This is a genomic window from Pseudoxanthomonas japonensis (assembly GCF_043632995.1).
GTDB classification, from domain to species: domain Bacteria; phylum Pseudomonadota; class Gammaproteobacteria; order Xanthomonadales; family Xanthomonadaceae; genus Pseudoxanthomonas_A; species Pseudoxanthomonas_A japonensis.
In genome coordinates this window covers 895,209-1,115,104 of sequence record NZ_CP171632.1, presented here as the reverse complement: position 1 = coordinate 1,115,104, position 219,896 = coordinate 895,209, and the positions used below count along the sequence as shown (strand labels likewise).

The following is a 219,896-nucleotide window of genomic DNA, read 5'->3' as shown; positions in this document are numbered from 1 at the left end:
CGACGGCACGAAAGGCTGCTGGTAGTCCTCGGGAATCTGGACGGCCCAGTTGAAGAAGAACGAATCCTTGTGCTCGATGCGGTACTCGCGCACCTTGCGGATGCCGGCCACCATCTTCTTCGCCACCGCGACCGGATCGCCGATGATGATCTCGTAACGTTCGGCCGCCGCATCGCCCAGCGTCAGGCGGATGAAACGGTCGATCTGCTCGAAGTACGGCGCGGCGATGGTCGGACCGGTCAGGATCAGCGGGAACGGCAGGTGCGCGTTGTCGGGGTGCAGCAGGATGCCGAGCAGGTAGAGGATTTCCTCTGCCGTACCGACGCCGCCGGGGAACACGATGATGCCGTGGCCGATGCGGACGAAGGCCTCCAGGCGCTTCTCGATGTCGGGCATGATCACCAGGTGGTTGACGATCGGATTCGGCGACTCGGCCGCGATGATGCCCGGCTCGGTCACGCCGATGTAGCGCGTCTTGGCACGGCGCTGCTTGGCATGCGCGATGGTCGCACCCTTCATCGGCCCCTTCATCGCGCCGGGGCCGCAACCCGTGCAGATGTCCAGGCCGCGCAGGCCCAACTCGTAGCCGACCTGCTTGGTGTAGAGGTATTCGTCGCGCGAAATCGAGTGTCCGCCCCAGCAGACGACCAGGTTCGGATCGCTGGGCTTGAGGATGCGCGCGTTGCGCAGCAGGCCGAACACTGCATTGGTGATGCCGGCTGACGATTCCAGATCGGCCGCGTACTCGGGGCCGAGTTCGATGGCGGTGTACGCCAGGTCGCGTACCACGGCGAACAGCAGTTCCGCCACGCCGCGGATGATCTCGCCATCCACGAACGCCATCGCCGGCGCATTGATCAGGTCGATGCGGACGCCACGGTCCTGCTGCAGGACCTGGATGTCGAAGTCGGGATAGAGATCGCGCGCCGCGCGCGGATCGTCGGACGCGCTGCCGCTGGTCAGCACCGCCAGCGCGCAGCGGCGCAGCAGCTCGTGCATACCGCCGCTGGACGCGTCGCGCAGGCGCGCCACTTCGGCGCGGGAAAGTACGTCCAGGCCGCCACGCGGATAGATCCGCGCGTCCTGCACCGGCAACGCCCTCGATGCCGTCTGGTTCATGGGGTTTTTCCTGTCTTCGTTCGTCAGAGGCGGGACTTTAGCGCAGTCATAGGGGCAAGAGGAGCCCGCCCAAAAGAAAACGGCCGGGTTGCCCCGGCCGTTGGTGTTGCCTTCTAACAACTACGTCACGCGCTATCAGAACTCGTAGCGCAGGGTCATCAGCACGGACCACATCGAAACGACACGATTCTGGAAGACCGAGTTGGACTCGTAGACGGAAAGCCTCTGCGTATTCGGCAGCAGTTCCGTCGCCGTGGGCGTACCCAGGTTGTAGACGTAGCCGCCGTCGGCGCGCACCGAATTGCCCATGGAGGCCAAGTAGCGCGAATCGAAACCGCCCGGAACCTGCTCGGTAATGCCCCAATCCTTGTTCAGCATGTTGAGGAAGTTATAGACGTCCAGGCGCAGCACCGTGCGGTGCTTCTTGAAGAAGCCGGGCAGTTCCTGCTGGATGCCCAAGTCCAGCTGGTTCACCCAGGGCGTACGGGCCGAATTGCGTTCTGCAATCTTGCCGCGACGTGCCGACAGGTAAGGATCGCTGTCGATGAACGCATGGAACGCGGCGATCTGCGCGGCGGTGGCCGAGCCGTAGCTCACTCGCGGATCGTTGACCAGCGGAATGTAGGCCGGATCCTGGAAGATGCCGTCGCCATTCAGGTCGCCGTTGATCAGCCACGTGTAAGGCAAGCCCGTATGTCCGTTGTAGTACGCGGAAATACTTGTCTTGTAGTCACCGAAGAACGCGTGCTCCCAACCGAGCGATGCCTTGAGCTGGGTACGGATCTGCTGGGTAGCGGTCCTTGCGATCTCCTCGTTGGGATTCAGACGCGATACGAACTGGTAGCTGGACCACGCCTGCGACGACGTGTCCGACCCCACCTCGGTGGCATCGGTCCAGGTCACGCTGACGTTGCCGTACCAGCCATTGCTCATCGGCTTGTTCAGGGCAAAAGTGATGGCCGTGGACTTGCCCTGATCGGTATTGGTCAACAACGTGGACTGGTTGGAATAGCCGGGGATCAGGCCATTGTTCTTGGCCGTACCGCCCATGGTGACCCAGTAGCTGTCTCGTCCGTCCAGCAGCGTGCCGTTCGGGGTACCGATGTTCAGCGCCTTGTAGAAGGCCGCATCCTTGGCGCGGAAATGCTGGATTTCGGCTGTACCAATCAGGCCCCACCACGGCAGTTCGGCGTCATAGCCCAAGCTTGCCTTCCACATGGTCGGCATCTTGAAGTCCGGATCGATCGCGTCCACCTGCGCGCGATAAGTCGAACCCGCCACGCTGGTGGCCGGGATCGGCTGGTTGTGCGGATCGGCACTGGGATCGTAGATCTGGGTGATACGGTCATTGACGCAGCCGCTCACCGTCGCCGTCGTCCTGTAAGCACAGAAGGCCACCGCATTGACGCCGTTGTTCTGGAACGGGTTAGCGAGCCACACGTACGGCGGAACGCTCTGGAACAGACCGATGCCGCCGCGCAGTTGCGAGTAGCGCGGGGTATCGAAGGTGTAGTTAAACGCAACGCGCGGCATCACGACCTTGTTGTCGGTACCCAGTTCGTAGTCGTTGCGGAAACCAAAGGTTTCCTCGAAGCCCGGCTTCACCGGCGGACGGCCGTCGCTCTTCGGGATATTGACGCGGACGCCGTAGGTCAGCGAGAGGTTGTCGTTGACCTGCCAGGTATCCTGAATGAACGGGCTGAGCTGGCTCATGCCCACCGTGGCGGCGGTGCTGAGCTCGTCGTCCGTCACCGTGAAGGTGTTGGTGGCGGCATCGTAGGTGGCCGGACGGCGGACGTCATAGCGGTAGTAATTGCCCGCGATGAAGTCGGCGACGCTATCGTAGCTGTACACGCCATGCAGGTCGCGGCCATACAGGTTCAGCGCCTCGTTCTTCAGCCAGTCGAAGCCGAACTTGAGCGCGTGGTCACCGGCATACAAGGTGCCGAACAGCGAGGCCGTGGTCTTCTTGCTGTCGATGGCGTTTTCGTGGCGATTACGGTCTTCGCCGAAACGGATACCACCCTGGCTGCTGTTGTAGTTCTGGCTGGTGGTCGAACCGATGGTACCGATGTTGATCGTCGGACCATTGTTGGATGCATTGCCGGCCAGCTGTTCGAACTTCTGCTGACTGACCTTGAACTCCGTGCTGAAGTTGTCGCTCCAATCGCTGAACAACTGCAGGCTGGTGTTCTTGGTGGTGCTGGTCTTGGTGTACCAACGGGTACTGAAGACAACGTAGTTGCCGCCCTGGTCGTACGGCGACGGCAGCGTTTCTTCGGTCTGCTGATAGGTCAGGCTGGCACGGTGGTAATCACTGATGTTCCAGTCGATCTTGCCCAGGTAGCGCTTCAGGCTGAGTTCGACGCCCAAACCGCCCTCATAGGTTCCGGGCTCCAAGCCCTGCGCCCTGGCGGCCGCGATCACGGCATCCAGATCGGCCTGGGAAATCTTGCCGCTTGCGATGTTCGCCGAGCTGGTCGCATCGCCGGCCAGGCCGGTGACGTCCTGCTCCTCGTACGAAGCGAAGAAGAACAGCTTGTCCTTGAGGATAGGACCACCCAGGGTGAAGCCCTTCGTCACATCCCTATCGAATTTGGTGTAATCCTGGTTCGTGACCGGATGCTTGCCGACCATGTCGTCGGCGTTCTTGAAGACGTAGTAGGCCGAACCGTGGAACTCGTTGGTGCCCGACTTGGTGACGGCATTGATGTTGGCGCCGATGCTGTCCTGGGCCACGTCATAATCGCTGACTTTGATGTCGTAGGCCGCAATGGTATCGGTCGAGATCGGCGAACCCGTATAGGGCATGCCGTTGCTGTTCAGGCCGAAGGGGTCGTTCTGACCCAGACCGTCCACTGTGATGTTGTTGTAGCGGTTGTTCATGCCCGCCACCGAAATGCGGCCCGTGCCCGGATCGGTGATGGCAATGCGGGGATCGAGGCGAGCGACGTCGTCCAGCGAACGGTTGGTCGACGGCGTCAGATCCAGTTGGCGCCCGCTGATCGAAGTACCAACACCCTTGTTCTCGGGATTGAAAATGGCCAGCGCCTCACGAGAGCCGATCACGGCAACCGCGTCGAGCGTGGTGGCGTCGCCAGAGAACAACTGGGCATCGACGCTACCGACTTTGTTCAGATCGAGATAGATGCCCTCTTCGGTATCAGTACCCGTGCCCGCCTTGGTGACGGTGATGGTGTAGGGACCGCCGACGCGCAAGCCTCGGGCGATGTAGCGACCGCTCGCATCGGACGTCGCGCGACTGACCGTACCGGACTCGACATGGGTGATTACGACCTCGGCGCCTTGGACGGGCGCGCCACCAGCATCGGTGACCAGGCCGCCCACGCCAGCCGAGGTGCTCTGCGCGAAGGCGGGAGCGGCGGCGAGCGCGACGACGAGGCCAAGGCTGAGCTTGGACAGGCGAAGACGACGGGATTGGTTCATCGGATAAACCTCAGGTACGGGAGTGATGTGGCGAAGCTGGCTGACGGACGTGCGCGGAAGCGACCCGGAAGGTCGTTTCGGAAGGGCGTGCTAGGGGTTCCCATGGCCCACGCGGTGTCCGCGGAGGTTAATAACAGGTTAACACGATAGGACCATTTTGTGACCGCGACATGACAATCTTTCGCGGTGCAGCATGACAGCCGGACCTGGCAGGCCAGGGTCATCCGAGCTGCGGAATGCGGCTATGCGCCGCGGCGCGAGGTCAGATATTGGGCGGGGTCAGCTTGAGGTATGTACCGATCCCATCCAGCACCATTTGGACGGAGATGGCGACCAGAAGCATGCCCATTAGCCGCTCGATCGCCGTCAGCACGCGTCGGCCCAGCCACTTGTACAGGACGGTCGCCGAGAACAGGATCACCGCCGTGGCGCCCCAAGCCAGCAGCAGGGCGAGGCTCCAGTCGCCCAGCCGGGACGGGTCGTTGCTGCCCATCAGCATGACGGCCGCCATGCCGGACGGACCGGCCACCAGCGGGATCGCCAAGGGGACGATAAAAGGCTCCCCGCCGGGAAGCTCGCCCATCAGGCCCTCCGGTCGCGGGAAGATCATCCGCACGCCGATCAGGAACAGCACGATGCCGCCGGCGATGGCGACCGATTCCTGGCGCAGGTGCATCAGCTCCAGGGCGTACTTGCCGCCCCACAGGAACAGCATCAGCACGACCAGCGCGATCAACAGCTCGCGCACCACCACGATACGCTGCCGGCGTGGCGCCAGCGGCTTGAGCACGCTGAGGAACACCGGGATGTTGCCCAGCGGATCCAGGATGAGGAACAGCAGCAGGGCCGCCGACAGGACGGTCATGCCCGCACCTTCCATATCTGCCCCCTGTGCGTGGCGCCGGCAGATGACAGCAGGGTGACGCAGGCGCCGGCATAAGCGCCGGCATCGCGCGCCTGCGCATCGGTGTCGTCGGCATAGGCGCGCGAGCGCAATCCGGTGCGCATGGGCCCGGGCTGCAGTGCGGACACGCGGACCGTGCTGGTGGCCAGTTCGGCATGCAGCATGCCGACCATTGAGGCCAGCCCATGCTGTGCCACGCCGTAGGCGCCCCAGTACGCCTGCCCAACCCGCGCCAAGTCGTCGACGCTGAAGACCAGTGCCGCGTCGTCCGACTGCTTGAGCAGCGGCAGGCAGGCCTGCGACAGCCACCACGGCGCGGTGAGGTTGACGTGCATGGCCCGCGCGAACGCGGCGGGGTCGGTGTGCTCCAGCGGCGTCAGTCCCTTGAACTCCGCCGCGCAGTGCAACACGCCGTCCAGCCGGCCGAGTTCGGCATGCAGGCGGTCGGCGAGTTCGGCGTAGTCGTCCGGCGTCGCACCTTCCAGGTCCAGCGGGTACAGCAGCGGCTCCGCGCCGACCTGCGCCACCGCGTCGTAGACGCGGTTCAACTTCGGCACCTTGCGGCCGAGCAGCACGACCGTCGCGCCCGCTTCCGCACACGCGACCGCCGCGGCACTGCCCAGGCCGCCATGCGCGCCACTGACCAGCACGACGCGCTGGTCCAGCGCGCGAGGCGCGCGCGTCGGCAGCCCGACCAGACTCACGGTGCGAACGCCTCGGTGACGATGCGCTGCAACTCGCCGGATTCGTGCAGCTCCAGGGTGATGTCGCAACCGCCGATCAATTCGCCGTTGATGAAAAGCTGCGGGAACGTCGGCCAGTTGGAGAAGCGCGGCAGGTTGGCGCGGATCTCGGGCTCTTCCAGCACGTTGATGACGTGCAGGTGCTCGGCGCCCGCTTCGCGCAGCGCCTGCACGGCCCGGCTGGAGAAACCGCACATGGGGAAATGCGGCGTGCCCTTCATGAAAAGGACGATCGGGTGGCCTTCCACTTCGGCCTGGATGCGTTCCATCACCGGCATGCTGATTTCTCCTTCCTTGACGGTTTGACAACCACCGTCGGGTACACTTTCGGTCCGTTCCGCCGGCCGCGCCGACGGATTGCATAGTGTAAGCCTTTGCATCGCTCCGCCGATGCCGGGCCCGCCCTCTTGACCCGCCTAGCACAAGGAAACCGAGCCATGGCCATCGAACTGCCCCCCCTGCCCTACGACCGCACCGCACTCGAGCCGCACATCTCCGGCGAGACCATCGACTTCCACTACGGCAAGCACCACAAGACCTACGTCGACAACCTCAACAAGCTGATCGAGGGCACCGAGTTCGCCGACGCGTCGCTGGAAGAGATCGTGCGCAAGTCGCAGGGCGGCATGTTCAACAACGCGGCCCAGGTGTGGAACCACACCTTCTACTGGAACTGCCTGAAGCCCAATGGCGGCGGTGAACCGACCGGCAAGCTGGGCGAGCTGATCAACAAGGCCTTCGGCGACTTCGCCAAGTTCAAGGAAGAATTCACCAAGACCGCCATCGGCACTTTCGGCTCCGGCTGGGGCTGGCTGGTGCAGCGTCCGGATGGTTCGCTGGCCCTGGTCAGCACGTCCAACGCCGCCACCCCGCTGACCGGCGAAGACAAGCCGCTGCTGACCATCGACGTGTGGGAACACGCCTACTACATCGACTACCGCAACGCCCGCCCGAAGTACGTGGAGTCGTTCTGGGCGCTGGTGAACTGGGACTTCGTGGCCGGCAACCTGCGCTGAGCGCGGAACACGGATCCACATGAGAACGGCCGGGGAAACCCGGCCGTTTTCTTATGCACAGGCAGGCAGGATCCGGCTATCCGGACAGCCGCGCGACGACCGGCGCGACCTGCGTGTCGCGCCCCAGCCTGGCACCGACCCGCGAGAGTGCGCGGGCCAGCGACGACGCATCGTTCGTACGCAACGTGGCATGGCCGACCTTGCGGCCCGTCCGCGGCTCCTTGCCGTAGTCGTGCCAGTGGCCGCCTGACTCCTGCAGCACGGCACGCGCGTCCGGCATCTCGCCGATCCAGTTCAGCATGCAGGCGTGGCCGCGCACGGACGTATCGCCCAGCGGCAGGCCGAGCACCGCACGCAGGTGGTTCTGGAACTGCGATGTTTCCGCGCCCTCGATCGTCCAGTGGCCGGAGTTGTGCACGCGCGGCGCCATCTCGTTAGCCAGCCACTGGCCTTCGCGAAGGAACAGTTCCAGCGCGAACACGCCCACGTAATCCAGCGCCTCGGCCAGTCCGCGCGCGTAGTCGCCGGCCGCGCGCGCCAGCGCGTCCTCGATGCGCGCCGGTGCCAGGCTCGCCGACAGCACGCCGTCGACATGCCAGTTCTCGGTCAACGGCCACGTGCGGAACTCGCCATCGCGGCTGCGCACAGCCACGACCGACAGTTCCCGCTCGAACGGAATGAAGGCCTCGACGATCAGGCCGACGGTCGCGGCCTGCGCACCGAGTGCCTCCCAGGCCGCATCGACATCGGCCGGCGACTTGATGCGGAACTGGCCCTTGCCGTCGTAGCCCAGCCGGCGCGTCTTGAGGATGCAGGCGCCTCCCAGCCGTTCGACTTCGGAACGCAGCACGTCGAGACTGTCCACGTCGGCGAACGCGCCGACCGGGATGCCGAGGTCGCGGAACAGCGTCTTTTCGACCAGCCGGTCCTGCGCTACCGCCAGCGCGCCCGGGTTCGGAAACACGGGAACGTGCCGGGAAAGCCACTCGGCACTCTCCGCCGGTACGTTCTCGAAATCGAACGTGGCCACGTCGACCTTCGACGCGAACTCGGCCAGCGCCGCCTCATCGCGGTAGTCGCCCACCAGCAACGGGGCGAACTGGCCGGCGCAGGCATCCGGCGCGGTGTCCATCACCAGGAAGCGCAAGCCGAGCGGTGCGCCGGAGAGCGCGAGCATGCGGGCCAGTTGTCCGCCGCCCAGGATGCCGACCGTCGTCATAGCGGCTGGCGCGGATCGTCGTGCGCCATCACGTCGTCGGTCTGGCGCGTGCGGAAGGCATCGAGCGCAGCACCGATCGCCGGATACTCCGGCGCCAGCAGCGCGGCAGCGAACAGGCCGGCGTTGGCTGCGCCCGCATTGCCGATGGCGAACGTCGCCACCGGGATGCCGGCCGGCATCTGCACGATGGACAGCAGCGAGTCCATGCCGTTGAGCGCCTTCGACTGCACCGGCACGCCGAGCACCGGCACCGCCGTCTTCGCGGCGAGCATGCCGGGCAGGTGCGCCGCGCCACCGGCGCCGGCAATGATCGCGCGCAATCCCCGCGACGACGCTTCGTCCGCGTACGAGAACAGCACGTCCGGCGTGCGATGCGCGGAGACGACCTTCACTTCGTAGGGAACGCCCAGTGCATCGAGCTTCTGCGCGGCATGCTGCATGGTCTCCCAGTCGGAGCGGGAACCCATCACGATGCCCACGACGGGGCTGGAAACGCTGGCGGTCATGGCCGTCCTCGGTCGCAAAGACGTATTCTACCCTCCTGACCGAACCGCTGAACGAGTCCCCACATGGACCGCAAACTGCTCGACCTCCTCTGCTGTCCCACCACCCGCCAACCGCTGGCCGTGCTCGATGCGCGCGGGCTGGAAGCGCTGAACCGGGCCATCGGCGAGGGGCAGGTCAAACGCGCGGACGACACGGCGCAGACCGACGCGCTGCGCGAGGCGCTGGTCACGCACGACCGCAAGACCGTCTACCGCGTCGAGGACGGCATCCCCGTGCTGCTCGCCGAGGAAGCGATCGCCACCGCGCAGCTCGCCGACTTCCCGGCACGATGAGCCAGCGCCCGACGCCACCGCCGACGGAGGTCGTGGCCTCGGATGTCGCACGTGCGCTGGCCGAGGATGTCGGCGCTGGCGACGTCACCGCCGCCCTGTTGCCCGACACGACCGACATCGCCTACCTGCTGTGCAAGGAAGACGCGGTCGTCGCCGGCCGCCCATGGTTCGATGCCTGCCATCGTGCCGTCGACCCCGGCGTCCGGATCGACTGGCGCGTGCAGGACGGTGAGCGCGTGTCCGCCGGCACCGTACTGGCGACGTTGGCCGGCCGCACGCGTGCGCTGGTCACCGCAGAGCGTTCATCGCTGAACTTCATGCAGACCCTGTCGGGCACTGCCACGGTGACGGCGATCTACGTCGATGCCGTACGTGGTACCGGCTGCACGATCCTGGACACGCGCAAGACCCTGCCCGGCCTGCGGCTGGCGCAGAAGTATGCCGTCCGCTGCGGGGGCGGCCAGAACCACCGCATCGGCCTGTACGACGCGGTGATGCTGAAGGAGAACCACGTGCGCGCCGCCGGCTCGCTGGTGGCGGCCATCCGCGCCGCCCGGGCTGTGCAACCTTCGCTGCCGTTGATCGTGGAAGTGGAAACCCTCGCGCAGCTCGACGATGCACTGGCGGAAGGTTGCGAGCGCATCCTGATCGACGACTTCGATGCCGATATGCGTCGCGAGGCCGTGCGCCGAGCGAAGGCGGCGCCGTACCACGGCCGTATCCCGCTCGAGGTCTCCGGCAGCGTGGACCTGACGACGCTGCGCGGCGTTGCGGAGGACGGCGTGGATTTCGTCTCGATCGGCGGCCTGACCAAGCATGTCCGCGCCATCGACCTGTCGATGAAGCTCGGACCCGCGCCATGAGGTCCGCATGTCGCCCTTGAGTGCGTTGCTGTGGCTGATCGCTGGTGGCGCGGCATTCGCGTACTGGAACGCCGCACGTGCCGCCGCCGAACGCGCGGGCACGCTGGGCCGCAACGCCTGCAAGGCTGCGGGCGTCATCTGGCTGGACCAGAGCGTGCACGCGAACGGACTGCGGCTGTCCCGCGGCGAGGATGGCTGGCTGGGCTTCGAGCGCAGCTTCCGCTTCGAGTACTCGTACGATGGTGTCGACCGCCATGTCGGACGACTCGTACTGCGCAAGGGGAAGCTCGTGTCATTCGTGGGACCGGTCGCCCCGTCGGTGACGCCGATCAATCCGGACTGAGCCGCCGCGGGTCCGCCTGCTTGGCAGGCGACACGTCGCAACCGGGTTACTTCACCACGCGCAGGAACGGAGGACGCTTGCCTCCGCCGCCAGGGGGCGGCGTATCGTCGTCGGGCGGCGCGTCCTGGGACGTCACCACATCGTCGTCATCGCCCGCGGCATCGGTGTCGTGCGGCACGTCGTCCGGCAGCGCCATCCCCTGCCCGGTCTCGCGCGAATAGATCGCCAGCACGGCACTGATCGGCACATGGACCGCATGGCTGACGCCGCCGAAGCGCGCCGTGAAGCTGACCGCATCGTTGTCAATCATCAGCCGCACGACCGCGCGCTCGGCGATGTTCAGCACCACCTTGCCTTCCTTGACCGCGCTTGCCGGCACCTGCACGCCCGCCATCATCGCGTCCACCAGCAGGTGCGGGGTCATGCCGTTGTCGGCGATCCACTCGTTCAGCGCCCGCAGCAGGTACGGACGGTGGCTGGTCATGCGGGAAGAGGCGTCGGTCATTTCACTTCTCGGCGGCCGATCGCGATACGGAACCGCGCACGGCCTGGTCTTGCACGGCGGTCGGTCAGACCGGGATCTCGCGCAGCTTCTTCTCCGCATCCGTGAGGCTGCGCAGGAAACCGGGGTGCCGGAAGATGCGGTTACCGTAATCCTCGATCGCCTTGCCGTCCTTGGGCAGCGGCACGTCGAGCGACGGCAGGCGCCAGATGATCGGCGCCATCGCGCAGTCGGCCAGGCTCATTTCGGGATTGAGGAAGAACTTGCTCGCCTTGAACAGCGGCACCGAGGCGGTCAGCAGTTCCTTCAGGCGCTTGCGGCCGGCTTCGGCCTGCTGCTTGTTGCCCAACTGGATCGCCTGTACCTGCGGTACCCAGTCGTGCTCGATGCGCAGCATGGCCAGGCGCAGACGGGCGCGCGACAGCGGATCGACCGGCATCAACGGCGGATGCGGGTAGCGCTCGTCCAGGTATTCGCTGACCACCGACGCCGCGTAAAGCACGAGATCGCGCTCCACCAGCGTGGGCACCGAGTGGTACGGATTGAGGTCGATGAGGTCTTCGGGCGGATTCTGCGGATCCACCGGCACCAGGTCGTAGCTCACGCCCTTCGCGGCGAGCACCAGCCGCACGCGGTGGCAGAGCACGTCATCGGTGGAGGAAAACAACGTCAGTGTATTGCGCATACGTGGACTCGCAGCCATTCACGGCTCTCCGACGATCGGAATCCGCCGATCGCACTGACGCCGCCAGCCCCTTGCCGACGGTCGCCACGGTCCCTGAGTGTGCAATCCCCGCCGGAAAAAGCCAAGCAATCCCACCCGGCTCTTCCCCATGCCGGTGCAGGCCGCCGGGCCTGCGCCGTGGCGTCGGATACGGCGCCGCTTAGTGGACGTCCTTCCAGTACTCCTGCTTCAGCAGGTAGGCCAGGAACGTCAGCGCCGACAGGAACAGGATGACCCACACGCCGATGCTCTGGCGCTTCAGGGCCGCCGGCTCGCCGACATACTCCAGGAAGTTGGTGATGTCGCGCGCCGTCTGGTCGAACTCCCGCGCCTCCTGCCGGCCGGGCTGCGTGACCTTCAGGCTTTCGACGTGGCGTTCGCCGGTGGCCGGGTCGGGAGCACCGAACTCGGCATGCTGCAGGCCCTGCAGCTCCCACAGCGGGTTGGGCATGGAGGCGTTGGGGAACAGCTTGTTGTTCCAGCCCAGCGGACGCGATTCGTCCAGGTAGAACGACTTGAGGTAGGTGTAGACCCAGTCGCTGCCACGCACGCGCGAGATGACGCTCAGGTCGGGCGGCATCTTGCCGAACCACTTGGTGGCCGGATCGTGCGGCATCGAGACCTGGATCTGCTCGCCGAACTTGGCACCGGTGAAGTTGAGGTTCTTCATCACCTCGTCTTCGGTCAGGCCCAGGTCGTCGGCCATGCGCGAATAACGCATGTACTTCAGCGAGTGGCAGCCGGCGCAATAGTTCATGTACAGCTGCGCACCACGCTGCAGCGACGCGCGGTCGCCCAGGTCGTTGCCGGCCTGCAGGGTGGCGCCGCCGCCGGCAGCGAACGCGGAGAACGAAATCAGCAACCCGCTGGCGAAGACAGCTAGGCGAGAGGCGAAAGTCTTAGTCATGCGTCGTCACCCGCTCGGGCACTGGCTTGGTCTTGTCGATCTTGGTCCAGATCGGCATGGTCAGGAAGAACAGGAAGTAGAACGCGGTCAGGAAGCGGCCGACGATCGTTTCCACCGGATCCGTACCCGGGCCGGCGCCGATCTTGCCCAGCCAGACGAAGCAGATCGCGAACACGCCCAGCAGCAGCTTGGACAGCACGCCGCGGTAGCGGTAGGACTTCACCTTCGCGCGGTCCAGCCAGGGCACCAGGAACAGGATCGCGATGGCGCCGAACATCACCAGCACGCCGCCCAGCTTGTTGGGCACCACGCGCAACATCGCGTAGTACGGCGTGTAGTACCACACCGGCTTGATGTGCTCCGGCGTGACCAGACGGTTGGCTTCGGAGAAGTTGTCGTGCTCCAGGAACCAGCCGCCCATGGCCGGCGCGAAGAACACGATGAAGGCGGCGACGATCAGGAAGCAACCGACGTAGAACCCGTCCTTGACCGTGTAGTACGGATGGAACGGCACGCCGTCCGCCGGCGCGGTCGGCGACCAGCGATTGCCCTTCGGACCCTTCTTGATCTCGACGCCGTCGGGGTTGTTCGAGCCGACTTCGTGCAGCGCGAAGATGTGCAGCACCACCAGCAGCAGCAGCACCAGCGGCAGCGCGATGACGTGCAGGGCGAAGAAGCGGTTGAGCGTGGCGTCGCTGGGCAGGTAGTCGCCCATGATCCACTCGGTCAGGCCGTTGCCGATCACCGGAATGGCGCCGAACAGCGAGATGATGACCTTGGCGCCCCAGAACGACATCTGGCCCCACGGCAGCACGTAGCCCAGGAAGGCTTCGGCCATCAGCACCAGGTAGATCAGCATGCCGAGGATCCACACCAGCTCGCGCGGCTTCTGGTACGAGCCGTACATCAGGCCGCGGAACATGTGGATGTAGACGACGATGAAGAACAGCGAGGCGCCGGTGCTGTGCATGTAGCGGATCAGCCAGCCCCACTCCACGTCGCGCATGATGTATTCGACCGAGGCGAAGGCTTCCGCCGCGCTCGGCTTGAAGTGCATCGTCAGGAAGATGCCGGTCAGGATCTGGTTGACCAGCACCACGATCGACAGCACGCCGAAGATGTACCAGATGTTGAAGTTCTTGGGCGCGTAGTACTCGCTCATGTGCTTGCGGTAAACGGGCATGAAGCCCGGCGCGCGCGCGTTGAACCAGTCCATCACGCCTTCGGCGGTACGGGTAACGATGTTCGCCATGGCTTACGCGCCCCCTTGCGGATCGAGGCCGACCACGATGGTGTTGTCGTCCTGGTAGAAATGCGGCGGCACCACCAGGTTGGTCGGCGCGGGCACGCCCTGGAACACGCGGCCGGCCATGTCGAAGCGCGACTTGTGGCAGGGGCAGAAGTAGCCGCCCTTCCAGTTCGGGTCGTAGGGCTCCGGCTTGATCTCGGCGGCCATTTCCGGCGAGCAGCCCAGATGGGTACACAGGCCGACCAGCACGGAGATCTCAGGCTTCAGCGAGCGCGTCTCACCCGTGATGTAGGCCGGCTGCTGGTCCTTGTTGGCCGACTGCGGGTCGCGCAGGTTGGCGTCCAGGGTCGGCAGCGCGTCCAGGATCGCCTTGGAACGCTTGACGATCCAGATCGGCTGGCCGCGCCATTCCAGGATCAGGCGCTGGCCTTCCTGCAGACCGGTGAGATCGGCGGTCACCGGGGCGCCGGCCAGCTTGGCCCGTGCGCTCGGATTCCACGACTTGATAAAAGGTACTGCTGCAATACCGGCACCCACTGCACCCACCACCGCGGTGGTTGCAGTCAGGAACCGGCGTCGGCCCGTATTCACAGGCCCATTGACCCCATCGATGGCCATCCGGCACTCCGCAAAACAATCAGGTAGCTAAAAAGGCTGCCAAGGCCGCACCCAAGACGCCGGGGGCGACCGCAAAAGACGTCGAAGTGTAACGGAAGCCTTAATGGGCCGACAACGGCTACCAAGAAATCAAGGACTTGTACGCGCCCTCAGGCACCCGCTGCGACTCAGCGCGCGGCGACGGCGTGGCGGTAGCGGTCGGCCAGGACGGCGACGCGTTCGACGTAGCGCTGGGTTTCCTTGTACGGCGGGACGCCGCCATGACGGTCCACTGCGCCTTCGCCGGCGTTGTAACCGGCGGCGGCCAGGGTCAGGTTGCCGTTGAAGCGCTTCAGCAGCCAGGCCAGGTACTGCGCGCCGCCACGGATGTTCTGGCCGGCGTTGTAGGAGTCGGTCACGCCGAAGCGGCGCGCCGTCGCCGGCATCAGCTGCATCAGGCCCTGTGCGCCGGCATGCGACAGCGCCATCGGGTTGTAGGAGGACTCTGCGTGCATGATCGCGCGCAGGATGGATTCCTCCACGCCGAACTCGCGCGAGGCGGCGGCGATCTCGGCCGCATAGGCGGAGGTGTTCAGGCGCAGCCGGCCGAAGTCGACGCCCGGATTGCCGCAGGCGAAACAGGTTTCGATATAGCTGTACTTGATGGTGCGCAGACTGGCGACCTGGGTGCCGCCCTGCGGACGCGTGCTGGTGTAGTGGCGCACGCCGTCCTTGATGTAGGAGTAGACCTGCCCGCTGACCACGCGGCGGGGACCGGTCGCCGCGGGCGGCGTCGCGGGCATGGCCGCCGGCACGATGGCGGCGGCGGAGTCCGACAGCGCAGGCGTGGTGGCCGCCCCTGTCGCGGGCGCCGCCTCAGCAGGACGGGACACGGAGGCGACCTGCGTCGGGCGGCTGCGGTCGGGGGTGTAGCGGCTCACGACTTCGCAACTGGACCCGCTCACGCGCTTGCTGACATAGGCCGGCACACCGTCCGCGCCGGTGCACTTGTACAGCGTGCCCGCGCTGGCCGGCAGTGCGGTCAACGCGGCCAGCATGGCCAGAAGCGTCAGAGTCCCCCTCATGCCACGCAGTGTCCCGGATTCCCGGATGATTGCCAAGTCCTTGTCCAACAAAGGTTTCCTCCAATCTGTGCGGCCGGTCGGAGTTCGACGCATCGGCCGCACGGCGGCCCGATGCGGGCCAGATACCCCCTACCAACGCCATCCGGTCCGGTATCCGGCCGCTGCGAAGCGCGTAAACTACGCCGCCCTGCCCGCCCACCCGACTGGATTAAGCGCCATGACCGGGACGCAAGCCCCCGACCTGCCGACCACGGCCGGCCCCGCCGTGACCGACCCCGCCCTCGTCCCCCTGCCGATCGGTCGTCCCCGCACGCCCGACCAGGTGCGGGGCAAGCTGTACATCAAGACCCACGGGTGCCAGATGAACGAGTACGACTCGGCCAAGATGGCCGACGTGCTCGCCGCCTCCGACGGCCTGGAGCTGACCGACAACCCCGAAGAAGCCGACGTGGTGCTGGTCAACACCTGCTCCATCCGCGAGAAGGCGCAGGAGAAGGTGTTCAGCCAGCTCGGCCGCTGGAAGGCGCTGAAGGCCGGTGGCCGCGACGTCATCATCGGCGTCGGCGGCTGCGTGGCGTCGCAGGAAGGCGAGGCCATCGTCAAGCGCGCACCGTACGTGGACCTGGTGTTCGGTCCCCAAACCCTGCACCGCCTGCCGGAGCTGATCCGTGCGCGCCGCGAGCAGAACAGGCCGCAGGTCGACATCAGCTTCCCCGAGATCGAGAAGTTCGACCGCATGCCGGAGCCGCGCGCCGAAGGTCCGTCGGCGTTCGTGTCGATCATGGAAGGCTGCTCGAAGTACTGCTCGTTCTGCGTGGTCCCCTACACCCGCGGCACCGAAGTCAGCCGGCCGTTCGAGGACGTGCTGGTGGAAGTCGCGCAGCTGGCCGCCCAGGGCGTGCGCGAGATCAACCTGCTCGGGCAGAACGTCAACGCCTACCGTGGTCCTTACGGCGATGGCGAGGTGGCAGACCTCGGCCTGCTGATCCGCACCATCGCCGAGATCGACGGCGTCGGCCGCATCCGCTTCACCACCTCGCACCCGCTTGAGTTCAGCGACTCGCTGGTGGACGCCTACCGCGACGTGCCGCAACTGGCGAACTTCCTGCACCTGCCCGTGCAGGCCGGGAGCGACCGCGTGCTGTCGGCGATGAAGCGCGGCTACACGGCGCTGGAGTTCAAGCAGAAGATCCGCAAGCTGCGCGCGGTGCGGCCGGACATCTCGATCAGCTCGGACTTCATCGTCGGCTTCCCCGGCGAAACCGATGCCGATTTCGAGAAGACGATGAAGCTGATCGAGGACGTCGGCTTCGACCAGAGCTTCAGCTTCATCTACTCGCGCCGCCCCGGTACGCCGGCCGCGGATCTGGAAGACGACACGACCGATGCGGTGAAGCATGCGCGCCTGGACCGGCTGCAGCAGCACATCAACGCCTACGCCGCCGGCATCTCGCAGCGCATGGTCGGCACGGTGCAGTCGGTGCTGGTGGAAGGCCCGTCGAAGAAGAACCCGAACGATCTGACCGGCAAGACCGAGAACATGCGCTCGGTGAACTTCCCCGGCCATCCGCGGCTGGTCGGCCAGTTCGTCGACGCGGTGATCACCGAGGCGCTGTCCAACTCGTTGCGCGGCCGCATCGCCGGCACCGACTGAGCCGATGGATCAGCCGACAGCGGGCAGCGGCACGCCGTCGCGTTTGTTGTCCCAGATCATGTGGATGATCTTCCAGCCGTCCTCGCCCTTGTAGAGCTGGATGCTGTTGATGCCGCGCCGCTCCGGCACGGCATCGCCGGGCGCCGTACGCGCTTCGTACGCGCTCCAGACATGCGCGATGTTGCCAAACACGCGCACTTCGCGCCCGGTCTCGACCTCGAAGAAATCCATCTCCACCAGCAGTGCGTCCGCATTCGCGCGGTACTCCGCCAGCGTGAACGACAGGCGCCACGGTTTGCCGCCCGCATCGACGCCGGTACGGATCTGCCGGCAGTCCGGATGGAAGACCGCCTCCTGCGTCGACCAGTCACGGGGACCAGCCGGCCCGGAAATCATCGCGTACATGGCGTCCACCGCCTTGCCTATCGCCGCTTCGTCCATTACTCCATCTCCAGCTCCGGGCTGATGCGTCAGCCTATCAGTCCAGCCGCTTGCGGAAGCGCAGGATCGCCGCCGACATCATCACCGCGGTGAAGGCCAGCAGCGCCAGCACATCGGCCCACAGCTCCCACAGGCTGGCGCCTCGCAGCATGATGCCGCGGATCAGACGCAGGAAATGCGTCAGCGGAAGCGCTTCGGCGATCCACTGCACGATCCTGGGCATCCCGGCGAACGGAAACATGAAACCGGACAGCAGGATCGACGGCAGGAAGATGAAGAACGTCATCTGCATGGCCTGGAACTGCGATTGCGCCCGCGTGGAGATCAGCAGGCCCAGCGTCAGGTTGGCGACGATCAGCAGGCAGGCGGCGATGTAGACATGCAGCAGGCTGCCGCCGAGCGGCACCTGGAACAACCACATGCCCAGCGCCAGCACCACCGTGGTCTGGACGAAACCGATGGCCACGTAAGGCAGCACCTTGCCGATCATCAACTCGGCGCTGCTGACCGGCGTGGCGATCAGCAGTTCCATGTTGCCGCGCTCGCGCTCGCGCACGATGGCCACGCCGGTGAACAGCACCATGGTCATCGTCAGGATCACGCCGATCAGCCCCGGCACGATGTTCACCGCCGAGCGCCGCTGCGGATTGTAGAAGCCGACCACGCTGATGGTCCGTGCCGCCAGCAGACTGCTGCTGCCGTCCAGCGGCATCTGCGCCAGCTGTGCGGCGGCGCTCTGCACGGCGTTGTCGCTGCCGTCCACGAAGATCTGCACCGCCTCGCGGCCTTCGGCCCGGCGCCGGGCGTAGTCCGGCGGGATGACGATGCCGATGCTGATCTCGCCGCGCCGCATCGACTCGACCAGTTCCTGCGGCGTGGCGGCATCCTGCACTGGCGTCACCACGCCGGTCGCGACGATGTCCATCACCAGCGCGCGCGAGGCCGAGGTGCGCGCCTGGTCGGCGATGCCGGCGGACAGGTCGCGCAGGTTCGTATTGATGGCGTAGCCGAACAGCAGCAGCTGCATCACAGGAATGCCGACGATCATCGCCAGGGTGATGCGGTCGCGCCGCATCTGCCGCAGCTCCTTGACCATCACGGCCATCAGGCGGCGCAGGTTCATGCGGCCCCCTCGTGCGCCGGCTGGCCGCGCGTGGCGGAGACGAAGACGTCCTCCAGGTTGGCCTGCGATGCCGATACACCGGCCTCGATGCCGGCGGCCCGCAGCCCCTGCGCGATGCGTGCGGCGGCATCGTCGTTCTCCGCCAGCAGCACGCGCAGCACGTTGCCGATCTGCGCCACGCTGAGCACGCCGGGCAGGCCCATCAGCACCTTCTGCGCCTGCCGCGGTTGCGCAGCCTCAACGACCAGCGTGCGCCCGGCGAGCTCACCGGTCAGCGCATCCGGCGTACCGTCCGCTACCAGCACGCCACGATCGAGGATGGCGATGCGGTGGCAGCGCTCGGCCTCGTCCATGTAGTGCGTCGACACCAGCAGCGTGGTGCCGGCATCGGCCAGCTCGAAGAGCTTCTCCCAGAAGTCACGACGCGACTCCGGATCGACCGCGCTGGTCGGTTCGTCGAGGAACAGCAGTTCCGGCGAATGGATGACGGCACCGGCCAAGGCGAGCCGCTGCTTCTGGCCGCCGCTCATCGTGCCTGCGAGTTGTTTCTGCCGATCATGGAAGTGGTACTGCTCGACCAGCTCGTCGATGCGGCGCTTCGCCTGCGCGCGTGGGATATCCTGCACGGCGGCGAGGAATTCCAGGTTCTCGCGCACGGTCAGGTCCTCGAACAGCGAGAACTTCTGGGTCATGTAACCGATGCGCGTGCGCAGCTGCTCGGCCTGCTCCGGGATGCGCAGGCCGAGCACGTCGATCTCGCCGGCGCTGGGCGTCAGCAGGCCGCAGAGCATGCGGATGGTGGTGGACTTGCCGGAACCGTTCGGGCCGAGGAAGCCGTAGACGTTGCGCTTCGGCACGTCGAGGTCGACGTCGTTGACGGCGACCAGCGCGCCGAAGCGCTTGGTCAGGCCGCGGACGCGGATCGCGGGATCGCCGTCACTCGTCGCCATCGGACACCACCTGCAGCGGCGCACCGACCGGCAGGTCGGACGCCTCCTTGCCCAGGCTGATCTCTGCCAGATAGCTGAGCCGTGCCGCGTCCTGGCCGGTGAGTGCGAAGTACGGGGTGAAGCTGGGTTCGCTGCGGATCATCCGCACGCGACCGGCATAGGTCTTCTGCTGACCATCCAGACGCACCTGTACCGTGTCGCCGACCTTGAGCCGGTTGCGCAGCGCCTGTGGCAGGTAGACGCGCGCATAAGGCGCTTCGCCGACCAGCAGCACTGCCAGCGGCGCACCGACCGGCGCCTGGTCGCCGAGCTTGTACGGCAGGCTGTCGATGCGGCCGGCGCGCGGCGCGACCACGCTGAGCTTGTCCAGCGTCACCGCCTGTACGCTCGCCTGCGCGTCAGCGGAGGCGACGGCGGCCACGCCCTGCGCGACCTGCTCGCTGCGCGTGCCGCGCTCCAGTTCCAGCAATGCGGCCTGCGCCAGCTGCACCTGTGCCTGCGCGCTCTGCGACACGGCGCGTGCGCGGTCCACCTCGGAGGCGGCGACCAGTTGCTGGCGCCCGAGCGGTTGCAGGCGTGCGTAGTAGGCATCGGCATCGCGGGCCTGCGCCTGTGCGGCGGCCAGGCTGGCGCGCGCCTGCGCGATGTCCTCGCGGCGTGGACCGGCGCGCAGCTCCGCCAGTGCTTCGCGGCTCTGCGTGGCCTGCGCCTGCGCCGCCGCCAGCTGCGACTGCGTGCGCGTCAGCTCGAGTTGCAACAGCGGTGCGCCGGCGGCGACCTGCTGGCCTTCGCGCACGTCGATGCGCACGATCTTCTCGGCCACCGGCGACGGCAGCGTCACCCGGTCCCATTCCAGCGTGCCCATGGCCTGTGGTGCGTCGGCCTTGCAGCCAGCCAGCAGGAGCAGTGCGGAGGCGAAGGCCAAACAGGTCAGTTCATTTCGCATGGTCCAGCTCCAGTCCACGGTCCAGCAGCACCAGCGTGTGCCGGCGCAGGTCGTCGAAGTCGATGTCGTCGGCGCCGAACAGCTGGCGCCAGATCGGCGCGCTCGCCATCGGGAACATGGTCAGCCCGATCAGCGACACCATCAGCAGGCGCGGATCGAGGTCGGGATTGAGCTGCCCCGCCTGCTGCGCAGCGGCGAAGCGGCCCGCCATCATCTTCGGCAGCATCGGGCCGACCTGGCTGATCATCATGTCGCGCAGCGCGCCGCCTTCGCAGAGGATCTCGCGCACCCACAGCGTCGGCAGCCACGGATGTTGCGCGACCACGCCGCCGATGCCGTGCACGAAGCCGGCGACCAGCGCGGCCACATCGCCATCGCCGGCCTGCATCACCGGTGCGCGCATCTGCGCCACCACCGGCAGCAGCCGTTCGGCCACCACCGCCTGCTGCAGCTGCGCCTTGTCGCCGAAGTAGTAGTGCACCAGCGCGGGCGTGACGTGGGCCTCGCTGGCGATGTCGCGCAGCGAACTGGCGGCGATCCCCTTGCGGACGAAGCATGCCAGCGCGGCGTCGAGCAGCGTCGCGCGCAGGTCGGCCGACTCGGCCGTGGGTCGGCGTCCACGGGCGCGTTTGCGGGGAGCGGGATCGGGGCGTGTTACGGCCGGGGATGCGGGGGGCGTTGACTTCTTCATGGCTATATTTAATTTTCTGTTTAATTAAATCTCAACCCCTGTCCGACGGACGGCATTGATGCGGCTTTCCCGGGCAGCGGGTTACCCTGCTGGCCCGTCTTGCAATCGCCAGGAATCGCCGCCATTTCCTCCGACAGCCCGCGCCTGTGGGTGTTCACCCTGGAAGCCCGTCCGCTGCACGACAGCCCCGATTTCGCCGAGGCCGGTGGCGCCTTCATCACCTGCTACCTGCGGCCCGCCTTCGCCCCGGACCCCATGCGCCGCGCGGTCGAATTCGTCCGTGAGCAGAAGTGGGAAGTGATCGCGGTGGAGGACGAGCCGCTGCAGATCGAGCGTCATGACGCGCCCGAGGCCGAACACTTCGACCAGGCCCTCGTCGACGACGAGGTCTACGTTTTCCACCAGTGGCCGGTCGACGATGCGGACGACCAGACCCGCCATTGAATCCACGCAACGAGCCCCTGCCCGCCCCATGACTGCCCCCAGCCACCACGAATTCACCCTGCAGCCCGAGAACGTCGAGCGACTCGCCAACTTGGCCGGGCCGTTCGACGCGCACCTGCGCCAGATCGAACTGCGCCTGGGCGTGGAGATCGCCAACCGTGGCGCCATCTTCCGCATCACCGGGCCGGAGAAATCGGCTGCGGCTGCCGAGAAGCTGCTGCATGCGCTGTACGAAGAGTCCGCCAGCGAGACCTTCGACAGCGAAGCCATCCACCTCCGCCTGAACAGCGCCAACGTCGACCGCATCGCCGACGCGGACTACCAGCCACAGGACGTGGCCATCAAGGTCAAGCGCGGCACCGTGCGCGGCCGCGGCGCCAACCAGGCCAAGTACCTGCATGCCATCGCGACGCACGACATCAACTTCGGCATCGGCCCGGCCGGCACCGGCAAGACCTTCCTGGCGGTGGCGAGCGCGGTCGAGGCATTGAACGAGTCGCGCGTACAGCGGTTGATCCTGGTGCGCCCGGCGGTGGAGGCCGGCGAGAAGCTCGGTTTCCTGCCGGGCGACCTGAGCCAGAAGGTCGATCCCTACCTGCGCCCGCTGTACGACGCGCTCTACGAGATGCTCGGCGTGGAAAAGGTGGTCAAGCTGCTGGAGAAGAACGTCATCGAGATCGCGCCACTGGCCTACATGCGCGGCCGCACGCTCAACGATGCGTTCGTCATCCTCGACGAGGCGCAGAACACCACCATCGAGCAGATGAAGATGTTTCTGACGCGTATCGGCTACGGCAGCACGGCCGTCGTCACCGGCGACCTGACCCAGATCGACCTGCCCAAGCACCAGAAATCCGGCCTGAAGGACGCATTGGAGGTGCTGCGCGGCGTCGACGGCATTTCGTTCAACTTCTTCACCAGCCGCGATGTGGTGCGTCATCCGCTGGTGGCGAAGATCGTGCGGGCTTACGATGCACGCGACGGCAAGGATCCGGAAACGGAGTCGAACCAATAGACCTACTGCTCGTCGTCCCAGCGCAAGCTGGGACCCAGCTTGATCTTCCCCCTGGCTTGCCTCAACCCATCATGAGTAAAAGCAACATGGATTCCGGCGTTCGCCGGAATGACGAGCATTAAAAATGACCCAAGGCCCCGTCCGTCTCGAAGTCGCCGTCAACTATGCGCTGCCGCGTGCCGGCATTCCGTCCGCGGTGAGTTTCCGCAAATGGGTTGCTGCCGCACTGAAGGGCCGCATCCGCGAAGCCGACCTGGCCATCCGCATCGTCGACAGCAAGGAGGGCCGCGCGCTCAACCGGCACTACCGCGGTCGCGACTACGCGACCAACGTGCTCAGCTTCCCGGCCGAGATGGCCGAAGGCGTCAAGCTGCCGAAGGGCGTGAAGATGCCGCTGCTCGGCGACCTGGTGATCTGCGCGCCGGTCGTCGCGCGCGAGGCCAAGGAACAGAAGAAGCCCCTGGCCGCGCACTACGCGCACATGACCGTGCACGGCACGCTGCACCTGCTCGGCTGGGACCACGAAGACGACAAGGAGGCCGAGTGCATGGAACAGCTGGAACGCGAGATCCTGGCCGAACTCGGCATCGCCGACCCCTACGCGGAAGACTGATCCCATGCTGCGTGCCGTCTGTTTCGCGCCTCTGCTGGCGCTGTGCCTCCCGCTGTCCGCCGCCGCACAGGATGCGCGCCCCGATCTCGCGGCGCTGATCGAATGCCGGGGCGACCTGGGCCAGCTCGCGGCGATCGCGCCGCTGCTGGAAGATCCGCTGAAGGCGGTCGCGCTGGGCTGGCAACCGCTGCCGCAGGCGAACATGTTCATGAGCGAGTACCGCCTGCTCGCCCCGGTGCGGGTGTTCGGGCACGACACGGACCACATCGCCTTCTCTGGCGGCGGCGTCGTCGCCGTGCTCGATCTGCCCGATCCGCGTCCGCTGGCGAAGCAGCTCGAGCTGGAAACCGCCGTCGACACGCCGGCCAAGGCCATGTTCGGCAAGGAAGTGCGCAGCGAGGAGGTCAGCGACCCGGCCACGGGCAAGGTGCTGATCGACTCGGCCGTGCTCAACGTCAGCAACGTGTCCTCGCACCCCGGCAAGACGCTGGCAGGCTGCAGCTACAGCCTGGACCTGCCGGGGGACGAGACCGACGAGGACGCTGGGGACGGGGCGGCGCCGCCTGCGCCGGCCGCCCAACCGGGTTAGACTGAACGCCACGCCCCAGCGGGGCGACCGCTCCCGAGAGATGTCAGAAGACGACAGTACCCTCGCGCCGGAAGGCTCCGACAAACCGTCGGAGAAACGGCGCACCTGGCTGGACCGCCTCAGTTCGGCGTTCTCCGGCGAACCCAGCACACGCGACGACCTGGTGGCCATCCTGCGCGACGCGCAGTCCGACGGCCTGATCGGCGGCGACACCCTCAAGATGATGGAAGGCGCCATTGCGGTCGCCGACCTGACCGTGGGCGATGTCATGGTGCCGCGCGCGCAGATGGTCTCGCTGCCGGTGGAGGCACGCTTCCTCGACCTGATGAAGGACGTGGTGGAATCCGGCCACTCCCGCTTTCCGGTGCACGGCGAGAACAAGGACGAGATCCTCGGCATCCTGCTGGCCAAGGACCTGCTGCGCGGCGTCGTCGCCGACAACGGGCCGGGCAGCGTGCGCGAACTGCTGCGGCCGGCGGTGCTGATTCCCGAATCGAAGAAGCTCAACCTGCTGCTGAAGGAATTCCGGCTGTCGCGCAACCACATGGCGATCGTCGTGGACGAGTACGGCGGCGTGGCCGGTCTGGTCACCATCGAGGACGTGCTGGAACAGATCGTCGGCGAGATCGACGACGAGCACGACGAAGCCGAGGACGGTGCGGCGCTGATCGCGGCGCAGGCCGACGGCCAGTTCGTGGTGGACGCACTGACGCCTATCGCCGATTTCAACGAGCGCTTCGGCGCCGATTTCCTCGACGACGAGTACGACACCGTCGGCGGCCTGATCACCGCCGCCATCGGCCACCTGCCGGAGACCGGCGAGGAGCTGACGCTGGGACGCTTCATGTTCCGCGTCGCCCGTGCCGATGCGCGCCGCGTGCATGCCTTCCATGTCGGAGTGCTGGCCGATGCGTAACGCGGCCGCGCGCCTGGCGCTGCTGGGCGTGCTGTGGCTGCTGGCGTCGGCCGCCTGGGCGGCGCCGCGGATCGGCGTGGCCACGATGGCGCCGGGCGAGGTGTTCTTCGAGCGCTTCGGCCACAACGCCATCGTCGTGGTCGACCCCGCCAGCGGCGATGCGATCTCGTACAACTTCGGCTTCTTCGATCCGGGCGAAGCGGACTTCGTCGGCAACTTCGCCCGCGGCCACATGATGTATTACCTGGTCGCACTGCCGTTCGAGCAGGACCTGATGCAGTACCGCGAGAGCGGGCGCGGCGTGTCGCTGCAGTGGCTGGACATGGAGCCTGCGCAGGCGCAGGCGCTGGCGGACGCCCTGGCCGAGCGCGCCAGGCCCGAGAACGCGCGCTACCGTTACGACTACTTCACTTCCAACTGCTCGACCCAGGTGCGCGACGCGCTGGACGCCGCCCTCGGCGGCAGGCTGAAGTCGCAGCTGGCCGGGCGTTCGCGCGGCAACACGTTCCGCAGCGAAGCCGTCCGGCTCGCTTCGCCGGCGACGTGGATGTGGTTGGGCTTCGACCTCGGCCTCGGTCCGAATGCCGACAAGCCGATGGCGCGCTGGGAAGAGGCCTACGTACCGATGCGCCTGGCCGACAGCCTGCGCGAAACGAAGAACGCCGCGGGCCGTCCGCTGGTGCAGTCGGAGATGCAACTGCTGCCGCACCGCATCGCCGCCGAACCCGCCGAAACCCCACGACGCTGGTTGCCATGGCTGGGTGCGGGCGTGCTGATCGCGATTGCCATCGCGCTGGCTGGTCGACGCTGGCCCCGTGCGCTCGTCGCCGTGGCGCTGCCGTTCTGGCTGGTCTGCTTCATCTGTGGCGCATTGCTGGTCTACCTGTGGGGCTTCACCGACCATTGGGCCGCGTGGGCGAACCGCAACCTGCTGCTGCTCAATCCGCTGTGCGTACTGCTGATTCCCGGCGCAATTGCCGTGCTGCGCCGCCGCACACCGGCAGCGTGGTTCTCGTGGCTGCTGGTGACCATCGCGGTGGGCGCATTGGCCGCGTGGTTCCTGCACTGGCTGCCGTTGCGGCTGCAGTACAACCAGACCTGGATCGCCCTGCTGCTGCCGATCCATCTGGCGCTTGCATACGTATTCATGCCACGCCGCTTGTCGCGCTGAGCCACGCCACGCACGATGCGGCCCTCTGCCTATCGCGAGGGTCGCATGCTCCGTTTCCTCTCCACGCTTGTTGTGTTCGCCGTCGCCGCATCGGCGCATGCCGGACCCGGCCCACGCGTCGCCTCGCCCGACGGCTCCATCGTCGTGGACCTGTCCACCGACAACGATGGTCGCCCCGCCTACGCGGTCTCGCGCAAGGGCCAAGCGGTCATCACGCCATCGCGGCTGGGCTTCCTGCTGCTGGACGCGCCGAAGTTCGAGCGCAACATCGAGATCGTGCAGCCGCGCACGCGCAGCGTCGACGAGACCTGGGAACAGCCCTGGGGCGAGCGTCGCTTCATCCGCAACCACTACAACGAACTGACCGTCACGCTGAAGGAAAAGGCCAAGCCGTTCCGCCGCTTCGACGTGGTGTTCCGTGTGTTCGACGACGGCGTGGGCTTCCGCTACCGCTTCCCGAAGCAGGCGGGCCTGGAGCAGGTGAAGATCGGCGAGGAGCTGACCGAGTTCTCGCTGGCCCGTGACGCAACCGCTTGGTGGATTCCCGCCGGTGAATGGAACCGCGAGGAATACCTGTACCACCGCACGCCGGTGCAGCAGGTCGGCGACGCGCAGACGCCGATCACCTTCAAGTTCGACGACGGCAGCCACCTGTCGATCCATGAGGCAGCGCTGGTCGACTACAGCGGCATGAACCTGACCCGCGTCGAGGACCGCCGCCTGAAGGCCGACCTGACGCCGGGCATCGGCGAGGGCAAGGTGGTGCGTGCGGCACCGTTCGACACGCCTTGGCGCACGCTGCTGCTGAGTGATGACGCCGCTGGCCTGGCGATGTCCAGCCTGACGCTCAACCTCAACGAGCCCAATGCGCTCGGCGACGTGTCGTGGGTCAAGCCGATGAAGTACGTCGGCGTGTGGTGGGAGATGCACCTGGACCTGAAGAGCTGGGCTTCCGGTCCCAGGCACGGCGCCACCAACGAGAACGTGCGCAAGCACATCGACTTCGCCGCGAAGCACGGCTTCGGCGGCGTGCTGGTCGAAGGCTGGAACGTGGGCTGGGACGGCGACTGGTTCGGCAACGGCGAGGATTTCAGCTTCACCCAGTCGTATCCCGATTTCGATCTGCCCGCGCTGGCGGCCTATGCGAAATCGAAGGGCGTGGTGCTCATCGGCCACCACGAAACCTCCGGCAATGCGGCGCACTATGAAACGCAGATGGGCGATGCTTTCGACCTGTACCAGCGCGTCGGCGTACCGGCGGTAAAGACCGGCTACGTCGCCGATGCCAGCCAGGCCAAGGTCAACGGCACGGATGGCAAGCGCCACCACGCGTGGCATGAAGGCCAGGACATGGCGCGCCACCACCTGAAGGTGGTCACCGAAGCGGCCAAGCGCCACATCTCGGTCAATCCGCACGAACCGATCAAGGACAGCGGCCTGCGCCGCACGTATCCGAACTGGATCACCCGTGAAGGTGCGCGCGGCATGGAGTTCAGCGCCTGGGGCCAGCCCGGCAATCCGCCCGAGCACGAGGCCAACCTGGTGTTCACCCGCCTGCTGGCCGGTCCGATGGATTACACCCCCGGCATCTTCGGCATGAAGACGCGCTCCACCGACGGCATCGCGACCACCTGGGCCAAGCAGCTGTCGCTGTACGTGGTGATCTACAGCCCGCTGCAGATGGCGGCCGACCTGCTGGAGAACTACGAGAAGAACCCGGCGCCGTTCCAGTTCATCAAGGACGTGCCGGTCGACTGGGACGACACACGCGTGCTGAACGGCGAAGTCGGCGACTACGTCACCATCGCGCGCAAGGAGCGCGGCGGCGACAACTGGTACCTCGGCGCGTTGACCGACGAGGACGGCCGCACGCTGAACGTGCCGCTGTCCTTCCTCGACGAAGGCCGCCGCTATACCGCGCAGATCTACCGCGACGGCGACAAGGCCAACTGGAAGACCGCGCCGCAGGACATCGTGATCGAGGAGCGCAGCGTGACCCGCGGCGACACGCTGACGCTGACGCTGGCGCCGGGCGGCGGGCAGGCGATCCGCTTCGTGGCGCAGTGACTGCATGCCTCTGTAGGAGCGGGCCATGCCCGCGATGCTTTTGCGTGACCTAGAAGCATCGCGCCCATGGGGCGCTCCTACAGAGATGTTCTACAAGGAGCCCGACTTGCCGCAGCCACGGGCATGGCGCACGATTCCCGCCATGAATGACCTTGCCGCCGTCGATACCAAGCCCGTCCTGCCGCAATGCGTGATCAACTGCGTGCTCTACGACAAGGGCGGCAAACGGCGCGACATAGGACTGGACGAGATCAGCGACGTGCTGGCCGTCGACGACGGCAGCTTCATCTGGGTGGGGCTGTACGAGCCCGCCGATACGATCCTCGAGAAGCTGCAGGAGGAGTTCTGCCTGCACGACCTGGCCGTCGAGGACGCGCAGAACGCACACCAGCGCCCCAAGCTGGAGGCCTACGGAAACTCGCTGTTCGTCGCCGTGCACACCGCGCAGGTCGTCGACGACCGCATCAAGTTCGGCGAGACCCACGCCTTCCTGGGTCCGCGCTACCTGGTGACGGTGCGCCACGGCGCCTCGCTGTCGTACGCGCCCGTGCGCGAACGCGTCCAGCGCGAGCCGGACCTGCTGGCACTCGGGCCGTCGTACGGGCTTTATGCGGTGCTGGACTACATCGTCGACAACTACCGGCCCATCATCGACCAGTTCAAGCGAACGCTGGACACGCTGGAGAAGGACATCTTCGCCGACACCTACCGCCGCGTGACGGTGGTGAAGCTGTACGAGCTGAAGCGCGAACTGACCCAGATGCGGCTGGCGGTGGCGCCACTGCAGGACGTGCTGGCGCAGCTGACGCGCTCGCAGAGCGCGCTGATCCCGGAGGAAGTGCGCCTGTACTTCCGCGACGTGCAGGACCACGTGCTGCGCGTCAACGAGTACACCGACACGCTGCGCGAGATGCTGACCACCGCGCTGAGCGTGAACCTGTCGCTGGTGACGCTGGCGCAAGGCGAGATCGTCAAGCGCCTGGGCGCCTGGGCCGCCCTGCTGGCGGCGCCGACGCTGATCACCAGTTGGTATGGCATGAACTTCAAACACATGCCGGAACTGGAGGGCCGCTTCGCCTACCCGCTGCTGATCGGTGGCGTGGCGCTGGCCTGCTACGGCCTGTACCGGCTGTTCAAACGCTCGCGCTGGCTCTGACTCCCCTACGCCGCCGGACTGCGACCAAAGTCGAAGGCTGAATCCGACATTACGGATTGACCGGTTTCCCGCATGGGGTGACCCTTGTGCCGACTTGTCGGAGGGTTCCCGTATGAATGGCTTTTCCAAGATCGGCTGGGCGGCGCTCGCGCTGCTCGGTGCGGTGTGCCTGGGCGTGGTGGCGCTGCGCCAGGGCGAACAGATCAGTGCGTTGTGGATCGTCGTCGCGGCGGTGTCCATCTACCTGGTCGCCTACCGCTACTACAGCCTGTACATCGCGAAGAACGTGATGGGGCTGGACCCGACCCGGGCCACGCCGGCGCACATCAACAACGATGGCCTGGACTACGTGCCCACCAACAAGCACGTGCTGTTCGGCCACCACTTCGCCGCCATCGCTGGTGCCGGTCCACTGGTCGGCCCCGTGCTGGCCGCACAGATGGGCTACCTGCCCGGCATGCTGTGGCTGATCGCCGGCGTGGTGCTGGCCGGTGCGGTGCAGGACTTCATGGTCCTGTTCATCTCCAGCCGCCGCAACGGTCGCTCGCTCGGTGACCTGGTCCGCGAGGAAATGGGCCAGGTGGCCGGCACCATCGCGCTGTTCGGCGCCTTCCTGATCATGATCATCATTCTGGCCGTGCTGGCGATGATCGTGGTGAAGGCGTTGGCCGAAAGCCCGTGGGGCATGTTCACGGTGATCGCGACGATGCCCATCGCGATCTTCATGGGCATCTACATGCGCTACATCCGCCCGGGCAGGATCGGCGAGATCTCGGTGGTCGGCATCGTCCTGCTGCTGCTCGCCATCTGGTTCGGCGGCAAGGTCGGTGCGCATCCCACCTGGGGCCCCGCCTTCACCTTCACCGGCACCCAGATCACCTGGATGCTGATCGGCTACGGTTTCGTCGCCGCCGTGCTGCCCGTGTGGCTGCTGCTGGCGCCGCGCGACTACCTGTCGACCTTCCTCAAGATCGGCGTGATCGTGGCGCTGGCCATCGGTATCGTCATCGCCAGCCCGGAAGTGACCTCGCTGAAGATGCCGGCGCTGACGCAGTTCGCCAGCACCGGCGATGGCCCGGTCTGGAAGGGCGGCCTGTTCCCGTTCCTGTTCATCACCATCGCCTGCGGCGCAGTGTCGGGCTTCCACGCGTTGATCAGCTCCGGCACCACGCCGAAGCTGCTGGCCAACGAAATGCACACCCGCTACATCGGCTACGGCGGCATGCTGATGGAATCGTTCGTCGCCATCATGGCGCTGGTCGCGGCCTCGATTATCGAGCCCGGCGTGTACTTCGCCATGAACAGCCCTGCCGCCGCGATCGGCACCACCGCGGTCGACGTGGCCGCCAAGGTCAGCAGCTGGGGCTTCGTGGTGACGCCGGAAATGCTGGAACAGACGGCGCACAACATCGGCGAGCACACCATCATCTCGCGCGCCGGTGGCGCGCCCACGCTGGCCGTCGGCATCGCGGTGATCCTGCACGATGCCCTGCCCGGCGGCGACGCGATGATGGCGTTCTGGTACCACTTCGCCATCCTGTTCGAAGCGCTGTTCATCCTGACCGCCGTGGACGCAGGCACGCGTGCCGGCCGCTTCATGCTGCAGGACCTGCTGGGCAACTTCATCCCGCCGCTGCGCAGGACCGATTCCTGGGGTGCAAACGTCATCGGCACCGCCGGCTGCGTCGCGCTGTGGGGGTACTTCCTGTACCAGGGCGTGGTGGATCCGCTGGGTGGCATCAACACCCTGTGGCCGCTGTTCGGCATCGCCAACCAGATGCTCGCCGGCATCGCGCTGATGCTGTGCACGGTGGTGCTGTTCAAGATGAAGCGGGACCGCTACGCGTGGGTGACCATCGTGCCGGCCGTGTGGCTGCTGATCTGCACGACCTACGCGGGCCTGATCAAGATCTTCGACAGCAACCCGGCGGTCGGCTTCGTCGCCCAGGCCAAGAAGTACCAGGCCTCCATCGCCGACGGCCAGCTGCTCGGCGCCGCCAAGAGCATGAGCCAGATGCACCAGGTGGTGATCAACAGCTACGTCAACACCGGCCTGACCGTGTTGTTCCTGTTCGTGGTGTTCAGCGTGCTGTTCTACGCGGTCAAGGCGATCCTGAAAGCCCGTGCCAGCAGCGTGCGTACGGATCGCGAATCGCCGTACGTCGCACTGACGGAAGAACAGCAGAAGGTGTGGTTGTAAGCCATGGGCACCGACCTCGTCCCGCTCTCGCACTTCGCCACGCACAAGCGTGTGTGGCGAAGACTGGTGCAGACGGCGCGGCTGTGCTGCGGCGTGCCGGACTACGACAACTATGTCCGGCACATCCTCGAGAAGCATCCCGACCGCGAGCCGATGGATTACAAGACCTTCTTCCGGGAGCGGCAGGAAGCGCGGTTCGGCGGCAGGAGTGGGTTCCGCTGCTGCTGAGTCAGCGGGATCCGAGAGAAACGAAAAGGGCGAAGCCATTGGCCTCGCCCTTTTTTTACTCCCGCTTTCCTGTAGGAGTGGTGCCGCCATGCCGGCACCGGTAATTCGCGACCGGAAACATCAACGTCGCGACGCATGTCGCTTCTGCAGCAGGCCCGCCTGTACTACCCCGCCATGCCGCGCAGCAGGATGCCGGTGATGTACGCGGCATACGTGCCCAGCGCATAGCCGAACACCGCAAGCAGCACCGCGACCGGCGCCAGCGACGGATGGAATGCGCTGGCGACCACCGGTGCCGATGCCGCCGCGCCGATATTCGCCTGCGATCCCACCGCAGCGAAGAACAACGGCGCCTTGATCAGCTTGGCCACGATGAAGAGCAGCAGCCCATGCGTCACGATCCAGATCGCGCCCAGCAGGAACAGCCAGGGCTTGTCGACCAGTGCCTTCAAGTCCATGTGCATGCCGATGGTGGCGATCAGCACGTACAGCATCGCGGTACCGACCTTCGAGGCCCCGGCGCCCTCCATCTGCCGCGCGCGGGTGAAGCTGAGCAGCAGGCCGACCGTGGTGGCGATCACCACCATCCAGAAGAACGTGGAGGTCAGGCTGAACTCTTCCAGCTTCCATTCCGCCGGCAACGTCCTGATCCACTCGACCAGCGGCGTGGCGAGGAAGTGCGCCAGGCCCGTGGTGCCCAGGCCGATGCCCAGGATGATCATCAGGTCGGTCAGCGTGGGATTGCGTGCGTGCTGCGCGTGGTAGTTCTCCATGCGCTGGCGCAGGTCGTCGATGACCCGGGTATCGGCACCCATCCAGCGGTCGATCTTCGCCGCGCGCGGAATCAGGAACAGCAGGAACGCCATCCAGACGTTGGCGACCAGGATGTCCACCGCGACGAACTGCCCGAACAGCGTGGAATCGACGGCGAAGACTTCCTTCATCGCGGCCTGGTTGGCGCCACCGCCGATCCAGCTGCCCGCGAGGGTGGCCATGCCGCTCCAGGTATCGCCGGCCACGGTCTCCGGATGGATGATGCCCAGCGCGACGAACGACACGAGGGCGCCCAGCATCACGCCTGCCGTACCGGTCAGGAACATGATGATCGCCTTCGGCCCCAGCCGCAGGATGGCGACCAGGTCGATGGCGATGCAGAACAGCGCCAGCGAGCTGGGCAGCATGTAGTCGCGCGCCATCGCGTACAGGCCGGACGCATTGCCGTCGATCAGTCCGACGCTGTTGTAGATCGCCGGAAGCAGGTAGCACATCAGCAGTGCCGGCACGACGGCATAGAACTTCTTCCAGGCGCCGGCCGGGCGCGAGGCGCCCCAGAACACGAACGCCAGCGTGGCCGCGAGCAGGCCCATCACGACGGCGTCGTTCTGGATCAGTGCGGTGGATGGTGCGGTGGCTTCGATCGCCATCGGTCGGGACTCCCTGCGGACTTCGGAAACGACGATGGCCGGCGCACGGCCGGCCATCGGACGACGCTCAACGGCCGATGTGCTGCTTCAGCCAGGCGTTGACGGTGTCGTGCCACAGGATGCTGTTCTGCGGCTTGAGCACCCAGTGGTTCTCGTCGGGGAAGTACAGCAGCTTCGACTCGATGCCCTTGCGCTGCAGCGCGGTGAACGTGGACAGGCCCTGGTCCACCGGCACGCGGTAGTCCTTCTCGCCCTGCACCACCAGCATCGGCACGCGCCACTTGGCGATGTGGTTGACCGGGTTGAACTTCTCGATGTTCTTCGGCACGTCGTACGGGGTACCGCCGTTCTCCCACTCGGTGAACCACAGTTCTTCGGTCACGTAGGCCATCGAGCGGATGTCGAACACGCCGTCGTGGTTGACCAGGCACTTCCACGGCTCGTTCCAGTTGCCCGCGATCCAGTTGATCATGTAGCCGCCGTAGCTGGCGCCCAGCGCGCAGGCGTTCTTGCCGTCGAGGAAGGCGTACTTCTGCTGCGCCGCCGCCCAGCCCTTCTGCAGGTCTTCCAGCGGACGGTCGCCCCAGTGCTGGCTGATCGCATCGGTGAAGGCCTGGCCGTAGCCGGTGGAGCCGTGGAAGTCGATCATCACCACCGCGTAGCCTTGGCCAGCATAGGTCTGCGGATTCCAGCGGTAGCTCCAGCCGTTGCCGAAACTGCCCTGCGGACCGCCGTGGATCAGGAACGCGACCGGATACTTCTGGCCTTCCACGTAGTCGTGTGGCTTGACCACATAGCCGTGTACGGTCTCGTTGTTCCAGCCTTTGAAGGTGAACTGTTCGAACTCACCGAACGACACGTCCTTCAGCACCTCGCCGGCGCTTGGGGTGATGGCGCGCAAGGTGGCGCCGACGTCGTCGCTGGTGGCGTAGATGACGTCGCCGGACTGCAACGTGTTGCGCGACAACACCAGCGTCTTGCCGGCCATGTCGAACGCCGAGACGCTACCGTCGCCAACGATCTTGCGCGTCTCGCCGCTCTGGATGTCGACCGAGAACAGCGGGTGCTCACCGACGTCCTGCGCAGTGGTGTAGATCCGTTCGCCATCCTCCGAAAGCACGATGCTGTCGGCACTGCGATCCCAGTCCGGTGCGATCTCGCGGACTTTTCCGTTGTCCAGGTCCATCGCCATCAGACCGAAGCGATCGGCTTCGAAACCCGGGCGCTTCATCGCGCGGTAGTACAGCGTCTTGCCGTCGGCGCTGAACACCGGGCCGGTGTCCCATGCAGGATTCGACGCCGTCAGGTTGACCGGTGCGCTGCTGCCATCGGCGGCGAGCCTGTACAGGTCGAAGTTGGTCGACCACGCCTCGCCCTTGCCCGCCACGCGGATCGCGGCGACGACCGAGGCGCCATCCGGCGACCAGGTGTACTCGTCGGCACCGCCGAACGGCTTGGACGGTGCGTCGCCGTCCAGGCTGTCCGTCAGCGAGGTGGCGCTGGCGACCGGCTTGGCCTTGCCCACCGGCAGCGCGGCCACGAACAGGCGGCTGCGGCGGCCGTCCGCCCAGGTATCCCAGTGGCGCACGAACAGGCCGTCGTAGACCACGCCGGTGCTCTTCTTCGCGGCGGTGTCGTCCAGCTTCTTCTTCGTGCAGGCGAAGTCGGCCTTGCAGTCCGCGAAGGTATCGGTGCTGAACAGCACGCGCGTGCCGTCCGGGGACAGCTTGTAGCTGGCGACGTCCAGCGCGAAGTCGGTCAGCTGGCGCGGCGTGCCGCCAGCGAGTGGCAGCGCGTACAGCTGCTGCGTGCCGGACTTGGCGCTGAGGAAGTAGACCGTCTTGCCGTCCGGCGAGAACGCGGGCGAATTGACGCTCCAGCCTTCCGGGGTCAGCCGCTTCGGCGGTGCCAGGTCGCGGGTCAGCAGGTTCCGGATCCACAGGCTGCTGCTGGCCTTCACCACGTCGGCATCGACGACGCGCTTGGCGAACACCACGGTGCTGCCGTCCGGCGACAGCGTGGGCGACGAGACGCGGTCCAGCTTCTGCAGGTCGCGCACGTCCAGGCCGCGGGCGGCGGCCAGCGACGGCAGCGCGGCCAGCAGGCAGAGGGGCAACAGGGCGGATTTCAGCTTCATCCGGGGCTCCGGCAACAGGGAAACCCCGATGGTAGGCGCTAAGCGCGCCGCGGCGCAAAGGCGTCAGGTCACGCCTTTGCGCCGTGTGTCATCTCACTTGGGGCCGGGTTCGACCTCGCCCAGCGCCTTCGACTTGGCGCCCGTGCGGTAGAGCAGCCAGCCGACGATCGCCAGGATCACCAGGCCAACGATCTCGCCCTGCTGGAACGCCTCCGGCAGCACCAGCACGTCGCGGTCCTTGGTGGCGTAGATGGCGACGCCCACGGCGATGCCCATCAGCGCCTCGCCGGTGATCAGGCCGGCGGCGAACAAGGTGCCCGGGCGGTGGATGCGATCGCGCGCTTCCTCGTCCTTGGTCCCCACCATGCCGTGGCGCTTCTCCACCAGGTAGGCCAGCAGGCCGCCGAGGAAGATCGGCACCATCAGCTCCAGCGGCAGATAGATGCCGATGGCCGCGGCCAACACCGGCACACGGAAGCTGCTGCCCTTGGCTTTCAATGCCTCGTCGATGGCGATGATGACCGCGCCGATCACCGCACCGATGCCGATGATGCCCCACGGCAGCTCGCCGCCGAACAGGCCCTTGGCGACCGAGGCCATCAGCGTGGCCTGCGGCGCGGAGAGCGGATTCGGATGTTCGGCCGTCGGTGCCCCGATACCGTAGGCCTCGGACAGGATATTCAGCACCGGCGCCATGATCAGCGCGCAAGAGAATGCACCGATGCCCAGCATCAGCTGCTGCTTCCATGGCGTCGCGCCGACGATGTAGCCCGCCTTGAGGTCCTGCAGGTTGTCGCCGCCGACCGCTGCGGCGCAGCACACCACCGCGCCGATCATGATCGCGGCGACCGCACCGAGCGGCGCGCCGCCGGCGCCGACCGCCATGCGTCCGCTCTCGCCCAGCAGCAGCAACAGCACCACGGACGCGAACAGGATGGTCGCGATCGTGATGCCCGACACCGGATTGTTCGACGAGCCCACCAGACCGGCCAGATAAGCCGACACGGATACGAACAGGAAGCCGGCGACGATCATGATGATCGCCATCGGAATGCTGACATGCCACATGCCGACGATGGCCTGGTACAGCAGCAGCAGCGGCAACACGAAAACCACCAGCGCCACCAGCATCCACTTCATCGGCAGGTCGCGGTCGGTCTCGGCGACATCGGCCCCGCCCGAGCCCGCACGCGCGGCGGCGATGCCGCTCTTCACGCCCGACAGCAGCGACTTGCGCAGCGAGAACAGGGTCCACACGCCACCGATCAGCATGGCGCCCACGCCGAGGTAACGGATCTTGGCCGACCAGATGGCGCCGGCGATGTCCTCCGCACCCGCACCGGCAATGCTCTGCGCCAAGGCCGGATCCGTTCCCATGAAGAACATGTGGTAGAGCGGAATGGCGATATGCCAGGACAGGATGCTGCCCGACAGCACCACGATGCCGATGTTCAGGCCGACGATGTAGCCCACGCCCAGCAGCGCCGGCGACAGGTTGGTGCCCAGGTAACCGAGGTACTTGCCGAAGAAGCCCGCGCCGGCCGCGGTGTCCGGTATCAGACGCATGCCGCTGTAGGCGGCGACCTTCAGCACTGCGCCGATGGCGGCGGAGAACGCCAGGATCTTCAGGCCCGGTCCGGGATTCTCGCCGGCCTTCAGCACTTCGGCCGCGGCCTTGCCTTCGGGGAACGGCAGCGGCTCTTCGACGATCATCGAGCGGCGCAACGGCACCGAGAACAGCACGCCCAGCAGGCCGCCCAGGCCGGCGATGGCCAGCACCCACGAGTACTGGAAGTCCTGCCAGTAGCCCAGGATGATCAGCGCGGGAATCGTGAAGATCACGCCCGCCGCGATCGACGAACCGGCGGAGGCGCCGGTCTGCACGATGTTGTTCTCCAGGATGGTGCCGCCGCCGAGCAGGCGCAGCACGCCCATCGAGACGACGGCCGCCGGAATGGCGGTGGCCACGGTCAGGCCGGCGAACAGGCCCAGGTAGGCGTTGGCGGCCGACAGCACCACGGCCAGCACGATGGCCAGCACGACGGCGCGGAAGGTAAGTTGCGGGGTCCCCGGCGAGCTCATGGCGCGTTCCCAAATGGCAGAAGGCGGACACGCTAGCGTTCACCGCCCGGCAAGTCCAGCTGCCGCGGGGCCTTCCGGACCGGCCGCTATACTCGCCACGGATTTTCCTTGCCCGGAGCGGTGCTTGAGCGTTCTTTCCCCCGCCGTTCCCGGCCGCGACGACTTTCTCGGCCATCCCAAGGGCGTCTACGTCTGCTTCTTCACCGAGATGTGGGAGCGCTTCTCCTTCTACGGGATGAAGGCGCTGCTGCTGCTCTACCTCACCAAGTACCACCTGTTCGCCGACGGCGCGGGTTACGACCTGATCGGCGCCTACGGCGGGCTGGTCTACTGCATTCCCGTGATCGGCGGCCTGCTGGCGGACCGCTGGCTGGGCATGCGCAAGGCCGTGGTGTTCGGCGGCCTGTTGCTGGTCGCGGGCCATGCCGGCATGGCGCTGGAGGGCGTGGCGGCCGTGTCCGACGGCGGTGTGGTAACGCGCGACGAAGGCGCGCTGCGCACGATGTACCTGTCGCTGGCGCTGATCGTCATGGGTGTGGGCTTCCTGAAGCCGAACATCACCGGCATCGTCGGTCGCCTGTATCCGCTTGGCGATCCGCGTCGCGATGGTGGCTTCAGCCTGTTCTACGCCGGCATCAACCTTGGCGCGCTGCTGGCGTCGCTGGTGTGCGGCTACCTGGGCGAAACGCTGGGCTGGCGATACGGCTTCGGTGCTGCGGGCATCGGCATGCTGCTGGGGCTGGCGATGTTCCTGTGGGGCCAGCGCTATCTGCAAGGGCATGCGGAACCACCCTCGCCTTCAGCACTTCGTGCGTCCGTGCTGGGCGTGAGGCGCGAATGGACGATCTACCTCGGCGCGGGACTCGGCGTACTGCCCCTAGCATGGTTGATGTGGGCCGCGGCGAACGGCGCGTTCGCGCTGGGCGGCGAGCTGTCGCTCGCCCTGGTGCTGATGCTGGTCGTGCTGCTGCTGGTGCTCGGCTGGTTCGGCTGGTTCATTACCACACAATGCACCGCGACCCAGCGGCGGCAGATGCTCGCGCTGATGGCGATGATCTTCATGTGCCTGGTGTTCTTCACCCTGTACGAGCAGACCTATGGCTCGTGGGTGATGTTCACCGATCGCCTGCTGACCAAGGACCTGTTCCCGTCGCTGGTGCATGCGCCGGGCGTGCTGGTGTGGTCGGACAGCCTGGCGGCGAACCTCGGACTGTTCATCGGCACGGCACCGTGGTCGACCTGGGGACTGCTGGCCATGCCGGTCGCGTTCGTGATGGCCGTGCGCGCATCGGAACGTGGCGCCACGTCGGCCGCCCGCACGATCTTCCTCGGCGTGGCGGGCGTGATGGTCGCGCTGGTGCTGCGCGATTCGCTCGTGCTGCCGCAGACGGCAGGCTCGCTCACGTATCTCGGCGCACTGTTCCTGGTCGTGCTGGCACCGGTGTTCGCATGGCTGTGGGCGGCGCTGGGGCGGCGCGGGCGCGATCCTTCCAAGCCGTTCAAGGGCGCACTGGGCCTGGTGTTCGGTGGCCTGTCGTTCGTGCCGCTCGCCCTCGCCGCACAGCAGGTCGGCGAGACCGGCGTGATGGCCAGCGTGTGGTGGCTGGTGCTGGCCTACCTGCTGCTGGAAATCGGCGAGATGTGCCTCGCGCCGGTCAGCCTGGCCGCGGTCACCGAGCTGTCGGTGCCGCGCGTGGTCGGCCTGATGATGGGCATGTGGCTGCTCGCCACTGCGTTTTCCGAAACGCTGGCCGCGCAATTCGGCAAGCTGGCCGCCCTCGATGTTCCCGAGGGCGAGGTCTGGGATCTCGCCCAGGCGGCGACCGGCTATGCCGATCTGTTCTGGCTGATGATGTGGATCGGCCTGGGCTGCGGCGCGGTCGCGCTGATCGTGTCGCCGGTGTTGAAGCGGATGATGCGAAGCGCATGAAAAGCAACGGCGCCCGAGGGCGCCGTTGGTTGGCAGGACACGGGTGGCTGGACTACTTCGCCGTCGCGCCGCCGAGATGCCGATTGAAGAAGGCGAGCAGCCGCGTGTAGTACTCCTGCTGGTTCTCTGGCTTGTAGAAGCCGTGGCCTTCGGTTTTCTTGTAGAGCGTTTCCACGGGTACGCCCGCAGCCTTGAGGCGACGCTCCATCAATTCGGTGTGCTGGACGGGTGCGCGCTCGTCCTCTCCACCGGCGGCGAGGAACACCGGCACCTTGATACGTTCGGCCATGTTGACCGGCGACACGCTGACCAGGCCGTTACGTGGACCGATCCATTCGTTGAGATAGGTCTCGCCGGAACCACGTCGCTGGATATCGCCGCGCGTATGCATCATGCCAAGGTCGTAGACGCCCACATATCCTGCGGCGCACCGGTACAGATCCGGCTCCTTCGCCACGCCCGTCAGCGAGGCATACGCACCGTAGCTCGCGCCATAGAGACAGATGCGCTGCGGATCGGCGATGCCCTGCTGTACGGCCCAACGTGTTGCGTCCGTGACATCGTCCTGCATGGACTTGCCCCATTCACGCGCGCCGGCCTGGTGAAAACTCCGCCCGTAACCACCCGAGCCACGGAAGTTCACCTGGAGCACGGCATAGCCGGCACTGGCGAGCAACTGGGTTTCCGGATCGAAGCCCCAGTAATCGCGGATGCCGAACGGACCGCCATGCGGCAGCACGACCATCGGCATCTGCTTGCCGGACGCACCCTTGGGCAGGGTCAGGAACCCATGCAGATCGGTGCCATCGCGCGCGCTCAGCTTGACCGGCTGCGTCGCCCCCATCGCCTCCGGATCCAGCCAGTCGCGCCGGCTCAGCGCATAGTCCAGCTTCTTCGCCTCGACATTGAACAGGTAGAAGTCGCCCGGATTGCGATCGGAGCTGACCTGCACCAGCGCCAGCTGGCCATCGGCCGTCCGCGACGTGACCTTGACCGCTTCTCCCGGAAAGGCGGCCTCCAGGCTGCGGTAAAGCCGCGCTTCCGGAACATCATCGGCAAAGAACCGCACCGACGGCTTCCCGTCTGCGAACACCACACCGACCGGTACCATGTCGCTGTCCTGCGAGTACACGATACTGTCCGGATCGACATTCGGATTGCGCAGCACCTCCTTGCGCTCACCTGTCGCGATGTTCCAGGCCACGACCGCATCCGGGCCGGATGGCTGCTCGACCTGCAGGTAAGCGATGGTCTGGTCGCGATTGAAACCGAGCGGATGTTCAGCGCGCTTGCTGACGGCTTCGTCATTGACGAGTTGCCAGTCGCTTCCCTTGCCATCGCGGTAGTAGAGCTTGCGCGCATTGTCGATGCCCGCGCCATGCGCGAATCTCACCTGGCCCAGGTTGTCGGTGGTGAAGTCGGCATTGCGTACCGGCGCCCGCGCGATAGGCGTGCGCCGGCCGGTATACACGTCCAGCCGCTCGGCCCGGGTGAATGGATCGTCGCTCCAAGGCCAGATCGACACCACGACACCCTTGTCATCTGCCGGCAGACTGTCCACCAGGAATGCATGGACCTGTTCGGGCTTCTTCTGCTGGATGTTGCTGCCCACCTGCTGCGTGCCGATCCGGTAACCGACCAGGACGGTCGCCTTTCCGCCATCGGCATCCATGGCGAACAGTTCACCGGTCCCCAATGGCTGGTCCAACTGGCCGAACTTCTCGGCGACGGACAGCACCACACGCCCTGGATTCACCCACCAGAAGCCGGACACATGCGAATTCTTGGCGAGCGCAAAGGTGCCGGTCAGCTGGTTGTCCGCCCGCCGGATAATTGCCAGCACCGTGCGATCCTCCAGCGGCACCGTCGCCGCCAGGTACTCGCCGCCAGGCGATATCTTGATGCTCTCGAACTTGTCCTTGCGGATGAAGCGCTGCACGTCGACCTGCGCGACGGCGAACTGCGAACACAACAAGAGACCGGCCGCCAGGCCGGCCAGAAGCGATTTCCTCATCGTCCTTCCCCCAAAGGATGTCCTTTGTGGCACACAATAAAGGCCCAACGAACGGCCTGCAATCGCGACTCGGGCGAAGGGCCACGACGGCGGTTCAGGCCTTCGCGATCTGATCCAGCACGCGGTCGAGGCCTTGCTGCCAGTGCGGTAGCGGCGTGCCCAGCACGCCTTCCAGTGCCGAAACATCCATGCGCGAATAAGCAGGACGTCGCGCACGCGTCGGAAACTCGGCACTTGTGATCGGTGAGATACGCGGAACCCGTTCCAGCAAGCCTCGCGTTGCGGCGCCTTGCATGATCGCCTCGGCAAACCCGTGCCACGTCGTACCGCCGCTCGCCGTCAGGTGCAACGTGCCGCGCGCGGGCGCCGTCATGCCAAGCAGTCTCGCCGTGACGTCGGCGATCAGGTAGGCGGGCGTCGGCGTGCCAGTCTGATCGGCAACCACGTTCAACGCTTCGCGCTCTGCGCCAAGGCGCAACATGGTGCGAAGGAAATTGTGGCCTCGCGCTCCGTATACCCATGCTGTGCGGAGGATCAGGTGGTTGTCGCCTGCCTGGCGGACCGTCTCTTCACCGGCAAGCTTGCTGGCGCCATAGACGCCCAGCGGCCTCGTCGCCTGGTCTTCGCGGTAAGGATGGGTGCCTTGCCCGTCGAACACGTAGTCGGTCGAGTAATGGACGAACGGGATACCGCGCTCAGCACAGGCCTGCGCCAGGATGCCCGGTGCCTCCGCATTGGCACGGAATGCAGCAGCTTCTTCGTCTTCGGCCTTGTCCACCGCCGTGTACGCAGCCGCATTGACGACGGCGACGGGCGCAATGCGCTGCACAAGCTCGGCGAGCGTGTCCGGACGGTCGAAGTCGGCGATCTCGCAACGCCCGCCATCCGGCAGTTCACCGGACCGTGTTGTCGCCACGATACTCCCCAAGGGAGCCAGGCTGCGCCGCAGTTCATGCCCCACCTGGCCATTGGCACCCAGCAACAGGATGGTCATGGCGCGAACGTCGGCAGTCGCTCCGGCGCGACGTCGGCCAGCAACGGGGCAGCCTCGTCCTTCGCCGACAGTTGGGGATCGCTGATCGGCCAGTCAATGCCGATGGCAGGATCGTCCCAGCGCACGCCGGCATCCGCCACCTTGTCGTACACGGCGGTGCAGAGGTAGCTGAACACCGCGCGCTCGGACACCACGGCAAACCCGTGCGCAAAGCCTTCCGGGATCCAGAACTGGCGCTTGTTCTCCGCACTGAGCATCACGGCCTCCCACTGACCGAACGTGGGAGAACCACGCCGGATGTCGACAGCAACGTCGTAGACCTCACCTTCCAGCACACTGACCAGCTTGCCCTGCGGGTTCGGCCACTGGTAGTGCAGGCCACGAAGCACACCGCGGGACGACGACGACACGTTGCTCTGGACGAATGTCGTCGGCAGCCCGCGCTCGCCGAAACGTTCGGCGTTCCAGGTTTCGAAGAAGAAGCCACGCTCGTCTCCGAACACGGCCGGCTCGATGACGACACAGCCTGGCAACTTGGTTTCTACGATTTTCATTTAACAACTCCGCGTGCAGCGAGTGAGAGCAGGTATTGCCCATATCCATTCTTGGCTAGCGGAGCTGCCAATTTCTCCAGCTGGCTGACATCAATCCAACCATTGCCGTACGCGATCTCTTCGGGACAACTTACCCTCAATCCTTGGCGCGCCTCGATGGTCTCGATGAAATTCGATGCCTCTAGAAGCGACTGGTGCGTGCCGGTATCGAGCCACGCGTGTCCTCGCCCGAGCTGCTCGAGATGCAGATTGCCCGCATCGAGGTAACAGCGGTTCAGGTCGGTGATCTCCAGTTCGCCTCGCGGCGAAGGCGCGAGCGAGGCCGCGTAGTCGCTCGCGCGCCCATCGTAAAAGTAAAGCCCGGTGACTGCATAGTTGGAACGCGGCTTCGTCGGCTTTTCCTCAAGACCCACGACACGTCCCACCTCGTCGAAATCGGCCACGCCATAGCGCTCGGGGTCGTTGACCCAATAGCCGAAAACAGTCGCCCCATCGGAGCGTGCATCAGCACGGCGAAGTTGTTCGGTGAAACCGTGTCCGTAGAAAATGTTGTCGCCGAGCACGAGGCAGCTTGGCTTGCCTGCAACGAAGTCGCGACCGATCAGATAGGCCTGCGCCAAGCCATCCGGGCTGGGCTGCACCGCGTACTGGATGTCCATGCCCCACTGGGACCCGTCGCCCAACAGCGTCTTGAACAGCGCCTGCTCGTGGGGCGTATTGATCACCAGTACTTCACGTATGCCCGCCAGCATCAGTACGCTGAGCGGGTAGTAGATCATCGGCTTGTCGTAGACCGGCAGCAATTGCTTGCTGATAGCCTGCGTCAGCGGATAAAGACGGGTGCCGGAACCGCCCGCGAGAATGATGCCCTTGCGCGTCGTCATGATGTCAGTTCCTTAAGCGGCGGTGCCGATACGTTCCAGGCGGTAGCTGCCGTCCAGGACACGCTTCACCCAGTCCTGGTTGGAAAGGTACCAGTCAACCGTCTCACCAATGCCCTGTTCGAAGGTATACGCCGGCTCCCATCCCAGTTCGTCACGAAGCTTGGAGGCATCGATCGCGTAGCGGCGGTCGTGACCGGGGCGGTCGGCGACAAACGTGATCTGGCTGCTGCGCGGCTGCCCGTCCTCGCGCGGCGCGCGTGCATCGAGCAACGCGCAGACCGTATGCACGACTTCGATGTTCTGCTTCTCGGCGTTGCCGCCCACGTTGTATGTCTCACCGACACGCCCCTTCTCGAGGACCGTCCGGATCGCACTGCAGTGATCGCCTACGAACAGCCAGTCGCGCACGTTCTGGCCATCGCCATACACCGGCAACGGCTCACCGGCGAGGGCTCGCGCGATGATCAGCGGAATCAACTTCTCGGGAAAATGATAGGGACCGTAGTTGTTGGAGCAATTGGTCGTCAGCACCGGCAAACCGTAGGTATGGTGGAACGCGCGCACGAGGTGATCGGACGCGGCCTTGGATGCCGAATAGGGAGAATTGGGCGCGTAAGGCGTTGTCTCCGTGAACTTGCCCGTGTCGCCCAGCGAGCCGTAGACCTCATCGGTAGACACGTGGAGGAAGCGGAACTGCTCGCGGCGCTCGCCGTCCAGCGCCTTCCAATAATCGCGCGTCGCCTCCAACAGCCCCAGTGTGCCCACGACATTGGTCTGTATGAAGGCGCCGGGACCGTCGATGGACCGATCGACGTGGCTCTCCGCGGCGAAGTTCACCACCGCATCGGGCTGGTGTTCCTTGAGGAGGCCCGACACCAGCTCGCGGTCGCCGATGTCTCCTTGTGCGAATAAATGCAACGGGTTGTCCTGGATCGATGCCAGCGTATCCAGATTGCCCGCGTAGGTCAGCGCGTCGAGATTGATCACCTTGACACCGCTGCCGACCGCGCGCAGCACGAAATTCCCACCAATGAAACCGGCACCGCCGGTCACGAGCCAAGTCGGCATGTATTGCTCCTTCTAAAGTTAATCCTGGTCACGCCAGATTCGAGTCAAAATCCTGATTACGCGGAGATGGCGATCAGAACGGAATGTCGTCATCCGCGAAGTCGTCCATCGGCGCCGGCTGGGAAGCCGGTGCAGGCGCCTGGCGACGCTGGCCGCCGCCACCGCCCTGGTTGCCGTACTCCTGGCGCGGCGTACGCGCCGGACGGTCGCCGCCACCCATGCCACCACCACCGCCGCCTTCGCGGCCGCCGAGCATCTGCATCTCGTCGGCGATGATGTCGGTGGAGTACTTCTCCTGACCGTCCTGGCCGGTGTACTTGTCGTAGCGGATCGAGCCCTCGACGTACACCGAACTGCCCTTGCGCAGGTATTCGCCGGCGATCTCGCCGAGCTTGCCGAAGAACACTACGCGGTGCCATTCGGTGCGTTCCTGCTGGTTGCCGTCCTTGTCCTTGCGCACGCTGGTGGTGGCCAGGCTGATCCGCGTGATCGCCATGCCGCCCTGCGTGTAGCGGGTTTCGGGGTCGTTGCCGAGGTTGCCGACCAGGATGACTTTGTTGATGCCGCGGGCCATATCGATATCCGTTCAGGGATGCCCGCCGAGCGCGGGCAAAGACCAGTGGAGTATACCTGCCGCACCCCGGCCATCGGCCTTTCGCCGACTCTCATATAGGGCATTACCGCACGCGGACGCCTATAATTCCGCGACTTCCCGGCCCATCGTCCTATGTCCGTCGTCGAATCGCCCCGCCCCGCCCTCTCCCTGTCCGGCATCCAATCGCTCGCCCAGGCCGACATGGCCGACGTCGATGCCCTGATCCGGGCGCGGCTGGCCTCGGACGTGGTGCTGATCAACCAGATCGCCGACCACATCATCTCGGCGGGCGGCAAGCGCCTGCGGCCGATGCTGGTGGTGCTGGCCGGCCAGGCCTGCGGGCCGACCACGCCGGACCACCACCAGCTGGCGGCCATCATCGAGTTCATCCACACCTCCACCCTGCTGCACGACGACGTCGTGGACGAATCCGACCTGCGCCGCGGCCGCAGCACGGCCAATGCGCTGTGGGGCAATGCGCCCAGCGTGCTGGTCGGCGATTTTCTGTATTCGCGCAGTTTCCAGCTGATGGTGGAACTGGACCGCATGGACGTGATGCGCCTGCTGGCCGACACCACCAACCGCATCGCCGAGGGCGAAGTGCTGCAGTTGCTGCACGTCCACAATCCGGATACCGACGAAGCCGCCTACCTGCGCGTGATCGAGCGCAAGACTGCCGTCCTGTTCGCCGCCGGCACGCAGCTGGGCGCGATGGCATCGGGCGCGGCAGGCAACGTCCCGCAGAAGCTCTACGACTACGGCATGGCGCTGGGCTATGCCTTCCAGATCGCCGACGACGTGCTCGACTACACGGCCGACGCCGAAGCGCTGGGCAAGAACCTCGGTGACGACCTGGCCGAAGGCAAGGCGACGCTGCCGCTGATCCATGCGATCCGCCACTCCGATGCCGCCACTGCCGATCGCCTGCGCACCATCGTGCAGGAAGGCGACGCGGGTGCCATGCCCGAAGTGCTGGCCGCCATCCGCGCAACTGGCGGCCTGGACTACAGCCGCGAGCGCGCGCATCACTACGCCACGCTGGCCGAGCAGGCGCTCGACGGCCTGCCCGAGTCCGATGCCCTGGCCGCCCTGCGCGGCTTGGCGCGCTACGCGGTGGAGCGCGGGCACTGACCCGCGCACCGCATCACTTCGCGAATACCTCGGCGAAGAAGTCCGCCATCATCCGGTAGGCACGCTTTGCCGAGCGCTCGTGGTAGACGCAGCCGGGCGGGTTCTGCGCGTCGGACTCGGCGAAGCAATGCACGGCGCCGCTGAAGTTGACGAACTGCCAGTCGGCGCCGGCCTTGCGCATTTCGTCCTGGAACGCCGTGATCTCCGCAGCCGAGACATAGGTATCGTCGCCGCCGTTGAGCACCATCACCGGCGTCTTCACGGGCCCCGCCGCAGGAAGATCGGTCGCCAATCCGCCGTGCAGGCTGACCACGCCTGCCAATGCATTGCCGGCGCGTACGAGTTCCAGCACCGTGCTGCCACCAAAGCAGTAACCGAATGCACCGATACGTGCGTGGTCCACCAGAGAAGCGGGCTGCTGCTTCAAGACCTCGACGGCTTTCTGGACCCGCGCCCGCAGTTTCGGGCGATCGGCACGCATCGCGGTGGCCACGGGGCCGGCCTCGGCATCGGTCTTCGGTCGGATGCCCTTGCCGTAGACGTCGGCGACCAGCACCACGTAGTCGTCGCCGGCAACGAGGTGCGCCTTCTCGATCGCAGATTCATTGACGCCCTTCCAGTTCGGCACCATCACCAGGCCCGGACGCGGGGTCTTCACGCTGTCGTCGTAGACAAGATAACCGGAGAACGTATCGCTACCGATCTTCCATTCAACGGGCTTGGCGACCGGCGCCGCCAGCAGCGCGGGCGACCACAGCAGGGACAGCAGGCAGGGCAGTAACAGGCGGCGCATGGCAGGCTCCTCGTGGGGGACCTGCCGAGTGTAAGACCGCATGCTTGCGGTGACGTCGACGGCAGGTGACGTCAGGCGATCCCGAGACCGGGAATCGCCGTGATGGCGTCCGGGTCGAAGCCCGCCAGTTCGGCAAAATGACGGCCACGCGCGACGTAGTCCTTGTACTGGCCGAAGCTCGGCGCGCCAGGCGACAGCAGCACGACGCCGCCTTCGCCCAGGGCCGCCCGCGCGGCAGCGACCGCCTCCGGCAACGTCCCGGCGGCCATCAGCGTGAAGCCGGCCTCCTGCGCCACCGGCGCAAGCAGGGCATGGATGCGCGGGCCGTTGGCCCCCATCGTGACGATGGTTGCGGGCGCACCGTCGCGCATGTGCTCGGCAAACTCGGACCAGTCCACGCCGCGGTCGTGCCCGCCGACCAGCAGCGCGATGCGCCGGCCGGCGAAACAGTCCAGCGCGGCCAGCGTGGCGTGTGGCGTAGTGCTGATCGAGTCGTTGACCCAGGTGATCCCGTCACGCGTGCCCATCACTTGCAGGCGGTTCGGCAGCGGACGGAACGACTGCGCGTGCGCCGCCAGCGGTCGTGCTTCGATGCCCGTCGCTTCCAGCGCGGTCAACACCGCACAGAGATTGCTGCGGTTGTGGCGACCCGGCAGCGGCAGCGGACGCGTGTCCATGACGAACACATCGCCGCGGTACAGGTCATCCTCGCGAAGATGCCAACCGTCCGCGCGGTTGAACCAGCGGATCTCGCTGTTCGGCAACCGGAGTGCGGCCAGCCGCGGGTCGGCCGCATTGAGCACGGCAATGCGCGGGTGCGCGTCGGTGACGAGCTTCAGCTTGTCCTCGATGTAGCGCGCTTCACTGCCGTGCCAGTCCAGGTGTTCCGGGAACAGGTTCAGCACGACGGCGACATCGGGATGCGCACCGCTCACCGCGACATCGCCGGTCTGGTAGCTCGACAGCTCGATGGCCCACGCATCGGGCGCTGGCTGCGGATCCAGCACTTCCAGCATCGGCACGCCGATATTGCCGACCAGTGCGGTGCGGCGCCCGGAGGCGCGCAGCAGGTGCGCCAGCAGCGAGGTCGTGGTGCTCTTGCCCTTGGTGCCGGTGACGCAGAAGGTGTTCGAGACCACACCGTTGTCGCCCGCATGCTCGGCGAACCACAGGCTGGTGCCGCCGATGAAATGCGTGCCCGACGCCGTGGCCGCCACCACTGCCGGTCCATTGGGACTGATGCCAGGCGACTTGATGACAACATCGAACGCCGACAGCCGCTCTGCCGTCGCCTGTGTCTCGACAGAGAGCAGTTTGTCGTCCAGCGCGGCGGCCTCGACGGCTTCCGCCTCGCTGCAGAACAGCGTCAGCGGCATCGAAAGCAGGCGCGAACGTACCGCGAGATAGGCGGCACGGCCTTCGCGACCCCAGCCCCAGAGGGCGACACGCTTGCCCTCAAGCTGCGAAATTCGCACGCAGGCGCTCCCACAGCGCGGCGGGAATGCGGTGTTCGCCGCCGATTTCCAGCAACGGCGCCACCGCCAGTTCCGCGGCATCGAGCTGCGGGCGGATCTCGTGGTTGAAGCGCGCAACGATCGCGTCCTCGCGCCATTCCGGCCGGTCGCCGAGCGTCGCCATCGCCGCACGCGACTCCTGGCCCTCGCCAACGCATTCGAACGGCTTGTGGTCCTGGTACTCCAGCAACGCATCGAACCCACCCGTCTGGTTCACGTCATCCAGCAGGTTGCGGCCGAAGATGCCGACCAGGCGCGGCTTGGGCATGAACGGCGCCAGCGCCAGGAACACGAAGTGGCACTTCGGGCACACGCCGCACCAGCGGTTGGTCGGGCGCTCGCCGAGCAGGTGGAAATTGCGGTTGCAACTGGAGAAATGCGCGTCGTAGTGGTCGGTGCGCGCGAACTGCCGCGCCACCGCCAGCTCCGAGAGCGGGCGCAGCAACGAGTAGTAATGCAGATCCGCGGCGACATGCGACTGGACATAGTCGCCGAACGCCTGCTCGAAGGCCCAACCCTTCGACCACTGGTGGTTCACTTCGCCGGTGCCGGGAATCATGCTGCCGTAGCTGGCCGAGCGCTCGTTGGAGAACACCACCTGGTCCACGCCGTGCAGCAGCGCGGCCAGCACCATGATCGCCGAGTTGATCGCGGTGACCGGGATATGCCCGTTCCACGCACCCTGGCGGTTGTACTCGAACAGCTCCGGCGCCAGCGCACGGCCGATGTTGAGCGTGGGCAGGCCCGTACGCGCTGCACAGGCCGCGATCAGCTGCGAACCGCCGATCCACGTCACCGTCTGGTCGACGCCGGCACCCCGCAGCGCCTCGATGCTGACCAGCGAATCCTTGCCGCCGCCGATGGCGACCAGCGCATGCTCATGCAGGCCAGCGGCGGGCGCGCGGGACTTCGCCTGAGCGCCGACCGGGAAACGCACACGGCCATGCAGGCTCAGGCCGTTGCGGTAGGCGAACTCGCCCAGCCCGTGCACGTAGACCTGCTCCATCAGCACGGCGGTCGCTGGGTCGATGGCATAACCGTCGATGCGGATCTCGTTCGGCACCGCGGCCTTGTAGTAGCTGACGCCAGTGATGAGGTGCAGCAAGCGCACTGCCTGCTCGACCGCCTGCGTGCGCGTGGCATCCAGCGTGAACGGCGCGCCGGGAATCGTGACGGTTTCCGTCAGCTCCGGGCCGTCGTCGAAGGCGTACACCAGCCGCACGACGCCGGTTTCCGTCTCGAAGGAACAGCGGACGAAGCGGAAGGCGCGGATGGCGGATTTGTCGAAGTTCGTCATGCGGGGTCCGTACAAGGAACGGCCTGCCGTCGCAGGTAGCGACGGCAGGCGAAGTATTCAAGGAGGAACGCGGGTGCGGCGCCGAACACGATCGCCGCCAGCGAGCCATAAAAGACGATGACCGGCAACCAGGCCAGGGATTCCCGCAGGTTGCCCGGACTCGCGGCGGCCATCTGGTCGATCGCGAGCGCGACCGCCGCCCAGGCGGCGAGCGCCAGCGGGAACAGCAGGAACACCACCAGCAAGGTACGCAGCGTCATGCCTCCCGGCTTCCAGTGGCGGCCCATCGCCACGACGCGCCCATGCCAGCGGATGGAAAACCAGGCACCTACACCCGCCGCCAGCAGTACGGCAGGCGCGATGCGCAGCGCGGAGGCGACGTCCCGCATGCCGGCATGACGCTCCACCCCCACCAGCCACGCGATGCCGACCGTCAGCACCGCGGCAACCAGCAGGCTGGCTCCGATGAACTCAGCCCGCGGCGACATCGCCGGACACTCCTTCGATGACGTCCTCTGCCGGCAGACCACGCAGGTTGTAATGGCTGGCCATCACGAATCCGTAGGCACCTGCATCGGAGAACAGCAGCACATCGCCTTCGGCCGTCGCCGAGGCCAGCTTGCGGCGCTTGCCGAAGATGTCGCTCGACTCGCAGATCGGACCGACCACGTCGAACGGCTCCTGTTCGGTGTCGTCCAGGCGCGACAGGTTGGCCACGTCGTGCCACGCGTCGTACAGCGCCGGGCGGATCAGCGTGTGCATGCCGGCATCGCTGCCGACACGACGGATGCCGAGCTTCTCGACGACCTGGGTGACGTGCGCCAGCAGGACGCCCGATTCGGCGACCAGGTAGCGACCCGGCTCGATGACAAGCTGGTAGGCCGGGTAGGCGGCCTTGATCGCGGCGAGGCCTTCGCCCCACGCCGCCAGGTCGAACGGCTCGTCGCCTTCGGCATACGGAATCGGCAGGCCGCCGCCGATGTCGATCGTCTCGATGGTGCCGATCTGGTCGGCCAGTCCACCCAGTTCATCGGCGATCTGGTTCCAGTGCTGCGCGCTCTCCACACCGCTGCCGAGGTGCGCGTGGAGGCCGGTGATGCGCACGTCGATCGCCCGCGCCGCGGCGAGGAATTCGTCCATCTTGGCCAGCGGCAGGCCGAACTTCGAGCTCTTGCCGCCCGTCTTGACCTTGTCGTGGTGGCCGTCGCCGCGGCCCAGGTCCACGCGCAGCCACAGCCGGCGTCCGCGGAACACCTCCGGCCACTGTTGCAGCGCTTCGACGTTGTCGAGGGTGACGTTGATGCCGCGCTCCAGCGCGAACGCGTACTCCGCGCGCGGTGCGAAACTCGGTGTGAACAGCACGCGCTCCATCGGCAGCGACGGCGCAATCTCGAACACGCGCTCGAGTTCGCCCCGCGAGACGCATTCCAGACCAAAGCCTTCTTCCACCAGCGCCTGCAGGATGGCCGGGTGCGAATTGGCCTTGATGGCGAAGAAGCGCCGATCCACCGCGGTGATCGCTGCCAACGCGCGGGCCCGCGCACGCACGACGTCCAGGTCGTAGACGTAACGCGGCGTTTCGCCCTGTGCGAGCGACAGCAGGCGGTCGCGCGCTGCGGGCGCACTCCACCAGCGCACCCCGCGATGACGTACCGCGCCGTTGATCTCGCGCCAGCTGGGGCCGAACACGCTGGCTTCGTCGGCCGGCATCGCACCGCTTTCGATCAGGGCTTCGTGCAGTAGTGGCAGCATGCCGTCGGCGTCCGCCTCGTCGATGACGAAGGTCAGGTTGAGATCGTTCGACGACTGCGAGATCAGGTGCACGCGCTCGCGACCGAACATCGCCCACACGTCCGACAGCTTGTGCAGCAGCGAACGCATGCCGCGCCCGACCAGGGTGATCGCCGTGCACGGCGCGATCACCTTGACCCGGCAGATCTCCGCCAGGTCCGCCGACAGCGCGGCCAGCACGTCGGTGTTGACCAGGTTCTCGCTGGGATCCAGCGACACGGTGACGTTGGTCTCCGAGGAGCCGATCAGGTCCACCGACAGGCCATGTTTCTTGAAACGCGCGAACACGTCGGCCAGGAAGCCGACCTGCTGCCACATGCCGATGCCTTCCATCGACACCAGCACGATGCCGTTGCGGCGACTGACCGCTTTCACGCCGGGCACGGTCAATGCCGTGCCGTCGATGGTGGTGCCGGGCAGTTCGGGACGCTCGGTGTCGAGGATCGCCATCGCCACGCCGGCATCGCGGCAGGGCTTGATCGAGCGCGGGTGCAGGACCTTGGCGCCGGTCGTCGCGATTTCCTGCGCCTCGTAATAGTCCAGGCGGGTCAGCAAGCGGGCGTCGGGCACTTCGCGCGGATTGGCGCTGAACATGCCGGGCACGTCGGTCCAGATTTCCACGCGCTGCGCACCGAGCAGGGCGCCGAAGTACGCCGCCGACGTATCCGAGCCGCCGCGGCCGAGGATGGCGGTACCGCCGTCGGCATGGCGCGAGATGAAGCCCTGCGTCAGCAGCATCCGGTTCGCTTGGCCGGCGAACGCACGGCGCCAGTCCTGGTCGGGCGCGGTATTGCACGACACCGACAGCCGCTGCGCCCAAGGACTCTGGTTGGGCAGGAAGTTCGCCTGCAGCCAGTGCCGCGCGTCGACCCAGCCGAAATCCAGGCCCTGCGCGCGCAGGTAGGCGACGCCGATCGTCGAGGAAAGCAGTTCGCCCTGCCCCAGCACCTCGGCCTGCCAGTCCAGCGCGCGGCTGGCGGCACGCGGATCGGTCAGCAGGTTGCGCAGCGCGGCCAGGCGGTCACCGAGCACAGCATCGGCATCCAATTCCAGTTCGGCGATGAACTCGCGATGGCGCAGCTCCAGCGTCGCCACGCGCTCGGCGCTGTCCGCGGCGCCGTCGGCGATCGCGGTCAGTTCGTTGGTCACGCCGGACAGCGCCGATACCACCACGAGGATCCGGGCCTCGTTCTCGTCCGCCCGTTTTTTCGCCAGCGTACCGATCGTGTTCCAGCGGTGGCGACGCGACACCGAGGTGCCGCCGAACTTGAGGACGATCCAACGATCAGACGCGGGGGTGGCAGAGGGCATGGATAGAATGGAGGTGGAATGCCCGAACCCTTCGGGCGTGAACCGTCGATTCTAGCCCAAGCTCCCGGGCCCGACCGGACCGTACCGCATGCAACGAACCTCCCACCGCTATCTGCAGGTCGACGTATTCGCCGATCGTCCCGGCGCGGGCAACCCCCTGGGGGTGGTCATGGATGCCGATGGCTGGGATACCGACCGCATGCAGGCGTTCGCGGCCTGGACCAACCTCTCCGAAACCATCTTCTTCCTGACGCCGACCACCCCGCACGCCAGCTACCGCATCCGCATCTTCACCCCGCGGCAGGAGCTGCCGTTCGCGGGGCATCCGAGCGTCGGCGCCACCTGGGTGGCGCTGGAGGCCGGCCTGACCGATGACGCGGACAGGCTGGTGCAGGAATGCGCGGCCGGCCTGCTGCCGGTCCGTATCGACGGCAGCGGACGCCAGCGGGCGATCCGGTTGCGGGCACCGCGCGCACGTCGCGTCGATGCAACAGCATCGCCTGCCCTCTTGGACGCCGTGGTCGCGCACCTTCCCATCGCGGGCCTGGCCCCCGCCCTCTGGAACAACGGACCTTCGTGGTGGCTCGTTGAACTGGAGGACGCCGATGCCGTCCGGCGCCTGGCGCCCGACCTGCCTGCCATCGCCGCGCTGACGCAGGCGACCGCGGCCGTCGGCCTGGCGGTCTTCGGCCGCACGCCGGCGGGCACCGACCATGACCTCGCCGTGCGTGCCTTCTGCCCGGCCGACAACATCCCGGAAGATCCGGTTACCGGCAGCGTCAACGCGTGCATTGCTGCCGCACTCCACGCCGCCGACACGCTGCCCGGCAACCACCGGCGCTATACCGCCAGCCAGGGGCGCGAACTCGGCCGCGACGGTCGTGTCGCCTTGCAGGTCGATGACGAAGGCGAGGTCTGGATCGGCGGTCAGGTGCAGTTGGTCATCGACGGCCGGATGACTTGGTAAGCTGCGCGGCCCCCACGCGACAACGTCCCCCATGACCCTCCGCCGCTACGTCCAGCTGGACGTATTCGCCGACCGCCCCGGCGCCGGCAACCCGCTGGCCGTCGTCCTCGACGCCGCCGGCCTCGACGACGCCGCCATGCAGGCCATCGCTCGCTGGACGCGCCTGCCGGAAACGACATTCGTGTTCGCCCCCACGCAGCCGGGCGCGAGCTATGCCGTGCGCATGTTCAGCCCGCGCCGCGAAGTACCGTTCGCGGGACATCCCAGCGTCGGCACCGCCCATGTCGTGCTCGATGCCGGCCTCGCCTCGCCCGTCGACGGCCTGCTGATGCAGGAAGGCGCAGCCGGCGTGCTGCCGCTGCGCGTGGATGGCGAAGGCGCCTCGCGCACGATCGCCGTTCGCACGCCGCGGGCACACGTCGTGAAGATCGGTGAGCCGGCTTCCGATGATGTGCTGCGTGCGGCCCTCGCAACTTTACCTGCCGGCGACCTGCCGCCCGCCCTGGTCGACGGCGGTCGCCGCTGGTGGCTGGCGGAGGTGCGCGACGAGGCCGCACTGCGTGGAGCGATACCGGACTGGGAAGCCATCGGCGCGCTCGCCCGTGCCAGCGAAAGCATGGGTGTCTGTGCGTACGCACGCACGCCTGGGCAGCCGTACGACCTGGCCGTACGTGCCTTCGTCGGCACGCCTGCCGCATTCGAGGATGCCGCCTCCGGTGCCGCCAACGCGACGCTGGCGGCCTGGCTGGCGTCGCGCGATGCGCTGCCCGGCCGCGACCGCCGCTATATCGTCAGCCAGGGCCGCGAAGTCGGCTACGACGCGCGTCTTCAACTGCGCGTGGACGACGCGGGCGACGTCTGGTCCGGCGGCCACGTACGCACCATCGTGACCGGCGAGATCGACTGGTAGTGGGGGTGGCTTTGTGGGAGCGACGTAAGTCGCGATCGCCTTCCGGTCGCAATACCAAATGTCGGCGCTCGCGTTTTCGCGACTGACGTCGCTCCCACAAGAACGAAGATCTACTTCGCCTCGTAGACCGGCTTGCCGTCGACCCAGGTCGAACGGACATGCAGGTCGTCGAGTTGCTCGCCCGGAATCGCCAGCGGATCCTCGTCCAGGATGACGAAATCGGCGTGCAGACCCGGCGCGAGCCGGCCCACCGCTTTCTCGTCGTGCCCTGCCCATGCGGCATCCGCGGTGAATCCGCGCAATGCCTCGGCAGCGCTCAAACGTTGGTCCGGCATCCACCCGCCGTCGGGGTGATCCTTGCCGTCCTGCCTTGTCACCGCTGCATGCAGGCCGCGCCGCGGGTCCACCGACTCCACCGGGAAATCCGAGCCCAGCGCCAGCTTCACACCACTCCCCTGCAACCGCTGCCACGCATAGGCGCCGGTGATGCGCACCGGCCCCAGACGATCCTGCGCCCATGGCATGTCGGACGTGGCATGCGTCGGCTGCATCGAGGCGATCACGCCGAGGGCGGCGAAGCGCGGGAATTCTTCCGGCGCCACCACCTGCGCATGCTCGATGCGCCAGCGATGGTCGGTCTTGGCGGCATCGCCCAGCACGCGCTGGTAGGCATCCAGCACCAGTCGATTGCCGCGGTCGCCGATCGCATGCGTCGCCACCTGCACCTTGCAGTCTCGTGCCTTGCGCATGGCGACCTCCAGCGCCGCCGGCTCGGTCACCAGCAGGCCGCGATTGCCGGGATCGTCGCTGTAGTCCTCCAGCAGCGCGGCACCGCGACTGCCCAACGCGCCATCGGCATACAGCTTCACGCCGGTCATCTGCAGGCGACCGCCGGCATGGCGATATGGGCCTTGCGCGCACAGGTCGGCCAGTGCGGCGCCATCGCCGTCCGCATAGGCATCGATGCGCAGTGGCAGGCGACCTTCGTCGGCGAACTGCTTCATCAGTGCCAGGTCCTCGCGCGACACGCCCATGTCGTGCACGCCGGTCAGGCCATTGCGCACCGCCGCCTGCGAGGCCTTCTCCAGTGCCTGCCGACGGTAGGCCGCATCGGGCGCCGGCACCACGGCATTGACCAGCACCATCGCGGCATCGACGAACACACCGCTTGGCTTGCCATCGACACGTTCGATGCGTCCACCGTCCGGTTGCCAGTCGCCGCCCAGCGGACGCGGCGCCTTCGCCGCCACCGCACGCAGGGCCGCACTGTTCGCCCAGCCGGCATGGCCATCCACGCGCTCGAGCCAGACAGGACGATCGGGGAACGCGGCGTCGAGATCGGCGGCCGTGGGGAAGGTCTTGCCCGGCCAGTCGTTCTGGTCCCAGCCACCGCCGAGCAGCCACGCATCCGGTGGCAGCTGCTTCTCGAAGGCGCGCAACCGCGCGATCACTTCGTTCTTGTCCTGCGCATCCACCAGGTCGGCGCGAATCAAGGCATATCCCAGCCCCATGACATGGCCATGCGCATCGATCAGGCCGGGGATCACCGTCTTGCCGGCGGCGTCGATGCGTGTCGCATCCGGATAGCGCGCAAGCAACTCGCGCGTGCCGCCAACGGCCAGGATGCGCCCGTCGGCATCCCATGCCATCGCTTCCGCGACGGGCCGTGAGGCATCGGACGTGTGCACACGCGCCGCCGTCACCACCTGCACCTGTGCCTGCACGGCACCCGCGTACATCAACAGCCCGCCCATTCCCCATGCCAGATGTCGCATGCCTCGCTCCCACGCTGATCCAGCGGTGGACTATGCGCGGTGCGGCGCACGACGGCAACGGCAGCAAAAAAGGGGCCTTGCGGCCCCTTTCGCGGTATTCCCCTGCTTACCGCCCCGGGTTTCCGCGCAACGCGATGGTCATTCGGGGCGCACGTCCACGCGCACGCGCATCCGCTCGCCGGGGTGGTAACCGGTGCGGGTGTGGTAGGTGCGACCGCCGTATTCATAGGTGACGTCGTAACCGGATACGCGTCCGTCGCCGTAGTAGTCATCGCCATACCGGCCGTCGCTCACCGGCACGGGATCGCAGACACGCACCTGGCCGCGCTGCACCTGCCGGTTGCGCTGGTTGTTGTCGTAGATGGAACGGCCCGCCATGCCGCCGACCATCGAACCGACCGCCGTGCCGACGTAGCGACCGCTGCCGTCGCCGACCTTGCTGCCCAGCACCGCACCGGCGATGCCGCCGATCACCGTGGCCACCGTGCGACCGGCCTCGGTTCCGCCGGAGGTCGTGCGCCGGTCGCCATATCCGTTCTGCCCGTAGACATCGCGGTAGTCGCCATTGTCGTAGACATCGCCGTAGCCGCGACTCGAATACCCATCGTCGCGATACCCGTCGCGCGCATAGACATCATCAGCATCGCGGTAGTAGCACCGTTGCGACGTCGTGCTTTGCGTGTCGCGGTAACCGCCTTCGATGACGGGATCGACGCGGACAACGCGTGCGTAGTCGTAATAGGGTTCGTCGCCGTAGCGGTCGGACGTGCCGTACTGCCGTGAGGTCTGCGCGGATGCCACGCCGGCGGCCAACAGGCCCACGGCCATCACGGCGGCGGAAAGACGCTTCATGTCGGGTACTCCCCCACGCCGGATTGGCGTGGACGCATGCTCGGCCCGCCCTGGTGAAATCGGGCTGAACTCAACCGACCTGAACCGCGTGGTTTAGCCATTCGACAGCTTGCGCGGCGATGCCGGCCGCGTGCCGGTCCAGCAATGGCCCGACATGGGAAGGAGAAACCGTTTGCAGCACATCGGACGACCATGCGGCCGCCATCGCCGACGGGATCGACGGCGGGACGTCGTCATCGACCTGCGACAGCACGAACAGCACCGGACACGCGGGCCGCGCGATCTCGTCGCCCGCATACGCATGACGCAGCACCGCACCGGACTCATCGCGCCAGTGGCGGAAGGCGAACAGCGCCGTCGCCTCATCGGCATCCGGCAGCGCACGCCGCGTACCGTCGAGGCGCGCTTGACGATGCCACGGGACGATGTCCGACCAAGCGCGCGCGATCAGGTCCGAATGCCACGGCGCAGGCGGCAGCGGATTCACGAGTACGACCGCATCCGCGGCATCAGCCACGTAGAGCGCCAGCAGACCGCCCAGGCTGGCGCCGACCACGGCGCGTGGCCGTGGCATCACCGATAACGCGTCGCGTACCTGCTGCAAGTAATCGCCGAAGCCGGTGGCCGCGAGTCCCGCGGCCACCGGCTGCAGATCCGGCGCAGCGACGACGATGCCCGCCGCCTCGAACACGCCACACCACACATTCCATTCCCAGCCGCCGCCACCGGCACCATGCACCAGCAGCGCGGCCCGGGTCGCCGTCAAAGCAGCGTCGCCTCCAGCGACACCGGCACCGACAGGGCACGCGAGATCACGCAGCCGGCCTTCGCCTGCTGGGCGATCTCCTCGAACTGCGCCACGCTGATGCCCGGCACGCTGGCCGACACGGTCAGCTTGATCGCGGTGACGGTCGGGCCCGGATCCATGCCCGGCTCCATCGTCGCCTCGGCGCGCGTCTGCAGCTTGTCCGGCGTGAAGCCGGCTTTGCCCAGCACGGCGGACAGCGCCATCGTGAAGCAGCCGGCATGCGCCGCCGCCAGCAGTTCTTCCGGATTGGTGCCCTTCTCGTCGCCGAAGCGCGTCTTGAAGGAATAGTTCTGGCCTTCGAACAGGCCGCTCTGCGGCGTGCTCAACGTGCCCTTGCCGGACTGCAGGTCGCCGCTCCACACCGCATCCGCATAACGCTTCAAAGCCATGGTCGTGCTCCATCAGGGTCAGGGGAGCGCAGGGTACACCCGCGGATGTTCACGGCATGTACCGCAGTGCGGCTTGACCCCGCCCGGGCGCATGCCGATGCTGGCCGTCCGCCATGACCGCCCGCCGAGCGCCACGCTCACGGGATGCGCTCAGCCCGGACAGCCATGACGGCCCTTCGACCCCAACCTTCGGGAGGAACGGCCTCATGTCATACAGCACACAACAGATCCGCAACGTGGCCCTGGCGGGCCACCCCGGCGCCGGCAAAACAACGTTGTTCGAAGCCCTGCTGCATGCCGGCGGCGCCCTCCAGGTGGCAGGCACCATCGAACGCGGTACCACGGTCTCGGACCACGATCCGATCGAGAAGGCCCGCGGCCATTCCATCGACACCGCCATCGCCAGCACCGACCACGGCGGCATGCACGTCAACCTGATCGATACGCCCGGCTATCCGGAATTCCGCGGCCCCGCGCTGTCGGCGTTCTCCGCGGTGGATACCGCACTGATCGTGGTCGATGCCGACACCGGCGTCGCCCACGGCACCCGCCGCCTGATGGAACGCGCCCGCGAGCGCAACCTGTGCCGCGCCATCGTCATCAACAAGATCGACCACGAAGGCGCCGACGCGGCCGGCGTGCTGGCCGCGCTGCGCGAGGAATTCGGGCCGGAAGTGCTGCCGCTCAATCTCCCCGCGCAGGATGGCAAGGCCGTGATCGACTGCTTCTGGCAATCGGCCGGCGATTCCGACCTTGGCGCGGTCGCCGACTGGCACCAGAAGATCATCGACCAGGTCGTCGAGATCAACGAGACGGTAATGGAGCACTACCTGGACCTGGGCGAAGGCGGCCTGTCCGGCGAGGAACTGCACGACGCCTTCGAGCAGTGCCTGCGCGAAGGACATCTGGTACCGGTGTGCTTCGCGTCCGCGCGTACCGGCGTCGGCGTGAAGGAACTGCTGGACGTGGCCGAACGGCTGTTTCCAAATCCGGCAGAAGCCAACCCGCCGCCGTTCGTGAAATCCAACGGCAGCGGCCAGCAACGGATCGAAGCGGTTCCCGACCCGCGTGCGCACGTCATCGCCGACGTCTTCAAGATCGTCAACGATCCCTTCGTCGGCAAGCTGGGCATCTTCCGCGTCTACCAGGGCACGCTGAAGAAGGACACGCAGCTGTTCGTCGATGACGGCAAGAAGCCGTTCAAGGTCGGCCACCTGTTCAAGCTCAAGGGCAAGGACCACGTGGAAGTCGAACAGGCCATTCCCGGCGACATCGCCGCCGTGGCCAAGGTCGACGACCTGCACTTCGATGCGGTGCTGCACGACAGCCACGACGAGGACCACATCCACCTGGCGCCGGTGGCGTTTCCGAAGCCGATGTTCGGCCTGGCGATCGAGGCGGCCAGCAAGGGCCAGGAACAGAAACTGTCCATCGCCCTGCAGAAGCTGGCCGAAGAGGATCCCGCCTTCGTCGTCGAACACCAGCCCGAGTTGAACGAAACCGTCATCCGCGGCCTGTCCGACCTGCACCTGCGCGTGATGCTGGAGCGGTTGAAGGAACGGCACGGCGTGGAAGTGAAGACGCGGCCGCCGCGCATCGCCTACCGCGAAACCATCGGCGCCAAGGCCGAAGGCCACCATCGCCACAAGAAGCAGACCGGCGGCGCCGGCCAGTTCGGCGAGGTCGCCCTGCGCATCGAGCCGCTGCCGCGTGGCGCCGGTTTCGAGTTCGTCGACGAAGTGAAAGGCGGCACCATTCCCGGGCAGTTCCTGCCGGCCGTGGAAAAAGGCGTGCGCCAGGTGCTGGGCAGTGGCGCGGTGGCGGGTTATCCGCTGCAGGACATCCGCGTAGTCGTCCATGACGGCAAGCACCACGCGGTGGACAGCAAGGAGGTCGCCTTCGTCGCCGCCGGCAAGAAGGCCTTCCTCGACGCCATCGCCAAGGCGCGGCCGCAGGTACTGGAGCCGGTGGTCGACCTGGAAGTCGCCGTGCCCGAAGCGCAGGTCGGCGATATCACCGGCAGCCTGGCCGGCAAGCGCGCCCGCATCAACGGCACCGACGCGACGCGTGGCGAGATCGTGGTAAGGGCTCAGGTACCGTTGGCGGAACTGGAGGGCTACGCTGCGGAACTGAAATCGATGACCGCCGGCCAGGGACGCTACCGCCTGGATTTCAGCCACTACGAGCCGGTGCCGCCGGGTATCCAGCAGAAGCTGGTGGACGCCTACAAGCCGCGGCACGACGACGATTGAGCGTCGCAGGGGTGCGGCATCCGGTCGCGGCAGCATGCGACGGATGCCGCTTGCGGTGCATGTGAGTGAGGTGATTTCGTCATGCCGACCGGCGATTTCCGACGCGCGGCGATGGAAAAACGGAAAAAAAGCGAAAAAAAAGGCGTTTCAGGGTCGATCTGCCCTTGGCGCCGCCAGTTCTTTGCCCTACATTTCGCTTGCCGATGCGATCGGCCCGATTACCCAACCACTCGACAGTAGAGACAGGACACATGGCAAAGAGCACCAAGAAGGCCGCGCCGAAGAAGGCCGCCAAGAAAGCTGCACCGAAGGCCGCCGCCAAGCCGGCCGCGCCGAAGCCGATCAAGGAAGCGCTGAGCAAGTCGGGCCTCGTCGCCCACATCGCCGAAGCCACCGCCGTTGCCGCCAAGGACGTCCGCGCCGTGCTGGCTTCGCTGGAAAGCGCCGTGCACGCCTCCGTCAACAAGAAGGGCGCTGGCGCCTTCACGCTGCCGGGCCTGCTGAAGATCACGGCCGTCAACGTGCCGGCCAAGCCGAAGCGCAAGGGCATCAACCCGTTCACCAAGGAAGAGCAGTGGTTCGCCGCCAAGCCCGCCACGGTGAAGGTCAAGGTCCGTCCGCTGAAGAAGCTGAAGGACGCCGCAGCCTGATCGCTGCGCACCTCGCGGTTGCAAGAAGGGACGGCCTGGCCGTCCCTTCTTTTTTGCGCGTGTCGTGCGGACCGCGGTGGTTGCTCCTCTTTGTAGAGCGGAGCTTGCTCCGCTGCTTTCCGGCCCGGTTCGCGGAAGCATGCCGAAAGAGCAAATCAGTCCAGCAAGCTCGCCGCTGCGCTGCCGCCCCTGCCGTCCGTCACCCTTGTCCTGACGCCTCCACGCCCTAAGATCGTCAGGACATCCCTCCACGCAAGGCATCGACCGCATGAAGATCCAGGGCTTCCTCGACCATCTGCTGAAATCCTCCAGCGGCAACGGCAGCGTGCTCAACGCCGACTTCGGCAAGGGGGCGATTTCCGGCGGCGCACTCGGCCTGCTGTTGGGCAAGAACAAGACCGCGCGCAAGCTGGCCACCTACGGCGGCCTGGCCGCGATCGGCGTGATGGCCTACCGCGCCTACGGCGAGTACAAGCAACAGCAGGGCGGATTCGCCGCCGGCGCTGCGCCGCAGACGGTCGACCGCCTGCCGCCGCCGCAGGTGGAGCTGCACAGCCAGGCCATCCTCAAGGCGCTGGTCGCCGCAGCGAAGGCCGACGGCCATATCGACGCCCGCGAACGTGAGGTGATCGAAGGCGAATTTTCCCGCTGCGGCACCGACGCCGACCTGCAGCAGTGGATGCATGCCGAACTGGAGAAGCCGCTGGATCCTGCCGAAGTCGCGCGCGCCGGCAGCACGCCGGAGATCGCCTCCGAGATGTACCTGGCCAGCCTGCTGGTGGCCGACGAGCAGAACTTCATGGAGCGCGCCTACCTGGACGAACTGGCCAAGCAACTGAAGCTCGACCCCGCGCTGAAGGCCCAGCTGGAACGCCAGCTCGCGCAGCCGCAGGCCTGATTTCCTGATGCGACCGGTCGCCCGCCGCCTGCGACGATTCGCGTGGTCGCTGCTGTGGCTGGCGGTCTTCGCCGGGCTGCTCGCTTGGGCATGGGGACAGCCCTTCATGGCATCCGCCCGCATGCTGTGGGACATCTCGCGCGCACCGCCGCCGCAGGAATTGCCAGTGCCCGTGCAGGGCGTGCGTGCGCGGCAGATCGCGGACACGTTCGGGGCGCCGCGCGGAAGCGACCGCACGCACCAGGGCGTGGACATCTTCGCCAAGCGCGGCACCCCGGTGTTCAGCGCGACGCGAGGCGTGGTGGCCTCGGTACGCGACGGCGGCCTCGGCGGCAAGCAGGTATGGGTGATCGGGCCCGGCCGTGAGCGCCACTACTACGCGCACCTGGACGACTGGGCGGCGGACCTGTCCAGCGGACAGGTTGTGCAGCCCGGCGACACGTTGGGCTTCGTCGGCACCACCGGCAACGCGCAGGGCACGCCGCCACACCTGCATTACGGCATCTACGGCGCGGCTGGCGCCTACGACCCGCTGCCGCTGTTCAAGGCCGGCACGGCGACCAAGAGCGCCGACTGAACCGCGGCGGCGCCCGACGGAACAGTCCATCGCGGCGAAGGCGCTCGTTCCACCGGGCGCACGGGCCTATCTTGGCCCTGTCCCCCACCTCGCCTGCCCCATCGCCATGCCCAACGACACCCACCGCTACCGCATCACCGTCACCCCGATCGAGGACGACGGCCTGCAGTGCAACGGCCGCTGCACCATCGAGTTCGAACACACCTGCCACGACGACTGGATGCGCATCCTCGAGAACATCCAGCGCCAGCGTGGCCTCAGCGGCGACGAACGCGCCGCGCTGGTGGTCGGCACCAAGCTGCTCAGCGGCCTGATGGTGGACCACCGCAAGGACACCGACGACCTGTTCGCGCCGTTGCGCCCGCACATGGGCACCTTCATCGCGGCGCTGAAGGACCGCGCCCGCGACGCCGGCTGACATCCGGCACGCGTCCGCGTAGCCTGACCGCATGAAGGCCCGGCATGCCACCGACGCACACTCGCTGGAACAGATCCCCAACATCGGGCCGTCGATCGCGGGCGACCTGCGCGGGATCGGCATCGTGCGACCGCGCGATCTGGTCGGCCAGGATCCCTACGCGCTCTACCGCCGCGTCAACGACAGCACCGGCCAGCGCCATGATCCCTGCCTCTGCGACTGTTTCATCGCCGCCGTGCGCTTCATGGAAGGCAGCGGTCCGGTGCCCTGGTGGCACTACACGCCCGAGCGGAAGCTGCATTTCCTGCGACACCCCGCCGGTTAGGCTTCGGACAGGCGCCGCCGGCTAAGGTGCGGCGACCCGTCACGGAGCCCTCCATGCGCACCCGCCGCTGCTTCCTGGTCGCCGCCCTCGCCGGCACCGCCACGCTCGCCCTCGCCGGCTGCGAAACGCTCAACACGGTCACCGGCCTGTTCGGCAATCAGATCAACTTCACCCAGCCGCAGTTGCAGCGCTACCTCAACCAGAGTTTCCCGCGCGAGTTCGACAAGCTCGGCGGCCTGGTGTCGGCCACGCTGACCAATCCACGCCTGAGCATGCCGTCCAACGACGACCGCCTGCGCCTCGATTTCGACATCGGCGTCAGCGCGCTGGGTGCGCGCGACGTGAGTCGCGGTCATTTCGCGCTCGCCAGCCGCCTGCGCTACGACCCCGCCACGCGTGGCCTGCACCTGGACAATCCGGAAATCCTGTCGGTGGACGTGCCGGGCAGCGGCTCGCTGATGTCAGGCGGCACGCGCCAGCTGGTCAACACCGTGCTGGCCGAATACGCCCGCAGCGAACCGGTCTACCGCATCGACAACGACATCCTGCAGCGCCTGCCGGCCAGCAAGCGCATCGCCGGCACCCAGATCGAGAACGGCCGCGTGGTCATCCACCTGCAATGAGGTAATCCGATGAAATCCCTGTTCTCCAGACTCACGCTGCTTGCCCTGTTCTCGCTGCCGGCACTGGCGTCGGCTGCTGATACCGGCAACGTGCTCCGCTTCGACGCCGACCAGTTGCAGGCCGCAGCGCGCAGCGGCTTCCCGATGGAACACGCCCTGCTGGAAGGCTTCGCCTCGCTCACGCTGAGCGACCCGCAGGTGCGCATCCCGAAACCGGGCGAACGGCTGAACCTGCAGATGAACTACGACATCGCACTGGCCAGCGGCGACCGCCTGGAGAACGGCAACGTGGTCGTCAGCAGCGGCCTGCGCTACGACCCCGGCACGCGCGGCCTGCACCTGGTGGACCCGGTGCTGGAACACGTGGGCACCGGCGCCGCGGGCCGCGGCCTGCCGGGTGGTTCGCGCGAGGCCTTGCAGGACCTGATCCGTGAATACGCCAACACGCGTCCGCTGTACCGGCTGAGCGACGACGACCTGGCGCAGGTACCAGGCACCCTGGGCGCCGACGCCGTCAGCATCACGGACGGCGAGGTCATCATCACCCTGCAGCCCGCCTACGCGCGCTGACAGCGGGGCATCAGATCTCGAAGCGGTAACTCAGCTTGACGACCAGCTGTTCGTCGTCGCGCAGGCGAAAGCTGTCCTGCAGCAGGTCGTCCACGCCGTCGGTGCCGGTGCGCTGCTCGTAGCCGCCACGGGCATACACCACGTACAGGTAGGACAACGGCGCGAGCTCGTAGCGGTAGCGCACCTGGAAACCCAGGTTGCGCACGCTGAAGTCCTCCACCGTATCGGACGCAGCCAGCGCATGGCCCGCCGGATCGAAGCGCCATGCATCCTGCACGCGCGCATCCAGTGCGATCGCCTGCATCTTCACCCGCAGTTCGTGGCGGTCCGACATCACCCAGTCCACGCCGGCATCCAGGCTCATCTGGCGACGCTTGAATCCGCCCACCAGGTCCTCGCGCTGCCAGACCAGCCAGTCGGGCGTGTAGAGCGCATAGAAGCCGCCGTAGAGGCTGAAAGCGTCGTTGATGAAGTACGTGCCGGTGTAGCCCACGCCGCCGCCCAGCTTGCGGTTGCCCGCCAGGCCGCCGCTGACGACTTCCATTTCCGTCTCATGCGCCCAGTCGCCCTTGCGCGGTCGCTCGTACTCGAAATACGTGTTGAAGTTGGCCGGCATCCGCACCACGCCATTGCCGCGCAGCAGCATGTCGCTCAGGCCGGCGCTGTTGACATTGATCTGGCCGTACTCGTAGCTGCCGTTGCGCAACTGGCCCTGCCGGCTGACGCGGAACTGGTCGTTGAGCTTGTCGCCGTGGTTGTTGTGGCTGCTGCTGACACGCCAGCGCCAGTCCTTGGAGGAATACCGCGAGTCTTCCGGCAGTTCGGTGAAGCGCTTGCGTACTTCCCAGTGCAGGTAGTTGGTGCTGTTGCGCGACAGATAGCCGAAATCGTTGAGCTGCAGGTCGTTGCCGAAGTGCATGGCGATCCACTGCTGGCGCCAGCCGTGGTCCATCTCGTAGTCGGCCCACACGGTCGCACCGACGTCGTCGACCTCGTTGCCGGCCTGTTCGATGCGACTGCCCAGCAGCCGCGTGCGTACGTTCCAGCGCGCGGTCGGCCGCCAGTTGTGGTCCACGCCCAGCACGGTGGCGTCGCGGTCGCGCCAGGGATCGTCCACGCGGGTGAGCATCGCACCGACGTTCTGCGTCTCGAAGTCGCGCACCACGCGCAGTGCGTGGTAGCTGCGCCCGGTGGCGCCATCCTCGTCGGCGGAAAACAGGCCGTAGTTCACCTTGCCCAGGCTGCCGTTCAACTTCACCGCCGCGGTGATGTCGCCGGTGCTGCCGACGCGGCGCGTGTACAGCTGCTGGCTGTCGTCGGACGGCGTGGTCAGTTCGAAGATGCCCTGGTTCTCGGTGAAGAACGGGCGCTTGTCGCTGATGAAGGTCTCGGTGGCGCTGAAGTTCACGACCAGGTCGTCGGCTTCCACCTGGCCGAAATCCGGCTTCAGTGTCGCGGTCAGCTGGAAGCGGCCGTTCGGCTTCCAGAACAGGTCGCCGCCGGCGTTGAAATCACTGCGTCCGCCGGCGTTGTCGTACAAGCCCGATACGTAGGGCGTGATCGCAAGCAGCGACTGGTCGTACCGCGGAACCGTGACCGATGCGAAGTCCGACAGGAAGCGCGGACGCTCGAAACTGGCCTGCGGCCATGCCATGCGCTCGCCGGTGGATCCGATGACGCGCGCCAGGAACACCTTAAGCGTGCGCTGCCCGTCGGTGCCATCGCGCATCGGCGCGGTGTGCCACGGGATCAGCAGTTCGACCGACCAGCCCTGCTCGTCCTCGCTGACGGCATGGCGCCACTGGCCGTCCCAGTCGTTGCTGAACTGGTTCTCGTTGGTGATGATCTCGTCGGCGATGCCACCCGTCGAACTGACGGTGAAGGCATAGCCGGTGCGGCCATCGCCATCGAAGTCGATGAACGCATTGACGCGGTCGACCTGCGCATCGAAGTCGCGCTGTACCTTCTGCCGGGTGCGCGGCACGCTGGCCGGGTGCGCGGCGCGGAAGGCGATCGCCAGCCCGTCCGGCGTGGCGAGGATCCAGGCCTCGGTCGGCAGCGAACCGGGCTCGCCGGTCAGGGGCTGGGTCTTGCGGAAGTCGGTGACGTGGCGCGCGTCCTGCCATTCGGCGGGATCGATGCGGCCGTCGATCTCGACGGCGTGGACGAGACCGCAGGGGGCGGCCAGGGCAAGCGCACAGGCGAAACGGAAGAGGGTCATGGCAGGCGGGTGGTGGTCCGGTGCGCGCAAGGTAGCGACGTGCGGGACGGACCACACCTGCCTTCGGTCATTTCAACCTTCTGGCTTGCGGCGGCATCCGTGCCTGCGAAGGGGACTCGCCGGGATCAGCGGCCCTTCTTCGGTTGCAGCATCGTGCCCGTGCACTTCTTGCTGCCGCAGCGGCAGGCCCAGATCTTCTTCAGCCTGGCAGTGTGCGGCTCGGCCAGCACGATGCCGTAGTTGTACGTCAGTTCCTCGCCCGGCTTGATCGCACGGATCGCCTCGATGAACACCTTGTCCTTCTTGCGGTTCTTGCCGTCGTGCTCTTCGATGACGGCTTCGCAGTTCGGATCGCAGCTGTGGTTGATCCAGCGCGCCTTGTTGCCCTTGTGGTTCGCGTCGATGACGTAGTCGTCGTTGAGCGTGAACAGGAAGGTGTGACCGGAATCGGCGTCGCCGGTGTCGTCGGCGTCCACTTCGTCGTGGGTGCGACGCTTGCCCTTGTACTCCACCACGCGCTCGCCCTTCTCGATCGGGGCGATGGCGAACACGCCGTTGCCGTGGATGTCGGATTGGCGGGCTTCGATCTTGCGGGGCATGCGGCGTCCAGAGGGGAGGTGAAGGCGGGATTCTCGCCCATGCCCGCGGGATTCCCAAATCGGCGACCTGAATCGCGGGCGGTCCCGACATGGCCGGTCCACGTGGGACGGCGCGTTCGATGGCTGATTCCCGTCGCAGAGCCCTCGCCATGCCTCCTATCCGTTCCCTGCTCGTTCCCGCGCTGGCGCTGTCGCTGGCCGCCTGCCATGCCCAGTCCCCGCACACGCAGGCAGCGCAACCCGCGGCAACGCCGTCTGACGCCGACCTGCTGGCACGCGGGGAATACCTGGTCCGCATCGCGGGCTGCAACGACTGCCATACGCCGGGCTATGCGGAGTCCGGCGGGACGGTGGCCAAGGACACCTGGCTGGTCGGTTCGCCGATGGGCTTCAACGGGCCGTGGGGCACCACTTACCCAAGCAATCTGCGCCTGCGGATGCAGCAGCTGACCGAAGCGCAATGGATGGAATACAGCGCCACCCTGCGCACGCGCCCGATGATGCCGGACTTCGCCGTGCGCGCGATGAGCGAAGAAGACCGCCGCGCGATCTACCGCTTCGTCCACGCGCTGGGCGCGGCAGGCCAGCCGGCCCCCGAGGCACTGCCGCCTGGGAGGACGCCGCCAGCACCGTACCTGGGCATGGTGTTGCCGGCCGCCGCGGAGGCACCGGCCGCGAAATGAGCGGCCGGGCGCGGCTCACCACGGAAAACCGCGGCCGTTGAACATCCAGGCCAGGCCGAATGCCAGGCCGAACACGGTCCAGAACAGTGCACCGACACCGCGGAACAGCTTGACCGCGAGGTAGATGCCGCCCGCAACCAGCAGGGCGCGCCACAGGAAACGATGGTCCAGGCCATGGCCCGGGGAAGCGGATGCGGTGTGGGCATGGGACGTGTTCATGGCGGTTGCCTCGGGTCGCTGACCGTCCGGGAGTGGACGTGAGCCATCTTCCGGATCGCGTCCGCCCGGCATCAGTCGCAGCCGTCAGCCATCGCGGGTGACAATCGTCAACCGCGGATGCGCCTGAACGGGGAAATCCAAGGGTTTGAGCCTGGCGGCACGAAAGCGTACAATTTCGGTACGTTTTCTGGATCACCCTCCCCGATGCTCCGTGTCACCAAGCTCACCGACTACGCCACCGTGGTCCTGACCGTGCTCGCCGCCCGTCCGGGCGAGGTGCTCAGTGCGTCCGACCTGGCCGAGCATTCCGGCCTGGAGACGCCCACCGTCAGCAAGGTGCTCAAGCCGCTGGCACAGGCCGGGCTGGTGGAAGGCCTGCGTGGCGTGCACGGCGGTTACCGCCTGAGCCGCGACGCCGCCGAGATCAGCCTGGTGGAGATCGTCGAGGCCATGGAAGGTCCACTGGCGATGACCGAGTGCAGCCAGAGCGAAAGCCAGTGCAGCATCGCGCAGAAATGCGGCGCACGCGCCAACTGGCGGCTGATCAACGACGTGGTGGCCGACGCCCTGCGCGGTTTCACCCTCGCCCAGATGATCGCGCCTCCCCCTTCCTCTTCCGACGACGTGCGCAGGCGACCCATCGCCGTGCAGGTCGCCACCCGCTGAACCGTAGGCAGCCCGATGGCCACCGAGAACGCTGAAATCCTGGAACAGCTGGGACGTCGCTACGACGCCGGCTTCATCACCGACATCGAATCCGACTCGCTGCCGCCCGGCCTCGACGAGGACGTGGTGCGTGCCCTGTCCGCCAAGAAGGACGAGCCGGAATGGATGACCGAATGGCGCCTGGCGGCCTACCGCCACTGGCTGACCATGCCGGTGCCGCACTGGGCCAAGCTGAAGATCGCACCGATCGACTTCCAGGCCATCAGCTACTACTCCGCGCCGAAGGCCAAGTACGCCTCGCTGGACGAGGTGCCGCAGGAACTGCTGGACACCTACGACAAGCTGGGCGTGCCGCTGCACGAGCGCGCCAAGCTGGCCGGCGTGGCGGTGGATGCGGTGTTCGACTCCGTGTCGGTGGGTACCACCTTCCGCAAGGAACTGGCCGAGAAGGGCATCGTGTTCTGCTCGATGAGCGAGGCCATCAAGGAACATCCGGAGCTGGTCAGGCAATATCTGGGCAGCGTGGTGCCGGTCGGCGACAACTACTTCGCCGCGCTCAACTCGGCGGTCTTCTCCGATGGCAGCTTCGTCTTCATTCCCAAGGGCGTGCGCTGCCCGATGGAGCTGAGCACCTACTTCCGCATCAACGCCGGCCACACCGGCCAGTTCGAGCGCACCTTGATCATCTGCGAGGACAAGGCGTCGGTGTCCTACCTCGAAGGCTGCACCGCGCCGATGCGCGACGAGAACCAGCTGCATGCCGCCGTGGTCGAACTGGTGGCGCTGGAAGATGCCGACATCAAGTACAGCACGGTGCAGAACTGGTATCCCGGCGACGAGGAAGGCCGTGGCGGCATCTACAACTTCGTCACCAAGCGTGCCGAGTGCCGGGGCGCCCGCAGCAAGGTGGTATGGACGCAGGTGGAAACCGGTTCGGCGATCACCTGGAAGTATCCGTCCTGCGTGCTGCTCGGCGACGACTCGGTGGGCGAGTTCCACTCGGTCGCGCTGACCCACCATCGCCAGCAGGCCGATACCGGCACCAAGATGATCCACATCGGCAAGCGCACCAAGTCGAAGATCGTCAGCAAGGGCATCAGCGCCGGCCGTGGCCAGAACACCTACCGCGGCCTGGTGAAGGTGGACCGCAACGCCGATGGCGCGCGCAACCACACCCAGTGCGACAGCCTGCTGATCGGCAAGAAGTGCGGCGCTCACACCTTCCCCTACATCGAAGTGAAGAACCCGACCGCGACGCTGGAGCACGAGGCCACCACCTCGAAGATCAGCGACGACCAGATGTTCTACTGCCGCGCGCGTGGCATCGGCCAGGAAGATGCCGTCAGCATGATCGTCGACGGCTTCTGCAAGCAGGTCTTCCGCGAGCTGCCGATGGAGTTCGCAGTGGAAGCGAAGAAGCTGCTGGAAGTGTCGCTGGAAGGCAGCGTCGGGTGACGGATGTTCCCTTCTCCCGCCGGGAGAAGGTGGCGCGAAGCGCCGGATGAGGGTGCGAGGGAATCGCGATGGTTCACCGCCGACGATTCCGCCGGACCCTCACCCCAACCCCTCTCCCGACGGGAGAGGGGCTCAAAGAATCAAAACGGAAACGAACATGCTCAAGATCGACAACCTCCACGCCAGCGTCGCCGGCAAGGACATCCTCAAGGGCCTCTCGCTGGAAGTGAAGCCCGGCGAAGTGCACGCCATCATGGGGCCCAACGGCGCCGGCAAGTCCACGCTGGGCAACATCCTGGCCGGCCGCGAAGGCTATGAGGTCACCGCCGGCAGCGTCGAATTCGACGGCAAGCCGCTGCTGGACCTGGACCCGGAAGAACGTGCCGCCGCCGGCGTGTTCCTGGCGTTCCAGTACCCGGTCGAGATCCCGGGCGTGAACAACACCTACTTCCTGCGCGCCGCGCTCAATGCGCAGCGAAAGGCGCGCGGCGAGACCGAACTGGATTCGATGCAGTTCCTCAAGCTGGTGCGCGAGAAGCTGGCCGTGCTGCACCTGAAGGACGAACTGCTCCACCGCGGCGTCAACGAAGGTTTCAGCGGCGGCGAGAAGAAGCGCAACGAGATCTTCCAGCTGGCCGTGCTGGAGCCGAAGCTGGCCATCCTCGACGAGACCGACAGCGGTCTGGACATCGACGCGTTGAAGAACGTCGCCGATGGCGTCAACGCGCTGCGTTCGCCCGACCGCGCCTTCCTGGTCATCACCCATTACCAGCGCCTGCTCGACTACATCAAGCCGGATGTGGTGCACGTGCTGGCCGGCGGTCGCATCGTCGAGAGCGGCGGCCCGGAACTGGCGCTGGAACTGGAGCAGCACGGCTATGCGTGGATCAAGGACCGTGTCGCGCCGGAGCAGGCCGCCTGATGAGTGCGCTGCTGGATTCCCTGTCGGCCGGCTTCACCGGCGATGCCGCCCGCCGCGCGGTGCTGGACGAGGCACTGCGCGACGGCCTGCCAGGCCCGCGCACCGAGGCCTGGAAGTACACCTCGCTGCGGCAGCTGGAGCGTCGCAGCTTCGCCGCCGTCGACGCGTTGCCGTCGCTGGACCCGATGCTGCTGGCCGATATCCCTGCGCCGCGCGCGGTGTTCGTCAACGGCCGCTACTCGGTCGCGCTGTCGCTGACGACCGACCTGCCGGACGGCGTCAGCCTGCAACTGTTGTCCGAGGCCTTGGCTGAGGGTGGCGATGCGGCACGCTTCTTGCAGCGCCGCTTCGAGCGTACGGACGAAGTGTTCGCGCGCCTCAATGCGGCGCTTGCCACCGAAGGCGTGCTGCTGCGCGCCGAGCCGGGCGTACGCAGCGAGCAGCCGTTGCACCTGGTCTTCATCGGGACCGGCGATGGCACGGACCGCGCCTGGCACCTGCGCAACCTGATCGAACTGCGTGCCGGTGCGGCGTTGACAGTGGTCGAGCACCACCTGGCCATCGACAGCCACGCCCATTTCATCAATGCGCTGAGCCACGTGCACCTGGCCAAGGATGCACGCCTGACGCACGCCCGCATCGAGTCCGACAGCGAGCGCGCGACCACGCTGCTGCGCACCGATGCGGTGCTGGCGCGCGACAGCCAGTACCGTCGCGTGGACCTTGAACTCGGCGGCGCCCTGTCGCGGCACGAGCTCAACGTCCGCCTTGAAGGCGACAATGCGCGGCTCGTCGCCAACGGCGTGCTGCTCGCCCACGGCCGTCGCCATGTCGACACGCGACTCGGCATCGACCACATCGGTCGCGACACCGCCTGCGAGCTAACGTGGCGCGGCCTGGGCGCGGACCGCGGACGTGCCGTCTTCCACGGCGGCATCCTGATCCGCGAAGGTGCGGACGGTACCGATGCCGCGCTGTCGAACAAGAATCTGTTGCTGTCAGCCAACGCGGAGATCGACACCCAGCCGGTGCTCGAGATCCATGCCGACGAAGTGAAAGCCGCGCATGGCGCCACGGTCGGCCAACTGGAGGCCAACGCGTTGTTCTACCTGCGCTCGCGTGGCCTGCCGCAGGCTGAAGCACAGCAACTGCTGACGGCCGCGTTCTGCCGCGAGCCGCTGTCCGCCATCGAGGATCCCCGCCTGCGCGACCTGCTGGTCGCGCGCGTCGACGCCGCCCTCGCCAACGTGGGCGTCGCATGAATCACGAAGTCAGCGCATCGCCGACGATGGATGCCACCATCGACTGGAATCGCGTCCGCGCGGACTTCCCGTTGCTGACGCGGCACGTCAACGGCAAACCGCTGATCTACCTGGACAGCGCCAACACGGGACAGAAGCCTGCCTCCGTCATCCAGACGGTCGACGACTTCTACCGGCAACACAACGCCAACGTCAGCCGCGCCGTGCATACGCTGGGCACGGAGGCCACCGAAGCCTACGAAGGTGCGCGCAAGACCCTGGCGCGCTTCCTCAATGTGCGGCCGGACGAACTGGTGCTGTGCAGCGGCACGACATTCGCGATCAACCTGGTGGCGTACTCGTGGGCGCTGCCTCGCCTCGCGGCCGGCGACACCATCCTCGTCTCGCGCATGGAGCACCATGCCAACATCGTGCCGTGGCAACTGGTCGCCCAGCGTACCGGCGCGACGATCAAGGTCGCCGAGATCCGTGAGGACGGCACGCTCGACCTGGATGCGCTGCTTGCAGCGATGACGGGCGACGTGAAACTGCTCGCCCTCACCCATACCTCGAACGTGCTGGGTACCGTGAATCCCGTGCGGGAGATCTGCCGCGAGGCACGCAAGCGGGGCATCGTCACCGTGATCGATGGCTCGCAGGCCGTACCGCACCGCGCCGTGGATGTCGCCGCGATCGGCTGCGACTTCTATGCGCTGACCGGCCACAAAATGTGCGGGCCCACCGGTACCGGCGCGCTGTGGGCGCGCAAGGAACACCTGCAGGCCATGCCGCCCTTCATCGGCGGCGGCGAGATGATCAAGGAAGTCAGCTTCGACGGCACCGTGTTCAACGACGCGCCGCACAAGTTCGAGGCCGGCACGCCCAACATCGCCGGCTTCATCGGCCTGGGCGCGGCCGTGGAGTACCTCGACGCGCTGCGCATGGCGAACGTCGAGGCGCGTGAAGCGGAACTGCTCGCGCACGCCACCGAAGAGCTGGACCGCATCGAAGGCCTGCGCATCTTCGGCCGGGCGCCGGACAAGGCCGCGGTCATCTCCTTCCTGATCGAAGGCGCGCACGCGCACGATCTCGCGACCCTGCTGGACTTGGAGGGCGTCGCCGTCCGTTCCGGCCAGCATTGCGCGCACCCGCTGCTCCAGTTCTACGGCGTGGCCGCGACCCTGCGTGCCTCGTTCGCGTTCTACAACACGCACGAGGAAGTCGAGCATTTCGTCGCTGCGCTCAAGAAGGCCCGGAGCCTGCTGGCCTGACGGTGTGGACCGCCGTGACGGCGGTCCGCACCCTACAATGCGCGGATGGATACCCCGACCTTCCGCGCCGCCACGGCGGCCGACATCCCCGCTCTCGTTTCCCTGGTGACCTCCGCCTATCGTGGCGACATCAGCAAGCAGGGCTGGACCACCGAAGCCGACATGCTGGATGGGCAGCGCATCGATGCCGAGGTGCTCCGCAAGGACATCGAACGACCGCGCAGCCGCATCGTGCTGGCCGAACGCGGGGACGGCGACCTGCTGGCCTGTGCGCACGTGGCGGAGGAAGACGGCGCGGGCTATTTCGGCATGTTTTCGGTCCGTCCCGACCTGCAGGGCGGCGGCGTCGGCAAGGCGGTGCTGGCGGAGGCGGAGCGCGTCGCGCGCGAGGACTGGGCGCTCCCGGCGATGCGCATGACCGTGATCGACATCCGCGACGAACTGATCGCGTTCTACGAGCGCCGTGGTTACGTGCGCACCGGCATCAAGAAGCCGTTCCCCTACGGCGATGAGCGCTACGGCATCCCCAAACGCGACGACCTGCGCTTCGAGGTGCTGGAGAAGCCGCTGACGGGAGCGCGCGCATGAGCGAGACCTGGACCTTCGTCTGCGCGACGGGCGAGCTGTTGCCCGGGGAAATGAAGACCGTGTTCGACGAGGTCACCGGCACCCCGATCATGGTGGTCAACCATGACGGCGAGGTGTACGCGCTCGAGGACAAGTGCAGCCACGAGGATTTCGAGCTGTCGTCCGGCAATTTCGACCCGGCGGAAGCCAGCATCGAATGCGTCCTCCATGGCGCCCGTTTCGATGTCCGGGACGGGCGCGCGCTGTGCGCACCCGCCTATTCGCCGGTAGCCAAGTTCCCCACCAAGCTGGAGCACGGCGGCATCTGGACACGCGACGACCGGGACTGAGTGCCCTGCCCCGGCTCCCCGCGCCAGCGTTGTAAAGCCGATGTTGTAATCGCGAATAATTCTCATTATTCTGGCGCCCCGCCTGCGACCGGCTGTCGCAGCCCGCGCCCGGATCCGCTTGACCCCTCTCTTCGCCGCCGCTGCCCGTATCGTCGCCTGCCTGCTGCTGGGCTGCGTACTGCTGGTCGTGGCTCGCGACAAGGCGGCGCCAGTCGCCGATCACTTGGCGGAGTCATCCGTTCCGCTGGCGGCACTCCTTGTCAGTGGCGATGCCGACCACCAGGATGCCGCCTGCGTGAAGGCGCCATCCGGTCTGCAGACACCGGAGTCCGGCGCCACGAAGACGGAAGCGGAGCCCGACCTCCCCTTCGGTTGCCCGCGCGCCGCGCGGCCCGACCTGGTGCTCTGGCGTCCGATCAGGCTGCGTGATGCCTCGCCGGCCATGCGACGCAGCGCCTCCCTTGGGCGTGGCCCTCCGCGCGCGACCTGAGCAGCGCGCACGTCACTGACGTGCACTCCCACGTCGCCTGCCCGCCCCTTTCCCGACTTTGTCCCGGCCGCAGTCCGATCCCGGCTGCGCGCATCTCCTTTCCTTTCCCGCCAGCCTTCGCCAACGGGTGCCCCACCACCTTGAGGATGCTCATGAACCTTCGTCACTCCCCGCTTACCGCCGCCCTGCTGCTGGCGATCGCCACACCGGCCCTGGCCGCCCCCACCGGTGATGCACCTGCCGATGCCTCGGGCCAGGCCAAACAGCTCGACACGGTCGAAGTCCACGGCGAACGCGTGCGCAAGGCCAGTTCGCCCAAGTACACCGAGGAACTGGTCGACACGCCGCAGACCATTACCGTGGTCACCAGCGAAGTGATGGCGCAGCAGAACCTGCTTGGTCTTCGCGACGTGCTCAGCACCCTGCCCGGCATCACCTTCGGCGCAGGCGAAGGCGGTGGCGGTTACGGCGACAGCATCAACCTTCGAGGCTTCACCGCCAGCAGCGACATCACCACCGACGGCGTGCGCGACAGCGCGCAGTATGTCCGCAGCGACACCTTTAACCTCGAAGCCATCGAACTGGTCAACGGCGCAAACTCCGCGATGTCCGGTGCGGGCTCCGTCGGAGGCACCATCAACCTGGTGAGCAATGTGGCCCGCGAGGGCGACTTCAACACCTTCACTGTCGGCGCCGGCAGCGACAAGTACGCCCGCGTCACGGCCGACAGCAACTTCGATCTCGAGAACGGTGTCGCGGTCCGCCTGAACGCCATGGGCCACACCCAGGATGTCCCGGGACGTGACGAGGAGTTCAAGCATCGTTGGGGCTTCGCGCCCTCGGTCGCGTTCGGGCTGGGCTCCGACACGCGGTTCACCCTGAGCTACCTGCATCAGGAAGACAACAACATGCCGCAGTACGGCGTACCGTTCGCGCTCGGCCAGTTCAACGACGGACCGCTGCCAGGCGTCGATCGCGAGACCTACTTCGGCTACCGCAATACCTCGCGCCAGGAAAGCACCGTCGACATGCTGACCGGCGTGTTCGAGATGGACTTGGGTGACCATGTGTCCCTGCGCAGCCTTGGGCGCCTGCAGCGGGTCGAGCAGCACAGCAATGTCACCGCACTGCAGGGCTCCTGGTGCCTGCCCGACGGCACTAACCCGTATACCGGCCTGGCCTGTGCAGGCCAGCCGGCGGGCACCTGGAACCCAAACGGGGGTCCGCGCGGGCTGGTTCGCGATACCGAGAACTTCATTGCACACAGCCAGACCGATCTGACCGCGAGCTTCGCCACGGGCGCCGTACGCCATGACGTGGTAGTGGGTGCGTCCTTCAGCAAGGAGGATTTCGAACTCGATTCCGGCACGATCTTCCGCAACGCCGACGGATCCACGACGGGCATCAGCTATCCATTCCAGAACTTCGACAATCCCTACAACATCTGGACCGGCCCGCAAAACTACTACCGTACCGGGCGTAGCGAAGGCAGCTTGGCCAACCAGGCGCTGTATGCGTTCGACACGCTGAAGTTCGGGGAGCAGTGGCTGCTCAATCTCGGCGCCCGCTACGAGCACAACGAAGGCGACACCGTGAACTACACCGTCAACACGGCGGGCGCGGTTACGGGCATCGCTACCGGCTACCCAGCGCGCAACGAAGAGGATCTGTTCTCCTATCGTGCAGGCGTGGTCTACAAGCCTGTGGAGAGCGCGAGCGTTTACCTGTCGTACGCCAACAGCAAGACGCCGTCCAAGGCATCGGTCAACGGCTCCTGCACGCCCGCCATTCCCAATGCCAACCCGAACCTGCCGCCAGCGGCCAACAACTGCAACGTCGATCCCGAGACCGCGGTCAACATCGAACTCGGCGCCAAGTGGGACCTGCTGGACCAGCGCCTTGCGCTGACCGCAGCCATCTTCCGCAACGAACGACAGAACTACCGCGTGGCGGATCCGGATCCACTGAACCTTTCCGGCGAGCAGGCACTGGACGGCAAAGCGCGCGTTGATGGCGTTGCGCTGGGCGTCGCAGGCAACCTCACGCGAGAATGGGCGCTGTTCGCGAACTACACCTATCTGGACAGCGAGGTAGTGCGCGGCGTTTCGAAATTCTGCTCCGCCAACCCGAGTGCGAGTTGCAGCAATACCGCTTCCTTCCCGGACCCGTTCAAGGGCAATCCGCTGACCAATACGCCCAAGCATTCGCTGAGCCTGTGGAGTACCTATCAGCTGAACGACTGGACGTTCGGCTACGGCGCGACGTACCAAGGCGAGTTCTACACCCAGAACAGCAGCCTGCTCGGCAGCCTTGAGCCTTACAGGACCGACGCCTACTGGGTCCACCGCGCGATGGTGGGCTATCAGATCAACGATCGGATCGGCCTGCAGCTCAATCTCAACAACCTGTTCGACGAGGAGTACTACACCGGCATCCGCAACAACGTCACGCTGACCAACGGCGCCGTGACCAACGGCAATGGCTGGGCCAATCCGGGCGAGGGTCGCTCCGCCGTGCTGACCGCGACGTTCAAGTTCTGATCCTCGCGATGCGATAGTTCTCATCTGCCCCGCCCCTGCACAATGGGCGGGGCGTTTCCGTTGCGAGGTAGACCGACATGCTGCTGGCGATTCCCGATGTCCTCACCCCTAGCCAGGTCGCGCAAGCGCGTACCGTGCTGGACGCGGCCGACTGGGCCGACGGTCGCATCACCGCCGGTTACCAGTCGGCCAAAGCCAAGGACAACGCGCAGTTGCCGGAGGACGCTCCAGCAGCGCGCGATGTCGGCGCACTGATCCTCGACGCGCTGTCGCGCAACAGCACCTTCTTCTCGGCCGCGCTGCCCAGGCGCATCTATCCGCCGCTGTTCAATCGGTACGGCGGCGGGCAGTCGTTCGGCTACCACGTCGACAACGCCATCCGCTACGACCGCAGCCGGGGCGGTGTGGATCCAGTGCGCACCGACCTGTCGGCAACGCTCTTCCTCAGCGCCCCCGACGAGTACGACGGCGGTGAACTGGTCATCGAGGACACCTTCGGCACCCAGACCGTGAAATTGCCTGCCGGCCACATGGTCCTCTACCCGGGCACCAGCCTGCACAAGGTCACGCCGGTGACACGCGGCGCACGCGTTGCCTCGTTCTTCTGGCTGCAGAGCATGGTGCGCGACGACGGCCAGCGGCGACTGATGTTCGAACTGGACGTTTCGATACGGCGCCTGACCGCGGATGTACCCGAACACCCTGCCCTAGTGCAGTTGACCGGCGTATACCACAACCTGCTCAGGCAGTGGACCGACGTCTAGATGTGAAGCAAATGGGATTCATCCCTGTTTGCATTTGAGAAGTATTCTCAATTACTATAACCCCGTTCAGCCTGCCTCCAAGGCAGGCCCCGGGGACTCGCTTGATCTACCCACCGCCAAGCTCCAGACGTTCCGAGCGCGCACTGCCACCGCGCGCGCGATTGGCGTGGCGGTCTGTCGCGGGCTGGGGACTCCTGATCTTGGTGCTGGGCATGGTGTTGTCGGTAGCCACGCTGCCCCGCCGCGGTGGCAGCGACCACCAGGCAGCGAACATCTTTGCCGAGCCCGCCGTCATCCAGCATGACCTGAGTGAGGATGACCCCCCGCTCGAATCCAAACATCAGGCATCACCGGCCAAGAAGCCCCGCCTGAAGACGCTGCTGGTCCAGACCATGCCGGCCGCCGATCCGATGCAGCGCCTGGCCTTCCACCTGTGCTCGTGCGATGCCGCTCCCACGACGCACCACGTTGCCCGGCATACCGCGCCCGAGCCCCGCTCGTGCCGCAGAGATCCCGTCCTGCGCCTGCATCCAGGCCAGGCACCTCCCCGCCTCGTCGCCTGACGCGCGTGCCGGCGCCACGCCGGCAATTCACCTCCATCACTTCTTCGTGCGAGCGCTGACGCCAGCGCCCTGCCTTCCGCTTCCTACTTCATGTGAATGCCATGACTGACTCCCGCCTCACCGGGCGCGCCCGCCTGCGCCACCACCGCCTCGCCATTGCCTTGTTCGCCATCACCTCGGCACCCGCCTTCGCACAGGTCGCTCCGAACGGTGCCGCTGACGCGACCGATTTCGATACCGTCGTCGTGACCGCCGCCGGCTTCGAACAGAAGATCACCGACGCGCCGGCCAGCATCAGCGTGATCACCCGGGAGGACCTCAGCCAGCGGCCATACATGACGCTGCTGGATGCCGTGCGCGACATCGAAGGCGTCGACGTGGGCGAAACCCGCGACAAGACGGGCCAGGGCACCATCTCCATGCGCGGCATGGGCTCGGACTACACGTTGATCCTGGTGAACGGCAGGCGCCAGAACAACCACGGGGATATCTACCCGAACAACTTCGGCGGCAACCAGTTCAACCACATCCCGCCACTGGACGCGATCGAGCGGATCGAAGTGATCCGTGGGCCGGCATCCACGCTTTACGGTGCGGATGCCATGGGCGGCGTGATCAACATCATTACCAAGCGCAACCTCGACAACTGGAGCGGCTCGATCAGCGTGGGCCGCACCATCGAGACGGACGACCAGTTCGGCGATGACTCCACCGTGGATTTCTACGTCACCGGTCCACTCGTCGCAGGCACACTGGACTTCAGCGCGCGTGGCAGCTGGTATGAACGCGATGCCTCCAATCCCGTGTACGCGCCGGCTACGGATCCGTCGGGCGTGACCCATACCCGCGTTCTCGGCTTCGGTGGTGGCGGCAAGACCGTAGACAACACCAACAAGGCTGGCGGCTTCAGCCTGGAGTGGATGCCCACCGAGAACCAGAGTCTGACGCTGGACTACGACACGTCCAGGCAGGAATACGACAACAGCACCAAGATCAACGATGCCGGCGTGGAAGAGTATCCGGTCGGCACCGTGGACAGCATTGCCAGCATCTGGGCGGCAGGCAATGCCTGCCTGGGAGCCGCCGGCGCCAATGCCGCTGCCTGCCAGGCGAATGGCGGCACCTGGGGACGGCGCGCGAATCCGCGCGTCGGCTATGGCCCTACCCAGGAATTCACCCGCGACAGCTGGGCGCTCACCCACGAAGGCAGGTGGAGCTTCGGCAACAGCATGGTCTCGCTGGCGCACATCGCCACCAACAATGATGGACGCACGTTGCCCTTCACAGTGACCGAGCGCGAGCAGTTGCTGGCGATGTTCGACGGCACCGGACAGTATGCCGGCATGAGCCTGGCCGATCGCCGTGCGTTGGCCGAGTCCACCTTCCTGCCTCGCCCAAAGCGCACTCTTGAGAGTCGCCAGTACACGCTCGATGCCAAGCTCGACGCACCCTGGCAGTGGCGAGGCGACCACACCTCCGTCATCGGCGCCCAGGTCATCCGCGGCGAACTGGAAGACGGCGTCTTCGGCATGGAAGCGGGCACGCCCAGCGCGGTGCAGGAGCACAACATGTATTCCGTGTTCGCCGAGGACACCTGGTACGTGATCAAGCCGCTGGCGATCACCGCTGGCCTGCGCTACGACGACCATGAAATCTTCGGCGACCAGATCAGTCCGCGCCTCTATGGCGTCTATACCGTGAGCGAACAGTGGACGGTGAAGGGCGGCATCAGCACCGGCTTCAAGACGCCGAAGACCACCCAGCTTTACGACGGCATCACCGGTTTCGGCGGCCAGGGCACGACACCGCTGTTCGGCAATCCGGACCTGCAGCCGGAAACCAGCACCAGCACCGAGTTGGCGGTCTACTGGCAGCATCCGGGCGGCCACGGCGTGAATGCCACCGTCTTCCGCAACGAGTTCGACGACAAGCTGTCCACCGAAGCCTGCGGCGTGGGTCTGGCGCTGGCGTGCCCGACCGGCGAGTACGCCGATATCGGCTATGTCACCGGCAACGTACCGGTCAACATCGATGAGGCCGTCGTGCAGGGGGCGGAAGTCGCCGGCCGCTGGCAGATCAGCGATCGCTTCCGCTTCCGCGCCAACTACACGTACACCGACAGCGAACAGAAAAGCGGCCCGTCGCGGGGTCTGCCGTTGGGCAACAGCGCCAAGCACATGGCCAATGCGACGCTCGATTGGGCGGCCACCGACCGGTTCAACGTCTTCCTTTCCGGCGAGCTCCGCTCGAAGCGCTATCGCGGTGCGGACGCCGTGACAGGCGAGCCGCTGTACTGGAAGGACTACGAGGTGTTCCACCTGGGCGCGTCGTACAAGGCGACCGGCTGGCTGACGATCAACGCGCGCATCAACAACCTGCTTGATCGTGATTTCACGAGTTACCGGACCACGTTCACCGACGACGGCGATGGTACGTGGACGCCCGTCCCCCAAGACGACTACAACAACAAGGACAAGGCCCGCAGCCTCTGGCTGAGCCTCAACGTCAACTTCTGAGCCTCCCGGGCGTTCCCACCCCCGCGACGGGGTGGGAATGCCCCTCAATTGAGAGCCATTCTCATTCGTGATGTAATGGCGAACCGTACCACGCCGCATCGAGACCGCCGTTGTCCCCTTCCGCTTCCCCTGCGCTCCAGCAACAACGCCGCGGCTTCTGGCTGCGGACGTTGCATCAGTGGCACTGGATCAGTTCGGCGGTCTGCCTGATCGGCATGCTGCTCTTCGCGATCACCGGGATCACGCTGAACCACGCGTCGAAGATCGAGGCCACGCCCGACGTCAGCAACCTCACGGCCACGGTGCCCGCGGATGTGCTGGCGGGACTCGGTGACCGTCAGGAAGGCAATGCGCCGCTGCCGCCCCCAGTTGCAGGCTGGCTGGAGGACGAACTGTCCATTTCGATCGGCAATCGCCAGGCCGAATGGTCGGACGTGGAGGTCTATCTTTCCATGCCTGGCCCGGGCACCGACGCCTGGTTGAACATCGACCGGGAAACCGGTGCGGTCGAATACGAACGTACCAACCGCGGCTGGATCTCCTACTTCAACGATCTGCACAAGGGTCGCAATGCCGGCCCCGCGTGGGGATGGTTCCTGGACATTTTCGCCGTGGCCTGCCTGGTGTTCTGCATTACCGGGCTGTTCCTGCTTTACCTGCACGGCAGGCAGCGCAGCATGACCTGGCCGATGGTCGGCCTGGGCCTGCTGGTCCCCCTGCTGATCGCCTTGCTTTTCATCCACTGATTCCCCTCCACGAAACCGCGAGTGACCGCATGTCGAAGATCGCCGTCCACACCACGCTGACCATCGCGCTCAGCGGCTTGCTGGCCACGCCAGCCTACGCCGCCACCCTGGACATCAACGTCGAGATCCCCAAACTCAACGTGGCCGAGTACCACCGCCCGTATGTCGCGGTGTGGATCGAGGGGGCCGACCAGAAGGTCGCTGCCAACCTGTCCGTCTGGTACCAGCAGACCAGCAACTCGGAAGGCCATGGCACCAAGTGGCTGCCCGACATGCGCCAGTGGTGGCGCAAGTCCGGGCGGTCGCTGCAGGTGCCGGTGGATGGCGTGACCGGTCCGACCAAGCCGGTCGGCAAGCACGCGCTGAGTTTCACGGACAAGCAGCACCTGGCGAAACTGGCCCCGGGCCAGTACACGCTGGTCGTCGAAGCCGCACGCGAAGTCGGTGGCCGCGAACTGCTGAAGATCCCCTTCACCTGGCCCGCCAAGGGCGCGCCGCAATCGGGCAAGGCGCAGGGCAGCACCGAACTCGGTGCGGTCACGCTGACCGTCAAGCCCTGATTCCCTTCCCCCTACCGAGCTGGAGATTCCGATGAAGCGTTCCCTCGCCGTGGCCATCGCCCTGGCCTCCGTCATTCCGGTCACCGCCCTCGCCCACAAGGCCTGGTTGCAGCCCTCGCAGACCGTCATCGCCGGCACCAACCCGTGGATCACGGTGGATGCCGCCGTATCCAACGACCTGTTCTATTTCAACCATGTGCCGCTGCGCACCGAAGGCCTGGTCATCACCGCGCCGGATGGCAGCACCGCGGAAGCGCAGAACCTGGCGACGGGCAAGTACCGCACGGTGTTCGATGTCGAACTGAAGCAGCAGGGCACCTACCGCATCGCCACGGTCAACAAGAGCCTGATGGTTCGCTGGGAAGACGCCGACGGCAAGCCGGGCGGCCTGCGTGGCGCCAAGCCGGAAGACCTGGCGACCAAGGTGCCGAAGGATGCGAAGAACCTGCAGGTCTCGCAGTCGATCGGCCGCATCGAAACCTTCGTGACCAACGGTTCGCCGAACGACACCGCCCTGAAGGCGACCGGCGAAGGCATCGAACTGCTGCCGGTCACGCACCCGAACGATCTGTTCGCCGGTGAGCAAGCCAAGTTCAGGATGCTGGTCGACGGCAAGCCGGCCGCAGGCCTGGAGTTCGAGATCACCCGCGGCGGTACGCGTTATCGCAACGCGCAGGACGAGATCAAGGTCACCACCGACAACAACGGCGAATTCAGCGTGACCTGGCCGGAAGCCGGCATGTACTGGCTGGAAACCGGCACACAGGACGAGAAGACCACCATCCCGCAGGCGAAGCAGCGCCGCCTGAGCTACGTGGCCACGCTGGAAGTATTGCCCCAGTAAGCCCTCACCGCACCGCCGGACCTGCATCCGGCGGTGCACGCCGGAATGACTACTTCGACCTCCCCCACTTCTGCATCCGCGACGCCCGTCCATGCGTTGCGCGGCCAGACCATGGGTACCACCTGGTCGGCGCAGTGCGTCAGCGCTTCGCGCGTCGACCTGCATGGCCTGCACGACGCCGTGCAGGGCCGCCTCGACCAGGTCGTCGCGCAGATGAGCACGTGGAATGCCGACGCCGACATCATGCGCTTCAATCGCGCGATGGCGGGTGACTGGTTCGTGCTGCAGGAGGACTTCCTGCGCGTGCTGGGCGCCGCCCTGGATGTCGCCTCCCTCAGCGGCGGTGCCTTCGACCCCACCGTATCGCCCCTCGTCGCCGCATGGGGATTCGGCGCGCATGCCGGCCGCCAACGTCGTCCCTCCCCGGCCGACCTGGTCGCTGCACGGTCCCGCGTCGGCTGGCAGCAGCTCCGCTTCGACCCGGAACGACATCGCGTCAGGCAACCGGGAGGCCTGATGCTCGACCTCTCCGCCATCGCCAAGGGCTATGGCGTTGACGTCGTCGCCGACCTGCTGCGTCGTCGCGGCATCGAGGCGGCGTTGGTCGACGTCGGCGGCGAGCTTTACGGATATGGCCGCAAGGCCGATGGGACGCCGTGGCGCGTGCTGGTGGAATCCTCGCCAGACGAGGAAGCGGACAGCGAGGGACTGGAGCCACGCGTCCTGGCGCTCGATGGCCTGGCGGTTGCGACGTCCGGCGACCGCTGGCATGCCTATGCGCAGGAGGGACGACGCTACTCGCACACGATCGATCCACGAAGCGGCGAGCCGGTCACGGATGCAGCCGCTGCGGTAACGGTGGTTGCCACGGACGCCATGCATGCCGACGCGTGGGCGACCGCACTGACGGTGATGGGCGCTTCCGTTGGGCATGCCTTCGCGACTGAACACGGACTGGCCGCCCGCTTCCTGCAACGCACGCCCGATGGCCTGCAGGAAACGATGACCCCCGCCTTCGAACGCCATCTCGCCGCATGAGCAAGGCGTCGACCACCCCACTACGCGGCATCGCGCCGCTGATCGGCAACGCGCTCGTCATGCTGCTGTTGGCCACGTGCGCGTGGCTGCTTGCCGGATTGCACGAAGGCGACTGGTGGCAGGCCATGCCGTCGGCTGCGCGGGGCTACGCCGCGGCCGCCTCGGTCCTCGCTTATGCGGCACTGGTTGGCGCATTCCTGTACCGCGCACGTGCCCGCGACAAGACGGCACAACCGCGGGCGGTCGCGACGCGGGATGCGATGTGGGTCGTGCATGCCAGTCAGACCGGGTTCGCGATGGAACTGGCCGACATGACGGCGGCGTCGCTCCGCCGAGCAGGCGTGGCCGTGCAGCGCGCGGGACTCGAGCACCTGGGTGCCGCGCGCCTGCAAGGCATCGAGCGTGCAATGTTCGTGGTCAGTACCACGGGCGAAGGCGATCCGCCGGATCCTGCGATGGGCTTCGTGCGCCAGGTGATGTCGCAGACACTCGCACTGGAGACATTGCAGTACGCCGTGTTGGCATTGGGCGATCGCGAATACACGCAGTTCTGCGCCTTCGGCCACCAGCTCGACGATTGGCTGAGGCACCAGGGCGCGAAGCCGCTGTTCGATCTTGTGGAAGTCGACAACGCCGACGACAGTGCGTTGCGGCACTGGCAGCACCACATCGGCCAGTTCGGCGATGACACCGAAGTGCCGGACTGGTCGGCACCACGCTACGAGGCGTGGCGGCTACGCGAACGTGTCGAACTGAATCCGGGCAGCCTGGGTGGGCCCGCCTACCATCTTGTGCTGGCGCCGGAGGATGGCGGCCTCCTCGTATGGACGGCAGGCGACATCGCCGAGATCGGACCGCAGCACGCGCGAGAGGATGTGGATCGCTTCCTGCATCGGACCGGCATGGACGGCAGTGCCCGCGTCCATTGGCAAGGTGAGACCCGACCGCTCGCCACCGTGCTCGCGCGCTGCCATTGGCCCGATCCCGCGACGGCTTTCACGGAGGCGCAGGCATTGGCGGACGCCTGCACGCCCTTGCCGCACCGCGAGTACTCGATCGCCTCCACGCCCGCTGACGGTGCGCTGCACCTGCTGGTGCGGTTGATGCGGCGCCCGGACGGCACCCCCGGGCTGGGCAGCGGCTGGCTCTGCACGCATGCGCGACCCGGTGACCCCGTCGCGTTGCGCATACGGCGCAATCCCAATTTTCACGCGCCGGCGGCCGACACGCCGATGATCCTGATCGGCAACGGCACCGGACTCGCGGGCCTTCGCGCCCATCTCAAGGCGCGTGCACCGGCAGGCGCAACGCGCAACTGGTTGCTGTTCGGCGAGCGTCAACGAACGCGGGATTTCTTCCACGCTGAAGAATTGCTCGCGTGGCAGACGCAAGGGGTGCTCGAGCATCTCGACCTGGCTTTCTCACGCGACGGAGGCGAACACCGCTACGTCCAGCACGCATTGCTGGCGCAGGCGGACCGGGTGCGCCGATGGATCGACGAAGGTGCCGCTCTGTACGTCTGCGGCAGCCTGGCAGGCATGGCCCCGGACGTGGATGCGACGCTGCGACGCATTCTGGGTGACGAGCGGATAGAAGCGTTGCGTGCTGACGGGCGCTATCGACGGGACGTGTACTGAGGCGCGGTCAGCCGGCCCCGTCTTCGACACGGATGGCCAGCAGTTCTCCTCCACCCTCGAGCGCATATCGGGTGCGGCCATCGCCCGGAACGAGGATGGCCGTATCACCGCTCCAAAGTGGACCGAGGCCGCTGTCGGCATCGAACATCGCCTGCCCGGCGATCAGATGGACGACCCAGTGCACGCCCGGTTCGGTGAAGAACAGCATCGGTCCCACCAGCGGACGATGCAGCAGTTCGGTGCGCACACGGCCACGGCGCCACATCAGGTTGAAGTCATGCGTCGTGCCGTCGACCAGTTCGCCCGTGACGACGTCTTCGCCAGCGAAGCGCACGCGGTCGTGCGGCGGCATCAGGTCGACCGCACGCCCATCATCGAACCTCAGGCGCAGCCCGTTGCCGCGAAGCAGCACCAGCTCGCGGTCGATGCCGGGAAACGAGGAGAACGCCGCGTCGCGCTCGATCTCGGCGATCGAAAGGCGCCAGTCCCAGGCGTCGCTGTCAGGCACCCGCACGATCTCGCGCGTCCAGCCCAAGCCGTTCTTCCAGCGCTCACGCCGGTACTCGTTCGCGGGAATGAGGCGTGACGATGCCGGCATGGTGTCTCCGTGTCAGGGCGCGGCGCGATTCTAGCCCGCCCATTCACCGGTGTGCCGGAGTCGGAAACGACATCGCCCGGGCGCGCTTCCTGCGCGTCCGGGCGATGTCCACCTCCCTGTCGGCATCCTGCCAGTCTCAGGCTCATGCCCGTTCCCGACACGTGCGCATCCTGCGCGCTATGAATACATCCTTGTCGGCATCCTGCCTGTCTCCCCCTGGCTTCCTGCCCCTGTGCGTGGCGCCCCACCTCCTGTGGGAGCGCCCCGCACGGGATTCGATCAGCGTCGCGCCACCGGCTTGGCGGGCGCCGCGGTGGCGGCCGCGGGCTTGCCCGTCGGCTTCGCCGGCGTGGCGCCGGTGCGCAGTTCGATGCGGTCGCGGTTCTGCTCGATGGTGCTCAGGCCGATGCCTTTCACCATGGCCAGCTCCTCGGCGCTCTTGAACGGTCCGTTGGCCTTGCGGTACTCGATGATGGCGGCGGCCTTGGCGGGCCCCACGCCGATCAGCACGCGATCCAGCGCGGCCGCATCGGCGGTGTTGATGTTGACCTTCTCTGCGGCGAACGCCTGCACGGCGAACAGCAGCGACAGGGCGGCGGCAAACAGGGTGTGGATGAACGACTTCATGACGACTCTCCTTGTGGCGTTGGACTCTCCTTGCATGACGGATGCGTCGCGGCATCCGTCATGTTTCCGCCTGCGGGCCGTGGGCCTTGGCGGTAGGGAAAGTGTCCAACTCCGACGGGAGCCAAGGTATCGCCCTGGCGCGGGGGAATCTGCCCGTAAACACCGCGGCCGGCTGTAGGAAAAATCCTACCCGCAGCCAGGGCGTAGAATGGCGCCCAGCCTTTCAGTACCTGGAGTAGCCATGGATACCGCCAAAGTCGACCGTTACGTTGCCGAGAAATGGGATGACGACATCGTCCCGCAGCTGGTCGAGTACATCCGCATTCCGAACAAGTCGCCGATGTTCGACAAGGACTGGGTGGCCAACGGCTACATGGAGCAGGCCGTGCAGCTGATGGAGCGCTGGGCGAAGGCGCAGTCCGTGCCCGGCATGCAGGTGGAGGTGGTGCGCCTGGAAGGCCGCACGCCGCTGATCCTCATCGAGATTCCGGCCAGCGGCCCCGAGACCGGCGCCGATACCGTGCTGCTGTACGGCCACCTGGACAAGCAGCCGGAAATGACCGGCTGGGACGACGACCTCGGCCCCTGGGTACCGGTGATCAAGGGCGACAAGCTGTATGGCCGCGGCGGCGCCGACGACGGCTACGCGATCTTCGGTTCGCTGGCCGCCATCCAGGCGTTGCAGCAGCAGGGCGTGCCGCATGCGCGCTGCGTGGTGCTGATCGAGGCCTGCGAGGAATCCGGCAGCTACGACCTGCCCGCCTACGTGGACCACCTGGCCGACCGCATCGGCAAGCCGTCGCTGGTGGTCTGCCTGGACTCGGGCTGCGGCAACTACGAGCAGCTGTGGTGCACCACCTCGCTGCGCGGCCTGGCCGGCGGCAACTTCACCGTCAAGGTGCTGGAGGAAGGCGTGCACTCCGGCGACGCCTCGGGCGTCGTGCCCTCGAGCTTCCGCCTGCTGCGCCAGTTGCTGTCGCGGCTGGAGGACGAACAGACCGGCCGCATCCTGCCGGATGGCTTGCAGGTGGAGATCCCGGACGCGCGCCTGGCGCAGGCGCAGGAAGCCGCGCGCGTGCTGGACACGGCGGTGTTCGACAAGTTCCCGTTCCTGCCCGGCATGACGCCGATGGCCGAAGACCTGGCCGAACTGGTGCTCAACCGCACGTGGCGCCCTGCGCTGTCGGTCACCGGCGTGGACGGCATGCCGCCGCTGTCGTCGGCGGGCAACGTGCTGCGTCCCTACACCTCGGTGAAGCTGTCGCTGCGGCTGCCGCCGACGCTGGAGGGCAAGCAGGCAGGCCAGCTGTTGAAGGACCTGCTGGAAAAGGATCCGCCCAACGGCGCGCAGGTCACCCTGGAGCTGGAGAAGGCCAGCACCGGCTGGAACGCACCGGCGATGTCGCCGTGGCTGGAGAACGCCATCGATGCCTCCAGCCGCGAGTTCTTCGGCAAGCCGGCGATGTACATGGGCGAAGGCGGCACGATTCCCTTCATGGGCATGCTGGGCGAGAAGTTCCCCGGCGCACAGTTCATGATCACCGGCGTGCTGGGCCCGCATTCCAATGCACACGGTCCGAACGAGTTCCTGCACATCCCGATGGGCAAGAAGGTCACTGCCTGCGTGGCGCGGGTGATTGCCGAGCACCACGCCGCCAGCGTGCGTGGCGAGACCACGGGCGTCGCCGCGGTGGCGGGCGGCGAACAGCACGGCGATCACGGCTGCTGTTGATCGCGGTGTGCATTGGCATCGCGACGGAGGCCGGGGCGACCCGGCCTTCGTCGTTTCTCGCCTCGGGCGCATCAGGGTTTGCAGGGGCTCGGGTGAGGTGTGGGAGCGACGTAAGTCGCGATGAGGCCTTCACTGGAAAGCCCATCGCGACTTACGTCGCTCCCACGTCCCGCATCTCGCATCACACGTCCGGGCCATGCAATCTGCGGATGGCCTGCGCCGGGGCCTCTGGGTTACGCTGCGCCTCGCCCCACACCTTCCCAACCGGAGTGTTTCGATGGAACAGATCTTTGGCGGCGGTATTCTCTGGACCTTGCTGATCGGCTTCCTCGCCGGCCTGCTCGCGCGGGCGCTCAAGCCCGGCAACGACAAGCTCGGCTTCTTCATGACCATCGTGCTGGGCATCCTGGGCGCGCTGCTGGCGCGCTTCGTCGGCGTCCAGCTCGGCTGGTACGGTCCGGGTGAACCGGCCGGCTTCATCGCCGCCGTCGTCGGCGCCATCGTGCTGCTGGTGATCTACGCGATGGTGAAGAAGAAGCGCTGACGGTCGCGTGCCATGCCATCGAATGCCCCCTTTGTCGGGGGCATTCTTTTTCCACTGCTGCCAGGACTTTCCGTGCGCTCGACAATGCCGACCGTGTTACGCCTCCTGGCGGTGATGTCCTGCCTGTTCGTCGGCCCGGCCTTGGCCGCGTCTCCGCTCGATGGAGCGTGGCGCCTCGACTCCGGCAGCTACGTCGACGACCAGGGCCAGGAGAAGGACTACGGCAGCCTGAAACTGCAGGGCACCAAGCTGCTCGCGGATGGCCATTTCTCCTTCACCACCACGCAGGACGGGCGCTTCTGGGCAGGGGGCTCGGGCACGTTCACCGCCGGTGCCGACACCTACGTGGAGACGCCACAGATGGCGTCCTACCCGGTGGTCGAAGGCGGCAACTACCATTTCAGCTACACGCTCGAAGGGAACACCTGGACGCTGGAGTGCTTCGAAGACGGCAAGCGCGTCGAGCGCGAGGTCTGGCGACGCGTGACCTCCGCGCCCTGACCGCAGCCCGCTTACTGGCTGCGGCCGTAGACATCCTCGAAGCGCACGATGTCGTCCTCGCCCAGATAGCTGCCCGACTGCACTTCGATCAGTTCCAGCGGCACCTTGCCCGGATTCTCCAGGCGATGCTTCACGCCCAGCGGGATGTACGTGCTCTCGTTCTCCGACAGCAGCAGCGTTTCGTCGCCGCGTGTGACCTTGGCGGTGCCGCTGACCACGATCCAGTGCTCGGCGCGGTGGTGGTGCATCTGCAGGCTGAGCGAAGCGCCCGGCTTGACCTTGATGCGCTTCACCTGGTGCCGCCCGCCGTTGTCGACGGAGTCGTAGCTGCCCCACGGACGATGCACCTCACGGTGCAGGATCGCCTGGCTGCGCTGTTCCTTCTTCAGCTGCGCGACCACCTGCTTGACCTCCTGCACGCGATCCTTGCGCGCGACCAGCACGGCGTCGTCGGTCTCGACCACCACGATGTCGTCCACGCCGACCAGCGCGACCAGGCGCTGCGCGTAGGCGTAGCTATTGCGGGTGTCCACGGCGATGACGTCGCCATGGTGCGCATTGCCATCGGCGTCTCGATCCGCGACATCCCACAACGCAGACCAGCTGCCGACATCGTTCCAGCCGATATCGACCGGCAGCACCATTGCTTGCTCGGTCTTCTCGAACACCGCGTAGTCGATCGAATCCGACGGACATTCAGCGAACGCAGCCTTGTCCAGGCGCACGAAATCGCCGTCGTGGCGCGCAGCCGCGTGCGCTGCACGCACCGCGTCGACGATGTCCGGGCGGAAGCGCGCGAGTTCTTCGAGGTAGCGGCTGGCGCGGAACAGGAACATGCCGCTGTTCCAGTAGTAACCGCCCGCATCCAGGTACGACTGCGCGGTGGCGGCATCGGGCTTCTCGACGAAGCGCGACACCTTGCGCAGGCCGTCGCCTGCCTCGGCCTGGATGTAGCCGAAACCCGTCTCGGGCGCGTCGGGCACGATGCCGAACGTCACCAGCGCACCCGCCTCCGCAGTGGGGGACGCGTCGCGTATGGCGCGCTGGAAACCGGTCACGTCGCGGACCACATGATCCGACGGCAACACCAGCAGCAGTGGATCCGCACCGTCCACCATCGCCTGCAACGCCGCGGCGGCAATCGCCGGCGCGGTATTGCGTCCGACAGGTTCCAGCAGGATGGAGGGCACCGGCGCACCGATCTGCCGCAACTGTTCGGCGACCAGGAAACGGTGCTCTTCGTTCGCGACCACGATGGGGGCGAGTTCGGCGATGGCCTCCACGCGACGCCATGTCGCCTGCACCATGGTGTCGTCGCCGGCGAGTGGCAGGAACTGCTTGGGATAGGCCTCACGCGAGAGCGGCCACAGACGTGTTCCGGAGCCGCCTGACAGCAGCACAGGTTGGATTTTGGCCATGCAAGCCTCGCAAGTCGGTAGGGCGCCAGTTTACCCTGTAGCCCTTATCGCCTTCGCGTGGCCGCCACTGCATGAACCCGACGATTCAGGACCCTTCCGGACGGGGAGCCCAGCGCCTGGAATGGGCGCGCGGCGCGCTCGGCGACCCGTATGCGCAGCTCGAACGCGCCTCTATGGATGCCGGTTTCCGCAGTTACTGGCGATCGCTGGGCGATGGCCCGGGACGGATCGTGATGGATTCCCCACCCGGGCTTGAGGACGTGCGCCCGTGGCTGGCGATGCGCGACTTGCTGCTCAGTGGCGACGTGCGCGTGCCGGACGTGCTGGCCATCGACACCGAACTCGGTTTTCTGCTGCTCGAGGATCTTGGCGGCCCGACGCTGGCACACGTGATCAGTGAAGATAACGCCGACACCTGGTTCGACGCCGCCATCGAACAGCTGCTGCGCCTGCAGGCCATCACGCCACCGGACGACATGGGCGAGTTCGGCGAGGCACTTCTGCAGCGCGATGCAGGACTGTTCGACGAATGGTTCCTGCGCCGACACCTGGGGCTGACGCTGGACTGTGGCGAAATCGAAGCGCTGGAGTTGTCGCAGCGCCGGCTGATGGACAACGCATTGAACCAGGCGCGCGTGCTGACTCATCGCGACTTCATGCCGCGCAACCTGATGCCGATCACGCCGGGTCCGGCCGTGCTGGACTTCCAGGACTGCGTGCGCGGACCGGTGGCCTACGATGCGATGAGCCTGTTCAAGGATGCGTTCCTGAGCTGGCCGATCGAACGCGTCGATGGCTGGCTCGCGCGCTACCACGCCCGTGCGACGCGCGCCGGCGTACCCGTGCCGGAACTGAAGATCTTCCTGCGCGATGCCGACTGGATGGGTATCCAGCGGCACCTGAAGATCCTTGGCATCTTCTCGCGCCTGCACTACCGCGACGGCAAGACCCGCTACCTGCCGGACGTACCACGGTTCATCCGCTACCTGGACGAGGTGCTGCCGCGCTACCCGGAACTGGCCGGACTACGCACCCTGCTCGATGCCCGCATCAAGCCCGTGCTGCATGCTCGCGGTGAAATCGCATGAAGGCACTCGTCTTCGCGGCAGGCCTCGGCGAGCGCATGCGCCCGTTGACCGACCACACGCCCAAGCCGCTGATCGAAGCCGGCGGCAAGCCGTTGATCGTCTGGCACCTGGAGAAGCTGGCGGCGATGGGCGTCGAGGACGTCGTGATCAACACCAGCTGGCTCGCCGACCGATTTCCTGTCGTGCTCGAGGACGGTGCACGCTGGGGTCTTCGGCTGCATTACCTGCACGAAGGCGACACGCCGCTGGAAACCGGCGGCGGCATGCTCAATGCGCGACCGCTGCTCGGCGAGGCGCCGTTCCTGCTGGTGAACGGCGATATCTGGACGGACTTCGATTTCGCCCGGTTGCCGCGCGAGCCGAAAGGGCTGGCGCACTTGGCGCTGGTGGATCCGCCGGCGTTCGCGCCGCGCGGCGACTTCGCGCTCGATGACGCTGGCGTGCTGCACCGGGATGGCGAACACCGATTGACCTATGCAGGGCTCGGCATCTACCGCCCCGCCCTGCTCGACGACTGGCAGCAGCACGCCGCGGGTCAGATCCGCGAGACCGCAAGTGGCAGACCGCGCTTTCCGCTGCTGCCGTTGCTGCATGCGGGCATGGGGGCAGGCCGCATCACCGGTGAACGGTTGCCAGGTCGATGGACCGACGTGGGCACGCCCGAGCGCCTGGCGGAACTGGACCGGGAACTCGCGAACGACGCTTCGCGCTGACCTTCACAGCACCTGCCGCAGGAACGGCACGGTGATCCTGCGCTGCGCCGCGAGCGATGCGCGGTCCAGTCGGTCCAGCAACACGACCAGCGCACCGAGGTCGCGGTCGGTGCGGGTAAGCAGCCAGTCCAGCGCGGCATCCTCCAGCACCAGGCCGCGCCGCTGCGCGCGGTCTCGCAGCACCTCACGCCGCCCTTCGTCGTCGAGCAGATCCAGCACCAGGCGCAGGCATTGCTGCAGGCGCGAGCGCAGATCCGGCAGTACCAGGCCGATGTCGTCGGGAATGCCGCGCGCGGTGTACAGCACGTTTAACCCCGAGGCCCGGGCACGATTATGGAAGTCGAACAGCGCGACTTCGTCCTCGCGCGCACCGGCGATCGCGTCCAGTCCGTCCAGCGCCACGACGTCATGGCCTTCGAGGGCATCGAGCGCGTCGCGCATGCGCCCCGCTGCCGCCGCCAGCGGCAGGTAGGCGGCACGCCTGCCCTGCTGCTCGGTCGCGGCGCAGACCGCCAGCGCCAGATGGGTCTTGCCGGTCCGCGACGCGCCGGACAGGTACACCCAGTCCGCACCTGCCGTGGTCGCCAAGGCCGACAACGCCGGCAATGCGCCCTCCGGGGGAGCGATGAAACTGTCGAAGCGCTGGTCCGGTGGATACCGCAGCGCCAGCGGCAATTGCGGACCCAGGCCCGCGCCCTGCTCGTCGCGGCTCACGGCGTCTCGGAGTCCGCGCGCGGCGCCGCCTGCTCGACGCTGCCCTTGTCGATGTAGGAGTCCAGCACGATCGACGGCCGGTCGCCGGCATACAGACGGCTCTGGGTATAGCGCTCGTGCGCGAACCGCAGCAGTACGTTGGCGATCGCCGCGATCGGCAGCGCCAGCAGCATGCCGAGGAACCCGAACAGCTGCCCGCCGGCCATGATGGCGAAGATCACCGCCACCGGATGCAACCCGATGCGGTCGCCGACGATGCGCGGCGTCAGCACATAGCCTTCCAGCATCTGGCCGACCACGAACACGCCCATCACCAGCGCCACCAGCGACCAGTCGCCACCGGATTGCACCAGCGCCGCGATCACGCCCAGCACGATGCCCGTCGCGGTACCCAGGTACGGTACGAAGCTGATCAAGCCGGCGATGATGCCGACCAGCAGGCCGACCTTCAGGCCCACGACCGACAGGCCGATGGCGTAGATCGCGCCCAGCGCCAGCATCACCAGGAACTGCCCGCGCAGGAACGCGCCCAGCACTTCGTTCGACTCCAATGCCAGCCGGTTGACGGTGGCGATGTGATCGCGCGGCACCAGCGCGGCGATGCGCTCCACCAGCAGGTCCCAGTCGCGCAGGAAGTAGAACGTCAGGATCGGCAGCAGCACCAGGTTGGCCACCCAGGCCATCACCGCGAAGCCGGAGCGCGAGAAATAGCCGAACAGCGTGGCCGCGACGCCACCTGCCTGCTGCCAGTGGCTGCGGATCCATTCGGTCAGTCGATCCGGGTCGAGCCACGCCACCAGTTCCAGCCCGGTGCGTTGTTCCACCCAGGGCAGCGCCTTTTCCACGAACCAGTCGCGGTAGGCCGGCAAAGATTCGACCACCGTGACGACCTGCCGCTCGATCATCGGCACCAGCAGGACCAGCGCGAGGACCAGCAGCAGCGTCATCAGCGTGAACACCAGGACGACCGCCGTCGTGCGCGAACGGCCGCTGCGCTCCAGACGGTCCACCCAGGGATCGCCCAGCCAGCCGAGCAGCGCCGCGCAGACGAACGGCGTGAGCACCGGCGCCAGCAACCAGATCAGCCAGCCGACGATCAGGGCGATCAGCAACCATTGCCAGCGGCGGGCCAGCGTACCGGCCGGCGTGGTGGAGAGATCCATGCAGCGTCCTTGTGTCAGCGCATCTGGTAGGCGGGCGGCTCGCCTTCGCCGCCGGTGAAGGGAGCCTCGTCGCCCATGGTGCGGCGGAAGCCGGCCAGGCCCGAGACCAGTTCCAGGTCGAGCTCCAGCACGTCGCCGCTGGCGCGCACCGGCGTGATGCGGCGGACCACGGCCATCTTCTGCAGGTGTCCGGTGAGGCGCAGGTAATCGTCGGTGCTGCGGATGCCGGTGAACAGCACGCGATAGGTGCCGGCCGGACCTGCACTGCCGCGCTTGCCGTACCGCTTCACCAGTGCGTCGGCGGTGCCGTCGGCACCGGAGGCCATGGCGCGGCGCGCGTCGGCGTCGGTCACCGACCAGGTCGCCAGCACCTTGCCGGCGTCGACGAACACCCAGTCCGCCGTCCAGCCGCCCTTGGCGTTGCGGTAGAGCTTGCCGATCAGCTGCATCGGCGGGCTGTAGCGCGCCGATGCGCGGGCGACGGCGGCGGTGTCCTGGCGCCAGATCGCGCCGACCAGCGCCTGTTCCGCCGCGCCGCCGGCCGGCAGGCCAAGCCCGTAGCCGCGCTCGATCGCGCGGTTGAGCAGCGGTCGCGCGGCGTTGGACTGCGGCAAGCCCACCAGGCGAGGGCCGCTGCCGTCGTTGATCGCCAGCCAGACCACCGGCTTCGGGCGTGGCTGCGGCCACACCGGCAGGCCGAGCGCGCCCGCGAGTCCGTTGACCTGGTCTTCGTCGAAACGCACCACCAGCGTGGTGCGGAACGTCGGTGCGCCGGTCGCCGAGGTGCCCTGGTCCTGGCGATAGTCGTAGCCGTCCACGTAATCCTTGGCATTGCGCAGCTCGGCGCCGACACCGGGACGCGACATCGCCGCGCGGTCGCCCGACAGCTTGGCCAGCACGGTGCCGAGCGCGCGCGCGAAGCCGCCCTGCCGCTCCGCCTCGCCCTGCCCGTTGACCGGCACCTCCGCCTCGTACAGCCCGCGTGCGGAGACCGCATCGCCTTCCGTGCGCAGGCCGGACTGCGCCTGCACGGCGGGCGTCGTGGTCAGTGCCGCCACCAGCAGGGCGGTGGCGAGTGCGATACCTGGGATCCGGCGCATCGAGCGTCCTTGAGCTCTACAGACCCGGTGAATTGTTGCCCGAATGACCCGATACCGCCAACGGCACCCGTTCAGGACGGTCGCTCGGCGTGCCGATTCCATTAAAATCACGCCTCTTGCCCCACCGACGACCGCCCGTGACCCAGCCGACACCTTCCACCCCCACCCCGATGACCTATCGCGACGCGGGTGTCGACATCGACGCCGGCAACGAGCTGGTCGAACGCATCAAGCCGCTGGTGATGCGCAGCTTCCGGCCGGAAGTGATGGGCGGACTGGGCGGCTTCGGTGCGTTGTTCGACCTGTCCGGCAAGTACCGCGAGCCGGTGCTGGTCTCCGGCACCGATGGCGTGGGTACCAAGCTGAAGCTGGCCCAGCAGCTGGGCCGCCATGACACCATCGGTATCGACCTCGTCGCCATGTGCGTGAACGACGTGCTGGTGCAGGGCGCCGAGCCGCTGTTCTTCCTCGACTACTTCGCCACCGGCAAGCTCGACGTCGACACCACCGTTGCCGTCGTCGGCGGCATCGCCCGCGGCTGCGAACTGTCCGGCTGCGCACTGATCGGTGGCGAGACCGCCGAGATGCCCGACATGTACGGCCCGGGCGAATACGACCTGGCCGGTTTCTGCGTCGCGGCGGTCGAAAAGTCGCGCCTGCTGGACGGCAACAAGGTCCGCGCCGGCGACGTGCTGGTCGGCATCGCCTCCAGCGGCCCGCATTCCAACGGCTATTCGCTGGTCCGCCGCATCTACGACCGCGCCGGACGTCCGGCCGACCTCGACGTGGGCGGCGTGCCGCTGGCCGACGCACTGATGGCGCCTACCACGCTGTACGTGAAGCCGATCTTGGAACTGCTGCAGGCGCACGACCTGCATGGCATGGCGCACATCACCGGCGGCGGCCTGACCGAGAACATCATCCGCGTGATCCCCGACGGCCTGGGCCTGCAGATCGACGCGAGCGCGTGGGCGCTGCCGCCGGTGTTCGACTGGCTGCAGCGCGAAGGTGCGGTAGAGAACGCCGAGATGTGGCGCACCTTCAACTGCGGCATCGGCTTCGTGCTGGTGGTCGCACCGGACCAGCTCACCGCCGTGCAGGCCGACCTGGCCCGCCTGCAGCTGACCCACTGGCAGATCGGCGAAGTCGTCACCGCCAGCGGCGGCGAACGCGTCCGCATCGGCTGAGCGCGGCATGCCGCGCAGCAAGGCGATCGCCTTCGGGCTGACGCTGGCCGTCTTCGGCGCCAGCTGGATCGCGCCGCGCTGGCCGGTCGAACAGGCCATGCACAGCAGCCTGACCGTGCTCGGGCTGGCGTGGCTGTGGTGGCACGACCGGCGCTGGCCGCTGCGGCCGGTGCACTTCGCGCTGATCTGCGGCTTCATCGTGGCGCACTGCATCGGGGCGCGCTGGCTGTATTCGTACGTGCCCTACGACGCATGGCTGCAGGCCGCGACCGGCTGGTCGCCGGCGGAGGCGTTCGGCTGGCAGCGCAACCATTTCGACCGCTTCATCCACCTGATGTACGGGGTGTGCTTCACGCCCGCCATCTGGCACTGGCTGCGGCAGCGCTGGCCGGCGCTGTCGGTGGGACACGCGTTCACGCTGGCGGTGATGCTGATCATGTGCACCAGCCTGGTGTACGAATGGCTCGAATGGGGCATCGCCCTGACGATGTCGCCCGAGGCGGCGGAGTCGTACAACGGGCAGCAGGGCGATGTGTGGGACGCCCATGCCGACATGCTGCTGGCGACCCTGGGCGCCCTGCTTGTCTGGCCACTTGCCAGCGCAGAACGCCACGGAGCCACGGCATGACGCTGCGGATCGCGGTGCTGGCGTCGGGTCGTGGCAGCAACCTGCAGGCCATCCTGCAAGCCATTGGTGCCGGGACACTGGATGCCGAGGTGGTCGGCGTGTTCTCCGACAAGCCGGCCGCCCCCGCCTTGCGGCAGGTGTCGGCGTCGCGACGCTGGAGCGCCCGCCCGAGCGCCTTTCCGGACCGCGCCGCCTACGAGGCGGCCCTGTCGGACGCCGTGGCTGCCGTCCGCCCGGACTGGGTGGTGTGCGCGGGCTACATGCGCATCCTGGGGGACGCCTTCATCGCCCGCTTCCGCGGCCGCCTGCTGAACATCCATCCCTCGCTGCTGCCCAGGTACCGGGGGCTGCACACCCATGCCCGCGCCATCGAGGCCGGCGATGCCGAACACGGCGCAAGCGTCCACTTCGTCATTCCTGAACTGGATGCCGGCGCCGTCGTTGCCCAGGTCCGGGTGCCGGTGATGCCGGACGACACCCCGGAAGCGCTGGCCGCACGGTTGCTTCCCCGCGAGCACGCCCTGCTGGTGGCCGTGCTTCGACTGGCCAGCGAGGGCCAGCTGGCTGAACAGGGCGACATCACGCGCTGTCACGGTCAGCCGTTATTAAATCCCCTGTCCCTAGATTCGGCCGACCGTCTTGCTTTGTGACACCACCCTCGCCCCGATGACCCTCCCCCTCCGCTCCCTGCTGCTCGGCCTGGTCCTGGCCGGTTCCGTGGCGCCCGCCTGGGCGCTGGAGCCGTTCGTGGCCAGCTACCAGGCCTACAACGAGGGCAAGCTGGCCGGCAGCGCCAGCATGAAGGTCGTGCCCAAGGCAGGCAGCCAATGGCAGATCGACCTGAACGTGAAGGGCACGCGCGGATTCGCACGTCTGGCGGGCCTCAACATCGAACAGAGCACGGTCTTCGACAATGTCGACGGGCAGTTCCGCCCGCTGAGCCAAGCCACGGTCCGGCACGCGCTGTTCATGGGCAAGAAGATGGTCGGCACCTACGACTGGAATGCCCGTACCGCGCAGTGGCAGGGCGATATCAAGAAGGACCGGCGCGCGCCGCTGTCCTTGCAGCCGGGCGACATGAGCGCCCTGCTGATGAACCTGGCGGTGATCCGCGACGCCGCCCCGGGCAAGCACCTGGATTACCGCGTGGTGGACAACGGGCGGATCCGCGAGTACCAGTACGTGGTCTCGCCCGAGCCGGAAACCGTGACCGTCGAAGACCTGAGCTACAGCGCGCTGCGCGTGAGCCGGGCCAACGGCGGCAATGACGAAACCATCTTCTGGGTCGCCGACGGCGTGCCCACCCCCGTGCGCATCCTGCAGCGGGAGAACGGCCAGGACGGCGTGGACCTTCGCCTGGTCGAATACCAAGGAGCCCCTTGAACATGATGACGACCCCACTCGCCTCCTCGCGCTTCCTGCTCGCCGCGGCACTGCTGGCCGGCGCCAGTGTTCCCGCGCTGGCGGTCGAAGCCTTCACGGCGCAGTACAACGCCAGCGCGCTGGGCATGGTCGGCGAAGGCCAGATGTCGGTGGCGCCCCAGCCCGGCAACCGCTGGCAGTACTCGCTGACCGTGCGCAACCAGGCCGTGGACCTGAGCCAGAAGACCGTCTTCGATGTGCAGGACGGCCGCATGCGCCCGCTCAGCAGCAGCGACAGTTCGCGCCTGCTGATCAAGAAGAAGACTGTGAACACGGTCTACGACTGGTCCAGCGCGCAGGCCACCTGGACGGGCGACGTGAAGCCCGACCGGGCCGGCCCGGTAAAACTGGCCGCAGGCGACATGGATGCGCTGCTGGTCAACCTGGCCATCGTGCGCGACGTGGCCGCCGGCAAGCCGCTGACCTACCGCATGGTGGAGAACGGCCGCGCCAAGGCGATGAACTACCAGATCGCCGGCAAGGAGCGCATCACCATCGCCGGCAAGCCGCAGGAAGCCACCAAGGTCGTGCGCACCGATGGCGACAAGCAGACCATCGTGTGGGTGGTCGCCGACGCGCCGGTGCCGGCGCGCATCCTGCAACGCGAGAAGGGCCAGGACACCATCGACCTGACCCTCAAGTCCTGGCGCTGACCATCCCTCCGGAGAAACTCCCATGACAAGGATGTCCGCGCTGCTGGCCATCGCATCCGCCGCACTCGCGACGGTGGCGGCTCCGGCGCATGCGCTGAAGCCCTTCACCGCCCAGTACGATGCGTCCTTCAAGGGGATCTCGGCGGGCGGTTCGATGTCGCTCTCGCAGCAGGGCAACCGCTGGACCTACGCGATGGGCATCCGCAATGCGATGGCCAACCTGAGCCAGGCCACCGTGTTCGAGGATGCCGCAGGGCGCTATCGGCCGTTGGGAGGCAGCGACCGTTCGACCTATCTGATGAAGACACGATCGGTCGTCACGCATTACAACTGGAAAGGCATGCAGGCGCGCTGGACCGGCGACGTGAAGCCGCAGCGGGCAGGCCCGGTGGCGATGCAGGTCGGCGACATGGATGCGCTGCTGGTGAACCTGGCGCTCGTCCGCGATGTCGGCTTCGGCCGCACATCGATGAACTACCGACTGCTGGAGAACGGCAAGGCCAAGCCCATGGCCTACCGCGTCGCCGGCCGCGAGAAGATCACCGTGGGAGGCCGCGCGCTGGATACGACGAAAGTGGTGCAGAGCGCGGGCGGCAAGCAGACCACCGCGTGGATCGCCGCTGGGGTACCTGCGCCCGTCCGTATCGTGCAGCGCGAGGACGGCAGCGAGGTGTTCCGCCTGCAGCTGACCTCCTGGCGCTGAGCCGGGGGCGAACGGAAAAGCCCGGCGGATGCCGGGCATCTTCATTCCGCGTCGGGCTGGAACACCGTCTTGCAATCCATGCGGATGGTGCCGCTGCCGTTACGCCATGCGAAGGCGCTGCATTGGCGATTGCCGTCCTGCTTTTGTTCCACCACCACGGTGAAGACGGCCTGCGCGATCTCGCCCTGCGTCACCGTGCCGTCGCCGTTCCAGTCCATGTCCTGAGTGGTGATGCCGTGCGTCGCGGCCGAGCCGGTGTAGTGGAGCCACGCGACCAGGGCGAGCAGCGCCACCACAATGCCCAACAGGATCTTGCGCCGCAGCGGGAAGCGCGAGCGGATCCCGGAGAGCGTGGGATCGTGCCTGCTCACGACACGCGCCTGATCTTCGCGCCCAGCCCGCCCAACTTCTCCTCGATGTTCTCGTAACCACGATCGAGGTGGTAGATGCGGTCGATCGTGGTGTCCTCGTTGGCGACCAGGCCGGCGAGGATCAGCGACGCCGAGGCGCGCAGGTCGGTCGCCATCACCGGCGCCCCACCCAGCTTCTCCACGCCACGCACGATGGCGGTATGGCCCTCGACGCGGATGTCCGCCCCCAGGCGCAGCAGTTCGTTGACGTGCATGAAGCGGTTTTCGAAGATCGTTTCGTTGATCACGCCCACGCCGTCCGCCACGCAGTTCAACGCCATGAACTGCGCCTGCATGTCGGTGGGGAATGCCGGGTACGGCGCGGTGGTCAGGCTGACGGCCTTCGGACGCTTGCCCTGCATGTCCAGCGTGATGCTGTCGGCGGTGGTCTCGATCTTCGCGCCGGCTTCCGTCAGCTTGTCCAGCACCGCTTCCAGCGTGTCGGGACGCGCGTTGCGCGCGGTGACCTTGCCGCCGGTCATCGCCGCGGCAACCAGGAACGTGCCCGTCTCGATGCGGTCCGGCACCACCGAGTGGCGCCCGCCCCCCAGGCGCTCGACGCCATGGATGACGATGCGCGAGGTGCCGGCGCCTTCGATCTTCGCGCCCAGCGCATTGAGGCATTCGGCCAGGTCGGTGACCTCCGGCTCCATCGCCGCGTTCTCCAGCACCGTGGTGCCTTCGGCCAGCGTGGCCGCGGCCATGACGTTCTCGGTGCCGGTCACGGTGACCATGTCGAACACGAAACGCGCACCTTTCAGGCGGGCCGCACGCGCCTTGATATAGCCGTTCTCGACGGTGATCTCGGCACCCAGCGCCTGCAGGCCCTTGATGTGCTGGTCGACCGGGCGCGAGCCGATCGCGCAGCCGCCGGGCAGCGACACCACCGCGGCGCCATGGCGGGCGACCAGCGGGCCGAGCACGAGGATCGACGCGCGCATGGTCTTGACCAGTTCGTACGGCGCGACGAAGCGGCTGACGGTGGTCGGGTCGACGGTGATGCCTCGCCCCTTGGCGAGCGTGCCCTCGTCGATGGTGATGCCGGCGCCCAGCTCACCCAACAGCTTGATGGTGGTCACCACGTCGTGCAGGTGCGGCACGTTGGTGATCTCCACCGGCGCGTCCGCCAGCAGCGTCGCGCACAGGATGGGGAGCACGGCGTTCTTGGCGCCCGAGATGGTGACTTCGCCGTTGAGCGTGTTGCCACCGGTGACGATGATCTTCTGCATGTCTGGTTCGGTTCTTGGAAAAGGAGAGAGGAGTGCCTGCCGCGCTATGGACGTTTGTCCGTGGCAGCAGGTGGCTTGAGCATTCTGTCGAGCCGTTCGGCATGCTGCGCCTGCCACGGATCGGTGCGGTCCAGCTTGGCCAGCAATGCCCGGACATCCGCCTCGTCGATCAACGATTCGGCCATGACACCATGGTAGAACGCAAGCACGGGGATGCGCGCGTCATCGGGGTATTCGGCCTTGATCCGGTCGATGTAGGGCTTCGCACGCGCGGCATTGGCCTTGCGTGCGCCGGCGCCGGGAGTGCGAAACAGCTGGAGTTCGGCCAGCGCCCGCAGCGATTGCTGCCGCGTGCCCGGATCCTCCGCCGAAACCTCGAACTCGCGCACGGCATCGTCATACCGCGCCATGTTCTGGTAGGCGGCGCCCGCATAGAAGCGGGCACTGGCGTTGTCGGGTTCCAGCGCAAGCGACTGCAGCGAATACCCGAGGCTCCACTCGGGTTCCGTGGAGAACAGCAGCGAGCTGATCACCCTCGCCGTCCAGGCGTCGACCTTGCGGAACCGGCTCGCCTGCAGAAAGTAGGCAAGTTGGCGGGCGGCCCCCTCCCGTCCGCTCAGTACATTCCGCGCGGCCGTGCCGGCATCCTTCAGCGCGTCCTCGTCGCTGCCCATCGCGATCGCCGCTTCCAGCGCTTCCAGCGCCGCCTCCGGCACCGGATCCTGCGCCAACAGCAGATCACCCTGGTCGCCCAACGGCTGCGCCAGGTAGATCGCGAGGTGTGGGCGCTGCGTGACCCGTGCGGACAGCTTGCCGGCGTGGACCAGCATGTCCCGGTAACTGCCGCCCCACCGGGGCTTGAGTGAGCGCATGGTCACGTTCGCCAATTCCGGGCATGCGGGGTCGAGTGACTCGGCGGCGCGGCGCGCGCGCTCCTCCAATGCCGGCCGGGAGTCGAGCATGCCGACATCGATCATGCCGGTATAGGCGGCGATGAGGCGGGGCTCGATCGCCACCGCCTGCTCGAAGTGCGGAATGGCCTGATCGACGAAGGCACTCATGCGCCGCATGTTGTCGCGCGGAGTATCGGGGGCGTACTGGCCGCCCCGCGCCTTCCAGGCGGCGCCGTTGAAGTATGCGGCGCGCGCGAGGTGCGCATAGGCGCTGTCCGGCGCCTGCCGCAGCCACGACTCGCTCAGCACGCCGACACGGTCCGAACTCGCCGCCGACGTGAGCAGATAGTTGAACGTATCGTGGATGTCGTCGCTGAAATGCTCACCGGCGTAGTGACGCGCCAGGCTGGCACCGAACAGGTCCTCCAGCTTCGCCATCTCGCCGCGCTGAACCATGCCCTCGATGTCGTCCAGGGTCGGACGCTGGACAGCGAAGTGGTGCCGGCAATGCGCTGCCGCATGGCCTGCCGGCCAATGGTTGACCGGCAGGTCGGGGAAGGCGAGGCAGCGCTGCAGCGGGTCCTCCATGCGCTCGGCGTGCCGCGCCTGGCGCAGGTAGGCACGCCAGGGATCGGGCACGCCCACGAACATCGCCGCATCGTCCTTGTCCGGGATCGCCGGCAACACCGTCGCGTCGACCTGCGCCAGCCCGGCCCCCATCAGGGCGCCCGACATCCCCAGCAGGACACAGATCCGCTTCAATCCCATGGATGAGCCCCGGATGAGGTAAGGATCAGGCGCCGGTCTCTTCTGGCGTCTGCGTACGCAACTGCAATGCGTGGATGGCCCCGCCCATCAGGTCACCCAGCGTGGCGTAGACCATGCGGTGCCGGGCCAGCGGCAGCTTGCCGCGGAACGCCTCGGATACCACGGTCGCCTCGAAATGGACGCCATCGTCGCCCTGTACGTCGGCACGGGCGCCCGGCAGGCCGGATTCGATCAGTTTACGGATGGTTTCGGCGTCCAACGGGCTTTCCTAATAAAATACCCGCCCATTCTACCCGCCGGCGCCCTGTCCGCATGCCCCAGCCGAAGCCCCTGACCCCGTCCGTCTCGCCTGCCAGCCTGGCGGCCAGCGGCCGTCGGGTCATCGAGATCGAGGCGCGGGCGCTGGACGCACTGGCGGCCCGCATCGACGGCACCTTCGCCACGGCCTGCCAGGCCATCCTGGCCGGCAACGGCCGCGTCGTATGCACCGGCATGGGCAAGTCGGGGCACGTGGCCCGCAAGATCGCTGCGACGCTGGCCTCGACCGGCACGCCCGCGTTCTACGTGCACCCGGGCGAAGCCGGGCACGGCGACCTGGGCATGATCACCGACGCCGATGTGGTGCTGGCCTTGTCGTATTCGGGCGAATCGGACGAAGTGCTGATGCTGCTGCCGGTGCTCAAGCGCCAGGGCAATACCGTCATCGGCATGACAGGCCGACCGCAATCCACGCTGGCGCGCGAGAGCGACATCCACCTCGACGTCAGTGTCCCGGCCGAGGCCTGCCCGCTGGACCTCGCTCCGACCAGCAGCACCACGGCCTCGCTGGCGATGGGCGATGCGCTGGCCGTGGCGCTGCTGGACGCGCGCGGCTTCACTGCCGACGACTTCGCCCGCTCCCACCCCGCCGGCAGCCTCGGCCGCCGTCTGCTGCTGCACATCACCGATGTGATGCACGCGGGCGACGAGGTGCCTCGCGTGGACGTTGGCGCGACGCTGAGCGAAGCACTGGTGGAGATGAGCCGCAAGCGCCTGGGCATGACCGCCGTGGTGGCACCCGATGGCCGCCTGGCCGGGTTGTTCACCGACGGCGACCTGCGCCGCACGCTGGACAATCCGGCGCTCGACGTCCGCACCGCCCGCATCGCCGAGGTGATGACGCGCGCGCCCAGGACCATCGGTGCCGACCAGTTGGCTGTCGAGGCGGCGCGGCTGATGGAAACCCACAAGATCAGCGGCCTGGTCGTGGTGGACGCCGAGCATCGCCCGGTCGGCGCGCTCAACATTCACGACCTGTTGCGTGCCCGCGTGGTGTAACCCCACGGGTTGCTCTCCCCCCCTTCCTTCCCTTCCTCCCGCCTCCCGATGCCCCTTCGCCATCTCCATGACCTGACCGACGACGTGCTTGCCCGTGCCGCACGCATCCGTCTGGCGTGTTTCGACGTGGACGGGACGCTCACCGACGGCCGCCTGTTCCTCGACAGCGAGGGTCGCGAGCAGAAGGCATTCCATGTGCAGGACGGCCAGGGCCTGGTGCTGCTGAAGCGCGCCGGCATCGAGGTCGCCTTCGTCACCGCACGCGGCGGCACCGTCGCCGTGGCGCGAGGTCGGGAACTGGGCGTGCAGGTCTTCACCGGCGTCAAGGACAAGCTGGCCAAGGTGCAGGAACTCGCGGCCGGCCTGGGCATCGGGCATGACGAGGTCGCCTTCATGGGCGACGATCTGCCGGACGTGCCGCCCTTTCTCGCTGTTGGCCTGGCGATCGCGCCAGCCGACGCGCACCCGTGGACAGCGCAGCATGCGCACTGGCGTACGCGCCGCGCGGGCGGCCAGGGCGCCGCGCGCGAAGCCTGCGACCTGTTGCTCGGCTCGCAGGGCCATGCGCCGATCTTCGAAGGCGGTACCGCATGAGCTGGCGTGCAACGCTCGGGCTGGTGCTGCTGCTCGCGGCCATCGTAAGCGGCTGGTCCGCGTGGAAGAACCGCGACGTCCCCGAGCCCAACCAGGTGCTCGCCGACCGGTCGGACTATGTGATGCGCGATTTCGAGATGATCGCGTTGAACGGGGAAGGCCAGGAGGCCGTCGCCGTGCGCGCTCCCGAGATGGCGCGCAATCCGCAGGACGAGACCTACACCATCACCACGCCGCTGTTCCTGCTGCCGGAAGAGGAAGGCCGTTCGTGGGAGTTGCGCGCGAAGACCGGCTGGCTCAGCGCCAAGGGCGAGGAACTGCGCCTGAAGGGCGACGTGCACGGCATCTCCCCGGCCGGCAGCGCGCGCAAGGCGGAATTCCGCTCCGAGACGCTCAACGTATTCCCCGACCGCGACCTCGCCCAGACCGACGACGAGGTGACGGTGACCCAGCCCGGCTCTAGACTGACCGGGCGCGGTTTTGAGACCAACCTCAAGACCAAGGAATACACATTCAAATCCCAGGTGAGATCGATCTATGAACCGCGTTCTGCTCGCTAGCGCTGCGCTGCTGCTCGTGCTGCCCGTCGCCGACGCCATGGCCAAGGCCAGCGACCGCAACCAGGCCATGACCATCGATTCCGGCAGCCAGAGCGGCAACATGGAAGGCAGCGGCAAGACCGTGCTGGGCGGCGGCGTGGTGGTGACGCAGGGCACGCTGGAGATCAAGTCGTCCGCAGCGGAGATCTACATGGCCGACGGCGAGGTCTCGCGCTCGGTCTTCACCGGCAAGCAGGTGAAGATGAAGCAGCAGATGGACGACGGCACCTGGATGGATGCGCAGGCCGACCGCGTGGAGTACGACATGAAGACCGAGACCATCACCTTCATCGGCAACTACACGGTCAAGTCCGACCGCGGCTCCAACAGCGGCCAGCGCATGGTCTACAACACCAAGACCGGCAACATGCAGAGCGGCGGCGACGGTACCCGCGTGCGTACCGTCATCCAGCCCAAGTCGGCGCAACCCGCGCAGGGCAAGAACTGATGCTGACCGCGAAGGGACTGCGCAAGCGCTACAAACAGCGCGAAGTCGTCGCCGACTTCGGCCTGACCCTGCAGCCGGGCGAAGTGGTCGGCCTGCTGGGCCCGAACGGTGCCGGCAAGACCACCTGCTTCTACATGATCGTCGGCCTGGTGGCCGCCGATGCCGGCAGCATCGAACTGGACGGCCAGGACATCACCGCCGAGCCGATGTACCAGCGCGCCAAGCTCGGCGTGGGCTATCTGCCGCAGGAACCCTCGGTGTTCCGCAAGCTCAGCGTGGCCGACAACATCCGCCTGGTGCTGGAACTGCGCGACGACCTGGACAGCGCCGGCATCGAGCGCGAACTGGCGTCGCTGCTGGACGAATTGCAGGTCACCCACGTGGCCGACCAGCTCGGCGCCAGCCTCTCCGGTGGCGAGCGCCGGCGCGTGGAGATCGCGCGCGCCCTCGCCGCCCGTCCGCGCCTGATGCTGCTGGACGAACCCTTCGCCGGCGTCGACCCGATCTCCGTGGGCGAGATCCAGCGCATCGTGAAGCACCTCAAGGATCGCGGCATCGGCGTGCTGATCACCGACCACAACGTGCGCGAAACCTTGGGAATCTGCGACCGGGCGTATATCCTCAATGCCGGTAGCGTTCTGGCGCAGGGGGCCCCGGACGCGTTGCTGGCCAATCCGGACGTACGCCGGGTCTATCTGGGCGAAACCTTCCGCCTGTGATCCCGTCGGCGGCTCTTGGCCGCCACATGGGTTTCCAAGGTCGGGAATGAAGCCACGCCTGCAGACATCGCTGGGACAACAGCTGGTCATGACGCCTCAGTTGCGTCAGGCCATCCGGCTGCTGCAGATGTCCACGGCCGAACTCGAGATCGAACTGACCGAAGCGGTCGAGACCAATCCGCTGCTCGACTGGAGCGAGCCCGAAGACGAGCCGGCGCCGGTCCGCGGCAGCGACGACGACCAGCCCCCCGCCGAACCGCCGCAGGAAGTCGCGCGCGAGGCTGCCGACGACCGCGACGACTGGTCACCGGACGAAGGGCCCTGGACGACGTCCGGCAGCGGCGGTTCCTTCGACGATGACGACGGCGGCAGTCCCGCCGAGCGCGTGGCGGAAGCCGATACGCTGCATGGCCATCTGCTGTGGCAGCTGCATCTCTCGCATCTGTCCGAGCGCGATCGCCGCATCGGCGCCACCCTGATCGACGCGCTGGAGGACGACGGCTACCTGCGCGAGCCGCTGTCCGGCATCGTGCAGGCGCTGCGTCCGGACATCGAGGCGCGCGAGGACGAGGTGCTGGTCGTGTTGCACCAGGTGCAGCGATTCGATCCCGTCGGCGTCGCCGCGCGCACGCTCGGCGAATGCCTGCACCTGCAACTGGCGGTGCTGGCCGACGACACGCCCGGCAAGGCGCTGGCCCTGCAGATCGCCGATACGGCACTGGAGCGCCTGCCGCGCAGCGGCGTGGCCGGCATCGCGCAGGAACTGAGACGCCCCGTCGCCGAGGTGGAGGAAGCCGTGCAACTGCTGCGCACGCTCGATCCCAAGCCAGGCGCGCAGGTCGGCGATCTCTCACACGACACCTACGTGGTGCCGGACTGCGTGGTCTGGCGCCAGCGCGGTGTCTGGCGCGCCGCACTGTCCGGCAACACCTTGCCCCGCATCACCATCCACCGCGGGTACGAGCAGATGATCCGGCAATGCGGCGACAGCGACGCCGGCTACCTGAAGGCGCAACTGCAGGAAGCGCGCTGGCTGCTCAAGAGCGTCGAGGCCCGTGGCGATACGCTGCTGAAGGTCATGCGCTGCCTGCTGCACCAGCAGGCCGGCTTCCTGGAATTCGGCGAGCAGGCGCTGCGTCCGCTGACGCTGCGCGACGTTGCCGAGGAAGTGGGCCTGCACGAATCGACCGTGTCGCGCGCCATCGCCCGCAAGTACGTGCGCACGCCGCGCGGCACGCTGCCGATGCGCGCCTTCTTCGCGTCCGGCATCGACACCGAGGGCGGTGGCGAAGCCTCCAGCACGGCGATCCAGGCCATGATCCGTCGGCTGGTCGACGGCGAGAATCCACGCAAGCCGTTGTCGGATGCCAAACTCGCGGACCTGCTCAAGGCGTCCGGCATCCCGGTGGCGCGCCGCACCGTCGCGAAATATCGCGAAGCCCTCCATATCCTGTCGTCCCACGAGCGCGTGCGCATCGGCTGAACGCTCCCCGCGTCGCACCGGTTCCGTGACTCCGTTCCGCGCCCGCGAAACGCTTTTCTAACACCGCACCGCCCTACGCAAAATTCTGCTCGACAACAGTTGATAGTTGTCGCGGACGGGTCCATCTTGTCCTCGAAGGCCTCGCCCTTCCCTTGCCGCCGACACAGGAGATGACCGGAACCCAGACCCCTGCCGCGTTGTCACATGACACGCTCTCCGCGCCACGCGCGCGGTTCTACCGACCAGAAGGAGGCACACATGCGTATCGAGACTTACGGCCATGAAATCGAAGTCACTCCCGCCTTGCGCGAATACGTTGAAACCAAACTGAAGCGGTTGGAGCGCCACTTCGAGCAACCCTGCGAAGTCCGTACGCAACTGGGAACCCGCAAGCCCGATTATCTCGCCGAGGCCACGGTCAACGTGTCCGGGCGCACCCTGCATGCCGATGCCGGCGCGCAGACGATGTATGCGGCCATCGACATCCTGGCCGACAAGCTCGACCGCCTGCTCGTCAAGCACAAGGAAAAGCGCACCGACGTCCAGCGCCACAGCATGCGCGGCGAACTGATCGGCTGACGCATCGCCCCACGGGCCGCTTCGCGCCGCGGAGCGGCCCTCGCACTGCACGACTATCCCCGCTCCCGGCGTCCTCGCCGCGCATCCGTGGTCGCACGCTCCCGGAAGGGACATTACACTGGCCCTCACTGCGCTCCGGACGGATCGTGCCGACACCGTGTCGTCGATCCGCGCACTGTCCGGAGAAGCACTCCCTTCCCGCCGGCTGCCTTCGCATGATGAATACCAGCATCACCGCCCGTGAACTGTTCGATCAGCAGAAGGACAAGCTGGCCCTGCGCTGGCTGGCCGGGCAGAAGGGTGAGAAGCGCGTGCTGGAGTCCGGCGATACCGTGTCCCGGCGCCCTTCGCTGGCCGGCTACCTCAACGCGGTCTACCCCAACAAGGTGCAGATCCTCGGTACGGAAGAACTGACCTGGCTGGATTCGCTCGACTCCCGCCAGCGCTGGGAAACGATCGAGAAGATCGTGCAGGCCAAGCCGCTGGCGCTGGTGATCAGCAAGAGCCAGTCCTGCCCCGAGGACCTGCGCGAAGCGGCCAACGAGAACGACACGCCGTTGTGGGGATCGCCCAAGCGCGGCCACGAACTGCTCAACCATATTTCCTACCACCTGGCGCGCACGCTGGCGCCGCGGGTCACGCTGCACGGTGTCTTCATGGAGATCTACTCCATCGGCGTGCTGATCACCGGCGAGGCCGGGTCCGGCAAGAGCGAACTGGCGCTGGAACTGCTGAGCCGCGGCCATCGCCTGGTCGCAGACGATGCGCCGGAGTTCACCCAGATCGCGCCGGACGTGCTCGACGGCACCTGCCCCGAGCTGCTTCAGGACCTGCTGGAAGTGCGTGGACTGGGCGTGCTCAACGTGCGCGAGATGTTCGGCGACACGGCCGTGAAGAAGAACAAGTACCTGCGCCTGATCGTCCACCTCACACGCCCGATGACCGAGCCCAATCCGCACGGCTACGAACGGCTGACCGGCGATTCCGGCACGCGCCACGTGCTCGACCTGGACGTTCCCCTGATCACCCTGCCCGTGATGCCCGGCCGCAACCTGGCCGTGCTGACCGAAGCCGCCACGCGCCTGCACATCCTGCGCACCAAGGGCATCGATCCGGCGGCGATGTTCATCGCCCGCCACAGCAACCTGCTCGAGCGCAGCACGCCATGAGCCAGGCCGGCGACGACTCCGCTCGCGCACACGAAGAGAACGCCCCGGGCACGACGCCCACGGTGGTGATCGTCAGCGGCCTGTCCGGCTCGGGCAAGTCGGTGGCGTTGAAGACGTTCGAAGACCTCGACTACTACTGCGTAGACAACCTGCCCGTGGACCTGCTGCCGTCGTTCGTGCGCAGCCTGGTCCGCGAGGACGAACTGCCGCCCAAGATCGCGGTGGGCATCGACGTCCGCAGCCGCCACAGCGACCTGTCGAAACTCGCCCAGTGGCGCGCCGCGCTGGCGCAGCTGGGGCTGGAAGGCCGACTGGTGTTCTTCGATGCCGGCGACGACGTGCTGCTGCGCCGTTACTCCGACACCCGTCGCCGCCACCCGCTGGGCCACGGCGGCCTGTCGCTGCAGGAGGCGATCCGCCAGGAACGCGGTATCGTCCAGCCGCTGCGGGACGAGGCGGATATCGTCATCGACACCAGCCAGCTCAACGTGCACCAGCTGCGCCGCCGGATCATCGCCGAGTTCGCGCTCAACAAGGGCACGCAGCTGTCGCTGTTGTTCGAGTCCTTCGCCTACAAGCGCGGCGTGCCCGCGGACGCGGACTTCGTGTTCGACGCGCGTGTGCTGCCCAACCCGCACTGGAACCCGGAACTGCGCCCGTACGCCGGCCGCGATCCGAAGGTGCGTGCGTTTCTCGACGCGCAGCCGGACGTGGCCGAATACGTGGGCCAGGTCAGCGGCTTCCTCGATACCTGGCTGCCCCGCCTGCGCGGCGAGACCCGCAGCTACGTGACCATCGCCTTCGGCTGCACCGGCGGCAAGCACCGCTCCGTGTACCTGGCGGAAACCCTGGCCCGGCATGCCCGCGAGCAGGGTTGGGAAGAAGTCGCGACCTTCCATCGCGAGCTGGATTGATCCCCGCTTCCGTAGAGCCGAGCTTGCTCGGCTGACACCCGCCGCAGACTCGGGCGGCAGAGCAGCAAAGCAAGCTCCGGTACAGGGGCGCGGTGGCGACGCATCATGTCACCCTGACCGTTCCATCGGCGCCGCTTCCAGCCCGTCATGCCCGTCTGTTAACGTTCCGGCATGGCCTGTGGCATTCTTCTTGTGACTCATCCTGGCGTGGGCGCGGCGATCCTGGCGGTCGCCACGTCGCTGCTGCGACAGCTGCCCCTGAAGGCGGAAGCCTTCGAGGTGCCGTTCGACGCCGACCTCGATGTCCTGCTTCCGCAGGCATCGGCCGCGTTACGGCGCGTGGACGGTGGCGATGGCGTGCTGGTGCTGACCGACCTGTACGGCGCCAGCCCCAGCAACCTGGCCGGCAAGCTGGCCCGCCTGGGCACACCGGTGCGCCGCGTGTCGGCGCTCAGCCTGCCCATGCTGCTGAGGGTGATGAATTATCCGGAACAGGGACTGGACGACCTGCCTGCCACTGCGGCGGCCGGCGCACGCAATGGAGTCATTCACGACGATGCTTGAACGCGAACTCATCATTTCCAACCGCCTCGGGCTGCACGCACGCGCCACCGCCAAGCTGGTGCAGACGCTGTCCGGCTTCCGCTGCAATGCCACGCTGGCGGCCAAGGGCCGCGAGGTGAACGCCAAGAGCATCATGGGCGTCATGCTGCTCGCCGCCGGCCAGGGGACGCCCGTCATCGTCCGCATCGACGGCGAGGACGAGGCAGCCGCCATGCAGGAAATCGTGTCGCTGTTCGAGCGACGATTCGACGAGGAGTAAGGACTTCCGCATGCCATCGGGACGGGCCGCGTTGCGTTTCCCCACGCCGCAGGTGTTCGTGAGTGGCGCCGCCACAGGCTGGGCGCCTGTGCAAGCCGCGCGCGGACGCCTGCGGCGTGGGGAAGCGCAACCCGAAGGGCCGTCACGGATAGCGCACCGCGCGGCGTCATCGCTCGGTCGCGTATCGACATACGCTTCCTCGCTCTTCCTTGCTCGGCACGCTATCCGAGGCGGCGCGACCCGTCCCGATGGCATGGGGAAGTCCTGACATGCGGGCGCTGCTGCCGGGCCATGGGGCTTCGCGCGGCAGTGCGCTCGGACGTGCCCGGGTCCGCCTGCCGCATGTGCTGGAGGTCGCCGAGCAGCACGTTCGCCCCGATCAGATCGACGACGAAGTCGGCCGCCTGCACGCGGCCGTCGAGGCCACCCGCGCCGAGATGCACAGCCTGCGCGCGCGCCTGCACGGCGCGCTGGCCAAGGAGGTCGGCGAGTTCCTCGACCTGCATGCCCTGCTGCTGGACGATCCCGAACTGCTGCAGGGCCTGGACGAGCTGATCCGTACCGGCCGTTACACGGCCGACTATGCACTCCGGCTGCAGCGCGACCGGCTCGCCGCCGTCTTCGACGGCATGGACGACGCCTACCTCAAGAGCCGCATGGACGACCTGGACCATGTGATCGGCCGCATCCACGCGCACCTGCACCAGCGCGCGCCCGACGCGCCCGCGGTGGCCGGCGAGATCCTGGTCAGCGACAACGTGGCGCCATCGGAACTGGCGGAACTGCAGCAACACGGTGTGGTCGCGGTCGTCACTGCCGCCGGCAGCGCGCTGTCGCACAGCGCCATCCTCGCGCGCAGCCTGCACCTGCCGCTGGTGGTAGGCAACGCGCAGGCGCTGCAGAAGATCAACGACGGCGACGTGCTGCTGGTGGACGGCGCCACCGGCGAAGTGGTGGTCGATCCCGACCCGGACGACCTGCGCCGCTACCGCGAGCGCCTGCGCGAGGCCGCCAGGGAAGCGCGCGAACTCGGACGCCTGCGCTCCAAGCCCAGCCGCACCCGTGACGGCATCGACATCGCCCTGTGGGCCAATGCGGAATCGCTGGAAGACGTGGCGAACGCGCACGCCCTCGGCGCCGCCGGTGTCGGCCTGTACCGCACCGAGTTCCTGTTCCTGCAGCAGCGCGAGCTGCCCAGCGAGGAGCAGCAGTTCCAGGTCTACCGCGACCTCGTGCTCGGCATGGGCGGACGGCCGGTGACCATCCGCACGCTCGACCTGGGAGCCGACAAGGCGGACCGTGCCGGCCTGGTCGTCGGCGACGAAGAGAATCCCGCCCTCGGCGTGCGCGGCGTGCGCCTGTCGCTGGCCCATCCCGGCGTGTTCGACACCCAGCTGCGCGCCATCCTGCGCGCGTCGAACTACGGACCGGTGCGCGTGCTGGTGCCGATGGTCAGCAGCCGCGAAGAGATGCTGGAAGTGCGTCGCCGGCTGCAACGCGCCGCCCTGCAGCTGCGCAAGCAGGGCCACGAGATCGCGGTACAGCTGGAACTCGGCGCGATGATCGAAGTACCCGCCGCAGCGATCGCCCTGCACGGCTTCGTCGACGTGGTCGACTTCGTCTCCATCGGCACCAACGACCTGGTGCAGTACCTGCTGGCGGCCGACCGCAACAACGATGCGTTGGGCGAGCTGTATTCGCCGCTGCATCCGGGTGTGCTGCGGCTGCTGCGGCACGTGATCCGCACCGGCGCCGAACACGACATCCCCGTGGCGATGTGCGGCGAGATCGCCGGCGACGCCGCGCTCGCACCGATCCTGCTGGCGCTGGGCCTGCGTGAGTTCAGCCTGCACCCGGCCACGCTGCTGGAAGTACGCAAGGCCATCCGTGATGTCGACTTCGGCGACCTGCAGGCACGCACCGACAAGCTGCTGCAGGCGCGCGACCGTGCCGGCATCGAGCGCTGGTTGAAGGCGGCGGTCGCGGGCTGACAGCACCTGTAGGAGCGCCCCATGGGCGCGATGCTGTTGCGTTGGGTACGAAAGCGGAAAAGCATCGCGCCCATGGGGCGCTCCTACAGCAGCATAGGGTCTTGTACGGATGGCTTGTACAGAGGGTGTCCATAACTCGCAGGCCGGGCGATAATGGCGCAATGAACGCCTGATGCCCCGGTCGCATCCGCCTGACGGATCGGCCCCATTCCGGAGTACCGAATGGTCGAGACCATCCGCCACGACAAGACCGCACGCCAGTTGCGCCTGCTCTCCGACGCGCTCGACAGCGGTCGGCTGGGACCCGTGCGCCGGCTGGTCAATACCTTGTCGCCCGCGGAGATCGGCAACCTGCTCGAGTCGTTGCCGCCGGGCAAGCGCGAAGTCGTCTGGGGCCTGGTCGATCCCGAGGACGACGGCGAGGTGCTGGTGCACGTCGGCGACGAGGTGCGCGAAAGCCTGCTGGCGGACATGGACACCGACGAGATCGTCGCCGCGGTCGAAGACCTCGACATCGACGATCTCGCCGACCTGGTCGAGGATCTTCCCGACACCGTCATCGACGAAGTCCTCAAGTCGATGGACCGCGAGAACCGCGAGCGCCTGGAGCAGGTGCTGTCGTACGCGGAGGATACCGCCGGCCGCCTGATGAACCCGGACGTGGTCACCGTGCGCGCCGACGTCAATGTCGACGTGGTGCTGCGCTACCTGCGCCTGCGCGGCGAACTGCCTGACCACACCGATCACCTGTACGTGGTCAGCCGCCGCCACCAGTACCTGGGCCGCGTGCCGCTCGCGGCGCTGGTCACGCACGAGGACACCACGCCGATCAACCGGCTGATCGACGACGAGCAGCCGGCCATCGACGTGGGCGAGAGCGCGCAGGAAGTGGCCCGCCAGTTCTCCGACCACGACTGGGTGTCGGCGCCGGTCGTGGACGACAACAACATCCTGCTCGGCCGCATCACCATCGACGACGTGGTCGACATCATCCGCGAGCAGGCCGAGCACCAGGCGCTGGGCGCCGCCGGTCTGGACGAGGACGAGGACCTGTTCTCGCCGGTCAAACGCGCCGTGCGCGGTCGCGTGGTGTGGCTGGGCATCAACCTGTTCACCGCGTTCATGGCGGCGACGGTCATCGGTCAGTTCGAGGTGACGCTGGAGAAGATCGTTGCGCTGGCGGTGCTGATGCCCATCGTCGCCGGTATCGGCGGCAACGCGGCGGTGCAGGTGCTGACGCTGATGGTGCGCGGCCTGGCGCTCGGACAAGTGGGTTCCAGCAATGCCCGCATCCTGCTGTGGAAGGAAATCCGCGTCGCCCTGATCAACGGCTTGCTGATTGGCGGCATCGTCGGCGTGATCGCCTTCGCGTGGTTCCGCAACCCGCTGCTGTCGCTGGTGATCGCGCTGGCGCTGATCATCAACTTCTGCGCGGCCGCCACCGCCGGCGTGCTGCTGCCGCTGCTGCTCAAGCGCATGAACATCGATCCCGCCGTCGCCGGCACCGTCGTCGTCACCGCGGTCACCGACGTGATGGGCTTCTTCTGCTTCCTCGGCCTGGCCACGCTGATCCTGCTGCACTGAGGCCGTCCATCGATGGAGCGACTCGGCAAGGTCAGTGAGTGGAACGACGACCGTGGCTTCGGCTTCATCGCGCCGCTCGATGGCGAACCCACCCGCGTGTTCTTCCACGTCCGCGACTACCGGCTGGATGGCCGCCGGCCCGAGGTCGGCGAGCTGGTGAAGTTCAGGGCGCAACGCCAGCCCGACGGCAAGTGGCGGGCGCAGGCGGTGCAACGGACGGTTCCCGCCGTGCGCCGCGCCAGTCCGGCGACGCCTGCACGCGGTCCTTCGCGGCCGCCATCGGTCGTCCCGGGCGCGGTGGCCGTCCTCGCCTACGCACTGCTGATCGCTTGGGGATCCGCGCAGGCCGACTGCCGGCCGAGGCGATGTTCCTGCCGATGATCCTGTCGGCGATCACTTACGTGGTCTACGCGCTGGACAAGCACGCCGCGCAGACGGGCCGCTGGCGCACGCAGGAGACGACGCTGCATCTTCTGGAACTGCTCGGCGGCTGGCCCGGCGCGTGGGTCGCGCAGCAGACGCTGCGCCACAAGTCGCGCAAGCCCGGCTACCGTGTCGCCTTCTGGACGATGGTGCTGCTGCACGTTGCCGCTCTGGGTGCGTGGCTGTGGACGCGGCGTTGAGCCCGCCATCGTCGTGCGCTTGCTCATCGGCGATCCGATAACGAGTTTCTGATGCGCGACGCCGCGTCGGGCACTTCCTACGCACGGCCGCGGCATGCGCCGATCCCCGCGTTCGATCGCACGCGCGACGCTGAAGTCCCTCCGGCCCGGTCCGCCGCCATGCGTCTGCTGCTCACCGCCCTGCTGTGCCTGCTGATCTTCCCCGTCCTGTCGGCACCGCCGCCCGATCCGATGCTGGCGACCACCTATCGCGAAGGCGTCCCCGTCGACACCTTCCTGGTCAGCGAGAAGCTGGACGGCGTGCGTGCCCGTTGGGATGGCCGGGCACTGTGGACCCGCGGCGGCGCAAGGATCGCGGCGCCGCCGACCTTCACGCGCGGCTGGCCGGTCGAGCCGATGGAGGGCGAACTGTGGATCGCGCGTGGCCGCTTCGACGACATCAGCGCCCTCGTACGCCGCGTCGGCACCGACACGCAGGCCTGGCGCGACATGCGTTTCATGGTCTTCGACCTGCCGATGCATCCGGGACCGTTCGCCGAGCGCGTCGTACGCATGCGCTCCATCACGTCCGCCGCAGGCAACACGCACCTGCAGGCGATTCCGCAACGACGCTTCGATACCGCCGCGGCGCTGGACGCGGAGCTTGCCCGCGTGGTCGCCGCCGGGGGCGAAGGGCTCATGCTGCATCGGCGAACCGCCCGCTATCGCGCCGGGCGCAGCGAGGACCTGCTGAAGTACAAGCCGCATGAGGACGCGGAGGCGCAGGTCGTCGCTCACCTGCCCGGCAAAGGCAAGTACGAAGGCATGATGGGCGCACTGCAGGTACGCATGCCGGACGGGCGAAGTTTCCGCATCGGCACCGGCTTCACCGATGCGCAGCGGGCCGCGCCGCCACCGCTGGGTGCATGGCTCACCTACCGCTACAACGGCCTGACATCGAAAGGATTGCCGCGGTTCGCCCGGTTCATGCGGATGCGCGACGAGATGCCGCTTCCCGATACTGCGCGCTGACGCAGAGGATCGATGTGGCGCCGTCCGCCACGCGACGGGGTATGCTGCCGCCCGTTACCCTCGGACCGCGACCGCCATGCGCTCTCTCGCCACCACCTGCCTGGGCCTGCTGCTGATCCTGATGACCGCCTGCACCACGACCTCCCCCATGAACCCGACCGGCGAATTCGTCTCGCGCGAGATCACGCTGGAAGGCAAGGCGTACCGCTACCAGGTGTTCGTGCCCGCCGCCCGCTTCCGCAACGGCAAGCCGCCGGTGGTGCTGTTCCTCAACGGCTCCGGCGAGCGCGGCAGCGACGGGGTGAAGCAGACGATGGCAGGCCTGGGACCCTACCTGCGCCAGCATGCGGATACGTTCCCGGCCGTGGTGGTGTTTCCGCAGGCACCGGACGACACCGAGTGGACCGAGTCGGCCGGCCCGATCGCCTTCGCCACGCTGGACGCGGCGATACGCGAGTTCAACGGCGATCCGGACCGGGTTTCGCTGACCGGCATGTCGATGGGCGGTTACGGCACGTGGGAACTGGCGATGCAGCAGCCCACCCGCTTCGCTGCGCTGGTGCCGGTCTGCGGCGGCATCACCGTCGACTGGACCGATACGCGCCCGGGCCTGCGCGTGCACAGCGTCGGCGACGCGGCCGATCCATTCGCCGCCGCCGCGCAGCGCCTGAAGGAGGTACCGGTGTGGATCTTCCACGGCGGCCAGGACAACGTGGTACCGCCGTCGCAGTCGCGCCGCATGGAGGCCGCCCTGAAGGCAGCGGGTGCGCGCGACGCGCGCTACACCGAATTCCCGGACGCCAATCACAACAGCTGGGACGCGACCTACGCCTACGCGCCGATGTGGGACTGGCTGTTCGCGCAGCGCCGCGGGCACTGAGCGATGTCCGAACTCGTTTCCGACTATTTCACCGCCGGGTGGCGCGAGCGCGCTTTGGCATGTCCTTGCGATTGGCACGGCGACACTCGCGCGATGGCCATGGAACTGCACGACGCCGTCACCGACTACGCCTGCCCGGCATGCGGCAACCTGCTGCTGATCGTCTCGCACCCCTCGCTGGACCAGGTCCGCGCCGCAGCCACGGCAGGCAACGAGGAAGCCATGGCCCAGTTGACCATCATCGAAGAAGCCCTGGCCCGGTTCCCCCCGGACGCCGCCTGACCCGCCGCGGGTCCTGCATCACGCTTCCGGCGCGTACACCGGTGGTCGGGCCACCGGGTCCTCAACCTGCGCCCAGGGCGGCCGATAACCCGGCATCCCCTGGTGGCCGACGGGCATCCGCCCATGGCTGTGAGAGCGACGCGAATGGCTGACGTGGCCGACGACAACTCCGGTGTTACTGGCGGCTTCCGCCGGCTGTGGGCACGTCGCCGCGACGGCGGCGCGTCGGCCTCGCGCGAGCTCGCCACGACCCGGGCGGCCGGCCCGCATCCGGCGATCAGCAGCGCGCAGCTGCAGGCGCTGTTCGCGCACGCCGAGGAGCCGGGCGCCCTGCTGTCCGCGTTTGCCGACGGCGTCGCCGGCCTGCCGGGCGAACTGCACGGCATGGGCGAACGCCTGCAGTCCGCGCAGGCCGACAAGGACTGGCCGCGCTACGGCCGCGCGCTGCGCCAACTCATCGACAAGTACATCCGCACCATTCAGGACGAGCCGCTGGCGGGCGAAGCCGAGCAGTTGCGCGACCTGTTGCACCACCTGCTCGTCGGCGGCATGGAACAGTTGCTGCGCGACGACGGCGCGCTGCTTCCGCAGGCGCATGCCCTGGCGGACCGCGTGCGGCAATGGCAGGCCAACCAGCCCATCGGCGAGCTCGGCACCGACCTGCGGGACCTCTGCCAGCAGGTGAGCCAGCGCTCGCACGAAGTGGACGACGCGCAGGAGTTGATGCGCAGCCTGTTCGACCTGCTGCTGGAGAACGTCGGCGAACTGATCGAGGACGGCAGCTGGCTGCAGGACCAGATCGGTGCCGTGCGCCAGTTGCTCGCCGGACCGCTCGACCGCACCGCGCTGGAGCAGACCCGCGCCGGCCTGCGCGAAGTCATCTACAAGCAGGGCCTGCTGAAACAGGGCTTGGCCGAGTCGAAAGCCTCGATGAAGGAGATGATGGTGACCTTCGTCGAGCGTCTCGACGGCATGGCCAACAGCACCGGCGAGTACCACGACCGCATCAGCTTCCACGCGCAGGCCGTGCGCGACAGTCGCAGCATCGCCGAGCTGGGCAAGCGGATGGAGGACATCCTGGAAGACACCGCGCAGGTGCAGGCACAGGCGCTGCGCGCGCGCGACAGTCTGATGGAGGCGCGCCGCGAGGTGGAGGACGCCGAACGCCGGGTGATGAACCTGGAGCAGGAACTGCAGTCCGTCTCCGAACTGGTGCGTGTGGACCAGCTGACGGAGGCGCTGAACCGCCGCGGCTTCGACGAACTGTTCAAGCGCGAATCGGTGCGTGCGCTGCGCAGTGGCCAGACGCTGACACTGGCGCTGCTGGACCTCGACGATTTCCGCCACATCAACGCCGCGCACGGCCACCTCGGCGGCGACGCGGCCTTGTGCCACGTCGTGACGCTGGCGCGCGCCACGTTGCGCGCCACCGATGCCGTTGCACGCTTCGGCGGCGAGGAGTTCGTGCTGCTGTTGCCGGAAACCAGCTTCCTCGAAGCGATGGGCACGCTGGAGCGCCTGCGCGACCGGCTGGCGCACAAGCCCCTCGTCTACGAAGGCCGCGGCATCCTGGTGACCTTCAGCGCCGGCGTGGCGCGCTGGCAGCCGGGCGAATCGCAGGACGAACTGCTGGCCCGCGCCGACCGCGCCATGTACCAGGCCAAGCAGGCCGGAAAAAACCGGGTGGTCGCCGCACCGGAGTGAGCCTGGCATCGGTAGGAGGCCCTTCAGGGCCGACCGGAATGCGTCGGGCCTGAAGACCCTCCTACAGCGTACTCGGCTGGCGTCCCCCTCAGCCCAGCAGCATCTCCAGCACCGCCATGCGGATGGCGACGCCGTTGCTGACCTGGCGCAGCACGAGCGATTGCGGGCCGTCGGCCACCTCGTCGGTGATCTCGACACCACGATTGATCGGTCCGGGGTGCAGCACCACCGCGTCCTTCGCAGCACGCTTCAGGCGGGTGGTGGTCAGGCCGTAGTCGCGGTGGTAGTCCTCCAGCGAGGACACCAGGCCTTCCTCCATGCGCTCGCGCTGCAGGCGCAGCATCATCACCACGTCGACGCCGTCGAGCATCGCGTCGAAGTCCTGCCCGGTCACGCAACCGGCCAGCGTGCCGTCGTCGGGCAGCAGCGAGGTCGGCCCGCACACGCGGATCTCGCCCGCGCCCAGCGTGCGCAGCGCATGCAGGTCCGAGCGCGCCACGCGCGAGTGGTTCACGTCGCCCACCATCAGGACCTTCAGGCGCGAGAAGTCGGCGCCCTTGACCTGGCGGATCGTCAGCACGTCCAGCAGGCCCTGGGTGGGATGCGCGCTGCGGCCGTCGCCGGCATTGATCAGTGCCGTGCCCTCGCCCGCCTCGGCGGCCAGCGCGGCGACCGCGCCGTCGTCGGCATGGCGGACGATGAAGCCACGCACGCCCATCGCTTCGAGATTGCGCAGCGTGTCGCGCGCGGTCTCGCCCTTGCGGGTCGACGAGGTGGACGCATCGAAGTTCAGCACGTCCGCGCCCAGCCGCTGCGCGGCGATGTGGAACGAACTGCGCGTACGCGTGGACGGTTCGAAGAACAGCGTGCAGACCGTGGTGCCGTCGAGCACCTGCCGGCGCGGCGTGCGGCCGAGCGCGGCGTCGCGGATCTGGCCGGCGCGGTCGATCAGGCGGCACAGCGTGTCGCGCGGCAGGCCGTCGAGGGTTAGGAGGTGGCGCAGGCGTCCGTCGGAATCGAGTTGTGGGGTCATGGGGCGTGGTCGAGGGTGATCAGGTCAGCTGGGTCGCGTCCTGGGGCGCGGCCAGCCAGCGTTCGATGATGACGGCGGCCGCAACGGCGTCGAGCGCGGCGGCATCGCGACGGCGCTTGCGGCCTTCGGCGCGGTCCAGCGCGAAACGTTCCGCGGCTTCGACGGAACTGGTGCGCTCGTCCACCAGCACCACCGGCAACTGGTAGCGCGTGCGCAGCTCGCGGGCGAAGGCGTGGGCGCGCTTGCGGTTCGGCTGGTCGCCGCCCTCCAGCGTCATCGGGTCGCCGACGACCAGACCGTCCGGCTTCCATTCCGCATGCAGCTTGTCGATCGCCGGCCAGTCGGGGCCGTGACCGTGCACGTCGATCACCGCCAGCGCGCGTGCGCCGGTACCGAACGCGCTGCCCACGGCCACGCCGATGCGGCGGGCGCCCACGTCGAATCCCAGTACGGTGCCATCCAGCTTCATGCCCAGTGCCTCCGTTCGATGCGGTCTGCGCCATCCTGCGACGGCGTCCGTGGACACGGCGTCGGCGGGCGCGGATTCATGCGTGGCCGCTGTAGTCCGTCAGCCGGGTCATGTCCACGCCGATCCGCTGGCCGGCCGTCTGCCAGCGCTGTTCCAGCGGCACGGTGAACAGCAGTTCGGCGTCCGCCGGTGCGGTCAGCCAGCTGTTCTCGCCCAGTTCGTACTCCAGCTGGCCTGCGCCCCAGCCCGCACAGCCCAGTGCCACCACGGCATGCGCCGGCCCCTCGCCGACGGCCATCGCTTCAAGGATGTCGCGCGAGGTGGTCAGGTACAGGCCGCTGGCGACTTCCAGCGTGGATTCCCAGGCGTGGCCGCTGTCGTGCAACACGAAGCCACGCTCTGGATGCACCGGCCCGCCGGCCAGCACGACCTGGTCGTCGAGCCGGGGATCGTGCGAGGCCAGGTTCATCTGCCGCAGCACCTCGCCCAGCGTGTACTCGGACGGGCGATTGACGACCACGCCCATGGCGCCTTCGTCGTCGTGCTGGCAGATCAGGGCGACCGCGCGGGCGAAATGGGGATCGGACAGCGCCGGCGAGGCGATCAGCAGCTGGTTGGCCAAGGGCGTGGCGACGTCTTGCATGGGCACCATTCTAGCCCGGCCCCGCATGGGCCGCGCCTGTGCGGACCGTTCCTGTCCGCAACCCGTCCTAGAATCGGCCTTCCCTTTCCAGGCACGCGCCCATGTCAGGCTATTGCGACATTGCCCCCGGCCATCCGCTGCACGGCCCCTACCACGACCGCGAATACGGCTTTCCGCAACGCGAGGAGGCCGTGCTGTTCGAACGCCTGCTGCTGGAGATCAACCAGGCCGGCCTGAGCTGGGAAACCATGCTGAAGAAGCGCGAGGGCTTCCGCGCCGCGTACAGCGGGTTCGACGTGGACAAGGTCGCCCGCTACGGCGACAAGGAGCGTGCCCGCCTGCTGGCCGACCCGGGCATCATCCGCAACCGCCTGAAGGTCGAGGCCGCCATCCACAACGCGCAGGTCATCCAGCAGTTGCGCGGCAGCCACGGCAGCTTCGCCGCCTGGCTCGACGCGCACCATCCACTGCCGAAGACCGACTGGATCACGCTGTTCAAGAAGACCTTCCGTTTCACCGGCGGCGAGATCACCAACGAGTTCCTGATGAGCCTGGGCTATCTGCCCGGCGCGCACCGCGAGGACTGCCCGGCCTTCAAGCGCGCGGCGAAGCAGCGCCCGCCGTGGATGGCCGCCGGGGAGCATTGATCCGGCGCAATCCGCGCGCGCCACGATGGTCGTATCCTGCCGCGCCGCCCCACGGGCGATAATGCGCGTTTCGCCAAACCCGATGCTCCTTACGATGCACGAAGACCGTATCCGCCATGCCGGCCTGCGCGACCGCGTGACCAGCGCCGAGCATGCCGCCAGCCTCATCCAGCCCGGCGAGACGGTCGCCATGAGCGGCTTCACCGGCTCCGGCTATCCCAAGGCGGTGCCGTTGGCGCTGGCGACGCGCATCGAACAGGCGCATGCGGCCGGCGTGCCGTTCCAGATCAAGCTGATGACCGGTGCGTCGACGGCACCGGAACTGGATGGCGCCCTCGCCAAGGCCGATGCCATCGCGCTGCGCATGCCGTTCCAGAGCGACCCCGACGCACGCAAGCGCATCAACGACGGCACGCTGGATTACATCGACATCCACCTGAGCCATGTGGCGCAGCATGTGTGGTTCGGCTTCTACGGCCCCATCGACACCGCGGTGATCGAGGTCTCCGCCATCCGCGAAGACGGCACGCTGGTGCCCTCCACCTCGGTCGGCAACAACAAGACCTGGCTGGACCTGGCGAAGAAGGTCATCGTCGAAGTCAACGACTGGCAGCCCGCCGACATCGAGGGGATGCACGACATCTACTACGGCACGGCGCTGCCGCCGCACCGCAAGCCGATCCCGCTGGAGCACGTGCGCGACCGCATCGGCGACACCGCGCTGCGCTGCGACCCGGACAAGATCGTCGCGGTGGTCCGCACGCACGGTCCCGACCGCAACAGTCCGTTCACGCCCATCGACGGCACCAGCGAGCGCATCGCCGCGCACCTGATCGACTTCCTCAAGCACGAAGTCACGCAGGGCCGCCTGCCGCCCAACCTGCTGCCCTTGCAGTCCGGCGTCGGCAACATCCCCAATGCAGTGCTGGCCGGGCTGGCGAAAAGCGGCTTCCGTGGACTGACCGCCTTCACCGAGGTCATCCAGGACGGCATGCTCGACCTGCTGCGGGATGGCGTGCTGGACGTCGCCTCGTGCACGGGCTTCGCGCTCAGTCCGGAGGCGAACGAGGCGTTCAAGCGCGACATCGCCTTCTACCGCGAGCGCATCATCCTGCGCACGCAGGAGATGTCGAACCATCCGGAGCTGGTGCGCCGCCTGGGCTGCATCGGCATGAACGGGATGATCGAGGCCGACCTGTATGGCAACGTCAATTCCACCCATGTGATGGGCAGCCGCATCCAGAACGGCATCGGCGGCTCGGGCGACTTCGCCCGCAACGGGTTCATGTCGGTATTCCTGAGCCCCAGCACCGCCAAGGGCGGCAGCATCTCGGCGCTGGTGCCGATGGTCAGCCACGTGGACCACACCGAACACGACGTTTCGGTCATCGTCACCGAACAGGGCCTGGCCGACCTGCGCGGCCTCACGCCCAAGCAGCGCGCCCGCCTGCTGATCGCCAACTGCGCGCATCCGGACTATCGCGACGCGCTGCAGGATTACTTCGACCGCGCCCTGCAGCACAGCTACGGCAAGCACACCCCGCACCTGCTGACGGAAGCACTGTCGTGGCACCAGCGTTGGCTGGAGACCGGCAGCATGGAAGCCTGAACCAGCAGCTTTCGTAGGATGGGTGGAGCCGAAGGCGATACCCATCACGGGAAATTGGCGAGTCAACAACGATGGGTATCGCTGCGCTCCACCCATCCTACATCGTCATCGTCAGGCGCTACGCTCGATCAGCCGCTGCTGCCTCATCACGCCCAGCACCCGCACGGCACGCGCCATGAACAGTCCGCTGAAAAGTCCGTAGGTCGCGGACACCACGGCCACCGCCATCGTCGTGTCGAGGACGCCCGGCTTGACCGCATGGGCGACCGCCACCGCGTACTTGAAGAAGAAGATGCCCATCATCAGCGCCAGCGGCAGCCAACTGCCGGCCACCGTGAACTGCGCGGTCGCCGCGTCGTAGGACGCGGTGCGCGAGGGTCCACGAGCGAGGCCGATGGCAACGACGGTGCCCCATGCGCAGGCCCACGCGGCCAGCGCGGTGAGATGCGTATCGAACGTCGACCACACCGAGTACAACGACCACCCCAGCATCGCGATCGGCAACACGATGAGTCGGCTACGCGAGACCTGCCGCGTCCGGCTCTGCACGCAACCGAGGTAGACCAGGCCGAAGAACAGGCCGAAAACCCAGAGCGGGGTGTGCGTAAGGATCTGCGTGATCACTGGAGGTTCCTGGATTCCGACACCGCGTCGGGCTGAACCATCATCCGACCCGCGTCCAGGCAACTGAGGTGCCGGAAGTCAGCACTTTCGGGTGCCGGAGGTCGTGTGTCAGGCATTCGTCCGTTGTCGGCTGCCTCACGGGGACGCCGGGACCGCTGCCGCTATGTAGCCGCCCTACCCGCGGGACACGGCCATGACCTTCAGCATATTTATTGTTTTTCGATATTACATATATCGTTTAACAACACACTTACCGGAGACTCCCATGAACCGCATGCCTGCCCGCGCCCTGACCGTCGCCCGTCCCTTGCTGCAGGGACTCACGGTGCTGAACGTGCTGTACGCCGCGACGATCACCTGCCTGCTCTGCGCCAGCTTCTTCGTGGCCGACTGGCCCTGGAAACCGCTGGGTTTCGATCTGGCCACCATGCATCCGCAGGCACCGCTCGGGCTGCGCGCGATCATGGTCATCGGCATCGTATGCGCGTTGATCGTGCATACGGTCCTCCGGCGCCTGGTGGCGATCGTCGACAGCGTGCGCGCCGGCGATGCGTTCATCCTTCCCAACGCACAGCGCCTGAACGCGATCGCCTGGAGCGTGCTGGCGATCGAGCTGATGCGGTTGGCGGTGCTGGCGATCTCGGAAGTCGCGTCGCTCCCCGGCAGGATGACCGGACTGTCGCCGACGCCCTGGCTGGCGGTGCTGCTGCTGTTCGTGTTGTCGGGCGTGTTCGCGCACGGCGCACGCCTGCGGAGCGACCTGGAAGGGACCATCTGACATGGCCATCGTCGTCCGACTCGATGACCTGCTGCATGCGCGCCGCATGACACTCACCGAGCTGTCCTCGCGCATCGACATCACCCTGGCCAACCTGTCCATCCTCAAGACCGGGAAGGCCAAGGCCATCCGGTTCTCCACCCTCGAGGCGATCTGCGAAGCGCTGGACTGCCAGCCGGGCGACCTGCTGGCGCGTGACCCGTCGCTGGCCGACGACGACTGACACGCGCCGGCCACCTTCGCCCTCCCTCTTCCACAGAGAGATCCGCTGCATGTCCCGCACGCTGATGATCGCGCTCGCCCTGTTGTCCGCCCCGTTCGCACCCGCGCTTGCCGCACCACCCGGCGATCCACCCGCCACCTTCCTCTCGCACGCCGACTGCTTCGAGCAGACACCGGACTACGAGAGCTGGCTGGCCTCCATCGTCGGCCGCGCCGATGCTCCTGCGGTGTCGCGGGAACAGTTGGCGTCGGTGGTGCCCGTCAAGGCATTCGACTTCGCACGCTCGGCATTCGACTGCCACGTCATCACGTATGCCAGCGGCGACCACGTCGTGGCCGGCTACCTCGTGCGTCCGAAAGCCGACACGGCGGCGGGCGCGCTGCCCTTGCTGGTCTACAACCGGGGAGGCAACGGCGCCTTTGGCCGGCTCGACGGCTTGCAGCTGTTCCAGGCCCTGTTGCCGCTGGCCAAGGCGGGCCATGTGGTGGTGGCCAGCCAGTACCGCGATGCGGACGAATTCGGGGGGCAGGACGTGGACGACGTCATGCGCCTGATCGACCTGGCACGGACGCTGCCCGGCGTGGACCGCAACCGCGTGTTCCTGCTGGGCCAGAGTCGCGGTGCGATGACCAGCTACCTGGTGGCGCGTCGCCGCTCCGACATCGCCGCGATGGCGACGATCGCCGGCCCCACCGATCTTGCCGCCAGGCTGGCCTGGCGACCCGGCATGGAGCGCGTCTACCGAGCCCGCATTCCCGGCTATGCCGACGATCCGCAGGGTGCGTTGCGGGCGCGCTCGGCGCTGCACTGGGCCGAGCAACTGCCCGCCCGGTTGCCGGTACTGCTGCTGCATGGCGATGCCGACGACCGCGTCAGCGTCGAGGATTCCCGCGCGATGGCCGCGCGCCTCCACCAGCTCGATCGCCCGCACAAGCTGGTGGTCTACGCCGGCGACGACCATGGCCTGCGCCAGAACCGTCGCGCTGCGCACGCGGAAATCCTGGCCTGGTTCAGGCAGGCGGAGCCGGTGGAACACGGCGCAGAGTAGCGCTCGCCGCCGGATACGCCGGGGCGCGAACCGTGAGGCGTGTCGGATCAGTCCCGGGTCTGGAAGTGGTACGCCACGACATCGGGCGTCGGCCGCATGCTGACCTCCCCGTCCACTTCGACGACAGGAAGCGCGTAGCCGCGGGGACCCGCCAACCCCGTGCCATCGAACCGCTCGTGGAACGCGCTGCTGGCATGGGCAAGATCGAGGTCGACGTAGGTCACCGGGATATTGCGGCTCCGCAGGGAGGCGAGCATCTGCCGGGTGTAGCCGCATCCGTCGCGACCGTAGACCACCACGGTATTGCGGGACGAGGCGACGATGGCGGTCTCCATCATCGAAGACTCCAATCCCGCCTTGATGCGCTTGTAGGCATGATGGCCGCCGCCCAACGCCACCAGCACAGCGACCAGAACAAGAAACGTACGCGACATGCTTCCTCCATGAAGGGTTGCTGCAGCACTCGAATCACCGCAATGACTTACTGCCTGCCCTAATGAATATCCGGATGTACGAGGCCTTGAACCTGCCCGGCCACGCAGGCGTCTTGAACCATCAAGGTCCGCCCACGCGATCGTCCACATCGCGCGTACACGACTCGATACTTGAAAAGGTTTGTGCCGCGTCCTGCATCAGCGGATGCTCCGACTGGGTCGCCGTGATCTTCGTGATGTTGCCGTCTCCGTCTTTCGTATGCAGAAGCGCGAAAGGAGGATGGTAGGCCGCGCCAAGCCGAAGTTGCGAAGCGCTGTGCATGACACTGTAAGCACGCGACCTGAAAGCACGGAGGGCGATATCCGCGCTCCCGCAGGTGGTCAGTTCGATCTCTTTCGTGCAGGCGCGCTCGCGGCCAAATGCGTAGTACCTGACGCTCGCTGTCCCTTCGTGTGTGGCGATGCCGGGCACACCTAGGCGATGCGTGGTACTGACAACAAGGAATTTGGCACCCCAGTCGCTACCAGTACCCACGATGAGACCGAGCGGTGAGGGCTCCTCTCTCAGGACAGCCGCTACGCGCGTCGCCTCTGCACCGGCAACGCAATGGGGTTCGCTCGCTGCCATACTTGCTGCAAACAGGAGGCCCAGAAGGCTCATTACGTGCTCCATCCTTGTTGCATCCGGCGACCTTGCCGTGTCGGGGATGGTAACGCCAACTCAACGTGAGGTGATGCGCGACCTTTCGTGATGCCGACCATCTCCGAGCATCATCCGCTTACCGAGTTGCGCGCCCGCCCAAAAAGGGCAGCTTGGCGCATCTGAGACCCAGAGGAACCCGGCATCCTCGCCTTCAGACCGCCATGCGTTGATGATCGCGACAGCCACCGCAACGCCCAACATCACGACAGACCCAAAATCCGGACGCCGCTTTCAATACGGCCCCTGGCTTGCTGCGTGATGCTACAACGCGACCAGACAATCCTTCTTCCGACTCAGCGCTACACGGATGGTCCTTCTATCACCGGCGCCAAGGTCACCAAGATCGGTATTGGCTATGCAGGGAGGCTTGAAGCTGGCGATGACCGTGTATCGGCCAGCGACGGTGCTGGAAAGAAAGAACCTGCCGGCAGAGTCTGTTCTCGTGGATGCGAAGACGTATGCACCGAGTCGGCCATCCGAATCCGGCTGCACGCGAAGAAATTCCACATCATGCCCGGCGACCGATTGACCATCTTCCGACACGAGCGTGCCGTCGACGGCCCAAGGCGTATGTTCAAGTCGAATGGCTGCTGCTCCGCCAGAATGCTGTTCAGCGCATCCGGCCAGAACGACTGAACAAATGACGAGCAAGTTCCTCATATGTTGACGCCCGATTCGTTCCAAGCCCGAAGCGTTGTGAATCGAGAAATGTCGGATGCCGGCTATCGCCTTGTGCGTGCCCGAGCGACCTCCTCACGGCGCCCCAATCATGATCGCAAGTGCAATCGTGGTTGCCGGACTGCCGATCGCCGCCGCCCCAGACGAAGCCGACACACCGAAGGGATCGTCGCCTATCCTTCTCGCGATGACGCGCTAAGCGAAAATCACCGGACTTCCGCAATCTCCACGCCATCCAGCCCCTGCGCCAGCGTGCGGGCGTCGCCGCCCTGGGCCAGCTTGATGCGCAGGCGCACCTCGTTCTGCGAGTCGGCGAAGCGCAGCGCGTCCTCGTAGCTGATCTCGCCGGCCTGGTACAGCTCGAACAGCGCCTGGTCGAAGGTCTTCATGCCGAGGTTGGTGGATTCCTTCATCACTTCCTTCAGCTTGTGCACCTCGCCGTCGCGGATGTAGTCCTGCACCAGCGGCGTGCCCAGCAGGATTTCCATCGCCACCCGGCGGCCCTTGCCGTCGGGCGTCGGGATCAGCTGCTGCGCCACCACGCCCTTGAGGTTCAGCGACAGGTCCATCAACAGCTGCGTGCGGCGGTCTTCCGGGAAGAAGTTGATGATGCGGTCCATCGCCTGGTTGGCGTTGTTGGCGTGCAGCGTACACAGCACCAGATGGCCGGTTTCGGCGAAGGCGATGGCGTGGTCCATGCCCTCGCGGGTGCGCACCTCACCGATCATGATGACGTCCGGCGCCTGGCGCAGCGTGTTCTTCAGCGCCGCTTCCCAGCTGTCGGTGTCGATGCCGACCTCGCGCTGGGTGATGATGCAACCCTCGTGCTTGTGCACGAATTCGATCGGATCCTCGATCGTGATGATGTGGCCGGTCGAGTTCTGGTTGCGGTAGCCGATCATCGCCGCCAGCGAGGTCGACTTGCCGGTGCCGGTGGCGCCGACGAAGATGATGATGCCGCGCTTGGTCATGGCCAGCGTCTTGATCACCGGCGGCAGGTTCAGTTCCTCGATGGTCGGGATGCGCGTCTCGATGCGACGCAGCACCATGCCCACCTGGTTGCGCTGGTAGAAGCAGCTGACGCGGAAGCGGCCCACGCCGGCCACGCCGATGGCGAAGTTGCACTCGTGGGTCTTCTCGAACTCCTCGCGCTGCGCCGGCGTCATGACGTTGAGCACCAGGTCGCGCGACTGCTGCGAGGTGAGCGGCGTCTGCGTGATCGGCGAGATCTTGCCGTGCACCTTGATGGATGGCGGCATGCCGGACGTGATGAACAGGTCCGACGCCTTCTGGTGCGCCATCAGCTTGAGGAAGGAGGTGAAGTCGATGGTGCTCATGGATGGCTCCTTGCGGAGCCGTGATTCGTGATGCGTGAGACGTGATTCGCAAGAGCTACCTTGACGATCCAGCGTGCATCACCGCATCAGAACCCCGGCTATTGACGAATCACTAATCGCGAATCACAAATCACTGACTTACTCGAAGAGACGCTTTTCCTTAGCGTATTCCTTGGCCTGCTGGCGCGTGATCAGGCTGCGCTTCACCAGGTCCTGCAGGTGCTGGTCCAGCGTCATCATGCCGCTCTGCTGGCCGGTCTGGATGGCCGAGTACATCTGCGCCACCTTGTCCTCGCGGATCAGGTTGCGGATGGCCGGGGTGCCGACCATGATTTCCCACGCCGCGGTACGGCCGCCGCCGATCTTCTTCAGCAGCGCCTGCGAGATCACCGCGCGCAGCGATTCGGACAGCATCGAGCGGACCATCGGCTTCTCGCCGGCGGGGAACACGTCGATGATGCGGTCGATGGTCTTGGCCGCCGAGCTGGTGTGCAGGGTGGCGAACACCAGGTGGCCGGTTTCCGCGGCGGTCAGCGCCAGGCGGATGGTCTCCAGGTCGCGCAACTCGCCGACCAGGATGTAGTCGGGGTCTTCGCGCAGCGCCGAACGCAGCGCTTCGTTGAAGCCGTGCGTGTCGCGATGCACTTCGCGCTGGTTGATCAGGCACTTCTGCGAGGTGTGCACGAATTCGATCGGATCCTCGACGCTGAGGATGTGGCCGTATTCGTTCTTGTTGATGTGGTCGATCATCGCCGCCAGCGTGGTCGACTTGCCGGAACCGGTCGGGCCGGTCACCAGGATCAACCCCTGCGGCTGTTGGATCAGCTCGCGGAACAGCGGCGGGCAGCCCAGGTCTTCCAGCGTCAGCACTTCGGACGGAATGGTACGGAACACCGCACCGGCGCCGCGGTTCTGGTTGAACGCGTTGACGCGGAAGCGTGCCAGCGACGGGATCTCGAACGAGAAGTCGACCTCGAGGAACTCTTCGAAGTCGCGCCGCTGCTTGTCCGACATGATGTCGTAGACCAGCGCGTGCACCTGCTTGTGGTCGAGCGCCGGGATGTTGATGCGGCGCACGTCGCCGTCCACGCGGATCATCGGCGGCAGGCCGGCCGAGAGGTGGAGGTCGGACGCTTTGTTCTTTACCGAGAACGCCAACAGTTCGGCGATATCCATGACGCTGCTTCCCCAAGTTGCTGCGAACTGGAACCTTGATTCCCCGGCGGGCAGTATAGCGCCCTCGCCGTTCCCGCCAATGGTTGGATGAACATGCTCGCCGACACCCTCAGCGAGACCCTGCAACACCTTGAAAACGCAGCCAAAGACGCACATCGGCCACCCCCTGCGCTGCTGGCCGTGTCCAAGCTGCAGCCGGCCTCCGCCGTGGCCGAGCTGGCCCGCGCCGGGCAGCGCGCGTTCGGCGAGAACTACGTGCAGGAAGCGCAGGCCAAGATCGGCGAACTGGGGGGCATGGACCTGGAATGGCATCTCATCGGCCACCTGCAGTCGAACAAGGCCGACCTTGCCGCGCGCCTGTTCGACTGGGTGCAGACGGTCGACCGTCACAAATTGATCGGCGCCCTGTCACGGAATCGACCCGCCGACAGGCCGCCGTTGAGCGTGCTGATCCAGGTGAACATCGACGACGAGGCGAGCAAGCATGGCTGCCGGCCGGAGGAGATCGATGCCCTGGCCGATGCCATCGCCGAGGCGCCGAACCTGCGGCTGCGCGGACTGATGGCGATTCCGGCCCCGCACGAGGACGCGGCCCTGCGCGCCGCCGCATTCACCCGCATGCAGGCGCTGCAGCAGGCATTGGCGGCGCGGCATGCCGGCGTGGACACGTTGTCGATGGGCATGAGCGGTGACTTCGCGCAGGCCATCGCACATGGCGCGACGATGGTCCGTATCGGCACCGCGCTGTTCGGCGCGCGGCCGGCACCGTAGACCACCCCGGAGCTATCCCCATGGACGACGTGCCAGGCCGCATTCACTTCCCCGGCAATCCCTGGCCGGAAGGTCACGCGCTGACGGAGTTCGCATGGACCGCGCGCGTGGTCGACGGCGTGGTGTGGTGCGACCTGCACCTGCGCAGCGCGGACTACTACGCCGAGCGCGACATCGAACTGGACGAGGGTGGAGGCGAGGACCACGACAGCAGCTGGGAAGCCCCCGGCGTCTGGGGCAACTACCATCGCTGCAAGCTGTCGTCGACGTTCTGGGACGACGATGGTGGCTTCGCCGTCTGCCCGGTCGCTACGTTCACGCCGGCGTGGCTGGATGGCCGGACCTTCGAGGTCAACACGATCGCCGGCGGCACGCTGGCCGATGTCGAGCTGGACGATCTCGCGTTCCGTATCTACCTGCTCGGCCACGACAGCGTGGCCAACCACCGCATCGCCTTCCGGCGCGTCGGCGACAGCGACCGTTTCAACATCGCGTGGTCGGGCGACATCGCCCTGACCTACGCCGGCGACGACAACCTCGACCACCGCTTCGAAGCGCGCATCGCGAACGTTCCGTTTCCGACACTTCCGTCCTGAGGCCCGCCATGTCTTCCTCTTCTTCCCTGCTGACGCATCCGCTGGCCTTCATCGGCGGCGGCAACATGGCGCGCAGCCTGATCGGCGGCCTGCTCACGCGCGGCGCCGATCCGTCGCACATCCGCGTGGCCGAACCCGCCGACATCCTGCGCGCCGCCCTCGCTGCCGACTTCGGCGTGCAGGTCTTCGCGGAAGCGAAGGAAGCCGCGCATGGCGCGGATACCTGGCTGTTCGCGGTGAAGCCGCAGGTGATGCGCACCGTCTGCGAAAGCCTCGCGCCGCTGGCGCAGGCCCAGCGTCCGCTGGCGGTCTCGATCGCCGCCGGCATCACCACCGCACAGATGCAGCGCTGGCTGGGCGGCGACGTGGCCGTCGTGCGCAGCATGCCCAACACCCCTGCCCTGCTGGGTGCCGGCGTCACCGGCCTGTACGCCAGCGGCGAAGTCGACGACGCGGGCCGGCAGCGCACGGAACTACTGTTGTCCGCCGCCGGCCCGACCGTGTGGATCGACAGCGAGGCGAAGATGGACGCGGTGACCGGCGTATCCGGCAGCGGCCCGGCCTACGTGTTCCTGCTGGCCGAGGCGATGGAAGACGCCGCGAAGGCCGAAGGCCTGTCCGCCGATGCCGCGCGCACGCTGGTGCTGCAGACAGTACTGGGCGCGGCGCGCATGCTGACCGAAAGCGGCGAGACGCCGACGGAACTGCGCCGCCGCGTCACCTCGCCCAACGGCACCACGCAGGCGGCCATCGAGACGTTCCAGGCCGGCGGCTTCGAAGCCCTGGTCGCGAGGGCCGTGCACGCGGCGACGGTGCGTGGCGGCGAACTGTCGGCGGCGAACGAGTGAAGCGTCGCGACGACCATTCCCTCTGCCTCCATCGGAGGTTTCCCATGAAGCGGATTACCTTGTTGCTCGTCATCGCGCTGCTGTCCGCCTGTTCCGGCGGCGACGCGCCGCGCACCGCCGAGTTCGTGCAGGCCGCGCCGGCCGAAGCGGATTTCGGCGACCTGCGCGTGCGCTACAACGCCCTGCCCACCCTGTCGCTGAGTGAAGCCGTCGCCAAACAGTATGGCGTCCCGCGCGATGCCGGCACGGCATTGGTATTGATCGCGCTGCGCAAGGTGGCCGGCGGCGAAGAAGTCGATGCGGATGGCGAGGTCAGCGTCACCGCACACGACCTGTCCGGCGCACGGCAAGCCATCACGCTGCGCAAGGTCGATGCCGGCGGCTACCTGGACCACATCGGCACCGCACGCATCTCGCCGCGCGATTCCTACCGCTTCGAAGTGGTGGTGACGTCGGGCGGGCGCACGGAAACCGTGAAGTTCCAGCGAAATTTCTGAAACCTTTGCCTTGGCATGTTGTAGGAGCGACGTAAGTCGCGACCGCACGCCATCCACAGCACGAGAACCATGATCAATCCGACAGTGGCGAACGACCGATTGCAAACGTCGACGTCCAGTCCTCGGTCGCGACTCACGTCGCTCCTACAGAAGCGCCTGCCTCACGCCTGCTTTGAGGCCCACGCCAGGATGATCGCCGCGATCGCCCGCACGCCATCGGTCAGCGCCGCCGGGCCCGGCTGCAGGATCAGCGGCGACTTGATCTCGTGCAGCTCACCATCGCGCACGGCGGGGATCGCATCCCAGCCCGGGCGCGCGGCGACGCGGTCGGGGCGGAATTTCTTGCCGCACCACGAACCCAGGATGATGTCCGGCGCGCGGCGCACCACTTCGCTGCCATCGGCGAGGATGCGGTGTTTGGCCAGCGACTCCTTCGCCATCTCCGGGAACACGTCGTCGCCCCCGGCAATACCGATCAGTTCCGATACCCAGCGGATGCCGGTGATCTGCGGCTCGTCCCACTCCTCGAAGTAGACCGTCGGCCGTCGCGGCAGGCGCGCCGCCTGCGCACGCACGTCGTCCAGCCCGCGCTGCAAGGTGTCGGCGTAGGCGTTGGCCCGTTCGGCCACACCGACCAGCGCACCCAGCCGCCGCACGTAGTCGACGATGCCGTCCACGCTGCGGTGGTTGCTGATCCATACCTCCACGCCGTGCCGGACCAGTTCGGCAGCGATGTCGGCCTGGATATCGGAGAAGCCGATGGCCAGGTCCGGTTGCAGTTTGAGGATCTCGCCGATCTTCGCACTGGTGAAAGCGCTGACTTTCGGCTTCTCCTTGCGCGCCTGCGGCGGCCGCACGGTGAAGCCGCTGATGCCGACGATGCGATCCTGCTCGCCCAGCGCATACAGCGTCTCGGTAGGCTCTTCGGTCAGGCAGACGATGCGACGCGGGCCGATGCTCATGCGTCCAGCGCCTTGCGGAAGTACACCACGCGCTCGGTTTCCTCGAAGCCGCAGGCCGCGTGCGCCGCATGGCTGGCCGTGTTGTCGAGCAGGGCATCGGACGCCAGCTCGGTGCAGCCCTGTTCGCGCGTCCATGCTTCCACTGCAGCGATCAGCGCGCGGCCGACGCCGCGCCCGCGATGATCGGCATCGACGTACCAGGTCTCCAGGAAGCCGACCGGCGAACCATCGGTGCCATTGACGTAGTCTCGGCGCAGGCTGGCCTCGGCCATGCCGATGGCATGGTCGCCGTCGTCGACAGCGATGAGTGCGATACCGCTGCCGGTGTCCCATGCCAACGCCTCGACCCGGAGTTCGTCGGGATCGGCATCGGGCCAGAGCGCCACGCGCATCGCGGACCACGCATCGATATCGGCCGTGGATGCGGCCCTTACATGGACGTTCAAGGGAACAGCATCCGCTTGCTCCAAGCACCCGCGCTGTCGTGCTCGTAGCGCCAGCGCTCGTGCAGGCGGAACTGCGCGCCGTACCAGAACTCGATCGCCTCCGGCGCCACGCGGTAGCCGCTCCAGCCGTCGGGTCGCGGTACATCGCCGCCGGCGAAGCGCGCTTCGAACTCGGCCATGCGCGTGTCGAACGCCTCGCGCGACGCGAGCGTTTCCGACTGGATCGACGCCCACGCGCCGAGCTGACTGGGGCGAGGCCGCGAAGCGAAGTAGGCATCCGCCTCGGCCTCGCTGACCGGCGTCACCGCGCCTTCCACGCGTACCTGGATGCCGGCCTCGCGCAGGCTGCGCCACAGGAACAGCAGGGCGGCATGCGGGTTGTCGTGCAGCTCGCGGCCCTTCTGGCTGTGGGTATGCGTGTAGAAAACGAACCCGCGTTCGTCGTAGGCCTTCAGCAGCACGGTGCGGGCGGAGGGGCGTCCGTCCGGCGTGGCGGTGGCGACCGTCATCGCATTCGGCTCGACTTCGGTACCTGCGGCCTTCGCTTCGTCGAACAGCGTGGCGAACGTGGACAGGGCTTCGGCGTACAGATCGGTCATGGCGTCGTCAGGCAGCGCCCGCGCATCGGGCATGCGCTATTGTCGCGCGATGACGCAGGCAACGCATCCCGACGGTTTTCCCGACGCGCTCGTCGCCGACGCGCTGGCGGCGGCACGCGCATTGCCGGCGTGTACGCCGGTGTTCGCGATCAGCGGCCTGCAGGGAAGCGGCAAATCCACCCTGGCCGCGCAGATCGGCGCGCAGGCGGAAGCCGGAGGCCTGCGCGTGGCGATCCTCTCGCTGGACGACCTGTACCTGACCCGCGACCAGCGCCGGCAGCTTGCCCACGATGTCCATCCCTTGCTGGTCACGCGCGGGCCGCCGGGAACCCACGACGTGGCACTGGGCTGCCGTGTACTCGACGCATTGAAAAAGGGCGATGACATCGACGTCCCGCGCTTCGACAAACTGGCCGACGACCGCGCGGAGGACGCATGGATGCACGTGCGGGGCCGCGTCGATTTGGTGCTGTTCGAAGGCTGGTGCATGGGCGCGACGCCCCAAAAGAAAGCCGAACTCGCGATGCCCATCAATGCACTGGAGCGCGAGGAGGACGCCGACGGATGCTGGCGGCGCTATTGCAACGAAGCGCTGCGCCACGACTATTCCGCCCTGTGGTCGCGGCTCGATGCGCTGTTGTTCCTGCAGCCACCCGGCTTCGACATCGTGCGGACATGGCGCTGGCAGCAGGAGCAAGCGATGGTGGCGCGCGATCCCGCGCGCCGCGGCATGGACCGGGCGCAGCTGGACAGGTTCATCCAGCACTACGAGCGCACCAGTCGGCATCTGCTGGCGACGCTGCCGGGGATGGCGGACCGGGTGATCCGGCTGGATGAGAACCGCAGACCTGTCCAGCTTCTGTAGGAGCGACGTCAGTCGCGACCGCATGGCTTCTTCCCTACGAAAAGCACTGGTGTGCAGTTGCTTCAGTCGACGGCGATTTCCTGTGCGCTGAAAGTCAGCGGTCGCGACTGACGTCGCTCCTACAGGGGATTCCAGCCTGCCGCCTCACTCCACCACAAAGCTGATCCGCAGGTTGACGCGCCACTCCTGCACGTTGCCGCCGTCGTCGGTGACGACCTTGATCTCGTTGACCCAGGCGCCCTTGATGTTCTTCACGGTTTCCGAGGTCTTCTTCAGGCCCACCTTGACGGCATCCTCCATGCTGGTCTTCGACGATGCGTTGACCTCGATGATCTTGGCGACGGACATGGCGCACTCCTGATTCGGTTGCCCGGCACGACGCCGGACGGCCACCGTAGTCCCGCCGGTGTTAAGTCCGCGCCACGTACGCAGGTGGGCGGTGTAGCATCTGTCCATCATGAATCCGGCCCCCAACCTGATCCTGGTCGGCCCCACCGGGGCCGGCAAGACCTCCATCGGCAAGCGCGTCGCCGAGCGCTTCGGGCTGGTGTTCGTGGACGCGGACCAGGCCATCGTCGACCGCACCGGCGCCAGCATCGCCTCGCTGTTCGAGCACGTCGGCGAAGCCGGCTTCCGCGAGCGCGAAAAGGCGACCCTGCACGACCTGCTGGCCGGCCATGGCCAGCTGGTCTCCACCGGCGGCGGCGCCGTGCTGGATGCCGACAATCGGATACAGATGAAGCAACGCGGTTACGTGGTCTACCTGCAGGTCAGCGTGGAGGCCCAGCTGAAGCGCCTTGGCCGCTGCACCAACCGGCCACTGCTGCAGCGCCCGGACCGCGAACGGGTACTGCACGACATGGCCACGCTGCGCGAACCGCTGTACCGCGAGATCGCCGACCTTACCCTGGACACCGACGGCCTGACGCCCCCGGAGGCGACGGCCCGCCTGACCCAGCTGCTTGCGCACCGCTGGCAACCCATCGAAGAGAACGCATGAGCCACGCACGTACCGTCGATGTCGGCGGCGAGACCCCCTATTCCATCGCCATCGGCCCCGGCCTGCTGGCCGACGGCGCCGCGCTGGCGCAGCACGTGCGTGGCCGCCACGTACTGCTGGTCAGCGATTCCATCGTCGCCCCGCTGTACGCCGGCACCGTGCGTGAATCCCTGCACGCCGCGCGGCCGGACCTGGCCATCGGCACCTTCATCCTGCCGGCGGGTGAGGAATCGAAGACGCTGGCCCACTTCGGCCACGCCATCGACGCGCTGGCGACGCTCGGCGCCACCCGCGATGCCTGCGTGATCGCGCTCGGCGGCGGCGTGGTCGGCGACCTGGCCGGTTTCGCGGCGGCGTGCTGGATGCGCGGCGTGGATTGCGTACAGGTGCCGACGACGCTGCTGTCGATGGTGGATTCGTCCGTCGGTGGCAAGACCGCGGTCGACATCCCGCAGGGCAAGAACCTGGTTGGCGCGTTCCATCCGCCGCGTGCGGTGTTCGCCGACACCGGCGCGTTGGCCACGCTGCCGCCGCGCGAACTGCGCGCCGGGCTGGCGGAAGTCATCAAGTACGGAGCGATCCGCGACGCCCGCTTCTTCCAGTGGCTGGAACAGGAACGCGCCGCGTTGCTGGCGATGGACGACGAAGCGCTGGCACTGGCCATCGCCGCCAGTTGCGAGCACAAGGCCGAGATCGTCGCCCGCGATCCGCTGGAGAAGGGCGAGCGCGCCCTGCTGAACTTCGGCCACACCTTCGGCCACGCCATCGAGACCGAACAGGGCTACGGCGGCGTGGGCAACGACAACCTCAACCATGGCGAAGCGGTGGCCATCGGCATGGTGCTGGCCGCGCGGCTGTCGGCCGATCTCGGCATGGCGCCGGCCACCGACGCCGACCGCCTGGAAAGCCTGCTGCGCGGCTACGGCCTGCCGGTTCGCCTCCCGGCCGGGCTTGCGCCGGAGGCGCTGCTCGCGCGCATGCGCCTGGACAAGAAGAATGTGGCCGGCCGCCTGCGCCTGGTGCTGTGGCGGGGCCTGGGCCAGGCCGAGGTGGTGCCGGACGTGGACGAGGCCCGCGTGCTGGGCGTGCTGTCCGGCTAAAATACCGCCATGCGCGTCTTCCTCCAGCAGCGCCCCGATGCGGGCGAAGCCCCCCGCTACGTCCAGCTGACCCTGCAGCCCGATCTGTTCGGCGGTTGGGAACTGCTGCGCGAGACGGGACAGATCGGCGGCCGCGCGACGCTGAAGCGCGAGCAGTACCTGCTGCAGGACGAGGCCAACGCCGCGTTCGAGAAGGCCCGCGACAGCCATCTCAAGCGCGGCTTCCAGCTGATGTTCGCCCGCGGCGCCGACGCGCCCAAGTAACCCTTTCCGGATCTCCCCCGAATGACCGCTTTGAAGAACGATCGCTTCCTGCGCGCCCTGCGTCGCGAACCCGTGGACCGCACGCCCGTGTGGCTGATGCGCCAGGCCGGTCGCTACCTGCCGGAATACCGCGCCACGCGCAAGGAGGCCGGCAGCTTCCTCGGCATGGCGAAGAACCCCGACGTGGCCTGCGAGGTGACCCTGCAGCCGCTGCGCCGCTTCGACCTGGACGCGGCGATCCTGTTCTCCGACATCCTGACGATTCCCGATGCGATGGGCCTGGGCCTGTACTTCGTCGAAGGTGAAGGTCCGAAGTTCGAGCGCACCGTGCGCAGCGCCGCCGACGCGGCGAAGCTCGGCGTGCCGGACATGGAGACCGAGCTGCGCTACGTGATGGACGCGGTACGGGTGATCCGCCGCGAGCTGGACGGCAAGGTGCCGCTGATCGGCTTCTCCGGCAGCCCGTGGACGCTGGCCTGCTACATGGTCGAAGGCGGCGGCAGCAAGGACTTCGCCCGCATCAAGGCGATGGCGCTCAACGATCCGGAAACACTGCACCAGCTGCTGTCGGTCAACACCGATGCGGTGATCGCCTACCTCGCCGCGCAGCGCGCGGCCGGTGCGCAGGCGCTGCAGGTGTTCGACACCTGGGGCGGCGTGCTGAGCCCGGCGATGTACCGCGAATTCTCGCTGCCCTACCTGCAGCGCATCGCGCGCGAACTGGATCGCGGCGCCCTTCGACAGGCTAAGGGCGAGCGGGACGAACATGTGCCGCTGATCCTGTTCGGCAAGGGCACGGCGGCGTATCTGGAAGACCTGGCCGCCAGCGGCGCCGATGGCGTCGGCGTGGACTGGCTGGTCGAACTGGGCGACGCCGCGCGCCGCACGCAGGGCAAGGTCGCGCTGCAGGGCAACCTGGACCCGGCCACGCTGTACGGCTCTCCCGACGCGATCCGCCGCGAGGTGCGCCGTGCGCTGGACAGCTACCGCGACGGCAACGGCGGTTCGCGCGACGGCCACGTGTTCAACCTCGGCCACGGCATGTCGCCCGACATGAATCCCGACCACGTCGCCGTGCTGGTGGACGAAGTCCACGCTTACAGCGCACGCTGACGCACCCGTTCCACCCGCCGGAGTGACGCAATGGACTGCCGCCACCTGCTCGCGCCCGCTGCCGCCGGCCTGCTGCTGGTGGCCGGCGCGCGTGTCCGTGCCGAGGACGCGGGGGCCGCGCGGATCATGCACGTCACGGGCGGCGATTTTCCCGCGCTGGTGATGGTGGTGCCCGGTGAACATGCCGCGCACGGCCCGGACGCGACGCCGGCCTGCGACCGCATCCGCGCACGCCGCGTGGATGAACTGCCGCCCGGGTGGCGCACGCGCGTGGCGCGCGTCGAACTGGACTGCGAAGACACCCTGGCCGACGACGACCAACGGACCCTGACGGCAGTGACCGCACGCGCGGTGCTGCACCCGGATCGCGTCCAGCTTGCCGGCCAGCCGGTCAGCGAAGTCCGGCTGATGGATTCGCAACGCTGGGGCGATCACCAGTACGTGCTGGCCGCGCCGTTTCCGACCGCGGGGGCCGTGATCCGACGCTTCGTCGAGGACACCTGCCTGGCGCGGACACTGGCGGAAGAATCCCCTGCCACCGCCTGCACCATGCAGGCCACCGACGACGGCTTCTACCTGCCGTCGTCCGATGCCGGCGGCATCTGGATCCACGTGGATCCCGACGACGCTGCGCGCACCCTCTATGTCGAAGCCTGGGCAGACTGACCGATGCGCCTGTTCCCTCTTGCTTGCCTTCTCGTTCCGGCCTCCGTGGCCCTGGCGGGCGAACCCGCCTCCTTCGCCGGCGATTACGGCCACGGTGCGACCCACGACGCAGACGAGGTCGTCTGGCGCGTGCAGGACACGGGCACGGGATGGCGCCTGACCTCCACCGGCGATGGCGGGGTGGTCGACGCGCATCGGCTGGACCGGCAAGGGCGGACGGCGTTCTGGAACCGCATGGGCTGGCCTGCCGACAGCAGCCGCGATGCCGACTGCCTGACCTGGGGCGAGAAGCCGGCCTCGCTGGACGACCTGCTCGCCGACACACCGCCTGCCCCCGTCGCCGCCGACGGGGACTACGGCCTGGGCGTGCTGTGCCGGGTGCCGTTGGCCGCGCGTATCCAGACCGGCTGGCTCGGCGACCAGGCGAGCGACTGGTTCTACTACGACCCCGTCGCCGGCGTGATGGAAGCGCGCCGGCTGCGCTGAGCCGCGTCAGCTTACGCCGGCACGCGGGCTGCGTAGGCGAGGCGTGCTGCCGTCGCTACGCTCGGGCGGTGCGCGGTACTCGAAGCGCAGTTCGCGCATGCCCTCGGGCACCGCCGGCGTCATGTCCTCCGGCGGGTTGCAGCCTGCGATCCAGCGACCGCTCGTGCTGTACGCCAGGAACTGGGCGATCACCGCCTCGGACGAACCGGCGTCCACCGCTTCTACGCGATCGGCGAAGCCTACCGTCCGTGCCGCGCCCTCACTGCCGATGTTCACCAGCGCTCCTGTTGCCTTGGGATCCGGCGCCGCCACCTGCACGATCGGCGGCGGCATCCAGCACTCGCCCGTGCTGTACAGCCTGGTTTCGCGCACCAGTCGCGTGCTGAAGTCCTTCAGCTCCGCGTGCAGGGACTCGGGCGTGTGCGACGCGGCCTCTCCACTGTAGCGGCCCTTGATGTAATACAGGTCCTTCGCCAGCAACGTCATCGCCGACGCATAGCGCGTGCCGTCGCGGGCGAGCACGAAGCCGGCCGAGTACAGCGTGGCGGGCCGACGATCCTTGTCTCCTGAGAGCGCGATGTGCGACGTCTCCAATTCGCCCGCCGGCAGCCCTTCGTTCCCCGGCGACGCGCGGATGCCGTCCACCGTTCCCTGGGCCATCGCACGCACGTGCTCATCGGGCACGATGCCGGCCGGGTAGAAATAGACGTCGATCCAACGGTCGCGCAGATCGCCATGCTGGTAGCGCACCGAAGCACCCGCCTCGGCCTGCTCGTACCGGTGCTCGTCGCGGGCGGTCCACTGACCGATCGTCAGCGGATACAGGATCCTGCTCTCTTGCAGGAAGCCGCCAAGGAACGGGCGCTCGGCCTGCGTGTCGTCCGCCGACGCGTGCGAAGAAGCGAAGAGTGCCGCCAGCCCGAAGGCGAGCCCCATGAGAATGCCGCGTGCTTTCCGGTGTCGTCCCTGGATCATGTGTCCTCTCCTTGTGTGTTGTTGTGCGGGGCGGTTGCCTCCCCGACCGCCCTGGCGATCACGTCCGCCAGCATGTCGCCGGTGACCGGCTTGCGGACGAAATCGTCGAATCCCGCCTGCCGCGCCATCGGTTCGGCGTCGGCGTCGGTGCGCGCGGTCAGGGCGACCAGCGGCGTAGACACGCCCTGCAGGCGCAGTTGCCGCGCCAGCGCCATGCCATCCAGTCCCGGCAGATCGAGGTCGAGGAATGCCACGTCGAACTCGGTCGTGACCACGTCGGCCAACGCCGCCAGTCCGTGCGGCGCATGCGTCACGCGATGGCCGCGCGCGCGCAGCAACCCGGCCACGACATCGGCGACCGTCGCGTCGTCCTCGACCAGCAGGATGTGCAGCGGCCCGACCTGCGCCGCCTGCAGCGGCGGCGGTGCCGGCACCCCCTGCCCGTCGCCTCCGGCCTCCTCCTGCAGGGCCGGCAGTTCGACGGAAAAACGCGTGCCCCTGCCGGGCGCGCTGTCGACCTCGATCCGCCCACCCATCGCCACCGCCAGTTCCTGGCAGATCGCCAGGCCCAGGCCGCTGCCGCCGTAACGCGCCGTCGTCTGCGCGCCGTCGGCCTGCTCGAAGCGACGGAACAACCGGGCCTGCTGCTCCGCATTGATGCCGGGGCCGGTATCGCCGACCACCAGCCGCACGCCCTGCGGCGCCAGCGGCAGCGCATGCAGCGACACATGACCGGACTCGGTGAACTTGATCGCGTTGCCCAGCAGGTTGAGCAGGATCTGCCGCAACCGCAGCGGATCGCCACGCACCATGCGCGGCACGCCGGCGGCGATGCCGTCCTGGAAATCGAGGCCACGCTTGCCCGCGACCGGCCCCATCAGCGCGACGACGTCGGCGACCAGCGCGTGCAGATCGAATTCGACCTGCTGGAGCTCCAGCTTGCCCGCTTCGATCTTCGCCAGGTCCAGCGCATCGTTGACCAGCCGCAGCAGGTGCGTGCCTGCACGCTGGATGGCATCGGCATAGCCCTTCTGCCGCTCATCCAACGGCGTGGCCTGCAGCAGTTCCGTCATGCCGAGCACGCCGGTCATCGGCGTGCGGATCTCGTGGCCCAGCGTGGCCAGGAAGCGGGTCTTCGCCAGCGACGCCTGTTCGGCCACGTCGCGCTTGTGCTCGGCCAGCTGCCATGCGCTGCGGCGACGCACGCGCCGCCGGTACGCCGCGGCGGCGGCGAGCAGCAGCAGCACCCCCACGAGCGCGAACAGCGCCAGCCCCCACGCACTGCGCCACCACGGCGGTAGCACGTGCACGGGCACCAGCAGTTCGCGCGAGGCATTGCCGGCGGCGTCGAAGGCCTGCACCCGCAGCCGGTAACGGCCGGGCGTGAGCGCGGAGAACACGCGCTCGCCGCTGGCGCCCTGGTCCACCCAGCCGCTGTCGAACCCCTCCAGCAGCGAGCGGTAGCGGTTGCCCAGCGGATTCTCGTAGCTCAGCAGTCGCGTGCCGACGAGCAGTTCGTGGTCCCCGGGCTGCAGGACGAGGGGCTGGTCGATCCGTAGCGCGAGCACGTCGTCGCCGCGGCTGATCTGCAGACCGTCGAGGACCAGGTTCGGCGTCACCGGCCGCGGGTCCGGCAACTGCGTGTCCAGCAGCGCGACCGAACCATCGGCCGCGGTCGAGACCAGCAGGCCGTCCCGCGTCATCAACAGTCCGCGGTCGTTGAGTTCCTGGCTGAGCAGTCCCTCGCGCACGCCGAAGTTGCGCAGCAGCGCACGCGAGCCGTGCAGATTGGGGTCGATGCGGAACAGACCGCGGCGCGTGCCCAGCCACACCCGCCGTTGCGGATCCACCACCAGGCCGGTCGACTCGACCGCCGGCAGCCCTTCCTCCGCGCCGATCCTGCGTTCGCGCACCCAGCGGGTGCCGTCGCGACGCCACGCCTCCACGCCCGACATGCGATGCAGCCAGAGGCGGTCGGCATGCTCGAAGGCGAACGCATACACGCGCTCGCCGCCCATCGCGCCCACCGCGGCGAAGCGGTTCGCCGCCTCGTCCCACACCATCATGCCGGCAGCACCCCCCAGCCACACGCGTCCGTCGGGCGCGACGGCGAGGCCCTCGATGTCGGGCAGGCCGCTGCCATCCTCCTGCTTGACGATGGTGCGCAACACGCGTCCATCGGCTAGGTCGCGCTGCTGCACGCTGCCCATCTGCGTGACCAGCCACAGCGTGCCGTCCTGCGCTTCGACCAGCCAGTCGATCGACGTACCGTCCGGCACGGCGTCCTGGCCCTGCTGCGACCATTGCCGCAGCGCACCGGTCCGCGGATCGACGCGGATCAGTCCGTTGCGGTGGCCGATCCACAACTGTCCATGGCGGTCCTGCCGCAACGACGTCAGCCGCAGATCGCCGAGCAGGGCGGCGTGCTGGGGCAAGGGCACGACATGGCCGCCGCGGGTATCCAGCCGTTCCAGCTTGCCGGTGCTGCTGCCGATCCATAGGCCGCCGTCATCGGCCTGCGACAGGCCGCGATAGAGGCCGCCGCCGAGGCCCTGCGCAGGCGAGAACGCCGCGATGCGCCGCCAGTCCGAACGCAGGTACGCCAGGCCGCGCGTCGGCACCGGCACCCACAGGCCACCGTCGGGCAACACCAGCACGGTCTGCAGCACGCGGCCGATGCCCACGCTCTGCGCGTCGTAGTTCACCGGCGCCGGAGCGAGGTCGCCCTCCGTGCGCCACAACCCGCCCTGGCTGGCCAGCCAGTACTCGCCTTCGCCATCGCTGGTCATCGCGATCAGTGCATTGGGCCGCGCGAACATCGGCGACCACGGCGGCGACGTCCATCCGCCCTGTGGCGACCAGCGATGCACGCCGTCCGACGCGCCCACCCACATCGCCTCGTTGTCGGCGGTCACCGAATAGACGATCAGGCCACTTCCCGTGGGCAGCGCAAGGCGCTCGACATGCGTGCCGTCGTAGCGCGCCAGGCCGCCCATGGTGCCGATCCACAGCACGCCCTTCGCGTCGAAGGCGAGCGACAGCACGTTGTCCGACGGCAGGCCCTCGCCGCCGTCGGGCGACGCCGCGTAACGGGTGATGCGCCCGTCCGCCGACAGCCGGTGCAGTCCGCCACCGAAGGTCCCGAACCACACGTCGCCGCCCCGGCTGGCGATCGCGAACACATCGTCGCTGCCCATCTGCGGATGGTCGGCCTTCCGGTAATGACGGAAGCCGCGACGGTCCACGCCCATCACGCTGAGGCCGCCGTTCTCGGTCGCCACCCAGATCCGGTCCGCGGCATCGATATGCAGCGCCTGCACGACGTTGCCGGGCAAGGAGGCGGGATCGGCGGGATCGTGCCGCCAGACCTTGAAACCGACGCCGTCGTAGCGGGCCAGGCCGTCCCAGGTCGCGACCCACAGATGGCCGGCGCGGTCGCGCGCGAGCGCGGGGATGGTCGTGGACGGCAGGCCGTCGCCGGCACCCAGCAGGCGGAAGCGCGGAATCTCGGGCACCGCGGCGTGCGACAGCGCGCTCAGCAGGCAGACCAGCAGCAACCACCATGCGCGCATCGCCATTCCTGTCCGCCCCTCGTTCCCTGATCGACCCCGTCCGGCATCGTCGCAACGGACCGTTGCACGTGCAAGCGGGGTATCTTCATGGGCCGGCCCCTAGAATCCATCCCCATGCCCGGACCCACCGCCCGCCGCCTGCTGATGCGCAGCCTCTGTCTGCTGGCGCTGTTGCCTGCGACCTCCTACGCGCGCGACGCCCTGGCCGAGTACCGGCTGGATCCGGTCCACACGCGCGTGATGTTCGCCATCTCGCATGCCGGCTTCTCCAACGCCCTCGGCACCGTCTCCGGCAGCACCGGCACGCTGGCGTTCGATCCGGACGACTGGACGCGCGCGCGCGTCGACGTGCGCGTGCCGATTGCCCGCACCGACCTGGGCGATGCCGACTGGAACAAGGCCACCCTGGCGAAATCGCTGCTGGATGCCGAAGGCCATCCGGAAGCGCGCTTCGTCTCCACGCGGGTGGAACCGGTCGACGCGACGCATGCGAAGGTGCATGGCGACCTCAGCCTGCGCGGCGTGACGCGTGAAGTCGTCCTCGACGTGACCCTCAACGCCGCCAAGCGACATCCGATGCCGCCATTCCGGCGCACTGTCGGGTTTTCTGCGACGACGAAGATCAGCCGTGCCGACTTCGGCATCACCGCGTGGAAGTCGGTGATCGGCGACGCAGTGGAACTTCGCATCGAAGCCGAGGCCACCTACGACGGCAAGGCCGGCGACGACGCGACCGATACGCCCCCTTCCTCTTCCACTGCGGAGCCGACGCCGTGACACTGAAGAACACCGAACACCACTGGGGCGCGGTCAGCCAGCTGTTCCACTGGACCATCGTCGTGCTGATCCTGGTGATGGCCTACCTGGGCCTGACCATGGGCGACCTGCCCAACGGCCCGCGCAAGATCAACATCTACGCGCTGCACAAGTCGATCGGCCTGACCATCTTGGCGCTGGTCGTGCTGCGGGTGCTTTGGCGTGTCTACGCCGGGACGCCTGCGCCGGTCGCCGGTACGCCGACCTGGCAGCAGCGCATCGCCTCGGTGACGCATTTTCTGCTGTATGCGCTGCTGTTCGCGATTCCGCTGTCGGGCTGGGTGCTGAACTCGTCCGCCGGCTATCCGCTGCAGTGGTTCAAGCTGTTCAACCTGCCTGCCATCACCGGACGCAACGACGGCGTGCACGAGGCCGCCGAGGGCGCGCACGAACTGCTGTTCTGGGTGCTGGTGGTACTGGTGCTGGCGCATGCCGCCGCCGCGTTCTACCACCACTTCTTCCAGGGCGACGCCACGCTGCGCCGCATGCTGCCGGGCCGACGCGCCGCCGGGGCAGCGCCCGTCGCCGCCCCGCCGACCCCGCTTCCCCCCACCCCGCAGGATTCCCCCGATGAAAACCCCTGACCGCGTGCGCCTGGCGCTCGCTTCCCTGCTGCTGGCCGTCGCCGGCCAGGCCACCGCCGCCGATTACGTGCAGGCGCCCGGCTCGACCCTGGTGTTCGCCAGCAACTACCAGGGCGAAACCTTCACCGGCAAGTTCGGCGGCTTCACCACCACGCTGAGCTTCGATCCGGCGAATCTCGCCGCCAGCAAGCTCGACGTCGCCATCCAGCTGGCCGGCACGCAGACCGGCAACGGCGACCGCGACGGCACGCTGGTGTCGGCCGACTTCTTCAACGTGGCCAAGTTCGCGCAGGCGCGCTACACGGCGACCAAGTTCCGTTCGCTGGGCGGCAACCAGTACGCCGCCGACGGCACGCTGTCGCTGCGCGGCGTCAGCAAGCCGGTGACGCTGACCTTCACCTGGACGCCGGGCGCGCAGCCCGTGCTCGCCGGCAAGGCGACGGTGAAGCGCCTGGACTTCGGCGTCGGCGGCGGCGACTGGGCCGATACGTCGACCATTCCGAATGACGTCGCGATCAGCACCAAGGTCGTGTTTAAACCGGCGAAGTAACGCCGGATGCGCGTGCGACGCCTGCTGATTCGTCTCGGCGTCGCCGTCCTGCTGCTGTGCGCGGTCGGTGCCGCTGGCCTGTGGTGGCTGGGTGGCACGCTGGTTGCGCCACGTCCTGCGGTGGTCGGACCGCCGCCTGCGGATCTCGACGCACGCGAGGTGCGGATCGCGGTCCCTCATGCCACGCCGGTGGCCGGTTGGTGGATCGAAGGGACGCCAGGGCACGCGAACGTGCTGCTGTTGCATGGCATCCGCTCGGACCGTCGCGCGATGCTGGGGCGCGCCAGGATGTTGTCGCAGCATGGATACGCCGTCTTGCTGGTCGACCTGCCAGCGCATGGTGAAAGTCCTGGCGACGCGATCACGCTGGGATGGCGCGAAGCCGCCGCCGTAACGGCCGCCCGCGACTGGATGCGTGAACAACGTCCCGGCGAGAAGCGCGCCGTGATCGGTGTGTCGCTGGGCGGCGCATCGGTGCTGCTGGGACCACAGCCGAGCGGCTTCGACGCGGTGGTGCTGGAAGCCGTGTATTCCGATGCGCGTCAGGCCATCCGCAACCGCATCGCCATGCGGCTGGGCGACACCGCCGCCGCGCTCTCGCCGCTGCTGGCGATGCAGGCCGGGCTGCGGCTCGGCATTCCTGTGCGCCAACTTTCCCCCATCGACCGCATCGCCGGTCTCGACGCGCCGGTGCTGGTGGTCGCAGGCGGACAGGACCGGCATACGCTGCCGGCCGAGTCGCGTGCGATGTACGAGCGCGCACGCGCGCCGAAATCATTCTGGCTGCTGCCGGATGCCGCGCACGTGGATTTCCTGGCGCACGATCCCGCCGGCTATGCGCATCACGTGATCGGCTTCCTGGATCGACATCTGGCCGATCCCGCGCGGTGTCGCGCGCAGCGACACCCCGCTCACGAGGACGTGACGCGCTCCGGCTGGCAGGAAGGCGATGCCGCCTGCGCGGGCATGGCGAGGCGTCCCAGCCCATAGTCCAGGGCGCCCAGCACGTCGCCCTCGCGATGGTCCTCATGGCATGACAGGCAGGCCGGGCGCGCGCGGATCGCGCCCATCGCACGTTCGCCGCGCGGCGTGTTCCGCACGACGAGTTCCTTGCCCGCCTGCAACGCCGCCAGCGCCTCGCGTTCCCACGGTTGCAGGCCGCGCGTGGAGGCAGGCGATGCGCGCAATCCGGGGTCGCCATCCGGGTGCTGGAAGCCCATGAAGCTGGCGGCGTGGACCACCGGCGGATCGTGCCGGGCGACACCGACCAGCTCCACGTCGACCACGCAGCGCCCGTGCTCGTCGACCGCATTGAACGCGGCGTGGCGCATGCGCGCCATCATCGGCGTGACACGCATCCTGCCGAAGCCCCGGCTGTCCACGAAGGCATCGACGAACTCGCCATGCATCCGCCGCAGCGCCGGATCATCGTCGTGGACAGCACCCGCGATCGCGAGTGGCGCGCAGGCACCCGCGATCACGACCATCAGCCACACGCCGCGCATCGATGCCATCGGAATCCCCTCGACTGGAGGGGCCAAGCCTAGCGCGGCCGTGCGGGGGACAGGCGCGCCGTCGTCCGCCCGTTCCGTCGACGGACAGCCTTACCGGTGCAGGAACGCCGCCACCGCCCCCGCATCGAACGGCCAGTCCAGCTCCGCACCGGTGTCGCTGCGATGCAGCACAGGGACGCGGATGCCGTAACGCGCTTCAAGCGCATCGTCTCCGTCGATGAAAACGCTTTCGAACTCGGGAATGCGGGCGTGCGCGAGGATGTCGAGCGCCAGGTCGCACAGGTGGCAGTCGTCGCGCTGATAGAGGGTCAGGGGCATCGCAATTGAGGGATGAAGGGCGTCCGGCGTCTACGTGCTTAGAATAGCGGCCTTTTTCGACGGCGGTTTTTGCAGCATGGCAGTCAGCACGTTCGACCTGTTCAAGATCGGCATCGGTCCGAGCTCCTCGCATACGGTGGGGCCGATGCGGGCGGCGGCGCGCTTCGTGGGCCGCTGGCTGGTCGATGCCGGCCGGCTGCATGACGTGGCGCGCATCCGCGCCGAGGTGTTCGGCTCGCTGGCCCTGACCGGCCGCGGCCACGGCACCGACAAGGCCGTGCTGATGGGGCTGGAAGGCCATTACCCCAACGAGATCGACCCGGACATCATTCCGCCCGCGCTGGAGCGCATCCGCAAGGACAAGCGCATCCTGCTCGGCGGCACGCATGCGCTCGCCTTCGACGAGAAGCGCGACCTGCTGATGAACAAGCGGCAGAAGCTGCCCTACCACACCAACGGCATGCGCTTCACCGCCTATGACGCCAACGACGAGGTCATCGCCACGCGCGACTACTACTCGGTCGGCGGCGGTTTCGTGGTCAACCAGGACGATGCGGCCTCCGACCGCATCGTGGCCGATGAGACCCCGCTGCCCTATCCGTTCAAGAGCGGAGACGAGTTGCTGGCGCAGTGCCAGCGCAGCGGCCTGAGCATCGCCGCGTTGATGTTCGAGAACGAAAAGGCCTGGCGCAGCGAAGAGGAGATCCGCGACGGCCTGCGCGCGATCTGGAACGCCATGCAGTCCTGCATGGCGCGCGGCATCCGTGAGGAAGGCACCCTGCCCGGCGGCCTGCATGTCTCCCGGCGCGCGCCGACGCTGCACCGCGAGCTGTCCAGCAAGCCGGAAGCCGCGATGCGCGACCCGCTGACGGTGCTGGACTGGGTCAACCTGTACGCGCTGGCCGTGAACGAGGAGAACGCGGCCGGCGGTCGCGTGGTCACCGCTCCCACCAACGGGGCGGCCGGCATCATCCCGGCGGTGCTGCACTACTACGACCGCTTCTGCCCCGGCAACAACGAGCAGCGGGTGTTCGACTTCCTGCTCACGGCGGCGGCCATCGGCATCCTCTACAAGGAGAACGCCAGCATCAGCGGCGCCGAAGTCGGCTGCCAGGGCGAAGTGGGCGTGGCCTGCTCGATGGCCGCCGGTGGCCTGGTCGCGGCCCTGGGCGGCAGCCCCAGCCAGATCGAGAACGCGGCCGAGATCGGCATGGAACACAACCTGGGTCTGACCTGCGACCCGATCGGCGGGCTGGTGCAGATCCCGTGCATCGAGCGCAACGCGATGGGCGCGGTGAAGGCGATCAACGCCAGCCGGATGGCGATGCGCGGCGACGGCAAGCACAAGGTCTCGCTGGACAAGGTGATCAAGACCATGCGCGACACCGGTCGCGACATGCAGGACAAGTACAAGGAAACCAGCCGGGGTGGGCTGGCGGTGAATGTTATCGAGTGCTAGGAAAGATGATCTTTGCTGCCGCCACAGATGAGGGCACGCTTTTCGTATTCCCGTCGTTGGAAGACGCCATCGCATATTGCGAAGGTATCGATGTGGAAGATGGCAGCTGGCTCTTCTGGAACGAAAACGGTAGCGCTCTTGTCGCCGACTTCGTCGTTCCCAACCATCGCGGTAGGCACACGATCTGCAGCGGCACCTATCAGTTGGTTCCAGCGAGCAGCCTGCCCTCACTGGAAGAAGTGCTGGCTCGCATTCTGCAGATGGACCGCAATCCTTACTTCACAGATCTTTCCGACGTCCGCGTCCATCTCGCAAGCGCGAGTCAGGCGTCCTTCCAATCGTAGTCTCCCGGGTAAGTCCCCGTAGCCCGGGTAAGCGAAGCGCACCCGGGAACCGACACACTGACGCACTCCCCGGGTGCGGCCGTTGGCCTTACCCGGGCTACGGAACTCATCCTCGCGCGTGCGGCTGGGTTTTCATTCTCTGCGACCAAGACTCGGAAGCTCGATCCTGCACCACGTTGGTTCAATGCCGAGGCAGAGGTGCTCCGTGGTCGAAGCGGAATGCCTCGACGGCAAGGCAGACCGGGGCGACGCCAACCTGCCGAACCCCTCGATGCCGGGGAACATTGCCTCGTCCACCCACCGCTTAAGGTCACGCGCGGTGCAACACGCACTGGCTGCCTGCCGAGCCCGCCTCGCGGTCGACGCAAATCGTCTTGTCACCGTATTTCGATGCCCTGCGCGCGCACCATTCCGGGGTGGTTTCGCGGAGCCGCCGTAGCCAGCGTAGCCCGGGTAAGCGAAGCGCACCCGGGACCCTGAGACGCCGATGCATCCCCGGGTGCGGCCTTCGGCCTTACCCGGGCTACGGCGTTTCGACCGGGTTGGCCACGAAGCTGCCTCCTCCGCGTTTCCACGTCCACGGTACGACCACACTCCGGGCCCGATCCTTCCACCCTTTAGGCCTGCGGCCCCGCGCCGATACCCTTCTTGGTAAACCGACTTACCGGAGACGCGTCCTGTCCGACCCCGTCGACAAGACCCGCTGCGGCACGCCCTGGTGGCGGCGCCGACTGGCGGCCTGGTGCCTGCCCCTGCTGGGCGGGATGGCCGTGCTTTGCCCGACGGCGCACGCGCTGGACCCCTCCAAGTCCTTCCACCACTACGTGCGCAACCACTGGAGCCTGGAACAGGGCTTGCCCCAGCTGAGCGTGCTCGCCATCGCCCAGGACCGGCCCGGCTACCTCTGGTTCGGTACGCAGGCCGGCCTGAGCCGCTTCGATGGCGTGCGCTTCACCAACTTCGACCTCGACAACACGCCAGAACTCCCCAGCACCTGGATCCAGGCCCTGCACACCGACCGCGAAGGCCGCCTGTGGATCGGCACGCCGCAGGGACTGGCGGTCCGCGACGGCAACCGCATCAAGGCCATCCCGCTCGCCGCGGACGAGGCGGCTGGCGTCGTCGACGTGCGGGCGCTGACGCGCGACGTCCGCGGACGCCTGCTGGTGGCCACCCATCGGGGCGTCATGGTGGTCGTGGCCGACCGCCTGAAGACGCTGTATCCGATCGGCGACGGCGCGCTGTCCCTGCACGCCGACGACGACGGCACGCTCTGGGCCGGCGGCCGTGGCCGCGTGCACGCCTTCGACGGCACCGGCGAGCGCGTCCTCAAGCTGCCCGCCGGCGCATCGCTGGCGACGGTCACCTCGCTGGCGCGCCACGACGGCCGCCTGTGGGCCGGCTGCGATGCCGGCCTGTTCGTCCTTGATGGCCAGCACTGGCAGCGCGACCGTAATGTCGTTGCCGTCAGCGGTGGGGTGCAGACGCTGCACGAGGACCGCGACGGCATCCTGTGGGTGAGCACCCGCGACACCGTGTACCGGCTGCAGAACGGTCGGCTGCTGGAACGGATCGCCGCGGACGGACCGCTCGCGGAAATCCGTGCCTTCTACGAAGACCGCGAGTCGAACCTGTGGCTGGGCAGCAACAACGAAGGCGTCAGCCGGGCGTGGAACGGCTGGACCCGGCGCTACAGCCGCGCCGAGGGATTGCAGCAACCGCTGCTGTGGTCTGTCGCGCAGGCGCCGGACGGACGCGTGTGGGTGGGCAGCGACGACGGTGTCAGCGTGCTGGAAGGCGGCCGGTTCCGCTCCCTGATCCCGGGACGCGACCTGCCGCACCCCGCCGCTTACAGCCTGCTGCCCGAGAACGGGCAGACCTGGATCGGCACGCGCGATGGCGCCGCCGTGTACCGCGACGGTCGCGTGCAGCGGCCGCGGGCGCTGGCGGCGCTCGATGCCGCGCAGGTGAACGGCATCATCCGCGATCGCCAGGGACGGCTGTGGTTCGCCACCAGCAATGGCCTCTACCGCTGGCGGGAAGGCGACGAGCGCGCGCGCCACTACGGCGAACGGGAGGGCCTGCGTGACATCCGCGTGCGCGTGCTGATGGAAACGCGCGACGGACGCCTGCTGGTGGGCACCCAGAGCGGGCTCTACGAATTCGTCGACGAACACCTGGTCCAGGTTCCGTTGACCGGTACCGGCCTGGACGCGCCGCACATCGTGTCCCTGTACGAGCTCGCCGGCGGCCAGTGGCTGGCCGGCGCGCTGTCGGAAGAACTGATGCTGCTGTTCGACGGCCATCGCTGGACGCGCCTGGACAAGTCGCGCGGCATCCCGGCAAACGCGCCCTTCTTTTTCGCCGAGGACGCCGGCGGCTTCCTGTGGGCGGGTGGCCTGCGCGGCATCTATCGCGTCCCAGTGACCGAGCTGCTCGACGCCGCCGATGATCGTGCCCGGCGCGTGAACGCGCGGACCCTGCTCAACGAGCGCGGCGACCGCCATGGTGGGCAGAAGGGCGACTGCTGCAACGGCGCCGGCAACAGCCGCGGCTTCCTGGCCGACAACGCGCTGTGGCTGCCGACCCGCGATGGCGTGGTGGTGATGGCGACCGACCAGTCCCTGTCCAACGACTACCTGCCCGAGTCGGTGGTCGAACGCGTCCAGGTGCAGGGCCAGTGGCGCCCGGCCGAGCGCGCAACGGAATGGTCGCTGCCGAGCGCCGCGCGCGACCTGCGCTTCGAGTTCACCACGCTCAGCTTCCAGGCGTCGGACCACATCGACATCCGCTACCGCCTCAAGGGCTACGACGACGAGTGGAAGCTGCTCGACGACCCGCACCAGCGCAGCGCGACCTATACCAACCTGCCCGCGGGACGCTACGTGTTCGAGGTGCTCGGCACCAACAACAGCGGCGTCTCCGGACGTGCGGCCGCCACGCAGGCCTTCACCATCGCGCCGTACTTCTACGAGAGCCCGTGGTTCTACCTGCTGCTGGCGTTCGCGCTGGCGGTCCTGGTGCTGCTGTCCAACCGGTGGGTGCTGCGCCGCCACCACAACCGCCGCGTTGCCTTGGAGCGGCTGGTGGAACAGCGCACCCGCGATCTGCAGCAGGCCAACCGGCAGCTGGAAGCCATCAGCCTCACCGATCCGCTGACCGGCCTGCACAACCGCCGCTACCTGACCCGCCAGCTGCCCGCCGACATCGCCTACTACCAGCGCATGCCCGGCTTCGCCGCCGGCGTGGACGTGCTCGCGTTCGCGCTGCTCGACATCGACCACTTCAAGTCGATCAACGACGGCCACGGCCACCAGGCCGGCGACCACGTGCTGCAGACCGTCGCGCACCGGCTGCGCACGCTCTCGCGCGATGGCGACTACGTGATCCGCTGGGGCGGCGAGGAATTCCTGATGGTGTTCCGGCCCATGCCGCGCCACGAGTTGCATGCGCTGGGTCGGCGCATCTGCACGGCGATCGCCGCGGAGCCGGTCGATGTCGCCGGCGCGCAGTTGCAGGTGACCGCATCGCTGGGACTGATCGGCTATCCGCCCTTCCCCGGCGCACCCGACCTGCTGGGGTGGGAACAGCTGGTCTCACTCGCGGACCGGGCGCTCTACGAAGTGAAGGCGCATGGCCGCAATGGCTGGGCGTTGTACGAAGCGACGCCACTGCCGCTGCCCGTCGTCGATGCCGACCAGGTACGACGCGACCCCGGCGAACTGGTGCGCAGCGGCCATCTGGCGCTGCGGGGTCCGCATCATCCGGCCACGACGTCGTCACCATCTGCGCCACAGGCTTGACGTCCACGCAACGCATCCGCGCTACGCTGGCCTGCCCCGTCGCAGAGACCGCTGCATGAAGAATCCACGATCGGCGCCGGCCGCGCTCGCCATCCTGCTCGCTTCCAGCGCCGTCGCACGGGCCGAACCGCTGCCCACCTACGGCGCCCGCCTGGAAGGCTTCGACTATCCCTATCCGGTGAAGACCTTCGCTTTCGATTCGCAGGCGCAACCGCTGGAAATGGCCTACCTCGATGTGGCGCCCACGATGCCCAACGGCCGCACCGTGGTGGTGCTGCACGGCAAGAACTTCTGCGCGGCCACCTGGGAATCCGCGATCGCGGCGCTGGCGGGCGCCGGCTATCGCGTCGTCGTACCGGACCAGGTCGGCTTCTGCAAGTCGAGCAAGCCGCCGCGCTACCAGTACTCGTTCGGCCAGCTGGCGGCCAACACGCACGACCTGCTCGCCAGGCTCGGCATCCCGCGCGCGGTGATCGTGGGCCACTCCATGGGCGGCATGCTCGCCGCACGCTATGCGCTGCAGTATCCGCAGGCGACCGAGCGGCTGGTGCTGGTCAATCCCATCGGACTGGAGGACTGGAAGGCCGCAGGCGTGCCGTGGCGGAGCATCGACGCCTGGAACGCGCGCGAAATGAAGACGTCCTTCGACAGCATCCGCGACTACCAGCGCACCGTGTACTACAGCGGCGACTGGAAGCCGGCGTACGAACGCTGGGTACGGATGCTGGGCGGCATGTACGCCGGCGACGGACGCGAGGCCGTCGCCTGGAGCCAGGCGCTGACCTCGGACATGGTGTTCAACCAGCCCGTCGTGTACGAGTTCCCCCGCATCGCGGTACCGACCACGCTGTTCATCGGCCAGAAGGACCGCACCGCCATCGGCAAGGATCTGGCGCCGCCGGAGGTGGCGAAGCGGCTCGGCGACTACCCGGCGCTGGGCAGGCGCGCGGCCGCGGCGATTCCAGGCGCGACGCTCGTGGAGTTCGCCGACCTGGGCCATTCGCCACAGGTCGAGGACCCGGCGCGCTTCAATGCCGAACTGCTGAAGGCGGTCAGCGCGCCCTGACGGCCCGCGTCACGGAGTAGGCGCGGCGGTGGCGATGCGGGCCAGCACGACATCATCGACGTCCTCCGACACGACCGCATCCACCCTGCCGTTCGCATCACGGCGGAAGCGCAGCGGCCCCAGGCCGCCGTCCATGGCGAACAGGGTGTCGTCCAGCGGGACCAGTTCGGCGGGCGGTTCGTCCGCCGACTGCGCATGCAGGCGACCGTGTTCGAGCGTGACGCGTAGCGTCCAGTCGTAGCGTTCGACACGGTAGGTGCCGACATAGTCGCGCAGCGTCGCCTCCGGTACGGCGACGCCCTTCTGCTTCACCCGCTGGTTGATGTTGCCCAGGCCATGCGCCTGTCCGCACACGGCGCACATCGTGGGTGGCGCCAGGTTGCTGATCGCATGCGCGACCGGGTGCCGGGTCTGCAGGAACGCATGCAGCGCCTCGAGGTCCTCGTCGCTGAGATGGCGGAACGCCACCCACGGCATCACCGGATGCGTCAGCCCCTGCTTGCCGGTGCGAATCAACGGGACGAACGCCGTCGCGTCGTAGTCGATGCCGGTGGCATGGGGGGTCAGGTTGGTGCTGTAGATGTCCCTGCCATCCCGCGAGATGGCATTGCCGCCGGCGAACGCGCCCGGCAACTGTTTCGCTTCCCACAGTGTGTGGCAGCCGCCGCAATCGCCGACGGCCGCCAGATACCGCCCGCGCTCCAGCGGACTGTCGTCGGCCGGGCCGGACACAGGCGCGGTGATCGGCATGGGGCGGCCGACGATGCGCTGCACCTGCTCCTCGGAGAGCTGCGTGCGTGGCAGCGGATTGCGGATGGCCGGCAGCGAGCGCAGGTAGACAACGACCGAGGCGAGGTCTTCATCCGACAACATCGAGAACGACGGATACCACATCTGGGGATGCAGCGGCCGTCCGTCATGGCTGATGCCTTCACGGATCGCCCTCGCCAGCATGTCGTCGCTCCAGCCGCCGACGCCGGTCTCCACGTCGGACGTCAGGTTCGGCGCGACCAGCCGCGTCGCGCCTTCGTCCTTCCATACATGTCCGGCCATGGTTCGGCTCTGCACGGGCGGCGCGCCCGGCTGCCCCCAATCACGGTCGGAATGGCAGAGCGCGCACTGCAGGATGCCGTCGGCGAGGTAGCGCCCGCGTTCGCGCCGCGCCTCGGTACGCTCGAACGTGCGGTCGGTCAGCGGGCGAACGCGCAGGCCGGGCAACGGCGGTTGCTGGACGATCGTCGGCAGCACGGGGTTCGATGCCGCGGGCACCGCCCGTTCACCGCAAGCGGCAAACAGGATGACGCAGCAGGACAACAGCGCGGTCCACACACACAGGGCAAGGCGCATCGGACGGCTCCGTCGGTGGCATGTCCGAAGGGAGCCAACGCGGCGGACGTCCCGACAAGGACACCGCCGGGCATCTCGTCAGGCGGCGGCGATCGCCAGCACGTCGTCCAGCAATGCGGCGGCGGTGACTTCGGCGCCCGCACCGGGTCCCTGCACGACCAGCGGCTGCTCGGGATAGCGGTCGCTGTAGATGGCGACGCGGTTGTCGGTGCCGCCACCGCCGCACAGCGGGTGGTCCAGCGGCAGTGCCTGCAGGCCCACGCTCGCGCGTTCGGCATCGAAGCGACCGAGGAATCGCAGGCGCGCGCCGTTGCGGTAGGCGTCCTTGAAACGCGCAGCGAGCGGCGCATCGAGATGGACGAGCGCACTGTCCAGATCGGACAGCGGCAGCGCGGCCAGGTCCGCCGGCACCAGCGAGTCCACGCGCACATCCTCGGACTGCAACGGCAGGCCGGCGGCGCGCGCCAGGATCAGCAGCTTGCGGCGCACGTCCTCGCCGGACAGGTCCACGCGCGGATCGGGTTCGGTGTAGCCGCCCTGCCGTGCCTGGCGGACGAAGCCGGAAAACGCGCGCATGCCGTCGTAGTGGTTGAACAGCCACGCCAGCGATCCCGACAGCACGCCCTCGACGCGATGGATGCGGTCGCCGCCGGCGACGAGGGCGCGCAGGCTGCGCAACAGCGGCAGGCCGGCGCCGACGGTGGCGGCATCGCCGTAACGGGCGCCGGACTCTGTACGCGCGCGGCCGATCGCCTGTGCGCGGGCCAGCGCACCGCCGATACCGAGCTTGTTCGCCGTCACCACGTGCACGCCGCGCGAGAGCCATTCCGCGTGCCGGTCGGCGACGCTGTCGCTCGCGGTCGCATCGACCACGATGTCGCCGGCCCGCAGCGCCTCGCCTTCGGCCCACGGCGGTACTGCGTCGTTACTGACAGTGGCCAGCCTCGCGTTGTCCAGCGCCTGCTGCGCAGCGCCCTCACAGGCGTGCAGCGCGCGCGAATTGGCCAGCCACGCCAGCGCCGGCAACGGCAGCGCGCGATCCTGCAGACGCTGGTAGCGCGCGACGAACGCACTGCCCACCACGCCGGTGCCGAGCAGCGCCAGCTTCGGCGCAGTGCGCGACGCGGTCGCGAGCCGGACGACGGTGCTCATGCGTCGGCGAGTTTGCGTTTGGACTCGGCGGCGACGGCTTCGGCGCGCGCCAGCGCGGCGGTGAGGTCGGCCAGCAGATCGTCGGTCGCTTCGATGCCGACCGACAGGCGCAGCAGGCCGTCGGAGATACCGGCCTTGGCGCGCGCCTCGGGCGTCATCGCGGCATGCGTCATGGTGGCCGGGTGCGCGACCAGGCTTTCCACGCCGCCCAGCGATTCGGCCAGGGTGAAATAGCGCAGGCCTTCGACGAACGCACGCACCGCTTCCTCGCCACCTTCCAGTTCGACGCTCAGCATGGCGCCGAAGCCCTTCTGCTGGCGCGCCGCGACGGCATGGCCGGGATGCGACGCGAGACCGGGGAAATAGACCTTCGACACCACCGGGTGCGCGTCGAGCAGCGCTGCGATGGCGGTGGCGTTCTCCTGGTGCGCGCGCAGGCGTGCGTCGAGCGTGCGCAGGCCGCGCAGGGTCAGGAAGCTGTCGAACGGCGAACCCGTCAGGCCCAGCGCATTCGCCCACCACACCAGCTGCTGGTGGGTTTCCTCGTCGCGCGCGATCACCGCGCCGCCGACCACGTCGCTGTGGCCATTGATGTACTTGGTGGTGGAGTGCAGCACGATGTCCGCGCCGAACGCGATCGGCGTCTGCAGTGCGGGCGACAGGAAGGTGTTGTCGACCACCGTGCGCGCGCCGGCCTTGTGCGCGGCGTCGATGACGAAACGCAGGTCGGTGATGCGCAGCAGCGGGTTGGACGGCGTTTCGATCAGCACCAGCGTCGGCGACTGCGCCAGCGCGTCGGCCAGCGAGCGCGGATCGGTCAGGTCGGCGGTGATCAGCTCAAAGTGGCCCTTCTTCGCCAGCGCGTTGAACAGGCGCCAGCTGCCGCCGTACGCATCGTGCGGCACCACCAGGCGGTCGCCCGGCTCCAGCAGCGCGTTCAGCACCAGCGTGATCGCGCCCATGCCGGTCGCGGTGATGACGGCGCCCGCGCCGCCTTCCAGTTCGGCCAGCGCGTCGGCCAGCAGGTCGCGCGTGGGATTGCCGCTGCGGGTGTAGTCGTACTCGCGCTTCTGCGCGAAGCCGGCGAAGCTGAAGTTCGACGACAGCACGATCGGCGGCGTCACCGCGCCGTAGGCGGTGTCGCGGTCGATGCCGGCACGGACGGCGGCGGTGGCGGGACGACAGGGCGCGTCGGCGTCGGTGGGGATGTAGCTGCTCATGCGAGGTCTCCGGCGGCGCGCAGGGCCGAGGTGAGGATGGAATCGATGCGGTCGGTTTCTTTCAGGAAGGCGTCGTGGCCGTAGGGCGAGCGCAGCACGCGCAGCTGGCCCAGCGTGGCGAGGCCTTCGACCAGCGAGACGGAATCGGACAGCGGCACCAGGCGGTCGCCTTCCACCGCGACCACCAGCGTGGGCACGCGGACATCGGCAGGATCGACGCGATGCAGGTCGATGGATTCGGAAAGGCGCACGTAGGCGGTGACCGGCGTGCGCGCGACGTACTGCGCGCCGGCGGCGTCCAGATAATCCTCGGCGGCCACGCGCACGCGGCCGTTGACGATCTCGGGTGCGGTGTCGAAACGCTCGCCGAACTCCTCCGGCGTGCGGTAGCTCAGCATGGCGAACTGGCGCGCCAGCGACAGGCCCTGCGCATCGGCGCACTGCAACTGGCCCAGCGTCACCGCACGGCGCTGCAGCGCGCGCCAGGCGGCAGCATAGGGATGCGCGCGGTGCGCGCCGCTGACCGCAACCAGTGTCTTCAGCCGCTCGGCATGGCGCACGGCGAACTGCAGGCCCACCAGCGCGCCATAGGAATAGCCGACGAAGGCCTCCAGCCGCGGAATACCGAGCGCCGACAGCAGCTTGGCGATGGCATCGGCCTGGTCGGCGGTGTCGATGGGAGCGTCGAGGCGGCCGTCGGCGCCGATGAAGTCGAAGGCGAGCAACTGGCGCTGCGACGGATCCAGCGCGCGATCCTCGCCGACCAGCTCGTTCAGCCAGCCGCTCTCGGGAAACACGTCACTGCCCGCCAGGTGGCGATGCGCGGAAATGCCGCCGGCGACGAACACGACGGGCGCGCCGACCGGACCCTGCAGCTCGTATCGCAGCGTCACCGCACGGGTACCGGCGTGGCGCATCGCCAGTTCCACCACCACTTCGCCGCGCAGCGCGCGCGGACCGTCGTCCTGCGTGGACGACAACGGAAAGCCTTCGATCGACGAGGGCTCGGGCAGGCGGTTCAGGGCGGGACTGGCGTAACTCATGGCGGCATCCGGTGGCGGTGTCCCAGGCGGGACGGGACTGCACCACCGAGCTTCGCGGAGCTCGCGTTCGCCGTGCGAGGGCACGGTACGAACCATCTTCCGGCAGACGCTGGGGTCCCCGCAGGATTTGGCACCACCACGGCGCTTGCGCGTCGCTGGCTGCCCCGGCTTCTTCGGGCCTGTCCCTCTGCCGGTCTCGATGGTGGACGTACTGTGCCCACCCGCTTTCCGGATGTCAATCGCTTTATTCGGATGAAGCGATGAAGTTTGACGGACGTCGCCCTGCCGGCCGGTGCGGCGATGCCGCATAATTCCTCACATGACCCGGAATCTCCTCTTGGGCGGCCTGTGCGCAGCCTTGCTCGCCGCCTGTTCCACCGCCCCCCTGCACACCTCCACGCCCCCCGCGCCGCCGCCGAAGACCGCGGCCGACGCCGTCATCGCCGAAACCTGGGTGTCCACGCCCGTGGCCGGCGACGAACTGGACTCGCTGGCCGCCTGGCCGACGGAAGACGGTCAGGTCTGGCTGATCGCCACGGCCAAGGCCGCCCACCAGTTGGCCATCTACGACGCCGACAGCGGGGAACGGCTGCGCACGGTCGGCGCCCCCGGCAGCGCGGTCGGCCAGTTCAACCGTCCCAACGGCATCGCCGTGTTCGGCGACCTGCTGTTCGTGGCCGAGCGCGACAACCACCGCGTGCAGGCGTTCCGGCTGCCGGAATTCGCCCCGCTGGGTGCCTTCGGCGCCGACGTGCTGCGTTCCCCGTACGGCCTGTGGGTCCACGAGACCGCACCGGGCGAACTGGAACTGTTCGTCACCGACAGCTTCATGGCCGACTTCCGCACCATGACCCTGCCGCCGATGGAAGAACTGGATGGCCGGGTGAAGCGTTTCCGCGTGCGGGTGGAAGAAGGCGGGAAGCTGGAAGCGCGCCTGCTGGGCCAGTTCGGCGACACCGGCGCGGCCGGCGCCTTGCGCATGGTCGAGTCGATCGCCGGCGATCCCGCGCACGATCGCCTGCTGATCGCCGAGGAAGACCGTCGCGTGGGCTCCACGCTGCGCGATTACCGGCTGGCGACCGGCACCTACAACGGCCACAGTCTGCCCACGTTCGATGCCGATGCCGAAGGCATCGCCCTGTGGTCGTGCAGCGTCGACAGCGGCTATTGGGTCGCGGTGGACCAGCTGATGCCGACCCGGTTCCGCCTGTTCGATCGCGCCACGCTGGCGCCTGCCGGCGTGTTCTCCGGCAAGGTGACCTCCAATACCGACGGCGAGACCGTCTACGCCGTCCCGACCAGACGCTTCCCCGCCGGCGCGCTGTTCGCGCTGCATAACGACGAATCGCTGGCGGCCTTCGACCTGCGCGACATCACCCGCGCGCTCGACCTGCAAGGCGACTGCCCGCGGTGAACGCACGCCTGGTGGCCCTGGCCTGCGGCATCGCCGTGCTGGTCGGCAGCCTCGGCGACGCGGACGCCGCCCGCCTGTACCGCTGGAAGGACAAGCAGGGTTACACGCAGTACGGCGACCAGCCGCCTCCGCCCGAGCAGCTGGCCGGCAGCGGCGTGGACGTCATGCGCTTCCGCAACCCGCCCAGCGCGCTGGTGCGGCTGCGGCTGGAGAAGCAGGGCCTGCGCTACCAGGCATGGGCCGACAACCTGATGCATGGGCCGGTGGAAGTGCAGCTCGGCTTCCGGCGCCAGCGCGACGTCCGCAGCGCTCCCAGCCTGCCCGCCCGCGTCGTGGTACCGGCGCGCAGCAGCGTGCTGGTCGCCGACATCGACGTGACCGACCCGCTGCGCGGCGGCGATTTCGAGCTGACCCTGGACGGCATGCCGGGCGATCCGGCCAGCCGGCCGCAGGACTACGAGTACCGCCTGCCGTTCGACTACGGCCGCGTGCGCGTGGATCAGGGGCCGGGCGGGCGCTTCAGCCACAGCGACCCGCAGAACCTGCATGCGGTCGATTTCGCGGTGCCCGAAGGCACGCGGATCGTCGCCGCCCGCGAGGGCCTGGTGATGCAGGTGGAGTCGGACTTCGACAAGGCCGGCCTGAACCGCGAGAAGTACGGTGGCCGCGCCAACTTCATCCGCATCCTGCACAGCGACGGCAGCATGGCCCTGTACGCGCACCTGAAGGCCGAAGGCGTGCAGGTGCGCGTGGGCCAGTACGTCACCAAGGGGCAGTACATCGGCCTGTCCGGCAATACCGGCTTCTCGACCGCGCCGCACCTGCACTTCGTGGTGCAGGCCAACCGCGGCATGCGGCTGGAGTCGGTGCCGTTCCGCATGTTCGGCCCGCTGGGCCAGCTGCAGTTCCCGTCGGGCCGCTGAGCCGGCGGCAGCCCGCCGGCCGGTATAATCGCCGCCTTCCCGCTCCTTCAGCGCCCGCCCGGGCGCCCGCCCCATGTCCAATCCGACCAGCGCCGTGGCCAGCGAAGCCACGCGTCGCCGCACCTTCGCCATCATTTCCCACCCCGACGCAGGCAAGACCACGCTGACGGAAAAGCTGCTGCTGTTCGGTGGCGCCATCCAGATGGCCGGCTCGGTGAAGGGCCGCAAGGCCGCGCGCCATGCGACGTCCGACTGGATGGCACTGGAAAAGGAGCGCGGCATCTCCGTCACCTCGTCGGTGATGCAGTTCCCGTACGAAGGCAAGATCGTCAACCTGCTCGACACGCCGGGCCACGCCGACTTCGGCGAGGACACCTACCGCGTGCTCACCGCGGTGGACAGCGCACTGATGGTCATCGACGTGGCCAAGGGCGTGGAAGAGCGCACGATCAAGCTGATGGAGGTCTGCCGCCTGCGCGACACGCCCATCATGACCTTCATCAACAAGCTGGACCGCGAGGGCAAGGACCCGATCGAACTGCTGGATGAAGTGGAAAGCGTGCTGGGCATCCAGTGCGCACCGGTGACGTGGCCGATCGGCATGGGCCAGCGCCTGAAGGGCGTCGTGCACCTGCTGACCGGCGAAGTGCACCTCTACGAGCCCGGCCGCAACTTCACCCGCCAGGATTCCACCATCTTCCCGTCGCTCGACGCACCGGGGCTGGAGGAGAAGATCGGCAGCGAAATGCTGTCCGCGCTGCGCGACGAACTGGAACTGGTGCAGGGCGCCAGCCACCCGTTCGACAAGCAGGCCTACCTGGACGGCAAGCAGACGCCGGTGTTCTTCGGCTCGGGCGTCAACAACTTCGGCGTGCAGCCGCTGCTGGACTTCTTCGTCGAGCATGCGCCGTCGCCGCAGGCGCGGGAGACCACCGGCCGCGAGGTGCAGCCGGACGAAAACAAGCTGACCGGCTTCGTCTTCAAGATCCAGGCCAACATGGACCCGCAGCACCGCGACCGCGTGGCGTTCATGCGCGTGTGCTCGGGCCGCTTCGAGGCCGGCATGAAGACCTTCCACGTACGCAGCGGCAAGGAGATGAAGCTGGCCAACGCGCTGACCTTCATGGCCAGCGACCGCGAGATCGCGGCGGAGGCGTTCCCGGGCGACGTCATCGGCATCCATAACCACGGCACCATCTCCATCGGCGACACCTTCACCGAGGGCGAGGCGCTGTCGTTCACCGGCATCCCCAACTTCGCGCCGGAACTGTTCCGCCGCGCCCGCCTGCGCGATCCGCTCAAGCTGAAGCAGCTGCAGAAGGGCCTGGCGCAGTTGTCGGAGGAAGGCGCGACCCAGTTCTTCCGCCCGCTGATGAGCAACGACCTGATTCTCGGCGCGGTCGGCGTGCTGCAGTTCGACGTGGTGGCCTACCGCCTGAAGGACGAGTACGGCGTGGACGCCTCGTTCGAGAACGTCAGCGTGGCCACGGCACGCTGGATCCGCTGCGACAACGCCAGGAAGCTGGAAGAGTTCCGCGACAAGAACGCGATGAACCTGGCGCTGGACGCCGCCGGCGAACTGGTCTACCTGGCACCCACGCGGGTGAACCTGCAACTGGCGCAGGAACGCGCGCCGGACGTGCAGTTCCTGGCAACCCGCGAGCATGCGCACAGCGTCGACCTGGGCTGAGCGCGCGTGCGTGAACCGGTCGTCGAACAGTCGATGGCCGCCCCATGCAACCCGTGCTGCATTGCGGTAACGTGACGCCATGAGTGAGCCGACGCCCTTCCAGACCCTGCGCGCCCGCAAGCGGGCCGACCATCTGGTCGACCTGCGCGACGAGATCGCCAGCGCACTGACGCATGGCCTGGGCGCCGTCCTCGCGCTGGCCGGCGGTGCGGTGCTGATCACCCTGGCCGCGGTCCATGGCGATGGCTGGCAGCTGGGTGCGTCGATCGTGTTCGGCGTCACCCTGCTGCTGCTCTACACCGCGTCCACGCTGTACCACGCCATCCAGCATCCCGTGGCGAAGGGTCGGCTGAAGGTCTTCGACCACTGCGCGATCTACCTGCTGATCGCCGGTACCTATACGCCGTTCACCCTGATTGGCCTGCGCGGGCCATGGGGCTGGGGCCTGTTCATCGCCATCTGGACGATCGCCATCGCGGGCGTGATCTTCAAGCTGTTCTATACCGGCCGCTTCAAGCTGCTGTCGACGATCCTCTACATCGCGATGGGCTGGCTGGTGGTCGTGGCGATCAAGCCGCTGCTGACCTCGGTCGATCCGTGGACGCTGGGTTGGCTGCTGGCAGGCGGGCTGTTCTACACGCTGGGCACCTTCTTCTACCACCGCGAGTCGATCCGCTACTCCCACGCGATCTGGCACCTGTTCGTCATCGGCGGCAGCGTCTGCCATTTCGTCGCCGTCACCCAGCAGGTACTGTCGCCGCGCCTGGCGTGAACCACGCTTCCACGTTCGTGTCCCGCGCATGAACCGCTGAGCGCGCGTTTCGCGGTACGTGAACACGCGGTCCCCAACCATGGGGTCATGAATGCAGCGCCTTCCCCACGTCGCCGCTTCGCCCTGCGCCCACTGTCGCGCACCGGTGCGATCGTCCTCGGCGTACTGGCGGCGGCGATCGTGGTGGTGGCGATCCTGTTCGAATGGAACTGGCTGCGCCGGCCGATCGAATGGGTCGTCGAGAAGCAGACCGGGCGCAGCTTCCATATCGCGGGCAATCTGGATGTCGACCTGGGCAGGGTGACGACGGTGCGCGGCGACGCGCTGACGTTCGGCAATGCCGCGTGGTCCAAGGTGCCGACGATGGCGGCGGCCGACCGCGCCGAGGTGAGCGTGGAAGTGCTGCCCTTCGTCTTCAAACGCGAGACGCGCATCCCCCGCATCCATCTGACGCGCCCGCAGCTGCGGCTGGAGAGCGGACCCGATGGGACGGGCAACTGGGTGTTCGGCGACACGAGTGGCGAAAGCCGCATGACGTTCGGCGACCTCCGGATCGACCAGGGCCGCCTGCTGTTCCTCGACCCGAAGGCGAAGACCGATGTCGACGTGACGCTGGGCAGCGCCAAAACCTCCGCCCCCGATGAAGCCTCGGCGGTCAACGTCGACGGCACGGGCCGCTGGGCAGGCAACCGCTTCACGCTGGCCGGCCAGGTGGCGTCGCCGCTGGCGCTGCGCGACACCGACAAGCCCTACCGCATCGACCTGCGGGCGACCGCGGGCCCGACCCGCGCCCATGCGCGCGGCACGCTGCTCGATCCGTTCCGTCTGCGCGATTTCGATCTGCAGCTGATGCTGGCCGGCGAGGACATGGAGGACCTGTTTCCGCTGATCGGCATCGCGACGCCCCCCACCCCACCGTATCGTCTGGATGGCCGCTTCACCCGCGACGGCAACACGTGGCGCTACGACGGCTTCACCGGCGTGGTCGGCGACAGCGATCTCAGTGGCTCGGCCGCGGTGACCGTCGGCCGCGAGCGTCCGTTGCTGAAGGCCAATCTGGTCTCGAAGCGCCTGGATTTCGACGACTTGGCCGGCTTCGTCGGCGCACCGCCACAGACGGGGGGCGACGAAGCCAGCAACGCCGAACAGCGCGCGAAGGCGGTCGCGCTGGCGGCGGACGCCCGCCTGCTGCCGGATACGCCCTACGACCTGACCAAGCTGCGCGCGATGGACGCGGACGTGCGCTGGAAGGCGCACCGCATCAATGCGCCCAGCCTGCCGATCGACGACATGGATGCGCACCTGCTGCTGGACGCCGGCCTGCTGCGACTGGAGCCGCTGAACTTCGGTGTCGCGCAGGGCGACATCCGTTCGCAGATCCGGATGGATGCGCGCAACGACACCATCCGCACGCAGGCGAAGATCGCCATGCGCGGACTGGACCTGGGCGAGCTGTTTCCACAGGCCGAACTGACCAGGAGCGCGGTCGGCCGCATCGGCGGCGACATGACGATCGCAGGCACCGGCAATTCGATCGCCGGCATCCTGGGCACGGCGGACGGTGACATCGCCGTCGGCATGGGCCGCGGCCAGATCAGCAACCTGCTGATGGAGCTCGCGGGCCTGGATATCGCCGAGGCGCTGAAGTTCCTCATCACCAAGGACAAGACGGTGCCGGTGCGTTGCGCCTTCGGCGACTTCGCGGTGAAGGACGGCGTGATGCAGGCGCGCACGCTCGCGTTCGACAGCGCCGACACGATCATCGTCGGCAAGGGTCAGATCAGCCTGAAGGACGAGACGCTGGACCTCGAGATGCGACCACGCCCGAAGGACCGCAGCATCCTGGCGCTGCGCTCGCCGCTCGTGGTCGGCGGCACGTTCAAGGATCCCTCGTTCCGTCCCGACTTCAAGCGACTGGGCGTGCGCGGCGCGGTGGCCGTGGCACTGGGCACCATCACGCCACCGGCCGCCCTGCTGGCCACGATCGAGGTCGGGCCCGGCGAGGACAGCACCTGCGGCGGGCAGTACGCGAAATGAGGCGACTCAGCTGGCGATGTAGCGCTGCAGCTGGTCCAGTTCGACCTTCTGGTCCTCGATGACCGCCTTCACCAGATCGCCGATGGAGATGACGCCGACGATGGTCTCGCCGTCTGCCACTGGCAGGTGACGGATGCGGTGCTCGGTGACGACCTGCATGCAGTGGTCGACGCTGTCGTCCGGCCGCACCGTCACCACCTTCGAGGTCATGATGTCGCGCACCGGCGTATTGGATGACGAGCGGCCCTGCAGCACGACCTTCCGCGCGTAGTCGCGCTCGGACACGATGCCGCACAGCCGCGGCCCCTGCATCGCAAGCACCGCGCCGACGCCTTTCTCGGCCATCAGCCGGATGGCGTCGAGCACGGAGGCATCGGGCGATACCGCGAAGACTTCAGGGGCCTTGGCCCCCAGCAACTGACGAACCGTGCGCATGGCGATCTCCTGGATGGGGAGCGGGTCGATCGGGTCCGGCCAAGGATACTCCTGCCGACGCAGGTTGCCAGGCGTCCACCAGATAGAGCGGTCGCTGCTTGGATTCCTCGTACAGGCGCCCGAGGTACTCGCCGATCAGGCCCAGCGCCACCAGTTGCACGCCACCGAGGAACAGGATCACCGTCATCATCGTCGGCCAACCCGCGACGGGATCCCCGAACATCAACGCCTTGCCCACGATGTAAAGGGCAAAGGCGAAGGCCAGCAGCGCGGTCAGCACGCCCAGGTAGGTCGCCACGCGCAACGGCGCCGTGGTGAAACTGGTGATGCCCTCGAGCGCGAAGTTCCACAGTTTCCAGAACCCGAAACTGCTGCTGCCCGCCACGCGGGCCTCTCGATGGTAGGGCAGCGACTTCTGGTTGAAGCCCACCCAGCCGAACAGGCCTTTCATGAAACGGTGGCGTTCGCGCAGTTCGCGCAACGCGGCCAGCGCGCGCGGCGACAGCAGGCGGAAGTCGCCGGTGTCGGCGGGGATCGGCGTCTTCGACAATCGGCCGATCACGCGGTAGAACGCATGCGCGGTGGCGCGCTTCAGCCAGCCTTCGCCGTCGCGCTCGATGCGCGTGCCATGCACGTTGTCGTAGCCGGCCTGCCATTCGCGCACGAAGTCGCCGATCAGCTCCGGCGGATCCTGGCCGTCGGCGTCCAGGATCACGGCCGCGCCGCGGTCGATGCGGTCCAGGCCCGCCGTCAATGCGGCCTCCTTGCCGAAGTTGCGCGACAACCGCAGCACCGACACGCGGGGATCGGCCGCGGCGAATGCCTGCAGCACTGCCCAGGTGGCATCGCGACTGCCGTCGTCGACATACAGGACGCGTCCGTGGACGACTTCCAGCGCATCCAGCGCCGCCATGACGCGCGGGTGCAGCAGCGGCAACGCTTGCGCTTCGTTGTAGGCAGCCACCACCACGGTGACCTGCCAGGGTCCGTCGTTGCTCATTGCAGTGCCTCGAGGTACCCGGCGCCACCGATCTGCCGGACCTGCCGTTGGATATTCGCGGCGCGGCGCTGCACATAAGGCCCCGGCCGATGCGCGCTGTAGCGGCGCGGCGCCGGTAATACCGCCGCGAGGCGGGCGCTCTCGTTGGCGGTCAGGCCCGCGGCATCCTTCCCCCAGTAGCGTCGCGCCGCCGCTTGCCCGCCATACACGCCGTCGCCGAACTCGGCGACGTTCGCATAGACCTCCAGGATGCGCGTCTTCGGCCACAGCGCCTCGATCAGCACGGTGTACCAGGCCTCGAGTCCCTTGCGCGCCCAGCGCGTGATGCGGTTGCTGCCCTGCCAGAGGAACACGTTCTTCGCCACCTGCTGGCTGATGGTGCTGGCGCCGCGGATGCGCGTCACCGGCCGGCCCCGCTTCTCGGCACGCTCGACCATCTTGCGGTTGTGCACGCGCGCCTTCTCGATCGCATCCAGGTCGAACCCGTGATGGCTCGCGAAGTTCTGGTCCTCCGCGGCGACCATCGACAGCGGCAGGCTCGGCGACATGCGGTCCAGGTCACGCCAGTCGTAGGCGATGCGGAAACCGAAGTCGCCCTGTCCCCAGGCTTCGAACATCCGCGCCGCCATGAATGCGGTGAACGGCGGATCGACGAAGCGCAGAACCGCCACCTGCAGGATGCTGGCAGCCGCGAACAGGAAGGGCAGCGCCAGCAACCAGCGGACCCAGCGGCGCTTGCGTGGCACCTTGGCGGTCGACGCAGCGCTCATCGGGCCAGCCGGATCTTGAGGATGGTATCGGTTGCCCCCATCGTGGCGTTTCCCCTTTGAGCGTGTGATCGCCGGCATTATGCCGAGACGCCCGCCCGCCCCGCATTCCCCTGCACGGATTCCCATGACCACCGACGCTTCCACCGACGCCCTGACCCGCTTTCTGCTGCCCGCCGCCGGCGTCCGTGGCGTCGCCGTCCGGCTGGACGAGACCTGGCGGACAGTGGCCGGACGTGCCGACTACCCTGCGTCCGCGCGCGAGCTGCTGGGCGAGGCCAGCGCGGCCGCGGTGCTGTTCACCGGCCACACCAAGGTCGACGGGCGCCTGTCCATCCAGTTGCGCAGCCAGGGCAGCCTGCGCAGCCTGTTCGCCGAATGCACCGCGGCGGGCACGGTGCGCGGCATCGCGCAGGTTTCCCCTCATCAGGATGCGCCCCGCGACCTGCGGGCTCTTGGCAACGACGCCCTGCTGGCCATCACCATCGAGAATCCCGGCCTGGACCCACGCGAGCCGCAGCGGTACCAGAGTCTGGTCGGCCTGGAGGCGAGCCGCCTGGCGGAGGCGTTCGAAGACTACTTCCGCCAGTCCGAGCAGCTGCCCACGCGCCTGCTGCTGGCAGCGGACGGCGGCCGGGCCTGCGGCCTCATGCTCCAGAAGCTGCCCGGCGACGAGGGCGACGACGACGGCTGGAACCGCGCCGGCGCGCTTTTCGACACGTTGGGGGAAGCGGAGCTGCTCGCCACCCCCGTCCCGGACCTGCTGCACCGCCTGTTCCACGAAGAATCCCTGCAAATCCTGACCCAGCGCCCAATTCGCTTCGGCTGCTCTTGTTCGCGCGAGCGGGTCGAGAGCATGCTGCAGTCGTTGGGGGAGGAAGAGGCGACGGCCGCGCTGGCCGACGGGGTGGCCGAAGTGCGTTGCGAGTTCTGTGGGCAGGAGTACCGGTTCTCCACCCTCCAGATCGCGGAACTTTTCAGCCAGCCCAGGGTCGAGGTAGACGCGCCCATCCGACTGCAGTGATCCGGCGGTCGGATGGCCGCCACGGGGACTTGTTAAAGAATCATAAACGGCATAGCATCGGTTCCCCTTCGGGAGGGGAACTCCGGGTAGACCCAGGAGTCTGAAGCCAGCCATGAATCTGCGTAGCCTTTCACTGTCGCTAGCCCTGTTGCTCGCCTCCGGCGTGGCAACGGACGCGCATGCACAGAAGGCCTCACGCAAGCCCGCCGCAGACCCTCAGGCCACCGCCCTGCCGATCTGGAACAACGACGGCAAGGTCGAGGCCGTGCTCCTGCTCGAACCCACCGGCCAGGCCGAAGCCGGCGCCCGCTGGCGCCTGGGCCGCAACTCGCTGACGACCGCCTTCGGACTGGAGAGCGGCGATGAACTGGGCCTGGTCTGCAATCGCAAGGCCGGCGTGGTCGGCAACATCGGCAATCTCGCAAGCCACTGCATGCTGGCGACGCTCGGCGACGATGATGATGCTACGACGAGCCAGCGCGTCAGCGCTTCCGCGATCCTGAGCCGCCCTGGCGGCAAGCTCGGCCTCTCGGCAGGCACCGGCCGCGACACGCTGCCTGCCTGGCTGTCGTCCGGCCGCGGCACCGGTCGCGTCGAACAGAATGACCTGACCGTATTCGGCCAGAAGAACATCGGTCGCGAAGGCTTCGTGTCGATCGGCGGCGCGGTGGCGAAGGCCACCCTGGTACCCGCCTCGGACCTGCCCGCCCTCGCCGATCGCTGGAACAGCCGCAGCCTCTCCGTCGGTGGTGGCTACGGTCCTTTCAGCGCCAACATCATCGGACGCGTCATCGACGTCCCCGGCCAGCCCGGCAAGTTCGAAGGCCTTGGCTTGGGTCTTACCTGGCGCACCCCGTGGAGCGGACAGCTCACCGTCGGTGCCGAGAACGTCATCACCCGCGGCAAGAACCCCTTCTCGCTGACCAACGAGAACGCCGACGAAGGCACCGTGCCTTACGTGCGGTACGAGCAGGACCTCTAAGCGTCCACTGCTCCCTGCTTGCAATACGCTCCCGCATTGCCGCGTCGCGGTAATCGCGCCGCTTCGACATGATCGAAACATCCTCGGCATCGCGCCGTCGAATGCGTGCGGCCTGACACAGCGTGCGCGGCATCACATTTACGTAACTCGACTTACATCCGACCTCCTTCGACCTTCACGCGGGTTTAATTATTGTTAAAAGCCGACTAGTATCCGGTCACCCCCTCGTTTCGTGGTCGCCCTTTTTGACCGCCTCGAGGGACACCTTGGGATACCCCTTACGGGAGAGAGAGAGCAATGAACTGCAAAACCACGAAGCTCCGTGACGCGATCTCGTTCGCGCTCGCGGCAGGCGCAGTGTCGGTGATCGGTACCGGCACGGCATTCGCGCAGCAAGCGCAGGGCGATGCCACGACGCTGGATCGCATCGAAGTCACCGGCACACGCATCCGCCAGGTCGATACCGAAACCGCGCAGCCCGTGTTCACGCTAAGCCGCGCAGATATCGAGAAGCAGGGCTTCCAGTCCGTGTCGGACATCCTGCAGAACATCTCGGCCATGGGCCCGCCGACCATCAGCCGCGCCTCGCCGCTGTCGGCCGGTGAAATCGCCGGCGGCACCTACATCAGCATGCGTAACCTTGGTGCGCAGCGCACCTTGGTGCTGGTGAACGGCAAGCGTCTGGGTATCTCGACCAGCGGCTACGCCGATGTGTCGACGATCCCCGCCGTCGCTGTCGAACGCATCGAAGTACTGAAGGATGGAGCCTCGTCGACCTATGGCTCCGACGCCATCGCAGGCGTGATCAACATCATCACGCGCTCCAACTATGAAGGCGCGGCTGCAAGCGCCTATTTCGGCCAGTACGGCGAAGGCGATGGCGAGATCACCAAGGGTGATTTCATCATGGGCTTCACCGGCGATCGCGGCTCGCTGACCGTGGCTGCCGAATGGGGAGAAGAGGATGTCGTCAAGGCGTCCGACCGTCCCTACAGCGCATTCCCGCGCTCGTCGTACCACCCGACCGATAACTGGACTACCGTCGGCCAGTACGGCGGCTGGGTGACCACCGCGACGACCGGCGTCCCCGGCGTTGCCACCGGCACCCGAGTGATCCTGCGTCCGGGTGGCGATCCGCGCAACCTTGCGGACTATGTGCCCCAGAATCAGGTCATCGGCACCTGCGTTGGCTCCACGCCGACCACCGGTTGCACCCCTGGCGTCACCGACGGCAAGAGCAACACGAACCAGCAGACTGACCTGCGCACCCCGGTGGAGCGTAAAAGCATCTACCTGGACGGCGTCTTCGATATTACCGACAGCGTGCGTTTCCGCACCAACCTGGCCTACAACAACCGCGTGACCGATCGCACGGTGGCCGGCTATCCGATGCAGGCAACTTCGTTCGCGACCTCGAACGGCGGCACCGGCGTACCGTTGTCGGCGGCCAGCTACTTCAACCCGACGGGCGCGACGATCAGCAACTGGTGGCGTCGCACTTGGGAAGCCCCGCGCGTATCCAGCAGCGACCTGACCACCTACCGCTTCACGGGTGCGTTCGAAGGCAGCTTCGAGTGGGCCGATCGCCTTTTCGATTGGGACGTGTCGTACCTGTATAACAATAACGACCTGCTGCAGACCAATACCGGCAATCTCAACCTGGCCAACACGGCGCGCGCACTGGGTCCGTCGTTCCTTGACTCGGCTACCGGCCAGGTCCGCTGCGGCACGACCGCTTCCCCCCTCAACGGCTGCGTGGCATGGAATCCGTTCCTGCCGTACGGCGTCGAAGGTCCGGGCGGCTTGACCAACAACAAGGCCCTGTACGACTACCTGTTCCAGGCCGAACACGCCACGGGTGAAACCGAGACGACCGTTTATGCCGCCAACTTGGCAGGCACGATTCTGGCTCTGCCGGCCGGCGACCTGGGCTTTGCAATCGGCGTTGAAACGCGCAAGGAAGAAGGCACCTTCGTGCCAGACGCGCTGGCAGTCACGGGCGGTTCGACCAACCTGTCTTCCGGCCCGACCGGCGGCAGCTACTCGGTCGATGAAATCTATTTGGAACTGCAGATTCCGATCTTGGCCGACCTGCCGGGCGCGCGCGAGCTGAGCCTGAACATTGCCAGCCGGTACTCGGACTACGACACCTTCGGCGAGACGACCAACAACAAGTTCGGTCTGAAGTGGAAGCCGATCGACTCGTTGCTGTTGCGTGCGACGTATGCCGATGGTTTCCGTGCTCCGACGATCGCCGACCTGTACGGCGGTGGCTCGCAGACGTTCTCGTTCTTCACCGATCCCTGCGATACCAACTTCGGCAGTTCGGCGAACAATGCGACCACCCGTGCGAATTGCGCGGCCGACCTTGGCGCACTGGCCAGCACTTTCCGCCAGCTGGGCCAGGGCCTGAACCCCGCTGGCTCGCCCAACACCCAGACGCCGGTGGCTTTCACGTCCGGCTCCAACCCGACGCTCACACCCGAACTGTCGGAATCGCAGACGATCGGTGCCGTGTGGAGCCCGAGTTTCATCGAGGGCCTCAACATTTCGCTGGACTGGTGGAAGGTTCGCATTGGCGACACGATCGTGGCTGACTCTCCGACACAGATCCTCAACGATTGCTACATCCAGGGCATCACCAGCCGTTGCTCGAACCAGCTGTTCACCCGCGATGCGGCACTGGGCTACATCAACTTCCTGTCGTTCGGCAGCCGCAACGCCGGCTTCCGCAAGGTGGAAGGTTTCGATTTCGATGTGACGTATCGCTGGACGACGGAAAACTTCGGCAACTTCAGCGTCTCGTCCAACAGCACGTACACGGCGAAGGATTACTTCGTCAGCACCAACGACCCGCGTTACGCCACGTCGGGCGTCGGTTTCACCAGCGCCTTCCGCATCCGCTCCAACCTGGGTGTGAACTGGCAGATGGGCGCGTGGGGTGTCAGCTGGACGGCGCGTTACTACTCGTCGATGAAGGAAGGCTGCACCTACTTCGTCCCCGGTTCGACCGAAGCCAACCTGGAATGCAACGAAATCGTCTATGCGCCGACTGGCGTGATCCTGCCGAACGGCGATCCGGCCAGCGCCATCTCGCGTCGTAACCGCGTCGGTTCCAACACGTTCAACGATGTGCAGGTCCGCTGGGATGCGCCGTGGAACGCGACCATCTCGGTCGGCGCCAACAACGTGTTCGAAAAGGTGGGCCCCGTGATGTACACCCAGCCGAGTGCGAACGTGTCGTACTACGGCAACTTTGACATCGGCCGCTTCGTGTACATGAAGTACACCCAGAAGTTCTGATCGATCATCTGATCGAAAGTACCACCGCGACACGACACGGCCCCGCAAGGGGCCGTGTTCATTTGGAAAGCGTGGCGGCAGCCTAAGTTGGGCGATCGTCGTGCGATCTGGACATGATGAAGGACAAACGCCCTTCCTTACAGAGAACAAAATTTGTATCCGGCTTTCGGACCTTTCGAGCCCAAGAGCCCCCAAATGGGGCTTTCTACAACCCCAGCACGAAGGAACTCCCTGTTCAGGTGCAAATCCCTGCCACTTTTCAACTTTGCCGCAGGTGTCCGGTCACTTTGCGGACTCCGGATCACTTAACAACACTTTAATTCTTGAAACGGCCCGACTATGATCGGCCTACCCCCGCCCTTTGGCGGCCACCTTTGGTCCGCCGGCCGGGTATCCCTAGGGCTCAGACAGACTCACTTGGAGAGAGAGAGCATGAAGTGCAAAACCAGCAAGCTTCGCGACGCGATTAGCCTCGCGCTCGTTGTAAGCGCATCCACCACGGGCGCCGCGTTCGCCCAGGAAGCCACCACCACCCTCGACAAGGTGGAAGTGACCGGTTCGCGCATCAAGCGCACCGACGTGGAAACCTCCCAGCCGGTGTTCAGCCTGACCCGTGAGGACATCCAGGCCCAAGGCCTGACGTCGATCGGCGACGTCATCCAGAATCTGACCTCCAACGGTACCGCGCTCAACACCACCTACAACAACGGCGGCAACGGCGAAACCCGTGTCAGCCTGCGTAACCTCGGTTCCAACCGCACCTTGGTTCTGGTGAACGGCCGTCGCTGGGTTGCCGGCACTGGCCTCGGCGGCGCAACCGACCTGAACACCATTCCGACCGCTGCGGTCGAGCGCATCGAAGTGCTGAAGGATGGCGCCTCCGCGATTTACGGTTCCGACGCCATCGCCGGCGTGGTCAACGTAATCCTGCGCACCGATTTCGACGGTGCCGAAGCCAATGCCTACTACGGCCAGTTCAGCCAGGGCGACGGCGCGAAAGAATCCTATGACATCACCATCGGCAGCAGCGGCGAGCGCTTCAGCGCCATGTTCGGCGCTGGCTACGTGAAGGAAAGCCCGGTCATGGCCGGTGATCGCGAGATCTCGGCGGTTCCCGTGTTCGGTACCGGCGTTGCGTTCGGCAGCAGCACCAGCCCCAACGGTCGCTTCGCACTGTGCTCCGGCACGTTCAGCCCGGGTACCTGCTCGGTCGGTGAGACCCGCCCCAACGGTACTGCTGGCCAGTTCGGCTATGACGAGGGCCAGACCCCGGCGCAGTGGCGTCCGTGGGGTGCCGGTGTCAACGACCTGTACAACTTCGCCCCGGACAACTATCTGGTGACGCCGCAGGAGCGCAAGTCGATCTTCGGTCAGGCGTCGTTCGACATCACCGACAATGTGCGTTTCACCGCCACCAGCACGTACAACAACCGCCGCTCCGAGCAGTTGCTGGCCGCCATGCCGATCGTGCTCGGTACCGGCCCGGGCGCCGGCGTGCAGGCCCGCACCATCTCGATCAGCCCGAACAGCATCTACAACCCGTTCGGCCAGACCGTGTCGCGCATCCAGCGTCGTGCGGTGGAGACCGGTGGCCGCAGCTTCAACCAGAACGTGGATACTTTCGGCTTCGTGGGTGCGCTGGAAGGCAACTTCGAATTCGCCGATCGCTACTTCTCGTGGGACGTGGGCTACAGCTACGGCCGCAACGACCAGAACGACACGACCAACGGCCTGTTCAACATCCTGGCCCTGCGCAATGCCCTGGGTCCGTCGTTCATTGATGGCGCAGGCGTCGCACGTTGCGGTACCACGGGCAGCGTGATCGAAGGCTGCGTGCCGCTGAACCTGCTGGGTGGCGTCGGCTCTATGACCCCCGAAATGCTGGCCTACTCGACCTTCGTCGCGCACGACGAGTACCAGTACACGATGAAGCAGTGGTTCGCCAACCTGTCTGGCGAAATCGTCGAGCTGCCGGGTGGCATGCTGGCCTTCGCCGCCGGTCTGGAACACCGCAGCGAGTCGGGTTACGACTCCCCGGATGCGCTGATCAATTCGGGCAACACCACCGGCAATGCGCGTACCGCCACGGCGGGCAGCTACAAGCTGGACGAAGCCTACCTGGAACTGTCGGCGCCGCTGCTGCGTGACGTGTTCCTGGCCCGCGAGCTTGAGCTGAGCCTGGCGACCCGTTATTCGGACTACGACACCTTCGGTGACACGCTGAACAGCAAGTTCGGCTTCAAGTGGAAGCCGATCGAAGACCTGTTGGTCCGCGGCAGCTGGGCGGAAGGTTTCCGCGCGCCGTCCATCGCCGAGTTGTACTCCGGTGTGGCCGACTCGTTCGCTTCCATCGCCGATCCCTGTTCTACCACCTTCGGTGGCACCTATGGCAGCCTGAACGCGGATCAGCGTGCACGTTGCCATGCGCAGGGCGTGCCGGTCGGCGGCTACGATCAGGGCAACTCCCAGATCCGCATCAGCGTCGGTGGTAACCCCAACCTGCTGCCGGAAACCTCGACCAGCAAGACGCTGGGCCTGGTATGGAGCCCGTCGTTCATCTCGGGCTTCGACGTATCGCTGGACTGGTGGAACATCACCATCGAGAACGGCATCATCACGCGCTCGGGCCAGTTCATCCTGGATTCGTGCATCGAAGACGGCAACCCGCTTGCCTGTTCGCTGTACACCCGTAGCGCCACTGGCGCCATCGACAATCTGCTGTCCTCCGGCCTGAACTCTGCCGAGATCGACGCAGAGGGCTACGACCTGACGCTGAACTATCGCCTGCCGGATACGCGCTTTGGCTCGTTCTCCTTCAGCTGGGACAACACGTACTACGCCAGCTACGAAGAAGACCGCAACGGCGACAACCTCGTTGGCGAATATTTCGACGGTAGCAACAACTGGCGTATCCGCTCCAACCTGCTGGCCCGCTGGGAAATGGGTGACTGGGGTGCAACCTACGCCGCCCGCTTCTACTCCCGCCAGGAAGAAACCTGCCCGTTCTACTACAACGACTACGGCTTCGGCTCGCTCTGCAGCGACGCTATCCTTGGCCCGGGCGAAGACGGTGGCGTCGACGTAGTGCAGGAAGGCTCGTTGAACAAGATCGGCGCGGCCACGTACCACGACATGAGCGTGTACTGGAAGGCTCCGTGGAATGCGAAGATCACGCTGGGCGTGAACAACGTGTTCGACAAGACCCCGCCGACCTCGTATGTGACGTTCGCCAACACGTTCGACCCGTCGTACGACATCAACGGTCGCTTCATCTACATGCAGTACAACCAGAAGTTCTGATCTGGTACTTCCGCAGCACCACTACGGCCCTTCGGGGCCGTAGTTTTTTCCGAGCTTCGACCTTGTGGATTCCGCCATGTCCGTGCAGATCGCTTCCATGTTCGCCGTACCCGTGGGCCAGAGCTGGATGCCCGATGCCGCCCCGCTCAACCACGAGCTGGAAGCCCTACTGCTTGCACGCGAGGCGGATCCGGAGCGCAACCGCAACACACACCCTTCGCTCAGGCAGCAGGAGGGCGTCTTCGAAAGCAACTTCGACCTGTTCGCCTCGCCGGAGCCGTGCATCCGCCGCCTGCGGGCGTTCTGCTGGTCGATGCTGGGAGAAGCCATCCAGCAGACCAACGGCTACTCGCCGGACGACCTGCGACGGCTCGAGATCTTCTCGCACACCTGGTTCCATGTGACCCGGCAGGGTGGCTTTACGATCCTGCACACGCACCCGATGGCATCGTGGTCGGGCGTCTATTGCGTCAGTCCTGGGGACCCGGTGGCCGGGAAACCCGAGTCAGGCGTACTGCGCTTCCATAATCCACACGGCTACAGCAACACGTTCATGGATCCCGGCAACGCACACTTCAAGCCGCCGCACCACCACGGCAGCTGGTCGTTCGCACTGGAGGCAGGGCAACTGGTGCTGTTCCCGTCGTGGCTGCAGCATGAAGTGCTGCCGTACTACGGGCAGTCGCCTCGCATCACGGTGGCGTTCAACTGCTGGTTCGGCACCAAGCCGGCCGGCTGATCAGGAATAGAACGAAGACAGACCAGCCCGGAGAGGCGCGAGCCGAGCCTCGTAATTGCGCCAGACCATGCCACGGTCACGGCGGATGCCCTCTCGGGCCAGCGCAGCACTGGCGGTGGCCACGCGTCCGCTGCTCCGCGACACATCGGCGATCGACGACTGATACGCCAGGCCACAGTATTCCGCGACGTGCTGGCCCACCACTTCCGGGGCGGCGACCAGGTCGTCGTAGCTCACCTGCAGAATGCGTCCCGGCAATACGTCCAGCCAGTGCTGCATCAGGCGGCGATACTGCAGATAGAAGTGCGCCAGTTCGGACTGGTCGTAGGAGTACGTCGCGACGCCGGCGAACAGGGTACGCAGATTGGAGAAGCACGTATCCATGGGATCGCGCACCAGGTTGATGATCTTCGCCTGCGGCAGCGCTTTGGCGATCAGGCCGATATTCCAGAAGTTCATCGGCAGTTTTTCGGTGAAGAAGGGTTTGCCCCTGCTCAGCCAGTCCGCCGATTTCGCATAGCCGCGCGCAATGCCGTCGATGTCCATCCCGCGCACTCTGGCCAGCACCGCGGCATCGAAATGGTTGGCGTAGTGACGGTCGGCCGCCAGGTGAACCTGCGCATCGAAGGCACCGGTTTCACCTGCATCGGCGACGTTGGAATGCCCGGACAGCATGCGCTCCAGCAGCGTGGTACCCGATCGGTGCATGCCAAGGATGAAGATCGGAACGGCAGCCTGCTCGACCTGCGAGGCGCCACGCAGGAACTCGGCATCGAAGGTGGCGATGGCCTGGTCCACCAGCGCCTCGTCCTCATCGGGCGCGTATGACACGTGGGTCCGCTTCACGCGACAGCCGCGCTCCAGCGCTGACCACGCACCCACGTGGTCGCCGATGTCGTGCAACTCCTTGTGCAGGCCATAGCTCAGGTAGGCCTCGCCTTCTTTCCCGGGCGTCGCCTCGGACAGCTGCTTGCGCAGGCGATCGATATGGTTGGACTCCGGTGTCTGCGTCCGCACGCTGGCAAGCATCCAGGCGTTCTGGTACAGACGTGGATCCGCCTTCAACGATTGTTCGTAACGCAGTTCCGCCAGTTCAGGCTCACCCGAGAACAGGTGCAGGTTGCCGCGCACATAAAGTGCAGCCGCGGAATTGGGATCGCGCTCGACGGCACGATCTGCGAGCTTTACCGCAGCCTCGTGTGCACCGATGGAGCTCAGCATCACTACAGCACGGGCCAGGACGTGCACCGGTGCGGTCTCGGCGAAACGGCTGTCGGCCAGGCAGCGTTCGAGCGCCGCGAACTCGTTGAAATACCGCAGGCGTTGGGCAAGGCCGTAGGTGATGCCGGGATGGGGCGGCGTGATGCCACTGGCGCGCATCAATGCCGCGTGCGCCAGCACGTGCTTGCCCTGCCGGGAATGCAGCGTGGACAGGCCGATCAGCGAAGGGAGGTGTCGCGGGTCCAGCGCCAGTGCGTCGAGGTAAGCCGCTTCTGCCGCCGACCATTGCTGACGGTCTGCGGCGGCCTCACCCTGCATCCAGCGCGCGTCTGCGCTTCTCGTCCCCGTCATGCCGTGCCTCGCCTTCTTTAGTGGGTCTTGTGCGACCGCATCCCGCGCTATGTCGATCGCGGCCGAGGCGGTTTGCCTGCTAGTGTAAGCGGTGCACTGCATCGGCACGGCTACGCCCGCATGGCGGGACGGTGGATCGGGCGCAGTCTGAGGCCGCCGAGCCGCCGATGACCCAGCCGTCAGAAGCCGATCGAGAGTGCTTGCGCTGGTAATGCCGGCAGCACGTGCCGCTCCGCCCAGTGCAGGGCCTGCGAAACCTCCTGTGCATAGGTCGTGCGAAGCAGGCGATGCTCCTGATCACGCACGCGGATATCGTAAGGTCGTGTACTTGCCTTGGAATGGGTCGCTGCCAGACGTCGCGTCTGGGTTCGCAGCGCCTCGTCCGGCAGCGGCAATTGCAGGAACGTCGAAGTCGCCACGGCGGCCTCCTCGATGTCATGGCGGATGATCGTCCAATCGAGTAGGCGCACGCGCTCGCCGACCTCCTCCCTGAGAGCCGCCACCACATCTCGCTGCGCCGCCCACTGGAGAGCGGCAGCAGCCAATACCGAGGGTGGGTTCAGCGCTTCCGGAGACAACCGCTGCGCCAGCGTGCCGGCCCGCAATGCCCGCGCAGCCAGGACCGGTACGTTGGCCAGCGTGTCAGAGGTCTTCTTGAGGTGTGACACAACGAAGTCCTCCAGGCCTGAGGTCAGCACGATGCCCCTCGACTCCGGATGGGCCGCCATGGCAGGACGCGCGATGTTCAGCACGGCATGGGTCGGCTTCACTATCACGTGTCCATCCGGGTGCCATGGACGGGCCAGCAACTCGGTAATCGGACGCAGCCACAAAGCCACATCCAGACCCGCATCCGCCGCGTCCCCCAGCCGGCGCAGCACCAGCGGCTCGCGCAGGGCCACGCTGTAGGGCGTCAGGTGCAATAGTCGCGCAAGCAGCGTCGAGCCGCAGAACGAGGTGTGCCATAGCCAAGCCGGCGCGTTTGGGGATCGAGGCAGGTCGGCCACCGGAGCGAGCGGCGTAAGCGCCTGCGGTCGGCCTTCAGCTGGCATCCTGGGGTCCAGGAACACGCTCGCCTGGATCAACGCCTCATCGCAGCGCAGCCACTGCATGCGATTACCCGTCAGGTCGACGTCGAACGGAAACCAGGTCGCGTCCGAAGGATCAACCGGTGCCAACGGCCCGGTCAGGTAAGAAGTGGAGGACGCAGTCATGGGAACGGTGCGGAACGAGGAGATCGACATCCTAGCGGAAGCACCGGAGGCCACCGCTTGCACGATCCGGTTTGCGACGCACGCGACGTCGCCGTAACACGCGGGCTTTACTCCACCCGTACTTCCGCACTGCCCGAGAACGTCTCCAGATTGACCCGGCCGCTGCCGCCGCCGTACGTGGTGGAGAAGCTCGCACCGGGGCCGCGGCGCTTCTCGATGGTCACGCCGGTGGCCTTGAGGCTGCCGCTGAAGCTCTCGCCGCTGACCTGCGCGGAGACGTCCTTCGGCAGGCGCAGCAGCAGGTTGCCGCTGACGGACTCCATGCGGATCTCCCCCGCGGGGGCCAGGGCGGTGCTCACTTCGGCGCGGCCGCTGACGGTGGTGGCACTGAGGTCGCGGATGCGTTCGCCATTGACGTTGACCTCGATGCGACCGGAGACCGTCTCCGCATCGATGTCGCCATTCAAGCGCCCGCGCAGCACGATGGACCCGCTGACCGTGCTGACGTCCACGTCCTCGCTGTTGAGGGTCAGGTTGGCGTTGCCGCTCACCGTCTCCACATCCGCCTTGCGCGGCGCGGCAGCCGCGACGACGCTGCCGCTGACGCTGCTGATCGACAGTTCGCTGGACGCCACGCCGGTGACATGCACGTCGGCGGCGATGGATTCGATGTCCAGGTCCGCGCGCACCGGCACCATCACCACCAGCTCGGTGGGGCCGGTCTTGCCGCCACCCCAGCCGCCACTCCTGGGGTAGCGCACCTCGATGTCGAGCTGTTCGCGTGAGCCTCCAATCTCCAGGCGTTCCACGCCCTGGCCCAGCGTGCCCGTGATCTGCACTTCATTGCGGTCCCAGCCGCGCACTTCGATGCGGCCTTTGACATTGCTGATGTCGACGCGACCGCGCGCATCGAGCGGCCGGGTCTCGTTGATGGCGGTCTGGGCCAGGGCGGACGGCGCCAGCAGGGCGGTGGCCAGCAGCAGGGAGACGGAATACGTGCGCATGGGGAACTCCTCAGGTCATGACCGCGCGCTGGGTCAAAGCCAGGCGTCGGGCGTAGGTGCGGCGCAGCTGTTCCAGCAGGAAGCGCGCCTGGGGATCGGTGGCGATGGCGTGGCGGATCTCGGCCGCGCTCTGGTCCAGCGCATGCAGCGCCGGCGCGTAGTCGGGCGACGCCTTGGCCTGCGCATCCATCTGCGCGAGGGCGCCGCTGTAATCGCGCGTCATCGCCGCGGCTTCGCGCTGGATCAGGGCATCGCCCTCGGGGGTGCGCTGCAGCTGCCAGGTCATCGTGACCGCCAGCAGCACCGAGGCTGCCAGCGCGAACGGAGCGACGCGGCGGCGCGACGCGGGCGCGGCGACAGGCGTCTGCGGTGCGGCGGCGAGCGCGGCGGCGATATCCGGCCACAGGTCGCGCGAAGGCGGCGCATCCTGGCGCAGGGCGCGCAACTGCCAGCGCAGCGCGTCGTCGGACAACGGGGTGGGATCGTGGGAGGTCATGCGTGTGCTCCTAGACGCTCGCGCAGCAGGTGCCGCGCGCGGTGCAGCTGGGCCTTCGAACTGCCGACCGCCATGCCCAGCTCGGCGGCGATCTCTTCATGCTTCCATCCTTCGATGTCGTACAGCACCAGCACGGCGCGGGCGCGGGGCGGCAACGTGGCGACCGCGCGCTCCAGATCCATCGACAGGGCGGTGCCCTGCCCCGCACTGTCGGCCAGGCCCAACCCGTCCAGCGCGTCCTCGTCATCGTCGAAGCGCGGGCCTGTACGGCGGCTGCGCAGTTCCATCAGCGCGGTGTTCACCGCCAACCGGTGCAGCCAGGTGCCGAAGGCGCTCTCGAAGCGGAACGCCGGCAGTGCCTGCCAGGCCCGCACGAACGCCTCCTGCGTCAGGTCCTCCGCCCGCACACCATGCTGACCCACCAGCCGCTGGATGACGCCATGGATACGGCCGGCATGGCGCCGGTACAGCGCCTCGAAGGCCCGCATGTCCCCCGTGGACGCCGAGCGTGCCAGGGTAGTGTCCTGGGCGGCAGCGTCCTCGGGCGTGAGGCAGTCGGCGAACGGGTCGATCACGGCATTCAGCATACTGACTAGGATGCGGGGAGGGGCACAGGGGTTTAGAGGCGCCGGACTTTTTTTCTGGGTATGGATCCATTCCGCAGCGCGGACGCGAGCTGTGCACGGACAGAACCCCTCTCCCGCCGGGGGAGGGGTTGGGGTGAGGGTCGGCGAAGTCCACCGATCCTGCACATACGAGCACTCACCACATCCGCAAGCCGCTTCTTGCAGAGAACGCGATGGCCGCGGAACGCCACTCCGTTGGCCCGCTCCCCAACCCCTCTCCCGAAGGGAGAGGGGCTCGCAGCGCTCTCACCGCCCAAGAAAAAGCCCCGCCGCATCCGGGGTGGACGCGGCGGGGCTTGCGCAGGAAAGGGATGCGCGAGGCGGGGAATCAGTGCGTCAGGCGGGCGGCGATGCGTTGCTGTTCGTCCTTCAGCGCCTGCGGGGTGCGGGCGCCGAATTCCTGCAGGTACTCGCCGATGCTGGCGAACTCGGCCTGCCAGCCGGCGCGGTCGAAGCCGAACAGCAGCTCATGCGCTTCGTCGCTGAGCGCCACGCCGTCCAGGTTGAGGTCCTCGGCGCGCGGCAGGTGGCCGATCGGCGTCTCCACCGCATCGGCCTTGCCCTCGACGCGCCGGATCATCCACTCCAGCACGCGCAGGTTCTCGCCGAAGCCGGGCCACAGGAATTTCCCGTCGCTGCCCTTTCGGAACCAGTTCACGTGGAAAATCTTGGGCAGCTTCGCGCCCGCCTGGTCGAACGACAGCCAGTGCGCGAAGTAGTCGGCGAAGTTGTAGCCACAGAAGGGCTTCATCGCCATCGGGTCGCGACGCATCACGCCGACTGCACCGGTGGCGGCGGCGGTGGTTTCCGACCCCATCGCCGCGCCCACCAGCACGCCGTGCGTCCAGTCGCGCGCTTCGAACACCAGCGGCACCAGCGAGGCGCGACGGCCGCCGAAGACGATGGCGCTGATCGGCACGCCCTGCGGGTCTTCCGCGCGCGGCGAGTAGCTGGGGCACTGCCTGGCCGACACGGTGAAGCGCGAGTTCGGATGCGCAGCCGGGCCGTTGGCGACGTCGTACGGACGGCCCTGCCAGTCCAGCGACGGCGTGCGCGTGTCCAGGCCTTCCCACCAAGGTTCCTGCTCGTCGGTGACGGCGACGTTGGTGAAGATGGTGTGGTGGCTGATGGTGGCCAGCGCGTTGGGATTGGAACTGTCCGAGGTGCCCGGCGCCACGCCGAAGAAGCCGGCTTCCGGATTGATCGCGTACAGGCGGCCGTCGGCGCCGGGTCGCATCCAGCAGATGTCGTCGCCGACGGTCCACACCTTCCAGCCGGCCTGGCGATAGCCTTCCGGCGGGATCAGCATGGCCAGGTTGGTCTTGCCGCAGGCGGACGGGAACGCGGCGGCGATGTAGTGCGTCTCGCCCTGCGGGTTCTCGATGCCGACGATCAGCATGTGCTCGGCCAGCCAGCCTTCATTGCGCGCCTGGTGCGAGGCGATGCGCAGCGCATGGCACTTCTTGCCCAGCAGCGCGTTGCCGCCGTAGCCCGAGCCGAAGCTCTTGATGGTCAGCTCGTCGGGGAAATGCATGATGAAGCGGCGGTCGGGGTCCAGCTCGCCGGTGGAGTGCAGGCCGCGTACGAACGTGCCTTCGCGCTCGATGCGTGCGAGGGCCGGCGCGCCCATGCGGGTCATGAGGCGCATGTTCGCCACCACGTACGGCGAATCGGTGATCTCCACGCCGCAGCGCGAGAGAGGTGAATCGATCGGGCCCATGCAGTAGGGAATGACGTACAGGGTGCGCCCGCGCATGCAGCCGGCGAACAGCGCGTCCATCTTGGCGTGCGCCTCGGCCGGGGCCATCCAGTGATTGTTGGGACCGGCGTCTTCCTGCTGCGGCGTGCAGACGAAGGTCAGGTGCTCCACGCGCGCCACGTCGCTCGGGCTCGAGCGGTGCAGCCAGCTGTGCGGGTGGGTTTCCGGGTTCAGCGGCAGCAGCGTGCCGTCGGCCAGCATCTGCCTGGTCAGCAGCGCGTTTTCGGCATCGCTGCCGTCGCACCAGTGGATCTGGTCGGGCTGGGTGAGCGCGGCGACCTCCGCAACCCAGGCATTCAACGCGTCCAGCGAACTGCCCGGAAAATCGTTGCGTTTGAAAACATCGACCGCTGCGTTCATGCCCCGCCCTCGAAAAGTGAGACCAAAATGATACCAATGTCTTGTCCTTCAGACGAGGAGAACGTCGACAGGCGGTCAGCCCGCTTGGCAAGGGCGGTGGATTCGGGTGATTCCGTCCAACTGCAGAGCGAGAGGCTCGACGCACGAGGCTCGACGGCCCGCCGCCGGCGCTGGGGCGCCTCCGGATGGGGATCGGAGGGTCCGTCCACGGGATCTGGAGGCCGGACGCGGGGGCTCGGAGCCCCATCGATGGGGCTCGGACTGTCATGGACGGGGCATGCCATGCCATCGATGGCGTTCCGAAGGCCATCGATGGAGCAGAAAGGGACATCGATCGGGCCTGGAAGGCCATCGCTCGGGCGCCAAGGCCCATCCATGGAGCTCCGAATGCCAGCTCGACGGGGCTCGGAAGGCGATCGATGGGGCTCGGAAGGCGATCGATGGGGCTCGGAGCACCATCGATGGAGCAAAAAGGCGCATCGATGGTGTTAGGAACCTGATCGATCGGGCTCCACGTGCCATCCCGGTGGGGCCCGGAGGTCGATCGATGGAGCTCAGAGCGCCGTCGATGGAGCAAAAAGGCCATCCCTGGCATTTCCAGCCCGATCGATGGGGCTCCGGGCTCGAACCGTGCCAGGCCCTATGCCCCGCGCGAGCGCCGGTAAGGATTGAACAGCTGCAGCAGCCACGGCTTCTGCGCCAGCACCAGGCTGACGCCCACGCGATCTTCCGCCGGCAGCGTGGCGTCGCGGGCCAGCAGCGCATCGAACTCGCGCGCCACTTCCTCCAGCCGTTGCCGCAGCTGCTTGATGCCGTCGACGCTGAGGCTGCCGCTGAGCAGCAGCAGTGCATCCTGTTCGCCATCGAACGGATCGGCGAAGTAGTCCGTCAGCAAGGTGTGGCGGAAGTAGCGTTCCATCGGGCCGTCCGCGCGCCAGCGGAAGTTGCGCGCGGTCAGCGCACGGCCGCGGTTGCCGGGCATGAGCTCGATGATGCCGAGACGATCCAGCTTCACCAGCAGGCCGGTCCATTGCGCCGGGGTGAAGCCGAAATGCCCCATCACATCGTCCTGCCGCCAGCGGTTGAGGGTCAGGAACAGCGCCAGCAGCAGCGTGGGTTCGTCGACCAGCGCCTGCTCCTGCGCCTCGCTCAGCAGCGCCATCGCCTTGCGCCCGCGCGAGGCTTCCGCACTGAGTTCGGCCAAGCCCACATCGAGTACCTCGCAGATCTGTTCCAGGCGCTGCAGGCTCATCGCGCGCCGCGAGAACATGCGCTTCACCGCCGCTTCGCTCATGCGGATGCGCGCGGCGAGTTCGCGGTAGGTCAGGTTCTGCGCGCGCAGGCAGCGCTTCAATGCATCGATCAGGTCGACCGAGACGGCCATCGGTAGCGGATTCCTATACCGGTTGATGCGCCGGAGCTTACCTCGTCGATGCGGGTTGAACAGCGCCGAGGGCCACGCCCAAGGTGCGGCGACGCCGGAGACCCCTGCCATGACCCGCATGATCACCCGTTCGCTGACCCTCGCCCTGACCGCCGCCCTGTCAGGCGGCCTGGCCCTCCCGATCCAGGCCGCACCCCAGTCCGACGGCGCCAGCCGGCTGTCGCAGGCCAGCCTGGAAGCCTCCATCGAAGTGCCCGTCGCGGTGATCCACGCGCTGGGCCACGGCGCCTCGGCAGTGGTCACCGGCGTGGCGGTGGTGGCCGGCAGCGTGGCGGTGACGGTGTCTGTCGCGGCGGCGGGCGTGGTGGCCGGCGCCTCGTTCGTGGTCTACCTGAGCGCGGAGGCGATCAAGCGTCTCGGCATCGCGGTGGGCACGGCGATCAGCGTCGCGGTGGTGTCGACCGGCTGGATCCTCAGTGCGGCCGGCGAGGCGTTGTGCTTCATCGCCAACGACGCCGCGCGCCCGCATATCCACAGCCATCGCTACGGCGGCTGAGCGCGATGCACGCGCTCGCGGTGCTGTGTCTCGTCATCGCCCTCGCGCTGCCAGGGACGGCACGCGCGGGCGATGCCTGCAAGCAGATGGAGATGCCACCGTACAAGGTGGCGGAGGCGGCGCGCACGGCGCTGCTGGCCGCGCAGCAGCTGGACGAAGTGGACGCGCCGGTCGCGCTGCTCGCGCGCGTCGGCACCGACCTGTCGAAACAGCGACTGGTCTACAGCCATGCCGGCTTCGCGGTGCGCGACCATGCGCACGGACGCTGGACCGTGGTGCACCTGCTCAACGAATGCGGCAGCGACCGCTCGGGCCTGTATGCGCAGGGGCTGGTGAACTTCTTCGCCGACGACCTGGTGAACCAGGACCTGCGCATCGTGTGGTTCGAACCGGACGTCGCCGACCGCCTGGCCACCCGGCTGCAGCAGATGCCGCGCCACAGCCTGCACCACCCGCGCTACAACCTGATCGCCCGCCCCGGCAGCGAGGATTACCAGAACTCCACCGCGTGGATCGTCGAGGTGATGGCCGCCGCGCTGGCCGACCGCGGCATCTACGACCGCCGCAGCGCGTATGCCTTCGCCCGCGGCGACGGCTTCGTGCCGGACACCGTGCATATCGCGTATTCCAAGCGCGTATTGGGCGGACTGTTTTCCGCCAACACCGACTTCACCGATCACTCCGTCGGTACGCGGCTGTCCGGCGACTATCCCGTCGTCACCGTCCGCTCGATCTTCCAGTGGCTGGAGCGCAGCGGGTATGTGCGCGAGCAGCGGGAGTGGCGGAGCGGTGTGCGGCAGCGGGCGATGGGGCCGGCGTGAAGCGCATCGTGGAGTGGCCTTGGCCCACCTTCAATCAGTCACGCCACAGCATACGGCACGCTCAGCACACGCGTTTCGGCAAACAGCAGATGGTTAGCAAGGGAGCCCCCAATGATGATTCGATTTGCCGCTCTACTGGCTACGATCCTTCTCGCCGGCTGCGGCTTCGTCAGCTTCGAAGATGTCAGCGGTGATCCGAAGTACTCGACGTATGTGGGAACCGAGTACCGGACGACATCGGACATGACCGTCTACCGGGTCAGCATGGACCGCAACTATGGTCCATCGCCTAGTATCTACAAGATCGTGCAGCCCCCCGGATTCGATGGACGGGAGGTGATCTCCAGAACCCATTTCCCGGAGGGATCCACGCTGAAGGTGCTGACGATCCAGCGCTGCAAGGACTGCTATCTGGATACCGAACCGAGAGTCCATGTAACGGTCCGTATCACCTCGACCTCCCAATTCGACGATCTGGAAGTACAGGCCAGTCTTGGCCTGCTGTCCTCGCACATGCAGGCCATCGACGAACCCGTTGCAGCCAACTGACGCTTGGATCAGCATGGCCCGCCATTCATATGGCAGCCTCATGCGGTGGGCCAAGGCCCACCCTGATCAGGTCGGGATCAGCGTCGAGATGACGTGTTCGAGGTAGGTCTCGAATTCTTCCGAGGTCATACGCGGCTGCTGCAACTGCAGCGACAGCTGCAGGAAGCCCACGTAGGCCGCATAGGCCAGACGTGCACGGTGGGTGGCGTCGGTGCGCTGCAGGCCCGCCTGGCGGAACATCGCCACCAGGTAATCGAGGCGACGCTGGGAGATGCGGTCGATCACCGGCTGCACGGCGGGATGATCCAGCGCCTTCAGCAGCTCGCTGTAGATGATGTGCGGTTTGACTTCGTGGCCGACCAGTTGGAACAGCGCACGCAGGCGTTCGCGAGGATCGGCGACCTTCTCCAGGCTGCCGAAGATGTTCTCCTGCTCCCCGACCTCCCAGCGCTCCAGCGCCGCTTGCAGCAGGGCGTCGCGGGACGGGAAATGCCAGTAGAAGCTGCCCTTGGTGACGCCCAGCCTGCGCGCCAGCGGTTCCACCGCCACCGCCGACACCCCCTGCTCGGCGATCAGGTCGAGGGCCGCCTGGGCCCAGTCGTCCGCGCTCAGGCGGGCGTTGCGGGTAGGCGTACTGGCGGGTGTTTCCGGGCTGGGTGTGCTCATGGTCCGCATTTAACCATACGCCGAGGTGTGTAGCGGTATGTATGCTGCATCGCACAACAAATAAAGACAAATCAATCGGTTGCATGTGAAACACGAATGGCAAACCGATTGACTGCTCTAAATGCGACAACCCATACTAGCCCGTATGGTGACACCCGCCTCTTCTGCTTTCACAACCCCTTCCAGCGTCGTCGACGCGGGATCGGAGCGCGCGCTGAAGGGACAGGGGGATGTTGCGCTGGCGATCCGCCGCTTCCCTTCGCCGCGCACGTTGCAGGGACACCCCGCACTTGTCTATGCGCATGGCTTCGGCCAGACAGGCGGCGCGTGGAACCGCACCGGTGAACAGATGGCCGCCCAAGGCTACAGCGGCCTTGCCTACGACGCACGCGGCCATGGCGCGTCGGATCGCAACGCACCAGACCTGCCTTACACCGGCGACCAGTTCGCCGACGACCTGATCGTCGTGGCCGGCGAGCAGGCCGAGCCGCCTGTGCTGGTCGGCGCCTCGATGGGCGGGCTGTTCGGCCTGATCGCCGAATCGCGCTGGCCCGGCCTGTTCCGCGCGATGGTGCTGGTCGACATCACCCCGCGCTGGGAGCCCGCTGGCCTGCAGCGCATCCTCGCCTTCATGACCGCGTTCCCGGACGGCTTCGACTCGCTCGACCACGCCGCCGACACCATCGCCGCCTACCAGCCGCAGCGCCGCACGCGCAAATCCGCCGACGACCTGCGCGAGCTGCTGCGCGAAGGCACCGACGGGCGCTGGCGCTGGCACTGGGATCCGCGCCTCGTGGACGAACTGGCGCGCGACAGCGCCCAGCACCAGGACGCCATCGCCGAGGCCGCGCGCCAGGTGCAGTGCCCGGTGCTGCTGATCAGCGGTGGCCGCAGCGACCTGGTCTCCGAGAAGACCGTCGAAGAGTTCAAGACGCTGGTGCCGCATGCGCGCCACGTGCACCTTCCGCAGGCCACGCACATGGTGGCCGGCGACGACAACGACGCCTTTACCGCCACCGTGCTGGAATACCTGGCAAGCCTGTCGGCTGCGCCGGGTAGTGCCGAATCCGATGTAACCGAATCCGTGTCCGGAGCAACAACGCCATGAGCATCGTCATCCCCTTCCTCGCCTTCCTGCTGGCGGGCGCGTTCGCCGCCTACCACCGGATCCGGCTCGCCTACTGGGCGGCGATCACCGCCAGCCTGCTGGTCGCGTGCTGGCTGCTGGGCGCCAATCCCACCGCCACCGTCGTCGCGGCGCTGGTTGTGGTGGCGGTCGCCGTGCCGCTGCTGATCCCGGCGATCCGCAAGCCGCTGATCACCGCGCCGGCGCTGGGCTTCCTGCGCCGCGCACTGCCGCCGCTGTCGCAGACCGAGCGCATCGCGCTGGAAACCGGCTCGGTCGGGTTCGAAGGCGACCTGTTCACCGGCGACCCGGACTGGAACAAGCTGCTGGCGTATCCCAAGCCGCAGCTCACCGCGGAAGAACAGGCGTTCCTCGACGGTCCGGTCGAGGAGCTGTGCCGGATGACCAACGACTGGGAAATCACCCACATCCACGCCGACCTGCCGCCGGAGCTGTGGGACTTCATCAAGAAGAACAAGTTCTTCGGCATGATCATCCCGAAGCAGTACGGCGGCCTGGGCTTCTCCGCGCTGGCGCACCACAAGGTGATCCAGAAGATCGCCTCGGTCAGCAGCGTGGTCAGCTCCACCGTCGGCGTGCCCAACTCGCTGGGCCCGGGTGAACTGCTCAACCACTACGGCACGCAGGAACAGAAGGACTACTACCTGCCGCGCCTGGCGATCGGCCAGGAAGTGCCCTGCTTCGGCCTGACCGGTCCGTTCGCCGGTTCCGATGCGACGTCGATCCCCGACTACGGCATCGTCTGCAAGGGCGAGTGGAACGGCGCCAACGTGCTCGGCATCCGCCTGACCTTCGACAAGCGCTACATCACGCTGGCGCCGGTCGCCACGATCATCGGCCTGGCGTTCCGCATGTACGACCCGGACGGCCTGATCGGCGACACGCGCGACATCGGCATCACCCTGGCGCTGCTGCCGCGCGATACCGAAGGCGTCGACGTCGGTCGCCGCCACTTCCCGCTCAACTCGCCGTTCCAGAACGGCCCGATCCACGGCAAGGACGTGTTCATTCCGCTCAGCCAGCTGATCGGTGGCGTGGAGATGGCCGGCAAGGGCTGGAACATGCTCAACGAATGCCTCGCCGTCGGCCGCTCGATCACCCTGCCCTCCACCGCCAGCGGCGGCGCGAAGGCCGGCGCGCGCGTCACCGGTGCGTATGCGCGCATCCGCAAGCAGTTCGGCCTGTCGGTCGGCCGCTTCGAGGGCGTGGAAGAAGCACTGGCCCGCATCGGCGGCAAGGCCTATGCGATCAGTGCGCTGTCGCAGGCCACCGCGGCAGCCGTGGACCGTGGCGATGTGCCGTCGGTGCCGTCGGCGATCGCCAAGTACCACTGCACCAACATGGGCCGCGACGTCGCCAAGGACGTGATGGACATCGTCGGCGGCAAGGGCATCATCCTGGGCCCGCGCAACTTCGCCGGCCGCGCGTGGCAGGCCTCGCCGATCGCCATCACGGTGGAAGGCGCGAACATCATGACGCGCAGCCTGCTGATCTTCGGCCAGGGTTCGATCCTGTGCCATCCGTACATCATCAAGGAAATGCGCGCGGCGCAGGATCCGGACACCAGGGCGGGCATCCACCAGCTGGACGCGGTGCTGTACCCGCACATCGGCGGCGCGATCTCCAACGCGGTGCGCTCGTTCTGGTTCGGCATCACCGGTTCGAAGATCGGCGCCGCGCCGGGCGATGCGTATACGAAGAAATTCTTCCGCAAGCTCGACCGTTACGCCGCCAACCTGGCGCTGTTGACCGACATCTCGCTCGGCGCGCTGGGCGGCAAGCTGAAGTTCAAGGAATCGCTGTCCGGCCGCCTGGGCGACGTGCTCAGCCACCTGTACATGATGAGTGCGGTGCTGAAACGCCACCACGACGAAGGCGCGCCGGAAGCCGACAAGCCGCTGCTGGCGTGGGCCTTCCACAACAGCGCGTACGAGATCGAACTGGCGCTGTCGCAGGCGTTGCGCAACTTCCCGATCAAGCCGCTGGGCTGGCTGCTGTGGCCGGTGGTGTTCCCGTGGGGTCGTCGTGCCGTGGCGCCAGGCGACCGCCTGAGCCATCGCGTCGCCATGCTGCTGATGGCGCCGAACGAGGCGCGCGATCGCCTGGGTCAGGGCGTGTTCCTGACCCCGTGCGAGAACAACCCGGGCGGCCGCATCGACAGCTACCTGGCCGCGGCCGTGGCGGCCGAGCCGGTCGAGCGCAAGTTCCTGAAGGCGCTGAAGACCAAGGACATCGAGGCGCTGGACTACAGCGCGCAGCTGGACGAAGGCGTGCGCGAGGGCTGGATCACCGCCGACGAGCGCAAGCAGCTGGAAGACCTGCGCGCGATCACGCTGGACACGATCACCGTGGACGACTTCGACACCCACGAACTGCGCGCCGCCAGCTTCTACGACCTGCCGCAGCACAAGCGCCATCCGCGCGAAGCGGCCTGAGGACGCGATTCGCCCCCTCCCCCGCTTGCGGGGGAGGGCTGGGGTGGGGGCGGCCGAAGCCACCATTCCATGCGTGTCGCAACACCATCCAGAAACTGCCGCGGCGCGCAGTAATCCGGCTTCACCGCCTCCGGTTGCCCCCATCCCAACCTTCCCCCGCAAGCGGGGGAAGGAGCCGATACGGAAGGTTCGAATGAGCGCGAACGTCCTTGAGATATACCGCAGCCTGAGCCGCAAACCCTTTGGTCACTGGCTGTTCTCGCGGCTGATCTGTTTCAAGGCGCCCTACTTCGGCAGCATCGGCCCGCGCATGGTGCGGCTGGAGCCCGGCCGCGGCGAGGCGATGATCAAGCATCGCCGCTCGGTCACCAATCACCTGGGCACCGTGCACGCGATCGCGCTGTGCAACCTGGCCGAGTTCGTTGGCGGCCTGACCACCGACGTCAGCATCCCGCGCTCGATGCGCTGGATTCCGAAGGGCATGACGGTCGAGTACCTGAAGAAGGCGGTCGGCACCATGCACGCGGTCGCCACGCCGGCGTTCGAGCCGCGCGAATCGGCCGAGGGCTACGACCTGCCGATGGACGTGGTGGTCAGCAACGCGCAGGGCGAGCCGGTGTTCCGCGCCCGCATCGGCATGTGGGTGTCGCCGAAGCCGCCGCGCACCGGGCGCTGAGTTTGTCGAGACAGGTGTGGGAGCGACGTAAGTCGCGATTGCGCCGTCAAGGCGCATGGCCCCACCTCTATGCAGACCGATGCCGTGCGATCGCGACTTACGTCGCTCCCACGTCAGCCCCGACGTCACTCAGCAAAGCCACACCGCCGCCAACGCAGCTATCGCCGGCAGGCCTTGCACGTAGAAGATGCGCTTGTTGACGCTCCACGCGCCGTACAGCGCCGCGACGATCACGCAGAGCAGGAAGAAGACGACGACGTTCCACTGTGCGGTGAACAGGCCCCATAGCAGGCCGGCGGCGAGGAAGCCGTTGTAGAGCCCCTGGTTGGCGGCCAGCACGCGGGTGGTCTCGGCCTTCTCCGGCGTGTTGCGGAACGTCTTCAGGCCCAGCGGCCTGGTCCACAGGAACATCTCCAGCACCAGGAAGTAGGCGTGCAATGCCGCCACTACCACGACCAGTACCGCCGCAATCACGTCCATCCACGTCTCCCGTCAGGTGGCGGGCAGCATAGCGGCAACGCGCGGATACGTCAGGCGTGCGTCTCGCCCGGTGGCGTCGCACGCTCGGGCGGCAGCTTGGCTTCTTCGCGCAACAGTCGCCACGCACTGAAGGTCATGGCGCTGGCGACCAGCAGGCCGGCGCCGAACACCGCGTTCGAGCCGAAGGCGGACAGCAGCTTGTGCAGCCAGACGAAGCTCAGGTCGCCGCCGCGATAGACCACCGTGTCGATGGCGGCACCGGCCTTGTAGCGCCATTCGCGGCCGACGCGGGTGTAGATGGTCTCGCGCGCGGGCTTCGCCAGCGAGAACTCACTGGCACGCGTGACCACCTGCACGATGGCCACCATCATGGGCAACGGTGACGCGGACAGGATGGAAAATCCGATGATGATCGCGCAGCCGGGAATCAGCAGCGCTGGCGCAATGCCGAAACGGGACAGCAGTACGCGGGTCAGCAGGAGCTGCACCACCAGGGTCAGCGAATTGACCGCCAGGTCCAGCGTGGCGAAGTAATCGGCGCGGGCCTCGGCCGACGTGAACATGGTGCGCGCGATGGCATTCTGCTCGTTGTAGAGCAACGTGCCTACGCCCACGCCCATCACGACCATGACGGCGAGCCAGCGCAGCAGCGGCTCGCGTACGATCAGCTTCAGCCCTGCCAGCACCTCGCCCCCCATCGGGACCTCGCCACTGGCTTGGCGCCGCTCCGCTTCGCGTGCTACGGCCCAGGTACGCAACCGGAAAATGCACATCACGCACACCGAGAACAGGAACGCCGACACCAGCATCATGTTGGGGATGCCCACGCGCACCACCAGCGCCTTGGTCAGTGCGGGCCCCAGGAACGCGCCCATCGTGCCGGCGGCGCCGATGTAGCCGTAGTAGCGCTTCGCTTCGGCATTGGTGAACACGTCCGCCATGAAGCTCCAGAACACGGCGACGGCGAACAGGTTGAACACCGTGATCCACAGGATGAATGCCAGGCCGCGCCCTGCGATGCCGCTGTCGAACATGGCGTAGAACGCCAGCAGCGTGGCGATGAAGAACCCGTAGATCACCGGCAGGAAAACCCGGCGCGGAAAACGGCTCACCAGCCAGCCGTACACCGGCTGCAGTACCAGCATGATCAGGAACACGGCGCTGAAGATGAACTGCAGCGTGAACTCGCCCAGCGCGATTTCCCGGTTGGAGAAGAACGCAATCAGGGCGGGCGGGAACACGGCTTCGATATCGCTGGACGCTGCCATCGCTTCGCGCACCGGACGCAGCACGTAGTAGCCGCTCAGCAGGCAGAAGAAATAGACGAAGGACCACAGCAGCGGGGGAGACTCCGTCATCGCCGCGCGGAGGCGGCCGAACCGGGTGGTCGCTGGGGAAGACGGGTCCATGGGGCGCGGCCTGCGATCGCATCGTCGGGGCGCGGGCAAGCCCGCCTGTGGCGCGCAAGGTATCCGATGCACTGCAACATCGCCAGCGTTTTCCCGCCTGGCGCGCGACCGGAAACCCGAGCCGGCAATCCTGTCCGGACGGCACTCACCAGGGCCCGAGCATTTGCTCTATCCCCCGCCGCTAGGTTCGGTCGACTTCGGAACAGGGCAGCATGTGTACGACTACATCATCGTGGGCGCCGGTTCGGCCGGCTGCGTGCTGGCCCACCGCCTGAGCGAAGACCCTGCCTGCCGCGTACTGCTGCTGGAAGCCGGCCCACGCGACTGGCATCCCTTCATCCACATGCCCGCCGGCCTGGCCAAGCTGGTCGGCCAGAAGGGCGTCAACTGGAACTACGACACCGCGCCCGAGCCGCAGCTCGACAATCGTCGCCTGTGGTGGCCGCGCGGCAAGGTGCTGGGTGGCTCCAGTTCGATCAATGCGATGTGCTACATCCGCGGCGTGCCACAGGACTACGACGACTGGGCAAACGCCGGTGCCGACGGCTGGGACTGGGCCAGCACGCTGCCCTACTTCCGCCGCGCCGAGCGCAACACGCGTGGCGCCGACGCGTTGCACGGCGGCGACGGCCCGCTGTACGTGTCCGACCTGCGCTACACGAACCCGCTGTCGGCCGCCTTCATCGAGGCCGGCGTGCAGGCTGGCTTCGCGCGCAATGGCGACTTCAATGGTCCGACGCAGGCCGGCTTCGGCCTGTACCAGGTCACCCAGAAGGAGGGCGCGCGCTGCTCGTCGGCGGTCGCCTACCTCGACCCCGCGCGCAACCGCCAGAACCTGGACGTCGTCACCGGCGCACTGGTCCGCCGCGTGTTGCTGGAGAAGGGGCGCGCGGTCGGCGTGGCCTATGCGCGCGGCGGCCACGAGGTGATCGCGCGCTGCACCGGCGAAGTGCTGCTGAGCGGCGGCGCGATAAATTCGCCGCAGCTGCTGATGCTGTCCGGCATCGGCCCCCCGGAGCATCTCGAACAGACCGGCATCAGCGTGCGGCATGCGCTGCCGGGCGTCGGCGGCAACCTGCAGGACCATCTCGACATCTGTACCCTGCAGCACAGCACCCAGCGCGTCACCTATGACCGCACCAGCGAGCTGAAGACCGCGTTCGACTACTTCCTGCGCGGGCACAGCGGCCCGGGCAGCAGCAACATCGCCGAGGCCGGCGCCTTCGTGCGTTCGCCGCTGGCACCGGACGACCGGCCCGACATCCAGATGCACTTCGTACCGGCCATGCTCGACGACCACGGCCGCCACCGCCTGCCCGGCGATGGCTACACCCTGCATGCCTGCTTCCTGCGTCCGCGCAGCCGCGGCCGCATCCTGCTCGCCAGCGCGGATCCACGCGCCGATGCGCGCATCGAGGCCAACTACCTGAGCGATCAGGACGGCTTCGACCTGAAGATGATGGTCGAGTGCGCGAGGCTGTCGCGCGAAGTGTTCGCCCAGCCGGCGTTCGACGCCTACCGCGGTGCACCGATCCATCCCGCGCGCAGCGATCTCTCGGATGCGGAACTCGTCGCCTTCATCCGCGCCAAGGCGGAGACCGTCTACCACCCGGTCGGCACCTGCCGGATCGGCGATGACGAAGCGGCGGTGGTCGATCCGCAACTTCGCGTGCGTGGCGTGGACGGTCTGCGGGTGATCGACGCCTCGGTGATGCCGTCGCTGATCGGCGGCAACACCAATGCGCCCACGATCATGATCGCCGAGCGCGCCTCGGACCTGATCCGCCGCATGCCACCGCTGTCCGGCGGCGACCTGCACGTCAAGGCCACGACGCCCGCCCTCGCCACCGCGGACTGACGCTGCAGCAAACCTGCCAGGCATGCATCGCCCTCATGAAGAGGGCGCGACATCGCGCGCGTTCAGGCATTCCAGCTGAATACGCCCCAGCGATGATCCCCGTGCCAGCGCATCACCATGCAACGCGAAGATCGCGCTTCGGCGCAGAATTTGCATAGCCTGGATGAATGCATTCATGAACGCATTCCACGCGATCACGGACCGATGAACGCGGCGAACCTCCCACGAAATGGGACGCACGCCACACCCGTAATCAGCAACAGGATGAACAACATGGGCACGGAACTTCTCCCTGTTTGTGCAATGGAAAAAAGCGGCGTTATGATCGCTGGACGGCACGAACCCACGCAGGCGCCACGCACGATGAAACAGAAGAAAAGCCGCCGATCGCTGCATGGCTACCGGATAGGCCTGGTCGGCCTGCTGCTGCCCCTGACGCTCTCGTCCACCGCGCAGACACCACTGCGGTGGACCACGGCCAGCCAGAGCGCGGACGCGGTCGCGACCGCCAACGTGTCGTCCTATGTGTCGCCGACGCAGCCACGCCCCTACCGCACCTCGCTGGCGGAACAGAACATCCAGCCGCTCGCGGCCGGGTTCGACGTGCGCGCGTTCGAGACGATGGCCGAGCACCTGACCGTCGGCCAGCGCGTGCCGGGGCTGGCAATGGCCATCGTCCACAATGGCCGTGTGCTCAGCGCGCGTGGCTACGGCGTGACCGACGTGGTGAACCCGCAGCAGGTCGATTCGCACACGGTGTTCCGCCTGGCCTCGCTGTCGAAGGCCTTCGCCAGCACGCTGACCGGCCTGATGGTGCAGGACGGGTCGCTGCGCTGGGACAGCAAGGTCAACCAGTTCGTGCCGGGGTTCCAGCTGAGCGACGCCAACGCGACCTCGCACGTCACCGTCGCCGACGTGCTGAGCCACAGCGTCGGCCTGCAGGCGCACAACGCCTTCGACCGCGACATCGAAGCGAATGCCGAGTACTACGACGTCGCCCGCAAGCTCGCCTATGCGCCGCTGAAGTGCGCGCCGGGCGAGTGCTACGCCTACCAGAACGTCGCCTTCAGCCTGATCGGCGACGTGGTATTCGCCGCGTCCGGCACCTTCTACGACCAGGCGGTGGATCGCCGCATCTTCAAGCCGCTGGGCATGAACGACGCGAGCATGGGCCTGGCCGGCATCCAGGGCAGCACGCGCTGGGCGCGGCCGCACGTGCGCAGCCGCAACGGCTGGGTGTCGCTGACGCCGAAGCCGACCTACTACCGTCTGCCGCCCGCCGCGGGCGTCAACGCCAGCGCCAGCGATCTGGCGCAGTGGCTGATCGCGCAGACGGGCCATCGTCCCGACGTGCTGCCTGCGCCGCTGCTGGCGACGCTGCATGCGCCGGTGGTGACCACGCCGGGCGAGATGCGCGGCGGCTGGCGGCGCGAGCGCATCCAGTCCGCCAGCTATGCGCTGGGCTGGCGCGTGTTCGATTACGCGGGCCAGCAGGTCGTCTTCCACGCCGGCGCCGTGCAGGGCTATCGCGGCCTGGTCGCACTCGTGCCCGGGCAGGACCTGGGCGTGGCACTGGTCTGGAACAGCGACAGTTCGCTGCCCTCGGGCCTGCTGCCGACGATCCTCGATCGCGCGATGGGCCTGCCGGGCCAGCCGTGGGTGGAAACGCCTGCGGACTACGACCTGCTGCTGGCCGAGTCGCCTGAAACCATGCCCGCCAACGGCAGCAAGGACAGCGGTACGTCCTCGCAGCGCGGCACCGCTTCGCCGCGCTGAACCCCGCGGTGCGCAGCGGCGGGCGCCAGTCCGCCGCACGCCACGACGTCAGTCTTGCGGGTCCTGCTCGAGCAGGGCCTTGAGCTTGGCCAACCCCTTCTCGTAGTCAGCCCCGATCATCCGGTCGAACAGCAGGCCCAGCCACCGCTTGAACGGGTTGAATCCGTGCACGCTGTCGAACGCCCACGTCACGCGTGTGCCCTGGCCCTCCGGCGCCAGCAGATAGCTCGCCTGCGCCTGGCTGCCATCGAAATCCAGCGCCACCGCGATGCGGCGGTGCGGTTCGCTGGCGGTGATCTCCTGGCTTCCGCTGCCGACCGCACGGTTGCCTACCCAGCGCATGCGCGCGCCCACGCCGCGCGCCGGGCCTTCGAAGGTGTACGTCGCCTGCGGATCGTATTCGGCCCACGGCGACCAGGCATTGAAGCGCTCGAACGAGTCGAGCGTGGCGAAGACCTGCGCCGGGCTGCGCTCGATGACGACGCTGCGCTCCACATGGGTCGTCGACGGCAGCAGCAACCCGCCCGCCACGAAGACCACGCCCAGCACGGCGATCGCCGCCAGCACCCACCTGATGAACTTCATGCGCTGCCTCCTCGGCATCCGGGAACCGGCAGCCTAGCCGGTCGCCCATAAAAAAACTCCCCCCCCGCTGGGCACAGGGAGAGAGTCCATGGTGTTACGTGTAATCGGGGTTGGCTTAGATCAGCGGAGCCGGGGTGGCCGGCAGCGCGACGGGGGCCGCTTTCTTCTTGGACTTCTTGGCAGGCTTCTTGGCGGCCTTCTTCGCGGCCTTCTTGGCCGGCTTCTTGGCTACTTTCTTGGCAGCCTTCTTCGCGGTCTTCTTGGCAGCCTTCTTCGCCGGCTTCTTGGCGACCTTCTTGGCGGCCTTCTTCACGGACTTCTTGGCGGCCTTCTTGGTGGTCTTCTTGGCAGCCTTCTTCGCCGGCTTCTTGGCTACTTTCTTGGCGGCCTTCTTGGCGACCTTCTTCACCGCCTTCTTGGCCTTGGCGACCTTCTTGGCGACCTTCTTGGCAGCCTTCTTCACTGCCTTCTTCACGGTCTTCTTCGCAGCCGCCTTCTTGGTGGCCTTCTTGGCGGCCTTCTTGGCGGCCGGTTTTTTCTTCGCAGCTTTCTTCGTTGCCATGTGATGGCTCCTCGTCAGTGAACTATGGATTTTTACGTCTGGTTACAGCACATCTGCCCGGAGGCAGGCCCAGCTGCAAGAAACGCCGCGGGAGTCGGACCCGTCGGCAGCCGTCGTCGCGACACGCGCGGCGATGCGGATTCCCCAGGGGTCCGGGCGTGCGAAACCCGGCCCCCTACAAATACGAAAACACCCGCGTCGCCGGGCGACACGGGTGCGATGAAGGAGGCGCGTTGCGTTTTTCCGGGGGAAGCGAGTCCTGCGTCCGCCGCAATCTGGGTGCGGACGATGGGCTGGGTTGTCTCTCGCGCTGTCGTGTTGATTCGACTCACTCGCTTCCGCAGCAAGCGCTGCTTGGGGCGAAACCTAATCACGGTTTTTTCAGGTGTCAACACCTGCGCGCAACTTTTTTTTCGAGGCAGGTGCCGCTGGCCTGCGCCGGACGGCGACGGCGACGGCGGCGCGATGGCGACTGCCGAAGCGTCCAACGCGAACGAAAGACATGCGCCTGAAAAAAAACATCGGTAAAACGCGCTTTTTTTTCTTGGCGACGGCGCGCGGCGCGTTCGCGGACGACCATGCAACGATCGCCTGTCACCTGTCCGAACGCGCGCCAACGGCTTGAACAGTACCTAAAAAAAACTTTCGGGCAGGGCGTCGGATTTCGCGTCGCACAAGCCCGACTGCGCCGATTTGCGCAAACTATTTCCCCTCGTCCGGCGGTGCATCGCCCACTTCGATACCGCGTCGTCGACATGGAAGCGGACGTCCGCCTTCTTCTTCGAGCGGCACGACGCGCGCTTCGGCGACGTCCGTTGCGTGCCCCGCATTCCACTTTGCCGTTCGTCGGCCACCGCACCGACGGCACGACGACGCGCTTCGGCAAGCGCGCTGCTCCGCGCCGTAAACGAAACGGGGAACCGGCAGCGACGGAACGTCGTTCCGCCATCGCCGGTTCCCCGCCTGGGGACCGCCTGTGGGAATGCCTCAGTGGTCTTCGTCTTCGATCAGCTCGGCGTAGTCGTCCGGCGACAGCAGCTCGTTGAGCTGGTCCGGCTCCTCGGCTTCGATCACGAAGATCCAGCCTTCGCCGTACGCGTCCTCGTTGATGGTCTCGGGCTTGTCGGCCAGCGCCGCGTTGACCTCGACGATCTTGCCGGTGATCGGGCTGTAGACGTCGGACGCGGCCTTGACTGACTCCACCACCGCGCTGGCGTTGCCGGCTTCGATGCGGTCGCCGACGTTGGGCAGCTCGACGTAGACCAGGTCGCCGAGCAGACCCTGCGCGTGATCGGAAATGCCGACGGTGACGCGGCCGCCGGCTTCCACGCGGGCCCATTCGTGGGACTTGAGGAACTTCAGATCGCCAGGAATCTCACTCATGGGGTGCTCCGTATCGCTGTCAGGGGTCGGGTAGGGAAAGATAGTTTAGCGGAGGAAGACGAAGGTGAAGGCATGCCGTCGCGGTTCATTCCAGGACGCCGGGCTGCGCCTGGCCATCGCGCACGAACGGGAACTTCACCACGCGCACCGGCACCTCCTTGCCCCGGATGTCCACGCGCACGCCACCGGCAGTGCCGAGCGGAATGTCGCCGGCCGGCACGCGTGCGAAGGCGATGGCCTTGCCGAGCGTCGGCGAGAACGTGCCGGACAGGATCTCGCCCTCGCCGTGCGCGGTGAGCACTTTCTGGCCGTGGCGCAGCACGCCCTTCTCGTCCATCACCAGGCCGATCATCTGCCTCGATGCGCCGGAGGCCTTCTGCGCCTCCAGCACGGCACGGCCGGTGAAGGCACGTCCTTCGTCCAGCGACACCGTCCAGGCGAGCGCCGCCTCGTACGGCGACACCGTATCGTCCATGTCCTGGCCGTAGAGGTTCATGCCGGCCTCGAGGCGCAGCGTGTCGCGCGCGCCGAGGCCGGCGGGCTTCACGCCCGCGTCCAGCAACGCGTTCCAGAACGTGACAGCCTGCGCCTGCGGCAACACGATCTCGTAGCCGTCCTCGCCGGTGTAGCCGGTGCGGGCGACGAACAGCGGCACGCCGTCGATGCTGGTGGCGTCGGCGGCGGCGAAGCGGGTCAGCTTGCCGACCTTCGCGCGGTCCTCCTCGCGCAACAGGCCGTGCACGCGCGCGCGCGCGCTCGGACCCTGCACCGCGACCATGGCGTAGTCGGGACGCTCGGCGACCTGTACGTCGAACGCGGCTGCCTGCGCGGTGATCCATGCCAGGTCCTTCTCGCGGGTGGCGGCATTGACCACCAGGCGGAAGAAGTCCTCGGCCAGGAAATAGATGATCAGGTCGTCGATCACGCCGCCCTGCTCGTTGAGCATCGCCGTGTACAGCGCCTTGCCGGGCTTCTGCAGCTTGTCGACCGAGTTGGCGACCAGCCGGCGCAGGAACTCGCGCGTGCGCGGGCCACGCAGGTCGACCACGGTCATGTGGCTGACGTCGAACATGCCGGCATCGCGACGCACCTGGTGGTGCTCCTCGATCTGCGAGCCGTAGTGGATCGGCATGTCCCAGCCGCCGAAGTCGACCATCTTGGCGCCGAGCGCGCGATGGGTGTCGTTGAGGATGGTCTTCTGGGTCATGGCGGCTTCCGGGACGGACAAAGAGGCGCATTATCCCAGAACGCACCAGCGCGGTGCGCCGCGATTACAGGCCGTAGTAGGCCTCGTTGACGCAATCCACCGTGCGCGCCTCGAGCACGTCGAAGCGGCCATCGGGCAGCCGCAGCCGTCCAGCCCAGGCGACGTCCTCCAGCCATTCCGTCGACGTGTCGTGCTGGCGCACGATCGCGGCCACCCGCGGATCGTCGCGTCCGTTCACGCGGCAGGTGCCGAACTGCAGGTAGTAACCGCTGCGCCCGGCCGGATACGGCAGGGCGTCGGTGATGCGCCACTGCGCGCGGTCGCCGTCGCGGCCGGCGAACTGGCCGGCGACCACGAAGCGCGGGACGGGTTCGCCACCGGTGCCGGGGGCCGGCGCGGCCAGCACGCCGATCGAGTAGTCGCAGACATGCGCCGGATCGGCAGAGTCGGACACGCAGCTTCCGCCCAGCTCGTCGAGGCCGGCGGGATACGGCGGCATCACCTTGCCGACCAGGTCCGCCGCAGCCACCGACAACGGCGCCAGCATCGACAGCGCCCATGCCCGCACCGTTGCGCCCACCTACGCCTCCTGCACCTTCAGGGTCATGCCGTTCACCGCGATCACCCGCACGCGCGTGCCCAGCGGAAGGTCGGCGCCTTCCACCGTCCAGAACGCATCGTCGATCCTGACCCGGCCGCGTCCGCCCTCGATGGGCTGGTCGAGCGTGGCCACCGTACCGACCAGCTGCTCGGCGCGCCGGTTCAACAGCGGCTTGTCGCTCTGGCGACCCTTGCCGCGGAACCAGCGGCGGTAGACCGCCACCGAAATCACCGCGAGCACCGAGAACAGGACTGCCTGCGCCAGCCAGCCGAGACCGGGGGCGAGCAACACCGCCACCGCCATCGCCACCGCGGCGAAGCCGAACCACAACATGAAGGCGCCCGGCGCCATCGCTTCGGCCGCGAACAGCACCAGCGCCGCGATTGCCCAGAACGCGAACTTGACGCTCATGTCAGCCTCCCGGCACGCGCGGCGGACGGGACGGCGCGGCGGCCTGCTGTTTGTCCAGCGCACCCTTGGCCAGTTCGGCGATGCCGGCGATGGACCCGATGATGCCGCTGGCTTCCATCGGCATCAGCACGAACTTCTGGTTCGGCGCGGTGGCCAGTTCCTTGAACGCCTCCACGTACTTCTGCGCGATGAAGTAGTTGATGGCCTGCACGTCGCCCTGCGCGATGGCGTTGGACACCAGTTCGGTGGCCTTGGCTTCGGCCTCGGCCAGGCGCTCGCGCGCCTCGGCTTCGCGGTAGGCGGCCTCGCGCTTGCCCTCGGCTTCCAGGATCGCGCTCTGCTTGTCGCCTTCGGCGCGCAGGATCTCCGACTGGCGTGCGCCCTCGGCTTCCAGGATCGAGGCGCGCTTGTCGCGCTCGGCCTTCATCTGCCGGGCCATCGCGTCCACCAGGTCGCGCGGCGGCTGGATGTCCTTGATCTCGATGCGGTTGACCTTCACGCCCCACGGACTGGTGGCGTGGTCGACCACGCCCAGCAGCTTGGCGTTGATGGTTTCGCGCTGGCTCAGCGATTCGTCCAGGTCCATCGAACCGATCACGGTGCGGATGTTGGTCTGCACCAGGGCGATCATCGCCTGGTCCAGGCTGGAAACCTCATAGGCGGCCTTGGCGGCATCCAGCACCTGGAAGAACACCACGCCGTCCACCTTCACCACCGCGTTGTCCTTGGTGATGACGTCCTGCGAGGGCACTTCGAACACCTGCTCCATCATGTTGACCTTGCGGCCGATGCTCTGCATGTACGGGATCAGGAAGTGCAGCCCCGGCGACATGGTGTGGGTGTACTTGCCGAAGTGCTCGACGGTGAACTCGTAGCCCTGCGGGACGACGCGGACGCCCTTGAAGAAGGTCACCACGATGAACAGCGCCACCGCCGCGACCAGCAATGTCGAAAGACCGAAATCCATGTTGCGCCCTCCCCTTGTGTTTGACCGGATTATAGGACGGCCAGCGGGAACTTCCCCGACGCTGCGACGGTATTGCCTTCCGCTGCATCCCTTGTCTTCAGAACCCCGAAGAATCTCCCCGCTTGAGCCGATCGCAGTTCGCCATCGACGTTCCCGACAGCCTGGTCGCCCGTGCGCGCTCCGGCTGCCGTGAGGCGTTCGAGCAGATCTACCGTCGTTTCGAGCGGCCGGTGTTCACGCTGGCGCTGCGCATCTGCGGCGACCGCGAGGAGGCCGGCGACGTGCTGCAGGACACCATGCTGAAACTGTTCAACCATCTGCCGGACTACCGCGCCGATTGCCCGTTCTGGGGCTGGCTGCGCCAGATCGCCGTCAACGAGGCGCTGCTGCGGCTGCGTAGGCAGAGACGGCTGGTGAGCGAAATCACGGTGGATGAGGACGACCTGCCGGAAGACCGCGGCCTGCCGCCGTGGGCCGCGGCCGATGCCGCCCTGCTGCAGCGCGCACTCGACGGGCTGCCGTCCTCCACCCGCAGCGTCCTGTGGCTGTACCACGCCGAGGGCTACACCCATGACGAGATCGCTGCATTGATGCACCGCACGCCCAGCTTCTCCAAGTCGCAGCTGTCGCGCGGCACCCGTCGACTGCGGGCGCTGCTGCAGATCGAGGAACCCGTCCATGCCTGACTCCCTGACCCGCGATCCGGCACCGCGCGACTGGCGCGAGGCGTTCGGCGCCATGCCACTCGAAGCGCCACCCGAAGGCAGCTGGCAGCGCCTCGCCGCGGCATTGCCGCCCGCGCGTGCCACTGTCCGGCGCGCCCGCTGGCGACGTCCTGCACTGGCGCTGGCTGCGACCGCCTTCTTCGCTGCCGTGATCCCGCTGATGCACTGGCGGGCCGTGCAGACCACTCCGCCGCCGCTGCAACGCGCCGCTCCCGTGGCGACGATCGCGACGCCCGCGCCCGCCGACGTACCCCTGGATCCCGCCGTCGATGCGATGCCTCCCGCGTCCGCCGTGCGTGCGGATGTCGCACCGGCGACGGTCGCACGGGCGCCGGCGTCGGTCCGCTCCACCGCACGGGCCGTGCGCGACCCGGCACCCGCCAGGCTCGATGCGCTGTACACCGAATCCGCGCGACTCGAAGCCGTCCTCGCACACCTGCCCGACAGCGGGACCGGCAACGTTGCCGCCCTTGCCATCAGCGCCGAGCTGCAGGAGCAGGTGACCCACATCGACCTGGCGCTGTCGCAGCCGACGCTGCCGGACATGGCTCGCACGGCGCTATGGGAGCAGCGCGTCGATACCTTGCGCCAGCTCACCGGTGTGGAAGCCACCCAGCGCTGGCAGGTCGCGCTGAACGACGACGCCGATACCGCCATCTACTGATTCCGAACACGCAACGAGGAGATTCCCGATGCTCAAGCCCCTTTCCCGTCCGCTGCTGGTCCTCGCGCTGGTCGCGCCCGTGCCGGTGCTGGCGCAGCAGAACGAGACCGCCACAAAGAAAGAGCTCGAAGACGCACGCGCCGACCTGCAACGCGCAGCCAAGCGCGTGGCCGAACTGTCGCGGGACGCCGGTGGGCTCCCTGCGCCGGCCAACATCGACCACCTGATCGTGAGCCGCCCCCGACTGGGCGTCCTGCTGTCCGGCGACGACGCGGCCGGCGTGCGCATCACCGGCGTGACGCCGGAGAGCGGCGCGGCCAAGGCCGGATTGAAGGCGGGCGACCGCCTGCTGCGCGTGGCCGGCACCGCGGTCGACGGCAACACCGCCGAGGCACGCGTCGCGCATGCCCGCCAGTTGCTGACCAGCCTCAAGGTCGATACGGCCGTGCGGGTCACCTACCAGCGCGACGGCAAGGCGCACGACGCCGACGTCACCCCGACGCAGGTGTCGCCGCGCATCGCCTTCAGCGCCACCGGGCCCCGCAGCGTCTTCATCCGCAGCGGCGAAGGCGGCATGCCCCAGCTCGACGGCATACCGGTGCCGCTGGACGAGATCACCAACGTCATCTCCCCCGAGGTGCAACGCGAGCTCCGGCAGCTCGGCAAGCTGGGCGACTGCAAGGGCGATGACTGCCGACTGCCGGCGCTGGCCGAAGCCTTCCGCTGGAGCAACCTCAACCTGGCGACCGTCGATGCCACGCTGGGCCGCTACTTCGGCACCGATGCCGGCGTGCTGGTCCTGTCGGTCGGCGATGAACTCGCGGGACTTCAGGCGGGCGATGTGATCCGGAAGGTGGATGGCACGCCGGTGACGACGCCGCGCGACGTCACGCAGGTCCTGCGCGGCAAGTCCGAAGACGCCAAGGTCACCGTCGAGTACCTGCGCGATCGCCAGGTGCGGACCAGCACGGTGTCGGTACCGAAGGCGGCGGCCTTCCGTTTTCCCGCGACCTCGCGGGTCACCGTCAAGCCGCATGTCGCGGTCGGCGTGGGTCAGGCACCTGCCATCGTCGAGAAGCGCCGCGTGATGATCATCGACCAGGACGGAAGGGTGCAGACCTTCGAGGACGGCATCGGCGACGCCCCGCAGTCTCCCGCACCCCCTGCACCGCCTGCACCTCCCGCAGGCAAGGGCGGCGCCCTGCTCTGACACGCATTATTAGAAGAGAGACCGCATGAATCCCCTGCCCCCGCCTGCGCGGGGGTCTTTTTTTGAAGAAGGCACGTCCGTGTGCCGGAGAGAACGCTCAGCGGGATGCGCGCGCCGGCTCGGCCGGTGCAGCCTCCACCCAGTCCGCGAACACCTTCGCGATGTCGGCATCCGCCACCGGCTTGCCTTCCTGCACGTCACCCGCCTGAGTGAACAGCGGGATGATCATCGCCATGCCGTCGACCTTGGTCTTCAGGTGCACGCCCGGCGCCTTCGACAGGAAGCGGTCCCAGTGCGCGCGGACCTTGGCCCAGTAGCCGGCGGTGGCCTGCCAGTAGTCGCGCGCAGGCGTGAAGTCGACCTCGGTGGTCTTGAGGTAGTCGTTGAAACCGAACTCGCGCACCAGTTCCACCTGCGTGCCGTCGGGCTTGCGCAGCACCTTGGTGTTGAACTGCTCGTGCGTCCAGCCGTTCGGGGTCAACGTGTGGCGGTTGACCACCGACAGCGCGTTGTAATCGCTGCGCCTGGTGTACTCGCGGCGCGGCAACGGCCGCCAGCTCAGGTCGCTGGTCCAGGTGGCCACGCCGTTGGTGTAGTCCCAGCGTCCGGTGCCGCAGTAGCGCGGCGCATCGCTGACTTCGTAGACGCATTGCGTCCATGCGCCACGGGTGGCGTCGGCCGGGATCGTCCGCACGTGCCAGGTCTGGTCGGCGGTGAATTCGAAGCGTGTCGGCGCTTCGTAGAACCAGTCCTGCCGCCAGTGCTTGGTCACGTGACCGCTCTTCGCGTCCACAAGGATGTGCTGCAGCACGATGCGCGTGGGCGTGTCCTCGACGACGATCACCATCTCGTCGCCGCCGCTGCGCATCGCCGCCTGGCGTTCGTAGCCGGGCTGCAACAGGATCGTTTCGTCGAAGGCGAAATCGACGGTGTAGTCGCCCTGCATCGCCAGGATGGACTGGCGGTCACGGGCGGGATCCGCGGCCAGCACGGACGTGGACAAAGGGAGGATCAGGACGGACAGCGCGATGGCGACCGGCTTCTTCATGGTGGCGCTCTCTTTACTTGAGTCGGATCAGCGGCACGACGTTGTCGCCCGCCTCGTTGTGGTGTTCCAGGTGCGCGCCGGCGGCGAAACGGGACGATTGCTCGCAGCAGCAGTCGTGCAGCCCGCTTTCCAGGTCGGCGCCTTCGGCCTGGGCGATACGTTGTGCGGTGGCGATGCCGAGCGGCGACATCAGCGACAGACTGGCCGCGAGCACCGGCAACGATGCCGGCCGTGGTACTGCGTGCAGCTGCAGCGCGCAGGCGCGCCACTGGCCGCCAAGCAGGCGCCCGGCGAGCCGCTGCCACAGGCGATCGGCGAGGCCGGCGACTTCCCCGTCGCTGCCCGCGGGCAGCGAGGCGACCAGGCGATCCCACGCGACGAAGTCGCTGTCCGGCAACAGGCACAGGCGCCAGCAGCAGCGTCCCTGCGCGTCGAAGAACAGCAGGCGTTCGTCCAGCCCGTCGCTGTCGACGCCGGTGCGTGCTTCCACCCGCACCGCCTGCTGCCAGCCAGCAAGCTCACTGCCCTGCTGCGTGCGATAGAGGCACAGCACCGGTCCCAGCGCCGCGAGTTGCGCGGTCGCGGGGAATGCATCCGACGATATGCCGCTGAGGGTGCCCGGCAGCGCGCGCAGCGTCGCCATGGCGCTACCAGCTCACCGACAGGCTGGCCGACAGCGTGCGGCCGGGCGAGGTATAGCGGTCGAGGGTCGTACTCGCCGCGGATACCAGGGCGATGTCGCCGGCGTCGATGTACATCTTGTCGGCCAGGTTCAGCACGCCGACGTTTACCTTGGCGCCGGGCGCGAAGTTCCAGTGCGCGTACAGGTCGAGTACGCCGTAGCCGGGCTGACGGTAATAGTTGTCGGCGGAAACGCGATCCTTGCGGTCGACGAACCGGCCCGCCAGTTCCGCGCCCCAGACCTCGGCATCGTAGGCAATGCCCAGCGTGGCGGTGAGCGGATCCACGCTGTCCAGCGGCGTGCCGTCGGTGCGGTTCTTGCCGCGCGACCAGGCCGCCGCGCCGCGCATCGACCAGCCGTCGAGCGCCTGCGACCACGCACCGAGGTCGGCACCTGCCTTGAGTTCGACGCCGTGGATCCGGGCTTCCGCGACGTTCTGCGACTGGTACACCATCAGGCCGTCATCGTTGAAACCGATGAAACGCATCGATTCGATGAAGTCGTCGTACCGGTTGTAGTAGCCGGACAAGCTGGCGTAGACGGCGTCGCCCGCATACCGCGCGCCGAACTCCAGCCCGTCGCTGGTCTCCGGCTTAAGGTCCGGATTCGCGATGGCGGTGTAACCGAACTGCACATTGGTGAATCCGATGTTGACGTCGTTGTACGGCGGCGAGCGGAAGCCGCGCGCATAGCCGCCGAACAGCGACCAGTCCGGAGCGAACTTCCACACCATGCCCAGCTTCGGCGACACACTGGTCTCGCGGATGTCGGCCAGTACCACGCCCGGATTGTCGCCGGCGAAGATCGCATCCTGCTCGGGATCGAGGCGGTAGTGGTCGACGCGCAGGCCGGGCACCAGGCGGAACGCGCCGTCAGCGAAGCTGATCTCGTCCTGCACGTAGAGTGCGGCGGTGGTGGTCTCGCTGACGGGGAAGTCGCGCACCGGAAAGACGTCCGGCAACATCACCGGCGTGCTGACGCCGGTCAGCGGGAACGTCCGCAGGCCATCGCGCTTCTGCCGCGTCTCGGCGCGCGACAGATCGATGCCGTATGCCAGCTCGTGGCGTACGCCATCACCGAAGGCCTTGCGGACATTGGCCTGCAATCCGTATGTGCGCTGGTCGAAATTGAACTCGCGCTCGCGGATGTCGCGCAGCGTCGGCGCCGGCAACATGCGCTCTTCGCGCGTGTATTGCGTGGTTTCGCTGTTCTGCCGGTAGACCTGCCAGTCCAGGCTGTCGGCGAAGGCGGATTCGAGCCCGTTCCATGCGTGCGAGAACGCCAGGCGCGCACGCGTCTGGTGATCGCGCGCCGTGACCGAAGTGTTGGTGGCCCCCGTCAACGGCTGCAGGCCGCGCTGGGTCAGCAGGTCGGTGTCGGTCGTGTCCTCGTTGCCTTCGACGGTCAGGGTGAACTGCTGGTTCTGGTCCGGCGCGAACACCAGCTTGCCCAGCAGGCTGCGGCCGTCGCGCTCCTGCGGATTGGATTGCGTGCGCGCACTGCCGACGCCGCCCACACGCCCCTGGTTCTCGGTTTCCTTGCCCTGGCGGTGGCTGACATTGACCAACCCGCTCCAGCGCTCACCACCGAAGGCGGCGGTTGCGCCGCCGAGCAGCCCGCTCCAACTACTGTCGTAGCCGAGACGGACGCCGAGATAGGTGTCCTTGCCGTCATGCAGATAGTCGGAAGGATCCTTCGTGATGAACGACACAACGCCACCGAGTGCGTCCGAGCCGTACAGTGAACTGGAAGGTCCACGGACGATCTCGACGCGCTTCAGCGTGTCCAGGTCGATGAAGTTGCGGTTCGCGTTGGAGAAGCTGCCGATCGAGAACGCGTCCGACACGGCGATGCCGTCGGTCTGGATGCGCACGCGGTTGGCTTCCAGCCCGCGGATGCGGAAGCCGCCGAGGCCGAAACGGCCAAAACTCGACGTCACGGTGACGCCCGGCTCGTAGCGGACCAGGTCCTTGATGTCCCGGATCAACTGGTCGTCCAGCTGTTCGCGATCGATGACGCTGACCGTGTTGGGGACATCCACGACGGCACGCTCGGTGCGGGTGGCGGTGACCTGGATGCGGTCGAACTCCTTCGCGTCTGCCGTCGAGGCGGCGGAGGTGTCTGCGGGTGTTTCGGCGTTGGCATGGCCGGCAAGGGCCAGCCACACGGCCGCGGTCAGCAGCGTGGGGCGGATCATGGCGACAACTTTCCTGAGGCTTGGAGTTGACCCGGAAAGCTGGCGGCCGGTGGATCCTTGGCTGGCGCCCGGAGGAGGGAAGGGTTGGCTCGCTGCCGGTAGCAGGAACCGGCGGGAGACGTATTACTTGGTGAGGATCAGCTTGTCGTTGCTGGTGTGGCGCAGGCGGTAGATGCGGTCGCCATGGCGGATCAGCACCTCGCGCTGCCCCTTGAGCAGCGCGTCGCTGTCGAGGGCATCCTCGTCGCGCGCATGGGACATCGGCAGGGAGAGACGCTCGCGCAGCGTCGACGTATCGGCCAGGGGCAATGCAGTGACGTTCGAGATCATCGGAGGGCTCCACGGAAGGAACGCCAGTGATGATAATGATTCTTATTTGCGAGTCAACAGGCAGTAAGCGACAGTCCGGTGCCGGCGCAAATGAGAATGGCTTCATCACCCTCCGGGGCTCCTGCGTACAATCCGCGAACTTTCCTCCTCCGGGGAGTAGCCCACCCGTCCTGACGGGGTCCGCGCGTCAACACACTTGGTCAGCCGACCATGGTGCGCGGGACGAAGCGATCCGCTTCGCCGGGCAAGACCGAAGGCAGGCGTCGCGCTTAACCCGGGCCGGGCAGTGCGTCGTTTGCCTTCGCGCATCCGCGAACGCCTGGCCCCGGAGTCGTACATGCAATCGCTGCACGCCCTGCTGGTGTCCACCGGCACCGTCACCCTGGCTGAAATCGGCGACAAGACCCAGTTGCTCGCCCTGCTGCTGGCGGCGCGCTACCGCAAGCCCTGGCCGATCGCCTGGGGCATCCTGGCCGCCACCGTGGTCAACCACGCCATCTCCGCCTGGCTGGGCGCGGAACTGACCGAATGGTTGTCCCCCGACGTCCTCCGCTGGGTCGTCGCGGCCAGCTTCCTGGCCGTGGCACTGTGGACGCTGAAGCCGGACACGCTGGACGAGAACGAGAAGCTCCCTGCCCACGGCGCCTTCATCGCCACCACCATCGCCTTCTTCCTGGCCGAGATCGGCGACAAGACCCAGGTGGCCACCGTGCTGCTGGCCACCAAGTACTCCCCGCTTTGGCAGGTCATCGCCGGCACCACGATCGGCATGCTGCTGGCGAACCTGCCGGTGGTCTGGCTGGGCCACCGGTTCGCCGACAAGCTGCCGCTGAAACTGGCCCGCAGCCTGGCCGCCGTCGTGTTCTTCGCCCTCGCCCTGTGGGTGGCCTGGCGCGGCATTGGCTGAATGGCCAGGACCGGGCCGCGCGACTGCTAGACTGCGCGGTCAGAACAACGCGCAGGTCTGGGGGAATACATGCTGGATGTCTTGGGGCGGATCGGCTTCGGCCTGTTCGGTCTGGCGGTGCTGATCGGCATCGTCTGGCTGTTTTCCAACAACCGGCGGGCCGTCGACTGGAAGCTGGTGGCCACCGGCATCACCCTGCAGATCGGTTTTGCGGCGCTCGTGCTGCTGGTGCCGGGCGGCCGGGAAGTGTTCGACTGGCTCGGCCACGGTTTCGTGAAGATCCTGGAGTTCGTGAAGGCGGGCTCCAGCTTCATCTTCGGCAGCCTGATGGATACCGAGAAGTTCGGCTTCATCTTCGCCTTCCAGGTGCTGCCCACCATCATCTTCTTCGCCGCGCTGATGGGCGTGATGTATCACCTGGGCGTGATGCAGTTCATCGTGCGGATGATGGCGCTGGCGATCACCAAGGTGATGAAGGTGTCCGGCGCGGAGACCACCAGCGTCTGTGCCAGCGTGTTCATCGGCCAGACCGAGGCGCCGCTGACGGTGCGTCCGTACATCCCCAAGATGACCGAGTCCGAGCTGATCACGATGATGATCGGCGGCATGGCGCACATCGCCGGCGGCGTGCTCGCCGCGTATGTCGGCATGCTGGGCGGCGGCGATCCGGAGCAGCAGGCGTATTACGCCAAGCACCTGCTCGCCGCGTCGATCATGGCCGCGCCGGCCACGCTGGTCGTCGCCAAGCTGCTGATCCCGGAAACCGGCACGCCGCTGACGCGGGGCACCGTGAAGATGGAAGTCGAGAAGACCTCCAGCAACATCATCGATGCCGCCGCTGCCGGCGCCGGCGATGGCCTGAAGCTGGCGCTGAACATCGGCGCGATGCTGCTGGCCTTCATCGCGCTGATCGCCCTGATCAACGCGCCGCTGACCTGGATCGGCGACGTCACCGGCCTGTCGGCCGCCATCGGCAAGCCGACCGACCTGGCCACCATCTTCGGCTACGTGCTGGCGCCGATCGCCTGGGTGATCGGCGTGCCGTGGCAGGACGCCACCACCGTCGGCTCGCTGATCGGCCAGAAGGTCGTCATCAACGAGTTCGTCGCCTACCTGCAGTTGGCCGGCATCGTGAACGGACAGACGCCGGGCGTGACGCTGACCGACGAAGGCCGCCTCATCGCGACCTACGCGCTGTGCGGTTTCGCGAACTTCAGCTCGATCGCGATCCAGATCGGCGGTATCGGCGGCCTGGCGCCCGAACGGCGTTCGGACCTGGCCCGCTTCGGCCTGCGCGCCGTGCTGGGCGGGACCATCGCCACGCTGATGACCGCCACCATCGCCGGCGTGCTGTCGCACTTCGGCTGATCCGGGCGGGGCGGCCGACGGCCGCCTTGCCTCCATTGTTTACGTTCCCCTCCCGTGACCGCGGCACTGCCGTGGCCCGGACCTCAGGTATCGCCGCATGAACACGCCATCCCCCGCCTTGTCCCGCGTTGTCGTCGTGGGCTCCTTCAATGTCGACCACGTGTGGCGCTGCGACACCCTGCCCGTCGCCGGCGCGACCATCGCCGGCCGCTATGCGAGCGGACCGGGCGGCAAGGGCTTCAACCAGGCCATCGCGGCGGTGCGCGCCGGTGCGGACACGACCTTCGTCTGCGCCCTGGGCGACGACGCCGGCGGCCGATGGGCACGCGACCTGGCGGACGCCGACGGACTGACCCTGCGCGTGCAGGCGAGCGAGGAGCCGACCGGCACCGCCGGCATCTACGTGGATGCGCATGGGCGCAACACCATCGTCATCGGCGCGGGCGCCAACGCGATCCTGTCGGCCGACTTCACCACCGGCCAGGCCGATGTGCTGGCTGCGGCCGGCGTGGTGCTGGCGCAACTGGAATCGCCCGTCGACACCGTGCTGGCGGCGCTTCAGGCCGGGCGTCAATGCGGTGCCACCACGCTGCTGAATCCGGCGCCGGCGAACGCCGCGACGACGACCGAACTGCTCGCGTATGCCGACGTCATCACGCCGAACGAAACCGAATTCGCCGCACTGCTCGCGCGCCACCTGGGCGAGCGCATCAGCGCCGACGATGTCGCCACACTCGATGGCGTCACCCTGCACCAGCACTGCCGGCAACTGTTCCCGCACGGCACGGTCGTGGTGACGCTGGGCGCCACCGGCGTCTACGTGTCCCATCCCGAAGACGCCTTGCGCGGCGACGCGCGCCCGCACTACCGCGTCGCGGCGGAGACGGCCACGGTCGTCGACACCACAGGCGCGGGCGATGCCTTCAACGGCGCGCTGGCGGCCTCGCTCGCGGAAGGCGCGCTGCCGGCGTTCGCCGACCACGTCCGCTTCGCCAACCGCTATGCCGCCCTGTCGACCGAACGGCCCGGCGCTGCACTCGCGATGCCGTCGCGTGCGGAGCTGATCGCGCGCTACGCCGACTGAGCCGGGCGGTTTCCCCGTCACGCGCCGACGGCGGATAATGCCGCCATGCAGATCGGCCCCTACCGCATCGACCCGCCGGTGATGCTGGCCCCCATGGCCGGCGTCACCGACAAGCCGTTCCGCCTGCTGTGCAAGCGGCTGGGCGCGGGCCTGGCGGTGTCGGAGATGACCATCAGCGACCCGCGCTTCTGGAACACCGCCAAGTCGCTGCACCGGATGGACCACGAGGGCGAACCCAGCCCCATCAGCGTGCAGATCGCCGGCACCGAGCCCGAACAACTGGCGAACGCCGCGCGCTACAACGCCGACCATGGCGCGCAGATCATCGACATCAACATGGGCTGCCCGGCGAAGAAGGTCTGCAACGCCTGGGCCGGCTCGGCGCTGATGCGCGATGAAGCGCTCGTCGGTCGCATCCTCGAAGCCGTGGTGAGGGCCGTCGATGTGCCGGTGACGCTGAAGATCCGCACCGGCTGGGACTGCGACCATCGCAATGGTCCGGCCATCGCACGCATCGCTCAGGAAAGCGGTATCGCCTCACTGGCGGTGCATGGCCGCACGCGCGACCAGCATTACACCGGCACGGCCGAGTACGGGACCATCGCCGCGATCAAGGCCGCGCTGCGCATTCCCGTGGTCGCCAACGGCGACATCGATTCGCCGGACAAGGCGGCGCACGTGCTGGCGAAGACCGGCGCGGACGCCGTGATGATCGGACGCGCCGCGCAAGGCCGGCCGTGGATCTTCCGCGAGGTCGCGCACTTCCTCGCCACCGGCGAGCACCTCCCGCCACCCACCGTGGCCGAGGTGCGCGACATCCTGCTGGCGCACCTGCATGCGCTGCACGCGTTCTATGGCGAACTGCAGGGCGTGCGCATCGCGCGCAAGCACCTGGGCTGGTACGCCAAAGACCGGCCGGAGAACCTCGCCTTCCGCGCCGTGGTCAACCGCGCCGAGAGCGCGGACGAACAGGTGCGACTGACCCGCGACTACTTCGACGCCCTGATCGCCGGCGTGACGCCGGTCCTGCCCGCCGCTGCCTGAGGCACGCACCATGTCCGACACGAACGACAGTCCGGCCTACCTCCACGGCTTTTCCCCGGTAGAGCAGGCACGCCTGATGAAGCAGGCCCGCCTGCTGGAAAGCACGATCTTCAACCACATCGACTACACCGGCGCGCGCCGGCTGCTGGAAGTCGGCAGCGGCGTCGGCGCGCAGACCGAGATCCTGCTGCGGCGGTTCCCGGACGTGCATGTCAGCTGCGTCGACCTCAGCGAAGTGCAGCTGCAGGCGGCCAAGCAGAACCTGGCGACGATGCCTTGGTGCCGCGACCGCTACAGCCTGCAGCAGGCCGACGCCAGTAGGCTGCCGTTCGGCGCGCGCGACTTCGACGCGGCCTTCCTGTGCTGGATCCT

The 219,896-nt window shown here is 67.3% G+C and carries 221 protein-coding genes and 2 riboswitches (2 of these 223 cut by a window edge); of the genes, 127 read left to right on the top strand and 94 right to left on the bottom strand.

The window, feature by feature from the left end; genetic code table 11:
* The 5 genes from ppnN to grxD form a co-directional block, all read right to left on the bottom strand.
* Positions 1-1,119, bottom strand: the 5' portion of a protein-coding gene (gene ppnN, locus ACGHX3_RS05055; RefSeq protein WP_162339314.1) for a nucleotide 5'-monophosphate nucleosidase PpnN. The gene continues 264 nt to the left of window position 1, outside the view; 1,119 of the gene's 1,383 nt are visible here — the first part of the coding sequence; the start codon lies at positions 1,117-1,119; the stop codon falls past the left edge of the window.
* Between the two features lie 135 nt (positions 1,120-1,254).
* Positions 1,255-4,566: a TonB-dependent receptor gene (locus ACGHX3_RS05050; RefSeq protein ID WP_213600834.1), complete on the bottom strand. Its 3,312-nt coding sequence runs from the start codon at positions 4,564-4,566 to the stop codon at positions 1,255-1,257.
* Between the two features lie 262 nt (positions 4,567-4,828).
* Positions 4,829-5,431 carry a YhgN family NAAT transporter gene (locus ACGHX3_RS05045; RefSeq protein WP_394696619.1) on the bottom strand — a complete coding sequence of 201 codons (603 nt, stop codon included), beginning with the start codon at positions 5,429-5,431 and terminating at the stop codon, positions 4,829-4,831.
* Positions 5,428-6,174 carry an SDR family NAD(P)-dependent oxidoreductase gene (locus ACGHX3_RS05040; RefSeq protein ID WP_213600836.1) on the bottom strand — a complete coding sequence of 249 codons (747 nt, stop codon included), beginning with the start codon at positions 6,172-6,174 and terminating at the stop codon, positions 5,428-5,430. The genes ACGHX3_RS05045 and ACGHX3_RS05040 overlap by 4 nt, the downstream gene beginning before the upstream one ends.
* On the bottom strand, positions 6,171-6,491 hold the full coding sequence (gene grxD, locus ACGHX3_RS05035; protein ID WP_394696618.1) for a Grx4 family monothiol glutaredoxin: 321 nt from the start codon (positions 6,489-6,491) through the stop codon (positions 6,171-6,173). The genes ACGHX3_RS05040 and grxD overlap by 4 nt, the downstream gene beginning before the upstream one ends.
* 159 nt (positions 6,492-6,650) lie before the next feature.
* Here grxD and sodB point away from each other — a divergent pair, with 159 nt between their 5' ends.
* Positions 6,651-7,229 carry a superoxide dismutase [Fe] gene (gene sodB, locus ACGHX3_RS05030; RefSeq protein WP_162339309.1) on the top strand — a complete coding sequence of 193 codons (579 nt, stop codon included), beginning with the start codon at positions 6,651-6,653 and terminating at the stop codon, positions 7,227-7,229.
* Positions 7,230-7,305: 76 nt separating this feature from the next.
* On the opposite strand, the gene ACGHX3_RS05025 is transcribed toward sodB, so the two are convergent.
* Both ACGHX3_RS05025 and purE read right to left on the bottom strand, forming a co-directional pair.
* On the bottom strand, positions 7,306-8,448 hold the full coding sequence (locus ACGHX3_RS05025) for a 5-(carboxyamino)imidazole ribonucleotide synthase (protein WP_394696617.1): 1,143 nt from the start codon (positions 8,446-8,448) through the stop codon (positions 7,306-7,308).
* Positions 8,445-8,954 carry a 5-(carboxyamino)imidazole ribonucleotide mutase gene (purE, locus tag ACGHX3_RS05020; RefSeq protein ID WP_213600838.1) on the bottom strand — a complete coding sequence of 170 codons (510 nt, stop codon included), beginning with the start codon at positions 8,952-8,954 and terminating at the stop codon, positions 8,445-8,447. Before purE ends, ACGHX3_RS05025 begins: the two co-directional genes overlap by 4 nt.
* 63 nt (positions 8,955-9,017) lie before the next feature.
* Between purE and ACGHX3_RS05015 the strand changes: the two genes are divergently transcribed.
* The 3 genes from ACGHX3_RS05015 to ACGHX3_RS05005 are packed head-to-tail and all read left to right on the top strand — an operon-like array spanning position 9,018 to position 10,493.
* Positions 9,018-9,287: a Trm112 family protein gene (locus tag ACGHX3_RS05015; protein ID WP_213600839.1), complete on the top strand. Its 270-nt coding sequence runs from the start codon at positions 9,018-9,020 to the stop codon at positions 9,285-9,287.
* Positions 9,284-10,150 (top strand): carboxylating nicotinate-nucleotide diphosphorylase, encoded by an 867-nt coding sequence (gene nadC / locus ACGHX3_RS05010; RefSeq protein WP_394696616.1) that lies wholly within the window; start codon positions 9,284-9,286, stop codon positions 10,148-10,150. Before ACGHX3_RS05015 ends, nadC begins: the two co-directional genes overlap by 4 nt.
* Before the next feature lie 7 nt (positions 10,151-10,157).
* Positions 10,158-10,493, top strand: coding sequence for a DUF3301 domain-containing protein (locus ACGHX3_RS05005; protein ID WP_394696615.1), 336 nt, complete (start codon positions 10,158-10,160; stop codon positions 10,491-10,493).
* Between the two features lie 46 nt (positions 10,494-10,539).
* Here ACGHX3_RS05005 and ACGHX3_RS05000 read toward each other — a convergent pair whose 3' ends face one another.
* The 6 genes from ACGHX3_RS05000 to ACGHX3_RS04975 form a co-directional block, all read right to left on the bottom strand.
* Entirely contained in the window at positions 10,540-10,998 is a 459-nt protein-coding gene (locus ACGHX3_RS05000) for a ClpXP protease specificity-enhancing factor (RefSeq protein WP_394696614.1), read from the bottom strand.
* Positions 10,999-11,062: 64 nt separating this feature from the next.
* Complete coding sequence (locus ACGHX3_RS04995) at positions 11,063-11,698, bottom strand: glutathione S-transferase N-terminal domain-containing protein (RefSeq protein ID WP_162339302.1); 636 nt, start codon at positions 11,696-11,698, stop codon at positions 11,063-11,065.
* Between the two features lie 181 nt (positions 11,699-11,879).
* On the bottom strand, positions 11,880-12,626 hold the full coding sequence (locus ACGHX3_RS04990; RefSeq protein ID WP_162339301.1) for a cytochrome c1: 747 nt from the start codon (positions 12,624-12,626) through the stop codon (positions 11,880-11,882).
* Positions 12,619-13,878, bottom strand: a complete 1,260-nt coding sequence (locus ACGHX3_RS04985; protein WP_162339300.1) for a cytochrome bc complex cytochrome b subunit — start codon at positions 13,876-13,878, stop codon at positions 12,619-12,621. The genes ACGHX3_RS04990 and ACGHX3_RS04985 overlap by 8 nt, the downstream gene beginning before the upstream one ends.
* Positions 13,879-13,881: 3 nt before the next feature.
* Entirely contained in the window at positions 13,882-14,493 is a 612-nt protein-coding gene (petA, locus tag ACGHX3_RS04980; RefSeq protein WP_213600842.1) for a ubiquinol-cytochrome c reductase iron-sulfur subunit, read from the bottom strand.
* 167 nt (positions 14,494-14,660) lie between these two features.
* Positions 14,661-15,557, bottom strand: a complete 897-nt coding sequence (locus ACGHX3_RS04975; protein ID WP_313928281.1) for a lytic transglycosylase domain-containing protein — start codon at positions 15,555-15,557, stop codon at positions 14,661-14,663.
* Between the two features lie 217 nt (positions 15,558-15,774).
* Here ACGHX3_RS04975 and miaB point away from each other — a divergent pair, with 217 nt between their 5' ends.
* The gene (gene miaB / locus ACGHX3_RS04970; protein WP_394696613.1) at positions 15,775-17,211 is read left to right on the top strand and encodes a tRNA (N6-isopentenyl adenosine(37)-C2)-methylthiotransferase MiaB; all 1,437 of its coding nucleotides are present in this window, start codon (positions 15,775-15,777) and stop codon (positions 17,209-17,211) included.
* A gap of 9 nt (positions 17,212-17,220) precedes the next feature.
* On the opposite strand, the gene ACGHX3_RS04965 is transcribed toward miaB, so the two are convergent.
* From ACGHX3_RS04965 to ACGHX3_RS04945, 5 genes are read right to left on the bottom strand one after another with little or no spacing between them, the layout of a single operon-like run.
* Entirely contained in the window at positions 17,221-17,652 is a 432-nt protein-coding gene (locus tag ACGHX3_RS04965) for a hypothetical protein (RefSeq protein WP_394696612.1), read from the bottom strand.
* A 37-nt stretch (positions 17,653-17,689) separates the two neighbouring features.
* The gene (locus ACGHX3_RS04960) at positions 17,690-18,775 is read right to left on the bottom strand and encodes an ABC transporter permease (RefSeq protein WP_394696611.1); all 1,086 of its coding nucleotides are present in this window, start codon (positions 18,773-18,775) and stop codon (positions 17,690-17,692) included.
* Positions 18,772-19,698: an ABC transporter ATP-binding protein gene (locus ACGHX3_RS04955; RefSeq protein ID WP_394697242.1), complete on the bottom strand. Its 927-nt coding sequence runs from the start codon at positions 19,696-19,698 to the stop codon at positions 18,772-18,774. Before ACGHX3_RS04955 ends, ACGHX3_RS04960 begins: the two co-directional genes overlap by 4 nt.
* A 13-nt stretch (positions 19,699-19,711) precedes the next feature.
* Positions 19,712-20,671 (bottom strand): HlyD family secretion protein, encoded by a 960-nt coding sequence (locus ACGHX3_RS04950; protein WP_394696610.1) that lies wholly within the window; start codon positions 20,669-20,671, stop codon positions 19,712-19,714.
* Entirely contained in the window at positions 20,661-21,362 is a 702-nt protein-coding gene (locus tag ACGHX3_RS04945; RefSeq protein ID WP_213600848.1) for a TetR/AcrR family transcriptional regulator, read from the bottom strand. Before ACGHX3_RS04945 ends, ACGHX3_RS04950 begins: the two co-directional genes overlap by 11 nt.
* Positions 21,363-21,461: 99 nt before the next feature.
* Between ACGHX3_RS04945 and ACGHX3_RS04940 the strand changes: the two genes are divergently transcribed.
* The 10 genes from ACGHX3_RS04940 to ACGHX3_RS04895 all read left to right on the top strand — a co-directional run bounded on the left by ACGHX3_RS04940 (position 21,462) and on the right by ACGHX3_RS04895 (position 31,761).
* A complete protein-coding gene (locus tag ACGHX3_RS04940) occupies positions 21,462-21,806 on the top strand; it encodes a hypothetical protein (protein ID WP_394696609.1) in 345 nt (114 codons plus the stop codon).
* Between the two features lie 28 nt (positions 21,807-21,834).
* Positions 21,835-22,821 carry a PhoH family protein gene (locus tag ACGHX3_RS04935; protein ID WP_394696608.1) on the top strand — a complete coding sequence of 329 codons (987 nt, stop codon included), beginning with the start codon at positions 21,835-21,837 and terminating at the stop codon, positions 22,819-22,821.
* Positions 22,822-22,945: 124 nt separating this feature from the next.
* Positions 22,946-23,434, top strand: coding sequence for an rRNA maturation RNase YbeY (gene ybeY / locus ACGHX3_RS04930; protein WP_213600851.1), 489 nt, complete (start codon positions 22,946-22,948; stop codon positions 23,432-23,434).
* A 4-nt stretch (positions 23,435-23,438) separates the two neighbouring features.
* Positions 23,439-24,023, top strand: a complete 585-nt coding sequence (locus ACGHX3_RS04925; protein WP_394696607.1) for a hypothetical protein — start codon at positions 23,439-23,441, stop codon at positions 24,021-24,023.
* Between the two features lie 40 nt (positions 24,024-24,063).
* On the top strand, positions 24,064-24,939 hold the full coding sequence (locus tag ACGHX3_RS04920; protein ID WP_213600853.1) for an HlyC/CorC family transporter: 876 nt from the start codon (positions 24,064-24,066) through the stop codon (positions 24,937-24,939).
* Entirely contained in the window at positions 24,932-26,110 is a 1,179-nt protein-coding gene (locus ACGHX3_RS04915; RefSeq protein WP_394696606.1) for a DUF4105 domain-containing protein, read from the top strand. The genes ACGHX3_RS04920 and ACGHX3_RS04915 overlap by 8 nt, the downstream gene beginning before the upstream one ends.
* Before the next feature lie 45 nt (positions 26,111-26,155).
* The gene (locus ACGHX3_RS04910; RefSeq protein ID WP_394696605.1) at positions 26,156-28,177 is read left to right on the top strand and encodes a glycoside hydrolase family 97 protein; all 2,022 of its coding nucleotides are present in this window, start codon (positions 26,156-26,158) and stop codon (positions 28,175-28,177) included.
* 142 nt (positions 28,178-28,319) lie between these two features.
* Positions 28,320-29,333: a magnesium/cobalt transporter CorA gene (gene corA, locus ACGHX3_RS04905; RefSeq protein ID WP_162338357.1), complete on the top strand. Its 1,014-nt coding sequence runs from the start codon at positions 28,320-28,322 to the stop codon at positions 29,331-29,333.
* 112 nt (positions 29,334-29,445) lie between these two features.
* Complete coding sequence (locus ACGHX3_RS04900; protein WP_394696604.1) at positions 29,446-31,533, top strand: carbon starvation CstA family protein; 2,088 nt, start codon at positions 29,446-29,448, stop codon at positions 31,531-31,533.
* A gap of 3 nt (positions 31,534-31,536) precedes the next feature.
* A complete protein-coding gene (locus ACGHX3_RS04895; RefSeq protein WP_162338359.1) occupies positions 31,537-31,761 on the top strand; it encodes a YbdD/YjiX family protein in 225 nt (74 codons plus the stop codon).
* 164 nt (positions 31,762-31,925) lie between these two features.
* On the opposite strand, the gene ACGHX3_RS04890 is transcribed toward ACGHX3_RS04895, so the two are convergent.
* From ACGHX3_RS04890 to ACGHX3_RS04880, 3 genes are all read right to left on the bottom strand, one after another.
* Positions 31,926-33,185: a DUF819 domain-containing protein gene (locus ACGHX3_RS04890; RefSeq protein ID WP_394696603.1), complete on the bottom strand. Its 1,260-nt coding sequence runs from the start codon at positions 33,183-33,185 to the stop codon at positions 31,926-31,928.
* Between the two features lie 67 nt (positions 33,186-33,252).
* A complete protein-coding gene (locus ACGHX3_RS04885; protein ID WP_394696602.1) occupies positions 33,253-35,322 on the bottom strand; it encodes a prolyl oligopeptidase family serine peptidase in 2,070 nt (689 codons plus the stop codon).
* A 93-nt stretch (positions 35,323-35,415) separates the two neighbouring features.
* The gene (locus tag ACGHX3_RS04880; RefSeq protein ID WP_394696601.1) at positions 35,416-37,404 is read right to left on the bottom strand and encodes an OPT family oligopeptide transporter; all 1,989 of its coding nucleotides are present in this window, start codon (positions 37,402-37,404) and stop codon (positions 35,416-35,418) included.
* A gap of 124 nt (positions 37,405-37,528) precedes the next feature.
* Here ACGHX3_RS04880 and ACGHX3_RS04875 point away from each other — a divergent pair, with 124 nt between their 5' ends.
* Entirely contained in the window at positions 37,529-39,334 is a 1,806-nt protein-coding gene (locus ACGHX3_RS04875) for a peptide MFS transporter (protein ID WP_394696600.1), read from the top strand.
* A gap of 52 nt (positions 39,335-39,386) precedes the next feature.
* Here the strand turns inward: ACGHX3_RS04875 and ACGHX3_RS04870 are convergent, their stop codons facing one another.
* From ACGHX3_RS04870 to ssb, 6 genes are all read right to left on the bottom strand, one after another.
* Entirely contained in the window at positions 39,387-41,348 is a 1,962-nt protein-coding gene (locus ACGHX3_RS04870) for an alpha/beta hydrolase family protein (protein WP_394696599.1), read from the bottom strand.
* A gap of 94 nt (positions 41,349-41,442) precedes the next feature.
* Positions 41,443-42,342 (bottom strand): dTDP-4-dehydrorhamnose reductase, encoded by a 900-nt coding sequence (gene rfbD / locus ACGHX3_RS04865; RefSeq protein WP_394696598.1) that lies wholly within the window; start codon positions 42,340-42,342, stop codon positions 41,443-41,445.
* The gene (gene rfbC / locus ACGHX3_RS04860; protein WP_394696597.1) at positions 42,339-42,896 is read right to left on the bottom strand and encodes a dTDP-4-dehydrorhamnose 3,5-epimerase; all 558 of its coding nucleotides are present in this window, start codon (positions 42,894-42,896) and stop codon (positions 42,339-42,341) included. Before rfbC ends, rfbD begins: the two co-directional genes overlap by 4 nt.
* A complete protein-coding gene (gene rfbA / locus ACGHX3_RS04855) occupies positions 42,893-43,780 on the bottom strand; it encodes a glucose-1-phosphate thymidylyltransferase RfbA (RefSeq protein WP_394696596.1) in 888 nt (295 codons plus the stop codon). The genes rfbC and rfbA overlap by 4 nt, the downstream gene beginning before the upstream one ends.
* 12 nt (positions 43,781-43,792) lie before the next feature.
* Entirely contained in the window at positions 43,793-44,848 is a 1,056-nt protein-coding gene (gene rfbB / locus ACGHX3_RS04850) for a dTDP-glucose 4,6-dehydratase (protein ID WP_394696595.1), read from the bottom strand.
* Positions 44,849-44,921: 73 nt separating this feature from the next.
* Complete coding sequence (gene ssb / locus ACGHX3_RS04845) at positions 44,922-45,422, bottom strand: single-stranded DNA-binding protein (RefSeq protein WP_162338367.1); 501 nt, start codon at positions 45,420-45,422, stop codon at positions 44,922-44,924.
* 153 nt (positions 45,423-45,575) lie between these two features.
* Between ssb and ACGHX3_RS04840 the strand changes: the two genes are divergently transcribed.
* On the top strand, positions 45,576-46,574 hold the full coding sequence (locus ACGHX3_RS04840; protein ID WP_394696594.1) for a polyprenyl synthetase family protein: 999 nt from the start codon (positions 45,576-45,578) through the stop codon (positions 46,572-46,574).
* Between the two features lie 13 nt (positions 46,575-46,587).
* Here the strand turns inward: ACGHX3_RS04840 and ACGHX3_RS04835 are convergent, their stop codons facing one another.
* From ACGHX3_RS04835 to ACGHX3_RS04815, 5 genes are all read right to left on the bottom strand, one after another.
* Positions 46,588-47,367 carry a dienelactone hydrolase family protein gene (locus ACGHX3_RS04835; protein WP_394696593.1) on the bottom strand — a complete coding sequence of 260 codons (780 nt, stop codon included), beginning with the start codon at positions 47,365-47,367 and terminating at the stop codon, positions 46,588-46,590.
* A gap of 71 nt (positions 47,368-47,438) precedes the next feature.
* Positions 47,439-48,842 (bottom strand): UDP-N-acetylmuramoyl-L-alanine--D-glutamate ligase, encoded by a 1,404-nt coding sequence (murD, locus tag ACGHX3_RS04830; protein ID WP_394696592.1) that lies wholly within the window; start codon positions 48,840-48,842, stop codon positions 47,439-47,441.
* On the bottom strand, positions 48,823-50,178 hold the full coding sequence (gene murL / locus ACGHX3_RS04825) for a UDP-N-acetyl-alpha-D-muramoyl-L-alanyl-L-glutamate epimerase (protein WP_394696591.1): 1,356 nt from the start codon (positions 50,176-50,178) through the stop codon (positions 48,823-48,825). The genes murD and murL overlap by 20 nt, the downstream gene beginning before the upstream one ends.
* Positions 50,175-50,666, bottom strand: coding sequence for a hypothetical protein (locus ACGHX3_RS04820; protein ID WP_394696590.1), 492 nt, complete (start codon positions 50,664-50,666; stop codon positions 50,175-50,177). The genes murL and ACGHX3_RS04820 overlap by 4 nt, the downstream gene beginning before the upstream one ends.
* The gene (locus tag ACGHX3_RS04815) at positions 50,650-53,280 is read right to left on the bottom strand and encodes a bifunctional aspartate kinase/diaminopimelate decarboxylase (RefSeq protein WP_394696589.1); all 2,631 of its coding nucleotides are present in this window, start codon (positions 53,278-53,280) and stop codon (positions 50,650-50,652) included. The genes ACGHX3_RS04820 and ACGHX3_RS04815 overlap by 17 nt, the downstream gene beginning before the upstream one ends.
* 88 nt (positions 53,281-53,368) lie before the next feature.
* Here ACGHX3_RS04815 and ACGHX3_RS04810 point away from each other — a divergent pair, with 88 nt between their 5' ends.
* Positions 53,369-54,247, top strand: a complete 879-nt coding sequence (locus tag ACGHX3_RS04810; RefSeq protein ID WP_394696588.1) for a PhzF family phenazine biosynthesis protein — start codon at positions 53,369-53,371, stop codon at positions 54,245-54,247.
* 31 nt (positions 54,248-54,278) lie between these two features.
* The gene (locus ACGHX3_RS04805; RefSeq protein WP_394696587.1) at positions 54,279-55,157 is read left to right on the top strand and encodes a PhzF family phenazine biosynthesis protein; all 879 of its coding nucleotides are present in this window, start codon (positions 54,279-54,281) and stop codon (positions 55,155-55,157) included.
* A gap of 110 nt (positions 55,158-55,267) precedes the next feature.
* On the opposite strand, the gene ACGHX3_RS04800 is transcribed toward ACGHX3_RS04805, so the two are convergent.
* From ACGHX3_RS04800 to ACGHX3_RS04785, 4 genes are all read right to left on the bottom strand, one after another.
* Entirely contained in the window at positions 55,268-56,932 is a 1,665-nt protein-coding gene (locus ACGHX3_RS04800) for an amidohydrolase (protein WP_394696586.1), read from the bottom strand.
* A 138-nt stretch (positions 56,933-57,070) separates the two neighbouring features.
* Positions 57,071-57,784 carry a glycine zipper 2TM domain-containing protein gene (locus ACGHX3_RS04795; RefSeq protein WP_394696585.1) on the bottom strand — a complete coding sequence of 238 codons (714 nt, stop codon included), beginning with the start codon at positions 57,782-57,784 and terminating at the stop codon, positions 57,071-57,073.
* Between the two features lie 70 nt (positions 57,785-57,854).
* Positions 57,855-58,550 (bottom strand): alpha/beta hydrolase, encoded by a 696-nt coding sequence (locus ACGHX3_RS04790; RefSeq protein ID WP_394696584.1) that lies wholly within the window; start codon positions 58,548-58,550, stop codon positions 57,855-57,857.
* Entirely contained in the window at positions 58,547-58,981 is a 435-nt protein-coding gene (locus ACGHX3_RS04785) for an OsmC family protein (protein WP_394696583.1), read from the bottom strand. The genes ACGHX3_RS04790 and ACGHX3_RS04785 overlap by 4 nt, the downstream gene beginning before the upstream one ends.
* Positions 58,982-59,187: 206 nt before the next feature.
* Between ACGHX3_RS04785 and fusA the strand changes: the two genes are divergently transcribed.
* The 8 genes from fusA to ACGHX3_RS04745 all read left to right on the top strand — a co-directional run bounded on the left by fusA (position 59,188) and on the right by ACGHX3_RS04745 (position 65,294).
* A complete protein-coding gene (gene fusA, locus ACGHX3_RS04780) occupies positions 59,188-61,233 on the top strand; it encodes an elongation factor G (protein ID WP_394696582.1) in 2,046 nt (681 codons plus the stop codon).
* Between the two features lie 251 nt (positions 61,234-61,484).
* Positions 61,485-61,883 carry an HU family DNA-binding protein gene (locus ACGHX3_RS04775; protein WP_062351169.1) on the top strand — a complete coding sequence of 133 codons (399 nt, stop codon included), beginning with the start codon at positions 61,485-61,487 and terminating at the stop codon, positions 61,881-61,883.
* 268 nt (positions 61,884-62,151) lie between these two features.
* On the top strand, positions 62,152-62,781 hold the full coding sequence (locus tag ACGHX3_RS04770; RefSeq protein WP_394696581.1) for a tellurite resistance TerB family protein: 630 nt from the start codon (positions 62,152-62,154) through the stop codon (positions 62,779-62,781).
* Positions 62,782-62,788: 7 nt separating this feature from the next.
* Entirely contained in the window at positions 62,789-63,358 is a 570-nt protein-coding gene (locus tag ACGHX3_RS04765) for a M23 family metallopeptidase (protein WP_394696580.1), read from the top strand.
* Between the two features lie 106 nt (positions 63,359-63,464).
* Positions 63,465-63,776 carry a DUF3861 domain-containing protein gene (locus tag ACGHX3_RS04760; protein WP_162338383.1) on the top strand — a complete coding sequence of 104 codons (312 nt, stop codon included), beginning with the start codon at positions 63,465-63,467 and terminating at the stop codon, positions 63,774-63,776.
* 31 nt (positions 63,777-63,807) lie between these two features.
* Positions 63,808-64,101 (top strand): helix-hairpin-helix domain-containing protein, encoded by a 294-nt coding sequence (locus tag ACGHX3_RS04755; RefSeq protein WP_162338384.1) that lies wholly within the window; start codon positions 63,808-63,810, stop codon positions 64,099-64,101.
* A gap of 53 nt (positions 64,102-64,154) precedes the next feature.
* Positions 64,155-64,724 (top strand): DUF1439 domain-containing protein, encoded by a 570-nt coding sequence (locus tag ACGHX3_RS04750; RefSeq protein ID WP_394696579.1) that lies wholly within the window; start codon positions 64,155-64,157, stop codon positions 64,722-64,724.
* 9 nt (positions 64,725-64,733) lie between these two features.
* Positions 64,734-65,294 carry a hypothetical protein gene (locus ACGHX3_RS04745; protein WP_394696578.1) on the top strand — a complete coding sequence of 187 codons (561 nt, stop codon included), beginning with the start codon at positions 64,734-64,736 and terminating at the stop codon, positions 65,292-65,294.
* Positions 65,295-65,304: 10 nt separating this feature from the next.
* Here the strand turns inward: ACGHX3_RS04745 and ACGHX3_RS04740 are convergent, their stop codons facing one another.
* Both ACGHX3_RS04740 and ACGHX3_RS04735 read right to left on the bottom strand, forming a co-directional pair.
* Complete coding sequence (locus ACGHX3_RS04740) at positions 65,305-67,515, bottom strand: DUF5916 domain-containing protein (protein WP_394696577.1); 2,211 nt, start codon at positions 67,513-67,515, stop codon at positions 65,305-65,307.
* Positions 67,516-67,640: 125 nt separating this feature from the next.
* Positions 67,641-68,114: an SET domain-containing protein gene (locus ACGHX3_RS04735; protein ID WP_162338388.1), complete on the bottom strand. Its 474-nt coding sequence runs from the start codon at positions 68,112-68,114 to the stop codon at positions 67,641-67,643.
* A gap of 149 nt (positions 68,115-68,263) precedes the next feature.
* Here ACGHX3_RS04735 and ACGHX3_RS04730 point away from each other — a divergent pair, with 149 nt between their 5' ends.
* Positions 68,264-68,797 carry a cytochrome C gene (locus tag ACGHX3_RS04730; protein ID WP_394696576.1) on the top strand — a complete coding sequence of 178 codons (534 nt, stop codon included), beginning with the start codon at positions 68,264-68,266 and terminating at the stop codon, positions 68,795-68,797.
* A 15-nt stretch (positions 68,798-68,812) separates the two neighbouring features.
* Here ACGHX3_RS04730 and ACGHX3_RS04725 read toward each other — a convergent pair whose 3' ends face one another.
* Positions 68,813-69,016: a hypothetical protein gene (locus ACGHX3_RS04725; RefSeq protein WP_213600887.1), complete on the bottom strand. Its 204-nt coding sequence runs from the start codon at positions 69,014-69,016 to the stop codon at positions 68,813-68,815.
* A gap of 204 nt (positions 69,017-69,220) precedes the next feature.
* On the opposite strand from ACGHX3_RS04725, the gene ACGHX3_RS04720 reads away from it, so the two are divergent.
* From ACGHX3_RS04720 to ACGHX3_RS04640, 17 genes are all read left to right on the top strand, one after another.
* Positions 69,221-69,682 carry an SUF system Fe-S cluster assembly regulator gene (locus ACGHX3_RS04720; protein ID WP_394696575.1) on the top strand — a complete coding sequence of 154 codons (462 nt, stop codon included), beginning with the start codon at positions 69,221-69,223 and terminating at the stop codon, positions 69,680-69,682.
* Between the two features lie 15 nt (positions 69,683-69,697).
* Positions 69,698-71,137 (top strand): Fe-S cluster assembly protein SufB, encoded by a 1,440-nt coding sequence (gene sufB / locus ACGHX3_RS04715; RefSeq protein ID WP_394696574.1) that lies wholly within the window; start codon positions 69,698-69,700, stop codon positions 71,135-71,137.
* Between the two features lie 157 nt (positions 71,138-71,294).
* Positions 71,295-72,059 carry a Fe-S cluster assembly ATPase SufC gene (sufC, locus tag ACGHX3_RS04710; protein ID WP_394696573.1) on the top strand — a complete coding sequence of 255 codons (765 nt, stop codon included), beginning with the start codon at positions 71,295-71,297 and terminating at the stop codon, positions 72,057-72,059.
* On the top strand, positions 72,059-73,321 hold the full coding sequence (sufD, locus tag ACGHX3_RS04705; protein WP_394696572.1) for a Fe-S cluster assembly protein SufD: 1,263 nt from the start codon (positions 72,059-72,061) through the stop codon (positions 73,319-73,321). Before sufC ends, sufD begins: the two co-directional genes overlap by 1 nt.
* Complete coding sequence (locus ACGHX3_RS04700) at positions 73,318-74,571, top strand: cysteine desulfurase (protein WP_394696571.1); 1,254 nt, start codon at positions 73,318-73,320, stop codon at positions 74,569-74,571. Before sufD ends, ACGHX3_RS04700 begins: the two co-directional genes overlap by 4 nt.
* A 45-nt stretch (positions 74,572-74,616) precedes the next feature.
* Entirely contained in the window at positions 74,617-75,159 is a 543-nt protein-coding gene (locus ACGHX3_RS04695; protein WP_394696570.1) for a GNAT family N-acetyltransferase, read from the top strand.
* Positions 75,156-75,488, top strand: a complete 333-nt coding sequence (locus ACGHX3_RS04690) for a non-heme iron oxygenase ferredoxin subunit (RefSeq protein WP_394696569.1) — start codon at positions 75,156-75,158, stop codon at positions 75,486-75,488. The genes ACGHX3_RS04695 and ACGHX3_RS04690 overlap by 4 nt, the downstream gene beginning before the upstream one ends.
* Before the next feature lie 118 nt (positions 75,489-75,606).
* Entirely contained in the window at positions 75,607-75,978 is a 372-nt protein-coding gene (locus ACGHX3_RS04685; RefSeq protein ID WP_394696568.1) for a hypothetical protein, read from the top strand.
* A gap of 152 nt (positions 75,979-76,130) precedes the next feature.
* Entirely contained in the window at positions 76,131-78,518 is a 2,388-nt protein-coding gene (locus tag ACGHX3_RS04680; RefSeq protein ID WP_394696567.1) for a TonB-dependent receptor, read from the top strand.
* A 77-nt stretch (positions 78,519-78,595) separates the two neighbouring features.
* Positions 78,596-79,282 carry a Fe2+-dependent dioxygenase gene (locus ACGHX3_RS04675; protein ID WP_394696566.1) on the top strand — a complete coding sequence of 229 codons (687 nt, stop codon included), beginning with the start codon at positions 78,596-78,598 and terminating at the stop codon, positions 79,280-79,282.
* Between the two features lie 200 nt (positions 79,283-79,482).
* Positions 79,483-79,845, top strand: a complete 363-nt coding sequence (locus ACGHX3_RS04670) for a hypothetical protein (protein ID WP_394696565.1) — start codon at positions 79,483-79,485, stop codon at positions 79,843-79,845.
* A 101-nt stretch (positions 79,846-79,946) separates the two neighbouring features.
* Entirely contained in the window at positions 79,947-82,361 is a 2,415-nt protein-coding gene (locus ACGHX3_RS04665; protein WP_394696564.1) for a TonB-dependent receptor domain-containing protein, read from the top strand.
* Positions 82,362-82,471: 110 nt separating this feature from the next.
* Positions 82,472-83,107, top strand: coding sequence for a PepSY-associated TM helix domain-containing protein (locus tag ACGHX3_RS04660; protein WP_394696563.1), 636 nt, complete (start codon positions 82,472-82,474; stop codon positions 83,105-83,107).
* A gap of 29 nt (positions 83,108-83,136) precedes the next feature.
* Entirely contained in the window at positions 83,137-83,667 is a 531-nt protein-coding gene (locus ACGHX3_RS04655; RefSeq protein WP_394696562.1) for a DUF2271 domain-containing protein, read from the top strand.
* A 31-nt stretch (positions 83,668-83,698) separates the two neighbouring features.
* Positions 83,699-84,511, top strand: coding sequence for a DUF4198 domain-containing protein (locus tag ACGHX3_RS04650; protein WP_313926901.1), 813 nt, complete (start codon positions 83,699-83,701; stop codon positions 84,509-84,511).
* A 111-nt stretch (positions 84,512-84,622) separates the two neighbouring features.
* Complete coding sequence (locus ACGHX3_RS04645; protein ID WP_394696561.1) at positions 84,623-85,549, top strand: FAD:protein FMN transferase; 927 nt, start codon at positions 84,623-84,625, stop codon at positions 85,547-85,549.
* Positions 85,546-87,186 carry a sulfite reductase subunit alpha gene (locus tag ACGHX3_RS04640; RefSeq protein WP_394696560.1) on the top strand — a complete coding sequence of 547 codons (1,641 nt, stop codon included), beginning with the start codon at positions 85,546-85,548 and terminating at the stop codon, positions 87,184-87,186. Before ACGHX3_RS04645 ends, ACGHX3_RS04640 begins: the two co-directional genes overlap by 4 nt.
* Before the next feature lie 7 nt (positions 87,187-87,193).
* Here the strand turns inward: ACGHX3_RS04640 and ACGHX3_RS04635 are convergent, their stop codons facing one another.
* Together ACGHX3_RS04635 and ACGHX3_RS04630 are read right to left on the bottom strand one after the other, a co-directional pair.
* Positions 87,194-87,784, bottom strand: coding sequence for a HutD family protein (locus ACGHX3_RS04635; RefSeq protein ID WP_394696559.1), 591 nt, complete (start codon positions 87,782-87,784; stop codon positions 87,194-87,196).
* A 279-nt stretch (positions 87,785-88,063) separates the two neighbouring features.
* Positions 88,064-88,411, bottom strand: a complete 348-nt coding sequence (locus ACGHX3_RS04630; RefSeq protein ID WP_162338409.1) for a helix-hairpin-helix domain-containing protein — start codon at positions 88,409-88,411, stop codon at positions 88,064-88,066.
* 241 nt (positions 88,412-88,652) lie between these two features.
* Here ACGHX3_RS04630 and ACGHX3_RS04625 point away from each other — a divergent pair, with 241 nt between their 5' ends.
* The 3 genes from ACGHX3_RS04625 to ACGHX3_RS04615 all read left to right on the top strand — a co-directional run bounded on the left by ACGHX3_RS04625 (position 88,653) and on the right by ACGHX3_RS04615 (position 91,188).
* Complete coding sequence (locus ACGHX3_RS04625) at positions 88,653-90,143, top strand: M20 family metallopeptidase (protein ID WP_394696558.1); 1,491 nt, start codon at positions 88,653-88,655, stop codon at positions 90,141-90,143.
* A 277-nt stretch (positions 90,144-90,420) separates the two neighbouring features.
* Positions 90,421-90,687: a GlsB/YeaQ/YmgE family stress response membrane protein gene (locus tag ACGHX3_RS04620; RefSeq protein ID WP_162338411.1), complete on the top strand. Its 267-nt coding sequence runs from the start codon at positions 90,421-90,423 to the stop codon at positions 90,685-90,687.
* 93 nt (positions 90,688-90,780) lie between these two features.
* A complete protein-coding gene (locus ACGHX3_RS04615) occupies positions 90,781-91,188 on the top strand; it encodes a hypothetical protein (protein ID WP_394696557.1) in 408 nt (135 codons plus the stop codon).
* 11 nt (positions 91,189-91,199) lie between these two features.
* On the opposite strand, the gene ACGHX3_RS04610 is transcribed toward ACGHX3_RS04615, so the two are convergent.
* Positions 91,200-92,606 (bottom strand): mannose-1-phosphate guanylyltransferase/mannose-6-phosphate isomerase, encoded by a 1,407-nt coding sequence (locus ACGHX3_RS04610; RefSeq protein ID WP_394696556.1) that lies wholly within the window; start codon positions 92,604-92,606, stop codon positions 91,200-91,202.
* A 71-nt stretch (positions 92,607-92,677) separates the two neighbouring features.
* Here ACGHX3_RS04610 and ACGHX3_RS04605 point away from each other — a divergent pair, with 71 nt between their 5' ends.
* Together ACGHX3_RS04605 and murU are read left to right on the top strand one after the other, a co-directional pair.
* Positions 92,678-93,694, top strand: coding sequence for a phosphotransferase (locus ACGHX3_RS04605; RefSeq protein WP_313928630.1), 1,017 nt, complete (start codon positions 92,678-92,680; stop codon positions 93,692-93,694).
* The gene (gene murU / locus ACGHX3_RS04600; RefSeq protein ID WP_313928631.1) at positions 93,691-94,407 is read left to right on the top strand and encodes an N-acetylmuramate alpha-1-phosphate uridylyltransferase MurU; all 717 of its coding nucleotides are present in this window, start codon (positions 93,691-93,693) and stop codon (positions 94,405-94,407) included. Before ACGHX3_RS04605 ends, murU begins: the two co-directional genes overlap by 4 nt.
* 3 nt (positions 94,408-94,410) lie before the next feature.
* Here the strand turns inward: murU and hda are convergent, their stop codons facing one another.
* From hda to ACGHX3_RS04585, 3 genes are read right to left on the bottom strand one after another with little or no spacing between them, the layout of a single operon-like run.
* Complete coding sequence (gene hda, locus ACGHX3_RS04595) at positions 94,411-95,094, bottom strand: DnaA regulatory inactivator Hda (protein WP_394697241.1); 684 nt, start codon at positions 95,092-95,094, stop codon at positions 94,411-94,413.
* Positions 95,095-95,117: 23 nt separating this feature from the next.
* On the bottom strand, positions 95,118-96,284 hold the full coding sequence (locus ACGHX3_RS04590; protein ID WP_394696555.1) for an AI-2E family transporter: 1,167 nt from the start codon (positions 96,282-96,284) through the stop codon (positions 95,118-95,120).
* A 14-nt stretch (positions 96,285-96,298) separates the two neighbouring features.
* A complete protein-coding gene (locus ACGHX3_RS04585; protein ID WP_394696554.1) occupies positions 96,299-97,384 on the bottom strand; it encodes a DUF2066 domain-containing protein in 1,086 nt (361 codons plus the stop codon).
* Between the two features lie 137 nt (positions 97,385-97,521).
* Between ACGHX3_RS04585 and purM the strand changes: the two genes are divergently transcribed.
* The 6 genes from purM to ACGHX3_RS04555 are packed head-to-tail and all read left to right on the top strand — an operon-like array spanning position 97,522 to position 101,977.
* Entirely contained in the window at positions 97,522-98,571 is a 1,050-nt protein-coding gene (gene purM / locus ACGHX3_RS04580; protein ID WP_394696553.1) for a phosphoribosylformylglycinamidine cyclo-ligase, read from the top strand.
* 7 nt (positions 98,572-98,578) lie between these two features.
* Positions 98,579-99,199, top strand: coding sequence for a DUF2238 domain-containing protein (locus ACGHX3_RS04575; RefSeq protein WP_394696552.1), 621 nt, complete (start codon positions 98,579-98,581; stop codon positions 99,197-99,199).
* On the top strand, positions 99,196-99,849 hold the full coding sequence (gene purN, locus ACGHX3_RS04570) for a phosphoribosylglycinamide formyltransferase (RefSeq protein WP_394696551.1): 654 nt from the start codon (positions 99,196-99,198) through the stop codon (positions 99,847-99,849). The genes ACGHX3_RS04575 and purN overlap by 4 nt, the downstream gene beginning before the upstream one ends.
* A 16-nt stretch (positions 99,850-99,865) precedes the next feature.
* Positions 99,866-100,582, top strand: a complete 717-nt coding sequence (locus ACGHX3_RS04565) for a DUF3108 domain-containing protein (protein ID WP_394696550.1) — start codon at positions 99,866-99,868, stop codon at positions 100,580-100,582.
* Positions 100,583-100,584: 2 nt separating this feature from the next.
* Positions 100,585-101,274 (top strand): DUF3108 domain-containing protein, encoded by a 690-nt coding sequence (locus tag ACGHX3_RS04560; RefSeq protein WP_162338421.1) that lies wholly within the window; start codon positions 100,585-100,587, stop codon positions 101,272-101,274.
* 22 nt (positions 101,275-101,296) lie between these two features.
* On the top strand, positions 101,297-101,977 hold the full coding sequence (locus ACGHX3_RS04555; protein WP_394696549.1) for a DUF3108 domain-containing protein: 681 nt from the start codon (positions 101,297-101,299) through the stop codon (positions 101,975-101,977).
* 41 nt (positions 101,978-102,018) lie between these two features.
* Here the strand turns inward: ACGHX3_RS04555 and ACGHX3_RS04550 are convergent, their stop codons facing one another.
* The 4 genes from ACGHX3_RS04550 to ACGHX3_RS04535 are packed head-to-tail and all read right to left on the bottom strand — an operon-like array spanning position 102,019 to position 105,536.
* Complete coding sequence (locus ACGHX3_RS04550) at positions 102,019-102,348, bottom strand: EF-hand domain-containing protein (protein ID WP_394696548.1); 330 nt, start codon at positions 102,346-102,348, stop codon at positions 102,019-102,021.
* Positions 102,345-103,616: a UDP-N-acetylglucosamine 1-carboxyvinyltransferase gene (murA, locus tag ACGHX3_RS04545; RefSeq protein ID WP_162338423.1), complete on the bottom strand. Its 1,272-nt coding sequence runs from the start codon at positions 103,614-103,616 to the stop codon at positions 102,345-102,347. Before murA ends, ACGHX3_RS04550 begins: the two co-directional genes overlap by 4 nt.
* A 44-nt stretch (positions 103,617-103,660) precedes the next feature.
* Positions 103,661-105,277, bottom strand: a complete 1,617-nt coding sequence (locus ACGHX3_RS04540) for a DUF4034 domain-containing protein (protein ID WP_394696547.1) — start codon at positions 105,275-105,277, stop codon at positions 103,661-103,663.
* Positions 105,278-105,302: 25 nt separating this feature from the next.
* A complete protein-coding gene (locus tag ACGHX3_RS04535; protein WP_313928639.1) occupies positions 105,303-105,536 on the bottom strand; it encodes a BolA family protein in 234 nt (77 codons plus the stop codon).
* A 53-nt stretch (positions 105,537-105,589) separates the two neighbouring features.
* Here ACGHX3_RS04535 and ACGHX3_RS04530 point away from each other — a divergent pair, with 53 nt between their 5' ends.
* From ACGHX3_RS04530 to ACGHX3_RS04440, 19 genes are all read left to right on the top strand, one after another.
* Positions 105,590-106,594, top strand: a complete 1,005-nt coding sequence (locus ACGHX3_RS04530; RefSeq protein ID WP_394696546.1) for a KpsF/GutQ family sugar-phosphate isomerase — start codon at positions 105,590-105,592, stop codon at positions 106,592-106,594.
* Between the two features lie 48 nt (positions 106,595-106,642).
* Positions 106,643-107,188: a KdsC family phosphatase gene (locus ACGHX3_RS04525; RefSeq protein WP_394696545.1), complete on the top strand. Its 546-nt coding sequence runs from the start codon at positions 106,643-106,645 to the stop codon at positions 107,186-107,188.
* The gene (gene lptC / locus ACGHX3_RS04520) at positions 107,185-107,748 is read left to right on the top strand and encodes an LPS export ABC transporter periplasmic protein LptC (protein WP_313928641.1); all 564 of its coding nucleotides are present in this window, start codon (positions 107,185-107,187) and stop codon (positions 107,746-107,748) included. Before ACGHX3_RS04525 ends, lptC begins: the two co-directional genes overlap by 4 nt.
* The gene (lptA, locus tag ACGHX3_RS04515) at positions 107,726-108,235 is read left to right on the top strand and encodes a lipopolysaccharide transport periplasmic protein LptA (RefSeq protein ID WP_162339179.1); all 510 of its coding nucleotides are present in this window, start codon (positions 107,726-107,728) and stop codon (positions 108,233-108,235) included. The genes lptC and lptA overlap by 23 nt, the downstream gene beginning before the upstream one ends.
* Positions 108,235-108,954 (top strand): LPS export ABC transporter ATP-binding protein, encoded by a 720-nt coding sequence (lptB, locus tag ACGHX3_RS04510; RefSeq protein ID WP_213600917.1) that lies wholly within the window; start codon positions 108,235-108,237, stop codon positions 108,952-108,954. The genes lptA and lptB overlap by 1 nt, the downstream gene beginning before the upstream one ends.
* A 46-nt stretch (positions 108,955-109,000) precedes the next feature.
* Positions 109,001-110,437 carry an RNA polymerase factor sigma-54 gene (locus tag ACGHX3_RS04505; RefSeq protein WP_394696544.1) on the top strand — a complete coding sequence of 479 codons (1,437 nt, stop codon included), beginning with the start codon at positions 109,001-109,003 and terminating at the stop codon, positions 110,435-110,437.
* A gap of 258 nt (positions 110,438-110,695) precedes the next feature.
* Positions 110,696-111,016: a ribosome hibernation-promoting factor, HPF/YfiA family gene (gene hpf, locus ACGHX3_RS04500; protein WP_162339176.1), complete on the top strand. Its 321-nt coding sequence runs from the start codon at positions 110,696-110,698 to the stop codon at positions 111,014-111,016.
* Between the two features lie 218 nt (positions 111,017-111,234).
* Entirely contained in the window at positions 111,235-112,185 is a 951-nt protein-coding gene (gene hprK / locus ACGHX3_RS04495) for an HPr(Ser) kinase/phosphatase (RefSeq protein ID WP_162339190.1), read from the top strand.
* Complete coding sequence (gene rapZ / locus ACGHX3_RS04490) at positions 112,182-113,099, top strand: RNase adapter RapZ (RefSeq protein WP_394696543.1); 918 nt, start codon at positions 112,182-112,184, stop codon at positions 113,097-113,099. The genes hprK and rapZ overlap by 4 nt, the downstream gene beginning before the upstream one ends.
* A 171-nt stretch (positions 113,100-113,270) precedes the next feature.
* Positions 113,271-113,663 (top strand): PTS sugar transporter subunit IIA, encoded by a 393-nt coding sequence (locus ACGHX3_RS04485; RefSeq protein ID WP_162339175.1) that lies wholly within the window; start codon positions 113,271-113,273, stop codon positions 113,661-113,663.
* Positions 113,656-113,922 carry an HPr family phosphocarrier protein gene (locus tag ACGHX3_RS04480; protein WP_313928646.1) on the top strand — a complete coding sequence of 89 codons (267 nt, stop codon included), beginning with the start codon at positions 113,656-113,658 and terminating at the stop codon, positions 113,920-113,922. The genes ACGHX3_RS04485 and ACGHX3_RS04480 overlap by 8 nt, the downstream gene beginning before the upstream one ends.
* Positions 113,923-114,191: 269 nt before the next feature.
* On the top strand, positions 114,192-115,913 hold the full coding sequence (gene ptsP / locus ACGHX3_RS04475) for a phosphoenolpyruvate--protein phosphotransferase (protein WP_394696542.1): 1,722 nt from the start codon (positions 114,192-114,194) through the stop codon (positions 115,911-115,913).
* Positions 115,914-116,135: 222 nt separating this feature from the next.
* On the top strand, positions 116,136-117,497 hold the full coding sequence (mgtE, locus tag ACGHX3_RS04470) for a magnesium transporter (protein WP_162339172.1): 1,362 nt from the start codon (positions 116,136-116,138) through the stop codon (positions 117,495-117,497).
* 12 nt (positions 117,498-117,509) lie between these two features.
* On the top strand, positions 117,510-117,878 hold the full coding sequence (locus tag ACGHX3_RS04465) for a cold-shock protein (RefSeq protein WP_394696541.1): 369 nt from the start codon (positions 117,510-117,512) through the stop codon (positions 117,876-117,878).
* Positions 117,863-118,120, top strand: a complete 258-nt coding sequence (locus tag ACGHX3_RS04460) for a DUF1294 domain-containing protein (protein ID WP_394696540.1) — start codon at positions 117,863-117,865, stop codon at positions 118,118-118,120. Before ACGHX3_RS04465 ends, ACGHX3_RS04460 begins: the two co-directional genes overlap by 16 nt.
* A 159-nt stretch (positions 118,121-118,279) precedes the next feature.
* Positions 118,280-119,131: a DNA ligase gene (locus ACGHX3_RS04455; RefSeq protein WP_394696539.1), complete on the top strand. Its 852-nt coding sequence runs from the start codon at positions 118,280-118,282 to the stop codon at positions 119,129-119,131.
* Between the two features lie 76 nt (positions 119,132-119,207).
* Positions 119,208-120,011, top strand: a complete 804-nt coding sequence (locus ACGHX3_RS04450; protein ID WP_394696538.1) for a prolyl oligopeptidase family serine peptidase — start codon at positions 119,208-119,210, stop codon at positions 120,009-120,011.
* Between the two features lie 3 nt (positions 120,012-120,014).
* Positions 120,015-120,293, top strand: a complete 279-nt coding sequence (locus ACGHX3_RS04445) for a hypothetical protein (RefSeq protein WP_394696537.1) — start codon at positions 120,015-120,017, stop codon at positions 120,291-120,293.
* A gap of 144 nt (positions 120,294-120,437) precedes the next feature.
* The gene (locus ACGHX3_RS04440) at positions 120,438-121,997 is read left to right on the top strand and encodes a diguanylate cyclase (protein WP_394696536.1); all 1,560 of its coding nucleotides are present in this window, start codon (positions 120,438-120,440) and stop codon (positions 121,995-121,997) included.
* Between the two features lie 88 nt (positions 121,998-122,085).
* On the opposite strand, the gene ACGHX3_RS04435 is transcribed toward ACGHX3_RS04440, so the two are convergent.
* The 3 genes from ACGHX3_RS04435 to ACGHX3_RS04425 all read right to left on the bottom strand — a co-directional run bounded on the left by ACGHX3_RS04435 (position 122,086) and on the right by ACGHX3_RS04425 (position 124,142).
* Positions 122,086-123,030, bottom strand: coding sequence for an aspartate carbamoyltransferase catalytic subunit (locus ACGHX3_RS04435; RefSeq protein WP_394696535.1), 945 nt, complete (start codon positions 123,028-123,030; stop codon positions 122,086-122,088).
* A 19-nt stretch (positions 123,031-123,049) separates the two neighbouring features.
* Positions 123,050-123,499 carry a Holliday junction resolvase RuvX gene (gene ruvX / locus ACGHX3_RS04430; RefSeq protein ID WP_162339166.1) on the bottom strand — a complete coding sequence of 150 codons (450 nt, stop codon included), beginning with the start codon at positions 123,497-123,499 and terminating at the stop codon, positions 123,050-123,052.
* Positions 123,500-123,575: 76 nt separating this feature from the next.
* Positions 123,576-124,142, bottom strand: a complete 567-nt coding sequence (locus ACGHX3_RS04425; protein WP_394696534.1) for a YqgE/AlgH family protein — start codon at positions 124,140-124,142, stop codon at positions 123,576-123,578.
* A 101-nt stretch (positions 124,143-124,243) separates the two neighbouring features.
* Between ACGHX3_RS04425 and ACGHX3_RS04420 the strand changes: the two genes are divergently transcribed.
* Together ACGHX3_RS04420 and ACGHX3_RS04415 are read left to right on the top strand one after the other, a co-directional pair.
* Positions 124,244-124,789 carry a DNA-3-methyladenine glycosylase I gene (locus tag ACGHX3_RS04420; protein ID WP_394696533.1) on the top strand — a complete coding sequence of 182 codons (546 nt, stop codon included), beginning with the start codon at positions 124,244-124,246 and terminating at the stop codon, positions 124,787-124,789.
* A 94-nt stretch (positions 124,790-124,883) separates the two neighbouring features.
* A complete protein-coding gene (locus tag ACGHX3_RS04415; protein WP_394696532.1) occupies positions 124,884-126,398 on the top strand; it encodes an acetyl-CoA hydrolase/transferase family protein in 1,515 nt (504 codons plus the stop codon).
* A 111-nt stretch (positions 126,399-126,509) separates the two neighbouring features.
* Here the strand turns inward: ACGHX3_RS04415 and ACGHX3_RS04410 are convergent, their stop codons facing one another.
* Positions 126,510-127,022, bottom strand: coding sequence for a DUF6622 family protein (locus ACGHX3_RS04410; RefSeq protein WP_394696531.1), 513 nt, complete (start codon positions 127,020-127,022; stop codon positions 126,510-126,512).
* A gap of 265 nt (positions 127,023-127,287) precedes the next feature.
* Here ACGHX3_RS04410 and ACGHX3_RS04405 point away from each other — a divergent pair, with 265 nt between their 5' ends.
* Genes ACGHX3_RS04405 through ACGHX3_RS04395 form a run of 3 tightly spaced genes read left to right on the top strand, consistent with a single transcriptional unit; the run spans position 127,288 to position 129,071 of the window.
* Entirely contained in the window at positions 127,288-127,800 is a 513-nt protein-coding gene (locus ACGHX3_RS04405; protein WP_394696530.1) for a DUF2975 domain-containing protein, read from the top strand.
* Position 127,801: 1 nt separating this feature from the next.
* Entirely contained in the window at positions 127,802-128,023 is a 222-nt protein-coding gene (locus tag ACGHX3_RS04400; RefSeq protein ID WP_394696529.1) for a helix-turn-helix domain-containing protein, read from the top strand.
* A gap of 49 nt (positions 128,024-128,072) precedes the next feature.
* On the top strand, positions 128,073-129,071 hold the full coding sequence (locus ACGHX3_RS04395; protein WP_394696528.1) for an alpha/beta hydrolase family protein: 999 nt from the start codon (positions 128,073-128,075) through the stop codon (positions 129,069-129,071).
* A 47-nt stretch (positions 129,072-129,118) separates the two neighbouring features.
* On the opposite strand, the gene ACGHX3_RS04390 is transcribed toward ACGHX3_RS04395, so the two are convergent.
* Entirely contained in the window at positions 129,119-129,505 is a 387-nt protein-coding gene (locus ACGHX3_RS04390; RefSeq protein WP_162339158.1) for a glutaredoxin domain-containing protein, read from the bottom strand.
* 121 nt (positions 129,506-129,626) lie between these two features.
* Positions 129,627-130,166 carry a hypothetical protein gene (locus tag ACGHX3_RS04385; protein WP_313928661.1) on the bottom strand — a complete coding sequence of 180 codons (540 nt, stop codon included), beginning with the start codon at positions 130,164-130,166 and terminating at the stop codon, positions 129,627-129,629.
* A gap of 297 nt (positions 130,167-130,463) precedes the next feature.
* On the opposite strand from ACGHX3_RS04385, the gene ACGHX3_RS04380 reads away from it, so the two are divergent.
* Positions 130,464-130,844 (top strand): hypothetical protein, encoded by a 381-nt coding sequence (locus ACGHX3_RS04380; RefSeq protein ID WP_313928662.1) that lies wholly within the window; start codon positions 130,464-130,466, stop codon positions 130,842-130,844.
* Between the two features lie 248 nt (positions 130,845-131,092).
* Here ACGHX3_RS04380 and ACGHX3_RS04375 read toward each other — a convergent pair whose 3' ends face one another.
* Entirely contained in the window at positions 131,093-132,223 is a 1,131-nt protein-coding gene (locus ACGHX3_RS04375) for a PilT/PilU family type 4a pilus ATPase (protein WP_213600935.1), read from the bottom strand.
* A 138-nt stretch (positions 132,224-132,361) separates the two neighbouring features.
* On the bottom strand, positions 132,362-133,399 hold the full coding sequence (locus ACGHX3_RS04370; RefSeq protein WP_162339156.1) for a type IV pilus twitching motility protein PilT: 1,038 nt from the start codon (positions 133,397-133,399) through the stop codon (positions 132,362-132,364).
* 93 nt (positions 133,400-133,492) lie between these two features.
* Here ACGHX3_RS04370 and ACGHX3_RS04365 point away from each other — a divergent pair, with 93 nt between their 5' ends.
* From ACGHX3_RS04365 to ACGHX3_RS04350, 4 genes are read left to right on the top strand one after another with little or no spacing between them, the layout of a single operon-like run.
* The gene (locus ACGHX3_RS04365; RefSeq protein WP_394696527.1) at positions 133,493-134,170 is read left to right on the top strand and encodes a YggS family pyridoxal phosphate-dependent enzyme; all 678 of its coding nucleotides are present in this window, start codon (positions 133,493-133,495) and stop codon (positions 134,168-134,170) included.
* Positions 134,171-134,190: 20 nt separating this feature from the next.
* Positions 134,191-134,766 carry a hypothetical protein gene (locus ACGHX3_RS04360; RefSeq protein ID WP_394696526.1) on the top strand — a complete coding sequence of 192 codons (576 nt, stop codon included), beginning with the start codon at positions 134,191-134,193 and terminating at the stop codon, positions 134,764-134,766.
* 8 nt (positions 134,767-134,774) lie between these two features.
* Positions 134,775-135,614 carry a pyrroline-5-carboxylate reductase gene (proC, locus tag ACGHX3_RS04355; protein ID WP_394696525.1) on the top strand — a complete coding sequence of 280 codons (840 nt, stop codon included), beginning with the start codon at positions 134,775-134,777 and terminating at the stop codon, positions 135,612-135,614.
* Positions 135,615-135,658: 44 nt separating this feature from the next.
* Positions 135,659-136,111 carry a DUF4426 domain-containing protein gene (locus tag ACGHX3_RS04350; protein ID WP_394696524.1) on the top strand — a complete coding sequence of 151 codons (453 nt, stop codon included), beginning with the start codon at positions 135,659-135,661 and terminating at the stop codon, positions 136,109-136,111.
* A 161-nt stretch (positions 136,112-136,272) separates the two neighbouring features.
* On the opposite strand, the gene ACGHX3_RS04345 is transcribed toward ACGHX3_RS04350, so the two are convergent.
* From ACGHX3_RS04345 to pdxH, 3 genes are read right to left on the bottom strand one after another with little or no spacing between them, the layout of a single operon-like run.
* Positions 136,273-137,067 (bottom strand): cobalamin-binding protein, encoded by a 795-nt coding sequence (locus tag ACGHX3_RS04345; protein ID WP_394697240.1) that lies wholly within the window; start codon positions 137,065-137,067, stop codon positions 136,273-136,275.
* Between the two features lie 2 nt (positions 137,068-137,069).
* A complete protein-coding gene (aac(6'), locus tag ACGHX3_RS04340) occupies positions 137,070-137,465 on the bottom strand; it encodes an aminoglycoside 6'-N-acetyltransferase (RefSeq protein ID WP_394697239.1) in 396 nt (131 codons plus the stop codon).
* A 50-nt stretch (positions 137,466-137,515) separates the two neighbouring features.
* Complete coding sequence (gene pdxH, locus ACGHX3_RS04335) at positions 137,516-138,118, bottom strand: pyridoxamine 5'-phosphate oxidase (RefSeq protein ID WP_394697238.1); 603 nt, start codon at positions 138,116-138,118, stop codon at positions 137,516-137,518.
* Positions 138,119-138,149: 31 nt separating this feature from the next.
* On the opposite strand from pdxH, the gene ACGHX3_RS04330 reads away from it, so the two are divergent.
* Positions 138,150-138,983: a kinase gene (locus ACGHX3_RS04330; protein WP_394696523.1), complete on the top strand. Its 834-nt coding sequence runs from the start codon at positions 138,150-138,152 to the stop codon at positions 138,981-138,983.
* Positions 138,984-139,127: 144 nt separating this feature from the next.
* Here ACGHX3_RS04330 and ACGHX3_RS04325 read toward each other — a convergent pair whose 3' ends face one another.
* Entirely contained in the window at positions 139,128-139,331 is a 204-nt protein-coding gene (locus ACGHX3_RS04325; protein ID WP_162339152.1) for a dodecin family protein, read from the bottom strand.
* A 109-nt stretch (positions 139,332-139,440) separates the two neighbouring features.
* On the opposite strand from ACGHX3_RS04325, the gene ACGHX3_RS04320 reads away from it, so the two are divergent.
* The 6 genes from ACGHX3_RS04320 to ACGHX3_RS04295 are packed head-to-tail and all read left to right on the top strand — an operon-like array spanning position 139,441 to position 143,612.
* The gene (locus ACGHX3_RS04320) at positions 139,441-139,983 is read left to right on the top strand and encodes a shikimate kinase (RefSeq protein WP_394696522.1); all 543 of its coding nucleotides are present in this window, start codon (positions 139,441-139,443) and stop codon (positions 139,981-139,983) included.
* Positions 139,980-141,083, top strand: a complete 1,104-nt coding sequence (gene aroB / locus ACGHX3_RS04315) for a 3-dehydroquinate synthase (RefSeq protein WP_394696521.1) — start codon at positions 139,980-139,982, stop codon at positions 141,081-141,083. Before ACGHX3_RS04320 ends, aroB begins: the two co-directional genes overlap by 4 nt.
* A gap of 9 nt (positions 141,084-141,092) precedes the next feature.
* On the top strand, positions 141,093-141,347 hold the full coding sequence (locus tag ACGHX3_RS04310; protein ID WP_093300856.1) for a WGR domain-containing protein: 255 nt from the start codon (positions 141,093-141,095) through the stop codon (positions 141,345-141,347).
* A gap of 21 nt (positions 141,348-141,368) precedes the next feature.
* Positions 141,369-142,460 carry a uroporphyrinogen decarboxylase gene (gene hemE, locus ACGHX3_RS04305; protein ID WP_394696520.1) on the top strand — a complete coding sequence of 364 codons (1,092 nt, stop codon included), beginning with the start codon at positions 141,369-141,371 and terminating at the stop codon, positions 142,458-142,460.
* Positions 142,461-142,490: 30 nt separating this feature from the next.
* Positions 142,491-143,126, top strand: coding sequence for a hypothetical protein (locus ACGHX3_RS04300; protein WP_394696519.1), 636 nt, complete (start codon positions 142,491-142,493; stop codon positions 143,124-143,126).
* Between the two features lie 3 nt (positions 143,127-143,129).
* Positions 143,130-143,612 (top strand): hypothetical protein, encoded by a 483-nt coding sequence (locus tag ACGHX3_RS04295; RefSeq protein WP_394696518.1) that lies wholly within the window; start codon positions 143,130-143,132, stop codon positions 143,610-143,612.
* A gap of 6 nt (positions 143,613-143,618) precedes the next feature.
* Here the strand turns inward: ACGHX3_RS04295 and ACGHX3_RS04290 are convergent, their stop codons facing one another.
* Together ACGHX3_RS04290 and ACGHX3_RS04285 are read right to left on the bottom strand one after the other, a co-directional pair.
* Positions 143,619-144,587 (bottom strand): hypothetical protein, encoded by a 969-nt coding sequence (locus tag ACGHX3_RS04290; protein WP_394696517.1) that lies wholly within the window; start codon positions 144,585-144,587, stop codon positions 143,619-143,621.
* Positions 144,584-148,159, bottom strand: a complete 3,576-nt coding sequence (locus tag ACGHX3_RS04285) for a two-component regulator propeller domain-containing protein (protein ID WP_394696516.1) — start codon at positions 148,157-148,159, stop codon at positions 144,584-144,586. Before ACGHX3_RS04285 ends, ACGHX3_RS04290 begins: the two co-directional genes overlap by 4 nt.
* 144 nt (positions 148,160-148,303) lie before the next feature.
* Here ACGHX3_RS04285 and ACGHX3_RS04280 point away from each other — a divergent pair, with 144 nt between their 5' ends.
* The 4 genes from ACGHX3_RS04280 to ACGHX3_RS04265 are packed head-to-tail and all read left to right on the top strand — an operon-like array spanning position 148,304 to position 151,099.
* On the top strand, positions 148,304-148,936 hold the full coding sequence (locus ACGHX3_RS04280) for a YceI family protein (protein ID WP_394697237.1): 633 nt from the start codon (positions 148,304-148,306) through the stop codon (positions 148,934-148,936).
* Positions 148,933-149,559, top strand: a complete 627-nt coding sequence (locus ACGHX3_RS04275) for a cytochrome b (protein WP_394696515.1) — start codon at positions 148,933-148,935, stop codon at positions 149,557-149,559. Before ACGHX3_RS04280 ends, ACGHX3_RS04275 begins: the two co-directional genes overlap by 4 nt.
* Positions 149,546-150,109, top strand: a complete 564-nt coding sequence (locus tag ACGHX3_RS04270) for a YceI family protein (protein WP_394696514.1) — start codon at positions 149,546-149,548, stop codon at positions 150,107-150,109. The genes ACGHX3_RS04275 and ACGHX3_RS04270 overlap by 14 nt, the downstream gene beginning before the upstream one ends.
* Before the next feature lie 6 nt (positions 150,110-150,115).
* On the top strand, positions 150,116-151,099 hold the full coding sequence (locus ACGHX3_RS04265) for an alpha/beta hydrolase (protein WP_394696513.1): 984 nt from the start codon (positions 150,116-150,118) through the stop codon (positions 151,097-151,099).
* Here the strand turns inward: ACGHX3_RS04265 and ACGHX3_RS04260 are convergent.
* Together ACGHX3_RS04260 and ACGHX3_RS04255 are read right to left on the bottom strand one after the other, a co-directional pair.
* Complete coding sequence (locus ACGHX3_RS04260; RefSeq protein WP_394696512.1) at positions 151,021-151,623, bottom strand: hypothetical protein; 603 nt, start codon at positions 151,621-151,623, stop codon at positions 151,021-151,023. The two genes, ACGHX3_RS04265 and ACGHX3_RS04260, sit on opposite strands and share 79 nt — an antisense overlap.
* 90 nt (positions 151,624-151,713) lie before the next feature.
* Positions 151,714-151,941, bottom strand: coding sequence for a glutaredoxin family protein (locus tag ACGHX3_RS04255; RefSeq protein ID WP_394696511.1), 228 nt, complete (start codon positions 151,939-151,941; stop codon positions 151,714-151,716).
* Positions 151,942-152,017: 76 nt separating this feature from the next.
* On the opposite strand from ACGHX3_RS04255, the gene ACGHX3_RS04250 reads away from it, so the two are divergent.
* The 4 genes from ACGHX3_RS04250 (at position 152,018) to ACGHX3_RS04235 (ending at position 158,613) form a co-directional block, all read left to right on the top strand.
* A complete protein-coding gene (locus ACGHX3_RS04250) occupies positions 152,018-153,400 on the top strand; it encodes an L-serine ammonia-lyase (protein WP_394696510.1) in 1,383 nt (460 codons plus the stop codon).
* Between the two features lie 5 nt (positions 153,401-153,405).
* Positions 153,406-153,744: a hypothetical protein gene (locus tag ACGHX3_RS04245; RefSeq protein WP_162339080.1), complete on the top strand. Its 339-nt coding sequence runs from the start codon at positions 153,406-153,408 to the stop codon at positions 153,742-153,744.
* A 764-nt stretch (positions 153,745-154,508) separates the two neighbouring features.
* Positions 154,509-157,547 (top strand): two-component regulator propeller domain-containing protein, encoded by a 3,039-nt coding sequence (locus ACGHX3_RS04240; RefSeq protein WP_394696509.1) that lies wholly within the window; start codon positions 154,509-154,511, stop codon positions 157,545-157,547.
* Between the two features lie 55 nt (positions 157,548-157,602).
* Entirely contained in the window at positions 157,603-158,613 is a 1,011-nt protein-coding gene (locus ACGHX3_RS04235; protein ID WP_394696508.1) for an alpha/beta fold hydrolase, read from the top strand.
* Between the two features lie 9 nt (positions 158,614-158,622).
* Here the strand turns inward: ACGHX3_RS04235 and ACGHX3_RS04230 are convergent, their stop codons facing one another.
* From ACGHX3_RS04230 to ACGHX3_RS04215, 4 genes are all read right to left on the bottom strand, one after another.
* Positions 158,623-159,960 (bottom strand): DUF3471 domain-containing protein, encoded by a 1,338-nt coding sequence (locus ACGHX3_RS04230; RefSeq protein WP_394696507.1) that lies wholly within the window; start codon positions 159,958-159,960, stop codon positions 158,623-158,625.
* 78 nt (positions 159,961-160,038) lie between these two features.
* Positions 160,039-161,112 (bottom strand): homoserine dehydrogenase, encoded by a 1,074-nt coding sequence (locus ACGHX3_RS04225; RefSeq protein ID WP_394696506.1) that lies wholly within the window; start codon positions 161,110-161,112, stop codon positions 160,039-160,041.
* Positions 161,109-162,332 (bottom strand): O-succinylhomoserine (thiol)-lyase, encoded by a 1,224-nt coding sequence (locus ACGHX3_RS04220; protein ID WP_162339084.1) that lies wholly within the window; start codon positions 162,330-162,332, stop codon positions 161,109-161,111. Before ACGHX3_RS04220 ends, ACGHX3_RS04225 begins: the two co-directional genes overlap by 4 nt.
* The gene (locus tag ACGHX3_RS04215) at positions 162,329-163,375 is read right to left on the bottom strand and encodes a homoserine O-succinyltransferase (protein WP_394696505.1); all 1,047 of its coding nucleotides are present in this window, start codon (positions 163,373-163,375) and stop codon (positions 162,329-162,331) included. The genes ACGHX3_RS04220 and ACGHX3_RS04215 overlap by 4 nt, the downstream gene beginning before the upstream one ends.
* Positions 163,376-163,464: 89 nt before the next feature.
* Positions 163,465-163,581, bottom strand: a riboswitch (SAM riboswitch).
* A gap of 113 nt (positions 163,582-163,694) precedes the next feature.
* On the opposite strand from ACGHX3_RS04215, the gene ACGHX3_RS04210 reads away from it, so the two are divergent.
* From ACGHX3_RS04210 to ACGHX3_RS04190, 5 genes are all read left to right on the top strand, one after another.
* The gene (locus tag ACGHX3_RS04210) at positions 163,695-164,789 is read left to right on the top strand and encodes a phytase (RefSeq protein ID WP_394696504.1); all 1,095 of its coding nucleotides are present in this window, start codon (positions 163,695-163,697) and stop codon (positions 164,787-164,789) included.
* Positions 164,786-165,712, top strand: a complete 927-nt coding sequence (locus ACGHX3_RS04205) for a peptidoglycan DD-metalloendopeptidase family protein (RefSeq protein ID WP_394696503.1) — start codon at positions 164,786-164,788, stop codon at positions 165,710-165,712. Before ACGHX3_RS04210 ends, ACGHX3_RS04205 begins: the two co-directional genes overlap by 4 nt.
* 73 nt (positions 165,713-165,785) lie before the next feature.
* Positions 165,786-167,402, top strand: a complete 1,617-nt coding sequence (locus ACGHX3_RS04200) for a peptide chain release factor 3 (RefSeq protein WP_394696502.1) — start codon at positions 165,786-165,788, stop codon at positions 167,400-167,402.
* A 79-nt stretch (positions 167,403-167,481) separates the two neighbouring features.
* Positions 167,482-168,174: a hemolysin III family protein gene (locus tag ACGHX3_RS04195; RefSeq protein WP_213600964.1), complete on the top strand. Its 693-nt coding sequence runs from the start codon at positions 167,482-167,484 to the stop codon at positions 168,172-168,174.
* 87 nt (positions 168,175-168,261) lie between these two features.
* On the top strand, positions 168,262-170,211 hold the full coding sequence (locus tag ACGHX3_RS04190) for an AsmA family protein (protein WP_394696501.1): 1,950 nt from the start codon (positions 168,262-168,264) through the stop codon (positions 170,209-170,211).
* Positions 170,212-170,217: 6 nt separating this feature from the next.
* On the opposite strand, the gene ACGHX3_RS04185 is transcribed toward ACGHX3_RS04190, so the two are convergent.
* The 3 genes from ACGHX3_RS04185 to mtgA are packed head-to-tail and all read right to left on the bottom strand — an operon-like array spanning position 170,218 to position 172,416.
* The gene (locus tag ACGHX3_RS04185; RefSeq protein WP_313926978.1) at positions 170,218-170,646 is read right to left on the bottom strand and encodes a CBS domain-containing protein; all 429 of its coding nucleotides are present in this window, start codon (positions 170,644-170,646) and stop codon (positions 170,218-170,220) included.
* Positions 170,606-171,646 carry a glycosyltransferase family 2 protein gene (locus ACGHX3_RS04180; protein WP_394696500.1) on the bottom strand — a complete coding sequence of 347 codons (1,041 nt, stop codon included), beginning with the start codon at positions 171,644-171,646 and terminating at the stop codon, positions 170,606-170,608. The genes ACGHX3_RS04185 and ACGHX3_RS04180 overlap by 41 nt, the downstream gene beginning before the upstream one ends.
* Positions 171,643-172,416: a monofunctional biosynthetic peptidoglycan transglycosylase gene (mtgA, locus tag ACGHX3_RS04175; RefSeq protein ID WP_394696499.1), complete on the bottom strand. Its 774-nt coding sequence runs from the start codon at positions 172,414-172,416 to the stop codon at positions 171,643-171,645. The genes ACGHX3_RS04180 and mtgA overlap by 4 nt, the downstream gene beginning before the upstream one ends.
* Positions 172,417-172,540: 124 nt before the next feature.
* On the opposite strand from mtgA, the gene ACGHX3_RS04170 reads away from it, so the two are divergent.
* The 5 genes from ACGHX3_RS04170 to ACGHX3_RS04150 all read left to right on the top strand — a co-directional run bounded on the left by ACGHX3_RS04170 (position 172,541) and on the right by ACGHX3_RS04150 (position 181,761).
* Entirely contained in the window at positions 172,541-173,437 is an 897-nt protein-coding gene (locus ACGHX3_RS04170; protein WP_394696498.1) for an Hsp33 family molecular chaperone HslO, read from the top strand.
* A 148-nt stretch (positions 173,438-173,585) separates the two neighbouring features.
* Entirely contained in the window at positions 173,586-174,419 is an 834-nt protein-coding gene (locus ACGHX3_RS04165; protein ID WP_213601129.1) for a hypothetical protein, read from the top strand.
* A 297-nt stretch (positions 174,420-174,716) separates the two neighbouring features.
* Positions 174,717-177,722 carry a TonB-dependent receptor plug domain-containing protein gene (locus ACGHX3_RS04160; protein ID WP_394696497.1) on the top strand — a complete coding sequence of 1,002 codons (3,006 nt, stop codon included), beginning with the start codon at positions 174,717-174,719 and terminating at the stop codon, positions 177,720-177,722.
* Positions 177,723-178,154: 432 nt separating this feature from the next.
* Complete coding sequence (locus ACGHX3_RS04155) at positions 178,155-181,022, top strand: TonB-dependent receptor (RefSeq protein WP_394696496.1); 2,868 nt, start codon at positions 178,155-178,157, stop codon at positions 181,020-181,022.
* Between the two features lie 76 nt (positions 181,023-181,098).
* Positions 181,099-181,761 (top strand): TIGR02466 family protein, encoded by a 663-nt coding sequence (locus tag ACGHX3_RS04150; protein ID WP_394696495.1) that lies wholly within the window; start codon positions 181,099-181,101, stop codon positions 181,759-181,761.
* On the opposite strand, the gene ACGHX3_RS04145 is transcribed toward ACGHX3_RS04150, so the two are convergent.
* The 7 genes from ACGHX3_RS04145 to ACGHX3_RS04115 all read right to left on the bottom strand — a co-directional run bounded on the left by ACGHX3_RS04145 (position 181,762) and on the right by ACGHX3_RS04115 (position 190,176).
* Complete coding sequence (locus tag ACGHX3_RS04145) at positions 181,762-183,333, bottom strand: tetratricopeptide repeat-containing sulfotransferase family protein (protein ID WP_394696494.1); 1,572 nt, start codon at positions 183,331-183,333, stop codon at positions 181,762-181,764. It lies immediately after the preceding gene.
* 179 nt (positions 183,334-183,512) lie between these two features.
* Positions 183,513-184,577, bottom strand: coding sequence for a hypothetical protein (locus ACGHX3_RS04140; RefSeq protein WP_394696493.1), 1,065 nt, complete (start codon positions 184,575-184,577; stop codon positions 183,513-183,515).
* Positions 184,578-184,654: 77 nt separating this feature from the next.
* Positions 184,655-185,551 (bottom strand): DUF4097 family beta strand repeat-containing protein, encoded by an 897-nt coding sequence (locus tag ACGHX3_RS04135; RefSeq protein WP_394696492.1) that lies wholly within the window; start codon positions 185,549-185,551, stop codon positions 184,655-184,657.
* 10 nt (positions 185,552-185,561) lie between these two features.
* Positions 185,562-186,047 carry a hypothetical protein gene (locus ACGHX3_RS04130; protein ID WP_394696491.1) on the bottom strand — a complete coding sequence of 162 codons (486 nt, stop codon included), beginning with the start codon at positions 186,045-186,047 and terminating at the stop codon, positions 185,562-185,564.
* The gene (locus tag ACGHX3_RS04125; RefSeq protein WP_162339099.1) at positions 186,044-186,634 is read right to left on the bottom strand and encodes an RNA polymerase sigma factor; all 591 of its coding nucleotides are present in this window, start codon (positions 186,632-186,634) and stop codon (positions 186,044-186,046) included. The genes ACGHX3_RS04130 and ACGHX3_RS04125 overlap by 4 nt, the downstream gene beginning before the upstream one ends.
* 367 nt (positions 186,635-187,001) lie before the next feature.
* The gene (locus tag ACGHX3_RS04120; RefSeq protein WP_394696490.1) at positions 187,002-188,792 is read right to left on the bottom strand and encodes a phosphoenolpyruvate carboxykinase (GTP); all 1,791 of its coding nucleotides are present in this window, start codon (positions 188,790-188,792) and stop codon (positions 187,002-187,004) included.
* Positions 188,793-189,432: 640 nt separating this feature from the next.
* A complete protein-coding gene (locus ACGHX3_RS04115) occupies positions 189,433-190,176 on the bottom strand; it encodes a helix-turn-helix transcriptional regulator (protein WP_162339101.1) in 744 nt (247 codons plus the stop codon).
* A 109-nt stretch (positions 190,177-190,285) separates the two neighbouring features.
* On the opposite strand from ACGHX3_RS04115, the gene ACGHX3_RS04110 reads away from it, so the two are divergent.
* From ACGHX3_RS04110 to ACGHX3_RS04100, 3 genes are all read left to right on the top strand, one after another.
* Positions 190,286-190,732: a hypothetical protein gene (locus ACGHX3_RS04110; protein ID WP_394696489.1), complete on the top strand. Its 447-nt coding sequence runs from the start codon at positions 190,286-190,288 to the stop codon at positions 190,730-190,732.
* A 5-nt stretch (positions 190,733-190,737) separates the two neighbouring features.
* Positions 190,738-191,553 (top strand): DUF2145 domain-containing protein, encoded by an 816-nt coding sequence (locus ACGHX3_RS04105; protein ID WP_394696488.1) that lies wholly within the window; start codon positions 190,738-190,740, stop codon positions 191,551-191,553.
* Positions 191,554-191,664: 111 nt separating this feature from the next.
* Positions 191,665-192,102, top strand: coding sequence for a hypothetical protein (locus ACGHX3_RS04100; protein WP_394696487.1), 438 nt, complete (start codon positions 191,665-191,667; stop codon positions 192,100-192,102).
* Positions 192,103-192,168: 66 nt separating this feature from the next.
* On the opposite strand, the gene ACGHX3_RS04095 is transcribed toward ACGHX3_RS04100, so the two are convergent.
* Positions 192,169-192,768: a TetR/AcrR family transcriptional regulator gene (locus tag ACGHX3_RS04095; RefSeq protein WP_225589231.1), complete on the bottom strand. Its 600-nt coding sequence runs from the start codon at positions 192,766-192,768 to the stop codon at positions 192,169-192,171.
* A 145-nt stretch (positions 192,769-192,913) separates the two neighbouring features.
* Between ACGHX3_RS04095 and ACGHX3_RS04090 the strand changes: the two genes are divergently transcribed.
* The 3 genes from ACGHX3_RS04090 (at position 192,914) to ACGHX3_RS04080 (ending at position 197,026) form a co-directional block, all read left to right on the top strand.
* Positions 192,914-193,876 carry an alpha/beta fold hydrolase gene (locus ACGHX3_RS04090; protein WP_394696486.1) on the top strand — a complete coding sequence of 321 codons (963 nt, stop codon included), beginning with the start codon at positions 192,914-192,916 and terminating at the stop codon, positions 193,874-193,876.
* Complete coding sequence (locus ACGHX3_RS04085) at positions 193,873-196,350, top strand: acyl-CoA dehydrogenase (protein WP_394696485.1); 2,478 nt, start codon at positions 193,873-193,875, stop codon at positions 196,348-196,350. Before ACGHX3_RS04090 ends, ACGHX3_RS04085 begins: the two co-directional genes overlap by 4 nt.
* Positions 196,351-196,543: 193 nt before the next feature.
* A complete protein-coding gene (locus tag ACGHX3_RS04080; RefSeq protein ID WP_394696484.1) occupies positions 196,544-197,026 on the top strand; it encodes a hotdog fold domain-containing protein in 483 nt (160 codons plus the stop codon).
* Positions 197,027-197,155: 129 nt separating this feature from the next.
* Here ACGHX3_RS04080 and ACGHX3_RS04075 read toward each other — a convergent pair whose 3' ends face one another.
* Positions 197,156-197,506 (bottom strand): DUF1304 domain-containing protein, encoded by a 351-nt coding sequence (locus ACGHX3_RS04075; RefSeq protein WP_394696483.1) that lies wholly within the window; start codon positions 197,504-197,506, stop codon positions 197,156-197,158.
* Positions 197,507-197,556: 50 nt separating this feature from the next.
* On the bottom strand, positions 197,557-198,915 hold the full coding sequence (locus ACGHX3_RS04070) for an NTP/NDP exchange transporter (protein WP_394696482.1): 1,359 nt from the start codon (positions 198,913-198,915) through the stop codon (positions 197,557-197,559).
* Between the two features lie 214 nt (positions 198,916-199,129).
* On the opposite strand from ACGHX3_RS04070, the gene ACGHX3_RS04065 reads away from it, so the two are divergent.
* Positions 199,130-200,773 carry a GMC family oxidoreductase gene (locus tag ACGHX3_RS04065; RefSeq protein WP_394696481.1) on the top strand — a complete coding sequence of 548 codons (1,644 nt, stop codon included), beginning with the start codon at positions 199,130-199,132 and terminating at the stop codon, positions 200,771-200,773.
* A 33-nt stretch (positions 200,774-200,806) separates the two neighbouring features.
* Here ACGHX3_RS04065 and ACGHX3_RS04060 read toward each other — a convergent pair whose 3' ends face one another.
* Entirely contained in the window at positions 200,807-200,950 is a 144-nt protein-coding gene (locus tag ACGHX3_RS04060; protein WP_162339274.1) for a hypothetical protein, read from the bottom strand.
* 186 nt (positions 200,951-201,136) lie between these two features.
* On the opposite strand from ACGHX3_RS04060, the gene ACGHX3_RS04055 reads away from it, so the two are divergent.
* The gene (locus ACGHX3_RS04055) at positions 201,137-202,549 is read left to right on the top strand and encodes a serine hydrolase domain-containing protein (RefSeq protein ID WP_394696480.1); all 1,413 of its coding nucleotides are present in this window, start codon (positions 201,137-201,139) and stop codon (positions 202,547-202,549) included.
* A gap of 48 nt (positions 202,550-202,597) precedes the next feature.
* Here the strand turns inward: ACGHX3_RS04055 and ACGHX3_RS04050 are convergent, their stop codons facing one another.
* Positions 202,598-203,134: an SRPBCC family protein gene (locus ACGHX3_RS04050; RefSeq protein WP_313929313.1), complete on the bottom strand. Its 537-nt coding sequence runs from the start codon at positions 203,132-203,134 to the stop codon at positions 202,598-202,600.
* A 115-nt stretch (positions 203,135-203,249) separates the two neighbouring features.
* A complete protein-coding gene (locus ACGHX3_RS04045; RefSeq protein WP_162339277.1) occupies positions 203,250-203,696 on the bottom strand; it encodes a hypothetical protein in 447 nt (148 codons plus the stop codon).
* Between the two features lie 502 nt (positions 203,697-204,198).
* Here ACGHX3_RS04045 and ACGHX3_RS04040 point away from each other — a divergent pair.
* A complete protein-coding gene (locus ACGHX3_RS04040; protein WP_394696479.1) occupies positions 204,199-204,321 on the top strand; it encodes a hypothetical protein in 123 nt (40 codons plus the stop codon).
* Positions 204,322-204,683: 362 nt separating this feature from the next.
* Here the strand turns inward: ACGHX3_RS04040 and gcvH are convergent, their stop codons facing one another.
* The 5 genes from gcvH to ACGHX3_RS04015 form a co-directional block, all read right to left on the bottom strand.
* Positions 204,684-205,079 carry a glycine cleavage system protein GcvH gene (gene gcvH / locus ACGHX3_RS04035; protein WP_162339279.1) on the bottom strand — a complete coding sequence of 132 codons (396 nt, stop codon included), beginning with the start codon at positions 205,077-205,079 and terminating at the stop codon, positions 204,684-204,686.
* A gap of 85 nt (positions 205,080-205,164) precedes the next feature.
* Positions 205,165-206,286, bottom strand: a complete 1,122-nt coding sequence (gene gcvT / locus ACGHX3_RS04030) for a glycine cleavage system aminomethyltransferase GcvT (RefSeq protein WP_394696478.1) — start codon at positions 206,284-206,286, stop codon at positions 205,165-205,167.
* Between the two features lie 64 nt (positions 206,287-206,350).
* Positions 206,351-206,866 carry a hypothetical protein gene (locus tag ACGHX3_RS04025; protein ID WP_394696477.1) on the bottom strand — a complete coding sequence of 172 codons (516 nt, stop codon included), beginning with the start codon at positions 206,864-206,866 and terminating at the stop codon, positions 206,351-206,353.
* Positions 206,867-207,298 (bottom strand): NfeD family protein, encoded by a 432-nt coding sequence (locus ACGHX3_RS04020; RefSeq protein WP_162339282.1) that lies wholly within the window; start codon positions 207,296-207,298, stop codon positions 206,867-206,869.
* Position 207,299: 1 nt separating this feature from the next.
* On the bottom strand, positions 207,300-208,265 hold the full coding sequence (locus tag ACGHX3_RS04015) for an SPFH domain-containing protein (protein ID WP_162339283.1): 966 nt from the start codon (positions 208,263-208,265) through the stop codon (positions 207,300-207,302).
* Positions 208,266-208,387: 122 nt separating this feature from the next.
* On the opposite strand from ACGHX3_RS04015, the gene ACGHX3_RS04010 reads away from it, so the two are divergent.
* The 3 genes from ACGHX3_RS04010 to ACGHX3_RS04000 are packed head-to-tail and all read left to right on the top strand — an operon-like array spanning position 208,388 to position 210,864.
* Positions 208,388-208,951 carry an RNA polymerase sigma factor gene (locus tag ACGHX3_RS04010; protein ID WP_394696476.1) on the top strand — a complete coding sequence of 188 codons (564 nt, stop codon included), beginning with the start codon at positions 208,388-208,390 and terminating at the stop codon, positions 208,949-208,951.
* Positions 208,944-209,654 carry a hypothetical protein gene (locus ACGHX3_RS04005; RefSeq protein WP_394696475.1) on the top strand — a complete coding sequence of 237 codons (711 nt, stop codon included), beginning with the start codon at positions 208,944-208,946 and terminating at the stop codon, positions 209,652-209,654. Before ACGHX3_RS04010 ends, ACGHX3_RS04005 begins: the two co-directional genes overlap by 8 nt.
* Positions 209,655-209,682: 28 nt before the next feature.
* On the top strand, positions 209,683-210,864 hold the full coding sequence (locus ACGHX3_RS04000) for a PDZ domain-containing protein (RefSeq protein ID WP_394696474.1): 1,182 nt from the start codon (positions 209,683-209,685) through the stop codon (positions 210,862-210,864).
* A 97-nt stretch (positions 210,865-210,961) separates the two neighbouring features.
* Here the strand turns inward: ACGHX3_RS04000 and ACGHX3_RS03995 are convergent, their stop codons facing one another.
* The 4 genes from ACGHX3_RS03995 to hemP form a co-directional block, all read right to left on the bottom strand.
* Positions 210,962-211,912: a DUF6607 family protein gene (locus ACGHX3_RS03995; RefSeq protein ID WP_394696473.1), complete on the bottom strand. Its 951-nt coding sequence runs from the start codon at positions 211,910-211,912 to the stop codon at positions 210,962-210,964.
* Between the two features lie 13 nt (positions 211,913-211,925).
* Positions 211,926-212,555 carry a Hemin transport protein gene (locus ACGHX3_RS03990; protein WP_394696472.1) on the bottom strand — a complete coding sequence of 210 codons (630 nt, stop codon included), beginning with the start codon at positions 212,553-212,555 and terminating at the stop codon, positions 211,926-211,928.
* Between the two features lie 4 nt (positions 212,556-212,559).
* Positions 212,560-214,791: a TonB-dependent hemoglobin/transferrin/lactoferrin family receptor gene (locus tag ACGHX3_RS03985; RefSeq protein WP_394696471.1), complete on the bottom strand. Its 2,232-nt coding sequence runs from the start codon at positions 214,789-214,791 to the stop codon at positions 212,560-212,562.
* Positions 214,792-214,914: 123 nt separating this feature from the next.
* Positions 214,915-215,121, bottom strand: coding sequence for a hemin uptake protein HemP (gene hemP / locus ACGHX3_RS03980; RefSeq protein ID WP_162339289.1), 207 nt, complete (start codon positions 215,119-215,121; stop codon positions 214,915-214,917).
* A gap of 146 nt (positions 215,122-215,267) precedes the next feature.
* A riboswitch (yybP-ykoY riboswitch) is annotated at positions 215,268-215,417 on the top strand.
* Between the two features lie 41 nt (positions 215,418-215,458).
* Here hemP and ACGHX3_RS03975 point away from each other — a divergent pair.
* The 5 genes from ACGHX3_RS03975 to ACGHX3_RS03955 all read left to right on the top strand — a co-directional run.
* Entirely contained in the window at positions 215,459-216,028 is a 570-nt protein-coding gene (locus ACGHX3_RS03975; protein ID WP_213600995.1) for a TMEM165/GDT1 family protein, read from the top strand.
* Positions 216,029-216,097: 69 nt separating this feature from the next.
* A complete protein-coding gene (locus tag ACGHX3_RS03970; protein ID WP_162339290.1) occupies positions 216,098-217,396 on the top strand; it encodes a NupC/NupG family nucleoside CNT transporter in 1,299 nt (432 codons plus the stop codon).
* Between the two features lie 118 nt (positions 217,397-217,514).
* Positions 217,515-218,480 (top strand): ribokinase, encoded by a 966-nt coding sequence (locus ACGHX3_RS03965; RefSeq protein WP_394697236.1) that lies wholly within the window; start codon positions 217,515-217,517, stop codon positions 218,478-218,480.
* Between the two features lie 45 nt (positions 218,481-218,525).
* Entirely contained in the window at positions 218,526-219,524 is a 999-nt protein-coding gene (gene dusB, locus ACGHX3_RS03960) for a tRNA dihydrouridine synthase DusB (RefSeq protein WP_394696470.1), read from the top strand.
* Between the two features lie 10 nt (positions 219,525-219,534).
* A protein-coding gene (locus ACGHX3_RS03955) for a class I SAM-dependent methyltransferase (protein ID WP_162339292.1) crosses the window boundary here: on the top strand, positions 219,535-219,896 show its start. The gene runs 466 nt beyond the window's last position; 362 of the gene's 828 nt are visible here — the first part of the coding sequence; its start codon is at positions 219,535-219,537; the stop codon falls past the right edge of the window.

What these genes read in the sequence shown, in the direction of transcription:
- ACGHX3_RS05050 (WP_213600834.1), bottom strand. Translation starts at nt 4,566, where the DNA reads ATGAACCAATCCCGTCGTCTTCGCCTGTCCAAGCTCAGCCTTGGCCTC.
- ACGHX3_RS05045 (WP_394696619.1), bottom strand. Translation starts at nt 5,431, where the DNA reads ATGACCGTCCTGTCGGCGGCCCTGCTGCTGTTCCTCATCCTGGATCCG.
- grxD (WP_394696618.1), bottom strand. Translation starts at nt 6,491, where the DNA reads ATGCCGGTGATGGAACGCATCCAGGCCGAAGTGGAAGGCCACCCGATC.
- sodB (WP_162339309.1), top strand. Translation starts at nt 6,651, where the DNA reads ATGGCCATCGAACTGCCCCCCCTGCCCTACGACCGCACCGCACTCGAG.
- ACGHX3_RS05025 (WP_394696617.1), bottom strand. Translation starts at nt 8,448, where the DNA reads ATGACGACGGTCGGCATCCTGGGCGGCGGACAACTGGCCCGCATGCTC.
- purE (WP_213600838.1), bottom strand. Translation starts at nt 8,954, where the DNA reads ATGACCGCCAGCGTTTCCAGCCCCGTCGTGGGCATCGTGATGGGTTCC.
- ACGHX3_RS05015 (WP_213600839.1), top strand. Translation starts at nt 9,018, where the DNA reads ATGGACCGCAAACTGCTCGACCTCCTCTGCTGTCCCACCACCCGCCAA.
- nadC (WP_394696616.1), top strand. Translation starts at nt 9,284, where the DNA reads ATGAGCCAGCGCCCGACGCCACCGCCGACGGAGGTCGTGGCCTCGGAT.
- ACGHX3_RS05005 (WP_394696615.1), top strand. Translation starts at nt 10,158, where the DNA reads ATGTCGCCCTTGAGTGCGTTGCTGTGGCTGATCGCTGGTGGCGCGGCA.
- ACGHX3_RS05000 (WP_394696614.1), bottom strand. Translation starts at nt 10,998, where the DNA reads ATGACCGACGCCTCTTCCCGCATGACCAGCCACCGTCCGTACCTGCTG.
- ACGHX3_RS04995 (WP_162339302.1), bottom strand. Translation starts at nt 11,698, where the DNA reads ATGGCTGCGAGTCCACGTATGCGCAATACACTGACGTTGTTTTCCTCC.
- ACGHX3_RS04990 (WP_162339301.1), bottom strand. Translation starts at nt 12,626, where the DNA reads ATGACTAAGACTTTCGCCTCTCGCCTAGCTGTCTTCGCCAGCGGGTTG.
- ACGHX3_RS04985 (WP_162339300.1), bottom strand. Translation starts at nt 13,878, where the DNA reads ATGGCGAACATCGTTACCCGTACCGCCGAAGGCGTGATGGACTGGTTC.
- petA (WP_213600842.1), bottom strand. Translation starts at nt 14,493, where the DNA reads ATGGCCATCGATGGGGTCAATGGGCCTGTGAATACGGGCCGACGCCGG.
- ACGHX3_RS04975 (WP_313928281.1), bottom strand. Translation starts at nt 15,557, where the DNA reads ATGAGGGGGACTCTGACGCTTCTGGCCATGCTGGCCGCGTTGACCGCA.
- miaB (WP_394696613.1), top strand. Translation starts at nt 15,775, where the DNA reads ATGACCGGGACGCAAGCCCCCGACCTGCCGACCACGGCCGGCCCCGCC.
- ACGHX3_RS04965 (WP_394696612.1), bottom strand. Translation starts at nt 17,652, where the DNA reads ATGGACGAAGCGGCGATAGGCAAGGCGGTGGACGCCATGTACGCGATG.
- ACGHX3_RS04960 (WP_394696611.1), bottom strand. Translation starts at nt 18,775, where the DNA reads ATGAACCTGCGCCGCCTGATGGCCGTGATGGTCAAGGAGCTGCGGCAG.
- ACGHX3_RS04950 (WP_394696610.1), bottom strand. Translation starts at nt 20,671, where the DNA reads ATGCGAAATGAACTGACCTGTTTGGCCTTCGCCTCCGCACTGCTCCTG.
- ACGHX3_RS04945 (WP_213600848.1), bottom strand. Translation starts at nt 21,362, where the DNA reads ATGAAGAAGTCAACGCCCCCCGCATCCCCGGCCGTAACACGCCCCGAT.
- ACGHX3_RS04935 (WP_394696608.1), top strand. Translation starts at nt 21,835, where the DNA reads ATGACTGCCCCCAGCCACCACGAATTCACCCTGCAGCCCGAGAACGTC.
- ybeY (WP_213600851.1), top strand. Translation starts at nt 22,946, where the DNA reads ATGACCCAAGGCCCCGTCCGTCTCGAAGTCGCCGTCAACTATGCGCTG.
- ACGHX3_RS04925 (WP_394696607.1), top strand. Translation starts at nt 23,439, where the DNA reads ATGCTGCGTGCCGTCTGTTTCGCGCCTCTGCTGGCGCTGTGCCTCCCG.
- ACGHX3_RS04920 (WP_213600853.1), top strand. Translation starts at nt 24,064, where the DNA reads ATGTCAGAAGACGACAGTACCCTCGCGCCGGAAGGCTCCGACAAACCG.
- ACGHX3_RS04915 (WP_394696606.1), top strand. Translation starts at nt 24,932, where the DNA reads ATGCGTAACGCGGCCGCGCGCCTGGCGCTGCTGGGCGTGCTGTGGCTG.
- ACGHX3_RS04910 (WP_394696605.1), top strand. Translation starts at nt 26,156, where the DNA reads ATGCTCCGTTTCCTCTCCACGCTTGTTGTGTTCGCCGTCGCCGCATCG.
- corA (WP_162338357.1), top strand. Translation starts at nt 28,320, where the DNA reads ATGAATGACCTTGCCGCCGTCGATACCAAGCCCGTCCTGCCGCAATGC.
- ACGHX3_RS04900 (WP_394696604.1), top strand. Translation starts at nt 29,446, where the DNA reads ATGAATGGCTTTTCCAAGATCGGCTGGGCGGCGCTCGCGCTGCTCGGT.
- ACGHX3_RS04895 (WP_162338359.1), top strand. Translation starts at nt 31,537, where the DNA reads ATGGGCACCGACCTCGTCCCGCTCTCGCACTTCGCCACGCACAAGCGT.
- ACGHX3_RS04890 (WP_394696603.1), bottom strand. Translation starts at nt 33,185, where the DNA reads ATGGCGATCGAAGCCACCGCACCATCCACCGCACTGATCCAGAACGAC.
- ACGHX3_RS04885 (WP_394696602.1), bottom strand. Translation starts at nt 35,322, where the DNA reads ATGAAGCTGAAATCCGCCCTGTTGCCCCTCTGCCTGCTGGCCGCGCTG.
- ACGHX3_RS04880 (WP_394696601.1), bottom strand. Translation starts at nt 37,404, where the DNA reads ATGAGCTCGCCGGGGACCCCGCAACTTACCTTCCGCGCCGTCGTGCTG.
- ACGHX3_RS04870 (WP_394696599.1), bottom strand. Translation starts at nt 41,348, where the DNA reads ATGAGGAAATCGCTTCTGGCCGGCCTGGCGGCCGGTCTCTTGTTGTGT.
- rfbD (WP_394696598.1), bottom strand. Translation starts at nt 42,342, where the DNA reads ATGACCATCCTGTTGCTGGGTGCCAATGGCCAGGTGGGGCATGAACTG.
- rfbC (WP_394696597.1), bottom strand. Translation starts at nt 42,896, where the DNA reads ATGAAAATCGTAGAAACCAAGTTGCCAGGCTGTGTCGTCATCGAGCCG.
- rfbA (WP_394696596.1), bottom strand. Translation starts at nt 43,780, where the DNA reads ATGACGACGCGCAAGGGCATCATTCTCGCGGGCGGTTCCGGCACCCGT.
- rfbB (WP_394696595.1), bottom strand. Translation starts at nt 44,848, where the DNA reads ATGCCGACTTGGCTCGTGACCGGCGGTGCCGGTTTCATTGGTGGGAAT.
- ssb (WP_162338367.1), bottom strand. Translation starts at nt 45,422, where the DNA reads ATGGCCCGCGGCATCAACAAAGTCATCCTGGTCGGCAACCTCGGCAAC.
- ACGHX3_RS04840 (WP_394696594.1), top strand. Translation starts at nt 45,576, where the DNA reads ATGTCCGTCGTCGAATCGCCCCGCCCCGCCCTCTCCCTGTCCGGCATC.
- ACGHX3_RS04835 (WP_394696593.1), bottom strand. Translation starts at nt 47,367, where the DNA reads ATGCGCCGCCTGTTACTGCCCTGCCTGCTGTCCCTGCTGTGGTCGCCC.
- murL (WP_394696591.1), bottom strand. Translation starts at nt 50,178, where the DNA reads ATGACGAACTTCGACAAATCCGCCATCCGCGCCTTCCGCTTCGTCCGC.
- ACGHX3_RS04820 (WP_394696590.1), bottom strand. Translation starts at nt 50,666, where the DNA reads ATGTCGCCGCGGGCTGAGTTCATCGGAGCCAGCCTGCTGGTTGCCGCG.
- ACGHX3_RS04815 (WP_394696589.1), bottom strand. Translation starts at nt 53,280, where the DNA reads ATGCCCTCTGCCACCCCCGCGTCTGATCGTTGGATCGTCCTCAAGTTC.
- ACGHX3_RS04810 (WP_394696588.1), top strand. Translation starts at nt 53,369, where the DNA reads ATGCAACGAACCTCCCACCGCTATCTGCAGGTCGACGTATTCGCCGAT.
- ACGHX3_RS04805 (WP_394696587.1), top strand. Translation starts at nt 54,279, where the DNA reads ATGACCCTCCGCCGCTACGTCCAGCTGGACGTATTCGCCGACCGCCCC.
- ACGHX3_RS04800 (WP_394696586.1), bottom strand. Translation starts at nt 56,932, where the DNA reads ATGCGACATCTGGCATGGGGAATGGGCGGGCTGTTGATGTACGCGGGT.
- ACGHX3_RS04795 (WP_394696585.1), bottom strand. Translation starts at nt 57,784, where the DNA reads ATGAAGCGTCTTTCCGCCGCCGTGATGGCCGTGGGCCTGTTGGCCGCC.
- ACGHX3_RS04785 (WP_394696583.1), bottom strand. Translation starts at nt 58,981, where the DNA reads ATGGCTTTGAAGCGTTATGCGGATGCGGTGTGGAGCGGCGACCTGCAG.
- fusA (WP_394696582.1), top strand. Translation starts at nt 59,188, where the DNA reads ATGTCATACAGCACACAACAGATCCGCAACGTGGCCCTGGCGGGCCAC.
- ACGHX3_RS04775 (WP_062351169.1), top strand. Translation starts at nt 61,485, where the DNA reads ATGGCAAAGAGCACCAAGAAGGCCGCGCCGAAGAAGGCCGCCAAGAAA.
- ACGHX3_RS04770 (WP_394696581.1), top strand. Translation starts at nt 62,152, where the DNA reads ATGAAGATCCAGGGCTTCCTCGACCATCTGCTGAAATCCTCCAGCGGC.
- ACGHX3_RS04765 (WP_394696580.1), top strand. Translation starts at nt 62,789, where the DNA reads ATGCGACCGGTCGCCCGCCGCCTGCGACGATTCGCGTGGTCGCTGCTG.
- ACGHX3_RS04760 (WP_162338383.1), top strand. Translation starts at nt 63,465, where the DNA reads ATGCCCAACGACACCCACCGCTACCGCATCACCGTCACCCCGATCGAG.
- ACGHX3_RS04755 (WP_162338384.1), top strand. Translation starts at nt 63,808, where the DNA reads ATGAAGGCCCGGCATGCCACCGACGCACACTCGCTGGAACAGATCCCC.
- ACGHX3_RS04750 (WP_394696579.1), top strand. Translation starts at nt 64,155, where the DNA reads ATGCGCACCCGCCGCTGCTTCCTGGTCGCCGCCCTCGCCGGCACCGCC.
- ACGHX3_RS04745 (WP_394696578.1), top strand. Translation starts at nt 64,734, where the DNA reads ATGAAATCCCTGTTCTCCAGACTCACGCTGCTTGCCCTGTTCTCGCTG.
- ACGHX3_RS04740 (WP_394696577.1), bottom strand. Translation starts at nt 67,515, where the DNA reads ATGACCCTCTTCCGTTTCGCCTGTGCGCTTGCCCTGGCCGCCCCCTGC.
- ACGHX3_RS04735 (WP_162338388.1), bottom strand. Translation starts at nt 68,114, where the DNA reads ATGCCCCGCAAGATCGAAGCCCGCCAATCCGACATCCACGGCAACGGC.
- ACGHX3_RS04730 (WP_394696576.1), top strand. Translation starts at nt 68,264, where the DNA reads ATGCCTCCTATCCGTTCCCTGCTCGTTCCCGCGCTGGCGCTGTCGCTG.
- ACGHX3_RS04725 (WP_213600887.1), bottom strand. Translation starts at nt 69,016, where the DNA reads ATGAACACGTCCCATGCCCACACCGCATCCGCTTCCCCGGGCCATGGC.
- ACGHX3_RS04720 (WP_394696575.1), top strand. Translation starts at nt 69,221, where the DNA reads ATGCTCCGTGTCACCAAGCTCACCGACTACGCCACCGTGGTCCTGACC.
- sufB (WP_394696574.1), top strand. Translation starts at nt 69,698, where the DNA reads ATGGCCACCGAGAACGCTGAAATCCTGGAACAGCTGGGACGTCGCTAC.
- sufC (WP_394696573.1), top strand. Translation starts at nt 71,295, where the DNA reads ATGCTCAAGATCGACAACCTCCACGCCAGCGTCGCCGGCAAGGACATC.
- sufD (WP_394696572.1), top strand. Translation starts at nt 72,059, where the DNA reads ATGAGTGCGCTGCTGGATTCCCTGTCGGCCGGCTTCACCGGCGATGCC.
- ACGHX3_RS04700 (WP_394696571.1), top strand. Translation starts at nt 73,318, where the DNA reads ATGAATCACGAAGTCAGCGCATCGCCGACGATGGATGCCACCATCGAC.
- ACGHX3_RS04695 (WP_394696570.1), top strand. Translation starts at nt 74,617, where the DNA reads ATGGATACCCCGACCTTCCGCGCCGCCACGGCGGCCGACATCCCCGCT.
- ACGHX3_RS04690 (WP_394696569.1), top strand. Translation starts at nt 75,156, where the DNA reads ATGAGCGAGACCTGGACCTTCGTCTGCGCGACGGGCGAGCTGTTGCCC.
- ACGHX3_RS04680 (WP_394696567.1), top strand. Translation starts at nt 76,131, where the DNA reads ATGAACCTTCGTCACTCCCCGCTTACCGCCGCCCTGCTGCTGGCGATC.
- ACGHX3_RS04675 (WP_394696566.1), top strand. Translation starts at nt 78,596, where the DNA reads ATGCTGCTGGCGATTCCCGATGTCCTCACCCCTAGCCAGGTCGCGCAA.
- ACGHX3_RS04665 (WP_394696564.1), top strand. Translation starts at nt 79,947, where the DNA reads ATGACTGACTCCCGCCTCACCGGGCGCGCCCGCCTGCGCCACCACCGC.
- ACGHX3_RS04655 (WP_394696562.1), top strand. Translation starts at nt 83,137, where the DNA reads ATGTCGAAGATCGCCGTCCACACCACGCTGACCATCGCGCTCAGCGGC.
- ACGHX3_RS04650 (WP_313926901.1), top strand. Translation starts at nt 83,699, where the DNA reads ATGAAGCGTTCCCTCGCCGTGGCCATCGCCCTGGCCTCCGTCATTCCG.
- ACGHX3_RS04645 (WP_394696561.1), top strand. Translation starts at nt 84,623, where the DNA reads ATGGGTACCACCTGGTCGGCGCAGTGCGTCAGCGCTTCGCGCGTCGAC.
- ACGHX3_RS04640 (WP_394696560.1), top strand. Translation starts at nt 85,546, where the DNA reads ATGAGCAAGGCGTCGACCACCCCACTACGCGGCATCGCGCCGCTGATC.
- ACGHX3_RS04635 (WP_394696559.1), bottom strand. Translation starts at nt 87,784, where the DNA reads ATGCCGGCATCGTCACGCCTCATTCCCGCGAACGAGTACCGGCGTGAG.
- ACGHX3_RS04630 (WP_162338409.1), bottom strand. Translation starts at nt 88,411, where the DNA reads ATGAAGTCGTTCATCCACACCCTGTTTGCCGCCGCCCTGTCGCTGCTG.
- ACGHX3_RS04625 (WP_394696558.1), top strand. Translation starts at nt 88,653, where the DNA reads ATGGATACCGCCAAAGTCGACCGTTACGTTGCCGAGAAATGGGATGAC.
- ACGHX3_RS04620 (WP_162338411.1), top strand. Translation starts at nt 90,421, where the DNA reads ATGGAACAGATCTTTGGCGGCGGTATTCTCTGGACCTTGCTGATCGGC.
- ACGHX3_RS04610 (WP_394696556.1), bottom strand. Translation starts at nt 92,606, where the DNA reads ATGGCCAAAATCCAACCTGTGCTGCTGTCAGGCGGCTCCGGAACACGT.
- ACGHX3_RS04605 (WP_313928630.1), top strand. Translation starts at nt 92,678, where the DNA reads ATGAACCCGACGATTCAGGACCCTTCCGGACGGGGAGCCCAGCGCCTG.
- murU (WP_313928631.1), top strand. Translation starts at nt 93,691, where the DNA reads ATGAAGGCACTCGTCTTCGCGGCAGGCCTCGGCGAGCGCATGCGCCCG.
- ACGHX3_RS04590 (WP_394696555.1), bottom strand. Translation starts at nt 96,284, where the DNA reads ATGGATCTCTCCACCACGCCGGCCGGTACGCTGGCCCGCCGCTGGCAA.
- ACGHX3_RS04585 (WP_394696554.1), bottom strand. Translation starts at nt 97,384, where the DNA reads ATGCGCCGGATCCCAGGTATCGCACTCGCCACCGCCCTGCTGGTGGCG.
- ACGHX3_RS04575 (WP_394696552.1), top strand. Translation starts at nt 98,579, where the DNA reads ATGCCGCGCAGCAAGGCGATCGCCTTCGGGCTGACGCTGGCCGTCTTC.
- purN (WP_394696551.1), top strand. Translation starts at nt 99,196, where the DNA reads ATGACGCTGCGGATCGCGGTGCTGGCGTCGGGTCGTGGCAGCAACCTG.
- ACGHX3_RS04565 (WP_394696550.1), top strand. Translation starts at nt 99,866, where the DNA reads ATGACCCTCCCCCTCCGCTCCCTGCTGCTCGGCCTGGTCCTGGCCGGT.
- ACGHX3_RS04560 (WP_162338421.1), top strand. Translation starts at nt 100,585, where the DNA reads ATGATGACGACCCCACTCGCCTCCTCGCGCTTCCTGCTCGCCGCGGCA.
- ACGHX3_RS04555 (WP_394696549.1), top strand. Translation starts at nt 101,297, where the DNA reads ATGACAAGGATGTCCGCGCTGCTGGCCATCGCATCCGCCGCACTCGCG.
- murA (WP_162338423.1), bottom strand. Translation starts at nt 103,616, where the DNA reads ATGCAGAAGATCATCGTCACCGGTGGCAACACGCTCAACGGCGAAGTC.
- ACGHX3_RS04540 (WP_394696547.1), bottom strand. Translation starts at nt 105,277, where the DNA reads ATGGGATTGAAGCGGATCTGTGTCCTGCTGGGGATGTCGGGCGCCCTG.
- ACGHX3_RS04530 (WP_394696546.1), top strand. Translation starts at nt 105,590, where the DNA reads ATGCCCCAGCCGAAGCCCCTGACCCCGTCCGTCTCGCCTGCCAGCCTG.
- ACGHX3_RS04525 (WP_394696545.1), top strand. Translation starts at nt 106,643, where the DNA reads ATGCCCCTTCGCCATCTCCATGACCTGACCGACGACGTGCTTGCCCGT.
- lptC (WP_313928641.1), top strand. Translation starts at nt 107,185, where the DNA reads ATGAGCTGGCGTGCAACGCTCGGGCTGGTGCTGCTGCTCGCGGCCATC.
- lptA (WP_162339179.1), top strand. Translation starts at nt 107,726, where the DNA reads ATGAACCGCGTTCTGCTCGCTAGCGCTGCGCTGCTGCTCGTGCTGCCC.
- lptB (WP_213600917.1), top strand. Translation starts at nt 108,235, where the DNA reads ATGCTGACCGCGAAGGGACTGCGCAAGCGCTACAAACAGCGCGAAGTC.
- ACGHX3_RS04505 (WP_394696544.1), top strand. Translation starts at nt 109,001, where the DNA reads ATGAAGCCACGCCTGCAGACATCGCTGGGACAACAGCTGGTCATGACG.
- hpf (WP_162339176.1), top strand. Translation starts at nt 110,696, where the DNA reads ATGCGTATCGAGACTTACGGCCATGAAATCGAAGTCACTCCCGCCTTG.
- hprK (WP_162339190.1), top strand. Translation starts at nt 111,235, where the DNA reads ATGAATACCAGCATCACCGCCCGTGAACTGTTCGATCAGCAGAAGGAC.
- rapZ (WP_394696543.1), top strand. Translation starts at nt 112,182, where the DNA reads ATGAGCCAGGCCGGCGACGACTCCGCTCGCGCACACGAAGAGAACGCC.
- ACGHX3_RS04485 (WP_162339175.1), top strand. Translation starts at nt 113,271, where the DNA reads ATGGCCTGTGGCATTCTTCTTGTGACTCATCCTGGCGTGGGCGCGGCG.
- ACGHX3_RS04480 (WP_313928646.1), top strand. Translation starts at nt 113,656, where the DNA reads ATGCTTGAACGCGAACTCATCATTTCCAACCGCCTCGGGCTGCACGCA.
- ptsP (WP_394696542.1), top strand. Translation starts at nt 114,192, where the DNA reads ATGCGGGCGCTGCTGCCGGGCCATGGGGCTTCGCGCGGCAGTGCGCTC.
- mgtE (WP_162339172.1), top strand. Translation starts at nt 116,136, where the DNA reads ATGGTCGAGACCATCCGCCACGACAAGACCGCACGCCAGTTGCGCCTG.
- ACGHX3_RS04465 (WP_394696541.1), top strand. Translation starts at nt 117,510, where the DNA reads ATGGAGCGACTCGGCAAGGTCAGTGAGTGGAACGACGACCGTGGCTTC.
- ACGHX3_RS04460 (WP_394696540.1), top strand. Translation starts at nt 117,863, where the DNA reads ATGTTCCTGCCGATGATCCTGTCGGCGATCACTTACGTGGTCTACGCG.
- ACGHX3_RS04455 (WP_394696539.1), top strand. Translation starts at nt 118,280, where the DNA reads ATGCGTCTGCTGCTCACCGCCCTGCTGTGCCTGCTGATCTTCCCCGTC.
- ACGHX3_RS04450 (WP_394696538.1), top strand. Translation starts at nt 119,208, where the DNA reads ATGCGCTCTCTCGCCACCACCTGCCTGGGCCTGCTGCTGATCCTGATG.
- ACGHX3_RS04445 (WP_394696537.1), top strand. Translation starts at nt 120,015, where the DNA reads ATGTCCGAACTCGTTTCCGACTATTTCACCGCCGGGTGGCGCGAGCGC.
- ACGHX3_RS04440 (WP_394696536.1), top strand. Translation starts at nt 120,438, where the DNA reads ATGGCTGACGTGGCCGACGACAACTCCGGTGTTACTGGCGGCTTCCGC.
- ACGHX3_RS04435 (WP_394696535.1), bottom strand. Translation starts at nt 123,030, where the DNA reads ATGACCCCACAACTCGATTCCGACGGACGCCTGCGCCACCTCCTAACC.
- ruvX (WP_162339166.1), bottom strand. Translation starts at nt 123,499, where the DNA reads ATGAAGCTGGATGGCACCGTACTGGGATTCGACGTGGGCGCCCGCCGC.
- ACGHX3_RS04425 (WP_394696534.1), bottom strand. Translation starts at nt 124,142, where the DNA reads ATGCAAGACGTCGCCACGCCCTTGGCCAACCAGCTGCTGATCGCCTCG.
- ACGHX3_RS04420 (WP_394696533.1), top strand. Translation starts at nt 124,244, where the DNA reads ATGTCAGGCTATTGCGACATTGCCCCCGGCCATCCGCTGCACGGCCCC.
- ACGHX3_RS04415 (WP_394696532.1), top strand. Translation starts at nt 124,884, where the DNA reads ATGCACGAAGACCGTATCCGCCATGCCGGCCTGCGCGACCGCGTGACC.
- ACGHX3_RS04405 (WP_394696530.1), top strand. Translation starts at nt 127,288, where the DNA reads ATGAACCGCATGCCTGCCCGCGCCCTGACCGTCGCCCGTCCCTTGCTG.
- ACGHX3_RS04400 (WP_394696529.1), top strand. Translation starts at nt 127,802, where the DNA reads ATGGCCATCGTCGTCCGACTCGATGACCTGCTGCATGCGCGCCGCATG.
- ACGHX3_RS04395 (WP_394696528.1), top strand. Translation starts at nt 128,073, where the DNA reads ATGTCCCGCACGCTGATGATCGCGCTCGCCCTGTTGTCCGCCCCGTTC.
- ACGHX3_RS04390 (WP_162339158.1), bottom strand. Translation starts at nt 129,505, where the DNA reads ATGTCGCGTACGTTTCTTGTTCTGGTCGCTGTGCTGGTGGCGTTGGGC.
- ACGHX3_RS04385 (WP_313928661.1), bottom strand. Translation starts at nt 130,166, where the DNA reads ATGAGCCTTCTGGGCCTCCTGTTTGCAGCAAGTATGGCAGCGAGCGAA.
- ACGHX3_RS04375 (WP_213600935.1), bottom strand. Translation starts at nt 132,223, where the DNA reads ATGAGCACCATCGACTTCACCTCCTTCCTCAAGCTGATGGCGCACCAG.
- ACGHX3_RS04370 (WP_162339156.1), bottom strand. Translation starts at nt 133,399, where the DNA reads ATGGATATCGCCGAACTGTTGGCGTTCTCGGTAAAGAACAAAGCGTCC.
- ACGHX3_RS04365 (WP_394696527.1), top strand. Translation starts at nt 133,493, where the DNA reads ATGCTCGCCGACACCCTCAGCGAGACCCTGCAACACCTTGAAAACGCA.
- ACGHX3_RS04360 (WP_394696526.1), top strand. Translation starts at nt 134,191, where the DNA reads ATGGACGACGTGCCAGGCCGCATTCACTTCCCCGGCAATCCCTGGCCG.
- proC (WP_394696525.1), top strand. Translation starts at nt 134,775, where the DNA reads ATGTCTTCCTCTTCTTCCCTGCTGACGCATCCGCTGGCCTTCATCGGC.
- ACGHX3_RS04350 (WP_394696524.1), top strand. Translation starts at nt 135,659, where the DNA reads ATGAAGCGGATTACCTTGTTGCTCGTCATCGCGCTGCTGTCCGCCTGT.
- pdxH (WP_394697238.1), bottom strand. Translation starts at nt 138,118, where the DNA reads ATGACCGATCTGTACGCCGAAGCCCTGTCCACGTTCGCCACGCTGTTC.
- ACGHX3_RS04330 (WP_394696523.1), top strand. Translation starts at nt 138,150, where the DNA reads ATGCGCTATTGTCGCGCGATGACGCAGGCAACGCATCCCGACGGTTTT.
- ACGHX3_RS04325 (WP_162339152.1), bottom strand. Translation starts at nt 139,331, where the DNA reads ATGTCCGTCGCCAAGATCATCGAGGTCAACGCATCGTCGAAGACCAGC.
- ACGHX3_RS04320 (WP_394696522.1), top strand. Translation starts at nt 139,441, where the DNA reads ATGAATCCGGCCCCCAACCTGATCCTGGTCGGCCCCACCGGGGCCGGC.
- aroB (WP_394696521.1), top strand. Translation starts at nt 139,980, where the DNA reads ATGAGCCACGCACGTACCGTCGATGTCGGCGGCGAGACCCCCTATTCC.
- ACGHX3_RS04310 (WP_093300856.1), top strand. Translation starts at nt 141,093, where the DNA reads ATGCGCGTCTTCCTCCAGCAGCGCCCCGATGCGGGCGAAGCCCCCCGC.
- hemE (WP_394696520.1), top strand. Translation starts at nt 141,369, where the DNA reads ATGACCGCTTTGAAGAACGATCGCTTCCTGCGCGCCCTGCGTCGCGAA.
- ACGHX3_RS04300 (WP_394696519.1), top strand. Translation starts at nt 142,491, where the DNA reads ATGGACTGCCGCCACCTGCTCGCGCCCGCTGCCGCCGGCCTGCTGCTG.
- ACGHX3_RS04295 (WP_394696518.1), top strand. Translation starts at nt 143,130, where the DNA reads ATGCGCCTGTTCCCTCTTGCTTGCCTTCTCGTTCCGGCCTCCGTGGCC.
- ACGHX3_RS04290 (WP_394696517.1), bottom strand. Translation starts at nt 144,587, where the DNA reads ATGATCCAGGGACGACACCGGAAAGCACGCGGCATTCTCATGGGGCTC.
- ACGHX3_RS04285 (WP_394696516.1), bottom strand. Translation starts at nt 148,159, where the DNA reads ATGCGCGCATGGTGGTTGCTGCTGGTCTGCCTGCTGAGCGCGCTGTCG.
- ACGHX3_RS04280 (WP_394697237.1), top strand. Translation starts at nt 148,304, where the DNA reads ATGCGCAGCCTCTGTCTGCTGGCGCTGTTGCCTGCGACCTCCTACGCG.
- ACGHX3_RS04270 (WP_394696514.1), top strand. Translation starts at nt 149,546, where the DNA reads ATGAAAACCCCTGACCGCGTGCGCCTGGCGCTCGCTTCCCTGCTGCTG.
- ACGHX3_RS04265 (WP_394696513.1), top strand. Translation starts at nt 150,116, where the DNA reads ATGCGCGTGCGACGCCTGCTGATTCGTCTCGGCGTCGCCGTCCTGCTG.
- ACGHX3_RS04260 (WP_394696512.1), bottom strand. Translation starts at nt 151,623, where the DNA reads ATGGCATCGATGCGCGGCGTGTGGCTGATGGTCGTGATCGCGGGTGCC.
- ACGHX3_RS04255 (WP_394696511.1), bottom strand. Translation starts at nt 151,941, where the DNA reads ATGCCCCTGACCCTCTATCAGCGCGACGACTGCCACCTGTGCGACCTG.
- ACGHX3_RS04250 (WP_394696510.1), top strand. Translation starts at nt 152,018, where the DNA reads ATGGCAGTCAGCACGTTCGACCTGTTCAAGATCGGCATCGGTCCGAGC.
- ACGHX3_RS04245 (WP_162339080.1), top strand. Translation starts at nt 153,406, where the DNA reads ATGATCTTTGCTGCCGCCACAGATGAGGGCACGCTTTTCGTATTCCCG.
- ACGHX3_RS04240 (WP_394696509.1), top strand. Translation starts at nt 154,509, where the DNA reads ATGGCCGTGCTTTGCCCGACGGCGCACGCGCTGGACCCCTCCAAGTCC.
- ACGHX3_RS04235 (WP_394696508.1), top strand. Translation starts at nt 157,603, where the DNA reads ATGAAGAATCCACGATCGGCGCCGGCCGCGCTCGCCATCCTGCTCGCT.
- ACGHX3_RS04230 (WP_394696507.1), bottom strand. Translation starts at nt 159,960, where the DNA reads ATGCGCCTTGCCCTGTGTGTGTGGACCGCGCTGTTGTCCTGCTGCGTC.
- ACGHX3_RS04225 (WP_394696506.1), bottom strand. Translation starts at nt 161,112, where the DNA reads ATGAGCACCGTCGTCCGGCTCGCGACCGCGTCGCGCACTGCGCCGAAG.
- ACGHX3_RS04220 (WP_162339084.1), bottom strand. Translation starts at nt 162,332, where the DNA reads ATGAGCAGCTACATCCCCACCGACGCCGACGCGCCCTGTCGTCCCGCC.
- ACGHX3_RS04215 (WP_394696505.1), bottom strand. Translation starts at nt 163,375, where the DNA reads ATGAGTTACGCCAGTCCCGCCCTGAACCGCCTGCCCGAGCCCTCGTCG.
- ACGHX3_RS04210 (WP_394696504.1), top strand. Translation starts at nt 163,695, where the DNA reads ATGACCCGGAATCTCCTCTTGGGCGGCCTGTGCGCAGCCTTGCTCGCC.
- ACGHX3_RS04200 (WP_394696502.1), top strand. Translation starts at nt 165,786, where the DNA reads ATGTCCAATCCGACCAGCGCCGTGGCCAGCGAAGCCACGCGTCGCCGC.
- ACGHX3_RS04195 (WP_213600964.1), top strand. Translation starts at nt 167,482, where the DNA reads ATGAGTGAGCCGACGCCCTTCCAGACCCTGCGCGCCCGCAAGCGGGCC.
- ACGHX3_RS04190 (WP_394696501.1), top strand. Translation starts at nt 168,262, where the DNA reads ATGAATGCAGCGCCTTCCCCACGTCGCCGCTTCGCCCTGCGCCCACTG.
- ACGHX3_RS04185 (WP_313926978.1), bottom strand. Translation starts at nt 170,646, where the DNA reads ATGCGCACGGTTCGTCAGTTGCTGGGGGCCAAGGCCCCTGAAGTCTTC.
- ACGHX3_RS04180 (WP_394696500.1), bottom strand. Translation starts at nt 171,646, where the DNA reads ATGAGCAACGACGGACCCTGGCAGGTCACCGTGGTGGTGGCTGCCTAC.
- mtgA (WP_394696499.1), bottom strand. Translation starts at nt 172,416, where the DNA reads ATGAGCGCTGCGTCGACCGCCAAGGTGCCACGCAAGCGCCGCTGGGTC.
- ACGHX3_RS04170 (WP_394696498.1), top strand. Translation starts at nt 172,541, where the DNA reads ATGACCACCGACGCTTCCACCGACGCCCTGACCCGCTTTCTGCTGCCC.
- ACGHX3_RS04160 (WP_394696497.1), top strand. Translation starts at nt 174,717, where the DNA reads ATGAACTGCAAAACCACGAAGCTCCGTGACGCGATCTCGTTCGCGCTC.
- ACGHX3_RS04155 (WP_394696496.1), top strand. Translation starts at nt 178,155, where the DNA reads ATGAAGTGCAAAACCAGCAAGCTTCGCGACGCGATTAGCCTCGCGCTC.
- ACGHX3_RS04150 (WP_394696495.1), top strand. Translation starts at nt 181,099, where the DNA reads ATGTCCGTGCAGATCGCTTCCATGTTCGCCGTACCCGTGGGCCAGAGC.
- ACGHX3_RS04145 (WP_394696494.1), bottom strand. Translation starts at nt 183,333, where the DNA reads ATGACGGGGACGAGAAGCGCAGACGCGCGCTGGATGCAGGGTGAGGCC.
- ACGHX3_RS04140 (WP_394696493.1), bottom strand. Translation starts at nt 184,577, where the DNA reads ATGTCGATCTCCTCGTTCCGCACCGTTCCCATGACTGCGTCCTCCACT.
- ACGHX3_RS04135 (WP_394696492.1), bottom strand. Translation starts at nt 185,551, where the DNA reads ATGCGCACGTATTCCGTCTCCCTGCTGCTGGCCACCGCCCTGCTGGCG.
- ACGHX3_RS04130 (WP_394696491.1), bottom strand. Translation starts at nt 186,047, where the DNA reads ATGACCTCCCACGATCCCACCCCGTTGTCCGACGACGCGCTGCGCTGG.
- ACGHX3_RS04125 (WP_162339099.1), bottom strand. Translation starts at nt 186,634, where the DNA reads ATGCTGAATGCCGTGATCGACCCGTTCGCCGACTGCCTCACGCCCGAG.
- ACGHX3_RS04120 (WP_394696490.1), bottom strand. Translation starts at nt 188,792, where the DNA reads ATGAACGCAGCGGTCGATGTTTTCAAACGCAACGATTTTCCGGGCAGT.
- ACGHX3_RS04115 (WP_162339101.1), bottom strand. Translation starts at nt 190,176, where the DNA reads ATGGCCGTCTCGGTCGACCTGATCGATGCATTGAAGCGCTGCCTGCGC.
- ACGHX3_RS04110 (WP_394696489.1), top strand. Translation starts at nt 190,286, where the DNA reads ATGACCCGCATGATCACCCGTTCGCTGACCCTCGCCCTGACCGCCGCC.
- ACGHX3_RS04105 (WP_394696488.1), top strand. Translation starts at nt 190,738, where the DNA reads ATGCACGCGCTCGCGGTGCTGTGTCTCGTCATCGCCCTCGCGCTGCCA.
- ACGHX3_RS04100 (WP_394696487.1), top strand. Translation starts at nt 191,665, where the DNA reads ATGATGATTCGATTTGCCGCTCTACTGGCTACGATCCTTCTCGCCGGC.
- ACGHX3_RS04095 (WP_225589231.1), bottom strand. Translation starts at nt 192,768, where the DNA reads ATGAGCACACCCAGCCCGGAAACACCCGCCAGTACGCCTACCCGCAAC.
- ACGHX3_RS04090 (WP_394696486.1), top strand. Translation starts at nt 192,914, where the DNA reads ATGGTGACACCCGCCTCTTCTGCTTTCACAACCCCTTCCAGCGTCGTC.
- ACGHX3_RS04085 (WP_394696485.1), top strand. Translation starts at nt 193,873, where the DNA reads ATGAGCATCGTCATCCCCTTCCTCGCCTTCCTGCTGGCGGGCGCGTTC.
- ACGHX3_RS04080 (WP_394696484.1), top strand. Translation starts at nt 196,544, where the DNA reads ATGAGCGCGAACGTCCTTGAGATATACCGCAGCCTGAGCCGCAAACCC.
- ACGHX3_RS04075 (WP_394696483.1), bottom strand. Translation starts at nt 197,506, where the DNA reads ATGGACGTGATTGCGGCGGTACTGGTCGTGGTAGTGGCGGCATTGCAC.
- ACGHX3_RS04070 (WP_394696482.1), bottom strand. Translation starts at nt 198,915, where the DNA reads ATGGACCCGTCTTCCCCAGCGACCACCCGGTTCGGCCGCCTCCGCGCG.
- ACGHX3_RS04060 (WP_162339274.1), bottom strand. Translation starts at nt 200,950, where the DNA reads ATGAATGCATTCATCCAGGCTATGCAAATTCTGCGCCGAAGCGCGATC.
- ACGHX3_RS04055 (WP_394696480.1), top strand. Translation starts at nt 201,137, where the DNA reads ATGAAACAGAAGAAAAGCCGCCGATCGCTGCATGGCTACCGGATAGGC.
- ACGHX3_RS04050 (WP_313929313.1), bottom strand. Translation starts at nt 203,134, where the DNA reads ATGAAGTTCATCAGGTGGGTGCTGGCGGCGATCGCCGTGCTGGGCGTG.
- ACGHX3_RS04045 (WP_162339277.1), bottom strand. Translation starts at nt 203,696, where the DNA reads ATGGCAACGAAGAAAGCTGCGAAGAAAAAACCGGCCGCCAAGAAGGCC.
- ACGHX3_RS04040 (WP_394696479.1), top strand. Translation starts at nt 204,199, where the DNA reads ATGCGCCTGAAAAAAAACATCGGTAAAACGCGCTTTTTTTTCTTGGCG.
- gcvH (WP_162339279.1), bottom strand. Translation starts at nt 205,079, where the DNA reads ATGAGTGAGATTCCTGGCGATCTGAAGTTCCTCAAGTCCCACGAATGG.
- gcvT (WP_394696478.1), bottom strand. Translation starts at nt 206,286, where the DNA reads ATGACCCAGAAGACCATCCTCAACGACACCCATCGCGCGCTCGGCGCC.
- ACGHX3_RS04020 (WP_162339282.1), bottom strand. Translation starts at nt 207,298, where the DNA reads ATGAGCGTCAAGTTCGCGTTCTGGGCAATCGCGGCGCTGGTGCTGTTC.
- ACGHX3_RS04015 (WP_162339283.1), bottom strand. Translation starts at nt 208,265, where the DNA reads ATGGATTTCGGTCTTTCGACATTGCTGGTCGCGGCGGTGGCGCTGTTC.
- ACGHX3_RS04005 (WP_394696475.1), top strand. Translation starts at nt 208,944, where the DNA reads ATGCCTGACTCCCTGACCCGCGATCCGGCACCGCGCGACTGGCGCGAG.
- ACGHX3_RS04000 (WP_394696474.1), top strand. Translation starts at nt 209,683, where the DNA reads ATGCTCAAGCCCCTTTCCCGTCCGCTGCTGGTCCTCGCGCTGGTCGCG.
- ACGHX3_RS03995 (WP_394696473.1), bottom strand. Translation starts at nt 211,912, where the DNA reads ATGAAGAAGCCGGTCGCCATCGCGCTGTCCGTCCTGATCCTCCCTTTG.
- ACGHX3_RS03990 (WP_394696472.1), bottom strand. Translation starts at nt 212,555, where the DNA reads ATGGCGACGCTGCGCGCGCTGCCGGGCACCCTCAGCGGCATATCGTCG.
- ACGHX3_RS03985 (WP_394696471.1), bottom strand. Translation starts at nt 214,791, where the DNA reads ATGATCCGCCCCACGCTGCTGACCGCGGCCGTGTGGCTGGCCCTTGCC.
- hemP (WP_162339289.1), bottom strand. Translation starts at nt 215,121, where the DNA reads ATGATCTCGAACGTCACTGCATTGCCCCTGGCCGATACGTCGACGCTG.
- ACGHX3_RS03975 (WP_213600995.1), top strand. Translation starts at nt 215,459, where the DNA reads ATGCAATCGCTGCACGCCCTGCTGGTGTCCACCGGCACCGTCACCCTG.
- ACGHX3_RS03970 (WP_162339290.1), top strand. Translation starts at nt 216,098, where the DNA reads ATGCTGGATGTCTTGGGGCGGATCGGCTTCGGCCTGTTCGGTCTGGCG.
- dusB (WP_394696470.1), top strand. Translation starts at nt 218,526, where the DNA reads ATGCAGATCGGCCCCTACCGCATCGACCCGCCGGTGATGCTGGCCCCC.